Genomic DNA, 226,289 nt, shown 5'->3' with positions numbered 1-226,289 from the left:
CCAGGTGGATACGCTGGGCCTGCAGACCATCCACTTCAGCACCGACCGGCTGGTGCTGGCCACGCCGCGCGGCCACCGCTTTGCGCGGCGCAAGCGCATTGCGTTTGCCGAGACGCTGGACGAGGACGCCATCGGCATGCAGCAGGGCAGCACGCTGCAGACATTTCTGGCAGGTGTGACCGAGCGCCTGGGCAAGCCCATGAAGCTGCGCATACAGCTGTCCAGCTTCGACGCCATGTGCCGCATGATCGGCGCCGGCGTGGGCATAGGCATCGTTCCCGAGAGCGCCGCGCGGCGCAACCGCGAAAGCATGGGGCTGGCGCTCATCGATCTGACCGACGCATGGAGCGTGCGCGAGCGCCGCATCCTCGTGCGCGACCAGGGCCGGCTGCCGCGCCATGCGCAGGCCCTGATCGAGGTACTGCAGGCCTACTACGCCGCGCCTGCCGTCTCCTGAGCCCGCGGCGCACCCTGCTCCATCAGGCTGGACAGCGAAAGGACCTGCCCGCCGCCCGCATCGAAGTTGCCCGGCTCCAGCCAGCGCTGGTAGGCCGCGCGCAGCGCCGGCCATTCGCTGTCGATGATGGAGAACCAGGCCGTGTCGCGGCTGCGTCCCTTGTAGACCACGGCCTGGCGAAACACCCCCTCGAACTGGAAGCCCAGGCGCGCCGCTGCGGCACGCGACGGTGCGTTCAGGCTGTCGCACTTCCACTCGTAGCGGCGGTAGCCCAGCTCGTCGAAGGCGCGCTGCATCAGCAGGAACTGCGCCTCGGTGGCCGCACGCGTGCGCTTGAGCCGGCGCGAGTAGCAGACAAAACCCACTTCCATCACGCCGCTGGCCGTGTCCACGCGCATCAGCGCCAGCGAGCCGATGGCACGGCCCGTGGCCAGGTCGATGACGGCGTGGTGCAGCGGGTCATCGCTGGCCTGGGCGGCCTCGGCAAAGCGCAGATAGGCCTCGGCATCCGCGAAGGGGCCTACCGACATGTAGGTCCAGTCGCTGGCGTCCGGCGCCTGGCTGAAGGCATCGAACAGATCGGCTGCATGGCGCGCGGCGGACAGCGGCTCCAGCCGGCAGTAGCGGCCTTGCATGGGCGTGCGCGGCGGGCGCTGGCGTGGGGTCCAGTTGGAAAGGTCGTGGCCTACGGGTTGGGAGTGGGCATTGAGTGCGGGGGGCATGGGAGATTCCTGGTCAGGTCATTTGGCAGGGCCACGATAGCGTTGGCGTGGCATCATTGAAAGCGCCATATCCTCCTTATTTCATGGTGCCACGCCACCCATTGCATGCAAGCCTCCGACCTGCTGACCAGTCCCTTGCAATCCGGCCCTGGAGCGCCGCCCCGCCAGCGCCAGCTGATCCAGCGCCTGAAGCAGGCCATCCTGGCGGGCCGGCTGCCGGCCGGCGACCGCCTGCCGGCCTCGCGCGCCCTGTCGGAGGATCTGGGAGTCTCGCGCAACACCGTGCTCATCGCCTACGAGCAACTGGCGGCCGAAGGCTATGTGGTCGCCAACCGGCAGGGCACGCGCGTGGCGGCTGTATCCACCCATTCCACGGCAGCCGCCGAGGCGGCAGCCGCGCCCCCTTGCGCACCACGCACGGCACGGCGCCTGGACCGCATCGCGCCCACGCGCCATGCCATCGACCGCAGCCTGCCCCTGACGCCGGGCACGCCCGCCCTGGACAGATTCCCCCTGCCCGCCTGGCGCCGTTCGCAGGACCGCGCATTGCGCCTTCCCGCCAACGCCACGCTGGACTATGGCGATCCTGCGGGCGAGCCCGCACTGCGCCAGGCCATTGCGCAGCACCTGCGCATCTCGCGCGGCGTGCGCTGCGATGCCTCGCGCATCATCGTCACCGAAGGCGCCCAGGGTGCGCTGGACCTGTGCGTGCAACTGCTCACCAACCCGGGCGACCATGCCTGGCTGGAGGAGCCCGGCTACCGGGGCGCCAAGTCGGCCTTTGCGGGGGGAGACCTGTGCGTCAGCACACTGCGCGTGGATGCGGATGGCGCAGCCATCGCGCCCGGCCTGTGGGACAGCCATCCTCCACGGCTGATCCAGATCACGCCGTCGCACCAATATCCCACGGGCGCCGTGCTGTCGGTGGCTCGCCGGCTGGACTTGCTGGAGCGCGCGCGCCGCGCGGGGGCCTGGATCATCGAGGACGACTACGACAGCGAATTCCGCCACCAGGGCACGCCCATCGCCGCCATGCAGGGCCAGGTGCCGGATGCACCCGTGCTCTATGTGGGCACCTTCAGCAAGACCATGTTCCCGGCACTGCGCCTGGGCTTTGTGGTGCTGCCGCAGGCCCTGGCCACCAGCGCGGCATCCGCCGTGCAGGAGATGCTGCGCGGCGGCCACCGCCTGGAGCAGCTGGCCATGGCGGACTTCATGGAAAGCGGCCAGTTCTCGCGCCACCTGGGCCGCATGCGGCGCCTGTACCGCGAGCGCCAGGCGGCCCTGCGCGAGGCGGTTGCCACGCAACTGGGCGTGGAGCATGAGGTGCTGGGCGGCCACGGCGGCCTGCACCTGACGGTGCGGCTGCCGCCGGACCTGTCCGACCGTGCCATCGTGGAGCAGGCGCGCCGCGCCGGCATGAACCCGGGCGCCCTCTCGTCCTTCGCCCTGGCACCGCTGCCCCAGGACAACGGCCTGGTGATCGGCTATGGCAACACCGATGCCGCGCGCTTCGGCGCGCTGGTCAGGCGGCTGGGCAAGCTGGCGGCAGCTGCGTTACCGCGCTAGCCGCGCCGCGGCTCCAGCGGCTATGCCTCCTCCGAACGCGTGCTCACCCCTGCCTGCGCAAAGCTGGCCATCTCGCCCAGCATGGCGCAGGCCGACACCAGCAGCGGCCAGGCCAGGGCCGCGCCCGAGCCTTCGCCCAGGCGCAGCTGCCAGTCCAGCAGCGGCTCGGCACCCAGGTGGGCCAGCATGCGCACATGGCCGGGCTCGCCCGAGCGGTGCGAGAAAACGCAGCGCTCCAGCACGGCCGGCTGCAGGCGGCTGGCCACCAGCACGGCGGCCGTGGTGATGAAGCCATCGACCACGATGACGCGCCGCTCGGCGGCGGCCTGCAGCACGGCGCCCACCATGGTGGCGACCTCGAAGCCGCCCATGGCCGCCAGCGCGTCCAGCGGTTGCGTGGCCTGGGCGTGCAGCTGCAGCACCTCCTGCAGCACCCCGATCTTGCGGGCCAGCCCGGCCGCATCCAGGCCGGTGCCCGCACCCGTGACCTCGGCCAGCGGTTCGCCGCACAGCCGCGCCAGCAGCAAGGATGCGCTGGAGGTATTGCCAATGCCCATCTCGCCCAGCAGCAGCGCATTGCCCGGCAGCTGGCGCACCAGGGCCGCGCCGTTGCGCAGGGCCATGGCACATTCGGTGGCCGTCATGGCCGGGCCCTGGCTGCAGTCGCGCGTGCCGTAGCCCAGCTTGCGGCGCCACAGGCGCGGCTGGCCGGGCTGGGGAAGCTTGTCGTCGGGGTCCTGCTCGCGCGCGGGAAAGTCGCGTGCCACGCCGCAGTCCACCACGTTCAGCGCCAGCCCATGCTGGCGCGCCAGCACGCTGACGGCGGCGCCGCCGGCCATGAAGTTCTCGACCATCTGCCAGGTCACATCCACCGGATAGGCCGACACGCCGCGCGCAGCCAGCCCATGGTCGGCCGCAAACACCAGCATCTGCGGCTGCTGCAGCACCGGCCTGTCCTGACCCAGGATGCAGGCAATGCGCAGCGCCAGCTGCTCCAGCCGCCCCAGTGCGCCCAGCGGCTTGGTCTTGTGGTCTATGGCGTGCTGCACGCGCTGGGTGAAGGCGGCATCGGCCAGCGAGGCGATGGCGGGAATAGCGGCTATAGCGGTAGTGGTGGCAATAGCGGAAATGGCGCCATCGTGCGAGTGTTCTGTGGGTGCAGCGGAATGCGAGGTGGGCGTTGACATGGCGAAGCGGCCTTGGCCCGGGGCGGGCGTGGCGGGCGGATTGCAAAGGCGCAAGTATGGCGCGCCGCGCAACTCCGGCAGAACCATCGGTCTCTTTCCTGCCGCCATGGACGGTCTGGGCGTCGATTGCCGCAGCAGGCCGTACAGGCCGCACCGTTCTGAGACAATCGCTGCCACACGTGTCTCCCCAGCCCCCCACCCCCTCCATGACGGTTTCCTTCTCGGCCATCCAGCCCGGTCTCAAGCTTGCGGACCAGGTTGCCCGGCAGCTGGAGGCGCGCATCCGCGCCGGCAATCTGCAGCCGGGGCAGAAGCTGCCGACCGAGGCCGAGCTTGTGCAGCAGCTTGAGGTCAGCCGCACCGTGGTGCGCGAGGCGGTGTCCCAGCTCAAGTCGCGCAACCTGGTGGAATCGCGCCAGGGCAGCGGCGTGTTCGTGAAGGCGGCAGGCATAGAGCCACTGGACTTCGAAGGCCTGCCGGCGGCTGGCAGGAATGCGCTGATCCAGATCACCGAGGTGCGCCGCGCGCTGGAAGCCGAGGTGGCCGAACTCGCGGCACGCCGGCGCAGCGAAGAGGATATGCAGCGCATCCACGATGCGGAGAGCGCCCTGGCCGAGGCCGTGCGGCTGGGCCGTGATGGCGTGGAGGAGGACATGGCGTTTCACCGCGCCATTGCCCAGGCTTCGGGCAACCCGTTCCTGATCAGCACGCTGGACTACCTGTCGCAGTTCCTGCGCGGCGCCATGCGCATCACGCGCGCCAACGAGGCGCGGCGCGAGGACTTCGGCAAGGCCGTGGAACGCGAGCACCACAGCATCGTGCTGGCCATCGAGGCCGGCGACCCCAAGGCCGCGCGCAAGGCCGCCGCCACGCACATGGGCAACGCCATAGACCGCATCCACCGCGCCGACGCCAGCTTCTGGGAGCAGGACGGCGAACGCCTGGCCCGCGACATCCTGGCCGCCAAGCCCTGAACCTCCGAAACCACCCCTTGGCGCATGGCCAAGGGTTTTCACCTTGTTTGGGTTTTTGCACAAAATTTGTATGATGACCTGATGACAGTATCAGTCACATCTCTTTTTGCAGCCGGCACACCTGGCCTTTGCCTGGGCGTTCACCCATGAGCGACGAATCCCGCATCCGCGAGCAGATCTGCGCGACCGGCGCCAGCCTCTACCAGCGCGGCTACACCGTCGGCGCGGCCGGCAACATCAGTGCGCGCCTGCATGACGGCTGGCTGATCACCCCCACCGACGCCTGCCTGGGCCGGCTCGACCCGGCCGAGCTGTCCAAGGTCGATGCCGGCGGGCAGTGGGTCAGCGGAGCCAAGCCCTCCAAGACCCTGGTCCTGCATCGAGGCATCTACGCCAATGACGGCGAGGCGCGCGCCGTCATCCACACGCATTCCACGCATCTGGTGGCGCTGACGCTGTCCGGCGTCTGGCGCGAGGACGAGGTGCTGCCGCCCATCACCCCCTATCAGGTCATGAAGGTGGGCCGCATCCCGCTGATCCGCTACCGCCGCCCCGGCGACCCGCAGGCCGCCGCCGAGGTGGCCGCGCTGGCCGGCCAGGTGCGCGGCGCCTTGTTCGAGCGCCTGGGCCCCGTGGTCTGGGAACGCTCGGTGGAGCAGGCCAGCCATGTGCTGGAAGAGCTGGAGGAAACCGCAAGGCTCTGGCTCATGACCCATCCCCGGCCGCAGCCCCTGGACGCGGCCGCCATCGACGAGCTGCGCACCACCTTCGGGGCGCGCTACTGATTTGCACCGCGGCGCCCACGGCCGCATTCCACCACCCAGCCCATCCACAGCCGCGCAGCCGCCAGGCGGCGCATCAAGCGGCGAATCAAGCGGCGAACCCAAGGGAGACTTGAAATGACGACAACGGATATCGCATCCGGCCAGGCCGGGGCCCACCCTGCCCAGGCCGACTCTCCGGAGACGGCGCGCGCCTACGCCAAGGTGTTCTGGCGCCTCGTGCCGTTCCTGATGCTGTGCTATGTGATCGCCTACCTCGATCGCGTGAACGTGGGCTTTGCCAAGCTGCAGATGTCCCAGGACCTGGGCTTCAGCGAGACCGTGTTCGGCCTGGGCGCAGGCGTGTTCTTCATCGGCTACTTCCTCTTCGAGGTGCCCAGCAACCTGCTCATGCACCGGCTGGGCGCGCGCGTCTGGATCGCCCGCATCATGATCACCTGGGGCATTCTGTCGGCCATGTTCATGTATGTGGAAACGCCCACGGGCTTCTACATCCTGCGCTTTCTGCTGGGCCTGGCCGAGGCGGGCTTCTACCCCGGCGTGATCCTGTACCTGACCTACTGGTACCCGGCCCACCGGCGCGCCAAGATCGTGGCGCTGTTCATGTCGGCCATCCCCGTGGCCGGCATCTTCGGCAACCCGCTGTCGGGCTGGATCATGCAGGCCTTCCACGGCGACCATGGCCTGCACGGCTGGCAGTGGATGTTCCTGATCGAGGCCATCCCCGCCCTGGTGATCGGCGTGGTGACCATCTTCTATCTGGACAACGGCATCTCCAGCGCCAAGTGGCTGACCGCCTCCGAAAAGCAGCTGCTGGCGCGCGAGATCGAGCTGGACCAGCAGCACTCAGGCGCCCAGAAGCACTCGCTCAAGGCCGTGTTCGCCGACCGCCGCGTCTGGTGGATGTGCCTGATCTACTTCGCCTTCGTCGCCGGCCAGTACGGCCTGACCTTCTGGATGCCCACGCTGATCAAGTCCACGGGCGTCACGGGCGCGCTGAACATCGGCCTGCTCAGTGCCATTCCCTTCCTGTGCGCCATCGTCGTCATGAACCTCATGGGGCACAGCGCCGACAAGCGCCGCGAGCGCCGCTGGCACCTGATCGTGCCCGCGCTGATGGGCGCCGTGGGCTTTGCGATGACGGCCTTCTTCGCCGACAACACGGTTCTTTCCCTGATCTTCCTGTCGCTGGCCGCAGCCGGCGTGCTGACCTGCGCGCCGCTGTTCTGGTCGCTGCCCACGGCATTTCTGTCGGGCACGGCGGCGGCGGCGGGCATTGCCATCGTCAACTCGGTCGGCAACCTCGCGGGCTTCGCCAGCCCTTACATGATCGGCTACCTCAAGGACCTGACCCAGTCCACGCAGGCCGGCATGTTCGTGCTGGCGGGAGTGCTCGTGGTAGGCGCCATCGCGGTCTGGCTCACCCCCGCAAAGATGGTCAACCGCTGACCGGCCCTTCTTCCCATCCTTCAAGCTCCAAGCCCCAAGACACATGAAAGTACTGATCACCGGCGGCGCCGGATTCCTGGGCCAGCGCCTGGCCCGCAAGCTGCTCGAACAAGGCTCGCTGACGCTGGCCGGCACCCGCTGGCCCATCCACCAGATCGACCTGCTCGACGTGGTGGCCACCCACGCCATTGACGACACGCGCGTGCGCTCCCTGGTGGGCGACATTGCCGACCCGCAGGTGCTGCGCGGCGCCATAGACCAGGACACGGCCGTGATCTTCCATCTAGCCGCCGTGGTCAGCGGCCAGGCCGAGGCCGACTTCGACCTGGGCATGCGCATCAACCTCGATGCCTCGCGCGCCCTGCTGGAGACCTGCCGCGCCGTGGGCCACATGCCGCGCGTGGTCTTCACCAGCTCGGTGGCCGTCTACGGGGGCGACCTGCCCGACACCGTGCTGGACGGCACAGCCCTGAACCCGCAGTCCTCCTACGGCACGCAAAAAGCCATTGCCGAGTTGCTGCTGGCCGACTACACGCGGCGCGGCTTTGTCGACGGCCGCGTGCTGCGCCTGCCCACGATCAGCGTGCGCCCGGGCCGGCCCAATGCGGCCGCCTCGTCGTTTGCCAGCGGCATCATCCGCGAGCCCGTCAACGGCGAAGCGGCCAACTGCCCCGTGGGTGCCACCACGCGCCTGTGGCTGCTGTCCCCGCGCCGCGCCGTCGAGGCCCTGGTCGCAGGCTGCGAACTCGATGCCAGCGCCGTCGCCGACCGCCGCCCCATCAACCTGCCCGGCGTGTCCGTCAGCGCAGGCGACATGGTGCGCGCGCTGCGCGAAGTGGCTGGCGACGAGGTGGCCAACCGCGTGAGCTGGCAGCCCGACGACAAGGTCGAGCGCATCGTCGGCAGCTGGCCCGGCCGCTGGGATACCGCGCGCGCCAACCAGCTGGGCCTGCGCGGCGACGAGGACTTTGCGGCCATCGTGCGCGCCTACATCGCCGATGACCTGACACCGGCCAAGCCATGAGCAACGACACCTCCACACCACAGCCCGCAGCACGCTGCGTCGGCGTGATCGGCCTGGGCGCCATGGGCGCCGGCATGGCGCAAAGCCTGCGCCGCGCCGGCCACCACGTGCATGTCCACGACATCCGCCCCGAGGCCGCAGCCGCCTTCGCCGCCGAAGGTGGCACGGCCTGCGCCACGCTGGCCGACATGGCCGCCGCTTGCCGCATCGTCGTCAGCGTGGTGGTCAACGCCCAGCAGACCGAGGCCGTGCTGTTCGGCGAAGGCGGCATCGCCCCTGCGCTGCAGCCCGGCTCCGTCTTCGTCATGTGCTCCACCGTGGACCCCAACTGGTCCGTGGCGCTGGAGGCCAGGCTGCAGGCGCAGGGCGTGCACTACATCGACGCGCCCATCTCCGGCGGCGCGGCCAAGGCAGCGTCCGGGCAGATGACCATGATGACGGCAGGCCACCCCGAGGCCTATGCCGCCTGCGAAGGCGTGCTCGATGCCATGGCCGCCAAGGTCTACCGCCTGGGCCACAGCGCGGGCGCGGGCAGCAAGGTGAAGATCATCAACCAGCTGCTGGCCGGCGTGCACATTGCCGCAGCGGCCGAGGCCATGGCCCTGGGCCTGCGCGAAGGCGTCGATGCCGCCGCGCTCTACGAGGTCATCACCCACAGCGCCGGCAACAGCTGGATGTTCGAGAACCGCATGGCCCATGTGCTGGCCGGCGACTACACCCCGCTGTCGGCCGTGGACATCTTCGTCAAGGACCTGGGGCTGGTGCTGGACACCGCGCGCCACAGCAAATTCCCGCTGCCCCTGGCCTCCACGGCCCACCAGATGTTCATGCAGGCATCCACCGCCGGCCATGGCCGCGAGGACGACAGCGCCGTCATCAAGATATTCCCGGGCATCACCCTGCCCCAGGCTCCATCGGAATCCCCATGACCCTTCTTCTGGGCTGCATAGCCGACGACTTCACGGGCGCCACCGATCTGGCGAACAACCTGGTGCGCGCAGGCATGCGCGTGGTGCAAAGCATTGGCGTGCCTGCCGGCCCGGTGGACGAGGGCGTGGACGCCGTCGTGGTCGCGCTCAAATCGCGCACCATCGCGCCGGCCGATGCCATTGCGCAATCGCTGCAGGCCCTCGAATGGCTGCAGGCTCAGGGCGCCAATGGCCGCGCGCCGCAGATCTACTTCAAGTACTGCTCCACCTTCGACAGCACGCCGCAGGGCAACATCGGCCCCGTGACCGATGCACTGATGGACGCGCTGGGCTGTGGCTTCACCATCGCCACGCCGGCCTTCCCCGACAACCAGCGCACCGTCTTCAAGGGCCACCTGTTCGTGGGCGATGTGCTGCTCAGCGACAGCGGCATGCGCAACCATCCGCTCACGCCCATGACCGATGCCAACCTGGTGCGCGTTCTGCAGGCGCAGACACGGCGCAAGGTGGGGCTGATCGACCATGTGGCCGTCGCGCAGGGCGAGGTCGCCATCCGCGCGCGCATCGCCGCACTCCAGGCTGAGGGCGTGGGCATGGCCGTGGTCGATGCCGTCTCCAACGACGACCTGCTGCGCCTGGGCCCGGCGCTGGCCGGCATGCCGCTTGTCACGGCGGGCTCGGGCGTGGCCATCGGCCTGCCCGCGAACTTCGGCATCCAGCCCACGGCCCAGGCCGCTGCCCTGCCAACCGCCACCGGCCTGCAGGCGGTCGTCTCGGGCAGTTGCTCGGTGGCCACCAATGCACAGGTGGCGCACTTCATCGCTTCGGGGCGCCCTGCCCTGGCGCTGGAGCCCCTGCGCATCGCCGCCGGCGAGGACGAAGCCGGCAAGGCCCTGGCCTGGGCCCGCCAGCACATCGCCAGCGGCCCGGTGCTGATCTACTCCACCGCCGAATCCGCGGCCGTCAAGGCCGTGCAGGGCCGCCTGGGCGTGGAGCAGGCCGGCGCACTGGTCGAACAGACCATCGCCGCCATCGCCCGGGGACTGGTCGAGATGGGCGTGCGCCAGCTCGTCGTGGCCGGCGGAGAAACCTCGGGCGCCTGCGTGCAGGCGCTGGGCATCGAGCAGATGCGCATAGGGCCGCAGATCGACCCTGGCGTGCCCTGGTGCCATGCCGCCTCGCCCCTGGCGCCGCAGGGCCTGCACCTCACGCTCAAGTCCGGCAACTTCGGCACCACGGACTTCTTCACCAAGGCCTTCGGCGCGCTGGCAAGCGCCTGATGCCACACTCAGCCTCCGTTTTCAGGAAAGCCTTCATGCCCCGTTTCGCCGCCAACCTGTCCATGCTCTACAACGACCTGGACTTTCTTGACCGCTTCGAGGCCGCCGCGCGCGACGGCTTCCAGGCCGTCGAATACCTGTTTCCCTACGACTTCGCGCCCGAGCAACTGGCCCGCCGCCTGCAGGACCACGGCCTGCAGCAGGTGCTGTTCAACGCCCCGCCCGGCGACTGGAACGCGGGCGAGCGCGGCCTGGCCTGCATCCCCGGGCGCGAGGCGGAATTCGCCCAGGGCATGGAACGCGCCGTGGCCTACGCCCAGGCCCTGGGCTGCCCGCGCATCCACGTCATGGCCGGGCTCAAGCCCGCAGGCGCCAGCGATGACATCCTGCGCGCAACCTACATCGCCAACGTGCGCCATGCCGCACGGCTGGCCGCGCCCCACGGCATCGCCATCCTGCTGGAGCCCATCAACGGCCGCGACATGCCCGGCTTCTTCCTTAGCCGCCAGGACCAGGCCCATGCGCTGCTGGCCGACATTGCCGAGCCCAACGTCCAGGTCCAGATGGACCTCTACCACTGCCAGATCGTCGAAGGCGACCTCGCCATGAAGATCCGCCAGTACCTGCCCACGGGCCGCGTGGGACATGTGCAGATCGCAGGCGTGCCCGAACGCCACGAACCCGACGTGGGCGAGGTCAACTACCCCTACCTGTTCCGCCTGCTGGACCAGCTGGGCTACGACGGCTGGATAGGCTGCGAATACCGCCCCGCGCGCGGCGCGGCGGCGCACGCTACCAGCGAGGGGCTGGGGTGGATGAAGGAGTGGCTGTAGCTGTAGCGTCTGCTGCGGCAGCGCGTCATCCGCCGGGCACGGGAGGATGGGGCGGATAGCTGTCCTGCGTATCCGCCGCCTGCGTTCAGGAATATTCCAGATCGCTATGCTTGCCGACCACCAGCCGGCCGGCCGACAGCGACATCATCAGCAGTGCAATCGCCTCATGCATGATCAGCGTGTGCGTGTTGCCGGTCTCCACCATCTTGCTGCGCAGCGATTCGCGCACCTGCAGGGAGCCGGTCACGTCGATGATGATGTCCACCGCCGCGTCCACCAGTTCCATGAACCGGGTGGTGACCGGCACGCCGCGCGCGCGTGCCAGCGCGATGCCGGGCTGGTTCAAATCCAGGTCGGCCACCCCAAGCAACTGCACGAAGGGCGCGTCCAGCAATTGCTGCAGCAAGGGAGTGCCGGTCTGCCCCGCACCAATGACCACGATCCGGAAGGCTTGCATGGGATGAATCCTTTTTCCATATGGGAAGTACGGCGCCATCATAGAAATGCCTTGCCGGTGCGCGCCGGTCCGGGGCGGGTGAAATGGGTTTGTATGACCCAGGTCAATCCGGTGGACAGAGGCGTGGTGGCGGGCCAGGTCTCTGCGGTCGAGGTTCGATACCGGCTGCCTGCAGCAGGGACCACACCACAGGCTGCTGACGCGGGAGCCTGCATTCGCCCACAAAAAAACCCGCCGGCTTCGTGGCCCGGCGGGTTTTCTCAGGTGAACAACAGCCAGCGCTGTTATTGCCTTACAGGAACCTGCTCCGTGTACTCGCGCAGCACGCCGCCGCCTTCGACGGAGCCGCTGACCTGGCCGTCCTTGACGCGCTCCACGCAGGAGCGGCGGTCGCCTTCGTTCTTGAAGACATCGCAGCGGGCCACGGCATTGCGCTGGAAGTGGTCGCCCGACTGGACGCCGCCTCGGCGCGATTGCTCCTGGACGGCTGCAGCCTCGTGCTGTGCCGGGTCGCGGCGGTCATAGCCGCGCTTGGCGGGCCCCTTGGGCTCGGCATGCTTCTTGTGGTGGTGGTGGGGCTTGGCCTTTTCCGCAGCGGGCGGCGGGGGCGGCATGCCATCGGGGCCAGGGGCGGGCTGGGCAGTGGCCAGTCCGGCCATGCCAAGCACGGCGGCGCCAATACACAGCTGCAGGGGACGAATCCATGGGTTTTTCATAGCTTCACTCCATTCCTCGTGAAAAAAGTCAAGGCCCAAGCATGCGTGTTTTCCAGCTCCCCATTTATCGGTACAGCACGGCTGCGCATGCAGGCCATGGCCTACAGCTTGCCGTGCCCCCTGCAAGCGGCCCCTGACCTGGGTCAAGCCTGGTGCGCAAACCAGCGCTGCACACCGTCGGCCATGCGTGCGAAGACGCTGTCCAGCGTGGGCACCTCGGCGCCCCACAGGGCGCGCAGCACCTCGGCGTTCTCGAACAGGCCGTGCCAGTAGCAGCCCGCGATGCGGCCATCGGGGCTGTGCCACAGCAGGCCGGGCACGGGCTCGGCCACGGCACTGCCAGCGGCCACCATGTCGGGGCGCACGCTGGTCTGGCCGTGGTGGATTTCATAGACCTGCGCCTGCACGCCAGACAGCGGCGCCAGCGCACCCGGCAGCGGCGGCAGTTGCACGCTGGCGGGCAGCACGGTCTTGTCGGGCGCGAACAGAGTCGTCAGCGGCAGAAGCCCCAGGCCGGCGGCGTCGCCGTCCACGCCATGCAGGTCGATCAGCGCCTCGCCCAGCATCTGCAGGCCGCCGCAGATGCCCAGCACCTGCCGGCCTGCCGCAGCATGTGCAGCAACGGCGGCATCCAGGCCCTGGGTCCGCATCCAGGCCAGATCGGCAGCCGTGGCCTTGGAGCCGGGCAGGATGATCCAGTCCGCGCCTGCCAGCTGGGCCGGCGTGCGCGCCCAGACCACGCGCAGGCCCGGCACCTGCAGCAGGGGCTGGAATTCGTCGAGGTTGCTGATGCGCGGGTAGGCAATGATGGCGATGGTGGTGTGCACGGCGCGCCCCGCCCCTCCTCCAGAGCCACGGTCGTCAAAGACGCCATCCTCCTCCGGCAGGCCATGCTGGAACTGCATGGGGATGGTGGCCACGGTGGGCACGCCGGTGCGCTCCTGCAGCATCTGCGGGGCGGGCGCCAGCAGGCTGGCATCTCCCCGGAACTTGTTGAGCACGAAGCCGCGGATCAGCGCCTGTTCTTCCGGCGGCAGCAGGGCCCAGGTGCCGTAGAGGTGGGCAAAGGCGCCGCCCCGGTCTATGTCGGACACCAGCAGGCAATGCGCGCCGCAGTGGCGCGCCACCCGCATGTTGACGACGTCGCTGGCATGCAGGTTGATCTCGACCGGAGAGCCTGCGCCTTCGATGACGACCACATCGTTGTCGGCACGCAGGCTGTCCAGCGCCTCGGCGATCTGCGGCCAGACGCGGGCGCTGCGGCCGCGCCAGGGCAAGGCCGAGAGTTCCTCGCTGACCCGGCCCAGCAGCACGACCTGGCTGCGCATGTCGGCCTCGGGCTTGAGCAGCAGCGGGTTCATGCGCACATCGGGCGCGCAGCCTGCGGCCAGGGCCTGCAGGTACTGTGCCGTGCCGATCTCGCCCCAGGCACCGCCCGGCGCGGAGACCACCCGCGCGTTGTTGCTCATGTTCTGCGCCTTGAAGGGCGCCACCTTGTAGCCCTGGGCACGGTACCAGGCGCACAGCGCGGTGGCCACCCAGCTCTTGCCGGCGCCGCTGCTGGTGCCCAGCACCATCACGCACAGCGCGGGGCGCTGGCCGGTGGTGGGCAGGGGCAGATTCACGGCGGCGGGTTCATTCGATTGCATGGTGTTTCTCCATTGGCTGGCAGGCGGCCAGCAAGGCGTTCTGGGATGCGGGCGCCAGCACGCCCATGCGCACGCAGCCGGGCAGGCCGAAGCTGTCGCAGTCGCGCAGCTTGATGCCCTGCGCGCGCAGCTGGGCCAGACGCGTCTGCATGGCGTCGCCCTGCTGGGCTTGCGGCCAGCGCGCCACAAAGTAGTTGGCCTGCGAGCCGGGCAGTACCTGCCAGCCCAGGCGCTGCACCAGATCGAGCTGCTGTGCCTTCCAATCGCGCAGCAGTTGCAGGCTTTGCGCCAGCCATTGCCGGGTGGCCGGTGCGGTCCAGGTCGTGAGCATGGCCTCGCCATGGGCGCCCACGGGCCAGGATGGTGACAGGGTACGCAAGGCCTCGATCTCGTCGTGCGGCACGGCTTCGGGCGCAATGGCGTAGGCCGCGCGCACGCCGGTCATGCCCAGGGCCTTGTTGGGGGTCCACATCTGCCAGGCATCGCGCACCTGGGAGGGCACGGCGGGTTCCATGCCCGGCTCCAGTCTGAGGGGCGCATAGGCGCAGTCGATCACGCGCCAGGTGCCGGGCGGTGCGGACTCGCTCCACAGGGGCCAGACGTCTTCGGGCTGGCCCAGCGGGCTCGATGGCGCGCAGGCCCAGTGCAGGCCGGGGCCGGCCTCGGTGATGCCGTCGCGCGCGGCCTGGTGCAGGCGCCACACCTGCGCCGCGTGGGCGTAGTCGCCGTAATGGTGGGCCGGCAGGCTGGCGACGGCCGCGCCTTCGCGCGCTGCATGCATGGTGATGCGGTGGATGAAGTCGCTGGCGCTGGCCGCGATGACGATGCGCCCGGCCGTAACGCCATGAAAGTCCGCCAGGCGCGCACGCAACGCCGTGTAGTGCGGGTCCGGGTACTGGGCCGCGTGGGCCTGGGCCAGCATGTCCAGCGCCTGCGGGCAGGGTCCGCAGGCATTGCGGTTGGTGGAGAAATCGTGCGCGGGCACGCCCAGCGCGTCCGTGCCGCCGTGGGTGACTGGGATCGGTTTCATGGTGTCTTTCCTGCCATCGCCCATCCAAGGACCAGGGCGGCGGCCAGCCCTGCAGCCACCAGCATGGCGACCACGCGGCCCGCATGCGCCACGGCCTGCTGCAGCTCGGCCGCCTGCGGCACGCGGCCTGCGGGGTTGAGCACGTAGACGCCGGGCTTGCCCAGGCGCACGCCCAGCAGCCTTGCCATGGCGCCCATGGGCCAACCGCCGTTGGGCGACGGGGTGATGCGCGCGTCCTGGCGCAGTGCACCCCAGCCCGGCCGCCGGCCAGCGGCCAGGCCGGACAAGGCCAGCAGCAAGGCGGTCAGGCGCGCCGGTATCCAGTTGAGCAGGTCATCCGCACGCGCCGTCCATTTGCCGGCCCATTGCCAGTGGCGCCGGTCATCGCCCTGCCCGCGCCAGCCCGGGTAGCCCCACATGGCATCGGCCGTGTTGGCAAAGCGGTAGAGGGCCGCGCCCGGTAGGCCGGCCACGGCAAACCAGAACAGCGGCGCCAGCACGGAGTCGCTGAGGTTCTCGGCCAGGGTTTCGATGGCGCTTTCGCGCACCTGGCCTGCATCCAGCTGCGCCGTGTCGCGACTGACCAGCCAGGTCAGCCGCTCACGGCCTGCGGGCAGGGATTGCTGCAGTGCGGCTTCCACGGCCAGCACCTCGTCGCGCAGCATGCGCCAGGACAAAAGCGGCTTGAGCAGCACGCCCAGCACCAGGGCGGCCAGCCACCAGGGCATGGGCGGCAGCAGCCACTGGATGAACGCGTAGACGGCGAAGAACAGTAGCGCCAGCAGGCACCAGGCGACGGCGCCCAGCGCAAAGCGTGGCCAGTCGCGCACATGTTCTTCGCAGGGGGCAATTCTTCGCCCAACCGCAGCCAGCAGCCGGCCCATGGCGACCACGGGGTGCATCCACACGGGCGGCTCGCCCCAGAGCCGGTCGATCAGCAGGGCCACGGGAACGGCCAGCGCGGCGGCCAGGGCGTGGCGCGCCCAGGGTTCGGCTTGGACCTGGGCCTGCGGCTGCGACAGCGCCTGCCAGCACCACCACAGCGGGCTGAGCGCGGCGCCCAGCAGTTGCCAGGAAGGGCTGTCGCTCATGCCTGCGGTGGTGGGGCGGCGGCGCGCTGGCCCCAGAAGTCGTCGTAGAGCATGTCCTGCAGCGGTGCGCGGCTGGCCCACTTTTGCTGCTGCAGCATGGGCTCGGCATAGTAGGCCGACACGGGGCCCAGGCACAGCACGGCCAGCGGCCGGCTGCCCACGGGCATTTGCAGCAGCGCGGCCAGCACCTCGGGATCGAACAGCGAGACCCAGCCCAGCCCCAGCCCCTCGGCACGCGCGGCCAGCCACAGGTTCTGGATGGCACAGGCGGCCGAAGCCACGTCCATCTCGGGCAGAGTGCGCCGGCCGAAGACATGGGCCTCGCGCCCTGGCGGCATGGCCACGACCAGCACCTCGGCCGCATCCAGCACGCCCTGGACCTTGAGCTGCATGAAGTCTTCCTCGCGCTCGCCCAGCGCACGCGCGGTCTGCAGGCGTTCCTGCTCGATCACGGCGTGGATCTCCTGGCGCAATTGCGCATCGCGCACGCGGATGAAGCGCCAGGGCTGCATGAAGCCGACGCTGGGCGCATGGTGGGCGGCGCGCAGCAGGCGCAGCAGCACCTCGGGCGCGACTTCGCCGCCGCAGAAGTGGCGCATGTCGCGCCGCTCATGGATGGCGCGGTAGACGGCTGCCCGCTCGGCCTCGGCAAAGGGTTGGGCGGGAATGGTCTCTGGCGCCCGGGATTGCGTTTCGCTGCTCATGCCGCCATTGTCCGCCGCAGGCCGGGCCTGCGGGCGTCATCAGTCCTCAATACCACGCTGGGCGGGAATGCCGGCCTGGAAGGCGTGCTTGACCAGTTCCATGCGCGTGACGGTATCGGCCACGGCAATGATTTCCTCGGGGCAGCGGCGGCCCGTGAGCATGACGTGCACATGGCGCGGGCGGTCGGCCAGGGCCTGCAGCACAGGCTCCAGCGGCAGCCAGCCATAGATCAGCGGATAGGTGATTTCGTCGAGCACGACCAGGAAGTGATCACCCGAGAGGATGGCGGTGCGCGCACGCTCCCAGCCCTCGCGCGCGATCTGGGCCGACCGCTCATGGTCCTGGCTCTTCCAGCTGAAGCCGTCGCCCAGTCCCTCGATGGGCATGCCCAGCTGCTCGAACATGCGGTGCTCGCCAAAGCGCGCCGTGGGCACCTTCATGAACTGGAAGATCTTGACGGACTTGCCCCGGCCATGCGCGCGCAGGGCCAGGCCGAAGGCCGCCGTGCTCTTGCCCTTGCCGTCGCCGGTGTTCACCAGCACCAGGCCACGGCGTTCGCCTTCGGGCTTTTCATAGGGCTTTTCCGTCGGGGCCTGTTCGATCTGCATGGGTCTGTCATCCTCAAAAGTTGCACGCGCTGCGGCGGGCATGCGCCGCAGCGGAGCGCCACTTTAACCGAGGCGGGCGCCCAGCCGGCGCTGCAGGGCACGCACGGCGCTGTCCACCGTGGTGAGCACGGGCAGGCCCGTGGCGGCCTCGCAGGCGGCGCGGGCACGCGCCATGCTGAACTGGGCCAGCGCAATGCGCGTGCAGCCACGCGCAGCCAGGGCCCTGGCCTGCTCGACCACCAGGCGGTCATGCGTGGCGGTGTCACCGCGGTTGAGCGCGTCCATGGCGCCATCGGCCAGGGCGGGCACGAGTTCGATGCCGGCCGGAAACTCCGGCGGCATGGACTGCAGCGTGGGCGCGAAGCTGGAGATCAAACCCAAGGCACCCTGCTGGCCCTGCACGGCCTCTTCGATCATGGCCTCGTTGGGCTTGAGCACGGGCAGCGGCGCATGGCGCGCGGCCACGGCCTCGATGCACGGGCCAAAGGCCGAGCAGGTGAACAAGATCCCCTGCGCGTCCGTGTCCACGGCGTACTGCGCAAGGCGCTGGAAACGCTCGTGCATGGCGGCGTCCAGCCCGCGCCCGTTGCGCGCAAGGTCGGCCGAGAGGCTGTCGTCCAGCAGGTTCATGCGAACCGCCTCGGGCCAGTCGCGCGCAAAGGCTTCGTTGATGGGAGCGACGGAGTGGCTGAGGGCGTGGATGAGGGCGATGCGGGTCATGGATGCGTGCAATAAGTTCAGATGCCCTTGGACGAGGGATGGGCGAAGGCCTCGCGCGTCTCTGCGTTGAGTGGGTAGTTGATGTTGATGTTCCTGGGCGGGATGGGCGACATGAACCAGCGGTTGTAGAGCTTTTCCATCTCGCCGGACTGCATCATGCCCGTCACCACGCGATCCACGATGGACTTGAAGCCGGCATCGTCCTTGCGCAGCATCAGCGCCTGGTTCTCGGTGCGCAGGCTTTCGCCGGTGATCAGGTAGCCCTGCGGGTTCTTGGCATTGGCGATCTGGCCGGCGAGCAGGATGTCGTCCAGCACGAAGGCCTGGGCACGGCCGCTCTCCACCAGCATGAAGGAGTCCGAATGGTCCTTGCCCGAAAGGTTGGTGATGTCGAGGTTGCGGCCCCGGTCCGCCTCGCGCAGCAGGCGAAAGGACGTGGTGCCCGCCGTCGTCGCCACGGTCTTGCCCTGCAGGTCGGCGACGGAGCGCAGCCCCGAGTCCGCGCGCACCAGCATGCGCACGTTGTAGCGGAAGATATCCGGCGAGAAGGCCACCTGCTTTTGCCGCTCCACCAGGTTGGTGGTGGAGCCGCACTCCAGGTCCACCGTGCCGTTGGCCACCAGCGGGATGCGGTTGGCCGAGGTCACGGCCTGATAGCGCACCTGCAGTGCGGGCAGCTTGAGCTGGGCCTTGACCTCGTCCACGATGCGCCGGCAGATGTCCATGCTGTAGCCCACGGGCTTGAGATCGCCATCCAGGTAGGAAAAGCCGAACGAGGACTCGCGGTAGCCCAGCGTGATGGCCCCGGCCTGCTGGATCTTGGCGAGCGTGCCGCTGTCCTGGGCATGGCTGGCGGCCAGCGGCAGCAGCGCGGCGATCAGGGCGCTGGTCACGGCCAGGGCCGTGCGCTTCAGGGTCGGGCGGGATGGGGTCATGGGGACACTCCTGTGGCGGGGTTGGGGAAAGCGTGGGAAAGCGAGGAAGTGCGCGCGAGCGCAGGAACGGATCAGAGAACCTGGGCGAGTGCGGCCTCGATGGACTCGGCCAGGCGCGTGGCAATGGTCTGCAGCTGTTCCCGCGTGGCGATGAAGGGAGGCGCCACCAGCACGTGGTCGCCCGCACGGCCATCGGCCGTGCCGCCGCCGGGGTAGCACAGCAGTCCGCGCTGCATGGCTTCGGTCTTGATGCGGGCGTTGAGCTTCAGGCCCGCATCGAAGGGCGCCTTGCTGGCGCGGTCGGCCACCAGCTCCACGCCCCAGAAGAAGCCGCGCCCGCGAATGTCGCCAACGTGCTCGCCCGCGCGGCGGTGGCTGCCCAGGGCCTGCACCAGCATCTGCCCGAAGGCTTCGCCATCGGTACGCACCTTGTCCAGCAGGCCGTCGCGCCGTATCACGCGCTGCACGGCCAGCGCCGCCGCGCAGGACACCGGGTGGCCCAGGTAGGTATGGCCGTGCTGGAAGAAGCCGCTGCCGCGCGACATGGCATCCACGATGCGCCCCTGCGCCAGCACCGCGCCCACGGGCTGGTAGCCGCCGCCCAGGCCCTTGGCCACGGTGATCAGGTCGGGCACCACGCCTTCCTGCTCGCAGGCATGCAGGGTGCCCGTGCGGCCCATGCCGCACATCACCTCGTCCAGGATGAGCAGCACGCCGTGGCGGTCGCACACCTCGCGCACGGCCTTGAAGTAGCCGGGCACGGGCGTGAGCACGCCAGCCGTGGCGCCGCCCACGGTCTCGGCCACGAAGGCGATCACGCTGCGCGGGCCGTGGACGCCGATGGCCGCATCCAGTTCGTCGGCCAGGCGCTGGCCGTATTGCTCTGGGGTTTCATCGTCGCGCTGGTCGCGGTAGGCATTGCAGGGCGAGACATGGGTGGCCGGCACCAGGATGGGCGCGAACGGCGCGCGCCGCCAGGCATTGCCGCCCACGGCCAGCGCACCCAGCGTGTTGCCGTGGTAGCTCTGGCGGCGCGCGATGAAGTGCGTGCGCTCGGGCTGGCCGATCTCCACGAAGTACTGGCGCGCCATCTTGAGCGCGGCCTCCACGGCCTCGGAGCCGCCGCTGACCAAGTAGGCGTGGCTGGTGCCTTCGGGCGCGCCGCGCACCAGTTCCTGCCCCAGTTCCTCGGCCACCGCAGTGGTGAAGAAGCTGGTGTGGGCATAGGCCAGCCGGTCGATCTGGTCATGCATGGCGGCGATCACGTCGGGATGACCGTGGCCCAGCGAGGACACGGCCGCGCCGCCCGAGGCATCGATATAGCTGCGCCCCTGCGCGTCGCGTATCTCCAGGCCGCTGGCGGCGACGGCAACGGAGGGCGTGTGGTGCAGGTGACGATGGAACACATGGCTCATGGCAGTTCTTTCAAGGAACAAATGTTTCATCACATTATTTGACGGAACATTTGTTCCGTCAACAGAGATTTCAACCACAGCCGTTCCAAGCCGGCCCGCGCCTGGGCTACAGTCGGCGCAGCCAACACCGCCCTTTTCCTCTCCTTCCTCCTGAAAACCCATGTCCGTTCAAGACGACATCCGCCAGCGATTTGCCGAGCTGAGCCCTGCCCTGCAACAGGTGGCCCGCTTCGTGCTGGAGCATCCCAACGATGTGGTCACGGCCTCCATGCGCAGCGTGGGCACGCGCGCCGGCAGCCCGCCCGCCACGCTGGTGCGGTTTGCGCAGTGGCTGGGTTTTGACGGCTGGCCGCAGCTCAAGCAGGCCTTCGCGCAGGACATGGGTCTGGGCAGCGACGAGGCCTACGGCCAGCGCGCCAAGGCCCTGGTGGGCCGCGCTGGCGACCATGACCTGGTGGGCGAGACCTTCGAGGTGCACCGCCGCAATCTGGAGGCCACCGAGCGGCGCCTGGGCGATGCGTTGCAGCAGGCCTGCGCACTGCTGGAAAAGGCCCGCAGCGTGCATGTGGCGGGCTTTCGCGCCAGCTACCCCGTGGCCTTTTCCTTCGTCTATGTGTACCGGCTGCTGCGCGCCAGCGTGCACCTGCTGGACGGCCAGGGCGGCACGCTGGAGATGCAATGCCGCGCCATGGAGCGCGGCGACGCCCTGCTGGTAGTCGCCTTTGCGCCCTACTCGCGCGAGGCGCTGGCCGTGGCCCAGGCCGCGAGGGACGCGGGCTGCCGCATCGTGGCGCTGGCCGACAGCCCCGCCTCGCCCCTGGCGCTGCTGGCCGACGCCACGCTGCTGTTTTCGCTGCACAGCCCGTCGTTCTTCCCCTCCATCACCTCGGCCGTGGCGCTGTCCGAGGCCCTGGTGGAACTGCTGGCCAGCCGCGCCGGCAAAGGCGTGGTGCAGCGCATCGACCAGGCCGAGGAGCAATTGTTTGCCAGCGGTGCGTATCTGGAGGCACCTCGGTCGAGGAAAGCCGGTCGCGACTAGCCCAAGGCCGAAGCCGCCATTTGCGCCACAGCCATCGCAGCGCCAGGATCGTCACCGTCTTCCATGCTCCAGACGACAGACAGCCCCGACCAGGCCAGCACCCATTGCAGCAGGCGCCTTTGCTCTATGCCCGAGACTTCGGCAATGGTGGCCATGCGGCGCGCAAAGCGCCCCGGCGCCAGTGCGCTGGCGCGGTCGGGATTGCTCAGGATGTTGGCGTAGTCGAAGCCGCGCTCGCCGTACAGGCCCTTGGGGTCGATGGCCAGCCAGCCCAGGGGGCCGAAGTCCAGCACATTGCCGTGGTGAAGGTCACCATGCAGCACGGTCACGTCGCGCGGTGCGGCCAGCAGCTCGCGCGCCGTGGTGGCGCACAGGCCGAGCAGGCTGGCGGTTCCATGGCCTTGTGCAAGCAATGCATGGAACCACTGCGTCAGCGGCACCAGGGGTGGCAACGCCTTGGCGCGCGGCAGGTGCAGGCGCTTGGCAGCGGTGCACAGGATGCGCGAGGCCTCCTCATCGCGCTCGCCACGGGCCATCTCCACCAGCGATTCGGGTCCTGTGGCGCGCAGCATCAGCAGGGCCGGCCCCTCATGGGCCAGCACGGGCGCGGCACCATCGCCATTCCACCAGGCCATCAGCTGGGCGCCGGCCACTTCCTCGGGCTCCTGGGCGATCTTGAGCATGGCGGGCGTGCCGCCCTGGCGCACGGGCAACAACACGCCGCGCGGCGTGGACAGGGGCTGACCATCGATGGTCAAAGCCCAGCGGCTCAGATACGGCGCATGTAGAGACATTTTTTTCTGGCGGGCGATCAGGCAGACGCAGCTTGCCCCCGCAGCCGTGGCAGGGCCAGCCACTGCCCGTCGATGGCGCGGATGCGCAGCCGGTGCTCGAACACGGCCTCCAGCGCCGCATGCGTGGCCAGGTCGGCGCAGGCGCCCTGATGCATCACCTGCCCCTTGTCGAGAATGACCAGGTCCTGGGCCTGCAAGGCCATCGATATCTCATGCAGCACGCTGACCACGGTGCGGCCCTGGGCGACCAGGGCCTGCACGCATTCGAGCCAGTCGGCCTGATGCGGCGGGTCGAGGTTGGCCAGGGGTTCGTCCATCAGCAGCACGCGGGCTTGCACGGCCAGGGCGCGCGCCAGCAGCACGCGCTGGCGCTCCCCGCCCGAGAGACTGCCCACGCTGCGCATGCGCCAGTCCCAGCCCTGGGTCTGGCGCAGGGCCTGCTCCACGGCGGCATGGTCTGCCTGGCTGGGCGCAGCCAGCCAGCCCTGGTGCGGCAGGCGGCCCAGCATGACCACGTCCTGGACCCGCATGTCGCCGGCCACGGGCTGGTTCTGGCCCAGCCAGGCGAGCGAGCAGGCCCGTTCGCGCGCACTCCATTGCCGCAGCGGGCGGCCCAGGAGCTCCACCTCGCCTTGCACGCCAGCGCCGGACTCCATGCCTGCCAGGGCGCGCAGCAGCGTGGATTTCCCGGCGCCATTGGGGCCGACGATGGCGGTCCAGCGGCCGGCGGGCAGGGCCAGGTTCAGGCCGCTGAGGACCTGTCGATCGCCCAGGCGAACCTTCAGGGCGCGCGCTTGCAGGGCGGGGGCCAGTGCCGTCATGCGCCCTCCCCGCCGCGCAGGGCGTGGCGGCGGTGCATGAGCCACAGCAGGTAGCTGCCGCCCAGCAGGGCCGTGAGTGCGCCCACGGGCAGCTCCTGCGGGGCGATGAGCCAGCGCGCCAGCAGGTCGGCTGCCAGCAGCAGCACGGCACCCATGCCCGCGCTGAGCACCAGCAGCCAGCGGTGCATGGACCGCACCATGGAGCGCACCAGATGCGGCGCGGCCAGGCCGACGAAGGCGATCAGCCCGGTCTGCGCCACGGCCGTGCCCGTGGCCAGGGCCAGCAGCAAGATGAGCACCATGCGCAGCGGCGCCAGCGGCAGGCCCAGGCTGTGGGCCGTGGCCTCGCCCAGGGACAGGCCGTCGAGCACGCGGCCCAGGCACCAGGCGCCCAGGGTGGTGGCCAGCAGCACGGCCAGCATCAGCGCGCAGGCGCCCCAGCCGATGAAGGAGGTGCTGCCCAGCATGAAGGCCTGCATGGCCTGCATGATGTCCGGGTTCATCAGCAGCACCAGCGATGCGGCCGCGCCCAGAACCACCCCCACCACCACACCGGCCAGCAGCAGGCGCATGGTGTTGTGCACGCCCTGGGCCAGCACCAGGGTCAGCAGCACGGCCAGGGCCGCGCCCGCAAAGGCCGCGCCCGTGACACCCAGACGTGCCAGGCCCGCCAGTGCGAAGGGCGAGGCGCCCAGCGCCGCCATGCTCAATGCAACGCCCAGCGAGGCGCCCGAGGCACTGCCCAGCAGATAGGGATCGGCCAGCGGGTTGCGGAACACGCCCTGGGCGATGGCCCCGGCCAGCCCCAGCAGGCCGCCGGCCAGCCATGCGCCCGCCGTGCGGGGCAGCCGGATCTCGGTGACGATCTGCCAGGACAGCGGATCGCTGCGCGCCGCCCACATGCTCTCCCAGCCCGTGCTGCCCACGCCCGCGCCCAGCAGCATGAGCAGGGCACTCACGACCAGCAGGGCCAGTGCCATCCAGGGCGCAGCCAGGCCGCTGTGGTGCCTGCGGGCCTGCCTCACCGTGCGGCCCCGTTCAGGCAGCGCGCCATCAGCGCAGCGCCCTCGGCCATGCGCGGGCCGGCGCGCACCAGCACGTCCAGCTCGGCTGGCACAAAGCGACAGACGCGCCCGGCCTGCATGGCACGCAGGCGGCCCCAGCCCGGATAGGGCTCGCCCGATGTGCCCAGGCTGCGGTCGCCGCCCAGGATGAAGTCCGGGTCGGCGCGCACCACGAATTCAGGGTTGATGCGCGGGAACGGCCCCAGCTGCGCACCCACGATGTTGCGCATGCCCAGGCGCGCCAGGGTCTCGCCGATGAACGAAGACTCGCCTGCGGCAAAGGGGCCGCGGTTGACCTCGAAGTACACGGTCTGCCCGCGCAGCGCGGGGGCCATGCTGCGCTCCACGTCCTGCATGCGCGCCTCGATGGCGGACCAGACACGGTCGGCGCCCTGCGCGGGCGGCAGGTCCAGCAACTGGCCCACGGTGCGCAGCACGGCCTGCGCATCGGCATGGGTGCGCGGCTCCAGCGCCACCACCTTGAGGCCCAATGCCTGCAGCCGCGCCACCGAGCGCGAGGCCATGGACACCAGCACCAGATCGGGCTTGAGCGCGACGATGGCCTCGATATTGGGATCCATGCCGCCGCCCACCACGGGCAGGGTCTTCACATGGGCCGGCCAGTTCGAATAGCGGTCCACGCCAACCAGGCGCTGGCAGCCGCCCAGCTCGCACACGGTCTCGGTCAGCGAGGGCAGCAGGCTGACGATGCGCTGCGGCGGCTGTGGCAGCTCCACCGGAACGCCCCGCCCGTCCGTGACCCGGATGGCAGCCTGCGCCGCAGACAGCGCCAGTGCCAACGCCAGGCCCCACAGGGCGAGACGCCATGGCCTCACGGCTGCGGGCCCTTGAGCGCCAGCGGCAGGCCGGCGCACATCAGCGTGACGGTTTCACAGCTTTGCGCCGCACGCTGGTTGAGCACACCCAGCGCATCCACAAAGGCCCTCACCTGCGATCCCAGCGGGATCACGCCCAGGCCGATCTCGTTGCCGACCAGGATCACCGGGCCGGGCGCAGCTTGCAAGGCGGCCAGAAAGGCCGTGCATTGGCCCTCCCATCCGCGCGCCAGTTCCTCGGAAGGCTGGGCCGGCATCATCCAGTTGGTCAGCCACAGCGTCAGGCAGTCCACCACCAGCAGGCGCTGCGGCGTGCTGTGCCGCGTAAGCATGGCGGCCAGGTCCAGCGGCTCCTCAAGCGTGGCCATGCCGGGCACGCGCTCGGCGCGGTCGCGCCGGTGGCGGGCGATGCGCTCGCGCATTTCATCGTCCCAGGGCTGGCCGGTGGCGATCAGCGCGGCCTCGCGGTCCAGGGCGCCATCGAGCCAGGCGCGGGCCAGCAATTCGGCACGGCGCGACTTGCCGCTTTTCTGGCCGCCCAGAATGAGTTGGCTGCGCGCAAGCGAATAGGTGGATATCTGGTCGGTCATGACGCCTGGCCTGCGGGAATGTCAGCGCCCAGCAGCGCCGCCACGGCGCGCGGCTGCGAGGCAAACCAGGCATGGAAATAGCTGGCGTGCACGCTGCCCTGGCGGTACAGCGCCTCGCCCCGGTCGGGCTGGGGAGCCTGGCCAGGGCGGCTGCTGCGCCCGGCCTCGGCCATGGACGTGTCCAGCCGGCTGTAGTGGAAGGTGTGGCCGCGCAACAGGCCCCAGGGCGTAGGCAGTTGCTGCATGCCCAGGCCGGCCAGGCGCGGCTGCATGCGTGCATGGCCGGGCAACAGGCCCCAGAGGTCCGTGGTCCGGCCCGCAGTGTCGGTCAGTCGTTCGCACAGCGCGAGCATACCGCCGCACTCGGCCCAGACCGGCCGGCCGGCAGCCACGTGGGCGGCAATGTCACCGCGCAGCGCGGCATGGGCGGCCAGCGCGTCCAGGTGCAGTTCGGGATAGCCGCCGGGCAGCCACAGCGCATCGCACTGCGGCAGGCGCTCTGCGGCCAGGGGCGAGAAGAAGGCAATCCGCGCACCCATGGAACGCAGGCAGTCGAGGTTGGCCTGGTAGATGAAGCTGAAGGCCGCATCACGCGCCACCGCCACGGTGCGGCCCGCCAGCCAGGGCTGCACGGCTTCGGCAGGTTCCGGGCACGGTTCAAAGTCCACGGACCAGTCCTGCCAGCTGGCGCCCTGCCCCGCTTCGGCCTGCCAGGGCAACTGGCCCAGCGGCGTGGCCAGCAGCGCATCGGCGGCCACGTCCAGGCGCTGCAGGGCATCGTCCAGCTCATGCGCGGCAACCAGGCCCAGGTGCCGCTCGGGCAGCAGCGAGGTGGCGCCTGCGCCCTGCACCCGCGCCAGCGCGCCCAGCCACAACGAAGGCTCGCGCAGGCCGGCACGCAGCAGGTCGGCATGGTGGGCGCTGCCCACGCGGTTGGCCAGCAGGCCGGCCCAACGCAGGCCCGGCCGGTAGTGCTGCAGGCCATGGGCCAGTGCGCCAAAGGTGCCGGCCATGCCCGAGGCGTCGATCACGGCCAGCACCGCCAGGCCCAGCCGCTCGGCCACATCGGCAGCGCAGGGCGTGCCGTCGAACAGGCCCATGACGCCTTCCACCAGGATGAGGTCGGCCTCGCAGGCGGCGGCGTGCAGGCGCGCACGCATGTCGGCCTCGCCCGTCATCCACAGATCGACGCTGTGCACGGGCGCGCCGCTGGCCAGCTCGTGCCAGTGCGGGTCCAGGAAGTCAGGGCCGCACTTGAACACGCGCACACGGCGCCCCTGGCGCGCATGCAGCCGCGCCAGCGCAGCCGTCAGCGTGGTCTTGCCCTGGCCCGAGGCCGTGGAAGTGATCAGCAGCGCCGGGCAGCGTGCCCCGCCCCGGCCAAGGTCAATATTCATGTGTATTTGTTTGCTCCGTGCGACGCTGCCTTGAACCGGCCGCTCCGCCAACGCGGCGCATTGTAGTGCGCACCCCCGCCGTATCCGCACCCCACCCGCACCGCGCCCGCAACCAATGCTTACGCATTACACCCCGCCGAAGCAGACGCGTCCTACACATGGCGCTACGATTTTGTGAGACAGTCTGCCGCCTGCGCTCGAATACCTGAGCACGGCGCTGACGTCAAGCCTTCTAAGCCCCCCTGCTATCAGGTTTCCTCGGATACTTCCACGGAATGCGCTCACTTCGTTCGCACGTCCTACAATCTCAGCGTCTATGACCTCCCAGACTTCCCTCGACCACATTGCAGAGCGCGTGGAGCGCCTGCTGGTTCGCCACGAGGAACTGCAACGCACGAATGCGCTACTCGCCGAACAGGTGGCGGCCCTGACCCAGGAGCGTGATTCACTGCGCTCGCGGCTCAACGCCGCCCGGGCCCGCGTCGATGCCCTGATCGAGCGCCTGCCCTCCAACCAGGGGGCTTGACCCCCTTCGCAACCGCCGACGCCCGAACGCCCATGAAGCAGATCGAAGTGCAAATCCTGCAGCAAAGCTATGTGCTGACCTGCCCCGATGGCCAGGAAGAGCGTCTGCTCGAGGCCGTGCGCCGTGTGGACACGGCCATGACCCGGATCCGCGACAGCGGCAAGGTCCGCTCGCGCGAGCGCGTGGCCGTGCTGTCCGCGCTGAACATGGCCTTCGACGTGCTGGACCGCGAAGCGCAGGAAAGCGCCATGGCCACGGCCCAGGCCGAAATGCAGTCCCTGCATGACGAGGTCACTTCGCAGCATGCCGCCCAGTCCCTGCCGCCCGAGCCCAGCCCCGAGGAACTGGCCGAGCGCCAGCGCCAGCAGGCCCTTGCCGAGCAACTGGTGCTGCGCCTGGACCAGGCCCTGGAAAGCGATGCTCGGCTGCTCTGAGCCGCTGCACTCCCCGTCTACCAACGGCCTCTTCGGAGGCCGTTTTTCATGGCATCGGCCATGTCAATGGAAAGCCCATGCCGTTCAAAGAACTTGATTGCGGGCCTGCTCAATCGCCGTAGAATGGAGGCGTCTGCAAACCCGCCGGGCTTTATAGTTCCTTGGACCAATGCTCTATGAGCCCGGGCTTGGTACATTGCCATTCGAGCGTGATCGTCTCGCGTTAGATGAACCCAACGTCTGGCTGCCCTTGCCCCCCTGAACCCCGGTTCAGGATGACGGCCCGGTGGTCTTTGCAGACACCTGATTCCAACCCGGCGCACCTCCACGGTGCGCCGGGTTTTTTGTTGCCCGCCCCTCCCCGCCCATCCACTACCGACCTTCTGCCGCATGCCTGACCTGCTGTTTCTCGAACTGGCCCTGCTGGGCCTGTGCTCCGGTTTCCTGGCCGGCCTGCTGGGAGTGGGCGGCGGCATGGTGCTCGTGCCGTTTCTGACCTACTTTCTCGACAAGCGCGGGGTCGGCCCGGATCTGTCCGTGAAGATGGCGATCGCCACGGCCATGGCCACCATCGTGTTCACCTCGATCTCCAGCCTGCGCGCCCACCACGGTCGTGGCGCCGTGCGCTGGGACATCGTGCGCAGCCTGGCGCCGGGCATCATCACGGGCGGCCTGCTCGCCAGCCTGGGCGTTTTCGCGCTGCTGCGCGGCAAGTACCTGGCGCTGTTCTTTGGCGTATTCATCGGCTACATGGCGCTGCGCATGCTGCGCAGCAACAGCCAGCCCACGGCCACGCGCGCCCTGCCGGGGCCGCTGGGGCTGTACGGCGCGGGCACGGGCCTGGGCTTCATCTCGGGGCTGGTGGGTGCGGGCGGGGCCTTCATCAGCGTGCCCTTCATGATGCGCTGCTCGGTGCCCATGCACATGGCCGTGGGCACCAGCGCGGCACTGGGGTTTCCGATTGCCGTGGTGAATGCGGCGGGCCTGATCTTCACCGGCGCGGGCGACGCGGGGCGCCCCGAATACTCGCTGGGCTACCTGTGGCTGCCGGCCCTGCTGGCCCTGGCCTGCTGCAGCGTGCTGACGGCACCGCTGGGGGCACGGGCCGCGCACCGGCTGCCCGTGGGCCAGCTCAAGCGCATCTTTGCCACGCTGCTGTTCGGCCTGGCGGCCTACATGCTCTGGAAGGGCTTGAGCGCAGGCAGCTGAGCGCTCGCGGCCTGGGCCATTCTCTGCCGGTAGGCGATGGCGCCAATGCCGGCGCGCTGCGCCTGCAGGCATTCGCCGAACTGCTCGCGCGGCAGGCCAGGCGCGCACAGGAAGCCCTGGAAGTAGTGGCCCTGCATGCGGTGGATGGCCGTCAGCTGCTCGTGCGTTTCCACGCCCTCGGCCACGATCTCCACGCCCAGCGCCAGACCCAGGCTGATGATGGCGCCGACGATGGCCTGGTCGCCCTCGTCGCTGGGCAGGCCGCGCACGAAGCTCTGGTCGATCTTGATCTTGGAGATGGGCAGCTTCTTCAGGTAGGCCAGGTTGGAGTAGCCAGTGCCGAAGTCGTCAATCACCATGCCCACGCCCAGGTCGGCGATCTGGCATACGCGCAGCGCCATGTCCTGGGCGTCCTGCAGCAAGATGCTTTCCGTCAGCTCCAGCTCCAGCAGCTGGGGTGTCAGGCCGTAGCTGCGCAGCAGCTCGGTCACCCGCTCGACAAAGCCTGACTGGCGGAACTCCAGCGCCGACACGTTGACCGAGACCTTGATGGGCATGCCCTGCTGCTGCCAGCGTGCAGCCTCCTGCACGGCCTGCTCCATGACCCAGGCGCCCAGCGTGACGATGTAGCCCGACTCCTCGGCCAGCGGGATGAAGACACCCGGCGAGACCACGCCGAATTCGGGATCGGTCCAACGCAGCAGCGCCTCGGCGGCGACGATGCGGTCGCTGTCTATGTGCACCTGGGGCTGGAAGTAGACCGCCATGCGGCCATGCTCCAGCGCCTGGCGCATGGCATGCTCCAGCTTCATGCGCGACAGCAGGCCGGCGCTCATCTGCGGCTGGTAGAAGCTGAAATGGCCCCGGCCCCGTTCCTTGACGCGGTACATGGCGGTGTCTGCCTGGCGGATCAGCTCATCCAGCGTGAGGCCATCGGCTGGATACTGGGCCACGCCGATGCTGCACTGCACGGAGAAACCCAGGCCGTCGAGCAGGAAGGGGCGCTCCATCTCCTGCAGGATGCGCTTGGCCACCGACGCGGCCAGCTCGGCGTTGCAGCCCTGCAGATAGAGCACGAACTCGTCGCCACCCAGGCGGCACAGGATGTCCACGGGCCGCATGCAGTCGCTCAGGCGCTGCGCGACCAGCTTGAGCACGCGGTCGCCGAACTGGTGGCCCAGCGAGTCGTTGATGATCTTGAAGCGGTCCAGGTCGATGAACAGGATGCTGAACACCGTGCCGCCTGCGCGCGCGGCCTCGATGGCTGCATCCACGCGCTCCGTGAGGTTCAGGCGGTTGGGCAGGCCGGTGAGCGCGTCGCTGTAGGCCAGCTGTTCAATGCGCTGCTGGGCCACGCGCTGCTGCGTGAGGTCGCGCATGAAGCCGATGCTCTGCACCACGTCGCCCTGCGCGTTGCGCAGCGGCACCCATGACAGGCGCACGGCGCAGCGCGCGCCGCCGGCCTGGCGCAACCACAGGTCGCCCTCCCAGAAGCCGCCCTGGTGCCACTGGATGCGGGCCAGGTCGCCCAGGGTGTCGGCCTGGCCTTCGGAGGCCTCGAACAGCGACTCCACCGTGCGCCCCTGCACGGGCATGCCGCCCAGCAGGCGCTCGCAGGCCGGGTTGGTGCGGGCCACATCCATGTAGCCGTCGGCAATGAAGATGCCGTCCAGGCTGGATTCGAAGACGCGCGCGGCCAGCTCCAGGCCCGCCTGGGTCTGGGCCTCGGCCGTGATGTCGCGAAAGGAAAAGATCCGCCCCATGGGCAGGCCCCGGCGCAGCTGGGGCACGGCGCGGCGCTCCAGGATGCGCCCGTCGCGCAGGTCCAGCACGTCGGCCGCCTCCATCAGGGGCTGGGCCGACAGCAGCTTCAACTGGCGCGCATAGGATTCGGCATCGCGCACCTGGCTGGCCAGGTGGTCGAGGATGGCCACGTCGTTGCGGCGCACCAGCAGCGCCTCGGGAATGCCCCAGAGCGTGGCAAAGCGGTGATTGAAGGCGCGGATGCGGCCATCGGGATCGCAGACCAGGATGGCGTCGGCCGCGGACTCCAGCGTGGCGCGCAGCTCACCCAACAGGCTCTCGAACTCGGCCTCGTGCAAGGCCTGCTCGCGCCGGTCCAGCATGCTGACCAGCAGCACCTCGCCGTCGAGCGCGCGCACGCGCATCTCCACGGGCGCCAGCTGGCCATCGGCGCGGCGCACCTCGGCAATGAACTGGGCTCCGGCCTGCCAGTTGAAGGGATCGCTCCAGAAAGCCTGCTGCTGCGGCGTGGCGGCCAGCACCTGCACGGGCAGGCCCGGGGCCGCATCGGCCTCATAGCCGGTGACGGATTCGCTGGCGGCGTTGGCGCGCAGCACCTTCAGGGTGCGCGCATCGATCAGCCACAGGGCCTCCTGCAGTGCATCGAGCAGGCGGGGCCAGGCGCGGTTCAGCGCTTGCTTGTTCAAGACGCCACCTTCGGTGGATCCAACTCCACCGCCCGTTCAAAGTAATAGCAGACACGCCGGCGCGGCGACAGGTAGTCCAGCGCATCGCGCGGCAGTTGCGCGGGCGCCACTCCCCGGCGTATGCCCAGCTCGGGAAACAGCTCCAGCGCCAGCACGGGCGCCTGCGCGGCTGGCACGCCGGCATCGTGCACCATCACCGAGGGCTTGAGCGGGCGTGATGCATTCACGGACATGACCATGGCATGGCGCCCGTCGGTCAGCTCCACCACCGAGCCCGGGGGAACACACCCATCATGCGGATGAAGCCATTGAGCACGGGCGCGGCGAACTTGTCGCGCAGCCGGCTGAACAGCATGGACAGGGCCTCGTGCGGCGTATGCGGCGTCTGTGCATCGCCGGGATTGCACAGGCGGTCGTAGCTGTTGACCAGGGCCAGGATCTGGCCCGTGAGCTCCATGTCTTCGGCCACCAGGCTCAGCGGGAACCCCGTGCCGTCGGCCCATTCATGGTGCTGGGCGATGGCCGTGGTGACCTGGGCCGACAGGCCCATGCGCATGGCAATGGCCACGGATTCGCCCACATGGCGCTCGTAGCGCTCGCGCAGGGCGTCGGGCACGGAAGGCTCCAGGGCCAGGCCGTGCATGCCTTCGACACCGGCCACGGGCTTGCCCGCGTCATGCAGCAGCGCCGCCAGGCCCAGGTCGCGCAGCAGCGATTCCTGCAGGCCCAGGGCCCGGCCCAGCAGCAGGCTGAGCACGGTCACGTTGACGGCATGCACGCTCTGGCTACTGCCCACGCCATCGGACAGCAGGTGAATGGCCACGTCCTGCGGGCCCGCCAGTTCGGCCAGGCAGCCATCGACCAGGGCCTCGGTGGGCATGCGCGCCTGCTCGGGCGCGCTGGCGATGGTGGTCTCTATGGCCACATAGCCGCGCTCCACCTTCTGAAAGCGCGCATTGCAGTCCTCCAGCCGGCCGCGCCAGTCGGGCACGGACAGCAGCAGCGGTGCTGGCGCAGGTTCGGTGGGTGCAGGCTCGGGGGCCGCCACGACGGGCGGCAGCTCCTGCGGCGGCGGGGTGCGCACCTCGGCGGGCCAGGTGTCGCTTTTGTGCGGGACACAGCGCACCACCTCCAGGCCCAGGGATTTCAGGGTCTGGATCTGTGCGCTGGAGGTGATCTTGAAGCTGCTGACCGGAAAGGGATGGTTCAGCCACCCAACATCGAGCTGGACAAACATGCCCGGACGGAGGTCTCGGATATCGATGAGGACGGAATGGTTCACGCGCGGCAACGGCCCCGAGGCTGAAGGAATCGGCAATATGTAAGCCGATGATTCGGGCATTATCTCCAGTTCTGAGGGCCTCGCAGCCAATCCGCGACCCCAGGTGCCAAGTCTGGCCTCAGCTGTTGCTCAACGGCACCAGAGGCTGGGCTTGTAGATCAGGTCCATCCACAGCGCCCAGACGGCCACGCCCACCAGCATCAGGCCGGCCAGGCGCGTGCCCCATTCGGCGCGCAGGCCGTTCAGGCGCTGCCGGCCCAGCCGCCACAGCCAGGGTCCGGCCACCAGCCACAGGCCGCTGCCCACGCCAAAGGCCGCCATGGCCAGCGCGCCCTGCAACGGGCCGCCGCTGAGCGCGGCGACCAGCACGGCCGAATACAGCAGTCCGCAAGGCATGAGCGCCCAGGCATAGCCTGCCGCCAGCGTGCCGCCCGGCGCCGACACCCAGGGCTGCACGCGCCGCCAGGCGGCGCGGCCGGCAGACTCCAGCCAGGCGGGCTGGCGGGCCTGCACCATCATGGCCAGGCCCCAGGCCATCACGGCGACATGGGTCAGCGTCCAGAACGGCTGCAGCGCCGTGGTCTGGCTGGTGAGCCAGGACAGGCTCTCCATGGCCAGGGCAGACGCAGCGCCCAGGCTGGCATAGCCGGCCAGACGGCCGCCGTGGAACAGCGCCGTGCGCAGCCACAGCCGGCTTTGCAATCCATGCACGGCCACCACCTGCGAGCCGCCGCCCTGCCCCGCCCCGCCCGTGACCACGCCGCAGGGCGCAGCGCACATGGCAAGGCAATGGGGCCCGCCGACGAGCCCCATGATCAAAGCGGTCCAGAGCAGCGACAACAGCATGGGGCCTAGATGATCCTCGAAAACCGCGCCCGGTTCTTGTCCGCCTGCAGATATCGGTCAAACAGCATGGCCACGCCGCGCACGAAGTACCAGCCCATGGGCGTGACCTGGAAGCCCTCGTCGCTGATCTGCACCAGGCCCTTGGCCTGCAGGTCCTCCAGGGCCGCCATCTCGGGCGCGAAGTACTCGCGAAAGCCCAGCAGCCAGGCCTGCTCCATGGGCTCGAACAGCACGGCGCCCTGGCACATGATGGCCATGATGACGGCGCGGCGCACCAGGTCGTCGCGCGACAGCGCCAGGCCACGCACCACGGGCAGGTGGCTGGCGTCGATGGCGTCGTAGTACTCCTCCAGCGTCTTGGCGTTCTGGCTGTAGCTGGCACCCACCTTGCCGATGGCCGACACGCCCAGCGCAATCAGGTCGCAGTCGGGCTGGGTGCTGTAGCCCTGGAAGTTGCGGTGCAGCCGGCCCTGGCGCTTGGCCACGGCCAGCGAGTCCTCGGGCAGGGCGAAGTGGTCCATGCCCACGTAAACATAACCACCGTCCATGAACGCGGCGATGGAACGCGACAGCATGGCCAGCTTGTCGGCCCCCTGGGGCAGATCCTCGGCCGCAATGCGCCGCTGCGGCTTGAAGCGCTCGGGCAGGTGGGCATAGGCATAGAGCGCGATGCGGTCGGGCCGCAGCGCGTTGACCTGGGCCAGCGTGCGCTCGAAGGATTCGGGCGTCTGCTTGGGCAGGCCGTAGATCAGGTCCACGTTGATGGAGGCAAAGCCCAGCTGCCGCGCGGCCGCCACCAGCTCGAACACCTGCTCGGCCGGCTGCACGCGATGAACCGCGATCTGCACCTGTTCGTCAAAGTCCTGCACACCGAAGCTCAGGCGGTTGAAGCCCAGCTCCTTGAGCACGGCCAGGCGCTCGACGCTGACGGTGCGCGGATCGACCTCGATGGAGTACTCGCCACCCGGCTCCAGCTTGAAATGCTCGCGCAACAGGCCCATCAGCGTGCGCAACTCGTCGTCGGAGAAGAAGGTGGGCGTGCCGCCGCCCAGGTGCAGCTGGCTGACGGTCTGGCCCTTGCCGCAATGGGCAGTATGCAAGGCCATCTCGCGCGCCAGGTAGTCCAGGTAGACGGCGGCGCGATCGTGGTGGCGCGTCACGATCTTGTTGCAGGCGCAGTAGTAGCAAAGCGACTCGCAAAAGGGCACGTGCACATACAGCGACAAAGGCATGGCACGCGCTGCGGTACTCGATTTGCGTTGTTGCAGCGCCAGGATATAGTCCTCTGCACCAAAGGCCTCGACAAAGCGGTCGGCGGTAGGGAACGAGGTGTATCGGGGCCCCGGTACGTCAAAGCGACGCAGCAGCTCTGGGGTGACAGCGGTCATGGGTTTTTTCCTCTAATACCTCGACTGTGCCGCAGCACATCGGTCATGTCCTTGACTCATATCAAGAGTTGTTTGAGGGACTGCTGCGACAATTTGATCCAACTCATCGCAATCCACGAGGTCACCGCCGGCACGCTGTGTGCCGCTGATGTTTATCACTCCATGAACCTTCAGACCATCAAAGCCTCCTGCTCCAACTGCAACCTGCGCGAACTGTGCATGCCCATGGGCCTGGATGCCGAGCAGATGCAGCGCATCGACGACATCGTGGCCACGCGCCGCAAGGTCAAGCGCGGAGGCCTGCTGTTTCGCAACGGCGAGACATTCACCTCGCTGTACGCCATCCGCACCGGCTTCTTCAAGACCTGCGTGGCCACCGAGGACGGACGCGACCAGGTCACAGGCTTTCAGATGGCCGGCGAGATCATCGGCCTGGACGGCATCGTCAACGACCACCACACCTGCGATGCCGTCGCGCTGGAAGACGCCGAAGTCTGCGTCATGCCCTTCGACAAGCTGGAAGACCTGTCGCGCGAGGTCACGGCCCTGCAAAACCATGTGCACAAGGTCATGAGCCGCGAGATCGTGCGCGAGCACGGCGTGATGCTGCTGCTGGGCAGCATGCGCGCCGAAGAGCGCCTGGCCGCCTTCGTGCTCAACCTGGTGCAGCGCCTGCATGCGCGGGGCTTTTCCAAGTCCGAACTGGTGCTGCGCATGACGCGCGAGGAAATCGGCAGCTACCTGGGCCTGAAGCTGGAGACGGTGAGCCGCACCTTCTCCAAGTTCGCGGACGACAACATCATCGAGGTGCGCCAGCGCCATCTGCGCATCCTGGACACGGAGGCGCTCAAGCGCATCGTCAACAGCCAGCAGTGCCAGTGAGGCTGCAAGGGCGGCAAGCATTCATCCGCCAATGAACAAGGCCCGCGACAGCGGGCCTTGTTCATTGCGGCGGGCTCTCGCTCAGTCCCGCCCCAGCCCCTGCATGGCCAGGTCCGGGTCGGGCTCGGAGACCACGCCGTCATTGAGATCGCGGGCCGAGCGGCCCAGCATGGTGGTCATCAGGCTGGAGAGCATGGTCACGCCCCAGAAGGCAAAGAAGGCCAGCGTGTAGATGCCCTGGCGCGACCAGCCCAGGTCGCCGAGCCAATGCAGCTCCAGCGGGTCCACAAAGGCAAAAACCAGCATCTCCATCACGGCGGCTGCCAGAAAGGCAGGCCAGGCAATCCACATCCAGCGTTGGGCCAACATCAGCGATCTCCTTGTGCTGTCGAGGGGTCGCCTTCATTGTGCGCCGCGCCAACGCATGGCGCCAAGCCCCGCAGCGCCCTGCACGCCTGTAGGAAACCCTCACCCGTCGCGAATGCCGGAGATGCGATCCGCCATGCAAAAAGGCCGCGACTGCGGCCTCTTGCAGGGGTGCACGGCGATCAGCGGTCGGTGGGGTGATCGTGCGCGGGCGTGGCCGCATGGTTGCGGCCGGTGACGGCGGGCGCCATGCTCTTGGGCACTTCGCGCACGCCATCGGCACGCTCGTTGATCTTGATGCCGTTGCGGTAGTAGTCGGGGTCGATCACGGGATCGGCGCCATTGATGGCGATGATGGCCGTGATCACGGCAGCGACCACCACGGCCGCCGGGCCGGCCACCACCAGCCAGACATGGCCGAACTTCCACCAGGGCTTGCCGGCGTCGGGGTGCGAGGGAGCCTGCGCGGGCGCGGACACTGCGGGACTGGAAGACATGGGAAACCTCTTTCTTTCAGGCGGCAGGCGCGGACCGTGCCGCGCCTGCCAGGAACATCACCGGGGCACCAGGAAGACGGCCTTTTCGGACGCGCGTCCCGCGCCTGAATGCACGGCATCGATATCGAAGAATACGGTGTGCGAGCCCGGCTCGGCCGAACCGTAGGGAATCTGCAGGCGCGCCGCAATGCCGCGCGTCTCGGCCGGGCCGACCTCGACTTCCTGCTCGGACGCCAGCTCCAGCCCATCGAGGCCATGGGCGCTGATGCGGTAGCGCTGGGCCTGCTCGGTGGCATTCATGATCTGCAGGCGGTAGACATTCTCCAGCTTGCCGCCCGCCACGATGCGCGACAGCGAGGCGCGGTCGCGGATCACGTCCACCTTGACCGACTGGCGCAGCGCCAGGCTCACGATCATGGCCACGCTCAAGCCGATCAGCACGGCCGAGTAGATCAGCACGCGCGGACGGAAGATGCGGCGCAGCACCTGGGCACGCCGCCACAGGCCGGCCATGGCGTTCTGCGTGGTCAGGCGGATCAGGCCGCGCGGGTACTCCATCTTGTCCATGATGGAATTGCAGGCGTCTATGCACAGGCCGCAGCCAATGCATTCGTATTGCAGACCGTTGCGGATGTCGATGCCCACGGGGCAGACCTGCACGCACATCTTGCAGTCGATGCAGTCGCCCAGGCCCTGGGCCTTGTAGTCCACCTTCTTGGTGCGCGGCGCACGCGGCTCGCCCCGGCCCGTGTCGTAGCTGACGATCATGGTGTCCCGGTCGAACATGGCGCTCTGAAAGCGCGCATAGGGGCACATGTACTTGCAGACCTGCTCGCGCATGTAGCCCGCGTTGCCATAGGTGGCAAAGCCGTAGAACAGCACCCAGAACATCTGCCAGCTGCCCTGCAGCGCCAGCAGCTCGCCGCCCAGCTCGCGGATGGGCACGAAGTAGCCCACGAAGGTGAAGCCGGTCCACAGCGCAATGGCGATCCACAGCAACTGCTTGAGCGACTTCTTCCAGGCCTTCTCGAAGGTCCAGCCGTTCTTGTCCAGCCGCATGCGCGCGCTGCGGTCGCCTTCGACCTTGCGCTCCACCCACATGAAGATCTCGGTGTAGACCGTCTGCGGGCACGAGAAGCCGCACCACAGGCGCCCGGCCACGGCCGTGAACAGGAACAATGCCAGCGCCGAGATGATCAGCAGGCCCGCCAGGTAGATGAAGTCCTGCGGGTACAGCACCAGCCCGAAGAGATAGAAGCGCCGCGTTCCGAGGTCGAACAGCACCATCTGGCGCTGGCCCCACTCCAGCCAGGGCAGGCCGTAGAAAACCAGTTGCGTGAGAAACACCAGGGCCCATCGCCAGCGTGCGAAGACACCGCTGATGGAGCGCGGGTAGACCTTCTTTTCCGACTCGAACATCGACACCAGCTCGCCCGGATCAGGCGTGGCCGGCGTGATCGGAATGACTTTGCGGGGAGGCTTCCCGGTGTCATCCCCGCTCTCGGGCTTCATGGTGGGTTCCTTTGTTTTTTTGAAATATCTGAAAACTCAAAACGCAAAAAGGCGGCGCCGCAGCGCCGCCCCTGTGCTTACTGACGGACTGCGCCGTCTTTGTGCGACATGCCCCAGACATAGGAAGCAAGCACCGCGATCTGCGCCTCGGTCAGCTTGTCCTTCTGGGCAGGCATCTCGTTGTGCTTGCCGTTGTTGATCATGGCCGTGATGGCGGCCTCGCCCCAGCCGTGCAGCCAGATGTCATCGGTCAGGTTGGGCGCGCCCAGGGCCTGGTTGCCCTTGCCGTCCATGCCGTGGCAGGCTGCGCAGGCCGTGAACTTGGACTTGCCCAGCGAGGCCTTGAGCGAGTCGTGCGGGCTGCCCGACAGGCTCAGCACATAGTGCGAGAGATTGCGCACATCGTCGGGCGTGCCGACGGCAGCGGCCATGGGCGGCATGATGCCGATGCGGCCGCCCGTGATGGTTTCCCTGATCTTCTCGGGCGTGCCGCCATGCAGCCAGTCGCCATCGGTCAGGTTGGGGAAGCTCTTGCCGCCGCGTGCGTCCGAGCCGTGGCACTGTGCGCAGTTGTTCATGAACAGGCGCTCGCCGATGGCCATGGCCTGGGGGTCCTTGGCCATGTCTTCGGTGCTCATGCTCGTGAACTTGGCGTACAGCGGCTCCAGGTCCGCGCGGGCCTTGGCCATCTCGTTTTCATAGGCGCCCAGCTGCGTCCAGCCCAGCTTGCCCGCGAACGAGCCCAGGCCCGGATAGGCCGCCAGGTAGGCGAAGCCGAACACCGAGGTGATGATGAACAGCCACATCCACCACTTGGGCATGGGGTTGTTCAGCTCGCGCAGGTCCTCGTCCCAGACGTGGCCCGTGGTGTTGTCGGCCGAGGGGACCACCTTCTTGCGTGCGGTGAGATACAGCAGCAGCAGGCAGCCGATGATGCCGCCCAGCGTGATCGCCGTGACATAGATCGACCAGAAGTTGTTTACGAAATCGCTCATGGGAAGTTCTCGTTCTGGTGGAGGGACTCAGTCTTGCTCGAACGGCAGCTGGGCGGCCTCGTCGAAACGGGCCTGGTTGCGGCGGGCGAACGCCCACCACCAGATGCCGATGAAGCAGGCCAGCGAGGCCAGCGTGGCCACGATGCGCATGGTGGTGATGTCCATGTCGCTCTCCTTTACTTGACCGAACGGCCCAGGACCTGCAGGTAGGCGATGACGGCGTCCATTTCCGTCTTGCCCTTGACCTGCTCGGCAGCGCCGCTGATTTCCTCGTCGCTGTAGGGCACGCCCACCTTGCGCAGCGCGCTCATGTGCTGGGCGACCACGGTGTCATCCACCTTGTTCTTTTCCAGCCAGGTGTAGGCAGGCATGTTGGACTCGGGTACCACGTCGCGCGGGTTGTTCAGGTGGATGCGATGCCATTCGTCGCTGTACTTGCCGCCCACGCGGTGCAGGTCGGGACCCGTGCGCTTGGAACCCCACTGGAAGGGGTGGTCATAGACGAACTCGCCAGCCACCGAGTAGTGGCCGTAGCGCATGGTCTCGGCGCGGAAGGGGCGGATCATCTGCGAGTGGCAGTTGTAGCAGCCCTCGCGCAGATAGACGTCGCGGCCCATCAGCTGCAGCGGCGTGTAGGGCTTGAGGCCCGCCACCGCTTCCGTGGTCGACTTCTGGAAGAACAGCGGAACGATTTCCACCATGCCGCCGACGGCGACCACCAGCAGGGTCAGCACGATCAGCAGGAAATTGTTGGTTTCCACCTTCTCGTGGGAAAAGCTCTTGGGAGCGCTATTGTTGTGATCGGACATAAGTAATGCTCCTAGACGCTCAGGCGTGGGCCACGACGGCAGGCACGGCCACCTTCACCGAACGGCCCGAGATCGCGGTCTTCCAGGTGTTCCACAGCATGACCAGCATGCCGCCCAGGTACAGCAGGCCACCGGCCACGCGGATCACGTAGAACGGATAGCTGGCCTTGACGCTTTCGACGAAGGTGTAGGTCAGCGTGCCATCGGGATTGACGGCGCGCCACATCAGGCCCTGCATCACACCGGCGATCCACATCGCGGCGATGTACAGCACGATGCCGATGGTGGCCATCCAGAAGTGCAGTTCGATGGCGCCCACCGAGTGCATCTTGGTCTTGCCGAACAGGCGCGGGATCAGGTAGTACAGCGAGCCCATGGTGATCAGGCCCACCCAGCCCAGGGCGCCCGAGTGAACGTGGCCCACGGTCCAGTCCGTGTAGTGCGACAGCGCGTTGACGGTCTTGATGGACATCATCGGACCTTCGAACGTGGACATGCCGTAGAACGACAGCGACACGATCAGGAAGCGCAGGATGGGGTCGTCGCGCAGCTTGTGCCATGCGCCCGACAGCGTCATCACGCCGTTGATCATGCCGCCCCAGCTGGGAGCCAGCAGGATCAGCGAGAACACCATGCCCACGGACTGCGTCCAGTCGGGCAGCGCGGTGTAGTGCAGGTGGTGAGGACCCGCCCACATGTAGGTGAAGATCAGCGCCCAGAAGTGGACGATGGACAGGCGGTAGCTGTAGACCGGACGGCCAGCCTGCTTGGGGATGAAGTAATACATCATGCCCAGGAAGCCTGCGGTCAGGAAGAAGCCCACGGCGTTATGGCCGTACCACCACTGCACCATCGCGTCCTGCACGCCGGCGTAGGCCGAGTAGCTCTTCATCCAGCCGGCCGGAATGGCTGCGCTGTTGACGATGTGCAGCAGTGCCACGGCGATGATGAAGGCGCCGAAGAACCAGTTGGCCACGTAGATGTGACGGACCTTGCGGATGCCGATGGTTCCGAAGAACACGATGGCATACGAGACCCAGGTCACGGCGATCAGCAGGTCGATCGGCCACTCCAGCTCGGCGTACTCCTTGCCCTGGGTGTAGCCCAGCGGCAGGCTGATGGCGGCGGCGAGAATGACGATCTGCCAGCCCCAGAATGTCAGGCTGGCCAGCTTGGGCATGAACAGCCGCGTCTGGCAGGTGCGCTGCACCACGTAGTAGCTGGTTGCGAACAGCGCCGATCCGCCAAAGGCAAAGATCACGGCGTTCGTGTGCAGCGGACGCAGGCGCCCGTAGCTCAGCCATGGAATGCCGAAGTTGAGTTCCGGCCAGGCCAGCTGCGAGGCGATCAACACCCCGACAGCCATGCCTACCACCCCCCAGACGACGGCCATGATAGAGAACTGCCTTACGACGGAATCGTCGTAATAGACAGCGTTTTTATTTGAACTATCCATCGTGCACCCCTTAGATTGCTATCAAAGTGTTACGTTCTTCGCTCCCGGGCGTGTTGACCCACGTCAATCGTCCCGAAGAATGCGCTCACCCTCTTGCTCCACACTCTCGAACTGCCCGCGATATACGGCCCACCACAGGGCCGCAAGGATGGCCAGCACCAGCACCACCGACAGCGGGATCAGCAAATACAAAATATCCATGGTCAGTTCCCCGTGGCGCTGACGCGCCACGCCTTGCCCCCAAAACGGGCGCGATCCAGCTCAGTGACACCGAGCAAGAGCCGCCTCGCGGCGAAGGTGTCGTTCCCCTCCCGCGAAGCGAGAGAGGGGGAAGCGGCGCAGCCGCTCAGGGGGTGTATTTCCATCAGAACCTCCCCACCGTTGCGGTGGAGCCCGTCTTTATCGCGACGGACGCTGCGGGCGCAGCAGGCGTGCCCGTGTGTTTCGTTGCAGCCAGTGGCAGGCTGCGCGCAAGGCGCGCGGCATTCATCACCACCAGCAGCGAACTCAGTGCCATTCCCAGGCCGGCCACCCAGGCAGGCATGAAGCCCGCCAGGGCCAGCGGAATCGACACCGCGTTGTAAGCGGCTGCCCAGGCCATGTTCTGGCGCACCACCTGCAGCGTGCGGCGCGACAACAAGCATGCCTGGAGTACCAGTTCCAGGCTGTCACCCAGAACAACGAAATCTGCGCGCGATTGTGCCAGGGGCACTGCTCTACCAAAAGCAAAAGAGACATGCGCTCCAGCTAAAACTGGGCCGTCGTTGAGGCCGTCGCCCACCATGGCCACGTGGTGGCCGCCAGCCTGCGCCTGCTGCAGGCGCTCCAGCTTGTCCTGCGGGCTGCAGCCGCCTTCGGCCTGGGTGATGCCCACGCGCGCCGCCATGGCGCGGGCCGCGTCCTCGCGGTCGCCGGACAGCAGCATCACCTGCACGCCATGCCGGTGCAGCGCCTGCACCACGGCGGCGGCCTCGGGCCGCACGTCCTCGCTGAGGACGAAGCGGGCCAGCGTGTGCCAGCCCTGCGAGGTCTCCTCGGCCAGCAGCACACCCTGCACGGGCTGCTCCCCGGCCAGGCCTGCATGCAGGGCCGAGCCCAGCCGCAGATGGCGGCGCGCGCCGGCGCGCTGCACCCAGGCGTCCAGGCCCAGGCCGGCCATTTCCTGCATGGTGTCCAGCTTCCAGTCGGTGGCGGCATCGGCGCCGGCCTGCGCAATGGCGCGCGAGGCCGGGTGGATGGACTGGCGCGCCAGCAGCGCCGCCAGTGCCAGCACTTCGTCGGCGTCTTCGCCCGCAGCAGGCTCGAAGGACGACAGGGCCAGGCCATCGCGCGTGAGCGTGCCGGTCTTGTCGAACACCAGGGTGTCCACGGCGGCCAGCGCCTCCAGGCCCTGCAGGTTGCGCACCAGCACGCCGCTGCGTGCCAGCGTGCCGGCGGCAGTGAGCATGGCCACGGGCGTGGCCAGCGACAGCGCGCAGGGGCAGGTGACGATGAGCACGGCCACCGCCACCATCATGGCCTTGCCGGGATCGGTGGGCCACCACCAGATGGCGGCGCCCAGCGCAGCCAGCAGCACCACGACGAGAAAGGGCCGCGCCACCTTGTCGGCCAGCTGGGCCAGGCGCGGCTTTTGCAGCGAGGCGCTTTCCATCAGGCCCACGATCTGGGCGAAGCGCGTATCGGCGCCCACGCCATCCACGCGCACATCGACCACGGCATCCAGGTTGTAGCTGCCGGCCGTGACGGTATCGCCCTCGGCACGCAGCACGGGCGTGGACTCGCCGGTGAGCAGGGCCTCGTCGGCATGGGTGCGGCCGCGCACGATGGTGCCGTCGGCCGGGAAGGCCTCGCCACTGAGCACGCGCACCCGGTCGCCCGCCCGCAGGCGGCGCGTGGCCACGCGCTCGAAATGGCCGGCCGCGTTCTCGCGCAGCACGGCATCGGGCAGGCGGTTCATCACGGCTTCCAGCGCGCCGGCCGTGCGGTCGCGCAGGCGCAGCTCCAGCCAGCGGCCGGACAGCAGGAAGAAGACGAACATGGTCAGCGAGTCGTAGAAGACTTCCTCGCCGAAGGGGCCCGAAGGATCGAAGGTGCCCAGCGAACTGATCACGAAGGTGATCAGCATGCCCAGGGCCACGGGCAGGTCCATGCTCACGCGGCGCTGGCGTATGTCGCGCAGCGCGCTGGAGAAGAAGGGGCCGCAGCAAAACAGCACCACGGGCAGCGAGATGACCCAGGAGGCCCAGCGCAGCAGCGTCTCCATCTCCTGCGACAGGTCGCCGGGGCGGGCCACGTAGGCGGGCCACGCATACATCATCACCTGCATCATGCAAAAGCCGGCCACCAGCCAGCGCCACAGCGCACGGCGGCTCTCGGCCTGGCGGCGCTCGCGCGCAAAGGCATCGCGTGCGGGAAGCGCCTGGTAGCCGGCGCGCCGCACGGCCTCCATCCACTCGGAGGGAAGCACCTGCGCATGGCGCCAGGTGACACGGGCGCGGCGCGTGGCAGCACTGACTTCGGCCTTCTCCACTCCGGGCACGGCACGCAGCGCATCCTCGATGGTCAGGGCGCATGCGGCACAGTGCATGCCTTCCAGAACGACGTGCGAATCCCAGGCGGGAAAGTCGGTGGGTTCCTTGGAAGGGTCGGCGGGAGTTGCGGGGCCTGCGGGCCGTCCGAACGAACTCCACTCCTGCGGATCATCCAGCAGCCGGGCGGTGGCCTGCTGCGAGGGCGAGGGGCCTGAATCAAGCGCCGCCACTGCCGCCTCGCTGGATGGGGCTATCGTGGTGTGGGGCATGGTTCTTAGCGTAATCGGGCCGCATGATAAGCGTATTGACATTAATCAACCGTTAACTCATGGTTGGGTCTATGCTGACTTCATCCCATCCATCAGCACACACGAAAGGAGCACGCATGTACAACCGCATCCTGATCGCCACCGACGGTTCCGAGCTTTCCGACAAGGCCGTGGACAGCGGGCTGGGCCTTGCCGCGCTGTGCGGCGCCAGCGTCGTCGTCGTCCAGGTGGTGCAACACTATCCGCGCAGCTACTTCGAGGGCGGCGAGACCGTGGACCTCAAGCAGATCGAGCGCATCGAAGGCCAGTGGACTTCCAACGCACAGACCGTGCTGGATGCCATCCATGCCAAGGGACAGGCTCTGAAGGTCAACGTGACCACCGAGATCGTCAAGTCCGACCTGGTCGCCGAAAGCGTGATCGACGTGGCCAAGCGCCGCGACTGCGATCTCATCGTCATGGCCTCGCACGGACGCAAGGGCCTGCAGCGCCTGCTGCTGGGCAGCGAGACGCAGCATGTGCTCACGCACACCCATATCCCCGTGCTCGTCCTGCGTTGAAGGGTAGCGGCAGCCTCGGCGGCCGCCACACAAAAAAAGGCATCGGCGGCGCCGATGCCTTTTGCTTTTTCAATCAGGTCAGGGCGCAATCCGCACCCTGGCGCCAACTCAGGCGAACAGTTGCTTGTGTTCGTCGCGCAGCAGGTTCTTCTGCACCTTGCCCATGGTGTTGCGCGGCAGCTCCTGCACCACGAAGCAGCGCTTGGGAATCTTGAAATTGGCCAGCTGGCCCTTGAGCGCATCGACCACCGCCTGGGGCTCCAGGGCGGCCCCGGGGCGCGGCACGACCACGGCCACGCCCACTTCGCCGAAGTCCGGGTGCGGCACGCCGACCAGGGCGCTTTCGGCCACGCCGGGCAGCTCGTTGATGAAGCCTTCGATCTCGGCCGGATAGACGTTGTAGCCGCCCGAGATGATCAGGTCCTTGCTGCGGCCCACGATGCTCACATAGCCCCGCTCGTCGAGCTTGCCCACGTCGCCCGTGCGGAACCAGCCATCGGCCGTGAACTCCTCGGCCGTCTTCTCGGGCATGCGCCAGTAGCCCTTGAACACATTGGGGCCACGCACCTGGATGTTGCCGATCTCGCCCACGGGCACCTTCTCGCCTGCGTCGTCCACGATGCGCACGCCCACGCCGGGCAGCGCAAAGCCCACGGTGCCGGCGCGGCGCTCGGACTGGCCGCCGTTGTGCGCGTCGGCGCGGTAGGGATTGGAGGTCAGCATGATGGTCTCGCTCATGCCGTAGCGCTCCAGGATGACGTGGCCGGTGCGCTCCTGCCAGTCGCGGTGCGTCTCCACCAGCATGGGGGCCGAGCCCGAGATGAACAGCCGCATGTGGGCCGCCGCCTCGCGCGTGAGCCGCGCGTCCGCCAGCATGCGCACGTAGAGCGTGGGCACGCCCATGAAGACGGTGGCGTCGCGCATGCGCGAGATCACCGTGCCGGGTTCGAACTTCGACAGCCAGATCATGGGGCTGCCATTGATCAGCGCGCCGTGGATGGCCACGAACAGGCCGTGCACATGGAAGATGGGCAGCGCGTGGATGAGCACGTCGCCGTCCTGCCAGCCCCAGTAGTCCTTGAGCGTCTCGGCGTTGGACAGCATGTTGCCGTGCGTGAGCATCGCCCCCTTGCTGCGGCCCGTGGTGCCGCTGGTGTAGAGGATGGCGGCCAGGTCGTCCTCGCCGCGCTCCACCACCTCATGCTCGTCGCCATGGTGGGCCGCGCGTTCCAGCAGCGTGCCGCTGCGGTCGTCGCCCAGGGTGTAGACATGGGCCACGCCCGAGGTGAAGGCGATCTTGGAGACCCAGCCGAAATTGCCCGGCGCGCAGACCACGACGGCGGGCTCGGCATTGCCCACGAAGTACTCGATCTCGGCGCTCTGGTAGGCCGTGTTCAGCGGCAGGAAGACATGGCCGCTGCGCAGCGTGGCCAGATAGAGCATCAGCGCCTCGACCGACTTTTCCACCTGCACGGCGATGCGGCTGGCGGGCGGCAGTTGCAGCGACTGCAGCAGGTTGGCCATGCGCGCGCTGCCACGGTCCAGGTCGGCCCAGCTGTAGAACAGGCTGGCGCCGTCCGCGCCTATGGCCTCTACGGCCCACTTCTGCAGATCCTGGGGAAAGGCGGCGCGCAAGGCAGCGAACAGATTGCGGTTGGTCATGGCTGTGAAGAAGAAGGAAGAGTCCGCGGGAAGCAGGGAAATCTCAGGCACGTTCATGGTTGGGCGAAGGCTGCGCCACGGACAGCTCGCGCAGGATGCGCTCGCGGTCCGCGTCCAGCGCGGGCGGCTGCCTGCGCACCAGGGGCTGATCGCACGCGGCCAGCAAGGGGTTGCCCGCCACGCGCAGCATCTGGCCACCGGGGGCCTGCACCTGGGCCAGCATGCCGCGCTCGCGCACCTGGGGGTGCTCGACGACATCGGCCACGCTGTTGTACTCCCCCGCCGGGATGCCATTATCAGTGAGCAGGCGCAGCCAATGCGCCCTGGGACTGTCCCGCAGGCGCGCCTCCAGCGCGGCCTTGAGTTCGGCTTGGTGCTCGCAGCGCAGGGCATTGCCGGCAAAGCGCGCGTCCTCGGCCAGTTCGGGCAATTGCAGCAGGCTGCACAGCTTGCGGAACAGCGCATCGCTGCCCACGGCGATGACGAACCAGCCGTCCTGCGCCGCGAACACATCGAAGGGTGCCATGGACGGATGCCGCGTACCCATGGGCCCCGGCACGCTGCCCAGCGCGCCGAGCCGCGCCACGGGGTTCTCCAGCAGGGCCACCTGGCAGTCGAGCATGGAGACATCGACACGTTCGCCCTGCCCCGTGCGGGCGCGGCGCATGAGTGCGGCCTGCGTGCCGATGACGGCGTACAGCCCTGCGCCCAGGTCGCCGATGGACACGCCCACGCGGCAGGGCCCGGCGCCCGGGTGGCCGGTCACGCTCATCATTCCGCTCATGGCCTGCACCACCATGTCGTAGGCAGGAAAGCCGCTGTAGGGGCCTGTCTGGCCAAAGCCAGAGACCGACGTCATCACCAGCCGGGGATGGCGCGCATGCAGGGTCTCCCAGCCATAGCCGAGCTTGTCCATGGTGCCGGGGCGGAAGTTCTCGACCAGCACATCGGCGCCTTGCAGCAGGCGCTCGAAGACCTCGCGGTCCTGCGGCTGCTTGAGGTCCAGCGCAATGGATTCCTTGTTGCGGTTCACCGACAGGAAATAGGCCGAGCCCCCGTCCACAAACGGCCCGATGCCGCGCGCATCGTCGCCCGTGCCGGGCTGCTCCACCTTGATCACGCGCGCGCCCAGGTCGGCCAGCATCTGCGTGCACATGGGGCCGGCCAGCACGCGCGTGAGGTCGATGACGGTAAGGCCTTCCAGCGGCAGGCCCGTGGCTTGTTCATTCATGGTTTGCTCATTCATATTCACTGCAATCCGGCGCCGGAACGCTGGGTCAGGGCCTTGGACTCCTGCCCTTCCTTGAGGGCCCAGGCGCGGAATTCTTCTAGGGATGCCGAGGGCGCGGCCAGATTGCCCTGCTTGGCCAGCCTGGCCTTCACATCGGGGTCTTCCAGCGCCTTGGTGCTGGCATCGAACAGCTTCTTCGCCACGTCCTCGGGCAGACCCGCCGGGGCGAACAGGCCGAACCAGAACGTGTAGTCAAAACCCGGCACGCCGGACTCCTTCATGCCCGGCAGCTCGGGAAACAGCGGGGAGCGCTCGGCCGTGCTCACCGCCAGCATGCGCAGCTTGCCCGCCTGGGCCAGCGGCAGCACCGAGGGCGGCGTGCCGAAGGTCAGGTCCACATCGCCGGCGGCCACGGCCTGTATCGATGGCGCACCGCCCTTGAACGGCACATGCAGCATGCGCAGCCCACCGCTGGCGCCCGCGAACGACAGCGTGGCCAGGTGCGTGATCACGCCTGCGCCCGAGGAGGAATAGCTGAGCTTGTCGGGCTGGCTGCGCGCCAGCGCCACCAGATCGCCCACGCCTTGGCCTGGAAAATCTTTGCGCACGGCCAGCAGCATGGGCGCCGAACTCCAGCGCGTGATGCCCGTGAAGTTGCGCGCGCCGTCATAGCGCGCGCTCTTGTAGAGCAGCTGGTCCGAGCCATAGATATTGGCGCTGCCCAGCAGCAGCGTGTAGCCGTCGGGCGCTGCACGCGCCACATGCTCGGAGGCCAGCGTGGTGCCGGCGCCCGGGCGGTTGTCCACCAGCAGGGGCTGGCCCAGGATCTTGCCGACCTTGTCGGCCACAATGCGCGCTACCGCGTCGGCGCCGCCACCGGGAGGAAATCCCACGACCAGCGTGACGGGCCGGGCGGGATAGGACTGGGCCATCGCGCCACCGGCCAATCCGGCCAGCAGCAACGACAGTGCAAAACGCTTGAACATGGCTTGTCTCCTGTTTATTGATACCCCCTGAGTCGCTGCGCGCCTTCCCCCAAAGGGGGACGACACCCTCGGTGCGGGAGCAGCCCTTCCTCGGTGTCCCCGAGTTAGGCCGCGCCGGTTCCGTGGGCTGTGGGCGGTAGGCAGCACCACGGGCAATCTGCGTGTATGCGGGAGGATGCGGTTCAGCGCCCCTTGAACTCCGGACTGCGTTTCTCGCGCCAGGCCCGGCCGCCTTCCTGCAGGTCTTCGGAGGCGATGCTGCGCTGCACCTCGCGCGTGATCTCGGCCACGTCATGGCGGCCACGCGCGATCAGGTTCAGGTGCTTTTTCATGCCGAACAGGGGGATGGGAGCCATGGCGGCCAGCGTGCCGGTGAGCTGCTCCACGGCCGCGGCGAAGGCGGCGGGATCGGCCAGATGGGTGAGGAATCCGCAGGCCTTCATCTCCGGGGCCTGGATGCGCTCGCAGGTCAGGAACAGCCGCTTGGCCGTGTCCAGGCCCAGGCGCGAGACATAGCGCTCCAGCCCGCCCGCGTAGAAATGCAGGCCCAGGCGCGCGGCCGGCATGAACATCTCGGCCGCCGTGCTGCCCACGCGAAAATCGCAGGCCAGGGCCATGTCCGTGGCACCGCCGTAGACGCCGCCGTGGATGGCGGCCACGGTCACGGCGCGGCATTGTTCGATGGCGTCCACCATCTCGCCGAAGCTGCTGCCCTCGGTCTGGCTGCCCTGGATCTCTGATATATCATAACCACTGCAAAAGTACTTGCCTTCGCTGCGCAGCACCACCACGCGCACATCGTCGCGGTGGTTGATATGCTCCATGTGCGCGACCAGCGCGCCCAGGTCTTCCGGGGCCAGCTTGTTGGCCGCTTCGGGGCGCTGCAGCGTGATGGTGGCCAGGTGATCCTGGATGTCGAGTCTGGGTGTCATATGTATCAGTCAGTCAATCAGATATATTTGAATTAGAAAATGCTTCCAGCCAAGCAGCCATTGGAGAAAACCCCGGCCACGTCCAGCCTGCAGGAGCGTATACGGCAATCGCTGGAAGACGAGCTGCGCTCGGGCGCCATGCGGCCCGGCGACGCCATCGACGAGCCGGCCCTGTGCGAACGCTTCGGTGCCTCGCGCACCCCCGTGCGCGAGGCGCTGCTGCTGCTGGTGGCCAAGGGGCTGGTGGAGATCGTTCCGCGCTCGGGCATCTATGTGCGGCGGCTGGATGCGCGCGAGCTGGTGGCCATGATGGAAGGCCTGGCCGAGCTGGAAGGTGTGCTGGCCCGGCTGGCTGCCACGCGCATCCATGCGCAGCTGCGCGAGCGGCTGCAGGCGGCGCTGGCGCACACCGCCGCCTGCGCCCAGGCGCAGGATGCCGAAGGCTATGTGCAGGCCAACATGCAGCTGCACGAACTGATATACGAGGCCAGCGGCAACGACTTCATCGTGGAGCAGACGCGGCTGCTGCGGCTGCGAATCACGCCCTACCGGGGCCGCATGTTCGAGAAGCCCGGCCGGCTTGCGCGCTCGCAGCAGGAACACGCCACCGTGGTGGCCGCCATCTGCGCAGGCCAGGCGGAGGTAGCCGCCGAGGCCATGCGCCAGCACATCTGCGCAGGCGGCAGCGCCTTCACCGACATGGTGCTGGGCGCGCCCGCGCAGGCGGGCTACGAGCGCCCGCGCAAGTCAAGGTAGCCCGAAGAGGGCTCAGGGCCGCACTTCGAAGGCCAGGAACTGCGTGACCTGGTTGTCCGCGAAGTTGTTGTCGGCCACCAGCACCAGGGTGCGGTTGCCGTTGGCCAGGCGCGGACCCCAGGAGATGCCTTCGATGTTGTCCAGCTTGATGCCTTGGTAGGTCACGGGCATTTCCAGCAGCAGCTCGCGCTTCATGGGCTTGTAGCTGGCGCCCACCAGGCTCTTGAAGCTGCGCACGTCGGTGGTGTCCGGCTCGATGGTGGCGCGCGTCAGGCGGATGGTGTTGCCCACGCCATCGGCAAAGGCGCGCTCGATGGCGATGAACTCGTTGTTGGAGACCGCCAGCAGTTCGGGCAGGCCGTTGTCCGGCGGAAAGCTGCCGCTGGCGGCCTTGTCCAGGGGTATCTTCGGCAATGCGTAGGCATACTGCGCGCCCGACTTGCCCGTGGCCGGATCGAGCTTGAGGACGCGGATGACGCTGCCCGCTGCCAGCGTGGTGAGGGGCCGTCTTCCACCAGCGCATCCTCGTTGGCCGTGAACACGCTGCCGTCGGGCGTGACGGCCAGGGCCTCGAACAGCTTGTTGTTGCGCCCTCCGCTGGTGGTGTTGTCCACATAGTTGAAGGCTGCAGGCGTCTCGAAGTCGCGCACGAAGCTGCCGTCGACCTTGATCTCGCGCACAAAGGGCTGGAACAGGCTGGCGGGGTCGGTGCTGAAGTTGCCCTCGCTGGACACGTAGAGGTTGCCGTTGGGCGCCACGCGGATGCCTTCGGGGTCCACGGTGCGGCGTGTGCTGGGCAGCGGCTGGCCGTCGCGGCCCTTGAGCGTGACCATCTTGCGGATGGTCACGGCCTGGATGGCCTTGTCATCGAACTGAATGCCCAGGTTGTAGAAGCGCGGCGTGCCACGCTCGCCGCCGCGCTCATCGGAGATGGCCCAGTAGCTGCCATCGGGCGCGCGGTCAAGGCCGGAGATGCCGCCGAACTCCACGCCGTCGAACAGTGTCTTGGTCCTGATGCTGTAGTCGCCGATCAGCCGCAGCGAGCCGATGGTCTCGGGGCCGTCGTCGCTGCCGCCGCAGCCTGCCAGGCCCGTGGCCGTGCCGAAAGCCAGGACCAGCGCGAGCAGCACGGATGCGGGCGAGCGGACCTTGTCTGCCTTGTTCATATTCCCTCCCAGGATGGATCTCAGAAGGGATGGACCGTAGCGAAGGCCCGTGACAGGGTGGTGACATGCACGCGCATGCCGCCGCCCTGCCCCAGCCCTGACCGGCCCCTCGTCCGCTACTCCAGCTTGGCGCCCGAGGCCTTGACCACCTGCGCCCAGCGCGCGATCTCGCCATGCACCATGGCCGCGAACTGCTGCTGGTTCATGCCGCCGTAGTCGGCGCCGTTGCGCGCCCAGATGGACTTGATCTCTTCTGCCGAGCCTATGCGCTGCACCTGGTCGATGACCTGGGCCTGCACGGCCTGCGGCGTGCCCTTGGGCGCCCACAGGCCGTACCAGGTCGTGACCGTGTAGTCGGGCAGGCCGGACTCGGCCGCGCAGGGCACGTCCGGGAAGGCGGGGTTGCGCTTGTCGCCAGAGACCATCAGCGCGCGGATGCGTCCGCTCTTGATGTGCTGGGCCGACGAGCCCAGGCCGTCGAACATCATGTCCACATTGCCGGCGATCAGGTCCTGCAGCGCCGGGCCTGCGCCCCGATAGGGAATGTGGGTGATGAAGGTATTGGTCTGCAGCTTGAACAGCTCGCCGGCCAGGTGGTGCGAGGTGCCCGCGCCCGCCGAGGCGTAGTTGAGCTTGCCCGGCCGCTTGCGCAGGTCGGACAGCAGCTCCTGCACGGTCTTGTGCGGCACGTTGCGCGGGTTGACCACCAGCACCTGGGGCACGCTGGCCAGCAGAGCCAGCGCGATGAAGTCGCGCTCCAGGTCATAGTCCAGGCGCGGGTACATGGAAGGCGCAATCACATGGTGGGTGCCGCCCATGAAGAAGTTGTAGCCGTCCGGCGCCAGCTTGGCCGCGTAGCTGGCGCCCAGGGTGCCGCCTGCGCCGCCGCGGTTGTCGATCACCAGGGTCTTGCCCGCGCTCTTGGCGAACTGGGCCGAGAACGGCCGGGCAAAGGCATCGGTGCCCCCGCCGGCCGGAAACGGCACGACCAGGTTCACGGGTTTGGACGGCCAGTCCGCCGCCGCGCGGGCTGCCATGGGCAGGGCCAGCGCGGCCATCGAGGCCCCGGCTGCGCGCAACACCGCGCGCCGCCCCGTGGGGTGGGAAGCTTGCATGACTTGTCTCCTTGTCGCCTCTTTGAGGCTGTCTTCGTTGTCAGGCGCAGCAGTCCCTGTGCAAGAAAAGGGGCACGGCCTGCGCCGCGCCCCTTTTCATTTGCACAGGGCTTCGATGTCCGAGGACACCGGTATGCGGCCCTGCGCCAGCAGGCCGCGATGCTTGTCCAGGCGCTTGAGGTCGTAGAGGTAGTTGACCATCAGCCCCAGCGACTGCTTGAGTCCCTTGGCCGACAGGTCGGCCGCCCAGTTGAGCCGCTCCACGCGCGCGCCATTGCCCAGGTGAAAACGCGCCACCGGGTCCAGCGGCCGGCCCTTGGCCGTCTCGCGCCCCAGATAGTGGGCAGCGCAGAACAGCAGTGCGCGGCGCACGGGTGCGTCGGGCTTGAGATCCTGCGGCGCATCCAGCGCCGCCAGCAGGTGCTCGGCGCCCATGCCGCCGGCCTTGAGCTCGAAGGCCTTGCGCTGGCGCTCGTCCATCTTCTCCAGGATGGCATCGCCGTGCTTGGCGATCCAGGCACGCAGGCCCGGAATGGGAGACAGCGTGGCGAAATGGCGCAGCCGGGGGAACTCGCCCGTCAGCGTCTCCACCACATGCTTGATCAGCGAGTCGCCAAAGCTCACGCCGCGCAGGCCGGTCTGGGTGTTGCTGATGGAGTAGAAGATGGCCGTGGTGGCACGGCCCAGGTCGGAGGCCGCGGCGGTCTCGTCCAGCAGCGGGGCGATGCTGTCGGACATCCGGTCCACCAGCGCCACCTCCACGAAGATCAGGGGCACGGTGGGCATGCGCGGGTGGAAGAACCCGTAGCAGCGCCGGTCGCTGTCCAGGCGGTTCTTGAGGTCGGCCCAGCTGCGGATGTCGTGCACGGCCTCGTACTGGATGAGCTTTTCGATCAGCGAGGCCGGCGAGTCCCAGCTCAGGCGGCGCAGCTCCAGCAGGGCCACGTCGAACCAGTTGGCAAACAGATGCTCCAGCTCGGCGTCCAGCGCGGAAAAGCGCTGCTGCTCCGCCTTGGGCAGGGCCAGGAGTTCGGCGCGCAGGTCCACCAGAAAGCCCATGCCGCCCTGGGGCTGGGCAAAGCGCTGCAGCAGCCGCGTGCGCGGCGACATCAGCGCGCGGCGCAGGTCCATCTCGGCCTGGCCGCGCTCGGCATCGCTGGCCGCCGTGTCATAGCGCTTGCGCGCGGCCATCAGGGCTTCGGTATCGGGGCCGAACTGCTCGACGATCAGCGCCCAGAAATCCTTGTGCGCGGGCAGCTCGGCCTGGGCGTACCAGTCCATGAGCAGTTGCGCATGGCGGCCGCCCTCGACATCGCTCAGGCCGGCGTCGGCGGCAGCCTGCAGGTCTTCCATGAGCTTGCGCAGCTCGCGCGGGGACAGCACTTCCTGGCCGCGCCGCAGGGTGGCCTGCAGGCGCTGGGCCGTGCCGCGCGGCGCGGGTCCCTTGGCTGCCTCGCCCTCGGACTTTGTTGCAGGCGCAGCCGCATCGGTGCTGCGAAAGCGGGACACATTGCGGGCAATCCAGTCAGTAGCCAGACCCATTCAGAAGTTCCTCCATGTCAAGCGGTCACGGGACTGTCATGCCGCCAATCGGCCAATGACAATCTTTTGCTGCTCACATTATGAGAGTCTGCACGGCAGACCGTGTACGCCGATGTCGCGTTCTTGTCTTCGGGCTATCCCCATGCATGCTCCTGCCCCATCTCCCGTCAACCTTGCACAAAAAAGCGGGCACCAGGCCCGCTTCGTATCCGTGCGTACCGCCGGCCTCAGGCCGGCTTGCCCGCCTGGGCTGGATAGGCCGGGCGCCCCGCGGCCCAGAACCACATGGCAATGCCGCCGATCACCATGGGCACGCACAGCCACTGGCCCATGCTCATGCCCAGCGACAGCAGGCCCAGGAAGTCATCGGGCTCGCGGAAGTACTCGGCAATGAAGCGGAAGGCGCCGTAGCCGACGAGGAAGACCGCCGCCACCTGGCCCGGCTTGTGCTCCTTGCGCGCATACAGCCACAGCAGCACGAACAGCAGCAGGCCTTCCAGCAGGAACTGGTAGACCTGCGAGGGGTGGCGCGGCAGCAAGGAGCCGCTTTGCGGGAAGACCATGGCCCAGGGCAGCTCGGGGCTGGCGAAGCGGCCCCACAGTTCCCCGTTGATGAAGTTGCCGACGCGGCCGGCCGCCAGGCCCGTGGGCACGCAGGGCGCGACGAAGTCGGCCACCTCCAGCCAGGAGCGGGCCCGCGAGCGCGCGAACCAGACCATGGAGGCGATCACGCCGACCAGGCCGCCATGAAAGCTCATGCCGCCCTGCCAGACATAGAAGATCTCCAGCGGGTGGCTCAGGTAGTAGCCGGGCTTGTAGAACAGGCAGTAGCCCAGCCGGCCGCCGACGACCACGCCGAGCACGCCCAGGAAAAGAATGTCTTCCACGTCCTTGCGCGTCCAGGCGCGGTCGCCCTGCATGCGCACGAAGGGCGGGTGGCGCAGCCTGCGCGTTCCCAGCCAGAGGAAGAGGCCGAAAGCGGCCAGATAGGTCAGGCCGTACCAGTGCACGGCGAGGGGCCCGATCTGCAGGGCCACGGGATCGATCTGCGGGTACATCAGCATGGTCGGCATTGTGCCGCAGCGCCGCATGGCCGGCGCCGGCCAGGGGTTGGAAAGCTGGCGGCGCGGCGGTTCAGCCCGGCTGGCTTTCCTGGATGGCCATGAGCTTGTCCAGGGCCGCGAACAGATGGCGCTGCTCGGTGGAGGTCAGCAGCTGCTCCAGCTCGTCTTCGAGTTGCACCACCACACCCTCGGCCCGCGCCTGCAGCGCGCTGCCTTCGGCCGTCATGTGCAGCTGCTGCAGCCGGCGGTCGCGCGGATCGGGCTGGCGCCCGATAAGCCCGCGCTGCACCAGGCGCTCGACCACCGGCACCAGGTTGGAGGGCGAGATGTCCAGCGCCTCGCCCAGCTGGCGCAGGTAGATGCCGGGATTGGAGTGGATCAGCACCAGAATGGAGAACTCGCTGGGCTTGAGATCCAGTTCGGCCACGCGCCGCGCGAACAGCTTGTGGATGTGGATTTCCGCGCGCGTGAGGCGGTAGCCCAGGAAACGCTGCAGGCGCGACTGATCGACGGCGGGTTCGGAGGAGCTGTCCATGGACACGGATCTGGAAGAGGAAGAAGGCACACCGAGGCAAAGCCGCCCCGGCGCCTGCGGATCTTCAGGGCCGGTGCGGCGTTCCATCATAAAAGCCCCGACAGCCCGCTCAGGCCAAGGCAGCCGGCAGCGGCGTGCGGGCGGCGGACTCGGTGCGGCGCAGCCAGTGCTCCGCATCCAGCAGCCCATGCGCGAAGAACCAGGCCGCGCTGTCCGCCTTGGAGCGGCGCAGCGCCGGATCGGCCAGCGGCTGGCTGACACGCGCCGCGCGCGCCCAGGCAAAGGCCATGCACAGCGTGCCGACCAGGCGCAGATAGTCCTCGGCGCAGCGCGCCAGCAACGGGGCGTCGCCTGCGGCGCGGGCGCACAGCGCGCCCGTCAGCGCTTCGGTGCGATCGCTCCAGCTGCGCAGCGCGCCGGCCAGGCCGGGCTCCATGCCCGCCGCCTCGCAGGCAGCGGCCTCCTCGCGCAGTGCCGCCAGCAGCGGTGCCAGCGCGGCCCCTCCGCTGGCGGCCACCTTGCGCTGCAGCAGGTCCAGCGCCTGGATCTGGTTCGTGCCCTCGTAGATCATGGCGATGCGCGCATCGCGCAGCGTCTGCTCTATGCGGTACTCGTGCACATAGCCATAGCCGCCGAAGACCTGCAGCGCCTCGCTGGCCAGCGCAAAGCCCCGCTCGGTGAAGAAGGACTTGACCACGGGCGTGAGCAGCGAGGCCAGCGCATGGGCCTGGGCGCGCTCCTCGGCATCCGGCGCCTGTTCGGCCAGGTCCAGCTGGTGGGCCACCCAGCCTGCAATGGCGCGCATGCCTTCGGTCCAGACGCGCAGGTCGGCCAGCATGCGCTGCACGGCCGGCTGCAGGGCAATGGGGTCGGCGGGGCCCTGCGCATCGGCGGGCCGGGGCTGGGCGCGCATCTGGCGGCGCTCGGCCGCATAGGCGCGCGCCAGTTGCCAGGCCATCTCGGCATGGCCCAGGCCCTGCAGGCCCACGTGCAGGCGGGCGGAATTCATCATCACGAACATGGCGGCCAGACCCTGGTGGGGCTGGCCCACCAGCCATGCCTGGGCACCTTCGAAGCGCATGGCGCAGGTCGCGCTGCCCTTGATGCCCATCTTCTTTTCGATGCCGTCGCAGTGGATGGCATTGGGCAGGAATCCGCCGCCGTCCTGGGGAATGCCGCGCGGCGCCAGGAACAGCGACAGCCCGCGCGTGCCTGCGGGCGCATCGGGCAGGCGCGCCAGCACCAGGTGCACGATGTTCTCGCTCATGTCCTGGTCGCCGCCCGAGATGAAGATCTTGCTGCCGTCCAGGCGGTAGCTGCCATCGCCCCGGGGCCGGGCCTGGCTGCGCAGCAGGCCCAGGTCGGAGCCGGCCTGGGGCTCGGTCAGGCACATGGTGGCCAGCCAGCGCCCGCTGACGATGTGCGGCAGATAGGTGGCGCGCAGGTGCGCGTCGCCATGGGCGTGCAGGCAGGCATAGGCGCCGTGCAGGATGCCCGGGTACATGGTCCAGCCATGGTTGGCCGAGGCCAGCATTTCGTGCAGCGCGGCATCCAGCAGCTGGGGCAGGCCCTGGCCGCCGGTCTCGGGCGCGCAGGCCAGGGCCGGCCAGCCGGCTTCCACGAAAGCCGCATAGGCCTCGGGAAAGCCGTCGGGCGTGCGCACCCTGCCCTCTTCCAGTCGGCAGCCCTGCAGGTCGGCCGGGCCGTTGAGCGGCGCCAGCACGTCGGCGCAAAAGCGCCCGGCCGCCTCGACCACCATGTCGGCCGTCTCCTGGTCCAGGGCTTCATGGGCCGGCATGCGGCGCCAGTCGGCCTCTGCACCCAGCCAGTGCTGCTGAACGAAGCGGATGTCCTGCAGCGGCGGCTGGTAATGCGAGCAATGCGATGCCTGCGCGCTCATGCCCGGCCCTCCATGGCCGCGACCAGGCGGCGGTAGGGGCCGATGGCGCTGGCCAGGCACAGCACGGACAGCAGCGCGGCCAGGGCGGACACCAGGCCCAGCGACAGGCCCACGAGCTTTTCGTCATGGAAGACGAAGTCCGTGAAAAAGGCCACGAGGAAGGGACCAAGCCCCAGGCCGATCAGGTTGATCAGCAGCAGGTAGATGGAAGTCACCTGGCCGCGCAACTGGTTGGGCGTGACCGCCTGCAGGATGGGCGGCGCCAGCGCCACCGGCATGCCCAGGAAGAAGGTGGTGACCGCCACGGCCACCAGGGCCACGGTGGGCGAAGGCGCAAAGGCCAGCACCAGGCCGCTGGCGATGAGCACGCCGGTGGCCACCAGCGAGATGACGATCGAGCCCACCTGCTTGCCGCGCGCCGTGAGGTAGTCGGCCAGGAAGCCGCTGAGCAGCATGCCGCCAATGCCGAAGGTCAGGATGATGACGCCGTAGGCGGGACCGATCTCGCCGGGCGTCCAGCCCCACTGGCGGATGAAGGTGGCCGGCAGCCAGGCCGTGACGCCAAAGGTGATCATGGCCGTGATGCCAGGCGCCAGCAGCAGCGGCAGGAAGGCGCGCTTGTTGCGGAACACATGGGACAGATCGGGCGCGGGGCCTGCCGCAGCGGCGGCCCTGGCGGAGGCGCCTGCCGCCTGCAGGCCGCGGCGCACCGGCTCGCGCACGGTGTACATCAGCGCCACCAGCGGAATGCCGGGCAGGGCCACGAAGATGAAGGCCGCCTGCCAGGGCTTGAAGCTGCCCAGCAGCGGGAACACCACCTCGCCGGCCTGGCTGGTGGCCTGGATGACCAGGCCGCCCACGATGAAGGCCGTGGCCGAGCCGATGTACACGCCCGAGGTGTAGATGCTCATGGCGCGCGCGCGGCGCTCGGGCGGGAAGTAGTCGGCCAGCATGGAATAGGCAGCCGGCGACAGCGCCGCCTCGCCCACGCCCACGAACATGCGCGCCACGAACAGCGAGACAAAGCCCGTGACATAGCCACCGGCCGCCGTGGCCACCACCCAGATCGCCATGCCGATGACGATGAGGTTGCGGCGGTTCCAGCGGTCGGCCAGGCGCCCCAGGAAGATGCCGACGAAGGTGTAGAAGATGGCGAAGGCAAAGCCGTGGACGATGCTGAACACCCAGTCCGACAGCTGCAGATCCTTCTTGATGGGCTGCACCAGCAGGCCCAGGATCTGCCGGTCCACAAAGGACAGGGTGTAGGCCAGCAGCAGGATGATGGTGACGTAGTAGGCATAGCCGAGTCCGTTCGACTCGGCCGGCGCGGGCGTGGACACGCGGCCCGGCGGGTAAGGCAGGCTCATGGAGACCTCCTGTGGAGGAAGGGGAAGCGGAAAAAAGAAAGCGGGAAAGCGAAAAAGGGATGCGCATGAAAAGGGCCGGCGCGCCGCGCCAGCCCTTGCGCGGGCATCAACCCGCGCTGTGCTCGACCAGCATCAGCGCATCGAGCGCGACCACGCCCTGCCCTTCGGGCAGCACGATGACCGGGTTCAGGTCGATCTCGCGGATGGCCGGCGTGCCGCGCAGCACCTGGCCCAGGCGCACGATGAGCTCGGCCAGCGCCTGGCGGTCCAGCGCCGGGGCGCCACGGTAGCCGTGCAGCAGCGGCGCGCCCTGCAGGCGGTCCAGCTCGCGCAGCACCTCGCCGGTGGACAGGTCGGCGTCCAGCAGGCGCGCATCGCGCATGATCTCGGCCGTCACGCCGCCCAGGCCGGCCAGGATCACCGGGCCCCACTGCGGATCGTTGCGCGCGCCGATGATCATCTCCAGGCCGCGTTGGCCCATGGCCTCGATCAGCACGCCGTCCAGCGCAATGGCGCTGTCATAGGCCGCCACGTTGGCATGCAGCCGGCCCCAGGTCTCGCCCATGGCCTGCGCGTCGGCAATGTTCAGGATCACGCCGCCCGCATCGCTCTTGTGGCTGAGGTCGGCGGACTGGGCCTTGAGCGCCACGGGCCAGCCGATCTCCGACGCAATCGCCACGGCCTGCTCGGCCGAGGTGGCCAGCCGGCCGCGCGCAAAGGGTATGCCGGCCTGTGCCAGCACGGCCTTGGATTCGTACTCGGGCACCACCGTGCGGCCTGCGGGCAGGGTCAGCGCGACGGGCTGGGCATCGGTTCGCTCGAAACTGCGCTGGCTGAAAGCGGTCAGGCGCTGCACGGCGCGCAGGGCACGCTCGGTGCTGGGAAAGTACGGCACGCCCAGCGCACGCATCTCGGCGATGAACTCGGCAGGCACGGCTGCGCCCTCGTCCAGGCCCGCGACGATGACGGGCTTGGCCGGCCGCAGCTCGCGCACGGCGCGCAGCACGGGCGGCATCTTGATGCCGCAGGTCACAGGGTCGCCCTGGATCAGGCCGACCAGGACGGTGGAAAAGCGCGCATCGCCAAACAGCGCATCCAGCGTGCGGAAATACAGGTCCGGCTCCACCAGGCCCTGGGCCGTGAGGTCCAGCGGGTTGCTCACGCCCACGAACTCGGGCAGTGCCGCACGCAGCGCGGGCGAGTCGTCGTCGCCGATGGCGGGCAGGGCCAGGCCCAGTTCCTCGGCCCAGTCCAGCGTCAGCGCCTTGAAGGCGCCGGACTCGCCCAGCACGGCAACTCCCGCTGCAGCGGCTGCACCGGCCCCACCAGCCGATGGCAGCACCGGGCAGCGGATGGCGATCTCGGCGATGTCGCCCAGCTCCTCCAGTGTCTCGGCAAACACGGCGCCTGCGCGTTCCAGCTTGGTGCGCATCAGCGCATAGTCGCCGGCCATGGCGCCGGTGTGCGTGGCGGCCGAAGCGCGCGCCGCGCTGCTCTTGCCCGGATGCAGCAGCACCACGGACTTGCCCAGGCTGCGCGCACGGGCCACGGCGGCCAGGATGCGCGCGGGCTGGCGGAACTGCTCGACGATCATGGCGACCACGCGCGTGGAAGGCTGCTCCAGCAGGAAGTCCACATAGTCCTCGGCATGGCTGGCGGCCTCGTTGCCCGTGGAGATGGCGTGCGACAGCGGCAGCGCGCGGCTGGCCAGCGTGGTGCACAGCACGGTCATCATGGCGCCGCTTTGCGAGACCACGCCTATCGCGGGCCGCGCGGCATCGACATGCTGCGCGTCGATATTCACCTCGACAAAGGTCAGCGGCACGCGCTGCAGGTAGTTGATGCAGCCCAGGCAGTTGGGGCCTTCCACCACCATGCCCGCCTCGGCGGCAATGCGTGCGATCTCGCGCTGCTCGGCCATGCCGCGCTCGCCCGCCTCGGCAAAGCCTGCCGAGAAGATCACCGCCGCGCCCACGCGGCGCGCCGCCAGTGCGCGCACCGTGTCCAGCACAAAGGGCTGGGGGATGGCCAGCACGGCCACATCCACGCCTTCGGGCAGCTGATCGACCGAGGCCAGGCAGGCCCGCCCGGCGATCTCGCTGCGCTTGGGATTGATCAGGTGGATGTCGCCGGCAAAGCCGTTGCGCTCCAGATTGCCCAGCACCGATGCGCCCAGCGCACCCGGCGTGGCCGAGGCGCCGACGATGGCGATGGAACGCGGCCTCAGCAGCCTGCCGATGTCGGGCCGCAGGGCGGCCGCCATCTCTGTCGTTGTCATTCTTGTCTCCAATGGGTTGGCGGCAGGCGCCCTAGCAGCGAGGGCGCGGCCACTCAGGATGTGCGGGTCTTCAGGACTTTTGCTTCGAGAGGTCGTAGGTTCCGAGACCTGGCTTGTAGGTCTTGTCGTCGAGGAACTGGCGCATGCCTTCCTTGCGGCCTTCGTTGTCGTAGCTGTTGGCGGCTTCCTGGGCGCGCACCAGGTAGTCCTCGGCGTTGTCGTAGCTCATGTCGCGCACGCGGCGGATGGCGTCCTTGGTGGCCTTCAGGGCGCTGGGGTTCTTCTGCAGCAGGGCCTCGGCCACTTCGGTGACGCGGGCCTGCAGGCGATCGGCCGGCAGCGACTCGTTGACCAGGCCCCACTCGGCGGCCGTGCGGCCGTCGATGTTCTCGCCCAGCATGGCGTGGTACATGGCACGGCGGAAGGACAGCAGCTCCACCGCCACCTTGGAGGCGCCGCCACCGGGCAGGATGCCCCAGTTGATTTCGGACAGGCCGAACTTGGCGTCATCCGAGGCAAAGGCCAGGTCGCAGGCGAACAGCGGGCCGTAGCCGCCGCCGAAGCACCAGCCGTTGACCATGGCAATGGTCGGCTTCTGGAACCAGCGCAGGCGGCGCCACCAGCCATAGCTCTCGCGCTGGGCCTTGCGGGTGCCGGCCAGGCCGGTGGCCTCGGTCTCGCGGAAGTATTCCTTCAGGTCCATGCCGGCCGTCCAGGCCGTGCCTTCGCCTGCAAGCACGACCACGCCCACGTCGTCACGGAACTCCAGGTCGTCGAGCACACACATCATCTGGCGGTTGAGCTGGGGGCTCATGGCGTTGCGCTTTTCGGGGCGGTTGAATTTCACCCAGGCCACGCGGCCTGTGACGGTGCAGGACACGGTCTGTTCTTCGGTACGTTCGGTGCTCATTGCGCTTCCTTGTGCAAAGGGGAAATGGGGTTTTGGACACCGATGCTTCGGCTCCATAATCGTTATGATAAATAACTATTATTGAAGCCCGCAATACAGCGTTTACCCTAGCCCCAGCCCCTCGCCAGCCTGCCGCGATGCGAATGCTTCTGCGTCGCGCATGCATGCAATGCGCCGTCCACGGGGAATTGCAGCGCGCGCTTTGGCCCAAGGGCCGGTTCACGCGATACTTGCGGCGTTCACACAGTCAGGAGAAGAAGAACATGCAAGGCCAACCAGAAGTCATCGAATGCCTCATAGAGTTGCTGCGCGGCGAGCTTGCCGCGCGCGACCAGTACTTCATCCACTCGCGCCAGTACGAAGACCAGGGCCTGCTGCGCCTGTTCGAGCGCATCGGCCATGAGATGGAAGAGGAAACCCAGCACGCCGACGCCATCCTGCGCCGCATCCTGTTCCTGGGCGGCCGCCCCGACATGCGCCCGCACGAGTTCACGCCCGGCGAGACCGTCGAAGAGATGCTGCGCAAGGACCTGGCCACCGAATACCGCGTGCGTGACAGCCTGCGCTCGGCCATGGCCCTGTGCGAGCGCCACAGCGACTTCAACAGCCGCGACCTGCTGCTGGCCCAGCTGCGCGATACCGAGGAAGACCACGCCTACTGGCTGGAGAAGCAACTGGGCCTGATCGAAAAAATAGGTCTGCCCAACTACCTGCAAAGCAAGATGGGCGAGCCGGCCTGAATGAAGCTCCCCCTGAGGCGCTTCGCGCCTTCCCCCTCTCTCGCTTCGCGGGAGGGGGACGACAGCCTCGCGGCGGGGCGGCCCTTGCTCGCTGTCCCTTGTTTTGGCCGCGCCAGTTTTTCAGGCACTTCCCATAAATGAGAGTGGGCTGTTTGCTCCACGATGAAAACCCGAACCGGCAGCCACGATGAAACGGCAAGCCGGTCGCCCCGCGATGAAACAAGAGCCCTCAAGGGCCTGAGAGAAGAGAAAAGAAAAAGGGATGGAAAGCCGCAAGGCCTTCCATCCCTTTTCATTTTCATCGGGTGCGCACCGCCTGGCGGCGGTGCTGCGCGGTATCAGTCGTCCAGCAGGGACAGGTCGCGCACGGCGCCCTTGTCGGCCGACATCACCAGCTTGGCATAGGCCTTGAGCGCGGCCGAGACCTTGCGCGGGCGCGGCTCGGCGGGCTTCCAGCCCTTGGCATCCTGCTCGGCACGGCGGCGGGCCAGCTCCTCGTCGGAGACCAGCACGTTGATGCTGCGGTTGGGAATGTCGATGCGGATGCGGTCGCCGTTGCGCACCAGGCCGATGGCGCCGCCAGCGGCAGCTTCCGGCGAGCAGTGGCCAATGGACAGGCCCGAGGTGCCGCCCGAGAAGCGTCCGTCGGTCAGCAGTGCGCACTCCTTGCCCAGGCCCTTGGACTTGATGTAGCTGGTCGGGTAGAGCATTTCCTGCATGCCGGGGCCGCCCTTGGGACCTTCATAGCGCACGACGACGATGTCGCCGGCCTTGACCTTGTCGTCCAGGATGTTCTGCACGGCCTCGTCCTGCGACTCGGTCACGTGGGCCGTGCCTTCGAACACGTGAATGCTTTCGTCCACGCCGGCCGACTTGACCACGCAGCCGTCCAGGGCGATGTTGCCCGTCAGCACGGCCAGGCCGCCCTCCTTGGAGAAGGCGTGCTCGTAGGAGCGGATGCAGCCTTCTGCACGGTCCAGGTCCAGGCTGGGCCAGCGCGTGTTCTGGCTGAAGGCCACCTGGGTGGGAATGCCGGCCGGGCCTGCCAGGTAGAAGTGCCTGACGGCCTCGTCCTGGGTGGTGGTGATGTCCCACTGCGCCAGGCCTTCGCCCAGGGTCTTGGCGTGCACGGTGGGCACGTCGGTGTGCAGCTTGCCGGCGCGGGCCAGCTCGCCGAGGATGGAGAAGATGCCGCCGGCACGGTGCACATCCTCGATGTGGTATTTCTGCGTGTTGGGCGCCACCTTGCACAGCTGGGGCACGGAGCGCGAGAGGCGGTCGATGTCGGCCATGGTGAAGTCGATCTCGGCTTCACGGGCAATGGCCAGCAGGTGCAGGATGGTGTTGGTGGAGCCGCCCATGGCGATGTCCAGCGTCATCGCGTTCTCGAAGGCCTTGAAGCCCACGGAGCGCGGCAGCACGGAGGCGTCTTCCTGCTCGTAGTACTCGCGGGCCAGCTCGACGATGCGGCGGCCGGCGCGCTTGAACAGTTCCTCGCGGTCGGCATGCGTGGCCAGCACCGTGCCGTTGCCGGGCAGGGACAGGCCCAGCGCCTCGGTCAGGCAGTTCATGGAGTTGGCGGTGAACATGCCCGAGCAGGAACCGCAGGTCGGGCAGGCCGAGCGCTCGACCTGGGCGACCTGCTCGTCGGTGTAGTTGGAGTCGGCCGCGATCACCATGGCATCGACCAGGTCCAGCTTCTTGAACTCCAGCTTGTGCGTGTTGGGATTGGCCAGCTTGGTCTTGCCCGCTTCCATGGGGCCGCCGGAGACGAAGATCACCGGAATGTTCAGCCGCATGGCGGCCATCAGCATGCCGGGGGTGATCTTGTCGCAGTTGGAGATGCACACCAGCGCGTCGGCGCAGTGGGCGTTGACCATGTACTCCACCGAGTCCGCGATGATGTCGCGGCTGGGCAGCGAATACAGCATGCCGTCGTGGCCCATGGCGATGCCGTCGTCCACGGCGATGGTGTTGAATTCCTTGGCCACGCCGCCTGCGGCCTCGATCTCGCGTGCCACCAGCTGGCCCAGGTCCTTGAGGTGGACGTGGCCCGGAACGAACTGCGTGAAGGAGTTGGCGATGGCGATGATGGGCTTGTCGAAGTCGCCATCCTTCATGCCGGTGGCACGCCACAGGGCGCGCGCACCGGCCATGTTGCGGCCGCCGGTGGAAGTCTTGGAACGGTATGCGGGCATGGGGAATCCAGTTGTCTGTCGTCTCGGTCCATCCCTGGTCCTGTGGGGAAGGCCAGGGTCTGGGCGAAGATTATGGCGCAGCGCCCGCCGCACCGCTGGGCCACAGGAATGCCCCGGCCGGCATGGGCCGCCCCTTTGCAGACCCCAGGCATCGCCTGCGGCGAAGCCTGCGCCGCCGTTCAAGGCCCCTCAGCGGCGCGAACGCGAGCGCGTGCCCGTGCCCATGGCTTCCTTGTTCTTTTCGATGCGCTTCAAGCGCCGCTGCTCGATCTTGTCGGCCGCGCGCCGCTTGGTGTAGCCAGAGGTGTCGGCCCAGGCCCACCAGGCTGCCGTCACGCCATAGGCGCCCAGGATGACGTACCAGGACCAGGAGGCCACAGGCTCGATATCGGCCAACTTCAGCAGGGTGAGCAGGACCGCGATTCCCAACAGATACATAACTTCTCCTTCACCAGACGGTGCTTCACACGAGGTAACGCATCAGGCATGCGCGCCCACTACAATGTTTCGCATAATTATTCCCGACAACCCCCAGGAACTCATGATGAAGCAGACATTGATCGCATTGGCCTTGACCGTCGTCACCGTGGCTCCCGCCATGGCCGACCAGGCTCTTGCCGCCTCCAAGAACTGCATGGCCTGCCACGCCGTGGACAAGAAGCTGGTGGGCCCGTCCTACAAGGATGTGGCCTCCAAGTACGCAGGCCAGAAGGACGCGGTGGACAAGCTGGCTGCCAAGATCATGAAGGGCGGCAGCGGCGTCTGGGGCCCGGTTCCCATGCCCGCCAACCCCCAGGTCAACGATGCCGACGCCAAGAAGCTGGCCGCCTGGGTGCTGTCGCTGAAGTAAGTTCCGCCGGCCTCCTGCCTCGGGGCCCGCAACGAAAAAACCGCGCAACGCAAGTCGCGCGGTTTTTTTCATGGTCCGCCCGTGAATCCGGGCGCGGGCCGCCTACCTGTAGTCCGGAGCGCCTGCGCCGGGCTGCTGGTACAGGCGAACCTGCTGCTCCAGCTGCCCCACATAGGCGGCCGTGCTGTTGTCCGACTCCTGGGCACGCTGCACCAGGTGCGCCTCCAGCCCGTCCAGCCGCGCCATCAGCACTTCCTTGTCACGCGCATGCAGGTCCTCCAGCACGGTGCGCAGCTCGGTGAAGCGCGAGGCCTCGGCCTTGTCGGCCAGGTCACGCTGGGCCTGCATTTCCTTGGCGTGGCGGCGCGCCTCCATCAGTACCGAGCCCTGCAGCCACAGCACATAGGCGACGAAGAACACGCCCAGCAGGCAGGTCAGCGCCAGCATCAGCACGCCCAGCGGCGCCTGGACTTCGGTCACGCCCAGCGACACGACGGAAGGCGCGGCCAGCGTGTTCCAGTTGAATGCCGCCAGCAGCGCAATCAGGGCCACGGTGATCAGCAGCGACAGGGTTCTCAGATTCATGGTGCAACGCCTCCCTCGGCAGTGGTGAAAACAACAGCTTCGGTTGTACTGCAACCATCATGCCTGAGCTGTCGGCCCACACAAAATAGGACTGCAAGACAGGGCGCCGCGCGCAGTCCAGCCAAGAAAAAACCGGAGCCTGTGCTCCGGTTCTTCATGGCGGTCGTGTCGGACCTCAGTTCGTCTCGGCCAACTGGTCGAGGATGGCCGGGTTCTCCAGCGTGCTCGTGTCCTGGGTGATGGCCTCGCCCTTGGCAATCGAGCGCAGCAGGCGGCGCATGATCTTGCCGCTGCGCGTCTTGGGCAGGTTGTCGCCAAAGCGGATGTCCTTGGGCTTGGCGATGGGGCCGATTTCCTTGGCCACCCAGTCGCGCAGTTCCTTGGCGATCTGCTTGGCTTCCTCGCCCGTGGGACGCGAGCGCTTGAGCACCACGAAGGCGCAGATGGCCTCGCCCGTCAGGTCATCGGGGCGGCCCACCACGGCGGCTTCGGCCACCAGGTCGGTCTTGGACACCAGGGCCGACTCGATCTCCATCGTGCCCATGCGGTGGCCCGAGACATTGAGCACATCGTCGATGCGGCCCGTGATGCGGAAGTAGCCACGGTCCTCGCTGCGCACGGCGCCGTCGCCGGCCAGGTAGGTCTGCCCGCCCAGCTCGGCCGGGAAGTAGCTCTTTTTGAAGCGCTCGGGGTCGCCCCAGATGGTGCGGATCATGCTGGGCCAGGGCTTGGTGACCACCAGCAGGCCGCCTGCGCCGTTGGGCAGTTCATGGCCGGTCTCGTCGACGATGGCGGCCATGATGCCCGGCAGCGGCAGCGTGCACGAACCCGGCACCAGCGGCGTGGCACCCGGCATGGGGGCGATCACGTGGCCGCCGTTCTCGGTCTGCCAGAAGGTATCCACGATGGGGCAGCGCTCGCCGCCCACATTGCGGTGGTACCACATCCAGGCCTCGGGATTGATGGGCTCGCCCACGCTGCCCAGCAGGCGCAGGCTGGACAGGTCCGAGTTCTTCGGATGCACGGCGGCATCGCCGTCGGCGGCCTTGATCAGCGAGCGGATGGCCGTGGGCGCCGTGTAGAAGATGGTGCAGCCGTGGCGCTCGATCATCTGCCAGAAGCGGCCCGCGTTGGGGAAGGTGGGCACGCCCTCGAACACGATCTGCGTGGCGCCAGCGGCCAGCGGGCCGTAGGCCACGTAGGTGTGGCCCGTGATCCAGCCGATGTCGGCCGTGCACCAGAACACGTCGCTGGGCTTGAGGTCGAAGGTCCACTCCATGGTCTGCTTGGCCCACAGCACATAGCCGCCCGTGCAGTGCTGCACGCCCTTGGGCTTGCCCGTGGAGCCGCTGGTGTAGAGGATGAACAGCGGGTGCTCGGAATCCACGGCCACGGGCGCGCACTCGGTGCTCTGGCCAGCTAGGATCTCGCCGAAGGTCTTGTCGCGGCCTGCCGTCATGGCACAGGCCGTGGCCGTGCGCTCGTAGACGAAGACATGGCGCACGGCCTCGCAGCCGCCCAGCGCCAGCGCATCGTCCACGATGGCCTTGAGCGGCAGCTCCTTGCCGCCGCGCATCTGGTAGTTGGCGGTGATCACGGCCACGGCGCCCACGTCCACGATGCGCTCCTGCACCGCCTTGGCCGAGAAGCCGCCGAACACCACGCTGTGCGTGGCGCCGATGCGCGCGCAGGCCTGCATGGCGATCACGCCCTCGATGGTCATGGGCATGTAGATCAGGACACGGTCGCCCTTTTGCACGCCCTGCGCCTTGAGCGCGTTGGCGAACTGCGAGACGCGCTCCAGCAGTTCGCGGTAGCTGACCTTGGTGACCTCGCCGCCATCGGCCTCGAAGATGATGGCCGTCTTGTGCTCGACGTCCGTGCCCATGTGCTTGTCCAGGCAATTGGCGCTGGCGTTGAGTTCGCCGTCGGCGAACCAGCGGAAGAACGGGGGATTGCTGTCGTCCAGCACCTGGGTGAAGGGCTTGGACCAGACCACGTTCTCGCGCGCCAGGCGGGCCCAGAAGCCCTGGTAATCGTTCTCTGCCTCGGCGCACAGCGCCTTGTACTGCTCCATGCCGGAGATGCGGGCCTTGGCGGCGAAGTCTGCCGGCGGCGGGAAGACCCGGTTCTCCACCAGTACCGATTCAATGGGGGATGCTGTTGCGGTGCTCATGCTTGCTTGTCTCCTGGGCTGGCCAAATAAAAATTGTGGTGTGACTGTCGGGGGCCGGTCTTACATGCCACTGACTGAAACCCCCTTGGGCGCGTCTACCTGGGGATTCCCCGCAGTTCCCGGCTGTCACTGGCAATGGCCTGTTTCGCCGCTAAAATCGCGCGCCCGTTTTCCACGGCCATTGTCCCCTCCCATCCACGCCCCCACGCAAGACAAGCGCGACCGACCACCATGGCCCGCCAGCAAAACTCCAATCGAGCCCCCGGCTCCCCCCTGCGTCCCCTGCCCTCCCTGATCTTCGCCAGCCGCTGGCTGCAGCTGCCGCTGTACCTGGGCCTGATCGCCGCCCAGGGCGTCTACGTCTGGCACTTCCTGCTCGAGTTGTGGCACCTGATCGAGGCCGCCTTCGGCAACCAGGAAGCGCTGCAGGCCCTGATCACCAGCATCGGCTACAAGCACGATGCACCCATCGGCGCGCTCAACGAGACCATCATCATGCTGGTGGTCCTGGCGCTGATCGACGTGGTGATGATCTCCAACCTGCTGATCATGGTCATCGTGGGCGGCTACGAGACCTTCGTCAGCCGCCTGGGCCTGGACAGCCACCCCGACCAGCCCGAGTGGCTGGGCCACGTGAACGCCTCCATCCTCAAGGTCAAGCTGGCCCTGTCCATCATCGGCATCAGCTCCATCCACCTGCTCAAGACCTTCATCAACGCGGGCAGCTACGACGTCAAGGTGCTGATGTGGCAGACCATCATCCACGTCACCTTCCTGGCCAGCGCCCTGGCCATCGCCTATACCGACAAGCTGATCAACAGCACGGCCAGCAACCACTGAGCCCGTCGGCATCCCGCACCGAAGCCCCGCAGCGCCAGCCGCTACGGGGCTTTTTTCATGGGCGGGCGCAGGCAACGGGTCGGTCACCTGCCAGCGCCCGGCCGGCCAGCGCGCCGGGCACGCTTTTTGCCGCAGATCGGGCCTGAAGCTTTCCTCAAGCTGACGCTTGACCGATTTTATTCATCGATGACAGCACACACCTTGTGAATCATGGCCTCAATGCTCTCATTAAGAGAGCAAATAATGGCCGGATTGCATCCCCCAAGAGCTTGAAACAGCCCAAAACAGGTCTTCTTCGGCTCATGCGTTTTGACGCAGTAAAACCTGTTTTATATAATTTCGGCTTCTTTACAACCTGCCAAGCAGGTCATCGGCACCGTCTTCACGGCCTGCCGATACACCCCGGCGGATCGTTGTGCTCCCGGCACAGCCCCGTCAACCGGGCCGAAACTCGGTCCTGATGTTGTGGGGCATCGCGCTGGCTGATCTTCAGCCACGATGCCCGACTGAGACACCGCGCGCCTCGCCGCCGGCTGCTCTCAACTTCTGGCTCTTGCGCACCGCTTCGCGTGCCATCCGAGCCGCCTCGGGTGCTTTCGCACCTGTTTGAATCCCAGCAACGGGGGACGGCAGTCCCCTGCAGCGAACGGCATCAGGGCTTCATTTTTGGCTTGCGCGCCAGCGTCTTCGCCCGTCGAGGACGCTGGACTGTGTTCCATCTCACCCAAAAGGAGAACGCCACAGTGGCCAAGCAGATCATCATCGATCATGTGTTCAAGGTGTTCGGGGACGACCCCAAGACCGCACTCGACCTCGTCCAACAGGGCCTGAGCAAACAGGAGATCCTGGAGCGCACGGGCCAGTCCATCGGCGTGTTCGACGCCAATTTCACCATCGAGGCCGGCGAGATCTTCGTCGTCATGGGCTTGTCGGGCTCGGGCAAGTCCACCCTGGTGCGCATGCTCAACCGCCTCATCGAGCCCACGGCCGGGCGCATCGTGGTCGATGGCCAGGACATCAATGCCCTGAGCGAGCGCGACCTGCGCGCGCTGCGCCGCAAGGACATCTCCATGGTGTTCCAGTCCTTTGCGCTGATGCCGCACATGACGGTGCTGGACAACACGGCCTTCGGCCTGGAGCTGGCCGGCGCCGACAAGGCCGAGCGCCAGACACAGGCCCAGGCCGCGCTGGAGCAGGTGGGCCTGGGCGCCTGGGGCGCCAGCTACCCCGACGAGCTGTCGGGCGGCATGCAGCAGCGCGTGGGCCTGGCCCGGGCGCTGGCGTCCGATCCGTCCATCCTGCTGATGGACGAGGCCTTCTCGGCCCTGGACCCCATCATCCGCACGGAGATGCAGTCCGAGCTGCTGCGCCTGCAGCAGATCCAGCGCCGCACCATCGTCTTCATCTCGCATGACCTGGACGAGGCCATGCGCATCGGCGACCGCATCGCCATCATGAAGGACGGCCAGGTGATCCAGGTCGGCACGCCCGACGAGATCCTGCGCAGCCCTGCCGACGACTATGTGCGCAGCTTCGTGCGTGGCGTGGACGCGGCCTCGGTCTTCAAGGCCGGCGACATCGCGCGCCAGGCGCTGACCGTGGTGTCCGAGCACAGCGACCGCGGCTGCCGCGCGGCACAGCGCCTGCTGGAAGACTCCGACCGCGACTACGCCTATGTGGTCAACGCGCGCCGCCGCTTCCTGGGCGTGGTGTCCTCGCAGTCGCTGCGCGACGCACTGCATGGCCGCCCGGGCATGCTGGGCCTGAGCCACGCCTTCCTGCCCAACGTCGAGCCGCTGTCCGCAGGCACGCCGGTGGCCGAGCTGTTCGGCCCCGTGGCCGCCGCGCCCTGCGCGCTGCCGGTGACCAGCGACGACGGCCAGTTCATGGGCGTGGTCAGCCGCACCACCATGCTGCGCTTCCTGGACCGCGACACGCCGCCCGTGCCACCGCCGCAGGAGATCGTGCCGCCGGTCACGCTCAACCCGCATTTCCCGGCCTCCAACGCCCCCACCGTCGCGCCGACCGTGGAGCCGATCGAACAACGACAAGGAGATGCCGCATGAGCGATGCAACCAACAGCCTGAACCCGAACACCGCCGCTGCCGCCACCGATCCCTGGGCCGATGCGAGCACAGCCCCTGCTTCCACCGATTCCGCAGCCTCTGCTTCCACCGATTCCGCGGCCTCTGCAAGCGCCGATCCTTGGGCCACCGCCGCCACGCCGGCACCCGATGCCTCGGCCGATCCCTGGGGCGCCGCCAGCGGCGGTGATGCCGCAGGCGGTGACTGGCTGGGCGCCTCGGCCGGCTCGGGCGTTCCCGACGACGCCCATGCCAGCCTCTGGCACCAATTGACCACCGACGGCCTGCCCGTGCAGGGCTGGATCAACAGCGGCCTGGAATGGGTGGTCCACCATTTCCGCCCCTTCTTCCAGGCCGTGCGCACGCCCATCGACGGCACGCTGTCGGGCATCACCGATGCCATGCTGGCCCTGCCCTGGCCGCTGCTGATCCTGATCCTGACCCTGGTGGCCTGGCAGTTCGCGGGCCGCGCCATGGCCATTGGCGCCGCCGTCTCGCTGGTGGTGGTCGCCATGCTGGGCATCTGGCCCGAGGCCATGGTGACGCTGTCCCTGGTGCTGACCTCGCTGGTGTTCTGCATGGTCATCGGCCTGCCTGCGGGGATTTTGCTGGCCTCCAGCGACCGTGCGCAGCGCTGGACACGCCCGCTGCTCGACGCCATGCAGACCACGCCGGCCTTCGTCTACCTGGTGCCCGTGGTGATGCTGTTCGGCATCGGCAACGTGCCCGGCGTGATCGTGACCATCATCTTCGCGCTGCCGCCGCTGATCCGCCTGACCAACCTGGGCATCCGCCAGGTGCGCCCCGACCTGATCGAGGCCAGCCGCGCCTATGGCGCATCGCCCTGGCAGTTGCTGTGGAAGGTGCAGCTGCCGCTGGCCATGCCGTCCATCATGGCGGGCGTGAACCAGGCGCTGATGCTGTCGCTGTCCATGGTGGTGATCGCCTCCATGATCGCCGTGGGCGGCCTGGGCCAGATGGTGCTGCGCGGCATCGGCCGCCTGGACATGGGCCTGGCCACCGTGGGCGGACTGGGCATCGTGCTGCTGGCCATCGTGCTGGACCGCATCACCCAGGCCATGGGGCAGACGACCCGTGGCGGCGCGCGCTGGTGGCACAGCGGCCCCGCCGGCTGCATTGCCCGCCTGCTGGGCGCCGGCAGCAAGCCGGTCCATCGCGGCAGCACCAGCTGAATGCCTTCACTGCGGCGCGGATGGGCCCACTGCCGCGCCGCCTTCCCGAAAAGCGGCCAGCCACGCTGGCCGCCCACTCCCCTTTCATCACACAACGGAGGAACCCGAGGATGAACCAAGCCCTGAACCACAATCGACTGCCAACTGCCGCTGCCATCCACTGGCTGCGCACCGCCACGATGGCTGCCGGCATCGCACTGGCCTGCGCAGGCGCATCGGCCGCCAGCGACCAGCCCGGCAAGGGCGTGAAGGTGTCGCCGCTCAAGAGCTCCATCGCCGAAGAAAGCTTCCAGACCCTGATCGTCATGAAGGCCCTGGAGAGGCTGGGCTACGACGTGCAGCCCTTCCAGGAAGTCGAGTACCCCACGGCCCACGTGGCGATTGCCAATGGCGATGCCACTTTCCTGGCCACGCACTGGAACCCGCTGCACGCCGACTACTACAAGAACGCGGGCGGCGACGCCAAGCTGTTCCGCAAGGGCGTTTACTCGGACAACGCCGCCCAGGGCTATCTGATCGACAAGAAGACGGCCGACGAATACAAGATCACCAATATCGGCCAGTTGAAGGACCCCAAGATCGCCAAGCTGTTCGACTCGGACGGCGACGGCAAGGCCGACCTCACCGGCTGCACGCCGGGCTGGGGCTGCGAGGCCGTGATCGAGCACCACCTGACGGCCTACAAGCTGCGTGACACCGTGACCCACAAGCAGGGCACGTACTCGGCGCTGATCGCCGACACCATCTCGCGCTACAAGGCCGGCAAGCCCATCCTCTACTACACCTGGACGCCCTACTGGGTGAGCAACGTGCTCAAGCCCGGCAAGGACGTGGTGTGGCTGGAGGTGCCCTTCTCCTCGCTGCCCGGCGAGCAGGCCAAGTTCGATACCAAGCTGCCCAACGGCAAGAACTACGGCTTCGTGGTGAACAAGCAGCAGATCGTGGCCAACAAGGCCTTCACCGACAAGCATCCCGACGCCGGCAAGCTGTTCGAGCTGATGCAGCTGCCCGTGGGCGACATCAGTGCGCAGAATCACATGATGAGCCAGGGCCAGAACAAGCCCTCGGACATCAACCGCCATGTGGACGGCTGGATCAAGGCCCACCAGAAGACCTTCGACGGCTGGCTGGAACAGGCCCGCGCCGCAGCCCGCTGAACGCTGCGGGGGGAGCCGCTCCAGGCGTTCCCCCGGCTTCCTGCTTCAAAGGCCCGCTTCGGCGGGCCTTTTGAACATGCGCAGGGCGATGGCCGTGACCACCACGCCCGCCACCAGCGCCACCGCATACATGGCCACGTGGGTCACGGCGTTGGGTATGGGCGCGACGAAGATGCCGCCATGCGGCACCTTCAGCTCCACACCCGCCAGCATGGACACGGCGCCGGCCACGGCCGAGCCCAGCACCAGGGCCGGAATCGTGCGCAGCGGATCGCGCGCCGCGTAGGGAATGGCCCCTTCGGTGACAAAGGCCAGGCCCAGCACGCCGGCCGAGGCGGCGCTGCCGCGCTCCTCGCGCGTGAAGCGGTCGGCGAACAGGCGCGTGGCCAGGGCCAGCCCCAGCGGCGGCGTCATGCCGGCGATCATGGCTGCGGCCATGGGCGTGTAGACCTGGCTCGCGATCATTCCCGTGGAAAACGCATAGGCGGCCTTGTTCACCGGCCCGCCCATGTCAAAGGCCATCATCGCGCCCAGCAACAGGCCCAGCAGCAAGGCACTGGCACCCTGCATGCCGCGCAGCCAGGCGCTCAGCCACTGCAGCAGCTCGGCCACGGGCGCACCGACCAGATAGAACATCAGCAGCCCCGTGAACAGGCTGCCCAGCACGGGCAGAATGAGCATGGGCAGCAGGCCCTTGAGCGCCTGCGGCAGCCGGATGTGCGCCGCCATGAAGGCCACGCCGTAGCCTGCAATGAAGCCGGCCGCAATGCCGCCGATGAATCCCGCCCCCATGCTGGACGCGATCATCCCGCCGATCATGCCCGGCGCAATGCCGGGCCGGTCGGCAATGGAATAGGCGATATAGCCGGCCAGCGCCGGCACCATCAGCGCAAAGCCGCCCTTGGCGCCGATCTGGAACAGCGTCCAGCCCAGGGTGCCCTGGTGGGCATCGTCATGGACATAGATGCCGCCCAGCGCAAAGGCCATGGCGATCAGAATGCCGCCCGCCGTGACGAAGGGCAGCATGAAGGACACGCCGGTCATCAGGTGGCGATAGGCACCGCCCTGGGTCCGGGCCGGCGTGGGCGCGGCGCCGCCTGCAGCAGCGCCTACGGCGGCACCATGCACGGTGGCTTCGGCCAGCGCCCGGGTGATCAGCCCCGAGCCGTCGCGTATGGCCGGCTTGGTGCCGCTGCGCAGCAGCGGCTTGCCCGCGAAGCGCGAAAGATCGACCTCGCGGTCGGCGGCGATGATGACCAGGTCGGCCTCGGCAATCTCCTGCGGCGTCAGCGCATCGAGCGCGCCCACCGAGCCTTGCGTCTCCACGCGCATGGCGTGGCCCAGCGCCGCCGCGCCGCGCTGCAGGCCCTCGGCCGCCATGAAGGTATGGGCGATGCCCGTGGGGCAGGAGGTGACGGCCACAATGCGCTTGCCCGTGCGCTGTGCTGCGGGACTGGCGGCAGCGCAGCGTGCCAGCACGCCGGCCGGATCATCAAGCGCCTCGCGCAGGCTGCAGCGCTCGACGGCGGCCTGCACGAAGCGGGAGGCATCGGCGTCGGTATCTGCATCGTCATCGGTGCCGGCATCCCCCACGATCAGCAATTGCCCGGCCTGCGCGGCGGCATCGGCTGCATGCAGCCCGATCACACCGCCGCTGGCACGCACTTCCACGGCCAAGGAACGCTGTCCGGCCGCATGGCGCAGGGCTTCGGCAGCCAGCAGCGCTTCGGCGTCGTGCCCGGCCGCTGCGATCACCACAAAAAGAGGGTTCATGAAAGCTCCTGAAGAATGGGGGATCACGGCCACTGGCATGGCTCCAGCAGCACGCTGGCAGCCAGTGCCTGGACGCGGTTGGCATCAACTTCGTGCGCGGGCGCGGCCTGCAGCCAAGCCAGCGCGCTGGCCGTGGACAGGCGTGCGGTGTCCGCCAGATCCAGTCCGCGCAGCCGCGCGGCCACCATGCCCGCGACCATGGCATCGCCCGCACCCACGGAGCTGCCGCGCGCGCGCTGCGGCGGCCGCGCAATCACCGCGCCTTGCGCGCTGGCAAACAGCGCGCCCTCCTCGCCCATGGACACCACGGCCAGCCCCAGCCCCCTGTCCAGCAGGCTGCGCGCGGCGGCCAGCAGCGCGTCGCGGCCATCCAGGCGCTGGCCTGTGGCGGCCTGCAACTCCTCCCGGTTGGGCTTGATGGCCCAGGGCATGGCCGCATGAGGGGCCGTCGCCAGGGCGGCGGCCAGGGGGGCCTCGCTGGTGTCCAGCAGCACATAGGCACCGGCGGCCACGGCCTCGGCCTGGAGCCGGGCCCAGCTGTCCGCAGGCAGGCCGGCAGGCAGGCTGCCCGACAGCACCACGGCCAGGCCGGGCCGCAGATACCGGGCCAGCGTGGACATGACGGCGTCCAGATGCGCTTCGGCCAACACCAGGCCCGGCAGGTTGATGTCCGTGGTCTGGCGTCCGCCGTCGGCCACCAGCTTGATGTTGGTGCGCGTCTGGCCCGGCACGCGCAGGCAGGCGTCGGCAATGTCGCGCTGGGCGAACAAGGCCTCGAACATGCCGGCGTTGTCGCTGCCCAGCACGCCCAGCGCGGCCGTGGAAACGCCCAGGCCCGCCAAGGCGGCGGCAACATTGATGCCCTTGCCGCCCGGCGCCTGCACGCTGCCCAATGCGCGCTGCACCTGGCCGGGCAGCAGCGCATCCAGGGTCACGAGCTGGTCTATGGCCGGGTTCAGGGTCACGGTGATGGCTTGCGGGGCGTTCATGCCGTCACCTCCTTGGCCAGTGCCCGCACCTGCGCGGCATCCTCGCAGCCGAGCGCCCTGTCTGCGAGCGCCTGCAACTGCCGCAGGCTGGCCGCGCGCAGGCCGGCCTTGACACCGGCAATGTCGTTGGGCGTCATGGACAGCTCGGTCACCCCCAGCCCGGCCAGCAGCAGCGCACCGAACGGGTCGCCGGCCAGTCCGCCACAGACGCCCACGGGACGCGCGCGGGTGGCAGCACCCTGCACGGTGGCGCGCACCATCCGCAGCACGGCCGGATGCAGGCTGTCCGCCTCGGCCGCCAGTTGCGGGTTCTGGCGGTCCATGGCCAGCACGTATTGGGTCAGGTCATTGGTGCCTATGGAGAAGAAATCGGCATGGCGGGCCAGTGCGTCGGCCTGCACGGCGGCGGCGGGCACCTCGATCATGATGCCCAGCGGCAGGACCGGGGCGTCCAGTTCGGCACGCAGCCGTTCGCAGGCCGCGCGCAGCGCCAGCAGTTCCTGCACGCTGGTGACCATGGGAAACATCACGGACAGCCTTGCGCCATCGCGGGCCGCCCGGTACAGGGCGCGCATCTGGGGCTCCAGCAGGTCGGGGCGGCGCAGCAGCAGCCGCGCGCCGCGCACGCCCAGGAAGGGGTTGTCCTCGCGCGGCAGCTCCAGGTGGGCGACCTGCTTGTCGCCGCCGATGTCCAGCGCGCGGACGATCAGCGGCCGGCCCTCCAGCGCCTGCGCCATGGCGCGGTAGGTTTCGTACTGCTCGTCCTCGCCGGGCGTGCTGCCGCGCTCCAGGAACAGGAATTCCGTGCGCATCAGGCCCACGCCCTCGGCGCCCTGGGACAGGGCCAGCGGCACCTGCTCGGGCAGGTTGACATTGGCGCAGACTTCGATGCGCACGCCATCGGTGGTGATGGCAGGCAGGCTGCGCTGCGCGGACACGCGTTCCTGCAACGCCCGCTGCTCGGCCATGTGGGCACGCGCCGAAGCCAGGTCCTGCTCCGAGGGATCAAGGTAGATGCGGCCACTGGCGCCATCGACGATGGCCAGGGCCCCATCGGCCATGCCCAACACGCCGCCGCCTGCCGCCACGGCGGCCGGCAGCCCCAGCGTGCGCGCGAGTATGGCCGTGTGCGAGGTGGGGCTGCCCTGCGCCGTGACCAGCGCGCACACGCGCGCCGTGTCCAGCCGGGCGGTTTCCGAGGGCGAAAGATCGGCCGCGACCAGGATGCAGCCGCTGTCGGGCAGGCCCTCCGGTCCCGCCGCTGCCAGCGAGGGCTGCAGTTGCACCAGCACGCGCCGGCCCACGTCGCGCAGATCGGCGGCACGCGCGGCCAGCGCAGGGTTGTCCAGCGCCTGGAGACGGGCAGCCCCCTCCTCCACAGCGCGGTCCCAGGCCCAGGCCACGCCGTGGCCCTGGACCATGAACTGGCAGGCGCGCGTGAGGAGACCGGTGTCGCCCAGCCACTCGGCCTGCGCGCTGAAGATGGCCGCATCGCCTTCGCCCAGGCGGCGGCGGGTGTCGTCATGCAGGGCGCGCAGCTGGCCCTGTGTCTCGGCCAGCGCCGCATGCAGCCGCGCACCGCCCACGCTGAGCGGCTCGGGCAGGTCGGGGATCTCGGCGGCCTCCACACGCCACTGGTGGATGCGGGCCACGGCCAGCCCCGGGCTGGCGCCAAGGCCCACAAAGTCAGGCCGCGCCAGCGGCGGCAGCCAGCCCGTGGTGGGCGATTCGGCCGCCTTGCGCGCAGCGGCGTCGGCATCGGCACGTTCCTGGACCACCAGGGCCTGGGCCACGGCGCACAGGCGCTGGACCGCGGCACTGGCGTCGGGGCCCTCTGCCGAGACGGTGACCTTGTCGCCTTCGCGCAGTCCCAGCTGCAGCAGGCTGGCCATCTGCCGCGCATCGGCCACCTCGCCGCCATGGCGCACCTGGATGCGCGAGGCAAAGCCGCGCGCCGCCTCCGCCCAGCGCGTGGCAGGCCGCGCGTGCAGGCCGTTGGGATAGGCAATGGTCCATTCGCGCGCCTCGGCCAGATCCACTGCCGCCGGGCGGGCGGCAGGCGGCGCCGGGTCCGCCTGCCCCTGGAGCACATCGATGACCTGCTGCGCATCGCCCGTGGTGAACAGCGCCTGCAGCCGCGGTGTCTGCAGCAGGCCGGCCAGGCGGCGCAGCAAGGTGATGTGGGCATCGGAGCGTGCCGCCACCGCCACCACCAGATGCACGTTCTGGCCGGCATTCCAATCCAGGCCCTCGCGCACCTGGAGCACGGCCACCGCGTCGCGCAGCACCAGGGCCCGGTCTTCGGCGCGGCCGTGGGGAATGGCCACGCCGTGGCCCAGAAAGGTTTCGGCCTGGGCCTCGCGCGCCTGCATGCCGGTGGCATAGCCAGGGGCCACGCAGCCTCGGTCCTGGAGCAGCCGGGCCGCCTGGGCAATGGCGTCGGCCTTGTCGCGCACCCTGGCGTCCAGGCGCACGGCGATCTGCAGGCCCGCAGGAGCGGTGGGTGCAACCGCCGGGAGGGATGAATGGGCATTGATCATGGCGCGGATTGTGGGAACGTTCCCAACCATCAGTCAATCTGCACTGCAACATAACCCGGCCATAATCCGGCCATAACTCGGCATTTCTTTGGAGTTATCCTCTGCGGCACACCACAACCAACGGGAACGATTGCATTGAGCATCAGCATCAACGATGTGGCCCGTGCGGCCGGGGTTTCCAAATCGACGGTATCGCGCGCGCTGGCGGGCGGCTCGGTAAGCGAGGAGGTCCGGGCGCGGGTCGCCGCCGCCGTGCAGGCCACGGGCTACCGGCCCAATCTGATGGCGCGCCGGCTGCGCGCGCGCGACGCAGGGCCCATGGGCGTGCTGGTGGCCGACATACGCAACCCGTTTTTCACGGCCCTGATCCGCGCGGTCGAGGCCGAGGCCTATCGCCAGGGCCGGCGCGTGCTGTTGTGCAACACCGACGAAGACCCGCAGCGCGAAGCCATGTACCTGCAGCTCATGCAGGAAGAGCGCATCGCGGGGCTGATCTTTGCGCCCACCCAGGCCAGCCTGCACAAGCTCGAGCGTATGCAGCTGGAGTTCCCCGTCGTCCTGGTGGACCGGGCGGGCGCCCCGGCCTTCCATGACAGCGTGGTGCTGGACAACGCCCAGGCCTGCGCCACCCTGGTCAGGCATCTGGTGGACCAGGGCCGCCGCCGCATTGCAGGCGTCTTTGGCAGCACCAGCAGCACGGCGCGCGAGCGCTGCGACGGCTATCTGGCCGCCATGCGCGATGCGGGCCTGGCGCCCGACTTGCGCCAGTTGCCTCCGACCAGCGATGCCGCCGAGGCCGAGGTCGCGCAATGGCTGCGCCAGCCGCAGCGGCCCGATGCCTTCGTGGCCAGCAACAGCCTGCTGCTGGAAGGCTGCCTGCGCGCGATACGCGCCGCAGGCCTGCGCATCCCCGGCGATGTGGCGCTTGCCGGTTTCGACAACGAGCGCTGGACAGAACTGGTGGCCCCCGCCATCACCGTGATCGAGCAGCCGGTGGAGGCCATGGGCCGCGCCGCATTCGGCCTGCTCATGGAGCGGCTGCACGCGCCCGACCTGCCGCTGCGCAAGGTGATCATGCAGGGGCGCTGCATCGTGCGCGAGTCCACCCAGGCGGCGGGCTGAGGGGCTGCGCCGGGGCGGGGATCACGCAGGGATCTGCAACTGGCGCACGGCGTCGTCCACGCTCCAGCCCGCATAGCTGGCGCGCGGCAAGGCCGGATTGCCCACGCGCGCCAGCAGGTCGCGCACGGGGTCCTTGACGCGGGCCAGGGCCAGCGGCACGCCCAGTTGCCGCAACTGGGCCGCGAAGTCGCACAGCGCCTCGACACTGGTGGCATCCAGATCGGCCGAATCTTCCAGGCTCAGCACCACGCCGCGGGGCGAAGGCAGGGATTGCAGCCGCTCCCGGATGGCCGCAAACACCGGGTCGGCATTGCCGAAGAATAGCGGCGCCTCGGGCCGCGCGATCAGCAGGCCGGCCGGCACCACCGCGTCGGGATGGCGTGCGGCATCGACAAAGTCATGCGTGTCCCCCAGCCTGCCAAGCCAGCTCACATGCGAGCGCGACAGCGTTTGCAGCAGCATGAGCAGGCTGGCCGCAATGGCCAGCAGCAACCCGTCGAGCACGCCCAGCGCCAGCACGGCAAAGAAGGCCAGCACCACGATCAAGCGATCCCGCCGCCAGGCGAAGTAAGGGCGCAGCGCGGCAGGATTCAGTGTGTGGCCCACAGCGTGGATGACGATGGCGGCCAGCAGCGGCTGCGGCGTGCGCTCTATCCAGGGCAGCAGCAGCCAGACGGCCAGGCCCACCACGGCGCAGGCCACCAGGCCTGCAGCGCGGCTTTGCGCGCCCGCCACCTCGTTGGCCGATGTGGCCGAGTAGCCCGCGCCCACGGGCATGCCATGGAACACGCTCGACAGCAGGTTGGCCGCGCCCAGCGCCATCAGGTCGCGGTTGGCATCGACGCGGTCGCCGTGGCGCAGCGCAAAAGTACGGATGGAGCCATAGGACTCGGCATAGAGGATGAGCGCCATCGCAAAGGCCAGCTCGCCCAGGCGCAGCCATTCGGCACGCGACAGCGAGGGAATGCCGGGGTTGGAGAAATCCAGCCGTATCGGCCCCACGGCCGCAATGCCCCAGCGCGCGCACCAGCCGCCCGCATCCAGCGCAATGCCGGCCGCAATCACCAGCAAGGCCGCAGGCAGGCCACGCCAGCGGGCCAGCGCACGCATCAGCAGCAACGCCGCAACGGCCATGGCCAGACCCGCTCCATTCCAGTGCCGCCAGCCGGCCAGCAGCTCCCAGACAAAGCGCGGCAGATCGCCATGCACAGGCTGGAAGGCGACGGCATGCGGGATCTGCTTGACCACGATGGTCAGCGCCAGCCCCAGCGCAAAACCGCGCAGCACGGGCTTGGCGATGAAGTTGGACACGGCGCCCAGCCGCGCCAGCCCCGCCACCACGAAGAACAGGCCCGTCAGCAGCACGATGCCCACGCCCAGCAGCATGCGCTGCTGCGGCGAGGTGCCGGCCATGGACGCCGTGGCCGCCAGCAGCACGGCGGCAGAGGAGGATGTGGCCGAGACGATGGCGAAGCGGCTGGTCCCCAGCAGGCCATAGGCCAGCAGCCCGGCGAACAGCGCAATCACCCCGGCCTGCGGCGGCAGGCCGGCGATGCCGGAATAGGCCACGGCCTCGGGCAGCAGCAGGCCGGCGATGGACAGGCCGGCGCCCCAATCGGCCAAGGCAGGCAGGCCAGGCGCACGCATCAGGATTGCGGAGCAACGACGCCGGACCAGCCCGGCAGGTAGCGCGCCTCGGCGCCGTGCGCCAGGCCCAGGGCCTCGTGCAGGGCCTGATCGGGCAAGGCGACATCGCTCTTGCCGCTGCGCAGGTCCTTGGGTGCAAAGCGCGTGCGGAAAAAATCGGCCCAGAGGAATTCGACGAAAGGCGCCGTGTCCTTGGCATAGCCACCGGCCTTGCGCACGGCGCCGGCCAGGCTGCGGTAGGGGTCGTCGCGCAGGCGGACCAACTGCTCGGGCATCTTGGCCCAGTCGCATCGGCGGCCGCGCTCGTCATACGGATGGGCCCATTGGTGGAACTCCATCAGGCGCCAGAACATCAACGGATCGGCCTCGCTGAAATCGGCCAGCTGCATGACCCAGACCTGCTCCACGGACTCCTGAGTCAGCGCCAGCCCCAGGTGGTGGTGGTCAACGATGTAGTGCAGGCCACGCGGCCCCAGCACGGCCGGAAACCAGTGCGAGGCCAGAAGGCCTTCGCGCTCCTTGCGCTTGAGGCGGCTCCACTGGGCGCGCTTGGTCTGCACTTCGGCGGCGCCTATGGTCATCTGCGTGGGACGCAGTGCGTCCAGCGGAACCCGGGTCAGATGCTGCTGTGCTCTCATCGTCCAACCTCCGTTGCATCAAAGGTGCGGACCCGGCGGGCTGCCCGGTCCGGCATCCAGAATACGCCTTCGGAGTTACAAATGGTCGCAACAACGGACTTGCACCCATAATCGCTCACAATTTTGTCCCGTTGACCTCATGAACCAGCCCCAACATCCCATAGTCCATGGCACGGAAGACGTGCTGATCAGCCTCTGCAACTCCGTCTCGCGCGTGCTCCAGGTGGCCACGCAGTGCCAGATCCAGTATTCGGGCATGGTGCAACGCATCACCAAGACCAGCCTCAAGCCCGACATCGGCTGCTTTGTCCTGGTGGACGGCGGCTTCTCGGGCCTGGTGATCATCAACTTCTCGGCCGCCGCCGCCATGGAGCTGTACCGCAGCTACATGCTGAGCATGGGCATGGGCGAGGACGACCTGGCCACCTCCTATACCTCGGACGATGTCAGCAACGTCATGGGCGAGCTGATGAACCAGGTGGTGGGCGACTTCACCAGCAAGGTCCAGCGCGAGCTTCAGACCTACATCACCCAGAGCCAGCCCAAGATGATCCGCCTGAACAAGCAGGTCAACCTCAGCGTGGACGCCAACCTCGACTCCCCCGAGGCGCGCCGCGTGACCTTCTACACGGGCAACAACAACATCTTCTATCTCGAACTGGCCATGGACCGCACCGAGTTCATCAAGGTCGTGGACTTCGAGCCCCAGGAGCGCCCCGATCCCGATGCGCTCATGGCCCAGACCGCCGCCAGCGCCCCGGCCGCAGCGCCCGCGCCGGCCGCCAGCACCGACACCGACGAACTGCTCAAGTCGCTGGGCATGTAACTGCCGGCACACGCCCCGGCTTACAACCCAGGCACACAACCCCGGCACCGCGGGCAAGACCCTGATGCATGCGGATGTATCAGGGCGGCCCCGCAAACGATATCGTTGATATGCAGATAATTGGGATGCCAACTATTTGAATATCACCCGATGTCGTCCCCTTCCGCCCCCTTCCCGCCCACGCAGGCCGACCCCGCCGCCGTGCAAAGGCATTTCATGTTCACGCTGGGGCAGGTGAACAAACAGTGGCGCCGCACGCTGGACCGGCTGCTGGCACCCATGGGACTGACCCAGGCACTGTGGATGCCGCTGATGCACCTGGCGCGCTCGCCCGAGGCCATGCGCCAGAAGGATCTGGCCCACTCCCTGGCGCTGGACAGCTCCTCGGTCGTGCGCCTGGTGGACGGCCTGGCCGCCCAGGGCTGGATAGAGCGCGTGGACGACAGCGACCGCCGCGTCAGGAAAATCCAGCTCACGCCAGCCGGCCATGCCCAGGTCGAAGCCGTGCAGGGCCTGCTGCAGCAGGCGCGCGCCCAGGTGCTGGGCGCCGTGCCGCCCGAGGAACTGGGCGCGGCCTATGCCACGCTGCAGCGCCTGCTGGAGGCCATGGCCGCCGAGCCCACCTCCGACACGGACCTGCCCGACGAGCAGGCGGCCTGAGATGGCGGCCGAGCACTCTTCGCTGCCACCCGCCCAGGACCATGCAGCGGCCAGCCGCAAGGCGCCGCTGTGGCTGCTGGTGATCGTGACCATCGTCGGCACGCTGGCCATGCACATGTTCCTGCCCGCCCTGCCCGATGCGGCACGCCAGTTCCAGGCCGGTGCCAGCCAGATGCAGCTGACCATCACGGTCTACATCCTGGGCCTGGGCGTGGGCCAGCTGATCTATGGCCCGCTGTCGGACAGCCTGGGGCGCCGCCCCATGCTACTGGCAGGGCTCATCCTCTATGCGCTGGCCAGCCTGGCGGCCTTTCTCGCCCCGTCCGCCCCCTGGCTGATCGGCGCGCGGCTGCTCCAGGCGCTGGGCGGCTGCGCGGGCCTGGCCCTGGGCCGCGCGATTGCGCGCGATTCAAGCACGCCCGAGAACGCCGTGGGCAGCCTGGCGCTGCTCAACCTGATGATGATGATCGGCCCCGGCATCGCGCCGGCCATCGGCTCGGCCATCGACGACGCCCTGGGCTGGCGCGCCATCTTCGGCACGCTGGCCGTGGTCGGCGGCGTGACGGCCTTCGCCATCTGGAAGCTGCTGCCCGAAACCGGCCAGCCCACGGGCCGCCTGCACCTGGGCACCATCCGCGACGACTACCGCAGCCTGCTGCGCTCGCCGGCCTTCGTGGGCTTTGCCGTGGGCGGCGGCTGCGCCACCACGTCCATCTATGCCTTCCTGGCGGCGGCGCCCTTCGTCTTCATCGAGCAGTTGCATTCCACCAAGCATGAGGTGGCCATCTACCTGGGCCTGCTCATGGGCGGCATGGCCGTGGGCAATGCGCTGGCCCGCCAGCTGATACGCCACTGGCCCCTGGAGCGGCTGATGCTCAACGGCAATCTGCTGAGCCTGGCCAGCGCGGCCATGCTGCTGTTGCTGGCCCTGTTCAACCAGCTCACGCCGGCCATCGTGGTGGGGCTCATGGTGCTGTTCGCGCTGGGCTCGGGCCTGACCAGCCCTGCGGCGCTGGCCAGCGCGCTGAGCGTGCATCCGCGCCTCACGGGCTCGGCCGCCGGTGTCTACGGCAGCACCCAGATGGCCGTGGGCGGGCTGTGCACGCTGGGCGCCAGCCTGGGCAGCAACCCGGCCCTGTCGGCGGCGCTGGCCCTGGTGGTGGCCTGCGTGCTGGGGCAACTGGGCTTTCGCAGCGCGCTGCGCCACGCGCAGCGGGCGCCCGGCTGAGGGCTGCCCCGGCGAGGGCCGCCCCGGCTGAGGGCCACAGTCCCCCAGGCGACGCTCCGCCCGCATGCGGGCCCGAGGCGCACAGGCCCTCGATTACATTGGCGCAGCCGTGGCCAGCCGCCACGGCCCACAGGAGACAAAAAACCATGCGCCAACTTTCCTTTTCCATCGTCCTGCGCCAGGCCGCCACCGGCACGCTGGCAGCCGCCGCGCTGCTGGCCGGCACAGCCGCCCAGGCCGGCTCCATCGAGGCCGCCGAGTTCAAGAGCGCCACGCTGCAGCGCAGCTGGACCTACAACGTCTACCTGCCCACGGGCTATGACGCCCAGTCCAGGCTGCGCTACCCCGTCATGTACCTGCTGCACGGCAACGACGGACAGCGCAACGACTGGCCCGTCAAGGGCAACCTGCTGCGCACGGTGGACCAGCTGATCCAGAACGGGGAGATCCCGCCCGCCATCATCGTCATGCCCGACGCGGGAACAACCTGGTACGTGGACCTCAAGGAGCCCATGGAGACGGCCTTCTTCCAGGACCTCGTCCCCCATGTCGAGAAGAAGTACCGCACCCTCACCAGCCGCGATGGCCGCGTGATCGGCGGCCTGTCCATGGGCGGCTATGGCGCGCTGCGCTACGTGCTCAAGTACCCCGAGAAATTCCAGGCCGCCGCCCTGCTGAGCCCCGCCATCTACAACCCCGAGCCACCCGCCGATTCCTCGGCACGCTCGGTCAAGGTCTTTGCCGAACCCAATACCGGCGGCCAGTACAGCACCACGGTCTGGAAGAGCTACAACTACCCTGTGCTGTGGGACAGCTTTCTCGCCCGCAAGATCAGCGTGCCCATGTACATCAACTCGGGCGACGACGATGAATTCATGATCGAGTCCGACGCCGCCCAGCTCTACGCCCAGCTGCGCAGGAACAAGCAGCCTGCCGAGCTGCGCATCGTCAACGGCAAGCATGAATGGCCGGTCTGGGAAAGCACCATCGGCGACGCGCTCAAGTACGTTTTCCGCACCGTGCGCCGCCCGCAGGCGGACAACTGAGCCAGGCCATGAAGCAAAAAAAGGGGAGCCGATCGGCTCCCCTTTTTGATTGCGTCAGCAGGTCTTACAGATTGCCGACCATCTTGGCAGGGATCACCCAGGCGTCGAACTGTTCGCCGGTCAGGTGGCCGGAAGCCACGGCGGCTTCACGCAGGCTGGAGCCTTCCTTGTGCGCCTTCTTGGCGATGTAGGCCGCCTTGTCGTAGCCGATGTGCGGGTTCAGCGCCGTCACCAGCATCAGCGAGCGCTGCACCAGCTCGGTGATGCGCTCGCGGTTGGGCTCGATGCCCACGGCGCAGTGGTCGTTGAAGCTCCTCATGCCATCGGCCAGCAGGCGCACGCTCTGCAGGAAGTTGTGCGAGACCATGGGGCGGAACACGTTCAGCTCGAAGTTGCCCGAGGCGCCGCCGAAGTTGATGGCCACGTCGTTGCCGAAGACCTGGGCCGCCAGCATGGTCACGGCTTCGCTCTGCGTGGGATTGACCTTGCCGGGCATGATGGACGAGCCGGGCTCGTTCTCGGGGATGGAGATCTCGCCCAGGCCGCTGCGCGGGCCCGAGGCCAGCCAGCGCACGTCGTTGGCGATCTTCATCATGCTGGCGGCCAGCGTCTTGAGCGCGCCGTGGGCGTGGACCAGGCCGTCGCACGAGGCCAGGGCCTCGAACTTGCTGGGCGCCGTCACGAACGGGTAGCCGGTGAGCTGGGACAGCTCGGCCGCCACGCCCTCGGCATAGCCCTTGGGCGCATTCAGGCCCGTGCCCACGGCCGTGCCGCCCAGCGCCAGCTCGTACAGGTGCGGCAGCGCGGCGCGCACATGCTTTTCGCCATGGGCCAGCTGGGCCACCCAGCCCGAGATTTCCTGGCCCAGCGTCAGCGGCGTGGCGTCCTGCAGGTGGGTGCGGCCGATCTTGACGATGTCGGCATAGGCCTCGCTCTTGGCCTGCAGCGTGTTGCGCAGCACGGCAATGGCGGGCAGCAGCTTTTGCTCGATGGCCGTGACGGCAGCCACGTGCATGGCGGTCGGGAACACGTCGTTGCTCGACTGGCTCTTGTTCACGTCGTCATTGGGGTGGACCAGGCGCGACTCGCCGCGCTCGCCACCGAGGATTTCGCTAGCGCGGTTGGCCAGCACCTCGTTGACGTTCATGTTGGTCTGCGTGCCCGAGCCGGTCTGCCAGACCACCAGCGGGAACTCGTCCGGGTGCTTGCCGGCGATCACCTCGTCGGCGGCGGCCAGGATGGCCTGGGTCTTCTTCTCGTCCAGCAGGCCCAGCTTGTGGTTGACGGTGGCCGAGGCCTTCTTGACCTGGGCCAGCGCGTGGATGATCTCGCGCGGCTGCTGCTCTCCGCTGATGTCGAAGTTCTGCAGCGAACGCTGCGTCTGCGCACCCCAGAGCTTGTCTGCGGGGACGGCTATGGGTCCGAAAGTGTCTTTTTCCTGGCGGGTCGCGGTCATTGGTATGGACTCCTTGGTGAAAACAACGCGGCGCAGTTGGCTGGAGGCAGGTCGGCGGGCCGCGCAGGACGTGGCTCGGGGATATCTGGCTGGCAGGGCCGCAATGGCAAAAACCCGCTCATGGTAACTCCGTAAATGGGAACCTCTCGCATCCGTCCCCCACTGAGGTGTCGCCGAGGCGTGCTTGTCCAGGCAAACCCCTCGACTCTTGTACAAGACTGCGCCCATTGCGTGCACTTTTCCCCCTGCAGCGCCGATAATCGCCCCCGGGATTCCCCTCCCCTGTTCCCCCGATCAAAAAGATACCCCACCGATGACCACCACGATCCGCCAGCAGGACCTGATCGATTCGATCGCAGGCGCCCTGCAGTACATCAGCTACTACCACCCCGCCGACTACATCGCCCACCTGGCCCGCGCCTACGAACGCGAGCAGAGCCCGGCGGCCAAGGACGCGATGGCCCAGATCCTGACCAACTCCAAGATGTCGGCCACCGGCCACCGCCCGATCTGCCAGGACACCGGCATCGTCAACGTGTTCCTGAAGGTGGGCATGGACGTGCGCTGGGAAGGCTTCACGGGCGGCCTGGAAGACGCCATCAACGAAGGCGTACGCCGCGGCTACAACCACCCCGAGAACACGCTGCGTGCCTCGGTCGTGGCCGATCCGCTGTTCGCGCGCAAGAACACCAAGGACAACACGCCTGCCGTCATCAACGTGCAGATCGTGCCCGGCGACAAGCTGGACGTGACCGTGGCCGCCAAGGGCGGCGGCTCGGAGAACAAGTCCAAGATGATCATGATGAACCCCAGCGACAACCTGGTGGACTGGGTGCTCAAAACCGTTCCGACCATGGGCGCGGGCTGGTGCCCGCCGGGCATGCTGGGCATCGGCATCGGCGGCACCGCCGAGAAGGCCGTGCTGCTGGCCAAGGAAAGCCTGATGGAAGACCTGGACATGTACGAGTTGCAGGCCAAGGCTGCGCGCGGCGAGAAGCTCGATCAGGTCGAGGAACTGCGCCTGGAGCTGTACGAGAAGGTCAACGCCCTGGGCATCGGCGCGCAAGGCCTGGGCGGCCTGGCCACCGTGCTGGACATCAAGATCAAGATGTATCCCACGCACGCGGCCTCCAAGCCCGTGGCCATGATCCCCAACTGCGCGGCCACGCGCCACGCGCACTTCGTGATGGACGGCTCCGGCGCGGTCTACATGGACGCGCCCTCGCTGGACCTGTGGCCCAAGATCGACTGGGAGCCTGACTACAACAAGTCGCGCCGCGTGGACCTCAACGCCCTGACCAAGGAAGAAGTGGCCAGCTGGAAGCCCGGCGACACCCTGCTGCTCAACGGCAAGATGCTCACGGGCCGCGATGCCGCCCACAAGCGCATCCAGGACATGCTGGCCAAGGGCGAGAAGCTGCCCGTGGACTTCACCAACCGCGTGATCTACTACGTCGGCCCGGTGGACCCGGTCAAGGACGAAGCCGTGGGCCCCGCAGGCCCCACCACGGCCACCCGCATGGACAAGTTCACCGACATGATGCTGGAGCAGACCGGCCTGATCGCCATGATCGGCAAGGCCGAACGCGGCCCGGTGGCCATCGAGTCCATCAAGAACCACAAGTCGGCCTACCTGATGGCCGTGGGCGGTGCCGCCTACCTGGTGTCCAAGGCCATCAAGAACGCCAAGGTCGTGGGCTTCGAGGACCTGGGCATGGAAGCCATCTACGAATTCGACGTGGTGGACATGCCCGTGACCGTGGCCGTGGATGCCGGCGGCACCAGCGCCCACATCACGGGCCCTGCCGAATGGCAAAAGCGCATTGCATCCGGCGAATTCAAGACCATTGAGATCGCCTCGGCCTGAAGCCGGCGCCAAGCGCAAAGGGACCGCCTTCGGGCGGTCTTTTCATTGGTGCGGGCATTTGTGACAGACTGCCCGCTGCCTGCAACACAGCCCATTCAACATGACCATCGCGCTCGTCCTCATCGCCCTGCTGGCCGTGACCAGCCTGGCTTGGCGCCTGTCCTCCCGCCGCCATGTCCTGCCCTGCCCGTCCTGGCTGCGCTGGATGGTCGAGCTTGACAACCCCTTCGCGGCCAGCAACAAGGCCGCCTTCATCGTCGGGCAACTGCAGATCCAGCCGGGTATGAAGGTGCTGGACGCGGGCTGCGGCCCGGGCCGCGTCACCCTGCCATTGGCGCGTGCCGTCGGCGCGCAGGGACAGGTGCTGGCCGTGGACCTGCAGCCGGCCATGCTTGAACAGGTGGCGGCCAAGGCGCGCGCCCAGGGGCTGGAGAATGTGCGCACCCAGGCGGTTGCGCTGGGCCAGGGGCAGCTCGCAGCCGAGCAGCACGACCGCGCCGTGATGGCCGCCGTGCTGGGAGAGATTCCGAACCGCCAGGCCGCGCTGGCCGATATCTTCCAGAGCCTGCGCCCCGGCGGCCTGCTGGCCGTGGCCGAACTGGTCTTCGACCCGCATTTCCAGCGCCGCACCAGCGTGGAAAAACTGGCAGGCGAGGCAGGCTTCATCCCCCACTCCTTCCAAGGCCATGCAGCCGCGTATCTGCTGGTGCTGCAGCGCCCTCTCCAACCATGACCACCACACACTCCCCTGTAGCGACCCTGCGGACACCGCGCCTGATACTGCGCCAGTGGCAGGCCGGCGACCGGCAGCCCTTTGCCGCACTGAATGCCGACCCACAGGTCATGGAGCACTTTCCGGCACTGCTCAGCCGTGAACAAAGCGATGCCATGGCAGACAGGATCCAGGCACTGATCGAGGAACGCGGCTGGGGCTTCTGGGCGGCAGAGCACCTTGCCAGCGGCGAGTTCATGGGCTTCATCGGGCTGCATGCTCCCGCCGCGTCTTTGCCGTTCTCGCCCTGCGTGGAAATCGGCTGGCGGCTCGCCCGGCCTTTCTGGGGCCAGGGCCTGGCCAGCGAAGGCGCACGGGCGGCGCTGGAGCACGGCTTCGGCGCGTTGCATCTGGAGTCCATCGTCTCGTTCACCGCGCTGTCCAACCTGCGTTCACAGGCTGTGATGCAGCGCCTGGGCATGGAGCGCGACGCCCATGACTTCGACCATCCGGAGGTGCCGGCAGGCCATGCGCTGCGCAGGCATTGCCTGTATCGCCTGACACATGCCCAATGGCTGCAGCAGCAAGCCATGGCCGCAGCGTGAACGCGCCCGAGCGGGCATACTGGGCGCCGCCTCCAAAAGCCTTTATCCGGATCTCCAAATGACCTCCCCGGCCTCTCCCATCGGCGTCTTCGACAGCGGCATCGGCGGCCTCAGCGTGCTGCAGGCGCTGCGCCATGAACTGCCGCATGAGCGCTTCGTCTACCTTGCCGACAGCGGCAATGCTCCCTATGGCGATGCGCGTGGCGATGCCTTCGTTCAGCAGCGCACGCGCACCATTGCGCGCCATCTGCGCGAGCAGCACCAGATCAAGGTACTGGTGATCGCCTGCAACACAGCCACGGCAGCGGCCGTGGACATGCTGCGCGCCGAAATGCCCGAATTGCCCCTGATCGGCGTGGAGCCCGCCATCAAGCCCGCTTCGCTGTCGAGCCAGACCGGCCACGTGGGCGTGATGGCCACACGCGGCACGGTGAGCAGCGCACGCTTTGCACGCCTGGTGGCCGACCATGGCCAGCGCGTGCAATTCCATGTCCAGCCCTGCGACGGACTGGCCAAGGCCATCGAGGAAAGCACGGAGCAACCCGTTCCCGCCGACCCCATGGCCACCGAGGTCGCGCAACTGTGCGCCAAGTATGTGAATGCCCTGGGCAGCTTCGGACAGAAGACGGGCGAGATGGATTCCCTGGTGCTGGGCTGCACCCACTACATATTCGCCCGCGAGCAGTTGCGCACGCTGCTGGGGCCGGACATTCAGTTCATCGACACAGGTGCCCCGGTAGCCCGCCAGACGCGGCGCGTGCTGGATCGCCTGGGCACCCTGGCCAGCGAATCAGGACCCTTGCCCGCGGCAGAGGGCCAGGTCCAGTTGATGACCACGGGATCGCTGCAGGCCCTGCAGTCTGCCGCATCGCGCTGGCTGGAGCTGCCCGCGCAATGCTGCTCGTCCGTTCAGGTCGGCGAATCCAGCGCCGTCCCCACGGCCGCTTGAATCACGGCTGCGCCTGCCACAGGCGCCGGCCCGAGTGGTCCATCCAGCTCAGGTACAGCCGCAGCTCGAACTCCAGCTGGTGGTAGTCGGGCTCCATGTGGGTGCACAGCTGGTAGAAGGCCTTGTCGTGGTCGGGCTCGCGCAGATGGGCCAGCTCATGGACGACGATCATGCGCAAGAAAGCCTCGGGCGCCTGCTTGAACAGTGCGCCGATGCGGATCTCATGCCGGGCATTGAGGCGGCTTCCCTGCACCACGGTGCGGCGCGTGTGCAGGCCCAGGGCGTTGTGGACCACATGGATGCGGCCGTCGTAGGCCACCTTGTTCAGCGTGCCGGCATTGCGCATGTGCCGGCCCTTGAGGGCATCCACGTAGTCATAGAGGCTCTTGTCCGTGCGCACGGCATGCGCCTCGGGATGCTTGCGCAGCAGCCAGGCCTCGGCCTTGTCATCGGCCAGCCAGCCACGCACCTGTGACTGCAGCGCGGCCGGGTAGGCGGACAGGTAGGGAAGCGGCAGCGCACCACCGGCCACCTCGCGCCGCTGCTCGCGCTGGCGGCGCACGGTCTCGGTGACTGCTCCGGAATACTTGGGCGTGCTGGCCTGTGCCGCCATGGCTGTACGCTGCGCGGGGCAGCGCCTTGCGCTCAATGCAGGTGGCGTGGGCGGCGGTTGCCGCCGTGGCCCGAACCCGATCCACCCATGCCGCGCGGCGGCTTGCCGATCTCCAGCGAGCTGACCAGGGCGTCGAAGCGCTGGGAGAACAGCTTGTCGATCTCCTGCACCACGCCACCCAGCTCGGAGCCGTCGAAATGGCGCTCCATCAGGTTGACCACGTCCTGCACCAGCAGATCGCGCTGCACCTGCATGATGGCCGCGGGCGTCGGACCAACGAAGAGCATGACGAAGTCGTCGCGCGACTCGGCCTCTTCGGACTCCTCTTCCTCGTCGAACTCGGTGTCGTAGAAGGTCACCTCGATGGCCGCGCCCTGCTCGGCCAGCTCGTTGATGCCCATGCACATGTCGTCCAGCGACTGCCGGAAATCCTCGTCACCACGCACGGTCCAGCACACCTGGAGCAGGCGCTCCTTGGTATCGAACTGGATGCCTGGCTCTTCCTCATAGACGCTGCCAGCGCCATCGGCCAGGGAACGGGCCCCCGCATACTTCCACAGCGGACCCAGCGCTTCCTGCAACTGCTCGTAGGTCGTGTCGGGGCGCAGCAGCACTTGGCCGTGCACGTGGATTTCAAATGGAGCGTTGTAATTCGACATGTTCTCGTCTGGGATGAGTTTGGCCACACCTGTCACGCCGCACCATGTGCCACGATCAACGTCAACGGAACGCATGCAGGCATCGCCATCACTGTCTGCCCGAGCCGCGCCATCCAGGCAAGCAGCCCGGGGCCTGATGAATGGATTCTCGCACGTTATGCCAACGGGCAAGGTCTTGGCAACGCATGGACACCGTGCAGCGCAGCAAGCGGGCAGGACCGTCGATGCACGTTGCGGCCCGACGCCTGAATTTGCGGAACAGCAGGCGCCTTGGCTGCTTCAATCCGCTACCGTATAGATAGCAACAATGCCTAGTACGTATTGGGTTGTGGTGCCCCGAGCCGGGATCGAACCGGCACGCCCCTGTTCGGAAGCGGCGGATTTTAAGTCCGCAGTGTCTACCAATTTCACCATCGGGGCCCTGCACCGCAGCGTCACAGGTCAGAGCGAACTGCTCACACCTGCAACTGCAGCACCAACGAAAAAGGGAAGCGTTACCGCTTCCCTTTTTTCTGAATTGGAGCGGGAAAACGGGTTCGAACCGTCGACCTCAACCTTGGCAAGGTTGCGCTCTACCAACTGAGCTATTCCCGCGTATCTGTAAAGCCATGCGCTTCACAGAGCAGACTTGAATTCTAGCGCAGATTTTTGGTGCGACGGAAGAAGCCCGCAAAAAATCTGCACCAAGGCAGATCGCAGCCTGCCTTGCACCTTGCGGCGGCAGGCTGTTTCACCGTCGAAGCCTACTTGCCGTCGATGCGATCCTGCATGCGCTTGGCCCGCTGTTCGGACGGCGGATGGGAGCTCAGGATGGAGCTGCCGCCGCTGCCAGCGCTGAGCTTGGCCAGCTTCTGGAACGATGTGACCAGCCCCTGGCGGCTCATCTTCTTTTCCGTGAGCAGATCGAAGGAGTAGTCATCGGCCGCCGACTCCTGCGACTGCGAGAACTGGGCATTGATGAACTTCTCACCCAGATCACCCGCCTGCGAACGCGACAGTGAGGCCAGCGCCGAATTGCCGCTATTGGCCGCAATAGAGCGTGCAGCCGAAGCCGCATAGGCCGTCTGCATGCGCTTCTTGCTGTGACCCAGTGCCACGTGCCCGATTTCATGGCCAATCACGCCACGCAGCTCGTCATCGTTCATCAGATCCATCAGGCCGCTGTAGACACGGATGCAGCCATTGGCCATGGCCCAGGCATTCACGTCCTGCGTCATATAGACCTTGTAGACAGCCTTCTTCCCATTGACAGCCTGCGGCATGCCGGCAATCACCTTGTTCAGCCGCAGCGTGTACTTACTCTTTGCATCTGCCACCTTGTTCTGGGCATCCATGGCTGCGCAGGAATCATTGGACAGCGTGACCACGTCGTCATCCGTGAGCGTCATGGCCTTCATGGCCGTGGAGCCCGAATCCAGCAACCCGCCCACATCGGCAGACTCCATGGTTTTACAGCCCGCCAGCACCACGCCCCCGGCAACAATCGCCGTCAATAACTTGATCTTCATAATCCCTCCCGATAAATGAAGCGCGCATCATATCCACGACCTGCCAATTCAATCTACCGGCAATGACAACCCATTTGCAATTTCTTGCAATTTCTTGCAATTTCTCAATGGATAAGCAATGCCAAATTTCAATGACGGCTGTCCATTCAAAACAAATGGAAACAATTAAATTCGCCATATCAGCAATGGATGACCAAAACAGGCATGCAGCCATGCTGTCGATCCACAGAGCGTGAAGCACTGCCACGGCACTGAATCGGAAGAGAAGAAGATGCGCCAGCCAAGTCGAGGCCGCTGCGGAGACATGGCACCAAGGACGAACAACGATCCGTGATGCAGAAAAAGAAAAAGGCCCCGAGGGCCTTTTGAACACTGTGTCTGCAATGAATTTTTGGAGGCGCGAACCAGAGTCGAACTGGTCTAACCGGATTTGCATCCAAGCCATCCATATAAAATCAACAACTTAGAAGCGAACCTCCCGAACCCGCGCGCATCGCCTACAACTTACCAGCCACAGCGTCCAACTTGAAGCAGATATGGTGAGCGATTTGTAGCTCCTTGTTCTTACCCAGGCCTGGATAGTGGCGATTTGCCACATGCTCCGCAAACTTATCAAGAGCGAAGTTGCTACCAAATTGTAACGGTCGCTTTTTTGCCGCTGCATCCAACTTCTTTGCGGCCTGCAGGAATTTTTCCCCAGGGCTCCCAACAAGTATGTCCTTGTCGGTCGACACAAAGTGCTCCATCCAAGCATCCTTGTCCTCGTTCATATATGCAGCATGGATGGCTACAGCGGCCACCTTCCCCCTCCTACAGCGAGCCCCTTTCCTAGCGAACAGTAGTCGCCAAATCCTGCAATTCCTTGCTTAAGGAACGTTCTATGCTGCCGAGAGAAGAATTCAGGCCCTCCGTAATCCGCATTACGTGTTAGCTTCTTAAACCTATCATCTATATGAACTAACTTAGCTGTTGGCAGGAGGCCGTAGCGATGATGAGCTTTATCTTCATCCAAGATGATATGGAAACGAACTTGCTCCAACTTGGCGAGCTCCTTGAATTCAACATCAAGTAGTCCGGCACTGGCGTACGCTAAAGCGACGTCGCGTTTCGCACATTTCTTTAGGAAATCCTTGATGTTTGCGAAGCTCACCCCCTGTTCATAGCGCAGCACGGGAAGGATGGATTTATTAGCCAAAACCACAGGCCACACTGTATCTGCCCATGGCTTGGAATTTGCCGAACCTGCAAGCTCATATTTATTCGGGTTTACCACGACCCCGAGTTGCTTACCCTTTTTTCCATAGGCCTCAAGCAGCTTGACAATACCATTAGTCTTGCCAACAACTGGCTCGATAACAGGCAAGAAACTGTCTAAGGAACGATGGTCCTTGAGCATCGATGAGACCGCGAGCAGCTCCGACTGGCGCCCATACAAATATGGAAAATACATCGACCTCACTCCAGAGTTTGCAGATGATACGCATTGTGCACGAACTTGCAACAAATGGAAACCATCACTAATGAGAAGCGATAATCAGTATTGAGGCACCCGCCTAAAAGACGGTTTGAAGACAATCCAACAAACGTACGCGCTGGGGCAGCGTGAGGGGTGCCGCATAACCCAAAGCGCGCAGACTAGTAGGAAGCGCACGCAAGTAAGAGACGACCCCAGATCCAGTAGTACGCGCTCGCATCGCAGCGATCAGCACCCTATGAGCCTGCTCACTCGTAAAGCCGCTGAAGAGACTACGATAGTGAGCGTCCAGTATTCCATTGGGAAGTTCAGGCTGCGGTCCACAGATGGACTGCACAGCGCTCATGTACTCAGACCGTCGCAGCATCCTGAAAACAACAGCTGGCTCTATGCGGGAGACATCGCTTACCGCCGGTCGCAGTACTGTAAGGGAGTTATCGCGATTCAGCACCAGGACGCCCACACGCGGATCAAGCACCTGCTTGTAGCGTTCACCGTTGTGAGGGTCGGTGACGACATTTACCTTATCAAAGGCACGCAGATATGCCGGCGTTTGAGTGGTCAACCGAGCAGGACTATCGAATTCTGTCTTGATCTCATAAGCCGTCGATGTTCTATTGAAAACCACTGCGTCCACTATAGAGTCATGGACACCTTGCTCGATTGCAAGGCTGGAGGTTTTCGGACTATGACGCCCATAAACCAATCGATTTGCTATGACCGCTTTGTAATAGTACTCACACCGATACCATCGACCAATTTCCTTGAAGCCCGCATCAAAAAGATCACCAACAGTTTCGCCAGTGGTGCGAGGAACAACTCCAAGCTTTGCGAAACTCTCAACTACAGAAGAGACTGACCCAGAACGTGCCATGCTCTCCAAGACAGGCCTAGAGAACATCCGTGCAATAAGTCGAGAGCGTTGAAGCGGCGTCATGACACAAGGCATCTTTCTTTAAGGTCTAGCAAGCGACACCGAGCGGGCGCGAAGTCTAGCACGCCGGGCAGCAGCACCAATCGGGGATGGGTGTCGAGGAGCTCTCTCAATAGCTAGTAGTCGTTTGGTCTAGGGCGCTAGCAATTTGCGGTCGACGTCCATCTGTGTGCGCATCAGCACTACCTCGTCGTCTCGCTTTGCAAGATCCGCTCGGAGTCCTGCAACCACTGCTGCCCCGCTTGTAACGTGCTGAGCGAGGGCGCCCAAGATCGCGGCTGGCAGCGGCGTTGGCCTGGGCTTGCGCCCGGGCTGTGGCTGCGCTGCGTTCGGCGGCGAGGCGCAACCGCTCAACACGGTCGAGATCAGCGCGCACAACAGCGTCGCGCGCAGGGCGGACCTGAGTGAATGCATCGGATGCCTCCTGGGTTTTCGTTGCGTGGGTAGATTCGGCGGTGGCGAGCTTTCGCTCCAGGGTCAGGCCCGCGACGGCCTGGCCGGCCACCTGCTGGGCCTGGACCGCGATCAGGCGCTGGTGAGCGAGCTGCTCGCCGTACAGGCGCCAGGTCTGCAGGGCCAGCAGCGCGGCCAGCACCAGGGCGCCGGCCTGCCAGGCCTTGGACTTGATGGCTTCAAGCATGGCTATACCCCCAGCCACGGCAGGTACTTCATGCGCCTGGACTGCAGTGGCACCGTGTTGCGCACGTGCTCCCGGTTGATGTCGTAGGCGCTTTGACCGTAGCCCTGCCACTTCTCGCGGCTCTTGACGCTGTGCAGCTCGACGTGGCCGAACCACTGGTCGGCGTCGCAACCTCGCTGCAGCGCGCACAGCTGGCGGTCCTGCTGGAGGTGGCTCCAGCCGCCGTTGTAGGCTGCGTCGCAGAAGGCCACGCGAACCAGTGCATCGAGGTCCGGCGACAGCGCCTGCAGGCGAGCATCGCAGCCGCGCAGCTTGATGATGGCCGCCCGCACGCTCAGCTCTGGCCGCTCATAGACGGATTGCCAGTCCAGATCCTCAAGCGCGGACGGCGCCATGCGCCGCACTTCGTCGAGACTGTCGAAGCGTAGGGCGCGAGCGCGTGACCACCCCTGAGCGGGAACAACCCATCAGGGCAACAACAACCAAGGGCAACCTGGTGGCGACGGAGCTGCAGCCGTCCGTGCGCCCGGGCGCCATGGACGCCTTCAAGCTGCCCAGCCTGATCAGCGGCAAGCGTGTGTATCCCCGGGGGCACTCATGAGCCGGCCCGCCTGCAGGGCCTGCTCGCACTGGCAGCCCGACACCAGCGACGCCCGCATGGTGCGCCTGGGCTTCGCGCACTGCGGCAAGCGGTACGCACCAGGCCACACGTTCGCGGCCACAACGCAGCGCGATCAATTCGACCCCATGCCCACCGAGCTGCTCGATGCGCGCCGCAAGGTCGCCGCTCAGCGCGTGCAGCAACTCAACGAAAAGGAGGCCAGCCGTGGCTCCCAAAAGTAAAGACCCGCTGATCCAGCGCGAAGTGGTGATCAGCGCCGAGGCCACAGGCAAGGGCGGCAAGCCGCATGCCCAGGCCGGCCAGCGCGGCAAGGTGATCGGCAAGACGCCCGGCGGGCGCCAGTACCAGATCGCCGTGGGCGACAGCCTGGTCAACCTGCCCATGGACGCCTTCGAGGTCTTGCAGGCCGAGCGCGAGGGCAGCGCTGACGCCGGCGCGATCGTGCACCCCACGCTGCCCATCGCCCAGATCGCGCCCAGCCGCACGAACCGCAGGGTGATCGAGGACGACGCACTCCACGACATGGCCGCCACCATGAAGCTGTACGGCGTGCTGCAGCCCCTGCTGCTGCGCCGCCTGCCGGCAGAGCGCCTGCAGGACACCTTCGAGGACGAAGCCACGCGCCGCGCCACGCACGAAATCATTGCGGGCGAGCGCCGGTACCGCGCCGCCCAGATTGCGGGCCTGCGCACCGTGCCGTACATCGAGCGCGAAGCTGACAACATGCATGCGCTGCTGATGCAGCTCATCGAGAACCTGCACCGCAGCGACCTCACGCCCCTGCAGGAGGCCCTGGGCGTGCAGCGCCTGACCCTGGACCACGGCTTTTCGATCGACGGCGCCGCTGAAGCCCTGCAAAAGAGCCGCACCCATGTCTTCGAGTCGCTGCGCCTGCTCACGCTGTGCCCAGAGGCCACAGCCGCCCTGGCCGCGCGCACGCTGACGCGCAGCGTGGCCCTGCTGGTGGCACAGCGCCCTACCGAGGCCATCCAGACCGAATACACCAAGCGCGTGCTCACGGGCGGCCCTGACGGCGGCCCCATGAGCTATCGCAGCGCACTGGACCTGGCCCGACGCAGCTACATGCTCAAGCTGGACCAAGCCCCCTTTGCACTGGACGATGCCACGCTGTGCCCGTCCGCCGGCGCGTGCTCGGTCTGCCCCAAACACACCGGCGCGTCGCCCGAGCTGTGGGACAAGAGCGATGCAGACGTCTGTACCGACACCGCCTGCTTCGCAGAAAAGAAGGACGCCCACTTCGAGCGCATGAAGGCCCAGGCCCAACAGCGTGGCCAGCAGATCATCACCGGCCGCCAGGCCCGCGACATCATGCCCAGCGAGAACGGGGCGCCCCGTGGCTACCTGCTGCTGGACAAGCCGAGCCAGGGCAGCAGCGCACCCGTGCGCCAGGTGCTGGGCCAGGACGTGCCAGCAGCCAGCGTGGTGCTGATCGAGGCGCCCAGCGGCAACCTGGTGGAGGCCGTGGCCACGCACACCGCCAGCGCAGCCGTGAAGGTCAAAGGCGAGCGCCAGGCTGCGGCCAAGGCCCAGACCAAGAAGCCGACCGAGCCCACGCGGGAAGCGCTGCAGCGCGAGTACGAAATGCGCTGGCGCGAGCGCGCGGCCGAGGCAACGATCGACGGGCTCCTGCATCTTCCCCCTGCAGATCTCGATCACATCCCCAGCCGCGCGGCCCTGCTGATCCTCAAGCTGCTGTCCGAGAGCGTATCCCGCCAGCTCCTCTACCGCATGTTCCAGATCGACGGCAACGACAGCCGCGCAGACCTGGACCTACAGAGCGCACTGGAGGATCTGGCCGAGCAGGATCTGCCCGCGCAAATCCAGTACATGCTGATGATGGCCTGCGCCCACGACCTGCACCACACAGTCAATCCACTCTTCGAGGAGATGGCAGATCTGTCCGGTGCGGATCTGGACACGATCCAGAGCGAGGTGCAAGACGAGATGAAAGCCGAGGCCGCCGCACGCGCAGGCAAGGCAGCCCCCACAGACAAGGCCACGCCCAAGCTCAGGAAGGGCAAGGCCACGGCCGCAGAGGCCAGCCGCGCGATCGCCGACGCGATGGCCGCTGCCGAGGTCACCACGCCCAACTCCATCGAACCGCTGCAGCAGGTCCGCATCCGCGTCGACCTGCGCGGACCCGGCAAGAAGCTCCTGCCGACCAAAGGCCGCTTGGCCGTCGCCATCCAGCCCATGGGCGACCGCGCCTGGATCGTCGAGCTGCCCATTGACCCCGAGGTCGACCTGCTCGACGAGGATGCGCTGGACGCGGCCGAGCGCTGGAACCTGAGCGCCGACTACACCGAGCTGGAAATCATCAATACCGAAGCCCAGGAGACCATGCCATGATCCCCGCCCTTACCATCCGCCAGCCATGGGCTTGGCTCATAGTCCACGGGCACAAGGACATCGAGAACCGGGAGTGCTCAACGCCGTTTCGCAGCCAACTACTGGTTCATTCAGGCCTGACGATGACCCGTGCCTACTACGACGAGATCACCAAGGAGCTGGGCAACGCCAGCATGCTCCCTGCCGGCGGATTGCTCTCCTATGACGATCTGCCGCGCGGTGGCCTGGTGGGCTGGACTAGCATCGTTGATGGCGTGGCGCACAGCGCCTCAAAATTGAAGCAGGTGGGTAGCTTCGGCTTCGTGCTGCTCGACCGCAGGCCGATGCCCTTCGTGCCATGGAGGTGTCGCCTGCAGTTTTTCAACCTACCTGAACTTGCAGCGGAGGCTCACAGCCATGACACGCGCTGATACAGAAATTCTGACGGTTGAAGACTTGGCGCAATTATTTTCCTGCGACAAGGAAACAGCCGCCGCGCGTCTAACTAGTGGAGACCTCCCGGGCGTCAAAGTAGGCCGGGGGTGGATCATCCCGCGTCAGGCTCTATTCGAACGCCTGAACGAGAAGGCACGGGAAGAGGCTGCTGCAAGGCGTGCGCAACAAGCGATGACACAAGATAAATCTCCACCACGTGAGGAGATTTCTAAAAAATCAATATCTGATGTCATCCCCAAACATTCATCGCCGCTATTAACAAGCCCAAGCGTTAGAGGCCGAAGACGGAGAATTCCGCCGAATCTACCCTCTTTGCCAAGCTAGACCCAACCGGACGTCTTAATCGCAATACACCGGTTCTAAAAAAATTTCCAACCCTGCAAGATGGAGACGCACGCGCAAGCCCGAATTGATCAGGCTTGCGGATTAATTAATGCAATCTTAATTTTCAAAGCTAGCTGACACGCTCACGCTTTCTACCTGCCAATACCCATAAAATTTCATTAATCCAAGTTAGAAAATGCTCCGCCCAATAAGCTGATCTAACATATTGATGAAAATCGCTCTTTAATCTCTCCGACCTCATAAATACCTGCAAAATATTATTACCCATAGGCTTTACATTAATATTTTTTATTTCTTCATCAGTAGTATCGAATTTATTGCATATCCATTTTCTGGTATGTGGTGAGCGAGCATAGGCATCCAATACCCCCGGGAGAAAGCCATCCTTAAGATCCATATACAGCCACAGGCAATCTCCTGAATCCACCTCCCCCTGTCTATCCAACAAATGCTCTATATAGTCAAGAGAATCCTGATTCTCTGTTATTTGCCTGACAATATTCGTGGACAAAAAATTCTCAACTTCGCGAGCAGGTGTGCCAATTACCAAACCGACGGGATTTGATAATCTCTTCGCACTCATTACTGAGTTGTACGTTGCAGAGGCGGAGCCACCTAAGGCCTTCACATCTGTATCACAAATGCAAGAGACGGGCCTTTTTTGCTCAGCAATTCTCGTTATCTCATCAGCCGAGCCGTTACCACCACCGTGAACTGGAACATATGACAGGTCACCAAACCTCAAGAGCTTGGCGTTTAAATCAAACAACATTTTATAAAATTCACCATCATTCCTTGCATTCTCAAGGACTAGTGAAGTTTGTGAAAGAAAACCCTCAGGAAGAGCATGATCAATACCTATTCTCCAAGTCCCTTTATCATCATAATCAATTAAACCAACATCATGCCTCACCAATATTTTATATTTAGCCTTTTCAACCTGCCCTCCTAATTGCGAAAACTCCTGCCCTAAACCAAGAATATGCTCTTTATGCTTTTTTGAAAGATCCAAATTCAAAGCCGCCCACTTTGCAAGCGATCTTGAAATCACCACACGGTGATACCCCAACAAACTAGATCTAGCAGCCTCTGAAAATAAATCTGACAATTTTCTAATATCGACATCAGCAATGTCATCTTGGGAAAAATCAAATTTAATAATCATTTTAATAGCTGAAAAAACCAAATGGCCAGTTTTCAAGAACACCTTCAGCGTCGTAGTTTGAAGTCTCAATTCGAGTAGAATTTAGATTTCCGTCTTCGCTAGAAAATATTACTATCTGCACGTCCTCCGCTCGCAGTTTCCCCTCTTCAATAAGTTCACCCAAGCGATTAATCAGAGTTTCACTATGTGTCTCTACAACGAACACTGGAGAGCCCCGAGTATCATCTTGAGTATTAGGTAGCGCATTCAGAAGCGCATCGGCCAGTTGAGCTTGATGCGCAGGATGCAGATGCAGCTCTGGCTGCTCCATAGTTATTGGATAAAGAGAGTTTCGCCTCTCCCGAGCGCCAGTTTTAGAAGACCACCATATTTGCGCCAAAACTGGCAGCAACTGTGAAACTCCATATCCTGTATCTGCAGCATTAACATCCAAGCCATCACGCTTGAGCTGAATACTTATATGTCCTTCAGTTCTCTGAACTCCCACACCAAACCCAAACAAGCCACTTACCCATTCTGAAAATTGCCTAAGTTGAACGGGTGGCAATGATCCAAGAAACATTGGTAGATTGTGTCCATCTGGTGCTATTTCAGATATTTCAAGCTCCTGGAAACGATAGTAACGTTCGCTGCGCGCTCTAGCTGGGCCAAGATATGTCGTCTGGGAAAAAATCTCTCTAAAAAAGCCCCCTGCGTCAGATATAGCCTGCAAAACATAGTTCATGGCACACGCCACATTTATTTCCTTGTAGAGCTTTTTATAGTCATCCCTCAAAAGACTATCGTATAGCTTTCTAAAAGACACAGCAGGAGCAGTGGAAGCCAAAATTGTCAAGGCTTCAGGAGACAAATTTGGATACTGCAAAATACGGCGAGCCTCTGCCTCGATTTTCGGTGGAAGAATACGTCCATCAACGAAATTGGCAACAAGGCCTGCAATATAGGAAGCAAATGCAGCGGCTGGATTTACTATTCGACGCAGCTGTCGGCTATCTGCCTTAACTGTCGTCACTAGAGTACCAGCAGAAAAAATATCACTAGACGTAAAAATTACAGAATGGTTCGGAAGTAGGACTGACAGCTCTGCATCGTTTACAACGAAAGAATCTGCATTCCGACCATCTTTGGCGAAAGATGCAACAAAGCTTATTCCGTAAGAAGGGTCTGTCAATCTGACAGTCCGCCTTACAGTTCTCCCCATCTGCTCCCCAGCGAAATAGAAAGATTGATACTAGAATATTCCTGACTTTTTCTCCCAGAATTTACCTTAATTAAGTCATCGTAATAGAGAGGGTAATTCTGGTATCTATTACTAACAGAAAATTTTTCAGCCGAGAAATTAAAAGTAATTTCTTTTGAATTACTAGCGTGATTCACTGCAGAGGAAAAATCACCGAAATCCACATAGTCGCCATACCACAATATGGGGGCACTAGATTTTGCCTCCAAAGATTGCCGTAAAAGAGCAAATGACCTTAGAAAGGTACTTTTCCCTGCACTATTTCTTCCAACAAGGATAGTAATGGGGCGCAACTCTATTTTTGGCGCTGTCGTAAGTGATCTAAGATTCTCTATAGAGTAGGAAATTTTCAAAATTACTCTCCCGCCATTCCAGGCAAATCAACTTCACTCACAGCAAATTTATTGCAAAACATCTTATGTTACAAAATTGTACATCAGGACAATTTCTTCGTCCTGACAAACGTAGCAAGCGTACAGGAAAACCCTACGCATAGAGATTGATAGAGTCAATCGGCCAAGCGCTGCAACACTGAACAAATCAGCTGTGTTAGATGACTGCCTAAGTCTAGGCAAACATCTTCCTGAAGCAGCTCATGACGTAAGAAAGCGCTGCTTTCGCCCGTACACCCTCACTTACAGGCTACCGCAACGGCCACTTTGGCGAATATTTCCAGCATCTGCCATGAGAGCCGGTTGTGACCATTGAAATCACGCGCCGCGTCTCCAAGTCCCTCGGTTGACGAGTCAGGACAGCGATCCAAAAATGCCTAGCGCCACATCCGCGCCGCCAGATCCTCAGCACGGAAGCTGGCATACCGTTGGGCCATCTTGCTGCCAGGCGCCCATCCCATGATGCGGTGTATCTCTGCCTCCCGAAACATCCAATCACCCATCTTGCTGCGCATCTCAAACCACAGGCAAGTCGCCTCATGTCGCAGGTCGTGCTCAGTCAGTCCTTGGCACTCCGCATAGCCGAAAAGGCTGGAAAACCGATTGGATAGCCGTGACGAGACCTTGGCCAACTCCTGTGCACACTCATCGCCATTCCACCAGGGGAACACCAACTGCTGCTCACCCTGATCCGGCAGGGCCTGCAGGTAGGCCTCCAGCACACCGAACAGCTCGGGCCGGATGGGCACCTCGCGGTACTTGACCTTGCCGTGCCATTGCTTGCTGGCCTTGGCCCGGATCACCCGAGTCGCCAGACCGAACTGCCAACGCCGGAGGGTGTAGGCCTCGCGCAGCCGCAGCCCCGTGTACAGGATCACCAGGAACATGATGCGCAGGGCTGGCGCGTCATCCAGCTTGATCGTGCGCTCACGGTCCGGCCGCCGCTCACCAGCCAGCACCCGCTCGATGCGCTCCAGCTCGCCAGGCAGCAGCCGCCGCTCACGCTGGACATCTTCCTTGGCAACCTTGGGCTTGACCTGGTCGCCGGCCGCAGCGTTGAGCGCCTCAATGTCCGCCCGGTCCTTCGAGGTGTATGTGGCAGCGCCCTTAGGCAGCAGCCGTAACGGGTTGCCTACCATGGCATCCGGATGCTGCCGCAGCCACCAGTCCAAGCATCGAGACAGCGAGCCCACACGCTTGCGAATCGTGCCGGGCGAGAAATTACGCTCCAGCTTGAGGCTGCGCACCCAGGCTTCGGCCCATTTATAGGTGAGGTCAGAAATCAGAACCTTACCCACCTCGCCTACCAGTAGGTCAAGGACCGGAATGTCGGTGGCCGCCGGCTGGCCGGTATTGATCCAAGCGATTAGGACAAATCGTAGCCGTTCGGTGGGCTTTGGCGCGGAGGCGTTCTGCTGTACGAGGCCTGCAGGCACCACGCCAGCGGCCAGCAACTGGTCGACCTGCTGGCCGTACCGCTCGGCCTCTGCCTGGTCGTCGAACGTCATGTAGACGGGCTTGGGCAGCAGCTTGCTGCGGATGGTCAGCTCGTACCGCCCTCGGGGCGTCTTGCGCACACTCGACACACTCACCTCCCATTGATGCTCGGGCGGAGTGTACTCACCTCATCGACAAACTCAGAAGATTAGGCGTGGTTCGACCGCAGTTTCGGAGCGGTTTGAGGTCGATTGAGACCAAACTGAGGCGGATCAGAAATGAAAAAAGGCCCCAAGGGGCCTTATAAGTATTTGATTTTCTTTAGAATTTTTGGAGGCGCGAACCAGAGTCGAACTGGTCTAACCGGATTTGCAATCCGGGGCATAACCGCTTTGCTATCGCGCCAAGATCACTATCAAACATGCAGCATTGCTGCAGTTTCTAAAACTGGAGCGGGAAAACGGGTTCGAACCGTCGACCTCAACCTTGGCAAGGTTGCGCTCTACCAACTGAGCTATTCCCGCAAAAAATTCAAGCAACCAACCGTCACCTGAATCGGATATGCACTAGGCACATCCAAAACTGGAGCGGGAAAACGGGTTCGAACCGTCGACCTCAACCTTGGCAAGGTTGCGCTCTACCAACTGAGCTATTCCCGCTTGAATCATCCATTCTGACAGCCAACCGCCACCAGAACCGAACACACCCGAAAGCATATTCAAAATCTGGAGCGGGAAAACGGGTTCGAACCGTCGACCTCAACCTTGGCAAGGTTGCGCTCTACCAACTGAGCTATTCCCGCATTTCTACCGAAGCCTGACATTCTACAACGTCGTTTGCTGCGATGGGATGAATTGTAGCGTAGTTCTTGGAGGGTTCAGGAAAAACGCTACATTTTTTCATCTTCAGTGCTTGACGGCTGGCTCCACAGGCTTGGATTCCGCTGGCGGCGGCGCTGCGGCCTCCTCCTCGGACAAGGGCTCGGGCACACGCTCCAGCGCCACCTTGAGGACCTGGTCGATCCACTTGACGGGGATGATTTCCAGGCCGCTCTTGACGTTGTCAGGGATCTCCTGGAGGTCCTTGACGTTCTCTTCGGGGATCAGCACCGTCTTGATGCCGCCACGCAAGGCCGCCAGCAGCTTTTCCTTGAGGCCGCCGATGGCGGTGACCTCACCGCGCAGCGTGATCTCGCCAGTCATGGCGACATCGGCACGCACCGGGATACCGGTCAGCGCAGAGACGAAAGCCGTCGTCATGGCCGCACCCGCGCTGGGGCCGTCCTTGGGCGTGGCGCCATCGGGCACGTGCACGTGGATGTCCTTCTTCTCGAAGGCCTCGTCCTTGATGCCGAGCATGCGCGAGCGGCTGCGCACCACGGTGCGGGCGGCTTCCACGGATTCCTTCATCACGTCGCCCAGCGAGCCGGTGCGCGAGATCACGCCCTTGCCGGGCATGATGGCGGCCTCGATGGTCAGCAGGTCGCCGCCGACCTCGGTCCATGCCAGGCCCACGACCTGGCCGACCTGGTTGTTGTGCTCGGCACGGCCGTAGCTGTACTTGCGCACACCCAGGTAGTCGGTGAGGTTGTCGGCATTGACGACGACGGTGGGCTCCAGCTTCTTGAGCTGCAGTCCCTTGACCACCTTGCGGCAGATCTTGGAGAGTTCGCGTTCCAGCGAGCGCACGCCGGCTTCACGCGTGTAGTAGCGCACGATGTCGCGGATGGCGGACTCGTCGACCTGCATTTCGCCGTCCTTCACACCGTTGTTGGTGAGTTGCTTGGGCAGCAGGTAGCGGATGGCGATGTTGACCTTTTCGTCCTCGGTGTAACCCGACAGGCGGATCACTTCCATGCGGTCCAGCAGCGCGGGCGGGATGTTCATGGAGTTGGAGGTCGCCACGAACATCACGTCGCTGAGGTCGAAGTCCACTTCGACGTAGTGATCGCCGAAGGTGTGGTTCTGCTCGGGGTCCAGTACTTCCAGCAGGGCACTCGACGGGTCGCCACGGAAGTCCATTCCGAGCTTGTCGATTTCGTCCAGCAGGAACAGCGGGTTGCGCGTGCCGACCTTGTCCAGGCTTTGCAGCACCTTGCCCGGCATGGCGCCGATGTAGGTGCGGCGGTGGCCGCGGATTTCCGCCTCGTCACGCATGCCGCCCAGCGCCATGCGCACGTACTTGCGGCCCGTGGCCTTGGCGATGGACTGGCCCAGCGAGGTCTTGCCCACGCCCGGAGGTCCGACCAGGCACAGGATGGGCGCCTTGACCTTGTCCACGCGCTGCTGCACAGCAAGATATTCAAGGATGCGGTCCTTGACCTTTTCAAGGCCGAAGTGGTCGGCATTGAGCACGTCCTCGGCATTGGCCAGGTCGTGCTTGATCTTGGTCTTCTTGCTCCAGGGCAGGCCCGTGAGCACGTCGATGTAGTTGCGCACCACGGTGGCTTCGGCCGACATGGGCGACATGAGCTTGAGCTTCTTGAGCTCGGCCTCGGCTTTCTTGCGCGCCTCGGCGGGCATGCGGGCCAGCTTGATCTTCTTTTCGATCTCTTCGATGTCGGCGCCGTCCTCGCCCTCGCCCAGTTCCTTCTGGATGGCCTTGACCTGCTCGTTCAGATAGAAGTCGCGCTGGTTCTTCTCCATCTGGCGCTTGACGCGGCCACGGATGCGCTTGTCGACGTTGAGGATGTCGACTTCGCGGTCCAGTTGCTCGAAGAGGTTCTCCAGGCGCTCCTTGATGTCCACCAGGTCGAGCACGGCCTGCTTGTTCTCAAGCTTGAGCGGCAGGTGCGCGGCAATGGTGTCGGCCAGGCGGCCGGCATCGTCGATGCTGGCGATGGAGGTGAGGATCTCGGGCGGGATCTTCTTGTTGAGCTTGACGTACTGGTCGAACTGCTGCGTCACGGCGCGGCGCAGGGCCTCGATCTCGCTGGGCTTGTGCGTTTCGGCCTCGGGCGCCACGGGCACGACGGAGCCCACGAAGTGGGTCTCTTCATCCATGACCTGCTTGACCAGCGCGCGCTGCTGGCCTTCGACCAGCACCTTTACCGTGCCGTCGGGCAGCTTGAGCATCTGCAGGATGGTGGACACGCAGCCGACATCGAACATGTCAGCGGCCGTGGGCTCGTCCTTGGAGGCGGTCTTCTGGGCCACCAGCATGATGCGGCGGTCGCCCTCCATGGCCAGCTCCAGCGCCTTGATGCTCTTGGCGCGCCCCACGAACAGCGGGATCACCATGTGGGGGAACACGACCACGTCACGCAGCGGCAGCAGCGCCAGGTCTAGGGGGGTGGAAGGCAAAGGGGTATGTCCTGACATGGGAATCCTCGGTTTGTCAGCGGAAGATGGTCCGCACACCGGTGTATTTCAACCCTGCGGCCCGAAAGGATTTCGGGACGCAGGGACTTGCGCTGCCGGACCTTTGCAGGCGGCGGCGCATCAGGCCTTCTTGGCCGCTTCGCGGTAAACCAGCAGCGGCGCCTTTCCGTCTTCGATGGTGGACTCGTCCACCACTACCTTTTCGACATTGTCGGCATTGGGCAGCTCGTACATGGTGCCGATCAGAGATTGCTCCAGGATGGAGCGCAGGCCACGGGCACCCGTCTTGCGCGCCAGCGCCTTGCGGGCGATGGCCTTGAGCGCGGCAGGCCGGATCTCCAGCTCCACGCCCTCCATGGCCAGCAGCTTGCTGTACTGCTTGACCAGGGCGTTCTTGGGCTCGGTCAGGATCTGCACCAGGGCGTCTTCGCCCAGTTCGGCCAGGGCCGTGACCACGGGCATGCGGCCGACCAGCTCGGGGATGATGCCGAACTTGATCAGGTCTTCAGGCTCGATCTCCTGGAACACTTCCGAGATGGAACGCTGCTTCTTGCTCTTGACCGTGGCGCCAAAGCCGATGCCAGACGCCTCGGTGCGGTTCTCGATGACCTTCTCCAGGCCCGCGAACGCGCCGCCGCAGATGAACAGGATGTTGGTCGTGTCGATCTGCAGGAAGTCCTGGTTCGGATGCTTGCGGCCGCCTTGCGGGGGAACGCTGGCCATGGTGCCTTCGATGAGCTTGAGCAGTGCCTGCTGCACGCCCTCGCCAGACACGTCGCGCGTGATGCTGGGGTTGTCGGACTTGCGCGAGATCTTGTCGATCTCGTCGATGTAGACGATGCCGCGCTGTGCACGCTCGACGTCGTACTCGCAGCTTTGCAGCAGCTTCTGGATGATGTTCTCGACGTCCTCGCCCACGTAGCCGGCCTCGGTCAGCGTGGTGGCATCGGCCATGACGAAGGGAACGTTGAGCATGCGCGCCAGCGTCTGCGCCAGCAGCGTCTTGCCGGAGCCCGTGGGACCGATGAGCAGGATGTTGCTCTTGGCCAGCTCAATCTCGTCCTTGCCGGCCTTGTCCTTGTGACGCAGGCGCTTGTAGTGGTTGTAGACGGCAACGGCCAGCGTGCGCTTGGGCAGGTCCTGGCCGATCACGTAGTTGTCCAGGTTGGCCTTGATTTCGGCGGGCGTGGGCAGGTCGCCTCGGCCGTCCTTGGCCTCGGTGCTGGGCTGCTCGTCGCGGATGATCTCGTTGCAGAGATCGATGCACTCGTCGCAGATAAAGACTGACGGACCCGCGATCAGCTTCTTGACCTCATGCTGGCTCTTGCCGCAGAAGGTGCAATAAAGGTTTTTTTCGCTGGAGGAGCCTTTTTTCTCGGCCATGGGGTCGGTGCCTTGTTACAGAAATATGGAAAAGGATGATAACCAAATGGAAAGCGGCGTTTTCCGTAGGGGGAAAACGCCGCCCATTCTCATGCAGCCTCCGGACTTCAGGAGCGCTTGTTGATCACCTGATCGACCAGGCCGTAGTCCTTGGCTTCCTCGGCGGACAGGAAGTAGTCGCGCTCGGTGTCGTGCTGGATCTTTTCCAGCGGCTGGCCCGTGCGCTCGGCCAGGATCTTGTTCAGGCGCTCGCGGGTCTTGAGGATCTCGCGTGCGTGGATTTCGATCTCGGTGGCCTGGCCCTGCATGCCGCCCAGCGGCTGGTGGATCATGACCTGGGAATTGGGCAGCGCAAAGCGCTTGCCCTTGGTGCCAGCGGCCAGCAGGAAGGCGCCCATGCTGGCTGCGATGCCGGTGCACAGCGTGGACACATCGGGCTTGATGAAGTTCATCGTGTCGAAGATGGCCAGGCCGGCGCTCACGGAGCCGCCGGGGCTGTTGATGTAGAACGAAATGTCCTTGTCGGGGTTTTCGCTTTCAAGGAACAGCAGCTGGGCCACGACGAGGTTGGCCGTCTGGTCATTGACAGGGCCCACCAGGAAGATCACCCGGTCCTTGAGCAGGCGCGAGTAGATGTCGTACGACCGCTCTCCGCGGCCGGACTGTTCGATGACCATTGGGATCATGCCCAAACCCTGAGTTTCCAATGCGCTCATGTTTTCTCCAGTACTAGGGGGCTACTTTAGCCGTATCCGGAAAGAAAATGGGGCTTGTGCGCCAAAGCACAAGCCCCGCAGATGCCAACCCGCCCGCCGATCTCACGAAGCGGCAGGCAGGCGGTGCTCAAACCCTCAGGCCTGGCCCATCAGTTCGTCGAAGGACACGGCCTTGTCGGAGACCTTGGCCTTGCCCAGCACGAACTCGGTCACGTTGTTTTCGATGACAACGGCTTCGACTTCAGCCAGGCGTTGGCGGTCGCCGAAGTACCAGCGTGCCACGTCTTCGGGCTTTTCGTAGCTGGCGGCCAGCTCTTCCACGTGGGCCTTGATCTGGTCGGGCGTGGCGTGCAGCTCGTTGGCGCGCACCAGCTCGGCCACCACCAGGCCCAGGCGCACGCGGCGCTCGGCTTGGGGCAGGAACACGTCTTCAGGGATCTCGGCCTTCTCGGCGTCCTTGATGCCGCGCTGCTGCAGCTCGGCGCGGGCGCCTTCCAGCAGACGTGCGACTTCAGCCTGCACCGAAGCCTTGGGCAGTTCCAGCTCGGCCTTGGACACCAGGGCGTCCATCACGGCCTGCTTGTTGCGGCCCTGGACGCGGAACTTGACTTCACGCTCCAGGTTCTTCTTGATGTCGGCGCGCAGGCCTTCGACCGTGCCTTCAGCAACGCCCAGTGCCTTGGCAAAAGCCTCGTCCACTTCGGGCAGGTTGGCGGCTTCGATCTTCTTGACCGTCACCAGGAAATCGGCGGTCTTGCCGGCCACGTCCTTGCCGTGGTAGTCAGCGGGGAATGCCAGCGGGAAGGTCTTGGACTCGCCAGCCTTCATGCCGCGCACTGCGTCTTCGAATTCCTTGAGCATCTGGCCTTCGCCGACCAGGAACTGGAAGTCTTCAGCCTTGCCGCCGGAGAAGGTCTCGCCGTCGATCTTGCCTTCGAAGTCCACGGTCACGCGGTCGCCGTCCACGGCCACATCGGCCTGGGCGCGCTGCGCGAAGGTGCGGCGCTGCTTGCGCAGGATGTCCACGGTCTTGTCGATGGCGGCGTCGTCCACTTCGGCGGTCAGCTTCTCGACTTCAGCCGAGGTCAGGTCGCCGATCTTGACTTCAGGCATCACTTCGAAGATGGCTTCGAACTGGGCCTCGCCCTCGGGAGCGCCTTCCTTTTCGGAGATGCGGGGCTGGCCAGCCACGCGCAGCTTGGCTTCGTTGACGGCCTGTGCAAAAGCCTCGCCAACCTTGTCGTTGAGCACTTCGTACTGCACCGAGTAGCCATAACGCTGGGCCACCACGCTCATCGGCACCTTGCCGGGACGGAAGCCGTCCATCTTCACGGTGCGCGCCACCTGCTTCAGACGGTTTTCCACTTCGCTCTGGATGGAGTTCAGGGGCAGGCTCAGCGTGATCTTGCGCTCGAGCTTTTCAAGGGTTTCAACAGTAACGGCCATGTTTGTTCCTATGAGGGATTGGACCGTGCCGGCTGCTGTACAGCCCGCACCGTATTGCGCAAAAGTCACGGTGCGACGCGAGCCAAGCCAGTCGGCCGCGCGGCACCTCAGATTTCAAGGGCTTACATCACATGCACCTGGCCGCTGGGGACCGCACATGGTTCGCTCAACCCGTGATGTAAGCGAAGCCGGACATTATAAACGAGGCGGTTTTGCCTTCCAGACGCGCGCTCTTGCAGGGGAATCCCGCAATCCGCCTGGCCAATGCGCCTCCTCTACAGGAAGCGGGCTTGAGCAGTGTTCGCCGCAGTTGAGCGACGTTGGTGCGTGGTGCGCGGGGGCGGGTCGTCAACCATTCAAAAACAATCACTTGCCTTCACTGCGCGGGATCCGTGCGGGCCAGCAAAAGGCTTTCGAGGCCGCCCGGCACACGCCAACCCAGCATGCGCGCAGCCCGACCAAAGTCCCTGCCAGTCATCGCCAATCAGCAGATGAAAAAGGGTCACATCAAATTGAAACATCTGGTCATTCGACCTATACTGTATGTGCATACAGTAGAAAGAAGACGCGATGCAGCACCAGATTGAGACGGTCAGGGACGATGTGGAAAGCGCCAGCGAGCAAGTGGCCGCCATCTGCGAGCTGCTGGCTGCAGCCCGGGGCACGGCCGTGCACGCCTCGGCCATTACCGCATTGCTGCTGCCCGTGTCACGCAAGCTCAGCGCGGCGGCGGGTGACCTGTCCGACCATCTGCATCGCAGCCAGGTAGTTGGCAGCAAGCGCTGCTAGACCCTCTCACCCGCACCATGACAAGACCCCGCCCTGCGGGGTCTTGTCATTTCTGCATTCGGCATGGCCGCTGGCGTGCCCGCAGCGCGCACAGGCTGCAGCGATTGCCGGGCCTGCTCCCGTCGGCAAACATGGCATTCATACCCGGCCAGCGCGCCGGACCCGGCATACCGCCTGCCCGGTGCCACCGCGATCCGGTGGCCTGAGGCGTTCCCGGCATCCGCAGCCACACGCATGGCGGGTGCACCAGGAACAGGTCCGCGCGGGCCGGCCCACGAGGAGCTTCAGTGAGTCTTGCCATTCCCTTTCCCGCGCCGGATCAGGCGATACCGCCACCGGCCCGTGCCGCCGCTCCCGCCGACCCGGCACACAGGGAGCGCGCCTGATGCTGGCCATTGCCCGTGAATACGAAACGCTGGACGAGCTGTGCATGCGCCAGCTGGGCGCCACGCGCGGCGTGGTGGAAGCCACGCTGGAGCGCAACCCGGGTCTGTCGGCCCACGGTCCCCATCTGCCCGCCGGCCTGGCCGTCGAGCTGACTGAACCCGCCCATGCGCCCAGCCTGCCCCTGATCAGTTTCTGGGATTGACATGGACCGAGAAACCATCGTCAAGACCGCCGCCCTGGAAGGCGCCAAGGCCGCGCCTCCCGTCACCGTCGTGGCCGCGAACGTGGCCAATGGCTGGACCATGACCCATACCGCCACCGCGCTGACCATCGTCTACGTGCTGCTGCAGGCCGTGTATCTGCTGTGGCGCTGGCGCAATGAACGCGAGGACCGGCGCGCGCGCCAGGCCGAGGACGCCGCGCGCAGGAAGGCGTCTTCGACCGCCACAGACACCGGAGCGGCCCCATGAGCACGGCCCGCATGCCAGCGGCAGGACTGGGCATTGGCGCGGCCATTCTCGCGGCATGGATTGCCGCAGAAGGCTTCAGCGCAGATCCGATCATCCCGGTTCGCGGCGATGTGCCCACCATCGGCCACGGCGCCACGCGCTACGAGGACGGCACACGCGTGACCCTGGCCGACCCGCCCATCACCCGCGAACGGGCGCGCGAACTGGCCATCAACCTGCTGGAGCAGCAGTACGGCGCCTGCGTGCGTGATTCGCTGGGCGACACGCGGGTGCATGCGGCCGAGTTCGCCCAGGCGGTGGACTTCGCAGGCCAGTACGGCTGCGGGGCCTGGCGCGGCTCCTCGATGCTGTCCAGGACACGGGCTGGCGACTACGCCGGCGCCTGCCAGTCCTATCTGTCCTGGCGATTCATGACCAGCACTCAGCCTTTGCAGGGCTTCAGCGCCTATCGATGGGATGGCGCAGGCCGGCCCACGCGCTGGCGCTTTGACTGCTCGGAACCCGGCAACAAGGTGTGCCGCGGCGTGTGGACACGCCAGCAGGCGCGCCACGCGGCCTGCATGGAGGCCCAGCCTTGATGGACCGCCTGCAAACCCATGCCTGGCAGCTGCTGGCCCTGCTGCTGGCGGCGCTGCTGGTATGGCAATCGCTGGCGCGGCTAGGTGCCGAGCGCGATGCGGCGCAGGCACGTACGGATCTGGCGACCGACCGCCAGGCCGCTGCCACCGCCGCGCTGCACGCATCCGAACGCTATCGACAACGGGAAGGAGCCTACCGTGAACGCCTCGACTTTCTTGCACGCGACACGGACCTGGCCCTGGCGCGCGCTGCGGCGGATGCCGATGCTGCCCGCGCTGCTGCTGGCCGGCTGCGCGGCGACCTCGCCGACTACATCACCTCCCACCGTGCCGCCGCCCAGGCTCGCGCCGCTGCCGGACAGTGCACGCCAGACACCGCAGCCCTCGATCTGCTCGCCGAGCTGCAGCGCCGCGCTGACGAGCGAGCGGGAGCGCTGGCGCGCATTGCTGACGACGCCCGCCACCGAGGCAGCGCCTGCGAGCGCGCCTACGACGCCGTGCTCGCGCTGACGAGTGAAGCGCGCATTCCCCATATTCCCCGGAATCCATCGGGCCCTGCAGGCGACAGGCATTTGCCGGGCCTTTCAACCAAACCATCTACCCCCTGAAGGAAAACTCTCATGACCATCGAAACCCGAATCGTTGCACTTGCGCAAGCCATCGGCGCCGACGTAAAGGCTTTGCGCTGCGCGCAGGGCAATCTGTGCCTGCTGCCCACAGCGGCAAAGAACAATCTTGTGGCAGCCATTGCCGAACTGCATGGCATGGTTACAACGGGCGGCGTCGTCATTGACGACAGCGTCGGTAACGGCGACACCACAGTCACCTGGTCTGCAGACAAGATCTTCGACAGCATCGAGACAGCCATGCAGGCCTTGAAGAGCGAACTGGTCGATGGTGCCGGAGCCGCCTTGAACACCCTCAAGGAGCTATCCGATGCACTGGGTACCGACCCCAACCTGGCTGCGACGCTGCTGGCCAGCCTTGCGAACCGCGTGCGTTTCGACGAAGCACAGGCACTGACCAATGCGCAAAAACTGACCGCCCGGAACAACATCGGTGCGGCAGCCGCAACCGATCTGGTCGCGCTGGCCGCAGCAATAGGCAATACAGACCACAACTACGCTGCCGCATACGGCGCGGCCAAATGCGGATGCCAATGTGGCAGCAACGGCAACGGCAACGGCAACGGCAACGGCAACGGCACGACGCTGCCACGCCAAAACCTGCTCTACAACGCAAGCTTCCAACTGAATCAGCGCGTCGTGGCCCCTGGCAGCTTCGCAGCTGGCGCATACACACTGGATCGCTGGAAGGCCGGTGCCAGCGGCTGCACACTGGCTTTCGCCTCGGACGCAGCACCCAAATCCGTGGAGATCACCGCAGGCAGCCTGCTGCAGATTCTCCCGACAGAGGACCTGGTCTCCGGCAAGGTCTATACGCTGTCCTGGACAGGCTCGGCACAAGCGCGTATCGGCGAGGGGCTCTACAGCGCTTCGCCCATCACCGTCACCCATACCGGCAACAGCCTGCAGCTTGAATTCACGGGCGGAGTGGTGGCCGAGCCCATGCTCAACCAAGGCTCGCTGGCAGGCCTGTACGAGCCAGAACCGCTGCCCCTGAATTTGCACCGCTGCGCACGCTTCTTCTTCGCCTACAGCGGATCGGGCGGCATCAACCCATGGGCCGGCCTGTTCTTCCTGCGAGCCCACAGCGCCACGGCAGCAACCTGGCTCGCACCAGCGCCAACGCTCATGCGGGCCAATCCGACCGTGACCGCCACGGGCTCTCTCGCGTTCTCGTTCTCCGGGGTTGCGACGCTGTTCACGCCGGCAAACATCACCTTTACGGCCTTCAGCCGTGGGCCCAGCTATATCGAGGGCGATGTGTTCGGCTCGGGATTTCCCGCCAACACCATGGGCTTCATGCGCGGCAACGGCAACGTCAACACCGCCAACCCACGCATCCTTTTCGCGGCCGAGCTGTGAGCCTCTATCAACTGCTGCCCAAGGGGGCATACCGGCGGATATCAGACCAGGCCGCCATTCCTGTGGATCCGGCAAACCGCGATTACCAGGAAGTGCAGGCCTGGCTTGCAGCAGGCGGCCTTCCACTACCGCTGGAAAAGCCTACAGCCCATGCCATGGCTGCTGCTTTGCGGCAAGCCCTGGCCACCGAGTACGCACAGCGCGTGCAGCTCATCGCTGCACCGTACGACGCGTTTGAGCGTGAGAGCTGGCATGTGCAGATCCTGGAGGCCATGGAGCTCCAGGCAACGCCAGATGCTTCCGCGCCCTGGATCACTGCTGCAGCCGCCGCACGCGGAGTGGAACGCCTGGAACTGGCACAACGCATTCGCGCCAAGGACCAGGCCTACCGCCAGGCACACGGCCTGCTGACAGGGAACCGCCAACGCATCGAAACCGCCATCGATACGGCGGGGACGGATCTGACCAGGCTATCCGGGATCGATGTGACTGCGGGCTGGCCAGCCGCTTCCTGTTCCGCTCCCCACTGACGGTACCAGCCACGGCGGCAAAGCGAATGGCCTCCCCGGCCAGCAGCCGCGCCGCCGTAGTCGAGCGCCCGGCTCGCCCACGGGCATCGCGGCAAAACGCTCCGATGCCGCCTACCCCAACCTTGATGGAGAGCTCTTGCCATGCTCAAGCCCGCTAGCCTGCGCGACGCGCTCGTCGCTGCCCTGCCCCAGCTGCAACAGTCGCCGGGGAACATCCGTTTCACCATCCAGAGGGGCCGTGTGGTCAACACGGGCACGCCGTCCCTTTCCTGGGAATACCGCTACACGCTGAGCCTGGTGATTGCGGACTTCACCGGCAGCATCGATGCCGTGACCGTGCCGCTGCTGGTCTGGGCGCGGCGCCACCAGCCCGACCTGTTCGACCATGCCGAAAGGCGCGAGCAGGCGATCCGCTTCGACATTGCGCCTCCTTCCACGGACCCTGCAGCCGCCTCGCAGCCGCAGCAGCTCGCCATCGAGATCGACCTGGTGGAGGCCGTGCTGGCGCGCCCGCGCGAGGGCAGCCCCGGCGCCTTCGACCTGATCTACAAGCCCGAGCCGCCAGGCCAGCTCGACATTGCGCAGCGCCAGTTGTGGGAGCTGTTCCTGTTCGGCGAGAAGGTGGCCGAGTGGAACTACGACCCGCGCTGAGGCGTGGCCGGGCTGCATGCCGGGCCGCATGCCGGGCTGCATGTGGCGGCGTGCGCCACGCCCGGCACACGGCGACACGCAAGGGCCCGGCCGGCACCATGAACGCCATGGATTCGCCCGTCGCACAAACCGAGAGCCCGTACGAGATCATCCGCCGCCTGGAAGGGCTGATCCGCACGGGCACCATCGCCGCAGTCCGCCATGCGCGCCCTGCGCGCTGCCGCGTCAAGACCGGCAACCTGACCACCAACTGGATTCCCTGGCTGGCACTGCGCGCCGCGGGCGAGAACGCCAGCGTCTGGTGGCCGCCTGCCGTGGGCGAGCAGTGCGTGTTGCTGTCGCCCGGCGGCGACCTGCTGGGCGCCGTGGCGCTGACCGGCATCTACAGCAGTGCCGCAGCCCAGCCCAGCGACCGCGAAGGGGTGTGCCACACGCAGTGGAGCCCCACCGATTTCATGGAGCACGACAGCACCACGGGCCGTCTCAACATCAATGTGGCCCACGGCATCACGCTGCGCGTCGGCAACTCGGTGATCAGCATCGACGAGCAAGGCATCAGCCTGCAGGCCGGTGGCGGTTCGGCCACCGTCAATGCGCAAGGCCTGGCCGGCGCGCCCGATGTGACCACCGGCCCCATCAGCCTGCTGCGCCATCGCCATAGTGGCGTCAGGGCGGGCGACGCCATCACGCAGGGGCCGCTATGAACCGCCACACAGGCCGCCGCATCGAGGGCATGGAGCATCTGCGCCAGAGCGTGGCCGACATCCTGTCCACGCCCATCGGCTCGCGCGTGATGCGCCGCGACTATGGATCGCTGGTCCCGGCGCTGCTGGACCAGCCCGACAACAACGCCACCCAGGCACGCCTGCGCGCCGCCGTGGCCAGCGCGCTGATGCGCTGGGAGCCGCGCATCCGCCTGACGCGCATCGTGATCGAGCGCGATCCGGCCGCACCCGGGCGCGCCGACCTGACGCTGATCGGCACCTTCAACAACACGCGCCGCCCGGCCCCGCTGAGCCTGCAGATGCCCATCGCCCGCACCCTTTCATGAAGCAAGACATGACCCCTGCACTGGACGCCCTGCCGCCGCCCGGCGTCGTCGAGACGCTGGATTTCGAGCGCATCCTCGACGCCCACCGCGCCGATCTGCTGGCGCGCCACCCCGAGGCCGCCGAGGTCCTGGCGCTGGAGAGCGAGCCGCTCAACAAGCTGCTGGAGGCGCACGCCTACCGCGAGCTGCTGTATCGGGCGCGCGTCAACGATGCCGCGCGTGCGCATTTGATTGCGTTCGCCCAGGGCTCGGACCTGGACCACAAGGGCGCCTTCTACGATGTAGCCCGACTGCCCGGGGAAAGCGACGAACGCTACCGCCAGCGCATCCTGCTGCGCGTGCGCGCGCTGGCCGGCAGCGGAACGGCAGAGCACTACGAGCACCTGGCCATGACGGCCAGCGCCAATGTGCACAGCGCCATCGCCACGCAACCCCAGCCCGGCCGCGTGAGCGTGCAGCTGTGGCTGGTCGAGCCCGCACAGGCCGAAGAGACCCTGGCCATCGTGCTGTCGGCCCTCAATGCGCCAGGCGCACGGCCGCTGGGCGTACCCGTGTCGGTATCGCTGGCGCGCCCGCACCCCATCGACATCACGGCGCACCTGCTGCGCGAGCCCGGTGCGCCCGTGGACATCGTGGCGCGCCTGCAGGCCGGCCTGGCCGCCCAGATCGCGGCCTACGCGCTGCTGGGCCGCGATGTGCCGCGCTCGTGGATCACCACGCGCCTGCATGTGGACGGCATTGCCCGCGTCACCTACCCCGACGCCCAGGCCCCGGCCGAGCTCACGCCGCTGGCCGCCGACGAATACCCGGTGCTGGGCCGCGTCCAGCTGGTGGACGAGGGCCTGCAGGCATGAGCACCCCCGCCATCGTCCCGACGGCGCCCCGCCGCCACGTGCTGCCGCCCAACGCCACGGCGCTGGAGAAGGCCGTGGACCAGGTCGTCCCGAATTGGGACGGCCTGGCCGGCGCCTTTCCCGCGCCGGCCCAGGGCGAGCCTGCGGCCTTTCTGCCCTGGCTGGCGGCCGAATGGGGCATTGCCCAGTTCGACCGCTACTTTGACGACGTGCCCGCCCTCATCGCCAACGGCCTGCCCTGGCTGCGCGAGCGCGGCACGGCCGCGTCCATGCAGCGCGCGCTGGGCTGGCTGGGATATGACGGCGCGCAGCTCGACGAGGATGGTGCCTGGCTGCACCTGGACCTGGGCCGCATCATCGGCGACGCAGAGCTGGCCAGCGTGGCCCATGTGGTGCGCGCCAGCCTGCCGGCGCACGTGCGCTTTTACCGCGTCTTCCACGGCCACGACCTGCGCCCGCTGCGGCTGGACCACGGCCCGGGCCTGGACGCCGGCATGCTGGACAACGACAGCGGCACCTGGATCGATGTGTCGCCGTATGGCGAACCCGTCAAGCTCAGCCAGGGCCTGCCCCGTCGCACCGGCAACGAGGCACCGCCTTCGGACGGCGTGCTCACGGCCCAATTGTTCCGCGTCACCACCATCGCCACCTATGCCGACCGCATGCTGCTCGATGCCTGGACGCTGGACAGCGAGATCCTGATCGACGCCAGCCTGGGCATCACCGAAGTCAACGCCACCACCACGGGCGAGCCCGCCTACTACGCGCCGCTGCGGCCCATTCCCGCCCAGGCCATGGTCACCCACAGCGCCTGGACGGCGCCCGCTCCGCTGGCCCTGGCCAGCCTGCATCCCTGGGCCAGCACCGAGCGCCCGCACGACAACACCCGTACCTGGACCGGACGCTGGGACAGCACGCCCTGGCGCCGATCCTTCGAAACCCGCACCACCACCACCGAAGAACCCGAGGAACCCTGAACATGGCAGTTCTGCAGCAAGCGGGCCGCATCGCCCTCGCCAAGGCCGTCGCCGCCCAGACCATCCACATCGCCTGGGGCCGCGGCCTGCCCGCCTGGGATGCCGCGCCCGAGCCCGAACCCATCACCGCCAACGCCCTGGTTGACGAAATCGGCCGCCGCCTGGTCACCGAGGTGCGCTTTGCGCGGCCGGACGACAACGGCGAGATCGAGCTGCCCAGCGGCGCGCGCTACAGCGTCAGCGACACACCCACCACCTTCGTCTACCTGCGCGCGGCCTTCGGCTTCGACGACGCCAAGGGCGAGGACGTGCGCGAGATGGGCGTGTTCTTCGGCACCCAGGTCGCCACGGACGTGCCGCCCGGCCAGCGCTGGGTGCTGGCCAGCCAGCTGACCGGCAAGGGCGAGCTGTACACGCTGGAGCGCCGCCCCCGGATCCTGCGCAGCGGCAGCGTGCGCCAGGTCGAAGAAATCATCCTCCCCTTCTGAACGGCACCCCATGAGCCAGACCAAGATCTACGACCGCTTCGACGCCGGCAAGCGCTACGACAGGCTGCAGTTCGCGGCCGACCGCGTGCTGCAATCGGCCGAACTCAACGAGCTGCAGAGCATGCAGCAGCACCGCCTGCGCGGCATCACCGATGTGCTGTTCAAGGAGGGCGACATCGTCCGCGGCTGCCAGTGCATCACCTCCGCCGACACGGGCGCCACCACCATCGAGGCCGGCGCGCTCTATGTGGCCGGTGCCGTGCGCGGCATCACGCCGGGCACGCTCACCGTGGCCACCGTGGGCACGGTCTACGTGGGCGCCTACCTGCAGACCGATACCGTCACCGAGCTGCAGGACCCCGAACTGCTCAACCCCGCCGCCGGCACGCGCGGCTATGGCGAGCCCGGTGCGCTGCGCGAGCGCGTGACCCTGGTCTGGGGCGCGCAGGGCGACGGCACGGCCGGCACCTTCTATCCCGTGTGGACCATCATCGACGGCTCGGTCATGCCCAAGGAGCCGCCGCCCAACATCGACGCCGTCACCCAAGCCCTGGCCCGCTATGACCGCGACAGCGCGGGCGGCACCTACGTCGTGCGCGGCCTGGACGTGATCATGGGCGAGGACCTGGCCACCGGCCAGCAGGTCTACACCGTGCGCGAGGGCGCCGCCCGCGTCAACGGCCATCCGCTGGAACTGGGTGCCAGCCGCCGCCTGGTCTACGAGGCCAAGCCCGACCTGTTCTTCGTGGACAGCGAGCCCCACACCTCGGCCGGCACGGCCGCCCAGCGCATCCGCTTCGACCGCCAGCCCGCTGTCGGCACGCCCCAGGTGCGCGTGCAGGCGCGCAAGACCGTCACGCTCACGCACGGCGGCTTCACGGGCGCGGCCGACCCGCTGCCCGACAACGCCGTGCTGGCCGTGGACAGCGTGGTCCAGGCCGGCACCACCTACGTGCAGGGCACGGACTGGAAGCTGGTCGGCGGCCAGATCGACTGGAGCCCCTCGGGCGCCGAGCCCGTGCCCGGCAGCACCTACCAGGTCACCTACCAATACATGCTCAACGCCACGCCCACAGCCGTGGACTCCACGGGCTTCACCGTGGAAGGCGCGCTCAAGGACACCCTGGTGCTGGTCAGCTACCACTACGCGCTGCGCCGCTACGACCGCTTGGTGCTCAACAGCGAAGGCCAGCTGCAATGGGTGCCTGGCGTGCCCGCCGCCTGGTCGCCCAAGGTCCCGTCCGCCCCCAGCGGCACCCTGGCCCTGGCCTCGGTCTACCAAAGCTGGGACAGCAACCGCCGCGTGGACCAGGACGCCGTGCGCGTCGTGCCCATGCAGACCCTCAAGGCCTACCAGGACCACATCCAGACCATCTACGCCGACCTGGCCGAGCTGCGGCTGTCGGTGGACGTGTCGGGGCGGCACAGCGGGGTCAAGAAGGGGTTGTTTGCGGATCCCATGATCGACAACGGCCTGCGCGATGCAGGGCGCAGCCAGTCCGCCCACATTCTGGGCGGCCAGTTGCAACTGCCCATGAACGCCGCGCTGCACCAGATCGGCACCGACATCACCTCGCCCCAGACCACGCCCTACCAGCCCGTGTCCGTGCTGGGCCAGCTGGGGCGCACCGGCACGATGCTGGTCAACCCATACGGCGCCTTCGACGTTCTGCCAAGCGCCGCCACCCTGACACCCGCCGTGGACTACTGGACCGACGTGCAGACCCAGTGGGCCAACCCCATCCTGGTCTGGCTCACACCCAGCCAGGCGCGTCCCACGGAGACCCAGAAGCTGCTGTCCGAGTCCACTTCGGCACTGGAGCATCTGCGGCAGATCGAGGTGCAGTTCTGGCTGGATTTCCCGCTGGGCGAAACCCTCACCGAGCTGATTTTCGGTGGTATTGCCGTAACGCCCCAGCCGCTGGCAGGCGGCACGCTCGTGGCCACGGCCCAGGGCCTGAAGGGCAAGTTCAAGATCCCGGCGGGCGTGCCCTCGGGCACCAAGAGCGTGCGCTTCACAGGCCGCGCCGGCAGCCACGCCGAAGCCGTCTTCACCGGCCAGGGCCAACTGCTCGAACGCAGCGTGTCCAAGATCACTGTCCAGATCTACGACCCGCTGGCCCAGACGTTCACGCTGAGCTCCACCCGGGAGATCTGCGGCACGCGCCTGTGGTTCTCTACCGTGGGTGACAAGGATGTGCAGGTACAGCTGCGCGAAGTCACCGGCGGTGTGCCATCGCGCAGCATCCTGGCGGAATGCGTGCTCAAGCCCGCACAGATCCAGGCCGACATCGCTGGCGCCAAGCCCACCCAGGCGCAATGGGCACCTGCGTTGCTGGAGTCCGGTGTCGAATACGCCATCGTCGTGCTGACCAACGACAACACCACGGCCCTGGCTGTGGCCGAGCTGGGCGGCTGGGACGCCGCACGTGCCCAGTGGGTCACCAGCCAGCCCTACAGCGTGGGCGTGCTGCTGTCCAGCAGCAACGCCAGCACCTGGACACCGCACCAGACACGCGACCTGGCATTCGAGCTGCTGGCGACCGAACACACGGCCACCACGCGCACCATCGAGCTGGGCAGCATCGCCGTGCAGGACGCCACCGACCTCATGGTCCAGGCCGGCGCCATGCTGCCCGCGGCCGACGCGCAACTGGTCTTCGCCATGCAGTTGGAGGACGGCACCACGCTCGAGGCCGCTGCAGGGCAGCCCGTGCAATTGGCCAGCCGCTACAGCGGCAACGTGGCCGTGCGCGCCAAGCTCTCCGGCAATACCAACCACGCGGCCCACCTGCTGCCGGGCATGCAGCTGGTGGCCGGCAGCCTGCAGGCCACGGGCGACTACATCAGCCCCGCCATCAACGCCGGCACCAACGTCACGCTCAACGTCGTGGCCGAGGCCGTGCTGCCCGCCGGCAGCGCCCTGGCCGTGCAGATGCAGGCCGAAGGCAGCAGCGCCTGGACCAACGTGCCCTACCTGAGCACCAGCCCCCAGACCGCAGGCGTGCTGGAGCTGAGCTACCGCCTCACCGGCATCAGCGCTGAGCGCCTGCGTGTCCGCTTGGTCCTCACGGGCAGCCACGGCGCCCGTCCCCAGGTCACCAACCTGCGAGCCATCGTGATATGACATTGCACGACGACAAGACAGCGCAGGGCTGGCCCCTGCCCCACCCCGACAACCGCCTGGAAGACGACGTGCTGCGCCTGCGCCAGGCCGTGCAGGACGTGGACCAGGCGCTGACCAACGCGCGCCAGCTCATCGACACCAAGGCCAGTTCCCAGGGCGTGCAGGACGCCATGGACGTGGTGGCTCACCGCATAGAGCAACTGGAGACCGCCGTCCAGTCGCTGAGCACCGGCAAGGTGGCCAGCGTCAACGGCGTGGCCGGCGTCAACGTCAAGCTCAACCCCGAGCACATCGCGCTGGGCCCGGCCAATGGCGCCACCAGCGAAAGCTTCGGCTACGACGCCCAGGGCCGCATCAGCAGCATCACGCGCAGCGTCAACGGCTTCAGCGCCACCACCGCCGTCAGCTACGACGGCGCCGGCCGCGTCTCCCAGCAGCAGACCAGCTACCGCGGACGCGTACGCACGGAAACCTATGCCTACGACGCCGCCACGGGGCGGGTGTCGGGGGTGAATGCGACGGAGGTGCAGGGATGAGTTTCGACGCAGTCAACTACGCCGAGTTGCGCCGGCTGGCCGACAGCGTGCAGCAGGCCGCTCAGAAGGTGGACTCCGGCCGCAATGAAGCCGCGGGACACAAGGCCGAAGTACTGGCCGCCATGTCCGGCAAGCTCAAGTTCACAGAGTTCCGGAGCAGCGGCTACTTCTACCCTTCAGCCAAGCTGCTGGCCAACGGCGGCCAAGTATTCATACTGGCCGTTGGCGGCGGGCAAGGTGGAGCCCGTGGGGGATACAACGGCAACAGCGGAGGCGCCGGTGGAGCGGTGCGCTTCGAGATTGGCGGCGTCGGCGGCCCTACCAGCGTAGTCATCGGCGCAGGCGGAAGCGGACAGACTGCAGCCTATCTGAGCCAGGCCGCCAATGGTGGAGACACCTCGTTCGGAAACCTGCTGGCCATGGGCGGGCGTCAGTTCAAAAGTCCCACAGGTGTCGGCGACCCGTCCCCGCGCGGCTCGGCTGCCGGCCGCTCTTTCGGCGTCAGTGGATATGGTGGCCCCGGCGGCGCAGGAGGATTCGGCAGCTCGGGAACAGGCAATGCTACCCAGCCGGGCGCCGATGGTGTGATCGGCGGACTGGCTATGGGCAATAGCTCGACCGGGGACTACGGAAACGTCGTGCCCGGAGATCCCGGCTACAGCGGTGGCGGCGCCGGAGGCACGGGCGTCGCCGGCAGCGCGACACGGGGAGGCCACGCAGCACCCAACTCCGGCGGAGGCGGAGGAGGCGGCGGTTCGTCCGGGATCGGTCAGCATGCCGATGGCGGCAATGGCGGAAGCGGCTTTGTACGCGTCTGGTGGTACGAATGAGGAAGCAGGACATGCATTTCGCACTGATCAAGGCTGACCGCGTGCACAACATCATCGTTGCGGACGAGGAATTCATCGCCGAGTTGCAGACGCGCCAGCCATCACTGTGGGACAGCATCGAGCCAGTGGCAGGCGACTGCGCGATCGGCTCCGTCAGAACAGGCACAGGCTGGCAGATCTCCACCGAAGATCAAGCGCCTGCGCCCACAAACACACCCATAACCGAACCCGACGAATCGGCCGCAGGGCGCGTGTCGGCGGTCAATGCCACGGAGGTACAGGGATGAGTTTCGATCCCATCACGAATGCAGGCGTCAAGGCGCTGCAGGGTCAGGTCAACACGGTGCAGGCGCAGACGACTGCGCTGACGACGAAGCTGGCGCAGATCGAGAGTACGTTGGCTGGCTTGGGGACGACCGCTTCGCGCAAGCCGCTGAGGGTAACGGAGTACACGTCGGGGGCGGGAACGCACGCTGTTCTACCTGAAAGCTCTTACCAAATCATCACACTGATGGGTCCGGGCGGATCGGGTGCTCCAGGTGCCCAAATAAGCTATGGCTACTACAGTGGTGGTAGTGGTGGCGGTGGCTCCGAACTGCAACACCGCGTCCGACTTCCATCCTCAGTCCCATACGAGGTAGGCACCCCCACCAGTGGGCGCACTGTCCTGGCGGGATACATCGCTCGTGGAGGAATTTCGGGCTACCCGCCTTCTGACGGAACGGGCATCAATGCACAGGGTGGTGCGTACTATGCTGCCGGAGTCATCCCCGGACTTGCGGGCGCGGATGCCACTGGAGGCAACTCCACGATGGGGACCGGCGCACGCCTTGTCGGGGGAGTACCTCAAGCTGCCACAGGCTATGGAGCCGGAGGAGCTGGCGGAGTTTTCAACTTCACATCAAGAGTCTTTTTGGCCCCGGTCGCAGCCACAGGCGGTTTTATCCGCATCGAAGAGTACTGAGCACGAGTGATCCAAGGCAGGTACACACCTGCGGTACTGGACACTCCCGACTACAAAGCTCCGGCGCCCATCACGCCCGGAGCTTTTGCGTTTCTGGCCAGCACAAACGAGCGCCAAACCAAGCCTCTGTGCAGCCCCCCGACACAGCCAAGGTCGCTGGCGCCCATGCCTCTGCCGCGAGAACATCAATGCAACCCGGGCACAACGCCAGCGGCCTTGCCGGCTGCAGGCACCAGGCCCTGCCAGGACAACCAGGCCGCCTTGGCTGCATGAACTTCAGCATGAAACAAACCATCACTGTCGATCCCGCCAATACCGCAGCTTGCGCAAAGGTGCATGCATGAGCCTGGATGCCGTCATCAGTGCCGATCTGGTAAAGACGCGGGCAGAGATTGCTGCGCTGAGCAGTGCCGTGGCGATCGCACGCAGCGAGATCGCGGGGCTAAATACTCAGGTAATAAGTCGCAGTGCAATCAAAAGCTTGCAGCGTATCCGCATCCAGCCTTCGGTAAACAACGTCACTCACGTCTATCACAGCGACGTAACGATCTCAGCAATAGATCCGCAGAAGACGATCGTGCTGGTTCGCGAGACCTTAAACGAAGCCGACGTCTCGACCAGAAGAGACTGCGAGATTCTCAACGCCACAACTCTTCGTTGCTCGTCCTACGGCTACTACGTTGGAAGCAGCAATGCGGGCGGAGGTGGATTGATTGACATCCAAGTAGTGGAGTTCAACTAATGCTCCACCACTACGCCCAGCTCACCCCCGCCGGCGTGGCCTTCGCCATCACGGAAACGCACGCCGAGCTCAACGCTCCCGACCTGCTGCCCCTGCCCCGCTACGACACCTCGGTGCTCGGCCGCCGCTGGACCGGCACGCACTGGGAATACGTGGCGCAGGCCTTGCTTGAAGACCAGGCAGCGTCCAACGAACCCGCCCCCCGCCACATCACCCCCCACGCCCTTCGCCGCCGCTTCACCGTGGTCGAGCGCACGGCGCTGGAGTGGGCCGTGGTGGACCGCGCCGAGGCGGGCGAGGCCGACCGGCTCAACGCGGCCACGCTGCGCTCGCTGCTCAAGGACATCGAGCAGGCGCGGCAACTCGATCTTGACGACCCCGAACTGGCCGACAGCCTGCGCCGGTTCGAGGCCTTCGGACTCATCGCCGCGGGGCGTGCCCAGGAAATCCTGGACGGCCCCGTACAAGCCCACGAACAGCCGTGACCACCCCTTTTTGACGACAGCCCCACGGCCCAACCACCCCCCAACCCGGAGAACACCATGGCGACAGCCCCGTTCCATCATGGCATTCGCGTCACGGAAGTGAGCGAAGGCATCAATTCCATCCGCATCGTGTCCACGGCCGTGATCGGCCTCGTGGCCACAGCCAGCGACGCCGATGCGGCCACTTTCCCGCTGAACCGTCCGGTGCTGGTCACCAAGGTCGATGCGGCCATCGGCAAGGCCGGCACCAAGGGCACGCTGGCCCAGGCGCTGAACGCCATCAAGGAGCAGTGCCGCCCGGTGCTGGTCGTCGTGCGCGTGGCCGATGGCGAAGGCGCCACCGAGGCCGAACGCCGCACCGACCAGGACGCCAAGGTCATCGGCACCACCGCCGGCAACCAGTACACGGGCCTGCAGGCGCTGCTGGCGGCCCAGGCCCAGCTCGGCGTCAAGCCGCGCATTCTGGGCGCACCGGGCCTGGACAGCCAGGCCGTGACCGACGCGCTGGCGTCCGTGGCCATCAAGCTGCGCGGCTTTGCGTATGCGGCGGCCATCGGCAACGATGTGGCCGAGGCCCAGGCCTACCGCGAGCACTTCGGCCAGCGCGAGCTGATGCTGCTGTGGCCCGGCTTCAAGGCGCTGGACCTGTCCACCGCCGCCGTGCAGGACGCCTCGCCCGTGGCCTACGCCCTGGGCCTGCGCGCGCGCATCGACCAGGAGCAGGGCTGGCACAAGACGCTGTCCAACGTGCCGCTGTCCGGCGTGCTGGGCATCTCGCGCGATGTGCACTGGGACCTGCAAAGCCCCGATACCGAGGCCGGCATCCTCAACCAGGCCGGCATCACCACGCTGATCCAGAGCCAGGGCCACCGCTTCTGGGGCTCGCGCACCTGCACGGACAGCGAGCTGTTCCGCTTCGAGTCCAGCGTGCGCACCGCGCAGGTGCTGGCCGACACCATGGCCGAGGCGCATTTCTGGGCCGTGGACAAGCCCATGCACCCCAGCCTGGTCAAGGACATCCTGGAAGGCATCAACACCAAGTTCCGCGAACTGAAGGCCCTGGGCTACATCCTGGACGGCAAGGCCTGGTACGACGAAACGGTCAACGAGACCGCCACGCTCAAGGCCGGCAAGCTGGTGCTGGACTACGACTACACGCCCGTGCCTCCGCTGGAGGACCTGGGCTTTCGCCAGCGCATCACCGATCGCTACTTCGCCGACTTCGCCCTGCGCGTGGGCACCGGCCAGTAAACGGCGGCCGCACCCGACACACCCAATACACCGAACACAACGGATACACAGGAGAAAAGCACCATGGGACTGCCCCGCTCTCTCAAGAATTTCGCCACCTTCGTGGATGGCAACTCGTACATCGGCGACATGCCCGAAGTGGGCTTGCCCAAGCTCACCCGCAAGATGGAGAAGTACCGCGCCGGCGGCATGAACGGCGAGGTCAGCCTGGACTTCGGCATGGAGGCCATCGAGGCCGACCTGACCGCTGCCGGCTACATGAAGGAGTTGATCTCCACCTGGGGCACGCTGCGCCACGACGGCGTGCTGCTGCGCTTCGCCGGCGCCCTGCAGGGCGATGACAGCGAAGGCGTGGACTCGCTGGAAGTGGTCATGCGTGGCCGCTTCTCGGAGTTCGACCCCGGCAAGGCCAAGGCCGGCGACAAGACCGAGATCAAGTACAAGCTGGCCGTCAGCTACTACCGCCTGTCCATCAACGGCCAGGTGCTGATCGAGATCGATCCGGTCAACTTCGTCGAAGTCGTCAACGGCATCGACCGCCTGGCCCAGGTCCGCGCCGCGCTGGGCATCTGAGCCTGGCTCAACTGACCGGGCCGGCCGGCCCGGTCCTCTTCTTTTCTTCACCCGAACGCTGACACACCATGGACACCACCAAGCCCCAGGAAGACCTCCAGAACCAGGCTGCCGCCAATGCGGCCGCCCTCGCATCGGGCGATGCGCGCGAGATCACGCTCGACGTGCCGCTCAAGCGCCCCGGCGGCGACCTGGCCCGGGTGCTGGTGCGCCGCCCCAATGCCGGCGCGCTGCGCGGCCTGTCGCTGGTCGAGCTGCTGCACATGAACGTGACCGCGCTGCAGACCCTGCTGCCGCGCGTGACCGAGCCCATGCTGCACAAGGCCGAGGTGCTGCAGCTGGACCCCGCCGACCTTGTAACCCTGGGTACGGAGGTGGCCTCTTTTTTGGTGCCGAAGGCGCAGAGGGAGCAATTCCCGAGCGCGTAGAGGACGCCATGGCCGACCTGGCCATGGTCTTCCACTGGCGGCCGGCGGACATGGAGGACATGTCGCTGGCCGAACTCGGCCAATGGCATGAACGGGCGCGCGAGCGCTACGAAAGCCAGGACTGAGCCAGGACTGAGCACCACCTCCACTCCATCGCCCGCCTCTCTCTTGCACGCCCCTTGCCCATGACCTCCACCCAACGCCAAAACCGCACCGGCCAGGGAGCCCTCCATGGCCGTTGACACCCTGCGCCTGGACGAGGTGCTCAAGCAGGCCGAGCGCGTGCACCAGCCCCTGGCGCTGCTGGGCAGAACCAGCAGCAACACGGCCCGGGAACTCAAGGAAACGGTCGACCAGTTGAAGAAGCTGCAGCAGCAGCAAACCCAGCTGGGCGACTACCGCGCGCTGCGCAGCGGCCTGGCCGACACCACGGCACGGCTGCGCGGCGCGCGCCAGCAGATGGCCCAGCTGCGGCTGGAATCGGGCGCGGGCGAGCAGCCCTCGCGCGCCATGCTGCGCGCGCTGCGTTCGGCACAGGTCGAGGAGGAGCGCCTGGCGCTGCTGCGCGCCACGCAGCGATCGCGCCTGATGGACATGCGCGAAGGCCTGCGCGGCGCGGGCGTGGACACGGGCAACCTGTCCGCGCACGAGCGCAAGCTGCACAACGACATCCGCGCCACCACGGCCCAGATGGAAAAGCAGCGCAAGGTGGTGGCACCGGCCGCCCAGCGGCTGGAGAGAATCGACGCCCTGCGCGAGCAGAGCAAGACCCTGGCCGATCGCGGCCAGGCGCTGCGCGAGACGGGCGGCAAGATGCTGGCACCCGTGCGCGCCGTGAGCCAGGCCTTCATAACCGACGACCAGGCCGCCGCGCAGCTGCGCGCCACCATGGCGGGCAGCAACGGCAAGCCGGGCGCCGATTACCAGCAGGTGCTGGACTTGGCCAAGAGCCTGGGCACCGACATGCCCGGCAGCACGGCCGACTACATCGCGATGATGAACCAGCTGCAGCGCCAGGGCGTGTCCTCGCAGGATGTGCTGGGCGGCGTGGCCCGGCAGGCGGCCAACCTGGGCGCGGTGCTGAACATGCCCGCCAAGGAGGCTGGCGAGTTTGCGGCGCAGCTGCAGCAGGCCACCCGCGCAAGCGCGGGCGACATGGCCGCACTGGCCGACACGGTGCAGCGCACCTCCCACCTGGGACTGGACCCCTCAGGCATGGTCAAGGGCCTGGACGCCATCGGCAAGGCCCTGCCGCAGCTGGGACAGCAGGGCGCAAGGTCGGGACAGATGTTCGCGCCGCTGCTGCTCATGCTCAACGACGCCAGCATCAGCGGCGAGGCCGCCGGCAAGGCCGTGGGCAACCTGGTCAAGAACTCCATGGACCCGGCCAAGCTGGGCCAGGTCAACAAGATGCTCGCGAGCCAGGGCGTGTCGCTGGACTTCAAGGACGCCAGCGGCCAGTTCGGCGGCACCGAGCAGATGATGGCCCAGCTGCAAAAGCTGCAGAGCCTGGGCAGCGACAAGCTGCGCGCCGCTGCGCTGGACAAGCTGGCCGGCGGCGATGCGCAGACGCGCAAGGCCTTGGAGGCGCTGCTCCAGCAGGGCCCGGGCGGCTACCAGCAGATCGCCTCCCAGCTCAAGTCACAGGCGGATCTGGATGGGCGCGTGGCCATCCTGAAGGACTCGGTCTCGGCCCAATACGAGTCCGTCAAGGACAGCTACAACGGCCTGTTGAGCGACATGGGCTCGACCATCGAGTCCGACCTCAAGGCCGTGCTGGGCACGCTGCGCGAGATGACCGAAGGCATGCGTGCCTGGGTCAAGGAGCATCCCCAGATCGTGCAGTGGACGCTGCGCATCGTGGCCGTGCTGGGCCTGCTGGTCGCAGGCGTCGGCGTGGTGAGCAGCGTGCTGTTCGGCCTGCTGGCGCCGCTGCTGCTCACGCGCACCGTGTTCGGCCTGCTGGGCGCGGCCATGGGCGCAGGCAGCGGCACCTTGGGCGTGCTCAGGCGCGGCCTGGCGGCCGTGGTCCTGTCGCTGGGCATGATGGGCGGCGGCGGCAGTGCCATGGGCCTGCTGTCGGGCGGCATGCGCATGGCCAGCAACGCTGCGGGCGTGCTCCGGCGCGGCGTGGGCGCCGTGGTCCTGTCCCTGGGCATGATGGGCGGCGGTGGCGGAGCCATGGGCCTGCTGTCGGGCGGCATGCGCGTGGCCAGCAACGCTGCGGGCGTGCTCAGGCGCGGCCTGGGCGCCGTGGTCCTGTCGCTGGCCATGATGGGCCGCGGCGCTGCCATGGGCAGCATAGGCACCGCCCTGGCCGGCGCGGGCCGCGCTGCAGGCCGCATCTTCGGTGGCGGTGCAGATGCAGCCAAAGGCGTGGCCGGCAAGGGCCGTGCGGGCGCCGTCATGGGCCTGCTGGGCGCCGGACTGGGTGCCGCAGGTGCCGTCGGCGGTGGCCTGGGCGGCAGTCTGGGTGGTGCAGCCGCATCGCTGATGGGCCTGATGCGCATGACACCCATGGGCCGGCTCGCAGGCGGCCTGATGGGCGCGGGCGGCTCGATCATGCAGAACTGGGACGGCCTTTCCACCGCCTTCAAGGTCGGCGACTGGAAGGGCGTCGGCGGCACGCTGCTGGAGGCCGGCAAGGCCGGTCTGGATGGCGCCACGGGCGGGTTGTTCGGCGTGGTCTCTGACCTGGCCGGCAAGGGCATCAGCGGCCTGGCCTCGTCGGTGGGCTCGTGGTTCAAATCCGGCGATGCATCAGCACCCGACCAGGGCCGCGCCGGCGCACTGCGCCAGGGTGTTGCGGCCGCAGCCACGGCGGCCACGCTGGCCACGGGTGCCATGCCGGCCCTGGCCGACACGGGCGCCGTGCGCATCGACAGCCGCCCGCCGCTGGCCAGCGCCGCTGCACCCGCGCCGGCACCGGCCCCGGTGGCCGGCGCCACCATCCACATCACCGTCAACGCTGCGCCCGGCCAGGACGCGCAGGCCATTGCCCGCGCCGTGGCCGCCGAGCTGGACCGCCGCGACATGGCCAAGCGCTCCAGCGTGCTGTCGCAGCTGTCCGACATCGACTGAGGAGCATGAGCATGCTGATCACACTGGGCCAGTTTGCCTTCGGCATCGACACACTGGCATTCGACAAGCTGGTGCGCAGCAGCACCTGGCGCCACCCGAGCAACAGCCGCGTGGGCGCGCGCCCCGCCCGCCAGTCGCTGGGCCCAGGCGATGAAACGCTGGGCCTGACCGGCGTGCTCGCACCCGAGTTCCGGGGCACGGCCAAGTCGCTGGACGACCTGCGCGAAATGGCCGACCAGGGCAAGGCATGGGCCCTGGTGGGCGGCGAAAGCATCCTGGGCGCCTGGGTCATCGAGAGCCTGCAGCAGACCGGCACGCACTACACACCGGGCGGCAAGCCGCGCCGCATCGAGTTCGATCTCAAGCTGGCCCGCGTGGACGACCACCTGGCCGAAGGCAGCGGCGGCGTCGATCCCTGGCCCGATGAAGACTTCTGGGAATGGTGGATCTGATGGCCACGCAGGAATACTTGTACGCCAAGCCCCAGTACGAAATCGTCCTGGACGGGCACGACATCACCAGCCAGGTGGACACGCGGCTGATGAACCTGACGCTGTCCGAATCGCGCGGCGAAGAGGCTGACAAGCTGGACATCACGCTGGACGACAGCGATGGGCGCCTGCCCATGCCGGGCAAGGGATCCAAGATCGCGCTGAAGCTGGGCTGGGCCGGCCACGGCCTGGTCGACAAGGGCACCTACGAGGTGGACGAGGTGGAGCACCAGGGCGCGCCCGACAGGATCGTGGTGCATGCGCGCTCGGCCGAGCTCAAGCGCCAGCTGCGCACGCGCTCCGAGCACAGCTACCACAACAGCACGCTGGGCCAGATCGTGCGCAGCATTGCGCAGCGCAACGGCCTGCAGGTGCGCGTGGACGCGCAGTTCGAGAACCTGCGCGTGGACCACATCGACCAGACCCACGAGAGCGACCTGAACTTCTGCAGCCGCCTGGCGCGCCAGTACGATGCCGTGTGCACGGTCAAGAAGGGCAAGCTGGCCTTCATCGCCATCGACAGCAAGATCACCGCTGCCGGCCAGGCCGTGGAGGCCGCCACGCTCACGCGCGCCGTGGGCGACAGCCACAACTACCACACGGCCGCACGCAACGACTACAGCGGCGTGCGCGCGTACTGGAACGACGCGGATCGTGCCGAGAAACGCAGCGCCACGCAGGGCGCCGAGGACAACGAAAAGCGCCTGAAGGACACCTACGGCAGCGAGGCCGAGGCGCAGGCCGCCGCCAAGGCCGAGATGGGCCGCATCAACCGCGCCAAGGCCACCATGGGCCTGAAGCTGGCGCTGGCGCGGCCCGACCTGATGCCGCAGACGCCGCTGAAGCTGCAGGGGTTCAAGGCGGAGATCGATGACACGCCGTGGCTGGTCGTCAAGATCCAGCACGAGCTGGGCGACGGCGGCTTCACCTCCAAGCTGACGCTGGAGACGCGTGCCAAGTGAGCGAGAGGTAGGCCGGTAGAACGCGTCTTGGAACGGGCCGGCGCAGGCCGTTCAGCGCGCGGCCAGGGTCGCCACGGCCATGATGGCGGCGCGGCCCGAATCGTCGGCCCGGCCGTAGCAATCGAGCAGCTCGCGCTCGTCGGGCGCCAGGGTCTGGACCGATGCGTTCGCATGCTGGCCCGTGACCACATAGAGGACATCCACGCCCAGGCCCGCCATCACGGCCAGGGCGGCCGCATTGGGCGATTGCTCGCCCTTCTCCCAGGTGGCCAGGGTGCCGCGCGAGACGTCGCAGGCGTCGGCCATGGCGAGCTGCGCCACGTCCAGACGCAGACGCTCTTGCCTCAGCCTTTCACCGATGTGATCGAAATTTCTTCTATTCATCAATTGACATGCTCGAAATTTCAAGCAATGATGCAGTCAGCGTGTAACCAAACCATCCAAACCATCCCAAATACTACATGACAGCCATGCACTCCCCCAGAGCCGTGCCCGGTATCCCTGCGGATCCGGTGCTTCATGACAGGCCCGTGCCACTGCGCATGACGGCATCCGAACGCGAACGCCACGCCCGCTATGCCAGCCGTGAAAGCCGCAGCGCCTCCAACTTCGCGCTGAAGCTGTACCGCATGGGCATGCAGCAGTACGAGCAGCAGATGCCGCCGCTGCCCCAGGCCGATCAGGCGCGATAGCCACCCGCGCCGACCTGTTCACCGCCTTGTCTTCGATCCCAACTGCCCCCAGGAGCCTGCCATGCGCATGATGTGCCCCCACTGCAACGAACACGCCTACACCCGCACCAGCCTGCAGCTGACCAGCACCAGCCGCGAGACCATCTTCCAGTGCCGCAACTTCGAGTGCGGCCATGTGTTCTCGGCGGTGACCGAGATCAACCGCACCATCAGCCCCAGCGCCATCCCCAACCCCATGGTGATCCTGCCGATGAGCACGCACATCAAGCGCAAGCTGCTGCAGACCCAGCTGGACGCCATGCCGTCATCGCAATACGAAGGCGCAGCGCACCGCGCAGCCCAGGCGGCCGAATCCGCCCAATCCCCCAAGGCGCGCGCAGCTAGCGCGGCCGGGGCGCCTTCGCCGCTCCTGACGGCGCCCCACCCGGCGCGCGGGCAGCCCGCCTGCACCGCCGCCACCCCACCCCCTTTCCCGCAACCTGCGGAGCCTGCATGAAGGCCCTGCGGGATGCGCTCACCCTGAAACGACCTGGACAGACCATGAAGCTCGGCGACCTGCGCCTTTCCGATCTGATGCGACTGCTGCGGGCAGACGATGCGCCCGCGCCCGAATACCGGCCCGAGGACCCGCCCGCGCTGCCCGAGGCCTACCAGCGCCTGAGCGTCCAGGACTGCCGCATCCGCCTGCGCGAACTGCAGCGCGAGGCCGCGCAGCGCTGCGCCAATGGCCGCTGCGGCAGCGCCGAAAGCCGCGAATGGGCGGGCCTGGCCAGCCACTACCGCATGGCCCTGGTGCTGCTGGCGGGCATAGACGGCGAGATCGAGGAACTGGCCCTGCGCGACTGGCGCGAAATGCCGCCGCCCGAGCGCGACGCCATCCGCCGCCAGATCCGCGCGCTGCGCAGCTGCCTGCTGCCGCTGCGCGCGCTGGCCCTGAGGACCTGAGCCCATGTCCGTCCTGCTCGCCGCCAAATCCACCGGCCGCAGGCTGCGCACCGCCAGCCTGCAGCAATGGGACCAGCACAAGCCGCGCCCCCACATGGTCCAGCGCGCCATGCAAGCGCTGGAAAAAGCCTTGCCCCCGCAGTGGCTGCAGCCCATGAAGCTGCTGGGCCTGGGCGACTGGCAAAAGGGCGCGCAAAACGCCAACGGCCAGCCCGAATGGGCTGCCTGCCACGACGCGCTGGCCGCCATTGACGACTTTGCCAGCCGCCACGGCCGTGCGGCCGAGTGGAACCTGGACGACTACGAGATCTGCCAGATGGCCAGGCGCCTGAGCGACGAAGTCGGTGAGCTCGACGCCGGCGCCCAGGCCCAGAACATGGACCTGGCCGCACGCGTGGACCTGGTGCGGCTGATGCTGCGCATGCTGGGCCTGCAGGAAAGCACGCCACTGGCCGGCGAGCCCGCCATCCGCCGCGCGCTGGACGCCGCCTGGTGGCGCCGCATGCTGCGCCGCCACGTCACGCGCACCGTGGAGGCCGGTGCCGTCAAGCTGGGCATCGTCAACCGCCGCACCGGCGGCTACGCCAGCAACGCCACCGTGCGCCGGCGCACCGCGCAGATCGAGCGCAACGCCCGCGCGCTGGAGCGCAGCCTCTACCGGAACGAGGCCGGCCAAGTCTTCACCCTGGCCGAGCTGGCCGCGCTGTCGCCGGCCAACCCCGTGATCCGTGGCGGCGAGCTGATGACGCGCATCCGCGGCGCAGAGGAATATGCCGACGCGCGCAGCCACGTCGGCCTCTTTCTCACGCTGACGGCGCCCAGCCGCTTTCACGCCGTCACGCTGGGCAGCGGCGGCCGGCCGCGTCCCAATCCCCATTACGACGGCCACAGCACGCCGCGCGATGCCCAGCTGTGGCTGCGCACCATGTGGGCGCGCGTGCGATCGCACCTGGGCCGCCAGCGCATCGCCATGTACGGCATCCGCGTGGCCGAGCCGCACCATGACGCCACGCCGCACTGGCACGCCCTGGTCTGGGCCGAGTGCGAGGAGCACGCCCAGCACATCGAGGCCGCCATCCGCAAATGGTGGCTCAGCGAAGATGGCGACGAGCGCGGCGCCCAGCGCAACCGCGTCAACGTCAAGCGCATGACCGGCGGCGGCGCTGCCGGCTACGTGGCCAAGTACATCGCCAAGAGCGTGGGCCATGCGGCCCTGGCCGACCACCTGGACGTGGTGCAGGGCCGCCTGTGGGATGTGGAGCAGGGCGGCATGCCCGGCCACCGCCGCGTGGACGCCTGGGCCGCCTGCTGGGGCATTCGCCAGTTCCAGGCCGTGGGCATGCCCAGCGTCTGCGTCTGGCGCGAGCTGCGCCGTGTCAGCAAGGACCAGGTCGAACAGATCCGCATCGACGGCGACAAGGCCAGCTGGAAGGCCTGGGGCGCCAGCCACCGCCACGGGCCCGACATCCCCGCCGACTGGCGCCGCTACATGGAAGCCATGGGCGGCCACTGCCTGGCCCGCGACCGCTGGCACCTGCGCATGGCACGCCGCCCCGTGCCCGCCGGAGCCGTCAACCAATACGGCGAGGCCATCGCGCCCGGCTGCGGCCGCGTGGTGGGCCTGGAAACCCGGCGCGGCCAGTGGCTGGTCTCGCGCCGCATCGCCTGGCGCAGCGTGGCGCGCGCCACGCTGGAGTTCCAGGAAGCCCACGGTGCGGAAATCGCCAAGGGCGCCGACGTGGCCCCGCCGGCCCTGCCCGCCCGCGCGCCGCTGGCGCGCGCTTGGACTGGTTTCAATAACTGTACGGCCCGGCTCACGGGCCACACGCTGCGCGCCCTCCTCGGCCGCGGCGGGCTCCAGCGCGAGGACCGGGCCAACCCGTCCGCACCCGATTCGGGTGCCGATTCAGTGCCCCATTCCGTGCTGCACCGCCCCGCATCCGGCGCCACGCCATCCAACCACCCTTTCTTTACCAGCTGATCCACCCCAGGAGGACCCACCATGCACCACAACATCACCGCCCTGCGCAGCTACCGCGCCACCCTCATCCCCCACGGCGTGGACGCCGCGCAGCTGGATCAACTGGCCGACGCCCGCCTGCTGCCCGTGCTGCGCCTGAAGGCGGCCAGCGCCAGCCATGCCCAGGCCTGCGCCCTGCTGGCCAGTGGCCGGCCCGTGCTGCGAGTCGAGCGAGTTGAGCGAGTCGGGCGCATTGAACGTGTGGAGCGCAAGAAGGCAGGCAAGTCCATCACGCCGCGCCACGCCTGAGCAAGCACCCAAGCACCGGACACGACATCGGAGAACACCGCAATGACGCAACAGAACATGGAACTCTTTCACAGCGCCCCGCGCCTGGACACCCAGGGCATCGCCAACTACCTGGGCCTGAGCCGCGAGCACGTCACCGCGCGCCTGACCAAGCGCCCGGACTTTCCCAAGCCCTTCATCAACGCCAGCCGCCGCATCCGCTACTGGCGCATGGCCGACGTCAAGGCCTGGGCCGAGGGGCGCCGGTGAGCCGGCACCAGGCCATCGCCGTGCGCTCAGTGATCGCTGCCCGCAAGAAAACGGCGAGCCTGGTCGCGCGCCCCGTCGAAGATCTGCCGGGCCATAGGCTGCGGCACGCTGGCCGGCAGGCGCGGCTGCAGCCGGTCGATGGCGCCGTCCAGCGCCTCGACCATCTCCACCATGCTCTCCCACAGGCCTGCGATGCGCGTGGTCTCGGCCAAGGCCTTCCAGTGGCGGCGCTGGATCTCGGCCAGGCGGTAGTGGCGGCTGCGCCCCGGCAGGGCCATGGCCATCCTGGCGCGCTGGCGGGCAATCTTGCCGTGGCCATGGCCGATGATGGGCCAGGCCGACAGCACGTCGTACAGCGGCGTCATCTCATAGCCGCCGCCCGGCTGCAGAAACACCGAGAAATTCTTGGCATGCCCGTCCGTGGCCGCCAGCAGCCAGAACGCCAGCTGGGCCATCACGAAGCGGGCGCAATCCTGGGCAGGCTCGCTGCCATGCTGCAGCACCTGCAGGCACTGCAGCATGCCGGGCCCGCCGTGGGTCTCGTACTTGTTGGCGCTGGCAACGCCGCGCACCTGGCAGAAATCTTCCTGGGGCAGGCGCGCAATCCAGCCCTGGGCCGTCCAGGCGCGGTCAAAGCGCTCCACGCACAGCACCTGCTGCCCGCCAAAGCTCTCGATGCTGCTGTCGGCCACGGCAAAGCCCAGCTCGGCCAGCAGGCGGGCGCACAGCCACTCATTGGCCACTGACTCGCTCAGGTCGTAGTGCCAGTGCGGCACCACGCCGATGGCCGGCTTCAGGATATGCGTGGTCGGCGTCGCGCCCAGCGGGCGGCACCACTGGCCGCCATGGCGCAGCACCGCCGTCTTCTCCTGCGCACCGGCAATGGACAGCCGGAACTCCTGCTCCACCTCCAGCGCACCAAACCCGCCACCCAGGCTGGCCAGGTGCTCTGCAATCTGCGCATCGCTCAGCGGCTCGAAGCGCACCTGGTCAAAACCGTCGGGCACGGCACCCTCGGGCAGCAGCTGCACGGCACCCACGCAATCGCGGCCAATGGCCTCCAGCAGCGAAAACGCATCGATCCCGCGCAGCCCGAAGCGCTGGTGAATGCGCCGGCGAATGCCCTCGCCGTCCGGCAGCAGGTTGTCGAAATAGTGGGCCACCACCTCGCCCGCCACCGTCAGGTCGCGGGTGAAGGGCATGGACAGTGACAGCGGCCGCGCATGCGCGCTCTGCGGCCAGGCCGGGTCATAGGCGAACACATGGCGGCCCGTGCGCGTGACCTCCCAGGTGCCCACCCGCTCCCCATTCATCCAGACGCCCAGCGCCGCCATCACCAGGACCCTTTCGGCTTGCGGTCCTGCCAGTGCGGCGGCAGCGCCTGCGGCTTGAAGGCCACGGGGCGGTCGGCGGACTTGCGGGGCGCGTTGTCACCCGCGTACGGTTGTGGAGCGGGCTCGGCAACCTTCAACGCAGCAGGCACAGGCACAGGCACAGGCACAGGCACAGGCACAGGCACAGATGCAGACGCAGAAGAAGCCACCGCATCCGCCCTGGGCCGCATGAGCAGATCGGCATCCAGCAGCTGCAGGATCTCCATCAGCTGGCGCACGCTGATGGCGGCCGGGTCACGCTCTATCGCCGCCACACGCGACTGGGACACGCCCAGCCGCTGTGCCAGTTGAGCCTGGCTCACGCCAGCGGCCTTGCGCAGCGACTTCAGGTGCAGCGCAAGCTGATCGGGCAGTTGCAACAGGTGGTCCATGGTGTTCTCCTGGCCAGGGCATTCAAAATATCATCTCAAGATGATGAATTGAAATTATCACTCTAGAATAATATTGTCAACATATCATATTGGAGTGATATTTCTGGCAGCCATAGTGCCTACAACCGTGCCGCGATGTCCTCGGCCGTCTCCCGGTAATAGGTGTTGAACAGCTCGTTGATATCCACGTGGCCGCTGATGCGGGCCAGCGTCATCACATCCACGCGCTTGCTCAGCCAGGTCAGCGCCGTGGCGCGCAGGTCATGGAAACGCAGGCCCTGCACCATCACGCGGTCGCGCAGCTTGCGGTAGAGCGTGTCGCGGCTGGCGTCGCTGATGGTCCAGTAGGCGTCGCGCCCGGCAGCCTCGGCGGCGGCGTCCAGCACGCGCAGCAGGCGCACGGCACGGCGCGTCAGCGGCACACGGCGCTCGCCCACCTTGGCCTCGGTCTTGTGGTGCGGCAGGTGGTAGACCCGGCGCTTGAGATCCACATTGCTGCGGCCCATGCGCAGGATCTCGCCGCTGCGCATGGCCGTGTGCAGGGCCACCAGCATGGTCCAGGCCGTCTGCTCCATGGCGGTGACAGGCGCCAGGCGTGGCGAGACATTGGCCGAACGCAGCATGCGCCGCACCTCGCTCCACTGCCCCGTGCGCCGGCGCGCATGGGACTTGGCCGGCAGCTTGATCTCGGGCCAGGGGCTCTTGCCCACCCATTTCCACTGCTTGACCGCAAGAGTCCAGATCGGACGGAACTGCTGCGCCTCGCGCAGCACACTGGCGCCGGAGACCTGCTGCAGCCGCGCGTCGCGCCAGCGCGCCAGGTCGTCACCCGTGATCTCGTGGAACACCTTGACGGCCAGCTCGGGAAACTCGCGCAGCCAGGCATCAAAGCGCAAATGGTCGGCCCGCGCCGTGCTGGCCGTCTTTTTGTCGGTGACCTCGCGCCGATAGCGCTCCACCGCCTCGGCCAGCGTGCGCCGCGGAAACTCCCCGCGCGCGCCGGCCAGAATGGCCGCCTCCTCGGCCACGGCCCAGCCCTGCGCCTCGGCCTTGGTCGCCCGCGTGGCGGTGCGTCGAATACCCGCTCGCTCCACCTCGGCCCGCCAGCCGTTCTTAACCTTCCGGAAATACGCCATCCCACCTCCTGCAGCCCGCGCGGGATCACAAGCGGGATCTGCGCGGGATTGCGATGTGATTTTGCGCTGTTTTGTGCCGGTTTCAACCTGTTCCGTTTTGCCCCCAGAACCCAGAAAAAAAGCCCGCCTCCTCTACAGGAAGCGGGCTTGAGCAGTGTTCGCCGCAGTTGAGCGGCGTTGGTGCGTGGTGCGCGGGGGGGGACTCGAACCCCCACACCATTGCTGGCGTCAGGACCTAAACCTGGTGCGTCTACCAATTTCGCCACCCGCGCTGGTTCTTGGGGGAGCCGCCTGCGCGGCGGCTCCTAGGTCAGGGCGCAGATTCTAGCCGCAATTGCGGGGTGCATTGCCATACCCCGGATTTGAGCGGCGGCCTCTGCGTTTTCGCCGCCTCAATGCGTGGGCTCGCGGCGCACGCGGAACACGGCGGCGTACATGGCCGGCAGGGCCAGCAGTGTCAGCACCGTGGCCACGATCAGCCCGCCCATGATGGCCACGGCCATGGGGCCCCAGAACACGCTGCGCGACAGCGGGATCATGGCCAGCACGGCGGCAGCAGCCGTCAGCACGATGGGGCGCAGGCGGCGCACGGCGGCCTCGATGATGGCGTCCCAGGCCGGCACGCCGCGCGCGCGGTCGGTCTCGATCTGGTCGATCAGGATCACCGAGTTGCGCTGGATCATTCCCATCAACGCCACCACGCCCAGCAGCGCCACGAAGCCGAAGGGCCGGCCCAGCAGCAGCAGCGCCGCCGCCACGCCGGGAATGCCCAGCGGCCCGGTGATGAACACCAGCAGTGAACGGCTGACACTGCGCAACTGCAGCATGAGCAGCGTGAAGGTGAGGAACAGCATCACCGGCACGCCGGCAACGATGGCGTCCGAGCCCTTGGAGCTTTCCTCCACGGCGCCAGCCACATCGATGCGGTAGGCCGTGTCGCCTGCGGCATGCCAGCGCGCCTCGATCTCGCGCAGGCCGGGCAGCAGGGCATGGGTCAGCGTTGCGCCCTGCAGGCCCTCGCGCACATCGCCCTGCACGGTGATGGCGAACATGCGCTTTTCTCGCCACATCACGCCGGGCTCCCAGACCATCACGGGTTTGGCGATCTGCGTGAGCGGGATCGACTTGCCCGACGCCGTGGGCAGGTAGGCGTTGGCGATGTCGGTGATGGCATCGCGCTCCGAATACGGCGTGCGCAGCACGATGTCGATGAGCTTGTCACCCTCGCGGAACTGGCCCACGGTCGAGCCGCTGAGCATGACGCGGGCCGCCTGTGCGATGGCCTGGCTGCTCACGCCCAGGGCGCGCGCCTTGTCCTGGTCCACCTCCAGGCGCACGGCCTTGACGGACTCGTTCCAGTTGTCGTTGACGCCGCGCATGTCGGCGTTGGCGATCATGACCTGCTTGACCTCGTCGGCATAGGCACGCAGCTTTTGCGGATCGGTGCCGGAGACGCGGAACTGCACCGGATAGGGCACGGGAGGCCCGTTGGGCAGCAGCTTGACGCGGCCGCGCACCTCGGGGAACTCCTGGGCCAGCAGCGCCGGCAGCGATTTGCGCAGACGCTCGCGCGTGGGTAGGTCCTGGGCAACCAGGATGAACTGCGAGACGTTGTTCTGCGGGAACACCTGGTCCAGCGGCAGGTAGAAACGCGGCACGCCCGAGCCTACCCACTCGCTGACCGTGCGCACGCCGTCCAGCTGCATGAAGCGCTCTTCCACGCGGCGCGTGACGGCTTCGTTGGCGGCCAGCGACGTGCCCTCGGGGAACCAGATGTCCACCAGCACCTCGGGCCGGCTGGAATCCGGGAAGAACTGCTGCTGCACGCGCGACATGCCCACCAGGCCCAGCGCGAAGACCAGCACCGTGATGGCGATGGTCAGCCAGCGGTGCGTCACGCACCAGTTCACGGCGCGCCTAAAGCGGTTGTAGAACGGGCTGTCGAAGACTTCATGCTCGGCCGACGAGGCATTGAGGTTGGTCTCCTCGATGGGCACCTCGCCCGAGGCCACCTCGGGCGGCAGCGTGGCCGCGTGCGGCGGGCGCTTGAGCAGCAGCATGCCCAGGTAGGGAACGAAGTACACCGAGGCGAACCAGCTGAGCACCAGCGCAATCACCGTCACCGCGAAGATGGCGAAGGTGTACTCGCCCGTCATGGACTTGGCCATGCCGATGGGCAGAAAGCCCGCCGCCGTGATCAGCGTGCCGGTCAGCATGGGCTTGGCCGTGATCTCGTAGGCAAAGGTGGCGGCGCGGTACTTCTCGTAGCCCTCCTCCATCTTGCGCACCATCATCTCGACGGCAATGATGGCGTCGTCCACCAGCAGGCCCAGCGCGATGATCAGCGAGCCCAGCGACACCTTGTGCAGGCCGATGTTCCAGTACCACATGGCCAGGAAGGTCGCGGCCAGCACCAGCGGGATCGTGATGGCCACCACCAGTCCCGGGCGCGGGTCGATGTACCAGCGCTTCCACAGCGGCTGGTGGCCCTCGCGCTTGTGCAGGCCCAGGCTGATGAAGCTCACGGCCAGCACAACCACCACGGCCTCGATCAGCACCTGCAGGAACTCGTTGACCGAATCGGCCACGGCCTTGGGCTGGTCCTGCATGTTGGCCAGCTCCACGCCGGCCGGCAGCGTGCGCGCGATGTCGCCCACGGCGCCGCGCAGGGACTTGCCCAGGCGGATGATGTCGCCGCCCTTGGTCATGGACACGCCCAGCGCAATCGTCTCGCGGCCCTGGTGGCGTACCTTCACATTGGCCGGATCGGCATAGCCGCGGCGGATCTCGGCGATATCGCCCAGGCGCAGCTGCGCGCCCGATGCGCCGCGGATCGGCATGGCGCGCAGTTCATCCACCGCCAGGAACTGGCCGGCCACGCGCACCTGCACATCCTCGCGCGGTGTCTGCAGCACGCCTGCGCCCTCGATGGCGTTTTGCTGGCCCAGCTGGCCCAGCACTTGGTTCATGTCCAGGCCCAGCTGCGACAGGCGGCGCTGCGACAGCTCGATGTAGACCTTCTCGTCCTGCACGCCGAACAGCTCGACCTTGGCCACATCGGGCACGCGCAGCAGGCGCTGGCGCACGTCGTCGGCCATGGTCTTGAGCTCGGCGTAGCTGAAGCCGTCGGCCTGCAGGGCGTAGATCACGCCATAGACATCGCCGAACTCGTCATTGAAGAACGGCCCCTGCACGCCCTGCGGCAGGGTGTAGCGCATGTCGCCGATCTTCTTGCGCACCGTGTACCACAGCTGCTGGACATCGCCGGGGCGCGAGTTGTCCTTGAGCTGGAAGATGATCATCGACTCGCCGGGCTTGGAGTAGCTGCTGATCTTGTCGGCGTAGGGCACCTCCTGCAGCGTGCGCTCGATCTTGTCGGTGACCTGCTCGGCCATCTGCTGCGCCGTGGCGCCCGGCCAGTTGGTGCGCACCACCATGGCGCGGAAGGTGAAGGGCGGGTCCTCGTCCTGCCCCAGCTGGAAATACGAGGCAAAGCCCAGCAGGAGCAGCACGACGATGAAATAGCGCGTCAGCGCCACATGGTCCAGGGCCCAGCGCGAAAGATTGAAGTGCGCGCCCTGCGGCGCCTTGTGCTTGGGCCCGCTCATTGGGCCGCTCCGCTGGGCGCAGCGCCTGCGGCGGCAGGTGCCTGTGCAGGCTGTGTCTGTTGCGGCCGCTGCTGAGCCGGCTGCTGCTGTGCCGGCTGCGTGGCCTTGTCATAACGGTCCTGATAGACCGTGACCTTCTGGCCTGGCGTGAGCACATGCACGCCGGCGGCCACCACCTGCATGCCGGGCGTCAGGCCAGCGGCAATCACGGCCTCGTTGCCATCGGCCGTGGCCAGTTGCACGGGCTGCAGCTTCACCGTGCTGCTGGCGGCATCGAACACCCACACGGCCGTGCCCTGGCCACCGCCGCCTTCCTGGCGCAGCGCCGTGGTCGGCAGCTTGATCACGGGCTGGCCCGTGGGGCCCATGCCCTCGGGCAATGCGTGGACCGTGGCACCCAGCGGCGGCACGGCGGCGGCGTCCGAAGTGGGCAGTGCCACCTTCACCTGGTAGGTGCGCGTGACGGGATCGGCGCTGGCCGCCACCTCGCGCACCTGACCCTGCAGCGGCTGCATGCCGGCCGACCAGGGACGCACATTCACCTTCTGGCCCACGCGGATGGCGCCGCGCTTGTCTTCGGGCACCACGAACACCACGTCGCGCGGGCCGTCCTGGGCAATGCGCACCACGGGTGAGCCGGCCGACACCACCTGGCCGGGCTCGGCGTCTATGCCGGTCACCACGCCAGGCACATCGGCCAGCAGTTGGGCATAGGACTCCTGATTGCTCTGCGATGCCAGCTGCGCCTTGGCCTGGTCCAGCGTGGCCTGGGCGGACTTGAGCGTGGCCTCGCGCCGCTCCAGCTCCGCACCACTGATGAAGTTCTGCGCCTTCAGCTGCGAGTAACGCCTCACATCGGCGGCGGCAAGATCGCGCTGCGTGGTCGCGGCCGCCACCTGGGCGCGCGCGGCGTCAGCTCCCAGCCGGTAGTCGCTGGCATCGAGCCGCGCCAGCAACTGGCCGGCCTGCACGTGCTGGCCCAGCTCCACCTCGCGGCGAACGAGCTTGCCGGCCACGCGAAAGCCCAGGCGCGACTCTATGCGCGCGCGCACCTCGCCCGCGTACTCCAGTTGCGTGTCCAGCGCGCCCACGCCTACGGTGAGCAGCTTGACGGCGCGCACCGGCTCGGGCGGCGGCTCGGCCTTGGAGCAGGCGCCCAGCGCCAGCGCGGCGGCCAGGCACAGAGGGGCAAGAAGAAGATGGCGCGGCAAAGCGCGCGCGGCAGGGTTCGATGGCAAGTCGGGCATGTGGATCCGGGAGGGCTGGTGCGAAAAGCGGCTGCGGGCTGCAAGATCCGGGCAACATGCCGCGGCAGCTGGCTGGCGCCGTTTACTGACTGACGGGTTAGTAATTTAGGAGAAGCCCTTGAGCCCGTCAAGTGAAATGCATGGCCTTGCGCGCAGCATCGACAATCGGCCACCGTGAAGTCCACCGCTCCCACCCTGCCCGCCTCCCCCGCCCCGGTCACGCACTACGAGAACTTTCCCGTGGCGTCCTGGCTGTGCCCGCCCCGCTTGCGCCCGCCGATTGCCGCGCTCTACCACTTCGCACGCACTGCAGACGATCTGGCCGACGAGGGCGACGCCACGCCGTCCGAGCGCCTGGCCGCGCTGGCCGCCTACCGTGCCGACCTGATGGCGCTGGGCACCGAAGGCGAGGCCCCCATGCTCGCCCGCACGGCCTGGCCTCTTGTCTTTGCAGGGCTGGCGCCGCAAGTACGCGCCCACCAGCTGCCGCTGGCGCTGATGGACGACCTGCTCAGCGCCTTTGCACAGGACGTGCGCAAGACCGATTCCGGCACCACCTACGCCGACCGCGCCGAGCTGCTTGACTACTGCCGCCGCTCGGCCAACCCCGTGGGCCGGCTGCTGCTGCATCTGTACGGAGTGGATGATGCCGAATCGCTGGCCCGCAGCGACGCCATCTGCACCGCCCTGCAATTGATCAATTTCTGGCAGGACTTCAGCGTGGACCTGCCGCGCGGGCGCCACTACCTGACCGATGCCGACTGCGCCGCCCATGGCGTGCGGCGTGAAGACCTGCGCGCCGAGCCCGCTGCACTGACCCCTGCCGTGCGCGCACTGCTGGCCGACCAATCGGCATGGGCGCGCGCCCTGATGCTGTCCGGCGCACCGCTGGTGCACCGCCTGCCGGGCCGCATCGGCTGGGAGCTGCGTCTGGTCGTGCAGGGCGGGCTGCGCATCCTGGACAAGGTCGATGCACTGCAGGGCGCCAGCCTTTACCGCCGCCCCACCGTCGGCAAGGCCGATGCGCCGCTGCTGCTGTGGCACGCCCTGCGCATGTGATGGTGGGCCGGCCGTTGCGACACCCAGGCTTTGGCTCCCAGCCGTCCATGGGACAATCCGGCCCCATATGAATCCGGATCAGTACGTCCAAGACAAGGCTGCCGCCTCGGGCAGCAGCTTTTATTACGCCTTCCTCTTCCTGCCGCGCGAGCGCCGTGCCGCCATCACCGCCTTTTATGCGTTCTGCCGCGAAGTGGACGACGTGGTGGACGAAGTCTCCGACCCCGGCGTGGCCGCCACCAAGCTCGGCTGGTGGCAAAACGAAGTGCACCAGGCCTTTGCAGGCAAGCCCTCCCATCCCGTGATGCGGGCGCTCATGCCGCACGCCCCGGTCTACGCCATCGAGGAGCGCCACCTGCAGGCGGTCATCGACGGCTGCCGCATGGACCTGGAGCAGACCCGCTACCTGGACTTCCAGGGCCTGACCCGCTACTGCCACCTGGTCGCAGGCGTGGTCGGTGAAGTGGCCGCGCGCATCTTTGGCCAGACACAGGAAGAAACCACCGCCTACGCCCACAAGATGGGTCTGGCCTTCCAGCTGACCAACATCATCCGCGACGTGGGCGAGGACGCCATGCGCGGACGCATCTACCTGCCCATCAGCGAGCTGCAGCAGTTCGACGTCAAGGCGCATGAGATCACCAAGCGCGAGTACTCCGACCGCTTCACCGCGCTGATGCGCTTTCAGGCCGAGCGCGCCCACCGCCTCTACGACGAGGCCCTGGCCCTGCTGCCCGCCGCCGACCGCCGCACGCAAAAGCCCGGCCTGATGATGGCCAGCATCTACCGCACCCTGCTGCGCGAGATCGAGGCCGACGACTTCCGCGTGCTGCACCAGCGCATCAGCCTGCCGCCTCTGCGCAAGCTGTGGCTGGCCTGGAAGATGCAGGCGCTGGGGCGCATGGCGCGGTGAGCAGAGACAGCGCCAAGCACACGCCTCGCGCCGCTCAGCCGCGCGCCGCCATCCTCGGCGGAGGCTGGGCCGGCTTCGCGGCCGCCCTCACGCTGGCGCGCAGCGGCTGGCGTATCACCCTGCACGAGGCCGCACGCGAGCCCGGCGGCCGTGCGCGCGGCATGGACCTTGACACGCCACAGGGCCCGCTGCGCGTGGACAACGGCCAGCACATCCTCATCGGCGCCTACACCGAAAGCCTGCGCCTCATGCGCGAGGTGGGCGTGGACCCTGAACAGGCCCTGCACCGCCAGCCCATGGCCCTCCCCTATGCCGATGGCAGCGGCCTGCGCTTTCCCGACTGGCCTGCTCCGCTGGATGCGCTGGCCGGCATTGCCACCGCACGCGGCTGGAGCCTGGGCGAGCGTGCAGCCCTGCTGGCGCGCGCCGTGCGCTGGCGGCTGGCGGGCTTTCGCTGCGCGCCGCAGGCCACCGTGGCCGACCTGTGCGCCGGCCTGCCGCAGCGCCTGGTCAGCGAGTTCATCGACCCGCTGTGCATCTCGGCGCTCAACACGCCCATTCACCTGGCCAGCGGCACGGTGTTCCTTCGCGTGCTGCGCGATGCGCTGTTCAGCGGCCGTGGCGGCTCGCATTTCCTGGTGCCGCGCCGTGACCTGGGCAGCCTGTTCCCGGCGCCGGCCGCGCAGTGGCTGCAGGAGCGCGGCCACGCCGTGCGCCTGGGCAGCCGCGTGGCCGAACTGCAACCCCAGGGCCCGCACTGGACGCTGGGCGCAGCCCAGGCCGAAGACGCGCCCTTCGACGCCGTGCTGCTGGCCTGCCCCGCGCCCGAAGCAGCGCGCCTGGCACTCACCGCCGCCGAGCACGACAGCCTGCCTGCGCGCGACGGCATTGCCCTGCAGCGCTGGGCGCAACTGGCCCAGGACCTGCAGCACCGCCCCATTGCCACCGTCTATGCGCAGACCGGCGATCCCTCACACACATTGCCCCCGGGCGCGCCCTGGCTGGCGCTGCGCTCCACGTCCGATGCCCCTGCGCAATTTGTCTTCGACCGTGGGCAACTCGGCGGCCCTCAGGGCCTGATGGCCTTCGTCATCAGCGACAGCGCATCGGACCGCGAAACCCTGCAGGCCCAGGTGCTGGCCCAGGCCCGGGCGCAGTTGGGCTGGCATGGACTGGTTGCGCTGCGCACCGTGATCGACAAGCGCGCCACCTTCGCCTGCCTGCCGCAGCTGCAGCGCCCCGGCATGGAGTTGGGCCATGGCCTGTGGGCCTGCGGCGACCATGTGGATGGACCGTATCCGGCCACCATCGAAGGCGCCGTGCGCAGCGGCCTGCAGGCGGCCGAGGCCATCGGCCAGGCCCTGGGAGCCGAGGGAAAAGCCTGATCCCCCGGGTATCTCCGTAGCCTGCAGCCCCTGGTTTGACAGCAGATTGACAGCCGCCCGCGCCACCATCGCTGGCGCCGCATCCGCTGCCCATTCACTACAACGATAGCCAGGAGACCAGACATGCCTTCGCGCGACTTTCTTCACCACGCAGACCTGCCCCCGCTCGGCCGCCGCCAACTGCTGGCCGGCACGGGCGCCATGGCCCTGTCGGGCCTGCTGCCTGCGGCCGCGCTGGCGCAGGACGCCTGGCCCACACGCCCCATCCGCTTTGTCGTGCCCTTTGCGCCGGGCGGCAGCTCGGAAATCGTGGCGCGCTCCACGGCGGCCGAGCTGTCCAAGACCCTGGGCCAGAACGTCTTCGTGGACAACAAGCCCGGCGCGGCCGGCAACATCGCCATGCAGGAAGTGGCGCGCGCCGATGACCAGAGCACCGTCATCCTGGGCCACATCGGCACCCTGGCCGTCAATCCCTACATCTTCGACAAGCTCCCCTACGACGCGAACAAGGACTTCCAGCCTGTCAGCCTGCTGGCCAAGGTGCCCAGCCTGTACGTGGTCCACCCTGACGTGCCGGTCAAGAACCTGCGCGAACTCATCGCCTACGCCAGGAAGAAGCCCGGCCAGCTCAGCTACGGCTCGGCCGGCAATGGCAGCGCCGGGCACCTGGCCTTCGAGTACCTGAAGATGACGGCCGAGATCTTCATGCTGCACGTGCCCTATCGCGGCACGGGGCCGATGATGACGGACCTGATGTCGGGCCGCCTGGACGCTGCCTCCGTGGGCGCCGCCGCCCTGCTGCCCTTCATCAAGGCCGGCAAGGTGCGCTGCATCGCCACGGGATCGACCCAGCGCCTGCCCCAGTTGCCCGACGTGCCCACCGTGGCCGAGCAGGGCTTCCCGGGCTTCGAGATGACGCAGTGGTACGGCATGCTCGCGCCCTCCAGCATGACCCGAGCCCACGTGGACAAGCTGGCTGCCGAATGCGCCAAGGCCGTCAAGGCGCCCGACGCGCTCAAGCGCCTGCAGGGCGATGCGGCCGAGCCCATCGGCAGCACGCCCCAGCAGTTCGCACAGTTCATTGCCACCGAGCAGACGCGCTGGCAAAAGGTGCTCAAGCGCGCCCAGGTCAAGCCGGACTGAGCGCAGGCCCAGACCCCGGCACAGGCCCCGGCATCAGCTGGCCGGGCCTGCCTTCTCGGCCATGGCGCGCAACACGCCCTGGCCGGCCTTTTGCACATGCTCGGCGCTCAGGCGCGCGGCCTGGTCCGCGTCGCCCTGCTCTATCGCCGCCACGATGGCATCCAGCTCGGCCAGCGTCTGCGGCAGGCGCCCGGGCTGGGACATGGAGATGCGCCGCAGCACCGTCACGCGGTTGTTCAGTTGCCGCAGCATCTGGCCGGCCACCAGATTGCCGCAGCCCTCGATCAGGATGTCGTAGAACTGGTTCTTGATCGCCAGCAAAGCCACCTTGTCGCTGGCCACGGCGGGCACGGCCAGCTCGCCCAGCTTGGCGCGCAGCGCGGCGCGCTGGCCTGCCGAGGCATGCAGCGCAAAGCCCCGGCTGGCCAGCCCCTCCAGGCTGGCCCGCACCTCGTAGATATCGCGCACCTCCTGCACCGAGATGTCCGTGACCTCGGGGCCGCGGTGCGGAACGATGGTGATCAGCCCCTCGGCCTGCAGGTGCTGCAGGGACTCGCGCAGGCACGAACGGCTCACATCAAGGCTCTCGCACAGTTCGCGCTCGGACAGCTTCTGGCCCGGCGCAAACACGCCATCGAGGATGGCCGTGCGCAGGGTCTGCGTCGTGCGCAGGCGCAGCGACGTTTCTTCGCGGGGGACACGCAGCATCTGGTTCATGGGACGAATCCTACCCGCCAATCCAGGGGCCGAACGGACTGACGGATTGTCATACACACACCTGGCCCGGCAGGCAATCCCGATTTTCATCAAGTATGATTGTCTGACAATCTGATTAAATCCACTCCACCGAAAGACATCTTCACCGTTTTCCATCAGGAGTTTTCATGACCCGAGCCTATGCACCCAAGAACCCCGCCCTCTTCGACCAGGGCCTGTCCACCCGCCGCGAGGTGCTGGGCGCCGAGTATGTCGATGCGTCCATCCAGAACGCCACGGACTTCAACATCGACATGCAGGAGCTGGTCACCCAGTACTGCTGGGGCGATGTCTGGAACCGCCCGGGCCTGGACCGCAGGACGCGCTCCTTCCTGAACCTGGCCATGATCACGGCGCTGAACCGCCCGCATGAACTCAAGCTGCATGTGCGCGGCGCCATCAACAACGGCCTGACCAAGGAAGAGGTCAAGGAGGTCTTCCTGCAGACCGCCATCTACTGCGGCGTGCCGGCCGCCATCGACTCCTTCCGCGTGGCTTCGGAAGTCTTCAAAGAGATGGACATCTGAGGCACGCAGCATGACCACCATAGGATTCATCGGCCTCGGAATGATGGGCCAGCCCATGGCCCACCTGCTGCACGCCGCAGGGCACGCCCTGGTCATCCGGGACGCCGTGCCCGCCGCCACCGCACGATTCGCGCAGGAGCATGCGGGCGTGGCCGTGGCATCCGGCGCGGCCGACTTTGCCGGCTGCAGCGTGGTCTTCACCATGCTGCCCGACTCCCGCATCGTCGATGCCGTGGTCGGCGAACTGGCACCGCACCTGCCGCCCGGCGCCTGCATCATCGACATGAGCTCGGCCGACCCCAACCGCACGCGCGCGCTGGCCGGCCTGCTGGGCGAGCGCGGCATCGGGCTGCTGGATGCGCCGGTCTCCGGCGGCGTCAAGCGCGCCATTGCGGGCACGCTGTCCATCATGGTCGGGGGCGATGCGGACCTGCTCGCCCAGCACCTGCCGCTGCTGCAGCGCATGGGACAGGCCATCACCCATGTCGGCCCGTGGGCGCGGGCCATGCGCTCAAGGCGCTGAACAACTATGTCTCGGCAGCGGCCCTGATCGCCACGGCCGAGGCCATCCACGCAGGCGCGGCCTTCGGCATTGCGCCGGCCACCATCGTGGACGTGATCAATGCCTCCACCGGCAAGAACAACACCACCGAAAACAAGGCCCACCAGTTCATGCTGAACGGCGCCTTCAACTCGGGCTTCTCGCTGGCGCTGCAGGCCAAGGACGTGGGCATTGCCCTGTCGCTGGGCCAGGCCATGCACACGCCCATGGCACTGGCCGAACAGGTCAGCGCCATGGCGGCCGAGGCCTCCAGGTCCCTGGGACCCGCCGCCGACCACACCGAGCTGTACAGGTACGTGGCCCCGGCCTGAGCCTGCGCCGTCTCGCCGTCGTGAAGGGCCGCATGCGGCCCTTGCCTTCCTGCCTCACGCCACCAAACACGCCACCGACAACCGGCCGCACAGAGCCGGCGGCCCCTGCACGCGCCTCCAGGAGACAAACCCATGCGCCCCCTCATCAGCAATCCTCTCGCCCAGACCCTTCTCGCCGCCGCGCTGGCAGCAGCCAGCCTTGCCGCCCAGGCCTTCCCCAACAAGCCCGTCACCATCGTCGTTCCCTACGCGGCCGGAGGCTCCACCGACGTGCTGGCCCGCGTGCTGGCCGAGGCCATGACGCGCGACCTGGGCCAGCAGGTCATCGTCGAGAACCTGGGCGGCGCCGGTGGCACCATCGGCACCAGCCGCGTCACACGCGCCCAGGCCGACGGCCACACCCTGCTGTTGCACAACATGGGCATTGCCACGGCACCCGCGCTCTACAGCAAGCTGGCTTTCGATGTGAGGCGCGACCTGGAACCCATCGCGCTGGCCGGCGACGTACCCATGATCCTGGTGCGCAGCAAAGGCTTTGCGCCCGCCACGCTGGCGGACTTCATCGCCCACATGAAGGCCAAACCGGGCGAAGTGCGCTTCTCGCATGCCGGCGTAGGCGCCACCTCCCACCTGTGCGCCATGCTGCTGCTGCAGACCACCGGCACCGAGGCCACCCTGGTGCCCTACCGTGGCACGGGCCCGGCCCTGCAGGACCTGGTGGCAGGCAATGTCGATGTCATCTGCGACCAGCCCGTGGCCACCGGCCCGCACATACAGGCGGGCATGCTCAAGGGCTACGCCGTCGCCACGCGCGAACGCCTTCCCTCCCTGCCCGATGTGCCCACCTTCGCGCAGGCCGGCCAGCCCGGCTTCGAGCTTGCCGTATGGCACGGCCTCTACGCCCCGCGAGGCACGCCCCAGGCCGTCATCGAGCGCCTCAACAAATCCCTGCGCACCGCCCTGTCCGAGCCCGCCCTGGTCAAGCGCTTCACGGACATGAGCGTCATCATCCCGCCCGCAGACCGCCTCACCCCCGACGCCCTGCGCAAGCACACGGCTGCCGAAATCAAGCGCTGGGACCCGGTGATCAAGGCTGCGGGGGCCAAGGCGGAATAGAGGCGCAGCAAGGAGCAGGCAGGCCAGGAAGATAGGCGCGCTGAGCAGGGCACAAAAACCCGACGCAGCCCAAAGCCTGGGACACCGAGCAAGGGCCGCCCCGCCGCGAGGGTGTCGTCCCCCTCCCGCGAAGCGAGAGAGGGGGAAGCCGCGCAGCGGCTCAGGGGGTGACGATCATTTTTCCATCCACCACTGGATGACGATCTTGGCGATGTAGCCCACAAAGCCCACGCCCAGGCCCAGGAAGATCACGAAGGTGCCGAACTTTCCTGCCTTGGACTGGCGCGCCAGCTGCAGGATGATGAACACCATGAAGAGGATGAAGGCCCCCACGCCATAGGTGAGGAAGAAATGGGCGATCTGTTCTTCTGTATACCCGAATATCACGACAACACCGTCCTACATCCTCCCCTGCAGGCCCGGCCGGTCCGGGCCCGCCCGGCTCAACGCGCCGGAAAGGCCGACGCATCGACCAGATCGCGGTACGCGTGCCAGCTCGCGTGCCCCAGCAGGGGCATCACGGCCACCAGTCCCAGCAGCCAGCTGCCCAGGCCCAGCAGGGTCAACAACACAATGAGGGCGGCCCACAGTGCCAGAGGCACAGGGTTGGCCAGCACGGCCAACCAACTGGTCAGCACGGCCTGGCGCACCGTCACCCGCCTGTCCAGCATCAGCGGCATGGCCACCACGCTGGACGCAAAAATAGGCGCTGCCAGAAAACTGCCCAGCGCCAGCCATATCGCAAACAACTGCCCGTCGCGGGCCAGCACCACGTGCTGCACGAAATCCGCCGGGGTGGCGATGCGCACGGGTGAGAGCACGGTGATCAGCGAGGCCGACACCAGCACCCAGCCCGTGGCCGCCAGCGACAGCAGCAGCCCGAACTGCACCAGGCACCAGTAGCCGCCCTGCCCATCGGCCTTGGCGACATGGCAGTTTTGCCAGCGCGTCCAGGTGCGCCGCACCAGGGACAGATCGGCAGCCTCGCCGCGCTCCAGCGCACGGCTGATGGCGTAGAGGCTGGTTGCCACGACAGGGCCGACGATCAGGAATCCCGACAGGGCCCCGGCCATCAGCCAAAAGCGATTGTGCCCCAGCGTCAAGATCAAAAACCCGATCAAGGTCAAGACCAGGCCATGTGCCAGGCTCAGCGAGGGCGCCCTGGCCATGTCGCGCGCGCCACGCGCCAGCCAGCTCAGGGGGTGTTTCCAGCCGATGCTGCGCACGGCGGGGAGGACGGGGGGTGGAAGAAAGCGGTGCTGTGGCTGGTGGGCATGGCATGGCGCGGCTTCGCGGGCAGGCAGGGTCAGCTGTCAGCCAGCCCCTGGCACAACTGCGCAAGGCTGGCCACCGTGACGTGGGGCGTGGACCCCTCGTGAGGCCATGCTACGCCCGTGCGGTTGAGCCAGACTGCGTGCATACCCGCATCCATGGCGCCCAGCGCATCGAGCCGCGCGTCGTCGCCAATGTGCAGCACCTCGTCAGGCGCCACGCCTGCCGCCGCCGCTGCCGCGTGGAAAAAGCGCACATCGGGCTTGGCCATGCCGGCCTTGGTGGCGCTCAGCGCGGCATGGAAATGCTCGCCGATGCCCACCACGTGCACGCTGGCGTTGCCGTTGCTCAGCGCCACCACGGGCCAGCGCGCGGCCAGGAACTGCAGGGCGGGCAGCGCGTCCTCGTACAGGTCCACCCGCTGGCGCTCGGCAAAGAAGATATCGAAGGCCGTTTCCGCCAGGCCGCCATCGTCGCCATTGCGCTGCAGCGCCAGGCGGATGGACTCGCGGCGCAGGCCGCTCAGGTCGTGGGCAAGGTCCGGGCGGTCACGCTCGATCTGCACGCGGATGGCGCGCAGGGTGGCCACGTCGCGCAGCGCTGCGGCCGTGGTGGGCGCATGGGCGTGCAGCCAGTCCAGCAGCACCTGTTCGGCGCGCGAGATGGCGGGCCATACGGGCCACAGCGTGTCGTCCAGGTCGATGGAAATGGCGCGGATGCGGCCGCTGCGGCGCAGCTGCTGCAATGCGGCCAATGCAGGGGCAAGAGAGGATTCGGCGAGGGGGGCGATGGTGGCTTGGGACATGGTTCGAGCATAGCGAAGGCCGCCGTCGCCGGCAGCAGCCGGGTCATCCGACTCGCGTGGCAGGCGGCTCCGTCCTGCCACAATCGGCCCCATGCCTTCCCGCTTCGCGCCAGAACCTCCATTCCGCCACGACCAACCCCAGCGCACCGCCGTGCTGCTGTGCAACCTTGGAACGCCCGATGCGCCCACGGCCCCGGCCGTGCGCCGCTACCTGGCGCAGTTCCTGGGCGACGACCGCGTGGTCGAGATCCCCAGGATTGCCTGGCTGCCCATCCTGCACGGCATCATCCTGCGCACGCGGCCGGCCAAGTCGGCGGCCAAGTACGCCACCGTCTGGCATGAGAAGGACGGCTCCCCCCTGCAGCACTGGAGCGCGCGCCAGGCCCTGCTGCTGCGCGGCTGGCTGGGCGAGGCCGGGCACAACGTGCTGGTGCGCCATGCCATGCGCTACGGCAACCCGTCCATCCCCAGCATGCTCGATGCCCTCAAGGCCGAGGGCGCCACGCGCATCCTCATCCTGCCGCTGTACCCGCAGTACTCGGGCACGACCACGGCCAGCGTGTTCGACGCGGTCTACGACTGGGCCCGCACCCAGCGCCATATTCCCGAGCTGCGCTTCGTCAACCGCTACCACGACGACGCCGCCTACATCGACGCGCTGGCCCAGCGCATCGAGGCCCATTGGCGCAGCAACGGCCGTGGCGAGAAACTGGTCATGAGCTTTCACGGCGTGCCCGAGCGCACGCTGCACCTGGGCGACCCCTACCACTGCGAATCGCGCAAGACCGCACGCCTGCTGGCCGAGCGCCTGGGCCTGTCGCCCTCGCAATACCTGGTGACCTTCCAGTCGCGCTTTGGCAAGGCCAAATGGCTGGAGCCCTATACCGAGCCTTCGCTGATCGAGTTGGCACGCAGCGGCACCAAACGGGTGGACGTGGTCTGCCCCGGCTTCACCAGCGACTGCCTGGAAACGCTGGAGGAAATCAGCCAGGAAGCGCGCGAGGCCTTCATGCATGCCGGTGGCGAGCAGTTCGAGTTCATTGCCTGCCTCAACGACAGCGCGCCCTGGATCACGGCGCTGAGCCGCATCGCCCAGCAGCATATGCAGGGCTGGCCCACGCAGAAGGCGCCGCAGGCCGAACTGGACGCCAGCCTGGAACGCGCCAAGGCCGTGGGCGCACAGCGCTGAGGCCGTTCTGCATCTTCTGCGCCGCGCCATATAACCCTGCCTCATGAGCAGAATGCATAAGCGTCTTTGTATATAGATGCTGCAAGCGGGACAATTGCACTCCAGTTGCTTGTTCCGCCGGTCTTCCATGACCGGCCCCAGCCATCATGACCAAGACCTTTTCCCCCGCTCTGCGCCTGGCGGCCCCGCTGCTGGCGCTGGGCCTTGCCTGCACCGCCTTCGGCACGGCCCACGCCGCCGAACCCCTGCTCACCCCTGCCGGCGTGCAGGCAGCCGCCGGCCAGGACGCCGTGCGCATCATCGACATCCGCGATCCCAAGGCCTATGGCGAGCGCCATATCCCAGGCGCGCTCAACGCTCCCTACGGCAAATGGCGCGGCCCCGCCGCCAACCCCGGTGAGCTGCCCGAGCTGCCCAAGCTCACCGAACTCGTGCAGTCCCTGGGGCTGACGCCGGCCACCCACGCCATCGTGGTCTCGTCGGGTGCGGACGCCACCGACTTCGGCGCCGCAGCGCGCGTGTACTGGACACTCAAGCTGCTGGGCCTCAAGGAGCTGTCCGTGCTCAACGGCGGCATGAAGGCCTGGAACGAGCAAAAGCTCCCGCAGGACAACGAGGCCGTCAAAGTGGCCCGCAGCAGCTACCAGCCCCAGCTCGACACCAGCCTGATCGCCACGCGCGAGGACGTGGGCCAGCACGTCAAGCTCAGCAACGCGGCCCTGGTGGACTCGCGCCCCGACGCCTTCTACCAGGGCAAGACGCGCGCCCCCGCCGCCAAGATCTCGGGCACCCTGCCCGGCGCGCAGCAGCTGGACTTCAACCAGTGGTTCGTGCCCGGCACTTCCACCTTTGTCGATACGGCCACGGCCAAGCAGATTGCGGCCAAGGTCAAGCGCGAGCAGGGCCAGGACATGGTGGCCTTCTGCAACACCGGCCACTGGGCAGCCACCGACTGGTTCGGCCTGTCCGAAGTCGCAGGCCTGCCGGGCGTCAAGCTGTATGCGGGCTCCATGGTGGACTGGACGCAGCAGGCCGATGCGCCGCCCATGGCCAACCAGCCCGGCCGCGCCGAATCCCTGGCCTACGACGCCAAGCAGTGGTGGGAAAAAAAGTTCAAATAAACACCCCCTGAGGCGCTTACGCGCCTTCCCCCGTGGCACGGCGCCTCTCTACCCGCTTCGCGGGGGAGGGCGACTGCATGGAGAAAAATGATATGAAACGACTTCCTCTTGCGGCCATCCTGGCCGTTTTCTTTGGCTGGCTGCTGTGGAGCGTCTCGGTGCGCCAGGCCGCGCTGTTCGCCGTGGGCCTGGGCCTGGGCGCGGTGCTGGCCGGCAAGCGCTTCGGCTTCACCACGGGCTGGCGCATGCTGATCGAGGACAAGGACGCCAGCGGCGTCTTCGGCCAGTTGCTGCTGCTGGCGCTGGCCGCCGCGCTGGCCATGCCGCTGCTGGGCCACTATCCCGAACTCACGGCCGCCCTGGGCCCGCCCAGCATCAGCCTGCTGGTGGGCGCCTTCGTCTTCGGCCTGTGCATGCAGATCGCGGACGGCTGCGGCAGCGGCACGCTGTACAAGGCCGGCATGGGCATTCCCATGAATGCGGCCATCCTGCCCGTGTTTGCCATCGGCAGCTTCCTGGGCAGCCTGCACCTGGGCTGGTGGCTGGACCTGGGCAACACCCAGCCCGTGGGCCTGGTCACGGCCTGGGGCTGGGCCCCTGCCCTGCTGGCCACGCTGGCGGCGCTGGCCGTGGTCGCGCTGGGCGTGGCCTGGTATGTGCGTGGCGCCAATGTGGCGCTCAAGCGCCCGGCCAAGCCGCTGTTCGTGCGCAAGTGGGTGGTGGGCGCGGTGCTGCTGGCCGTGCTGGCCACGCTCAACCTCGTCATTGCGGGCCAGCCCTGGGGCGTGGTCTACGGCTTCGGCCTGTGGGCCGCCAAGATCGCCAACGCCACAGGCGCCGTGGACCTGGCCGGCAACTGGTTCTGGAGCCAGCCCGGCAACGCCGCGCGCCTGCACGAGACCGTTCTGCTGGACGTGACCAGCATCACCAACATCGGCATCCTGGGCGGCGCCCTGTGGGTGGCCGCCGCCAAGCCCGTCAATGCCAAGCCGCTCACGGGCACGCAATGGATGGTGGCCCTGGTGGCCGGCCTGGTGCTGGGCTACAGCTCGCGCCTGGCCTTCGGCTGCAACGTGGGCGCCATGCTCTCGGGCATCTCCACGGGCAGCATCCACGGCTGGATCTGGGTGCCGCTGGCCTTTGCCGGCACCATCTTCGGCCTGCGCATCCGTCGCCACTTCAATTTCTGAGAGGACCTGCCATGACACAGCAAAACACCCTGCGCGCGGTCTTCTGGGCCGTGCTCGTCCTCTTCCTGGCCTGGGACCACCTGCACTCGCCGCCCGTGGACCTGCGCTTCGAGGCACCGCTGATCGCGGCCGGCTCGGGCAAGGCCACGCAAGGCGGGCACTGCTCGATGCCGGCGGGCAAATAGGCCAAGGTCAAGGTCAGGGCACGCTGGGCGCCGGCCCCTCGTCCGCGCTGGCCGTCACGGGCAGCGGCGCGGTTTCCACGTCGAAGCCAGCCGCCTGCCAGGCCTTGAGGCCGCCCACCAACGGGCGCACGTTGGCAAAGCCGGCGCGCTGCAGCTGGCGCGCCAGGCGGGCGGCGGATATCTCGTTGGGGCAGTCGCAGTAGATCACCAGCCCGTGAGGATGGTCGTGCTGGGGCAGCAGGTGCGCATGCGACTCGCCGCCATCGCGCGGGCGCAGCTCCCAGGACTGGGCGCCGGGGATATGGCCCTGGCGGTACTGCGGCAGAGCGCGCACATCGATCACCGTGGGCTCCATGCCCTGGGCATGCAGGCCCGCCAGTTCGCGCACCGACATGCGCGGCATGCGCAATGAACGCACCATGCGATGGCGCTGCCACCACTTGCGCACGATGAACAGCCCCAGCGCCACGCCCAGCAGCAACAGGCCCCACTGGCCCAGCGCCGTGAGCACGCCCAGCAGGTCTTCCACCGTGGAGCTGAACAGCGAGCCCAGGTACACGGCCGAGCCCACCCAGATCAGCGCGCCCAGCCCGTCATACAGCACGAAGCTGCGCAGCGGCGTGCCCATCACGCCGGCCAGCGCGCTGGCGATGGAGGCAAACCCCGGCACGAACTTGGCCACCAGCAGCGACCTTGCACCCCAGCGGCCGTAGACGGTCTCGGTCTGGCGGATGCAGGCATCGGGCGACAGCGAGATGCGGCAGATGCGCCCCAGCACACGGTGGCCGTAGGCCTTGCCGGCTTGGTACCAGAACAGGTCGGCAATCAGCGCCGCGCTCACGGCTACGGCCACCAGCCACAGCAGGCGCACCCAGTCAGCGCCTTCCAGCGCGCCGGTCACGACAAGCACCGGGTAGGCCGGAATCGGCGCACCCAGCTGCTCGACGAACACATTGAGAAAGACGATGCCGAAGCCGTACTCGCGGATCAGCTCCACCAGAAAACCCATGTCAGGCCTCTCTTGCCCAGACGGTGCCCGCGCCCGAAAAGAAGGCGAGGCTGCACCCGTCGCAAATGCTAGCGCGGCAGCAACATCCGCGCCCGGCCCGGGTTGATGCTCAGCCGCGCTGCAGATGCTCCAGCACCCATTGCCAGTGCGCGGGCACGTTCAGCGCCGGCGCATGGCCGCAGCCGGGCACCTCCTGCCAGTGCAGCAGGCCGCGCGCGCCGGGGCCGCGCGCGGTCATTTCCCGGGCCACCTCGGGCAGCACCAGGTCCGAGTCCACGCCCCGCAGCAGCAGCACGGGAATCTGCAGGGCGTCGTAGTGCGGCCAGATGCCGTAGTCGTCGTCATGGGCCGTGAACTGCTCGATCATGGCCGGGTCGTAGTGCGGCGTGACGCGCCCATCGGGCAGGCGGCGCACGCTGGTCTCGGTGAGCTTGCGCCACTCGGAGTCGCTGAGCCAGCCGTAGGGCCGGTAGGCCTGGCGAAAGAACGCCTCCAGCTCGCCCACGGTGTCGAAGGCCGGCGGCTCGCCCGCATAGGCCTTGATGCGCGCCAGCGCCGACTCGGCCAGCTGCGGCGCATTGTCATTGAGCACCAGCGTCGCAATGCGTGCGCGCAGCGACGGCTCGAACAGGCCCGAGGCGCAGACCGTGCCGATCGCCCCGCCCATGGACGTGCCCACCCAATGCGCGCGCTCCAGCCCCAGCGCATCGAACAGCCCGCGCGCAATGCGGGCGTAGAAGCCCAGCCGGTATTCCTCGCGCGGCGCGCGGCTCCACTGGCTCAGGCCCCGGCCCAGCGTGTCGGGGCAGATCACGCGCCAGCCCTGGCCTGCCAGGAACTGCGCCAGTGCATCCATATCACGCCCCGTGCGTGCCAGCCCGTGCCAGGCGACGACGGTGCCCGCTGGCGCCACATCGGGCGCGGGCTGCCAGTCCATGTAGTGGATCTCGTAGCCCGCGCATTGCGTGTAGCAGGAAGCGGGTACGGGCGCGGATGAGGAAGATGCTTTGGAAGCCATGGGAGAAATCTCTGCGGTGCAGGAGCGGCCGGCCGCCTTGGCCGCCGGCCGCTCCAGGGCCTGGCTCACTCAGGAATGCGGATCAGCCCGTCGCTGACCTCGATGGTGTTGGCCGTGCTGGGCCGCGCCACGAAGGGCGGCACCTGGGCCGCCGTGATGGCGGGCGCCGCGCCCGGCTGGCCGCCGCGCGGTGTGGTGCGCACCACCTGGCTGGCGGGCAGCGCGGTGCTGCTGCGCAGGTTGGCCCACACGGCATCCATGGCCTGGTTGAAGTACGGATGCAGCGGCACGAAGCGCGTGTCGAAGCCGGAGAACGGCAGGAAGGCATCGAAGTGCTGGGCATTCACCACCTCGATATAGCGCAGCCGCGTGTTGCTGCCGTCCAGCCCCCGGTTGAGCACCGTGTAGGCGCGCGCATTGTGGTTGACCGGCACCAGCGCATCGCTGCGGCCCGCCACGATGATGGTGGGCTTGCCGCGCAGCTTGGCGGTGTGCAGCACCTCGTTGATGCCGGCGCGCACGGCGTCGCTCTGGGCACGCGTGGGCACGCTGCTTTCGGAGAGATTGAAGCCGGTCACCGGATCGAAGCCCGTCACCAGCGCGTGCTGGCACAGCGCGTTGTCCAGGCCCAGGTCGGCCACGCGCGTGGAGGGCGACACGGCAAACTGCCAGGCCTTGGCCCCGCCCACCGAGTCGTTGTAGACCACCGTGGCGGGCGTGCCGTTGGCCGTGCCATTGGCCGTGGCAAAGCTCTGGGCCAGCGCAGCCCCCGTGGCGGGCACCACGTCGCCCGTGGCATTGGCGGCCGCAAAGCTGGTGCGGCACAGGTTGGCATCCACGCCAAACCGGCCATAGGCCATGGTGTACATGGCTGACAGGATGGGGCCGTTGCCCAGCGCGTAGTGGGCGTTGTGCATGCGGTCGTGGTCACGCGTCCAGCCGTACAGGCGCAGCTTGCTCAGTGCATTGGCGGCGCGGTCGGCCGTGGTGGCGCCGATGACCAGGCCCTTGGCGGCCAGGCTGGTGCAGCGTGCCTCGGCCCGCGCCGTCATGGCGGTGAGGCCTATGTAGTTGAAGATGGATGTTTCGGTCAGCGCCGCATCGGGCGCCAGCGCCGCGCAGGGCTGGTAGATGTTGCCGTAGGTGGTGTACTCGGCCAGCGTGCGGCCCGGGTTGGGCATGGTCGCATTGCCCACGGCAATGGTGTAGCCCTGGCGCGTGGGCATCTCGGTCACGGGTTCGGAGGCCACCACGCCGTCGATCAGGCCGTCCGCATCCAGCTCGGCCGCACGCAGCACGGCCGCGCCGCCGTTGGAGGCCGAGCCCGCCAGCACCAGCGTGTTGTCCTTGCCGAAGGGCACGGGGTCCTGCGTGGTGCCATAGCGGGCATTGAGCACGTACAGCGCATAGCGGGCCGCGGCCAGCGTGTCGTTGCCCCAGTCCTTTTCAGGGTTCTGCTGGGAATGCGCGTGCTTGATGGCAATGCGGTTGGGAAACGCCGCGTTGTAGGCGGCGCGCGCCGCATCGGTCAGCCGTGCGGCAAAGAAGGACAGGCTGCCGGCATCCGTACGCGTGGCGCGCGTGCCGTCCAACTTGTTGACGGTGTCGTCGCTCAGGTTGTGCAGGCCCACGCCCTTGCCCGCATCGGTCAGCGCCACGGCGCAGCCCTTCTTCAGGCCCCACTCGCCCGCCGTGCCGATGGCGCCATACACGCCGCGCGAGCCAGAGGACGGGCCCAGCACGATGCAAGGCCGGTTGCGGTCAAAACTGTCCGGCACCTGCACGGCCACCATGGTCTGCTTGCGGCCCGTGCCGTCGTCCAGCACGGCCAGGTACTCGCGCCCGGGGATCAGCCCTTCGCCCGTGGTCACCTGCCCGTCTGCCGTGATGTTGGGGCCGTACAGCGTGCCGTAGCCGCCGCCTGCCGTGGGGTCCAGGATGCCCCGGTAGTTGGAGTACAGCGCATTGCGCCGCAGCTCCGCCGCCGTGGGATTGGCAGGGTCCGCGTACAGGGGCGCGGCTGCGGCGCCCAGGCCCGTCTTGCCCAGGCCGCCCGTCAGCAAGTCCTGCGTGGCCGCCGTGGCGCCCGTGCCGGTGGCCGTGGCCGGATACACCGTGGCGCCCAGCTCGGTAAAGCCCTTGGGCAGATCGTTGCTGGGTTCATGCTCGCCGCTGCCGCAGGCCGCCAGCGCGGCCGCCGCCAGCGCCGTGAAGGCCCAGCGCCAGGGGGTTGCAGGAATCGACGACACCATCTCTTCACGCTTCAACATGCCCATCTCCTTGTGGTAGTTCTCTGATGCACGAATGCGCCAGGGGCCCTGGTCAGGCCCCGGCGCGGGAAGAACGCAGACGCCCCACGACGCCCGTGGGGAAATAGTAGACCGACAACACAAACAGCACGCCCAGCCACAGCAGCCAGCGGTCGGGAGACAGCAGCGCGGCCAGCCAGGGCAGGCTGTGCGCGGCCTCGCTGGCCACGCGCAGCAGGTCCTGCAGATAGCTCTGGGCGATGAGGAACAGCACCGAGCCGATCGCCGCACCATAGATGGTGCCCATGCCGCCGATCACCACGATCAGCAGGCAGTCCATCATGATCTCGAACGACAGCGAGGTATCTGGCCCGTTATAACGCAGCCACAGCGCCAGCATGGCACCGGCCATACAGGCGAACAGGGCCGACAGCACGCTGGAGAGGGTGCGGTACACCACCACGCGGTAGCCGATGGCCTCGGCACGGAACTCGTTCTCGCGGATGGCCTGCAGCACGCGGCCAAACGGGGAATTGACGATGCGCAGCAGCGCCAGCACCAGCACCACGGCCAGCACGAACAGCAGGTAGTAGGTGATGATGCGCCCGTCGATCAGCACGCCCAGCACCTCGTTCTCGAACGGCTCGAAGCTGGGCGACAGCCACTCGGGCAGCTTGAAGCTCAGCCCGTCTTCCCCGCCCGTCCATTCCGACAGCTGCGAGGCCAGCGTCTGGAACGCCGCCGCCACGGCCAGCGTGATCATGGCAAAGAAGATGGCCCGCACCCGCAGCGAGAACAGGCCGATGGCCAGCGACAGCAGCAGCGACACCAGCAGCGCCGCGGCCAGGCCCAGCGCCAGCGCACCCCAGCCCGCGCCCATGCGCGACGATGCAATCGCCACGCCATAGGCGCCAATGCCGAAGAACATGGTGTGCGCAAAGCTCACGATGCCGGTGTAACCCAGCATCAGATCGAAGCTGGCCACCAGCACAACGAAGATCAGCACCTTGGCCGCCACGTTCAGCGCCTTCACGCCAGGGAACACGAAGGGCGCCGCCGCCAGCCCCAGGAAAATCAACAGCAGCAGCACCGCCAGCACGCGGCTGCGCGGCAGGTCGCCGGAAAGCAATCGGTTGAGCATGTCGATCACTCCTTCAGCGGTTGGCCACCGGGTACACGCCCTGCGGGCGCCACAGCAGGATGGCCACCATCAACGCAATGTTGGAAAACAGCGCCACCTTGGGCACCAGGAACCCCGTGTAGTTGGCCATCAGCCCCACCAGCAGCGCGCCGATCAGCGCCCCGCCCGTGCTGCCCAGCCCGCCGATGATGATCACGATGAAGATCAGCACATTCACCTGCGCCCCCATCTGCGGCACCACGCTCTGCTGGTACATGCCCCACATCACCCCGCCCAGCCCGGCCAGGGCCGAGCCCGCCACGAACACGCCCACGAACAGGCGGCGCACGCGGTAGCCCAGGGCCTCCACCATCTCGCGGTCCTGCACGCCCGCGCGGATCAGCAGGCCGATCTTGGTGCGCGACAGCGTCCAGGCCAGCAGGGCAAACACCGCCAGCCCCACCAGCACGGCCACCACGCGGTACTTCTCCACGGCGGCATCGCCCAGCAGCCAGGCGCCCTTCATGCCCTGGGGCAGCGGCAGCGGAATCTGCTGCGGGCCCCAGATGAGCTTGATCAGTTCCTCGCCGATGATCATGCCGCCCATGGTGATCAGGATCTGCTTGAGATGCTGGCCGTACACGGGCCGCACGATGAAGCGCTCGAACGCCAGCCCGATGGCGCCCGCCACCAGCATGGCCACCACCATCGCCGGCAGCACGGCCAGCAGGTTGCGCCACAGCTGCTCGGACCCCGTCCAGTCGCCCATGGCACCCAGCACGCTGGTGGCCACGAAGGCACCCAGCGCGATGAACACGCCGTGGCCGAAGTTCAGCACGTCCATCAGCCCGAACACCAGCGTCAGCCCCGAGGCGATGATGAACACGATCATCCCCATGGCCAGCCCTGCCACCGTCAGCGTCAGCCAGGTCGAGGCCGAGCCCACCAGCGGCAGCGCCACCAGGGCCAGCACCGGCACCAGCAGCAGCGGCTTGAAATCCACATCCAGCCTGTTCAGCTTGTTCATAGCGAAAGCCCCAGCAGCGACTGCTGCAACGCCGCGTCTGCCGAGAACTCGGCCATGCCGCCCGCATGCACCACGCGGCCGTTGTCCATCACCGCCACGCGGTCGCCCAGGCGGCGCGCAAAGCCCAGGTTCTGCTCCACCAGCACAATCGTCGTGCCGCCCGCCTTGAGCTGGGCGAAGGCCGCGATCATGTTCTCGATGATGGCCGGTGCCAGGCCCTTGCTGGGCTCGTCCACGATCAGCAGATCACGCGGCTCCACGATGGCGCGCGCCACCGCCACCATCTGCTTTTGCCCGCCCGACAGCTTGCCGGCCGGGTGGTTCCAGAACTTCTCCACGGCCGGGAACATGCCGAAGATCCACTGCAGCCGCTGCGCGTCCATGCGGTCGGCGCGCGAGGCGCCGCGCGCGGCCAGCAGCAGGTTTTCCTGCACCGTCAGGTCCGCGAAGATGCCCATGTTCTCGGGCACATAGGCAATGTTCAGCCGCGCGATCGCCGGCGTGGGCAGGGCCGTGATGTCGGCCCCGCCAAATGCGATGCGCCCCTGGCTGGCTCGCCACAGGCCCATGATGGTGCGCAGCGTGGTCGTCTTGCCCGCGCCGTTGCGCCCCAGCAGCATGGTCAGCTGCCCGCGCGGCACGGCCAGGTCCACGCCATGCAGGATGTGATAGGCCCCGATATGTGTGTGCACGCCCGACAGCTCAAGCAGGTTGGAGTGGGAACTGTGGTCGAGCGTCATGCGGCCTCCTTCACGGCGCCCTGCTCCGGCATCACACCCAGGTAGGCCTGCTGCACCACAGGCGAGGCAATGACCTCGGCCGGCGGCCCATCGGCCACCAGCGTGCCATTGGTCAGCACGATGATGCGGTCGGCCAGCTCACGCACCACATCCATCTTGTGCTCCACCAGCAGGATGATCTTGCTGCGGTCCTGCTTGAGCTTGCGTATCAGGTCCAGGATCACCGGCGCCTCGTCATGGCTCATGCCCGCCGTGGGCTCGTCGAACATATAGACCTGGGGTTCCAGCGCCATCAGCAAGGCCACCTCCAGCTTGCGCTGGTCGCCATGCGGCAGCGCGGCCACGGCCTCGTCGCGCCGGGCGGACAGGGCCACCTGGTCGAGGATGTGCAGCGCCCGCTGCGTGAGCGCGCGGTGGTCGCTCCAGATGCTCCACAGGTTCAGGCCGCGCCGGTGCGGCCCCTCGTCACGCGCCTGCACGGCCAGGCGCACGTTCTCCAGCACGCTCAGGTGCGGGAACAGATTGGTGAGCTGGAACGCCCGCCCCAGCCCGGCGCGCGTGCGCGCCGAAGGGGCCAGCCCCGTCAGCTCGCGCCCGCCCAGCAGCACGCGCCCGGCCGTGGCCTTGAGCTGCCCCGAGATCAGGTTGAAATACGTGGTCTTGCCCGCCCCGTTGGGACCCACGATGGCCGTCAGCGTGCCCGGCTCGAAAGAGCAGCTCACGCCGTTGACGGCCACATGGCCCCCGAAGCGGATGGTCAGATCCTCTGTGCGCAACATTGCTCAGCGGCCGTTGCGGATGGGGACCTGCATCTCCTCGGGCTTAATCTCGCGCACCAGCTCGGGCACGCCCCAGGCCAGCGCCGGGTCCACGCGGATCTTGAAGTGGTACATGCTCTGCAGGGCCTGGTGGTCTTCCTTGCGGAAGGTCATCTGGCCCTTGGGCGTGTCGAAGCTCATGCCCTCCATGGCCTTGATCAGCGCGTTGGTCTTGGTGTCTCCACCTGTCTTCTTGAGCGCCGTCACGATGGCCATGGCCGCGGAGAAACCGCCGGCCGTGAAGAAATCCGGCGGCGTCTTGTACTGCTTGTAGTGCATGGACACCAGCGCCTCGTTCACCGGGTTCTTGGGAATGCCGTAGTAGTAGTACGTGGCGCCCTCCATGCCCGGCAGATTCTTGTAGGCCGCCATGGCGGGCAGGATGTTGCCGCCCGTGGCGATCTCGATCCCGTAGCGCTTGAGATCCATGTCCGCGATCTTGAACGGATTGCCCGCCCCGGCCCACACGATCCAGATGATCTTCCTGCCCGGCTGGTCCTTGAGCTTGTCGATCAGCCGCTGCGCCCCTGCCGTGAAATCCGTGGTGGCTGCGGGCAGGTACTCCTCATGCGCCAGCTTGCCCTTCTTGATGGCGTCCTTGAAGGCCTTCACCCCGTCGCGGCCGAAGGCGTTGTCCTGGGCCAGCGTGGCAATCGTCACGCCCGCCTTGTCGATGGCCACGGCATTGCTGATGGCGTCCTGGCTGGAATTGCGGCCCGTGCGGAAGATGTACTTGTTCCACTTGTCGCCCGTGATCGAATCGGCCACGGCCGGCTCCACCAGCAAAATCTTCTTGTACTCCTCGGCCACGGGCAGCATGGCCAGCGCCACGCCGGACGACGTGGGCCCCACGGCCAGATCGGCCTTGTCATCGGAATACGCCGTGGCCAGCAGGCTCTTGCCCAGGTCGGGCTTGCCCTGGTCGTCCTTCTCGATCACCACCAGCTTTTTGCCATTCACCGCCATGCTGCCGCCCGTGGCGTACTCCAGCCCCATCAGCAGCCCCGCCTGGGTCTGCTTGCCATAGGCCTCCAGCGCGCCGGTCTTGCTGTAGACGTGGGCAATGCGGATCTCGCCCTGCTGGGCCATGGCGGCAGGAGCCGCAGCGGCCATGGTGGCCATGGCGGAGAGTGCGAGGGCGGAATGCAGGAAGGGGCGGCGTTGCATGGTTTGTCTCCTTGGGTTGGCGGCTGGGCTGGCGCCCGCTGCTTTTGTGGGGAGGGACCATGCATGCTTTGTGCCAGGCAGGGCCAGGCAGGCCAAGCAGGCGCGATGGCAGGCGCGGGCAGAGCACGGGCAGCGAGTGCCCAACCATTAAACAGATTCAGTGTCTTGACTTCAGACAGTTGCCTGAATCCGATACAGGGCAAACCATGAACCCATGGCACCCCTTGCACCCCTGACATCTTCCCCCGCGCTTGGCCACGCAGGGCATCAGGCCTTGGCGAGCCGCTCCTTTGCCAGCTTCGTGCCTTCTGCCAGCGCTTTCAGCTTGCGCCACGCCACGTCCCGGCCCATGGGCGCCAGGCCGCAATTCGTGCAGGGGAACAGCCGCTCCTTCGGCACGAACTCCAGCGCCCGGCCGATGGTGTCCGCCACTTCCTCGGGTGTCTCCACCACGTCGCTGGCCACATCGATCACGCCGACCATCACGTCCTTGCCGGCCAGCAGCCTCATCAGGTCGGGCGGCACGTGGGAGTGGATGCATTCCAGGCTCACCTGGTCGATGCGGCTCCTGGCCAGCGCGGGAAACACCGTCTCGTACTGGCGCCATTCCTCGCCCAGCGTGCTCTTCCAGTCCGTATTGGCCTTGATCCCGTAGCCGTAGCAGATATGCACGGCCGTCGTGCAGGTCAGGCCCTGCGCTGCGCGCTCCAGCGCCTGCACGCCCCAGTCGGCGGCATCCTTCATGTAGACATTGAAGGCGGGCTCGTCGAACTGGATGATGTCCACGCCGTCGGCCTGCAGCGCCAGGGCCTCCTGGTTGAGCAGCTCGGCAAAGGCAAAGGCCATCTTGACCTTGTCGCCATAGAAGCGGTCCGCCACGGTATCGACGATGGTCATCGGGCCGGGCAGCGTGAACTTCAGCTTCTTCCTGGTGTGCGCACGCGCCAGTTGCGCCTCGAAGGCATGCACGCGGCCCTTCAGGCGCAGGGCGGCAACCACCTGCGGCACCATCGCGTCGTAGCGGTTGTCGCGGATGCCCATCTTCACCTTGTTGTCGAAGTCGATGCCCTCCACCTGCTCCAGAAAGCCATGCACGAAATGCTGGCGCGACTGCTCGCCGTCGCACACGATGTCCAGGCCTGCATCTTCCTGGGCCTTGATCCACAGCAGGGTTGCATCGGCCTTGGCCTGGCGAAGCGCATCGCCCTCGGCCCGCCACTGGGGCCAGAGCTTGTTGGTTTCGGCCAGCCAGGCTGGCTTGGGCAGGCTGCCGGCGATAGAGGTTTCAAACATCGGAGAATTCCTTCAAGGCAAAGAGGGGGGGTGCCAGCGTACTTCAGGAGCGTTGTCCCAAAGCCGCTGTGCAATCAATGAAAAATGGTCTGTCTGTCTGTCTGTCTGTCTGTCTGTCTGGCCGGTCAGAGCGCGCAATCGGCAGCCCATTGCTCAAGAACATTCCTGTACGGCTTGATGAAATGCTCCTGCGCAAACCTGCCCTGCTTGACGGCCAGCTGGCTGCGCTCTTCGCGGTCATAGACAATCTGCGTCAACGAGTAATCATGGTTCTTCAGGCTCGGCTGATAGATTTTTCCTGCCGCGCAATTGGCGTTGTAGATCTCGGGGCGGTAAATCTTCTGGAAGGTTTCCATGGTGCTGATGGTGCCGATCAACTCAAGATTCGTGTAGTCGGCCAGCAGGTCGCCCTGAAAATAGAAAGCCAGGGGTGCAACGCTATTGGGCGGCATGAAAAATCGAACCTGCATTCCCATCTTCCCGAAATACCGGTCCGTCGATGACAGCTCATTTTGCTGATACTCGGCACCCAGTACGGGATGCTGGTTTCCGGTGCGCTGATAGGTCTTGCTGGTAGAGGCGCTGATGCAGATGACGGGGGGCTTGTTGAAGTGCTCCCTGTACGTGCTCGAACGGGCGAATTGCTTGAACAGCTTGCCATGCAGGTCGCCAAAATCGTCCGGCGTGCTGAACTCCTGGCGGTTGATGTTGTACTCCGGCAGCAGAACACTGAAGTCATAGTCACGCACGTAGGATGAGAAATTGTTCCCTGCAATGCCGGCTATGCGCTTGTTCGATTTTCTGTCGAGAATGCTGGTCTTCAATATCTCGATCAGCGGAAATACGCCACTTCCCATCTCGGCACTCATGCCCATGTCCACGGAGATGATGTCCAGCTCGACTGAGTAGCGGTCTCCCGTCGGATTGTCCCAATGCGCCAGGTCATTGAAGCGGTTGTCAATCATCCTCAGCGTATGGCGCAGGTTCTGCTGCCGGCTTGCTCCCCGGGCCAGATTGGCAAAGTTGGTCGTAATGCGCGTGCTGTCCGATGGGTGATAGTTCTCATCGAAACGGATGCTCTTGAGGCTGAAGTGCAGTTCTGCGTTCATGGTGATCCATTGACCTGATTTAGAAATAAAAAAGTGGGTTGACTCAGGCCGCAGCCATTTCCTCGGCCAGGCAGGGCCTGGCGCGGTGCATCAGCTCGACCAGCGGCAATGCCCGTTGCACCGCCAGTGCGGCCCGCTGTATCAGGGCCTCGTCGTGCAGGCGGTAGTCCACGAAATCCTTGTCGGTCGCGTAGACACCCAGCGGCAGGGTGCGCGCCTGGAAGAAGCTGAACAGCGGCCGCAGCTGGTGGTCGATCACCAGGGCATGGCGCTCACTGCCACCGGTGGCCGCCAGCAGCACGGGCTTGTCGATCAAGGCATCCTGGTGGACGAAGTCGAAGAAGTGCTTGAACAACCCGGTATAGGCGCCACGAAAGACCGGTGTGGCCACCACCAGCACATCCGCCTGCTCCACCGCCGCAAGCTCACGCTCCACCCTCTCGGGCAACTGCGAGCGCCACACCGCGCCGGCAAGCTGCGGCGCAAGCTGGCCCAGTTCCACCAGGCGTTGTTCGCACGGAACTTCGTCGGCGATCAGATCAGACAGATGCTCTGCCAGGGCGGCAGATTTGGAGGGGCGTTGCAGTCCACCGGAAACGGCGACCAGACGGAGTGGACGTGACATGGCTGCGCTCACGCGAGATGGCCAAGTTCAGCGCGGGAGCCGGCTCTGGCCTCCATGCGATCCGAGGATGTGGTGATGTCCATGACTGCCTCCCAAAATGCAAACGAACAATGGGAGCGAATGGTATGGATGCGGATCGATGAAGTAAAATGGTTTTAATTCACAGATGCATGAGCCACACTCATGCTCGGGCTTGATCCCGCCCCTCTTACCCATCGGCCTTGTCATCGGAATACGCCGTGGCCAGCAGGCTCTTGCCCAGGTCGGGCTTGCTCTGGTCGTCCTTCTCGATCACCACCAGCTTCCCATGCTGCCGCCCGTGGCGTACTCCAGCCCATCAGCAACCCGGCCTGGGTCTGCTTGCCATAGGCCTCCAGCGCACCCGTCTTGCTGGGCCAGTACTGAATGCTTGCTCAGAGCCTCTTCTTATCTGCCAACCGCGGCCTGCTCCCTGACCCACTCCCTACTTTTTCCACTCACGCACCATTCTGGTTTTTTGACCCAATCAGTGAAATACATATTGGGGTGATCTTCCAAAATATTGCAACGCACATAACCCATTTTTGGCATAGCGTAGTATTGCAGCGGAGTAAGCACAAAAATACAAACAGCAATCAAGGAGGCTCCAAATATATTGCTCATGCAAAAAATGCGGTCAATAATTTTCGCCACCGAAGCACCGCATGGAATGGCTTTAAGCACTGAACCAATAGCCACAACGATTGAAATGATGATGATGTAAATTGACAGAGGTGCTCCGGGAGTTATTCTTACCATCGCCGATCTCTCCGAAATTTCCTCTATTGCAGAAATCAAGCCAACATCCAAAACCCACAACCCCATCAACAAGAGACCGATGCAAAACGGTATTACCCAAATGATCATCCCACGAATTCTTTTTAAATCATGCATTTTTTATCATTCATTTGATTTTATGAGAAACCATGTTCAAGTTTAAGTCAGGCGCTCCGAGCGGCTTGCATTCATCGGATTTCAACAAATACAGCCCGACATCAGTTCCCCCAGGAATACTTTTCAGGGAATCAATAACTCTTTCCTTTATTTTGAATTTCCTGTCCATCATATTCAAGGCAATTCCAGAAACAAATACAACCACAGCCATGGTAAACAAAGGAGCAACTGCGACAGCCGTTACTATCGGCACCATGAATCCAGCTATAAGTCCTATCGAGGTCGCCAGCCCTGCCTTTACCGCTTCCACCCCAATCCCGCCTACCAGATCATGCATGGTCTTCTCGTCATTGAAGATGAAGTCCAGCGTCTCGACGGCAGTGGAAACAACGATGCTCAGGATGAAGCCGCCCTTGGCCACGTTCTGCAGGCCACGCATTCCCAGGCCCATCTGGATCATGCGTGGGTGCGTGGCCAAAAAGCGTGTGCCCTGCAGCAACTGATGCCGAAAGCCTGCTCGACCTTTGATGATGATGTAGGAGCCCTTGGCCGTTGTCTTGATGTAGGTACCTGCCCCGGCAATACCCAGTGCGATCAGTGTCTTGGCGATCAGATAGCTGTCGGTTGCAGCCAATGCCGCAGGAAGGGTTACGGGCTTTTCGGCACCGGGGCTGACTGTCTGGCGCCAGTACCGCCCCAGTGCACTTTGCGCCAGGATGCCATGCAACCGCTCGGCCAGCCGCGGGTCGCGGCGGGCCTTGTCCTGCAGGATGCCTACGTACTCCTGGGGCGTGAGCACCAGTACATCTGCCTGTCGGCTGTTCATGGCATTGGCCATTTGCCGGTTGAAGGCCTTGGTGTGGTCGATATAAGGACGGGAGCTGTCTGTGAATTCGCTCATGGCAGTGTTGTCATTGGTGCAATCTCGAAAAAAAGCGCTGCCTGGCTTGCCTTCGGTGGCTATTTCCAATGACGGGCTGTTGCTGAAAAGAAAGTCCCTGGCCTGCGTGCGAAAACGCGGCGCACCGGGCTTGCGCAATTGCCATGGGAGTGGCAACTGTGCGCGGTAGACCGGCGTACGCCTCGCCTGTGGATTTTTCAGGTTATGCGGGCGTTTGCAGGGGCCGTACGCGATGCCGTTGCGCCCACAGTCAAATCTCATGCGCCAAAGTGCAAAAAATTGCCACGGCCAGCACCATAGGCGCAGCAAATCCCGGCATACAGGCGCTTGCCGCCCTTGATTCAGCCAAATGAAGCGAGGAACGAGCCGGCATTGCAGGCCCGATATGCCGTATATGCCGCATATGCCGCATATGCAAAGCGTGCTGCAGCTCAGCCTTGAAGGATGTGTGCCTGCACCAGGCACTCCCGCAACGCCTGCGCCACAGGCCCCAGCACGCGGTCACGCCTTTGCAGCAGGCCCAGCGTGCGCCACACATCGGGCGCGGTCAGGGGCACCCCGCAGACCTGGGCGTGGTCCTGGCGCAGGGCCAGCTGGGGCACGGCGGCCAGCCCCAGGCCGGCTTCCACCAGGGCCAGGGCGCCTGTGACGTGGTTGCACTCGTGCCAGGCCACGGGCTGCTCGGGCAGGCCGGCCATCACCTGGTCCAGCAGCAGCCGGTTGCCGCTCTTGTGGGAAACGGACACCAGGCGCTTGCCCGCCAGCTCGGCCCATTCCACCTGGCTGCGCCCGGCCCAGGCGTGGCTGCGCGGCATGGCCAGCACATAGCGCTCGCGCGTGAGCGCCTCAAAGCGCAGCGACGGCTCCTGGCTGCCCGTGAAGCTCAGGCCAAAGTCCGCATCCCCGCGCAGCACGGCCTCCACCACCTGCTGCGCGCTCTCGTCGATGACGTGCACCTGCACATCGGGCTGCTCCACGGCAAAGGTCTTCAGCACGGGCGGCAGCAGATTGGTGGCCACCGAAGGCACGCAGGCGACCGTCACCCTGCCACGGCGCAGCTTCAGCTGGTCATCCACGCGCTGCACGGCCTCGTCCAGGCCGGCCAGGGCCCTGCGCGCCTCCTGCAGGAACTCATGGCCCACCTCGGTCAGTTCCACACGCCGCGTGGTGCGCTCCAGCAGCCGCGCGCCCAGCACGGACTCCAGCCGCTCCACCCGCCGGCTCAAGGCAGGCGGCGACAGGAAAAGCGCTTCTGCGGCCAGCCGAAAGCTGGCCTTCTCGGCCGTGGTCACGAAGGCGATCAATTCCCCCATGTCGAATTTGATGCGCTGCACGCAACAGTCCTTCCAAAAGTTGCAATTCACAGAATAACACCCGCTGCATAGGATGGCGCCCTTGATAACGCTGCCCCCTGCAGGCAGGCAAGACCAACAAACGGAGACGACATGCACCAACGCAGACTGATCGCAGGCGGCGCCCTGGCCGCCCTTCTTTCCCTGGCCGTGGGCACCGCCCAGGCCCAGGACTTCCCCCCCAAGAAACCCGTGGTCATGGTGGTCGGCTTCGCCGCAGGCGGCTCGGCCGACATTGCCGCGCGCATCATCGCCAAGAAGCTGGGCGAGAACATCGGCCAGAGCGTGGTCGTGGAAAACAAGCCCGGCGCGGGCGGCAACCTGGCCCACACGCAGGTGGCCAATGGCCCGTCCGACGGCTCGGTGCTGCTTTTCGGCTCCATCGGCCCGCTGGCCATCGCACCGCACTTCATGAAGATCGGCTACGACCCGCTCAAGGACCTGGCCCCCATCACCATGGGCGTGAACTTTCCCAACGTACTCGTCGTGCCTGCCGCCACGGGCATCAAGACCCTGGGCGAATACGTGGCCAAGGCCAAGCGCGAACCCGGCAAGCTGGACTTCGCCTCCACCGGCCCCGGCTCCGCATCGCACCTGGCCGGTGAACTGCTCAACGATGTCGCCAAGATCGACACCCTGCACGTGCCCTACAAGGGCGGCGCGCCCGCCCTGCAGGACGTGCTGGGCAACCGCGTGACCTCCTTCTACGCAGCCCCGCCCACGGCCCTGCCCCACATCGAATCGGGCAAGCTGATCCCGCTGGCCACCACGGGCCTCACGCGCCCGGCCTACCTGCCCAACGTGCCCACCGTGGCCGAGAGCTTCCCCGGCTTCAACGCCACCAACTGGTACGCCTTCGTGGCATCCGCCAAGACGCCCAAGCCCTTGCTGGACCGCTGGAACACCGAGCTGGTCAAGGTGCTGAACACCCCCGAAGTGCGCGACAACCTGCTCAAGCACGGCCAGACCGCCGCCCCGGGCACCCGCGAGGAACTGGGCCAGTTCATCGCCGCCGAGCACGCCAAGTGGGGCCGCATCATCCGCGAGCGAAAAATCACCGCCGATTGATCCCCCTTGGCTGTCTCAGCAGCCTCGGCAGCCATCCCCCAACCATAAAAAACCAGGAGACAAACCATGACCGCCATCCGTTCCACCCCCCAGCAGTCCTATCTGCAGTCCTCCGTGCCATCCCCCCTGCGCCGCCGCACCCTGGGCGCGCTGCTGGGCGGCGCCCTCAGCCTGGGCCTGGCCCTGGGCGCTGCCACGCCCTCCACCGCCGCCGCAGATGAAATCCGCGTGGTCACCTCGGGCGGCTTCTCTGCCGCCTATGACCAGCTGATACCCCTGTACGAGCAGGCCACGGGCCACAAGGTCGTCACCTCGCGCGGCGCCTCCATGGGCAATGCGCAGGACTCCATTCCCAGCCGCCTGGCACGCGGCGAGCAGTTCGATATCGTCATCCTCGCGGATGGAGCCTTGGACAATCTGGCCGCCCAAGGCAAGGTGGAAGCGGGCAGCCGTGTGGACCTGGCGCGCTCCATGATCGGCATGAGCGTGCGCAAGGGCACGCCCAAGCCCGACATCAGCACCGTGGACGCGCTCAAGCAAACTCTGCTGGATGCCAAGACCATTGCCTACTCGGCCAGCGCCAGCGGCACCTATCTGGCCAACGAACTGTTCCCGCGCCTGGGCGTGGCCGAGCAGATGAAGGGCAAGGCCACCCGCATCCTCAGCGAGCGCGTGGGCGCCGTGGTTCTGCGTGGCGATGCGGACATCGGCTTCCAGCAGGTCAGCGAACTGCTGCCGTTCAAGGAGCTGGAATTCGTCGGCCCCCTGCCCGATGAAGTGCAGCAGCGCGTCTTCTTCTCCGCAGGCGTGGCCACCGGCGCCAAGAGCCCTGAGACGGCGCGCCACCTGATCCGCTTCCTGGCAGCCCCCGCCGCCGCGCCCATCGTGCGCAGCACGGGCATGGAGCCGGCGGCCAAGCCCTGACGGCAGGCCCCTGAGCCCTCAAGGCCCTCTAGGCACTCAAGGCCCTCAGGGCCCTCAGGGCCCTCGACACACAGGGGGCCTTCACCCCTCCCCGGTTCGACCTCCGTTCAGCGGCATTGCAACGGCACTGCTGCGGCATGCCGCTGCCCAGCCCTATCACCCTCGCCACACCCATGAACACCAAAACCCTGGTGCTGATCACCCTTGCCGCCGCACCGCTGTCGGCCCTTGCGCAATCCAGCATCACGCTCTACGGCATTGCCGATACCGGCGTGCGCTACACCAGCGGCCTTACCGCCGCCAACGCGGCCAGCAACACCTCGGGCGCCGCGCTGTCCAGCGGCGTCAACACCACCAGCCGCTTCGGGTTTCGCGGCCGCGAAGACCTGGGCGGCGGCATGTACGCCCTGTTCAACCTGGAAACCGGCCTGAACCTGGACACCGGCACCACCGCCAACTCCAGCAAATTCTTCGACCGCGCAGCCATCGTGGGCCTGGGCGGCAGCTGGGGCCAGGTCACGGCCGGCCGCCAGACCAACCTGCTGGCAGATGCCATCAGCCCCGTGGACCCCGTAGGCATGCGCTTCGCCGCCTTCAACCCCAACATCGCCACAGCGGCCCTGAGCAGCCACGGCCTGGGCGTGGAATACGGCAGCGCGGGCGCCACCACGGGCTCGTACCGGCTGGACAACTCGGTCAAGTACACCGGCCGCTTCGGCGGCCTCACCGCCCGCGCCATGTACAGCTTTGGCGAGACGGCGCAAGGCGGCTCCGCCCGCTCATCGGCCGGCGCAGGCCTGGCCTATGGCACGCAGACATGGACCGTCTCCGGCGCCTACCAGCGCTTCAAGACCGCAGACCAATGGGAGCTGAAAGCCGCCACCCTGGGCGCAACCTACAAATGGGACAACTTGCGCCTTGCACTGAACACCGCGCGCAGCGACGGCCAGACCAACGCCACCACCAGCCGCACCGTGCAGCGCGTGCACTCGCTGGGCGCCACCTGGTCCGCCCGCAGCACGCTCGACCTGACCGCCGCCCTGTACCGCGTGGAACGCGAACGCAGCGGCCGCGCCGCAGACGGTTACACCCGCGCCCTGCTGTTTGCGGAATACAAGCTCTCGCGCCGCAGCAAGCTGTATGCGGAACTGGACCGCACGCATTGGAGTGGAGGGTTTCAGGGCGGGCAGAACAAGGATGTGGCTACGGGGGTGACTGCGGGGTTGATGCATAGTTTCTGAGGGGCGCTGCGAGCACCTGCCCCATTGCCAACTCAGCCGCTCAGCTTTTTGAACGGCGTGTCGGAAGTGATCCAGCCCTTGCCTTGGGGGCAGATCACTTCCTTGTAACGCAGCTCTTTTTCAAAGCTCCACTGCTGGCCGAGTGCGCAAACGTCCCCTGCGTTGAGGACAAATGCCACCGTCTGTGGATCGCCTTTTTTCAGCAGAACATCGACGCTTTGCGTCGCTTCCCATTGCCCACTCGGCGACTGGCTGCATCCCAGAGTTGCCAGCAAAGCCATGATCGCGCCCCTTCGAAGTACGTTTTTCATCAACTGCCCTTCTTGTAGTTGTCGCGCGAAGACTTTCGAGCGACGGCTTCAGGCTGATCTGCGATATTGGGCTTTGGCAAGCCTGTGACCTCTCCCGCCGCTACCAGACCTTGCCCAGCTTTCTGACCGGACTTCGGCTGTACGCCGAAACCGGAAACTTGCTGGATCGCAGTGCGCCAGACAACTGAACGGCAGCTCTCGTAAGCTGAGAACTGGTGCTTACGACCCAAAGCGGAAATTGGGATATCAGGGAGGGCGCTTGGTGACCCACGCCAGGTGCAGTTGAGACATGCAGCACTGGTTGGTGCATCTGAAAATTGGCACTGCTTTTTTGAGGTTATTTCATCCGCGTGGGCAGAAATGTGCCCACCCTACCTCGCTTGCCGTTCACAAAGTCGTCATGCAGGGGCTGACCTCGGGTGTATGAGACAGCGAGAATCCCCAGCGATTCAACTTTCTCCAAGGTCTGTTTGACTAAGGATGTTCAGTCCCACAGTGAGATGGTGCGGATGAAGTCCACCATCCTTGTTTACCTCGCAGTCGTCGTTGCGCTTCAGTCGCTCATGATCATTAAGCTTAATCTCATCATTAGCGACTACTTATTCTGCTCTGCCATGCTGGAAGCCCACTATCCAGCCACGGGACTATTCCCAGCATGAGCTACCAAAACGCTCGCCGCATGACGGGCGCAGTTGCGGCCTGTCAAATAGTGTCTGGCCGCCTAGGCCAATTTCGAGGAATCAGAGCATCCTCTGACTTCTTGTTCCATCGCATGCGAGTGGCATTGACATACCGGGGGTCATCACCGAAGAACGCGTGCTCGATCAGCAACACCTGCAGACCCTTTTGAGCAGCTGTCTCATCAAAAAGGAAGTCGAGGTGCCGGCGCATGGCTGAGACCTCTTCGTTCTCCTCGATGGTCGACTCGTCTTCCCCACGTTGCGGGTAATAGGGCCGACTGATCTGGTCAAACGCAAGAAAGGCAGGTACTGGCGAGTTGATCTCTCCCAGGTACTTCTGCAGCGCGAAAGACAGGGCAATGTGAATAGCCAGATAGTTTTCGTCCGACCCGGCGTCATGCAGCCGCAACACAGCCCTGGAGCCTTGCTCGATGATCGCGACATCTGGTGGTCTGGAGGAAAACTGAAGGTCGGCCCCAATACAGGGAGCCACAGTAGGCAGCTGGCCGAACGCTTCTGACAGGTATTCGGACACTTTGCGCTCGGCAAACCTCAGCAGTTTTTCCTTGGCTTCGGTGTCGATTTGCCCTTCCAAACTCTGGATCTGGTCTCGCAGGACACCCAAGTCTGCCCCAGGCTGCGGCGTGGTTGGATTCATCTCCAGAAACTGTGAAACCTTGCCCTGCAGGTTCGCATGGTACTGGGCCAAGGTGTTCAACTGCTTAGCCTCCTCACTCTGGCGAATCCAGGTCTTGATGCGCTCATCAACCTCATTCACTTGGCGGTTCAGGCGATCAATTTCCATATCCAACGAGTCTTGGTGCTCGATCAGTCGAGGGCGCACGTTCTCAACCGCCACACTCTCCGACCGAATGACGGCCATGGAGTGGCGGATAGCCTTGGAGATTGCAGCACCACGTTCGGTCGGACTGTCACACACCGGGCACGTGTCTGCCGCTGGCTTGAGATGCTCCGCAATTTTCAGCTTTTCATATTGGCGTCGCACCGTCCCCTCGAACCTCACCATGTCCTGAAGGGCCGAGCTGGTCGCACGTGATTGCCTTTTCGTTTGCTCAAGGGTACTCAGTAAGCCACGACGAGTGTCGTACAACTTGCCAAGTTCACTCTCATTCGGGTTCGAACCGATTCTGCTGGCAGAGCGCTGAACGCGTTTGAGCACGCCCTCCAATTCTTTCTCGGAAGACTCCTGGGAAGGGGTGTCGCACAAGCCACTTCGGCTTGCATCATGCAGCAAACGCAAAGCGTGCTTTTTGTAGTCGCTACCGGCTGCCTGGCGAGACCGTTGCTGCCGCTCCTCTCGCTCAAGCTGCTTGCGAAGTTCACGCAGGCGCCGCTCCTTGAGCACCGAATCTTCGCTCACAACGCGGAGGAAGTAGGGCATCGTTTCGACAATGGCCGGGGCTTCATCAGCCTGATCCAGCCCATGCAGAAGAGCAGTTTCGTTATAAATGACATCCTTGGGCACGAACATGTAAGCCGTCGCGTGACGTACCGTGGGGCGCCATTTACGGGCAGTTTTATCATCGGAAGCATCGGGCACACCAGCAATCCCAAAGGCGCGCTCAATGAAGCCTTTTGCTGCCTCAAGTGTCGTTAAGCCTTGAAGCTGCTCGACGTGGCTTGGAATTGGCAGATCTCGTCCGTTGCTCACGTACATTTTGGTGCTGGTGGCCTGCCCCACAGGCGGGACTATCCGCGCAGTAATCATCTGCGCATCTCCGAGCACCCATTTCACACCCACCGCGAGACTATGTCGTTTCACATGCGCCGCCAGCTCGCATTTGCTGGAGCCAAGGCAGTAATCAATGGCTTTGATCAGGGTGGATTTACCCGTGCCGGATGCACCGGTGAATATATTCACCTCACCCAATTTCAGCGGAAGGTCGCGCAGCCGACCACCCTCACCGATGAAAAAAATGTTTGAAATATTCCAGCGGCTCATAGCTTCAGCCCCATCATGTCGAATACTGTCCGTGTAGTACCCGCCGAGGCAAACCAGTAACCCAAGCGGTGAATTTTCTTGAAGATTTGTTGAGTGTCCTCACTCAATTGCGCGGTGAGATGTCGAGGCATCGAGGACGCCCCGTGAACTACACGGCCTTCAGGGTTGAGCGCTAACAACTGGCTGAAGCAGGCGAATTGGATTGCTTCGGTCACAATTTCCAGTGAGCCGTTAATCCTGTCCGCGAGCCGGATCTGAATGACCGGGCTACGGTGCAGCCACTCCAATAAGCCAGTACTTCGATTGGTGCGATCAAAGGTTGAAGCCAGGTCACCCGAGAGTGCTACCGGCAGAGCCGCGTAGCACAACGTGATGTCAGGAGCGCTGGTTCCAAACGACAGATACCCTGTCACGAAATGTGTCAGCAATGCGGCGCAATATGCCGGGTTGGTTTCGGCATAGATATCGTGTGTGATGGCCATTCCCTATTCCTTGAGAAGCGTCAGGTACTGGGCATGCCACCCCACCGTCAAATCGATAGCCAGTAGCTGGTAGGTTCCTCGCACGTAGTAGTGACCGCTCCAGCTTGATGAGATCGGCTCGACCTCTTTCGGCGCAAAATCATGAGTCCAACGCAAGACATCAAGCCCCATGGATGCGATCTCATTGGGGCTGCGCATTTCGCAATTTTCGACCATCCGGGTGTGAATATCCGACCAGGACTCCTTGAGCTTGTCGTCGTACTTGGCGATCTTCGAGCGTAGTTGAGGCTTTTCACGAATCCATTTTGATCGCTGGTGTGCAGCCCGCCATTGCTCACGAACGGCTTTGCTGATGTCCGAGGGCTGGCCGCCAACCAAAGCGATCTGACGGTACAGCATGCTGTCCGCCTGATAGTCGTCTGGATGGCTCACCATATCGAAGTCAGCAGTCAGCTTGTCCTCGTCCAACTGGGGAATGATCGACGATAGGGTGTGCTCTACTTCACTTCGGTGAACAACCCGGTCGCGTTTACCACACAGCGTGTAGACCACTTGCAAATCCCACCATGCAAGCAGGCTCTCAGCGGCACGTAGACGGTGCTCTTTGGGCATCAAATGCAAGTGTCGGGATAATTCAGCAGGAATCTCTCCGACGGTGACTTCATCAGGCTTTATGAAGATTCGTTTGAGCAGACTGGATCTGATGGTCGGGTCAAGCGCGAGAAAGGCCTCACAGCCTTTGGCGCGAGCAGCATGGCGGAGACTGACTTTTTTTACTCGGTCGTCCGCACGCTCTGCGACAACCCTCTGCGCCTCCTCAAGCATTGCGTTGAGCAAGGGCTCTCGATCCGTTTCCTCGTCACACAGTGCCATCAACGGAGAGCTGTCGGGTACGGGGCCCACTGCGACGAGGTGGAACCTCGTATCAGCGAGCGATACCAAAGGAATGGCGTCTATCCATACCTTGATGGTCTTCCATAGCGCCACACATGCGAGAGTAACTGGAGGCGGGTTTTCCTGTATGGAGTGCTTGAGTTGATACAGCAAGGACTGTCCATTGGACTCGATTTCAACGTCATCAAGCCGCTCAATGGCCACAGCAGCATCATCTGTTCTCAGCCGTACCAACATCAGTAGCGCATATTGGCTCTGATAGTAAAACCCTAGTGCAGCCGCCGATGCATCATGAACAGTGTTCGAATCTGCTACATCCATTCTAGACCACAAGCCTCCCTGGTACTGTGTGCGATCCAATAAAAAATCACAGAATGATACAAGAGTGCCATCCATCAAGCCTGCTTCAGGTGGCTAAGGACTACCTCAAACTACGCTAAAGGCCAAATTAGCAACCATTGAACCGCCCCCTCGCCTTTGTAGGCGCTCCCAAATCTCAAAATAAACCCTTGATGAATGTCCGCTTCTGGCCGATTGTGCCCCAAGGGCGAGCGTCTGCTCATGGCCGACAACGGCCGACAACGGCCGACCAAGAGTACATCCCGAACGTCGGTAACCGCTGCACAGCAGGAGTTGACGGAGGCGATTCGACCGACCGCAATGGGTCGATTGCTGGCTAACGCGAACGACCGCTGGTGGGGAGTTCAGCGCTATCCCACTGTTCCGCCCAGCCCGCCATCAGACGACAGACCGCTCACGCTGCAAAGTCGACACCTGTCGGCAACAGATGAGCGTCACAAAATGAGTAGATATCGGACCAGACGCTGGACGACTGGCCAAGCCGGTCGACCAGTCCTGAGGAAATGCTCCGCGTCGCATTACGTTCCAAGCCGGTATTCACGGAACTGCGCATATTGGCAGATCCTAGGCTCAAGGTCGCGGAAACTTCCGCCGCAACTCCAGCAAGGTTCCGATCACGGAAAGCCCGTAGTTGTCACTGCGCATGACGGGGTGATCCTGGTTGAGCGGTATCAGTTCGAAAACCTCCTCGCCGCCGTCATCGTGGCCGAGCAGCCGGTACTTGCGAAACAGGGTTTCATTCTTTCCGGTCTTGGCGGCTACATAGTCGCCGGGCTGCGGCGTGACGGCAGGGTCGATCAGCACACGGTCACCTTCGCGGAACTCGGGGAACATGGAGTCGCCATCGAGTTGAAGGAAGAAAGCACCCTGTGAAGGGCTGTCGTCTCCGAACTCCACGAGGCGAATCCTCCGGCGGCGAGACGGTCCCGTGAAGCTCAGAGGATAGGCGCGCCCCACGGCCGAGACCGTGGCATCTGCGGAAACATCAACGTCCAAAAGCAGGTCTACGTTCAGGATTCTTCCGACCACGGAAAGCCACATCTTGTCCATGCGGCCCGTCTTGAACCAGCCATTGACGCCTTGGGGAGTGCATTTGACGCCCAACTCCTTCTCGCACAGCTCGGCAAGGCGTTTCTTGGTTTTCTTGCCATCCACAGGCTGCCACCGGGCGAACGCGGCCTCCAGTCTGACCCGCATCAGCTTCGCTGTTTTCTCAAGCATTGCTGGATTCTGCTTTTAACAATTGATACAAACCAATACTTGATTTAATAAAGCATTGCTGTATTAATTTAAGAAATCTACCAATTCATCAGCCATCGCGATTGGCCGCAATTTTGGAATCCATGCACATCACCCACCACTTCACTCCCGGCCTGCACTTCGCCGCGCGCTGGAAGTACGCCGCCCGCGCGCCATCGGACCGGGCCTGTTGGTTGCGGCTGCCGCTGGGGCAGCCGGATGCGGGCAGAGCCGATCCGCATGGCGCCTGGTGGTGCGTGAGGCGCTGCGCTGCCGTGCTGCGGCGGGAGATGTGGCAGTCGGTGGATCTGCCGCCAGGCATGCCCTTGCGGCCGGGGCCGGAAGATGTGGCGCTGGCTCTGCACGCGCTGATGCAGCGTTGGCAGGTGCAGCTCAGCGCAGGGGCCGGGCACAGTCCGCTGCAGTCCTGCACCCGGGCGCTGTTGGCGGGCGGCGGGGCCGTGCTGCAACTGCAGTCAGAGGCGCTGAACCGGTGCCCGCAGAGCACGTTCTGGGCCTGGGTGATTGGTGTGGAGATGCATCAGAGAATGCTGCCCGCGCCGGTGAAGCCATGGCCGTCATGCCGTGCACCCCGCCCCGTCGCGCTACTCGCCATTCCCTTTGGCTGGAGCATGCCCTGGGCCTGCGGCTATGCGGCGCGGGTGCAGGTGAACCGCGACGGGCATTGCGATGTGGATGGCATTGACGGGCAGTGGCGCGAGTGCCGCTGCCTGGCTGCAATCACGTTGTCGCCCGCGCAACGCGGCAATGCAGGGCCATTGACGGGGCACGCACCGTGTTGAAGTCCACCAAGACAAGGTCCCACATGGATGAGACCACGCACCTCACCCACCGTTTCACCCGAGGGCTTCGCTTTGACGGACTGTGGACCTACTCGGCGCTCACGCCCTCAGGCCGAGCCTATTGGGCACGGCTGCCGGCAACCCGGGCCGGCGGCATGGCTGCAGCAGATCCACAGCGGGCCTGGTGGTGCGTGCGCCAGTGCGTTGCAGTGCTCAATCGCAGGCCCTGGCGTTCCGCGCATCTGCCCTCGGGCCTGCCTGCGCAGCCGGAATGTGGCGATGTGGCGCTGGCCCTGGGCGCAATGCTTGCGGGCTGGAACGTGAAGGTGCTGGATGACCCCTCGACACAGGCGCCGCTGCTGCGCAGCACCGATGCGCTGCTTGCCGGTGGCTGCTCTTTGCTGCAACTGCAGGCCGAGGTTTCGAGCGATGGCGTGCAAGCCGTTTTCTGGGACTGGGTGATCGGCGTGGAAATGCACGAGAGGTTCCAGCGTGCCAAGCGCATTTCAGCCTTTGACATGCCCGGGCGCCCTGGCGCGCTGCTGATCTGGCCCTTCGGCTCGCCCCTGGCATGGAATCACGCCTTGAGGGTGACGGTGGATGGCGAGGGGCTGTGTGATGTGGATGGCCTGGATGCGCGCGCAAGCCGATACCGCTGCACGGCGGCCATCACGCTGGAGCCACTGAGCAACGACATTGCCGTCAACGGCAGCTTCTCCTGACCGGCTTTTTCTGACCGGCTTTCCTGACCCAAAGAAATGCAGAACTCCAATCTCACGCCAGAGCAGTACGAGCGGGAAATTCCGCTGGAGCCAAGTAGTCCCGGTCAACGCCTCATCAGCGGCCTGCTCTTTGATGGTCACTGGCAATACAAAAGGCGTGCGGAAGCCGGCAAGACCAGCTGGACACAGCTGCCGATGGCCTCCGACCTTGCTGGCCCGGCCGACCCTTATGGCACCTGGTGGTGCGTTCGCCGGTGCGCCGTGGTTCTGGAGCAGCACCACTGGTTGTTCCTGCGGCTGCCCGTTCACCTGCCCCCGCTTCCCGGCGTGGAGGAGCTGGCGCAGATCCTTGATGTGCTGCTGCCCGATTGGGACGTGCAGGCACCTGCTGAATGCGCCCGGACGCCCTTGCTGTGCGCCCAGGCAGTCGAGCAGGGAGGCAGTGCCTTGCTGATGCTGGAGTCACCGGAGTGCGAAGGGCCCAAGCCGGGCATTTTCTGGGCCTGGGTGGTGGGGTACGAGCCGGAGCTGCCGTTGTCGTGCACCGACGATTGCGTTGCGTCCGACACATTGCCGTCACCGGGTGCGCAGGCCATGGCGCCTCCCAAGACTTTGCTTGCCCTGCCCTTTGGCTCGACCCTGCCCTGGTCCAGCGGGTACGCCACCCGGATCCAGGTGCAAGCCGACGGGACCTGCCTCCTGCATGATGCGGGCGGCCCGTGGCACCCATGCCAGTGGCTTGGCACGGTCACGCTTGCAGCCAGGCCCGCACCGGCCTGACGGTGGTGGATCTGCAGCCGCAATGCACATGCCCAGGTCTCCAATTCGTACCTTCATGCCCGGCCTGCGCTTCGATACGCAATGGCGCTACGAGGTGGGTACACAGACGCGCAAGACGCGCTGGGCCACACTGCCCACGGTTCCCGATGCCCAGTGCCTGCCCGATCCGCTGGGCGCCTGGTGGTGTGCAAGGCGATGCGCTGCCGTGCTGCGGCAACGGGCATGGCTGCAGGTGCAATTGCCGCTGCAGTTGACGCCACAGCCCGGCCCGCAAGAGCTGGCGCAGGTTCTAGCTTTGCTGCTGCCCGGCTGGAAAGCGCAGCTTGAGAATTTCCCCGCCCTCGCTCCGCTGCGTTGTGCCCAAGCCATGCAGCGGGGCGGCAGCGCCATGCTGCTGCTGGAAATGCCAGGTCACAGGTTTCGCCACCCGGCGCTCTTCTGGACCTGGGTGATCGGCATGGAGCGATCACCGCTGCGCCTGCGCTCTGCAAACAATCTCACGCGCCTCGAACCCTATCCACCAGCGCAGCCGCTACCCGAAACCTTGCTGGCCATGCCCGCCCGCCGCTCAAGGCCCGCCGCCAACCGCCACGTCACCCGCATCCAGATGGACGCCACCGGGCGCTGCATCTCGGATGACGCCGCCTGGCCATCGGATGGATGCAGGTGGCTGGCGTGCATCACGCTGGAGCAGTTGGGCGGGGGTTGGGCCTGAGTTGGGCCTGAGTTGGGCCGTGGTGGGAATGCGCGCACGGCCCGTGCCCTCAGTCCCCGCGCACGCCTGTCTCTCAGATGCGCGGCGTGTACTTGAGCGTGAACATGACGTTGCGCGGGTCGCCGAAGTCGTTGTTGCCGTTTTGCTCGGCAAAGCCGGGGATCCAGTAGCGCTTGTCGAAGACGTTGTTGAGGTTCATGACTAGAGCTGACTGGATGTGGAGACGGCGGCGCAGCGGGATGTGTTGTGGGCGGTAGTCCGTATCTACTGGCAACGATGACCTAATTTGTCATTTGCTCAAGAGTTAATCTTGGGCAATCTTGGCACTCCCTTGGAATATTTTCAAATATCACATCATTCCCCACCATGATGCTATTCATTGGCGGTTCAAGATACCAATATATTGAGCCATTCAGCCAAAGATCCACCACAGCGCTTTCAGAAATAAGTCTACCTGTTTTTACTTCATAAAGACGCACAGTCATGGGCATTTTCATCTGGTGATAAATCAGTTTCTGGGCTAATGGCACGTAATAGTACTCAACCCTGTAAACGCCTCGCGGGCTGATGCTCTCACCTTGTTTCTTTGGTATCATGAACAGCAAAATCAATACCGTAATCAACGCCATCCCCAGGATGATAAATATCCATTTTTTACTATATTTAATTTTCACAAAATTATCTCATAAGGATGATTTATTTTTACCCCAGAGCCATTCCCATGACATGACGCCACGCTATTTCGCAGGCGATGCCCTTGGATTCATCAGCATTGCACCTTTTCAAACCCTGCAGATCAGCAATGGTGGAATTCTTCGTTTGCTCAAGACGATCCACCACGGGGGCAGCACCTACCGCAAGTTCCTGTCCTTGTACCCCGAAGTACGCTGCGAGCCGCTGGACTCGCTGTATTTTCTTCGCACCAGCCTCAATGCCTTTGACAGATCGCTGCTACACGATCTGCTTTTTTGCTATGGCTGGCGAGAGTCCAACTGGGGTGCACTCCTGGCGGCGCTGGCCCCAGCCCCTGAATACCGCGCCATGCTGGAGGACCGCCGCCCCAGCCTTCCATACGCAAGCCGGATCGTCGACTTGGCACTGGCAGCATGCGGCCAACCAGTGCCTGAACAATTGGTGGAGCACCAACATCTCCTGATCTCGATCAGGTCCATGCTAGACGAGCTACCTGCTGCAAGAATTCCCTTGCGCCCATCCCTCAATGCCGCCATGGAAAGCCAATACATCCGCGAGGTCGAGCACATCAGAAACATCTACCGGATGCACGGCACGGATGCCGCAAAAAAGCAGATGACGCAAGGAGCCATTGGCTACTATGGAATGAGCCATAAATTGTGGGTAGCAAACGGGGCCCGTGCCTATCAGCCAAAGTAGTACTCCCATCACCATGCCGCAAGAAGCATCTATTGCAACTTCCCTAGGACTCTCACCACCGCAATTGCGCCGTGGGACCTACAGGCCCCGGTTGCCCAGAAGCACACCAAGAAAGCTCTGAACGCCGAATATTCATCGGGCAGCAAGCGGTATGGGCATGCCAGCAAAGCATCGCTCCGATACCTGGCCACAGTACGGCCTGCAGGCGGCGGGTGACTCAGCCCTGCAGCTCCAGCACCGCCATGCGGTCATACAGCGTGGCCCGCGAGATGCCCAGCTGGCGCGCCGTGGCCAGTTTGTTGCCGCTGTTGGCGGCCAGGGTGGCGGTGATGGCCTTGCGCTCCAGCTCGGCCACCTGCTGGGCCAGGGGGCGCAGCAGGTCGGTGTCGGCGGGGCTGTTGTGGGCAGGGGACGGGGCGGGTGCAGTCTCGGGGCCCGGTGCGGGGGCGGCGGGTTCCACGCCCGATGAGCGCAGCACTTCGCGCAGTTGCTCTGCGTTGATGGCGGTGTCTTCGCTGCGCATGGCGGCCTGCTCCAGCACGTTGCGCAGCTCGCGGATGTTGCCGCGCCAGGTCTGGCCGGCCAGCAGGGCCAGGGCGTCGGGCAGGAGTTCTGGCGGGGGCATGTCGTTGCGCAGGGCCAGTTCTTCGGAGAGGACTTCGACCAAGGCCGGGATGTCGCGCCTGCGTTCGCGCAGCGGCGGCACGCGGATGGGCAGCACATGCAGGCGGTAGAAGAGGTCTTCCCTGAAGCGGCCATCGCGCACCATCTGCGGCAGGTCGCGCGAGGTGGCTGCCACCACGCGCACGTCAAAGCGCACGAGCTGGTTGGAGCCCAGCGGTTCGATCTCGCCCTCCTGCAGCGCGCGCAGCAGCTTGGCCTGCAGGTTCAGGGGCATGTCGCCGATTTCGTCGAGGAACAGCGTGCCGCCGTCGGCCAGCCTGAATTTGCCGTCGCGCGGCTTGCGGTCGGCGCCGGTGTAGGCGCCGGGGGCAACGCCGAAGAATTCGGCCTCCAGCAAGGCATCCGGCACGGCGGCGATGTTGACGGTGACGAAGGGGCCGCCGGTGCGGGCCGATGCCGCGTGGATGGCATGGGCCAGCAGTTCCTTGCCGGTGCCGGTTTCGCCCAGCAGCAGCACGGGGCTGAGCGACTGGGCCGCGCGGCGCGCCTGGCGCTTGACCTCCACGGCCGCCGGGCTGCTGCCGACAAAGCTGGCAAAGCTGTACTTGGCGCGGCGCTCGCCCTGCACGGCCACGCGCAGGCTGCGGTTGCGCTGGGCGGCCAGCTCGCGCCGGGCCTCGTCCAGGTCGCGCTGCAGAACGGCGAACTTGCTGATGAGGGGCTGCAGCGTGGTCTCCGGCTGGTCGAAGAGCACGATGCCGATGGCACCGATGACCGCGCCCGCATCGTCCTTGAGCGGGATGCGGCTGACCACGAAGGTGCCGGCGCGGTTGGTGAGCAGGTCGATGAGTACGGGCTCGCCGGTTTCCAGCACGCGGCGCATGCGGGTGTTGGGGATGACGTCCTCGACCATGTGGCCCAGGAAGTCGTCCACCGAGGCCACGCCCAGATCGGGCAGAAAGCGCTGGTAGCCCTCGTTGACCCAGACGATGCGCCCTGCCCTGTCGGCCAGGAACATGCCCTGGCTCATGGTGGAGAACAGCTGGAACATGGAGCGCGCTGCCAGCGCGAGGATGCCGTCGGCATCGAGCGGCAGGGGCTGGACCAGGGTGGGTGTGGGCGGCATGGATGGCATCCTAGCGGAGTCGCCTTGGGTCCCCTTGAGATCCCTTGAGATCCCTTTTTGCAGCCTGCGGGTCTGCCGCGCTCAGCCCTGCGCGATGGCGACCTGGGCGCAGATGGCGCGGCACATCTGCGCCGCCTGCGCGTTGGCGATGAAGTAGTAGATGCTGACGCCTTCGCGACGCCGGCCCAGCACGCCGGCCTGGTACAGCGTGTTCAGGTGCTGGGACATGTTGGGTTGCGTGGTGGTGATGTCGGCGAGCAGTTCGGTCACGTTCTTCTCGCCATGGCACAACACGCTGATGATCTTCAGGCGCACGGGCGCCGCCATGGCACGGAACAGCTCCGCAGCGCTCTCGAACACGCTGTCGTCGCTCAGGTCCATGCTGTCATTGCGGCTGTCCATAGGCGTCTGTCATCCTGGTAATGGAGGGTGGGCGGTTGGCGGGCCGGCATGCTCGCCGCCCCATCGGGCTAGTTTATAGCCCGCAGGGCGGCAGCGCAGGCTCGGCCCGGCTCGGGCTCGGCTTGATCTACGGCAAGGCGCCGTGTCATCGCTCAGAAATCAACCGTGGCCGACAGCATGAAAGTGCGCGGTGCGCCCAGACCCAGGCTGGTCCACAGCGGCGTGGCCCAGTAGGCCTTGTTGGCCACGTTGGTGATGCTGCCGCGCAGCGTGAGCGGGTGGCCGGCCGCCGTGGTCACATAGCGCGCGCCAACGTCGAACACGGTGCGGCCCGGCACGGACAGCGAGTTGTCGGCATTGATGTACTGCCTGGATGCCGTGGTGGCATTGGCCGTCAGCGTCAGGCCCTGCAGGGCAGGCACGTCCCACTCCACGCCCAGCTTGCCCTGCAGCCTGGGCACGCCCGCCGCCAGCTTGCCCTGGTTCACGCCGCCTGCCGTGCGGGTGAGCTTGGGCTGTACGTAGGCAATGCCGCCCATCAGGCGCACGCCCGTGGCCACGTTGCCGAAGAAGCCCCATTCCACGCCCCGGTTGCGTTGCTCGCCGCCAAAGGAGAAGACGTTGGAGACAGGATCGGTGTAGCCGTTGGGGCGCTGGATCTCGTAGAGGCTGAAGGTGTGGGCGAAGTCGCCCAGGTCCAGCTTCAGGCCCAGCTCCTTTTGCCTGGATTTATAGGGAGCGAACACTTCGCCCGCGTTGGCCGCCGTCATGGGTGCGGTGGCGCCCTGGCTCAGGCCTTCGATGTAGTTGGCGTAGACCGAGACACGCTCGCTGGCCTTCACCAGCAGCGCGGCGGCCGGCGTGGTGGCGCCCTGGTCATAGCGCGAGGTGCGCGCGCCCGTGGCCACGTTGAAGGTGTCGCTGAGCACCTGCTGGCGGCGCAGGCCCAGGGTGAGCTGCACGCGGTCCTGCGCAAAAGACAGGGTGTCGGCCACGCCGATGCTGGTCAGCCGCAGTTCGGTGCGCGAGATCGGTGGCGCGTTGAAGCTGGTGGCCGGGCCCCAGATGGGGTTGTAGATGTTGGTGATCCAGTCCTGGGCCAGCACGTTGCGGCGGCCGAACTGCTTGTCGGTATGCGTGTAGTAGGTGGCGTTGAGCGCCCACTGGTGGCCCACGCCGGCCGTCTGGAACTTGCCCTTGAGGCCGGCCTCGGCCGACTTCTTGTCCATCTCGAATCCCAGGTCGGCCAGGTTGGTGCGGTAGTCGCCGGCCGTGTTGAAGACCTGGATCAGGTAGGCGCCCGTGGAGCGGTACCGGGTCTTGCTGGTGCCCACGGCGGCATAGGCCGTGACGCTGTCGCCCAGGTCAAGCTCGCCGCGCACCATGGCGCCCTTGTCCTTGGTGTCGTAGAAGGCCCAGCTGGGGTTGAGCAGGGTGTCGGCCTTGGGCGGCCTGGGCACGGGCAGGCCTGCGGCCAGGTTGATGCCGCGGTTCAGGCCGTCGGTGCGGTCATCGCTGCTGTACAGGTCGGCCGACAGGCGCGCGCGCTCGCCGCGCCAGTCCAGGCCCAGCGAGGCCAGCCGGGTTTCCTTTTCCTGTTGGTTCACGGCGCCGTCGCCGTCGCGCAGCACGCCGTTGAAGCGGATGCCGAACTGCTTGCGCTCGCCAAAGCGGCGGCCCAGGTCGATGTGGGCGCCCAGTTGCGCATCGGACATGAAGGAGGTGGTCAGCCGCGTGAGCGGCTCGTCGCCCGCGCGCTTGGGCACGAGGTTGACCGTGCCGCCCACCGAGCCGCCGGGCGGCATGCCGTTGAGCAGGGCCGAGGGGCCTTTGAGCACGTCCACGCGCTCGAACATTTCTGGCGATGCGCGGTAGAACGGTGCCACGCCGAACAACCCGCCAAAGGTGACATCGCCAATGCTGGAGCTGAAGCCGCGAATGGAATAGTTCTCGCTGATGATGCCGGTCATGCCCGTGCTGAACACGGTGGGGTCGGCGGCGGAGATCACGTCGGTGATGTCGCGGGCCTGGCGGTCGGCGATGAATTTCTCGGTGTAGCTGATGGTGTTGAAGGGCGTCTCCATGAAGTCCTTGTCGCCCAGCAGGCCCATGCGGCCGCCCGTGGATACCTGGCCGCCGGCATAGGCTTCGGGCGCCTGCTGAGCCTGTGCGCGCACGGTGACGGCGGGCAGGAGCACGCCGCCCTCCACGGGCGCTGCGGCGTTGCGGTCACGGCCCAGGGTATAGCTGCCGTTGGCCTCGCGCAGCGCGCGCAGGCCCTGGCCGCGCAGCAGCTCGGCAAAGCCTTCGGCCACGCTGTAGCTGCCCGACAGGCCTGCACTGCTGCGGCCTTGCAGCAGGCTGGAATCCACCGTCAGCTCCACGCCGGCCGATGCGGCAAAGGCGTTGAGCGCCTGGCCCAGCGGACCGGCGGGGATGCTGAAGGCGCGTCGGGCCTCGCCGGGTGCCGCCCCGGAGGCTGCTCCAGATGCGGCCCCCTGGGCAGCCGCCTGCGCCAGCGCGGACGGCATGGCCACGGCCAGGCCGCCGAGTGCCAGGCCCGCCATGCAGAGCATTTGCACGGCGATGGCCGTGTGCCTGGAGGCAAAGGCCGGGTGCGGCAAGGCGCGCGATGCGCCGTTCTGCGCGGGGCGGGATGGATGGCGTAGTGCCATGCGGGACTCCTTTCGATTCGGGTAGGCGTTGGGTGTTTCACCTTGTCTTCCGAACGAGAAAGCCAAACCCTCAATCGAGAATGCGATCAATTTGCAACCGCAGCGGCCACCGGGCCCGCGCCCGCTGCCGGCGCATCGCCGTAGCCCTTGAGCACGTCATCGACCATGAGCTTCACCGAGGTCACGCTGGCCGCCGTGACGTACCAGGCCTCTGAATCGACGAAGACCACGCGGTTGTTCTTCCAGGCGCTGGTCTGGCGCAGCAGCGGGTTGTCCATGCCTGCGGCGTCCATGCCGGGGCGGCGCTGCATGACGGCCGTGCGGTCGATCACGTAGAGGATGTCCGGGTTGGCCTGCTGTATGAATTCGCTGGAGATGGGCTGGCCGTGCAGGTCGGCCTCGGCCGCCGTGCTGGCGGGCTTGACGCCCAGCGCGTTGAAGACAAAGCCGTAGCGCGACTGCGGCCCGAACGAGCTGAAGGCGCCGTTGTTGTGCATGACGATGAGGGCCGTCTCCGCACGGCCCTCGGTGGCGCGCCGGGCCTGGGCGACCTTGTCGTCCATCTCGGCGGCCTTGGCGCGCGCCAGGTCCTCCTTGCCGAAGATGCGGCCCAGGGTGAGCAGGTGATCGCGCACGGTGTCCAGGTGCCGGGTGCCGCTGTTCCTGAAGTCCACGTCGAAATGCACCGTGGGCGCAAAGCCCGAAAGCTCCTGGTAGGCGCTGGCCTGGATGGGCGAGATCAGCACCAGGTCAGGCTTGAGCGCGTGCACGCGCTCCAGGTTGGGCTGGACGATGGAGCCCAGATCCTGCACGTTGGCATCGTCCTTGTACCGGGCCAGGAAGTGGGGCACGAAGTCCTTGGGCATGCCGGCAATGGGCACGCCGAGCTGGTCGAGGAAGTCGGCCTCGTTCATGTCCAGCGCGGCCACGCGCTGCGGCGGGCGCTCCACCACCGTGGTGCCCAGCTGGTGCTGCACCGTGACGGGCTTGAACTCGCCGGCCGCCGCCTGCGGCGCTGTGGCCTGTGCCGACGGGTTGGCGGGCCGGTCGCAGGCCGACAGGGCCAGGGCCGCGGCCAGGGCCAACATGGAAGAGTGATGGGGAATGCGGAACAGACGGGTCACGGGCTTTCTCTCCTGAAAAATGGGATGCATTGCATTGGGTGTTTTTGGGAGGCCGGGGGCCAGCTCAGGCCCGGCCGCGCCCGCGCACCATGAGCGCGAGGAAGTAGCTGCCGCACACGAGGTTGACGAGGATGCCCACCGAGGTGCGGTAGTTGAAGACATGCTCCACCGCCAGTTGCGCCGCGATGAAGATGGACACGGCCACGGCGCAGCCCAGCGGCAGCGTGACGCGGTGGCGCGCCGTGCCCGCCAGCGCGTAGCTGATGTGGGCCACGAAGATGCCCATGAAGGCCGTGGGCCCCAGCAGGCTGGTGGACACCGCCACCAGCGCGGCAATCAGCGCCAGCTGCAGGCGCAGCTGGCGCTGGTAGTGCACGCCCAGCGAGATGGCCTGCTCGCGCCCCAGGGCCAGCACGTCCAGCACGGGCAGGCTGCGCCGCACGATCACGCAGGCCACGGCCACGATCAGCGCCGACCACAGCAGCTGCGCTGGCCGCGCGCGGTTGAACGAGGTGTAGCTGTAGCCCTGCAGCACAGAGAATTCGCCCGGGCTGATGCGCAGCTGCACGAACTGCGTGAAGGTGCCTATCACCATGCCCAGCACCAGGCCCAGCAGCAGCAGGAAGTACACGTTGTCCCGGCCCCCACCCAGCAGCCAGCGGTGCAGGGCCCAGGAGTAGCCCAGCATGCAGGCCACCGACAGCCAGAAGTTGCCGCCGGGGCCCAGCACCACCAGGCTTTGCACGCCCATGGCCAGCACCAGCAGCGCCTGCAGCAGCAGGTAGACCGCCTCGTAACCCATGATGGCGGGGGTGAGGATGCGGTTGCCCGCAAGCGTCTGGAAGACGATGGACGACAGCGCAATGCAGATGGCGCCGATGACGATGGCCGACAGCCGCGTCAGCCGCCGTGGAATGACATAGCCGAAGTCCAGGCCCGAGCCCAGCAGCACGAAGCAGGCCGCCAGCGCGACGGCAACCACGGCAACCACGGCAGCCGCAATCCACGCGGTGGTGTGAGGCAAGGCCTTGCGCATCACGGCCTCCTGCGCAGGATGAGCACGAGGAAGAGCACGCCGCCCACGCTACCCGCCGTCAGGCCGATCGGCACCTCGAAGGGGTGCATGATCAGCCGGCCCAAGATGTCGCAGGCCAGCAGCAGCGAGGCGCCGCTGAGCGCGACGATGGGCAGTGTGCGGCCCAGGTTTTCGCCGCAGCGCATGGCCACCAGGTTGGGAATGACCAAGCCCACGAAGGGAATGGCGCCCACGGTGATGACCGTGGCCGAGACGGTGACCGCCACCAGCACCAGGCCCAGCGTGGCCAGCGCCGGATAGCTCAGGCCCAGGCTGGTGGCCATGCCCTCGCCCATGCCCAGCACGGTGAAGCGGTGCGCAAACGCATAGGTGAGCGCCACGATGGGCACGATGAGATAGATGATTTCGTAGTGGCCCTGCACGATGCGCGAGAAGTCGCCCAGCAGCCAGCCCTGCATGCTTTGCAGCAGGTTGTGGCGAAAGGCATGGAACTCGGCGATGGCGCTGAGCACGCTGCCGTACATCAGGCCCACCACGGGCACCAGCACCAGGTTGCGCAGGCGCATGCGGCGGATGATGGCCACGTACAGCAGGCTGGCGCCCAGGCAGAACACCAGCGCGAACACCATGCGCCAGGCCACGCCCCACGCGCCCGAGGTGAAGGCCGAGGCGGGCGCCACCGTCAGCGACACCAGAATGCCCAGCTTGGCCGCATCCAGGCCGCCGCAGGTAGCAGGCTCCACAAAGCGGTTCTGCACGATCTGCTGCAGCACCACGCCGCACACCGACAGCCCCACCCCCGTGAGCACCAGCGCTGCCAGGCGCGGCAGGCGGCTGGCCGTGAGGGTGAGCCAGGCATCGCCCGACAGCGACATCAGCTGCCCCCAGTCCACCTGCCGCGCGCCGATAAGCACGGACGCGCAGCACAGCGCGGCAAACGGCAGCAGCCACGGCGCCAGGCGCGGGGCCTGCGTCCCTGTCTTTGGCTTCGCAAGCTCGCTCAACGGAGGTCCTCGCCCGTGCCTGTGGCCGTTCCCGTGCGCGTTCCCGCAATGCGCCAGCCCTTGGCGGCGCCAGAAAGCGCGCGTACAGGCCCTGCGCCTGCGCCAGCTGCTGCGGCGTGCCCTGCTCGCTGACGAGGCCCTGGTCCAGCACGATGATCTGGTCGGCCATGGCCACGGTGGACAGTTGGTGGGCAATCACGATCAGCGTGCGCCGGCCGCGCAGCCGCGCCAGCGCCTGGGCGATGGCGGCCTGGTTCTCGGCATCCAGCGCGGCCGTGGCCTCGTCGATCAGCAAAATGGGCGCATCCTTGATGAGCGCACGCGCAATGGCGATGCGCTGGCGCTCGCCGCCCGACAGGCGCGCCCCGCCCTCGCCCACGGGCGTGTCCAGGCCCTGCGGCAGGCGTTCGATGATCTCGGCCACGCCGGCCTGGCGCGCGGCCTCCATCACCTCGGCATCGCTGGCCTGCGGGCGGCCCATGCGGATGTTGTCGGCAATGGAGCCCTGGAAAAGGTAGCTGTCCTGGAAGATCTGGCTGATCTGCCCGGCCAGCCGCTCGCCCGCAATCTGGCGCACATCCATGCCGCCCACCAGCACGCTGCCCTGCTGCACATCGAAAAAGCGCGCGATCAGCCGCAGCACGGACGATTTGCCAGAGCCAGAGGCGCCCACCAGCGCCGTCATCGAGCCCGGCTCCACGCGCAGGCTCAGGCCGCGCAGCACCTCGGGCTGGCCCGGCGCGTAGCGGAACACCACATCGCGCAGCTCCACCGAGGCATCGCGCGGCGCTTGGGGTATGGCGGGCTCGGGCAGCGGCTGGACCGCGAGAATGTCGCGCACGGCATCGAGCTGCACGCGCGCGGCGCGCAGCGAGTCGGCGTAGCCGGCCACCTCCAGCAGCGGATCGACATGGCGGCAGGCCAGCAGCAGGGCCACGATCACGGGGATGGCGGCTTCCATTCCCATGCCCTGTGCTGCAACGCCGACCAGGCGCTCGTCCAGCCACAGCGCGCCGGCCACCAGCAGGGCCGCAAACACGGCCTGCACGGCCCAGCCATTGAGCACGCCCGACAGCGCCGCCAGGCGGATGGATTGCGCGCCCGATGCGCGCTGCCGGCCCAGGGCCTGCTCGAGCCAGCGCGTGCCACCGCCTTCGCCATTGAAGGCGCGCAGCACCGACTGCGCCTGCGCAAACTCCACCATGCGCTGGCTGGCGCCGGCCATGCTGCGCTGCAGGCGCTCGTCGGCACGGCGGCCCAGGTGCGCGGTGACCAGCAGCACGCCTGCCAGCAGCGGCAGCGCCAGCAGTGCAATCAGGCCCATGCGCCGGTCCATGGCAAACAGCGCGGCCACTACGGCAACGGGCGCCACGGCGCCGCTGAACACGGGCGTGAACACATGGGCCGGCAGCTGGGCCACTTCCATCATTCCCTGCGAAACGACGTGGTTGAGCCGGGCCGTGTTCTCGGGGGTGAACCATCCCACGGGCAGGCGGGCCACATGGTCACCAAGCCGGTGGCGCGCCACGCGCAGCACGGCCGCGCCCAGGCCCAGGCCGGCTTTTTCCACCTGGCGCTGCCAGGCCCAGCACAGCACCACGCCCGCCAGCAGCACGGCCAGCCAGGCCGCGGCGCCGCGCACATCGCCTGCCAGCAGGCGCGACAGCACGGGCACCAGGGCCGTGACAACCAGGCCGCTGAGCAGGCCATGCAGCACGGCCATCCAGGCATAGCGGCGGAAAAGCCGGGCATCGTCGCCCAGCAGTTGCATCAGGGTCTTCAGCATGGCGGCAGCTCCGGGGCCAGGGCGGGGGTGAAAGGCTGGGCTTGCGTGGGCGGTGGTGCATACCCGCCCAGCGCCCACAGCCGTGCGTAGCGTCCGCCCAGCGCCAGCAGCTCGGCATGGCGGCCGCGCTCGCGGATGGCTCCGCCCTCCACCACCAGGATCTGGTCCGCATGCATGACGGTGTCCAGCCGGTGGGCGATGACCAGCAGGGTGCGTCCGGCGGCCAGGCGCGACAGGGCTTCCTGGATGGCGGCCTCGCTCTCGGCATCGGCAGCGGCCGTGGGCTCGTCCAGCACCAGCACGGGCGCGTCCAGCAGTACGGCGCGCGCAATGCTCAGGCGCTGCTGCTCGCCGCCGGACAGCTGGGCGTCTTCGCCGATCACCGAGTCATAGCCGCGCGGCAGCGCCAGGATGCGCTCATGGATGTGGGCGGCGCGCGCCGCCTCCTCCACCTCCTGCGCGCTGGCCGAGGGCCGGCCCAGCGCAATGTTCTCGCGCACGCTGGCGTGCACCAGGCGCACGTCCTGCAACACAAAGGCCAGGTGGCGGTACAGCTGCCGGGTCTCGATCTGCCGCAGGTCCACCCCGCCCAGCGTGATGCGCCCTTCGTTCGGGTCGAAGAAACGCAGCAACAGCCGGGCGAGCGTGGACTTGCCCGCGCCCGAGGCACCGACCACGGCGGTCACCGTGCCGGGCTTGAGCGTGAAATCCATGCCCTTGAGCACGTCATGCCCCGCCTCGTAGGCATGGCCAACGCCTTCGAAGCGGACTTCGCAGCCTTGGGGCAGCCTGCATTGATCGGCGGCCGGTTGCTCCAGCACGGGCGTGCGCAGCAGCGCCTGCACGCGCTGGGCGGCGCCCGTGGCGTGGTTGAGCGCATGCAGGTTGAAGCTGAGCAGCTGCAGCGGCGCGCTGATGCCCGGCGCCACCAGGGCAAAGGGCAGCACGTCCACGGGCGCCATCCAGCCCAGGGCCGTGAACAGCGTGCCGAAGACCAGCACCACGCCCAGCACGGCCACGGGCGCGATCAGCGCATTGGCATTGGCGCGCGCCGACACCAGCGGACGCGCAAAGCCGAGGAAGGCGTCGGTAAAGCCATCGACGGCCTCGCGGTAGCTGCCATGGGCGCGCCCGCTGGCGCCAAAGGCCTTGACCACGGGAATGCCGTGCACGAACTCCACCACGGCGTTGTTGATGCGCGCCAGCCCCGCGCCAAAGGCCGGCATGTGGGCGCCGCTGGCCTGCATGGCATGGCGCATCACCAGAAAGAAGATGCCGAACGGCAGGGCCGAGACCAGGGCCATGCGCCAGTCCATGGCCACCAGGTAGACCGCAGAAGCGGCCACCGTGCCCGCGCCGCGCCCCACGGTGGTGTAGAAGTGCGCGGTCAGCTCGTGCAGGGTGGCCACGTCGTCCTGCATGGCCTGCTTGACCTGGCCCGAGGCCCGCTCGGAAAACCAGCCCAGCGGCACGCGCGCCAGCCGCTGCATGGCCGACAGGCGCAGCCCGTGGGTGAGTCGGTTGTCGGCCAGATGGGCGACCAGCTCGCCCGCCGACACCAGGGCCATGCCCGCGAACAGGCAGACAAGGCACGGCGCGATGACGCGCCAGGCATCGGCCGCCACCATGCCGCCATCGGCCAGCGCCAGCCGCGCGATGTGGGCAATGCCGGCCAGCGGCGCCAGCGCCAGCACGGCGCCCGCAAACGACAGCAGCGCGGCAAGAACAAGCTGCGCGCGGATGGGCTGCAGCGTCTGCGCAATGGGGCCGGGGCCGGCCTGGGGGTCATCGGCATCGGTGGAGTGCATGGGATTTCCTGGAGGGCATGGCGGGACAGAAAACAAGGGCTCTTGCCTGTCTTCCGAACGAGAACGCCAAACCCTCAATCCGCAGGAGCAGGAAGTTGAATCAGCCGGTAACGGGCTCCAAGAGACAGGGAAGGCGCCGTGATGAAAGGCGCCTCAGCCCGCCGCCTGCACCGTGACCCAATAGCGCGTGCGCGAGACCACCTGCACGGGCAGGCCCAGCGCCAGGTTGTGCAGGGCGCGGTCGGTATCGCGCAGCGAGAACACGCCCGTGACGCGCAGGCCGGCCACCTGCGGGTCGCAGCGCAGCAGGCCCGTGCGGTAGCGCGCCAGCTCGGCCACCAGCTCGCCCAGCGGCATGTTGTCGGCCACCAGCACGCCGCGCGCCCAGGCGGCGGCGCTTTCCTGCGCGGCCACCGGGGGCTGGGCCAGATCGCCGGAGAAGACGGCGCCCTGCCCTGCCTCCACGCGCACCACCTGGCCCGGCGCCCGGGCGGGACGCACTTCCACCGCGCCCTCGAACACGGCCACGCGCGAATGCTCATCTTCCTGGCGCAGCGTGAAGCGCGTGCCCAGGGCCTGCACCGTGCCGTGGCGCGAGCGCACGCGCAGCGGGCGCGGTGTGCTTTGCGGATCAGGCGCAGTGGTCACGAGGATTTCGCCAGCGCGCAGCAGGATCAGGCGTTCGGCCCCGTCAAAGCGCAGGTCGATGGCCGAGGCCGAGGCCAGCACCACCTGCGTGCCATCCGGCAGCGTGATCTCGCGGACCTCGCCACGCGCCGTGCCATGGCTGGCAGCGGCGATTTGCCAGGCATCGGTGCCGCGCACCACATGGGCAATGCCACCGGCCATGGCCATGAAGCCCAGCAACTGCATGGCGCGGCGGCGGCCACGGCGTGACGCCGGCGACGCAGCGGAGGTGTCCGCCAGCGTATGCCGCGCAATGCCGCCGGGCACGCTGCGCAGCTTGTCGTCAAAGGCCTGCAGTCGGCTCCAGGCCAGCTCGTGCCGCGGATGCTCGGCACGCCAGCGGGCGCAGGCGGCGCGGTCTTCGTCGCTGGCGTCATCGGCCCACAGCCGGGCCATCCATTCGGCGGCGCGCTGGACAATGGCCGGCTCCAGCAGCTCGCTGGAGGCGTCGGGCGATGCCGGTGATGAGGACATGCGGGCGGGCCGTTCAGCACACCGGGCCGTGCAGCGCCTGGTAGCAGGCCAGCAGGCCGGCGGCGATGTATTTCTCCACCGAAGACACGGACACGCCCAGCTCGGCCGCGATGTCGCGGTAGGCCATGCCGTCCAGCTTGCACAGCAGCAAGGCCTTGCGCGCCTTGGGTGGCAGGCCGTTCAGCGCGGCGTCGATCTCCACCAGCGCCTCCAGCGCCAGGGCACGTGTTTCTTCGGAGGGCGCCATCTGCTCGGGCAGCAGGGCCAGCGCTTCAAGATAGGCCGCCTCCACGCGGCGGCGCCGGTACAGGTCGATCACCAGGCCGTTGGCGATCTGGGTGAGATGGCGGCGGTGCTCGTCGGCCGGCGGAACACGGCCGGTGCGCAGCAGTTGCAGGTAAACGTCGTGCGCCAGATCGGCCGCATCAAAGGCATTGCCCAGCTTGCGGCGCAGCAGGCCGCGTAGCCAGCCGTGGTGATCGGTGTAGAGAATTTCGACTTGTTGCTGAAGCGCAAACTCGGCGGCGGCCACGATACCCCTCCCTGTATCCCAGGGCGCAGGCAGGCCAGGGACGAATGACAAATGAGAACCATTTGCATTTTATAGGGAGACAGCCCCGCCGCCGCCAACGCCACCATCAACGCCACCGCGTGCAGGCGCGGCTAGCGCGGCAGCAGGCCCGGCAGTATGGCGTTCAGATCCACCGCATCGGCCATGGCGCGATTGCCTTCGTCGCCAGGATGCAGGTGGTCGCCCGAGTCGAAGCGCGCCGCGATGCGGGAGGGATGGGCGCCATCGCGCAGCACGGCATCGAAGTCGATCACCGCATCGAAGGCGCCGCCCAGGCGTATCCAGGCGTTCACCTGCCGGCGCAGGTCGTCCTTTTCGGCCTGGTAGTAGTCGTCCAGCGGCGTGCCTGGCAAGGCGCCCTCGAAGGGCGGCAAGGTGGCGCCGATCACGCGCAGGCCGTGGCTGCGCGCCCTGGCAACCAGCTGGCGATAGCCCTCTGCCATGTCCTGCAGCGTGGGACGCGGCGCTTGCCGCGCAAAGGCCGTGCCGGGCCAGGAAATATCGTTGATGCCCAGCAGCACGATGAGGCTGCGCACACCGGGCTGGGCCAACACATCACGCTCCAGCCGCGCCAGCGCATGCTCGCCCATGCCATCCGACAGCAGGCGCGCGCCCGAAATGCCGGCATTGACCACCGCCGCGCCGTGCGGCGCAAGGCGCGCGGCCAGGAAATCCGGCCAGCGGCTGTCCCGGTCCAGGCTGGCCGTGGCGCCGTCGGTGATGGAGTCGCCCATCACCGCTACCACGGGCGCCGCCGGTGACGCGGGGTCGGCCTCGACCTGAATACCCGCCAACAGCGGGCGGGCCGTGCTGCTGATTGCGCCAGGGTCCGAAGTCCGCAGCGCCGCAGCAGCGGACTGGTCGCCCGCCACGATCCAGCCGGTCTGGCGCCCATCCCAGTGAAAACTCTGCACAGGCATGGCGCCGGGCAGGTACAGGCTCACGGCCACCTGCGACAGCGAGGACAGCGGCAAGGCCACCGGGTCGCTGACCAGGGATGCGCCTGCGGCAATGGTGGCTTGCGCGCTGCCGCCAAAAGTCACGGCCTGCAGGCTGCCAGCGTCAATGGCGCCCTCCGGCACCGGCTTTGCCACGGTCGCCCTGCCCACGGTCACAGGCTGGCCGCCATAGGCGTTGGACAGCACGATGCGCAGGCGCGGCCCGCCCAGGCTGATGCGCGCCACCTGGCGCACGGTCTGGTCCTGCAGAACGGCGGGCAGGTTGGTGGGAAAGAGGAAGTCCGCCCCCCAGACTGGCTGCGGGCTGGCCTGCCACGTGGCAGCCCAGTTGGAGGCTTCAGCCGAACCCGCCGGCACCGTCGAATCCGCCATGGCAGGCGTGGAAATCACAAGCGCCAGAAGGGCCGCGCCCGAGGCCGTGGAAAGCGATGGAAAAAGTTGCCGCATGCAAGGAACCCGATGTCTGTCGATGGCGGGATCATGGATTCAAGGGCTGTGCGGGACTAGCCGGTCTGCTGGAACACCATCTGTGAATTTAATTCACGATGAGGCCTGTGCTGTGCTTTGGCAGCGAGGATTGGGTTCGTATTCAAGCGCTTTTTTATAGGAGCGATGCAAGGCTGAGGCGGTCTTCTGACGGCAAAAAATCACATCCTACAGATTCACCCGCGTCAATTACCTGATGTCCAGATATTGCATTTCAGGCTTGAAATCGCCATGCTCACAATATTTCTTCACTATTTCCGAAGTGTATTCAGTCGAATTCAAATTAGTAGCCGTTGTCGCCTTCGTCACATAATAAATTTCTTCACTAGAGCTTACTTTTCCCACCAGATATAGATTTTCACCAAATCCATTCGAAATGTCCTGAAAAGCGCACCACCCTGATTTTATTTTCTCAACGCCCTTTTGAAGCAGCGCCACTCCATTTTTTGATGCTTTCATATTCATCTTTTTCTGAAAATCAATAGATTGAATTTTTTCCAGCTGAAAGAACATATAAAAATGATTAGTTTCCACATCAGCATATATTCTGATATTAAAGGCAGTCTTTGGTAAAAAAGCGGGAAGCCAAGAGATATATCTTTGTCCATCTTCATCCAATAGATCATAGGAAGAGAAGAAGCTCTCCTTTTCATTCTCGATTGAAGAAATAAGAAAAATAAATCCCAGAAGTGCAACCACAACGAATGATCCGAAAGATACTTTTATTATCTTCTTCATGGGCTTATGTATTCAATACTCATAAAACAAGCGCTTATTTCGCAATACCCAAGAATGAAACTCCAAAAATTCCAGTGGAGCCTCTATTACTTGCAGCCTAACTAATCTACATCCGCCACCAAAATTACCGTGACTATTGGACAATTTGACATGCATAACAGTAGCGCCCCGGCCAAAAAGAGCCATTTATTTTTGCAACAACAGCTAGTCCAACATCAGCAAAGAAAGATCTGTGCACACCCACTCCAGATTGGATGCAGTACTAAAATACTCGCTTAACTGTGTGAGTGCATTAGTTAAAAAAGACTATGGCACTTGGCACAAGTCTTCACTTCAAGGAAAGTTAAATCGCGGTAATATCTTCATCTACCCAAACAACCATATTCACCCATCGAATTATTCTTCACCATTTCTTCTCCAGAAGAAATTATTTCATTATTTTTTATAAAGAAATAAGTAAAAATACCATCGTCCATTGATTCTTTGTACGCCACATCATCCTTTAAATCACTTGAATATTTTCTCAGCTCTTCAAGAACAACTAATTTTGGCGTATATGGCGGAAATACACAAACAAAGTCGTAATCTTTATTTATATAATAATCAAAACCATCTTTTCTGAAGAAAAAATATCCATTTAGCAAGATTAAAATAATAATTACCAATTTAATCTTCATGGAGTTTTCCAGTCTTTTCTTGTATTAAGCGCACCAGAGTTCTTTCTATGATCCATACACCGCCATCATCAATACTATCTTGGAAATTATTTTTCACGATCTTTGTCAGGTGTTATTTTTTTCTCTCTCGCTCTGCTGCTTATTATTACTTCTACAAAAAATCAACACAAGAATAATTATCGGACTAATGAGCAAATAAATCGTCACCAGCATTTTTATACTTCTTGGAACCTCACAATAAACAGAGGAAAATATGCTTATTATCCAAATTGATGCATATATTGCTTTCCTTGTTGAATGCAAATATATAGATCCAACAATGCAAACCAAAAATACGAAAAATATTGCCCAAAAATAATACAACACCACATCGGTTGCAAAAGCGAAAGCCGGCATGGGTAATGCAAGAAAGAAAATCAGTCCAATCGCATCCGCAAGTAATTTTGAACGCATTGATTTCATTGCCTTTGAAATCTTTCTAAGCTTGTTCTGTAATTTTTCCTAGGTCACTATTCTCGCCCGGTTGTACTATTTCCTGGCTTACGTGATGTGCTTTATGAAGCAATCCTTATTCACCACTCCATAGCTGAAACCTCTGCGAGACGTCCCCTGTGGGTTGTATTCCTGCAGCACATTGCCACAGGGGTCCTACTGTGCGACCCAGGCCACTAACCCTCGCTGGTCGGTCAGGGCCATGGGCGTGCCCAGATGGTCGCAGTGGTAGTGATGGATGGCTACGGAGCCCTGTTACGCTCGCTCCTGCTTTTGCAGTTACTTGCGCATCTCCTGCAGCATTTTCATGGTGTGCTCGTCGTGCATACCCAACATGACCAAGCGATCTGCGCGCGTTTTGGCCCATCTTGTTATAACCCATGGGGCTGAACAATCTACGCATATCGAGACTCACTGTGACTGGTGATTTTTGTTTTCAACAATCTCTTTACTTATTAGAAAATCACCGTATGGCCATACGGTTATGGTGGTCGTTCTAATAAAATTGTTATTTCCGTCAGATCTTGAGTGTTTTGATAACTTGAAATAATGAGTTTCTTCCCCCAATGTATTTGAAACACTTATTGATGCAGGGAAAGCAGTTGGTTTAATATTCGATTCTTTTATCCTAATTACGACATTTTGACGAATTAGGCAGCGATGGCTTTGCCATCCCAATATATCTTTGACACTCAAATCATAGTCTGGATTTCCAAGCTTATTAAAAATATAAGACAAATTAAATCCCTCTATATCCGATAAATCAATTTTCATCGGTGCCATCAAGAAAATTAGCAAAGATATTATTTGAAAACCAAGCGCTGCCGCTATTATGTAAACTGCTGCTTTCATCATTTTTTTCAATCTTTTCATCTTCTATATATTTGATTTTCTTTAGGCGATACCCCATTCCATGACCAACCAGTTGAATGTGATCCGTCTTCTGAGCCTGCGCCAATGGTTGTACGACTCCCCGTCACGAATGGCACATGCCCAGTAGCGTCCCCATATAGGCATGCTACTGCAACAATATTACCAGGCTTTGTAGAAGTAACAAATTCAAATACGGGAATTGTTTTTTTGTGGATTTTCCCAATCTCCAGCAGTTGCTGGTCCTCTTGGGATAATTCCGAATCTGTAGCGCGATGGAGATTCGACATCTGCATTTTCTAGCACTTCATGAACAAAGAGATTACATTTATTTTCGACCCAAAGCCAGAAATCGAGGCGTATGAATATATTTCTTGATTTTTTATTTTTCCCCGCTGCTTTCAAAATTCTCTCTGCACACAAGCCCAAAGGATCAATGGAAATCATGGGATTTATCGCATATATACTTTTGTTTACCCCTCCGCCCAACCCGGTCGGATCCTGATTGATATAACTCTCCACCACAGGATCGTAATATCGATGCTGGTTGTAATACAGCCCCATCTCCCTGTCATGGGGCTGCCCCGGCAGTCGGATCGCCTAGTGGATGCCTTGAGGGTTGTATTCGTGCAGCACATTGCCCCATGGGCCCAGCTTCGCGGCCCATGCCACCTGGCCGGTCCGGTCCGTCGGCTGCTGAGCTGAATGGTCTTCAATCGTTGGTCTTTACTGTGCTCATGTCGCCAGCAGTCATGCAGGTACTGATTTCTGTGGGAAATTCAAAATACGCTCTAGATAGCCGGATTCGGCACCTGTACTTTTTACCTCATCCACCTTGCCATAATGGCCTTAATTTCTCCTAACGCGTAAGTACTTTGAGCTTATCGCATTAGTCATAATTTTTACCATCAAATTTATTGTGCTCGTCTGGTGCTTTTCCATCAAGACGAAAAATTCATAACATGCATTAATCGCATGAAACATCTTTGCCATTTACTCTTATAGCTCCCTCTGTGGCCGGCAGAATGCCTTCATCAGCCTGAGCCGAATATCTCCAGAATATTATTATTGGATTTTTCTTCAAAAGAGAGCAATCATTGTTTATTAATTTATTTATGTTTATTTCTCCGGATAATTCACCCCGGCAGGTATTGTTTTTAAATCTGAATTGCTCCCAATTGGGAGAAATAAGCCAATTGGCTTAAGATCTTCTGAATCAGAGTAGGCGCTAAGATTTATCCCACGAATAAGGAGGGACGATGGAAGGGAGTCTTTTCTTAATTTAATATCCTTTGATGAGTTGTTTGCAATATTTGTTTTTATTGAGTTTTTTTCTACTTTTAAGGTCAAAGAATATTCAATGATATTTAGATATTCCTTGGATTCTCCATGAGATTCATGGGGAAGGAATATCAATATTATCATCTTGACCAAATACGTTGTAAGTCTATATTTAATTCGGATAGGTGCCATGATGGACTTTCAGGAGTTCTTTTTCGTAGTTCGTATCTCTGCTTCGAATCCGTATGCGGTGCATCCAACGGGAGGATCCTTTAAAGAATTTTCCAGAATGGTTATTTCCAGTTCATGCGCTTTTCTTTCTGAGGCAAGGCGGATTTTTTATTAATTTTTACAATTTGAGATATTACTTTATTTCCTTTGCATACATCGTTATTTGATTTTAATATGTCTTCTTTGTGAGAATTTTCGTGCGCAACGGTAGTGCCGAGAGCATTCGGACACTTTCCTGCATTATTTGAGTTTATTTTCACTTCCTCATCATCACAATACACTGTGTTGAAATTGAGTGGATTATCTGGATCTGGAGAATATCTGGGATAAGTGATGCCTGATCTGACCCAATCGAGGCCCAATGGATCATAGCGTCTTATAGGGTTATTGGCCCCGTAGCTAAAGACGTTGCCCCCCCCATCAACCCAATCGGATCCTGATTGACATAACTCCCCAGCACCGGATCGTAATACCGATGCCGGTTGTAATGCAGCCCCGTTTCCCTGTCATGGTGTTGCCCCGGCAGCCGGATCGCCTGCTGCAGGCCTTGCGGGTTGTACTCCTGCAGCACATTGCCCCAGGGGTGCAGCTTCGCGGCCCAGGTCACCTGGCCGGTCTGGTCTGTCAGGGCCATTGGCGTGCCCATATGGGCACATGGATGGCAGGGAATGACGATGCGCCGTTGCCATTCTTTTCCTGCCCTTGAAGTTAAGCTGCATTTAACCGAACTTGCTTTGTGCTGTGCGCCGTGGCGCTTTTTTTATCACCAATTTTAGACGGAGCTTTCCATAGTATATTTTTTATATACTATTTCTTGAAACGGATGATGATGCAAACACTTGCTATAACAAAAATACAAGTTGATATTATTATGGAAAATTTATTATCAACAAAAGGTATTTTGAAATTAATAATGCTCTTGAAAAAAAATAGAAGAAAAACATATGCCATTGCATATACTTTATTCTTCGTACATTTGATTTTTTTACGCAATATATTGAGAATATAAAAACCAGCGTATCTACTGAAATTAAATAGATGGCAGATATATCGCCTAATGCCCAGCAGGTTGCGGGCCACATAAATGCTGTGCATGCTATGAAACTGTAATTCCTCATTTTATTTACAGGGGCAGGTGAATCCATTTATGTCGCCGGATTTAAATGCTTCCCACGCTTTCTTTGTAGCCTCAAATAGAGGGCTATCCTTACTGGGGACAATCGATTCCTTGCCTATATGAACAAGAATTTCCGCAGCACTCTCTTGTCCAGTCCACAGTTGAAAACCCGAGTGAGATGGGGACGTCGCATCTTGTATAGTGTGCAATGCCGCGCCGAAATGGAATAGTGCTGAGTCCATATCGCCAGATTTTTTGGCGTTCAGCGCTTTCTGCGCTTCATTTTTTATAAATTTATTTGTGGCGGCACATGCCTCTGCTTTGGTCTGACCGGGGCGTCGCATCGCGTGCATATGACTAAACTCCGGCGTTTGGTGCTCAGCGCTATCGGCCCACACATGACCTCTTGCGACGGCCGACAATTGTGATTGACTTATCTCTTTGCCAAAAACCAAATAACCGGCTCTTTGATGCACGTATGCGCCTTTCTGGGAAGCCCATAACCCTAATGGGTCAATTTTTTGCAATGGAATCAATGGATAGATACTTTTATTCATGCCGCCGCTTAACCCAATCGGATCCTGATTGATATAACTCCCCACCACCGGATCGTAATACCGATGCCGGTTGTAATACAGCCCCGTTTCCCTGTCATGGTGCTGCCCTGGCAGCCGGATCGCCTGGTGGATGCCTTGCGGGTTGTACTCCTGCAGCACATTGCCCCAGGGGTCCAGCTTGGCGGCCCAGGCCACCTGGCCGGTCTGGTCCGTCAGGGCCATGGGTGTGCCCAGATGGTCGCAGTGGTAGTGGTGGATGGCGATGCGGGCGTGCTGTTCTTTTTCCTGTGCCTGCAGCTTGGCCTGCATGCCGCTGAGCAGGCGGGCGGTGCCCTCGGCCTGTTCACCCAGGATCGCCTGGGCGCTGGCGGGCAGGCCGTGGTCCAGGGTGTGGCGCAGGTGCCGGGCAGCGTCTTGCTGCATGTCGCGCGGCATGGCGCTGAGCATGGTTTGCATCATGGCCAGGGCCGGCGTGTGGCTGGGGTCGTCCTGGTCGGGCAGGCCTGCGGTGATGGCTTGTACCAGCAGGTGAGGCTCGTCCTGGGGGTCACCGCTGGCCGTGGTGCTCAGGCGCACCAGGGGCGTGAAGCTGCCCGGTTCGTAGATGGTGTGTTCTATGTGGCGGGTGTCGTCGCCGCCCTGCAGGCGTTCGGTGTGGATGAGGCGGTCGCCGTCCCAGCCGTAGTAGTGGGTGCGTGTGGATTCTGTGGAGTCCGCGCTTTCGACCTGCTGCTTCAGGCGCCTGCCCAGGGCGTCGTAGGTGTAGCGGCTGTGGTGGCGCAGTTGCTCTGCGTTGCCCTGGATCTGGCTGCTGCGCACCGCTATGAGCTGGTGGGCTCCGTCGTAGTGCAGTTGCTGCTGGCTGTGGTCCGCCTGCATTTGCGCGATGCGGTTGCCGCTGGGGTCGTAGCGCCAGACGCGGTCTTCGGTGAAGCCTATGCGGTTGTCTTCCCAGCGCTGCACGGGGCCTTGCCGCTGGCCTGCGAGGTGGCCCAGGCCCATGAGGTTGAAGTCGGTGTGCCGCCAGTGCGCGTGGACCTGGGCGGCCCAGTTGTCTTGTGAGTCTGTCTGACCCGTTGCACCGGGTGCTGGCAGGCGGTTACCGGCAGGGTCGATCTGCCAGCGGGTGGTGGTCTGGGGGTCCTGGCTGTCGGTGGCCGCTCTGAGGCGCCCGGCGCTGTCGTAGCCGTAGCGCAGCAGTTGCGCGGCCTGGCCCGGGGCGCCGGCCTGTTCGATGGCGACGAGCTGGCCCAGGCTGTCGTAGTGGTAGCGGCGGCCGAGGATCTGGCCGATGAGGGGCTGGACCAGGTGGTCCCTGCCTTCCTTGCTTTGCAGGCCCGTGGTGCCCAGGGCCGTGAGGCGGCCCAGGCTGTCCCATTGGCGTTGCACCTGCAGGGGTTGTCTGCGTCTGCTGCAGAGGTGGGTGAGTGCAGGCTGCGGCGGACTTCGCGGTGCAGGTTGTCGCGTTCGAAGTCGATGAGGCTGGCTCCGTTGAGCTGCAGTCCGTGCACATGGCCTGAGCCGTAGGTGAGCCAGGCGATCTCTCCCAGGCCTTGCAGCTGGCTGTGCTGGCGTGCGCCCAGGGGGTCCAGGGTGTGGGCGATGCGGTGTTCGTATTCGATCTGCTCTGTGCCCCCGTTGCCGCCCCCGTCCTTGCCGGGGCGGTACAGCTGCTGCACTTCTGCCGTGATGCGACCCAGGGCGTCGCGCTCCAGTGCTATGCGGCTTTGCAGTTGGATGGTGTTCTCTGCGGTGTTCTCGCCAGTGTGCTGCCAGACGCTGGCCGCCGTAAGGCGCCCGGCCGCATCCCATTCGTAGCGGTGGGTTTGTGCGGGCGAATGGGCCGTGGCGGGCAGTTGGCGTTCGACCAATCTGCCGCCTTCATCCCAGCGGTAGTAGCTGCTGCTTTGCTGTGCGGCGTTGCCGTCCGTGGCTTCCATGAGCTGGCCTGCCGCATCCCAGCGGTAGCGCTGCAGCCGTTGGTCAAACCCTTCTTCCTGCACGAGCCGGTCCAGCGCGTCCCAGGCAAAGCGGCTTTGCGCTCCGTTCTCATTGACGAGGCGCAGGAGGCGGCCGGCGTTGTCGTATTCGAAGGCCAGGGTGAGGCCGCCATGTGTTCGCTGGACCAGCCTGCCCCAGAGGTCGTAGCGCAGGTGGATGCTGGGGTCGGCGGCCTGGGTTTCGCTGGAGGTGCCCGCAGGCTGGGCCGGATCGATGCGCGTGAGGTGGCCTGCGCTGTCGTAGTGGTAGCGCTCGATCTGGCCGTTGGGCAGTTCGCTGGCCACGATGCGGCCCTGGCCATCGCGCTGGTGGCGTTGGCGCTGGCCCAGGGCGTTGTCCACTTCGATGAGCGCTCCCCAGCGGTCGTAGTGGTAGTGCGTGCTGTGGCCCGAGCAGTCGGTGTAGCTGAGCAGTTGGCCCGCGTCGCTCCAGGCCAGCTGTTTGCTGCCGCCCTGGGCGTCTTCGATGCGCCGGGGGCTGTCGCAGGTGAGCGGCGCTTCCTGGGGGTCGGGGTAGTGGTAGCGCTCGGTGCTGCCGTCGGCCTGGGTGATCTGGGTGAGGCGTCCCCAGGCGTCGTATTCGTAGCCGGTGGTGGCCCCTGCGGTGTCAGTGCTTTGCAGCAGGCGGCCGGTGGCTTCGTCGTGTTCCTGCTGGGTGCTGCGCCCGTCGGGCAGTTGCACGCCGATGAGCCGGCCCTGGCCATCACGCCTGAGGTGGACGCTGCGCCCCAGCGGGTCGGTGCGCGAGGCCAGGCGGCCGAAGCTGTCGTAGGCCTGCAGCCAGCGGCTGCCGTCGGCCTTGTGGTGGGCGATGAGGCGCGACAGGCCCGCTGCGCCTTCGAAGTAGTAGGTCTCGATGCGATCCAGGCTGTCGCTGACGCGGGTGGCGGCACGCGGCTGGCCGTCCGGGCCCGGGGGCTGGGCCAGGTAGTCGAAGCGGTAGCTGAGGCCTTCCTGGTTGCTGTGCTCGATGACGCGGGCACCGGGCTGGGCGCTCTCGTAGCGGTAGCGGTGCCAGGGTCCGCTGGCATGGCGGTGGGCGCTGATGCGGTGGTGGTCCCATTCGAATTCGCGCACGAGCTGGCCTGCGCGGTCGTGGACGGTGATGAGGTCGCCTGCGCTGCTGTAGCCGTAGCGCACGAGGGCGATGGGCGCGGACAGGGGGTGCAACGGGTCCTGTGTGAGGTCCACGCCTGTGACCCGCCAGCCGTCGTCGGCGCCCCACAAACCCAGCGCATCCCTGCCGCCATGGATGCGCTGGTGCAGCAGGCGGTAGCGCCGGCCTGTGCCGTCGCTCAGCGAGACCAGGCGGCCTGCGGGCACAGCCTCTTTGCTGGCACTGTGGCCGGCCTCGGGTGTGGTGCCGTCGCTGTAGTGGTAGAGCTGGCGGCGCCCGAAGCGGTCGATCTGGGCCATGAGGCGCCAAGGGCTCTGTGCGCAATCCCGGACAGGTTCACCGGGCGCAGGACCAAAGCCCCAGAGCGTGTCGCCATCACCGCTGACCGCAAGGATGGCTTGCGGGTTGCGCACCAGTGCCTGTTCCACATGCGACCACCGAGGATTGGCGGCCCAGGGCGCTGTGCCGCCGTCCGGCTCCGTGCTGCCGCCGCGCAGCAGCCAGATGTCTTCGCTGGCACTGTGCAGCTGGCCGCCCGGCACCAGAGGCTGGTCGAAGGTGATGACGCGGCCGCTGGCGTCCAGCAGCAAGGTGGCCTCTTCCTGCAGGCGGATGCTGAGCTCCTGCAGCAGGTGCCAGCCATGGCCCAGCAGGCCGCAGGCCGCGCCGTGCTCGGGGTTGACGTAGCTGCTGTATTGGCGCTGCCAGGCCACAGGCAGCGCAGCCGAGGGCAGGGCGAAGTCCAGGTCTTGTGCGCCCAGCAGGACCTTGGCACCCAGCTGGGGGTTGACGGGGGAACTGACGGTGATGCCACCTGGGCAGACGGAGCAGGCCAGGCCCCCCTGACTACCGATGAGCACGGTGAGCGAGCCGGTGACGATCTTGCCCTTGACGACGCTGTCGGTGATACGGGCTGCGGGTTGGCCACTCATGCAGACTTCTCCTGAGTGGACTTGAGGGCGCAGTCGCACTGTATCGCTGTATCCAGGGCGGCAATTGCTTCACATTGCCTCATTCCGGGTAGATGGAAACAGTGGCGGATTCTCTGATGGCCAGGCATTTCATGAGAATGCAGTGGCTCGCCCCATGGCGTGCGAATGGCAAATGGTCGTGTCATTGTGTCAACCGTCCTACGGACGGCTCCCTCTCTCGATGAGCGGGAATCATAGACAGGCCACTGGCAATGGCGCAATTGATTTATGCGTCAGACTCTTCCTATAAATGTAAGCAAATTGATTATCTTGGATACATCAGCAATTGAATGCCGCCCCACCAATGGAAGGACATATCGATAAATTTCTCATGCCATTGGTGCAATGGGCACGAGGCGCCTGCTGACCCGCATCAAGGCGCGCCAATAAAAAAAGCCCCTGCCTCGGAAGGCAGGGGCTGTCAGGGGCCCGGGGCGCCATGCGTGACACCGCCGGGCCGGCTAGCAACGGGTTGGCGTCAGCCGGCAGCCGCCTCCGGCGAGGGCTTGGGCTGCAGGCGCTTGAGCACGCGCGGCACGATGAGCACGCAGGCCACGATGATGATCAGCGTCAGCGACATGGGGCGCTGCAGGAAGATCCACCAGCTGCCTTCGCCGATGGACACGGCATTGCGCATCTGTGCCTCGGCCAGGGGGCCCAGGATCATGCCGACCACGACGGGCGCGGTGGGGAAGTCGAAGCGGCGCATGATTACGCCCAGCACGCCGATGCCGTACAGCAGGAACAGGTCGAAGGCGCTCTGGCGCATGCCGTAGGCACCCACGGTGGCGAAGATCAGGATGCCTGCGTACAGCTGGGGACGCGGGATCTTGAGCAGCTTGACCCACAGGCCCACCATGGGCAGGTTGAGCACCAGCAGCATCAGGTTGCCGATATACAGCGAGGCGATCAGCGCCCAGACCAGGGCGGCGGACGAGCTGAACAGCTGCGGGCCGGGGTTGATGCCGTAGTTCTGGAAGGCGCCCAGCAGCACGGCCGTGGTGTTGCTGGTGGGAATGCCCAGGGTCAGCAGCGGGATCAGCGCGGCGGTCACGGTGGCGTTGTTGGCGGCCTCGGGGCCGGCCACGCCTTCGATGGCGCCCTTGGTGCCGAACTCGGCACGGTTCTCACCCTTGGCCAGCTTCTTTTCGGTGGCGTAGCTCAGGAAGGTGGGGATCTCGGTGCCGCCGGCAGGGATGCAGCCGAAGGGTGTGCCGATGACGGTGCCGCGCAGCCAGGCGGGCCACGAACGCTTCCAGTCGCGGCCGGTCATGTGCACGCGGCCCATCCTGTTTTGCGTATCGACGACCTTGCCTTCGTACATGGCGGCGTACAGCACCTCGGCCACGGCGAACAGGCCCACGGCCACGAGCACGATGTCCACGCCGTCCAGCAGTTCCATCTTGCCCATGGTGTAGCGCGCAGCGCCCGAGATCTGGTCCATGCCGATGCAGCCCAGCGCCAGCCCCAGGAACAGGGCCGTCATGCCGCGCAGCGCGCTTTGGCCGAGCACGGCACTGACGGTGGTGAAGGCCAGCACCATCAGCATGAAGTACTCGGGCGGGCCCAGCTTGACGGCAAAGTCGGCCACCGACGGCGCGAACAGCGTGACGACCACGGTGGCCACGGTGCCGGCGACGAAGGAGCCGATGGCGGAGGTGGCCAGTGCGGCGCCCGCGCGGCCGCTCTTGGCCATCTTGTTGCCCTCCATGGCCGTGACCATGCTCGCGGTCTCCCCGGGCGTGTTCAGCAGGATGGAGGTGGTGGAGCCGCCATACATGGCGCCGTAGTAGATGCCCGCGAAGAAGATCATCGAGGCGGTGACCTCGACCTTGGCGGTAATGGGCAGCAGCATGGCCACGGCCACGGCCGGGCCGATGCCGGGCAGCACGCCCACGGCCGTGCCCAGGGCGCAGCCGACCAGAGCCCACAGCAGGTTGGCGGGTGTGATGGCGGTGGCGAAGCCCGCCATCAGTGCGTCAAAGATTTCCATTACAGCCACCCCGTCTCAGTCAGGCCCGGCAGGTTGATTGCCAGGAATTGCGTGAAGGCCCAGAACACGGGCGCCGAGATGAGCAGCCCGGTGACCACGTCCTTGACCCAGGTGATGGGTGCGCCCGCCTGGGCCTGGCCGCCAGCACGGCGCAGGCCCTGCACGGCCAGCACGTAGCAGACGGTGCAGCTGACGATGAAGCCCACGGTGCCGATCAGTGCGGCGTTGACCATCAGGCCGGCCGACACCCAGACGAAGGCACCGATGTCGGCGCGTGGATGGCCGCCAGGTGCGGAGGCTTCGCGGTAGCCGCCCGTGCGCGCTTCCCAGACCAGCCAGGCGCCGCAGACCGCGAGCACCACGGCGCACAGCCAGGGCAGGAAATTGGGGCCGACGCCGCCGTAGCCGGAGTCGGATGGAATCTGCAGCGCGCCGAAGGCCAGGCCTGCAGCGACGAGCAGCACGCCAGAGCCGACGATGGTCTGCGCGCGAACCGAGGGAAAGCCGCTGGGCTCATCGGCCTGGGCGGCATCCGTGGCAAGTGGATTGGGTTGTGAGGACTCGGACATGGTCAGTTCCTGGCCGCAGCGGAACCGGCGACCGGGCCGGCCACCGCTGCAGACGTGGGGAAAAAATTAAGCCGCCGGGGCCTGCGGGCCGCTGGCGCGGCGCGCGGGCATCTTCCGCTTCTTGAAGCAGGCGCTGCGACTGGCGCCTGCCGTGGCCCGCAGGAGTGCAGGCCTGTGGCCGCACCGGCCCCGCAAGAGGCCGGTGCTGCCGTTCGATCACACCATGCCGGACTTGACCATGGTGGCGCGCAGGCTCGCGAACTCCTGGTCCACGAACTCGCCGAAGGCATCGCCGGCCAGCCACGCGGGCGTCCAGTCGTTCTTCTGCAGAGCCTCGGCCCAGGCCTTGCTCTTGGTGGCCTTCTCCAGCATGGCGACCAGCGCGTCGCGCTGGGGCTTGGTGATGCCGGGCGCGCCGTACACGCCGCGCCAGTTGCCGATCTCGACGTTGATGCCCTGCTCCTTGAGCGTGGGCACGTCCACGCCCTTCAGGCGCTGGCCCGAGGTCACGCCGATGGGCTTCATCTTGCCGGTGCTGATGTACTCGGCGAACTCGCTGAAGCCGCTGCCGCCCACGGTGACGTTGCCGCCCAGGATGGCGGAGATGGCCTCGCCGCCTCCACGGAAGGCCACGTAGTTGATCTTGGAGGGATCGACGCCGACTTCACGCGCGATCATGGCCGCCGCAATGTGCTCGGTGGAGCCGCGCGAGCCGCCGCCCCACTTGACGGAGCCCGGGTCCTTCTTGAGCTGGGCGATCACCTCGGCCATGTTCTTGAAGGGCGAGTTGGCGGGCAGCACGAACACGTTGTATTCGCTGGTCAGGCGCGCCAGCGGCGTGGCCTGCGTCAGGTTCACGGGCGGCTTGCCCGTGATGATGCCGCCCAGCATGACGGCGCCCATGACCATCATGGCGTTGGGATCGCCCTTGCTGCCGTTGACGAACTGCGCAAGACCGATGGCGCCAGCGGCGCCGCCCTTGTTGTCATAGGTGACGGAAGCAGCCTGACCAGCGTCCTGCAAAGCCTTGCCCAGGGCACGGCCCGTGGTGTCCCAGCCGCCGCCGGGGTTGGCCGGCAGCATCATCTTGACGGCGACCGCAGCCTGGGCAGACAGCGGCAGGCTGCCTGCGGCGGCCAGTGCGGCCAGCGACTTCAGAAAAGTATCACGACGCATGGTTTGACTCCTTGTGTTGTAAGGCTGTCGATGATCGGTTCGCTACCTGTCAAATGGCTGTCCAAACCCCTAGGGGAATCCCTAGATCGCTCTTGGCGCGATGGCCTGCATCGCGCCCGGTGCTAACGTGCGGGCCATGCAATTGCTGCTCGTAGAAGATGACAACGCCATGCGCACCACGCTGCAGCGCACGCTGATCCGGCGCGGCATCCAGGTGGAGACGGCGGCCGACGGCCCCTCGGCCCTGGCGCAGTGGCTGGTGCGCGAGCCCGACGCCGTGGTGCTGGATTTGAGCCTGCCCGGCCTGGACGGCCTGCAGGTGCTGGAGCGTGCGCGCGGCCAGGGCCTGCGCACGCCCGTGCTCATCCTGACTGCGCGCGGCACCGTGGGCGACCGCGTGCTGGGCCTGAACGCCGGCGCGGACGACTACCTGGCCAAGCCCTTCGACCTCGACGAGCTGGAGGCCCGGCTGCGCGCCCTGCTGCGCCGCAGCAGCGACAGCTTCGCGCCCAAGCCACCGCCCGAGACCATTGCCATGGGCGCGCTGCGCTACGACAAGACCAGCGGCGCCATCCACCGCGATGGAGAGATCATGGAGCTGACGCCCCGCGAGCTCGCCCTGATGCACGCCCTGCTCGCGCGCCCCGGCCATGCCGTGGCCAAGGAACGGCTGTTCGCGCTGGTGTTTCCCGGCGAGTCCGACGTGCAGTACGAGGCAGTGGAAGTGGTCGCCTACCGGCTGCGCAAGAAGCTGTCGGGCACGGGCGTGCAACTGGTTACGCTGCGCGGCCTGGGCTATCTGCTCAAGGCCGAGTCGGCCTGACGCATTGCCGCATTCCTGCACCGCAAGCCCATGCGCGACCCCGGTCTTCCCCTTCCCGCCCCCGCCCGCGCGCGCCAGCCCTGGTCGCTGCGCCGCCAGCTGCTGACGGGCATTCTCGTCCCCGTCATTCTGTTCATTGGCTTCAATACCTGGAGCCTGTACCACCAGACGCTGGCTGCGCTGAACACGGCCTATGACCGCACGCTGCTGGCATCGGCCAAGAGCATCAGCGAGCAGCTGGATGTGACGGGCTATGACGAGTCCGCCCAGTTGCATGCCATCGTTCCCTACTCGGCGCTGGAGATCTTCGAGGCCGACAACCAGAGCCGCATGTTCTACCGCGTCTCCACGCTGGACGGGGAAATGGTGTCGGGCTTTGGCGAGCTGCCCATGTGGCACGGCGTCATCCCCCAGCGCCCGCCCTACGCGGCCCTGGTCGATTTCTATGACGCCCAGTTCCGCGGCCGGCCCGTGCGCATGGCCGTGCTGCTGCAGCCCGTGGCCAGCGCCAAGGGGCGCGGCATGGCCGTGATCCAGGTGGCCGAGACGCTGGAGCTGCGCGAGACCCTGGCCCTGCAGATCCTGCGCACCACGCTGGCACGCCAGGCACTGCTGGTGGCTGCCGTGGCGCTGATCGTGATCTTTGTGGTGCAGCGGGCAACGCAGCCCGTGCGCCAGCTCAGCAGCGACCTGCGCTCGCGCCCGCGCGGCGACCTGAGCCCGCTGTCGGCCCCCGCTGCGCCGCGTGAATTGCAGCCCCTGCTGGAGGCCATCAACCAGCTCATGCTGCGGCTGCGACAGCTGCTGTCGGACCAGAAGCGCTTTGTGCGCGATGCATCGCACCAATTGCGCACACCACTGGCCGTGCTCAAGGCCCAGCTGCAGTCGGCCCAGCGCGGCGATGTGCCGGCCGAGCAGGCCTTCGAGGAAATCGGCGCCACCGTGGACCGCGCCACGCGGCTGGCCAACCAGATGCTGGCGCTGGCCAAGGTCGAGCAGTTGCGCCAGGAAGACAGCGCCGAGCCGGCGTCGCCCGCCCCCAGCCTGCTGGACGAAGTGGTGCGCGACGTGGCCATCGAACTGTCGCCGCTGATTGCCGAGCAGGACATCGACTTCTCCATAGACACCGAGCCCTGCCCCGTGCCGGCCCATGAATGGATGCTGCGCGAACTCACGCGCAACCTGCTGCACAACGCCATACGCCACATGCCTGCGGCCGGCAGCCTGCACATCAGCGTGCACCAGGCCGGCAGCCAGGCCGTGCTCAGCCTGCGCGACAGCGGGCCGGGCATAGACAGCGATCTGGCCCAGCGGCTGTTCCAGCCGTTCTCGGCCGGCAATGCGCGCAGCGGCTCGGGCCTGGGGCTGGCCATCTGCCACGAGATCGTGCAGACGCTGGGCGGCGCCATCGAACTGCGCAACATCTACCGGCAAGGCCTGGTCTGCGGATTGCATGCGCACGTGGCGATTCCGCTGCAACCGGCCACTGGCAAGCACCCCGCGCCGCGCGCACAATAACGCCATGACCGATATCGAATCCATGCGTCTGGACAAATGGCTGTGGTGCGCGCGTTTCTACAAGACGCGCAGCCTGGCGGTAGAAGAGATCGGCAAGGGCCGCATCACCGTCAACGGAGCCCTGGTCAAGCCCGCGCGCGAGGTGCGCTGCGGCGACACCGTGGTGCTGCGCCAGGGCCAGATTCCGCGCACCGTGGTCATTCGTGGCCTGTCCGGCATGCGCGGCCCCGCGCCCGTGGCCCAGGCCCTGTACGAAGAAACCGCCGCAAGCCTGGCCGAGCGGGAGCGCCTGGCCGAGCAGCGCCGGCTGGCGCCCGAGCCCGCCAGCAGCATTGCCGACCAGCACGACGGCCGCCCCACCAAGCGTGACCGCCGCCAGATCGACCAGGTGCGCGAGCGCGGCAACTGGGACAGCCGCTGGAGCGCATCCATCGACGACCTGGACCGGCGCTGAATCCCGCGGCCCTGCCCGCCTCACGCCTCTTCCAGCAAAAAGGCCATGCGCAACCGCTGCGCATGGCCTTTTCTCATGGGTTTGCGGGCGCAGACCCCTGCGGCGTTCAGACCACCTGGTCCTCGGCCGGTGCGTCGTCCCCCTGCGCACGCGGCAGGATGAGGTTCATGACCATGGCGGCCATGGCCCCACGGTCACGGCCGAGCCCAGCAGGTACTGCAGCATGTCCGGCAGGGTCTGGACCCAGTCCTTGGGGGCCAGCGTGGCGAAGAAGGAGCAGATGATGGGCACGCCCACCACCAGCATGGCGCGCTCATCCAGGCGCACATGGCGCAGGATGCGGATGCCCGCCATGGCAATGGTCACGCAGACCACGGCGAACATGCCGCCGATCACGGGCGAGGGAATGGCCGCAATCAGCGCCGAGAACTTGCCCAGAAAGCCCAGGCAGGCCAGCACCAGGCCGGCCGCAATGAAAACCATGCGGCTGGCCACGCCGGTGATCGAGATCACGCCGGCGTTGGTGGAGTAGCCGGTGACCGGCGTGGCGCCGATGAGTGCGGCCACGCTACAGCTCAGGCCCTCTCCCACGGCGCCACGGTCGAGCTGGCGGCTGGTGATGGGCTGGTTGATCACGGCCGAGACCGCAAACCAGGTGCCCGTGGTTTCCGCCATGACCACCAGATAGATCACGACAAAGGTCAGCACGGCAGGCAGGCTGAACTGCAGCGGGTAGTCGATGCCGGCCAGCTTGGGCAGCGTAAGCCAGGGCGCATCCGCAACCGGCTGCCAGGCGAACAGGCCCATGGCCCAGGCCACGGCCGTGCCGCCTGCCAGCGCGATGATCACCGACGACAGGCGCATCCAGCGGCCCAGCCGGTTGTCAAAGCGCAGGCCCAGCATCATGGCCGCGATCAGCAGCGCCGCCGACACCGAAGCCAGGGCAATGGACTGGTTAACCGTCATGCCGCCATGCACCGAGAACACGTTGGCGCTGAGCGCAATCGGCAGCAGCGACAGCCCCACCACGAGGATGATGGTGCCGCCGACGATGGGCGGCACCAGCCAGCGGATCACGCGGTGGAACCAGCCCAGCGCCCCCAGCGCAATGACGATCAGCGCTCCCGGAATCAGCGCGCCATAGACCGCTCCCATGCCGCCGAAGCCACCGCCCGCGCCAAAGGCCACGGCCAGGATGGCACCCAGGGGAATGTAGGAAGGCCCTTGCGCGACAGGCATGCGCATGCACCAGGCGGTCTGGATCAGCGTGCCCACGCCTGCGGCAAGAAAGGTGGACTGGATCATGGACGCCGCATCGGCTTGCGACAGCGCCAGGGCCGAGGCAATGATGAAGGGCACGACATACACGTCCATGGCCATCACATGCTGCAGGCCCAGCAACAGGGCCTGTGACAGCGAGACGCGGTCGTCGGGGCGGGCGATCAGGCGCCCTTCGTAGGAGGAGGTCGGTTCGGTCATGGGACGGAAAAATGCGGAAAACGGCCGCAGCGCAAAGACTGCGGCGCTCAGACAGCAGTGACAGCGCCGACAGCGCCGGCGGCCTGGCGCCGGTGCACGCACTCGCCCTGCACCCAGGTGCTGGCCACATTGGCGCGCGTGGCGTGGTGGATGATCTTTTGCAGAATGTCGGCCGGGCCATCCGCGCCGGGCCAGATCTGGACATTGGAGTCAGGCCCCTGGCAGTCGATGGCCAGGGCGTCCATGGCGTGGCCGGGCTCGATCCGGCCAATGGGCAGGTCCAGCGCGTCGCCCCCCGCCGCCGTGGCCAGCCACAGCGCAAAGACGTGGTCGATGCGGGCCTGCACGCCCTGCCCCGCCCTGCCGCGCTGCGAAGCGCCCAGGGCCGGGTCCACCCCCTCATGCAAGGCCAGCGAGGCCGTCATGGCGTGGCGGCAGGCATCGAACATGCTGGGGCTGTAGCCGCCCGAGATGTCCGTGGCCAACCCCATGCCCAGGCCCTGCTCACGGCCGCTGCGAGCCGGGAAAACGCTGTTGGCGAAATAGAAGTTGGACAGAGGGCAGTGCGCTACCGAGGCGCCCGTGCGCGCCATCAGCGCCACGTCATCGGCCGTGAGGAAGTTGGCATGGGCCACGACCGTGCGGCGCGTGAGCAGGCCGAAATCATGCAGCGCATGCGCATCGGTGCGGCCCTGGCGTTCCAGCACATGGGCATGCGCCCAGTCGCTCTCGGAGCAATGGGTTTGCACATGGGCGCCGGTGCGTCCAGCCAGGTCGCCCAGGCCGCGCAGCAGCTCGTCGGTGCATGAAGGAATGAAGCGCGGCGTGATCACCGGCAGCACGCGCTGCTGCGCGTTGTCCGGATGCTGGCGCAGCCAGTCGATGAAGCGCGCCGTCTCGGCAATGCCTTCGGCGGCGCTGGCGTCCTTGTAGTACGGGGGGCATTGCGACGGCTCGTCCATCGCCACCTTGCCCACCAGGGCGCGCTGGCCCAGGGCCAGGCAGCGTTCGGCCAGCACCTGGTTGCCCACAGCGTGGATGGTGCCGAAGTACATGGCCGTCGTCGTGCCATTGGCCAGCAGCGTGCGCACCACGCTGTCGTAGACCGAAGTGGCAAAGCCGGCATCGCCGTAGCGCGCTTCCAGGGGAAAGGTGTACTCCTGCAGCCAGGTTTCCAGCGGCACATCCAGGGCCTTGCCGCTTTGCGGCCATTGCGGTGCATGCACATGCAGGTCCACCATGCCGGGCAAAAGGTACTGGCCTTCCGGCAGGCGCTGCAGCGTGCCTGCGGCCGCATGCGCGGCCTCCAGAGCGGCGCGGCGGGGATCACCGTGCTCCAGCACCGCATCGATCATGCCGCGGCCATCCACCACGATCAACACGTCCTGCTGGATGCGCAGCGCATCCGGCACGGGCGCATCGAAAGCAGTACACAACAGGGCCCAGCCCCGGCCAGGGTCAGCGCAATTCATCATGGAAACGCGGGTCCCTGCCTCACTTGGCCTTGAGCTTGGCCAGGTCCTCGGCCGTCAGCCATCGCCACTGGCCCGGCTGCAGGTCCTCGGTGAGCTCCAGCTCGCCGATCTTCCAGCGATGCAGGCCCTCGACGCGGTTGCCAGCGGCCGCGATCATGCGCTTGACCTGGTGGTACTTGCCTTCGGTCAGCGTGAGGTCCAGCACATGCTCGCTCACCTGCTCGCAGGCAGCGGCCTTGACGGGCTTGGGGTCATCGTCGAGCACCACGCCGTCGAGCAGGCGCTGCACCTGGCCGGCATCGACCGGATGCTTGGTGGTCACGCGATAGATCTTGGGCACATGCTTCTTGGGCGAGCTCATGCGGTGGATGAACTGACCGTCATCGCTGAGCAGCAGCAGGCCCGTCGTGTCCTGGTCCAGCCGCCCCACGGCCTGCACGCCCTGCACGGCACCCTTGTTCGGGCGCAGCCGCAGCGGCAAGGGCAAAAGCGAGTAAATGCTCGGATAGGTCGACGGTTTTTGCGAGCACTCCGTGCCCGCAGGCTTGTGCAGCAGCACATAGCCCAGCGCGTGATAGGCCCACTCCACGCCCTGCACGCGATAGCGCAGGCCTTCAGGATCGATGTCCTGCGTGGAGTCGAGGCAACGCACCCAGTCATTGGCCTCGGTGTCCCACAGTTCCACCCAGCCCTGCTGGACCAGTCCGGAACACACGCGGCGGATGCCGAACCCTTGGGAATACAGAATGTCTTGCAGTTGCATGTTCATCTTTCAAGCCGTCTGCGCCCACCATGGCGCACGCACATCGCGCAGGCGACGATACAAGTACTTCTGCGCAAACAAGCAAAAAACCCCGTAGCTTTGGGCTACGGGGTTTCTTGGGCTGTAAGAGCCTGACGATGACCTACTTTCACACGGGAACCCGCACTATCATCGGCGCAAAGTCGTTTCACTGTCCTGTTCGGGATGGGAAGGAGTGGTACCAACTTGCTATGGTCATCAGGCATAACTTGTTGTCATGCTGCTCATGGAGCAACACAACGAATTCATAGAGTCTGTAATCAGCTTTGTATTTTGACTGCGCCTTACTTGGCATAACCACCTTGATGATCACTTCATCAAAGTTATAGGGTCAAGCCTCACGAGCAATTAGTATCAGTTAGCTTAACGCATTACTGCGCTTCCACACCTGACCTATCAACGTCCTGGTCTTGAACGACTCTTCAGGGGGCTCAAGGCCCCGGCAGATCTCATCTTGAAACGAGTTTCCCGCTTAGATGCTTTCAGCGGTTATCTCTTCCACACTTAGCTACTCGGCAATGCCACTGGCGTGACAACCGATACACCAGAGGTGTGTCCACTCCGGTCCTCTCGTACTAGGAGCAGGCTTCCTCAAATCTGCAGCGCCCACGGAAGATAGGGACCAAACTGTCTCACGACGTTTTAAACCCAGCTCACGTACCTCTTTAAATGGCGAACAGCCATACCCTTGGGACCGACTACAGCCCCAGGATGAGATGAGCCGACATCGAGGTGCCAAACACCGCCGTCGATATGAACTCTTGGGCGGTATCAGCCTGTTATCCCCAGAGTACCTTTTATCCGTTGAGCGATGGCCCTTCCATACAGAACCACCGGATCACTATGTCCTGCTTTCGCATCTGCTCGACTTGTCAGTCTCGCAGTTAAGCACGCTTATGCCATTGCACTATCGTCACGATGTCCGACCGTAACTAGCGTACCTTCGAACTCCTCCGTTACGCTTTGGGAGGAGACCGCCCCAGTCAAACTGCCTACCATGCACTGTCCCCGATCCCGATAAGGGACCTGGGTTAGAACCTCAAACGCACCAGGGTGGTATTTCAACGTCGGCTCCATGAGAACTAGCGTCCTCACTTCAAAGCCTCCCACCTATCCTACACAGATCCGTTCAAAATCCAATACAAAGCTACAGTAAAGGTTCATGGGGTCTTTCCGTCTTTCCGCGGGGAGATTGCATCATCACAAACATTTCAACTTCGCTGAGTCTCTGGAGGAGACAGTGTGGCCATCGTTACGCCATTCGTGCAGGTCGGAACTTACCCGACAAGGAATTTCGCTACCTTAGGACCGTTATAGTTACGGCCGCCGTTTACTGGGACTTCAATCAAGAGCTTGCACCCCATCATTTAATCTTCCAGCACCGGGCAGGCGTCACACCCTATACGTCCACTTTCGTGTTTGCAGAGTGCTGTGTTTTTATTAAACAGTCGCAGCCACCGATTTTTTGCAACCGCTTTGGGCTCCC

The 226,289-nt window shown here is 66.0% G+C and carries 210 protein-coding genes, 7 tRNA genes, 2 rRNA genes and 8 pseudogenes (2 of these 227 only partly in view); 90 read left to right on the top strand and 137 right to left on the bottom strand.

The window, feature by feature from the left end; genetic code table 11:
• Positions 1–457, top strand: the 3' portion of a protein-coding gene (locus CLV01_RS13120) for a LysR family transcriptional regulator (RefSeq protein WP_026062687.1). The gene continues 449 nt to the left of window position 1, outside the view; the window shows 457 of its 906 coding nt (coding positions 450–906); the start codon falls outside the window, past its left edge; its stop codon occupies positions 455–457.
• Here CLV01_RS13120 and CLV01_RS13115 read toward each other — a convergent pair.
• Positions 433–1,179, bottom strand: coding sequence for a GNAT family N-acetyltransferase (locus CLV01_RS13115; RefSeq protein WP_099734122.1), 747 nt, complete (start codon positions 1,177–1,179; stop codon positions 433–435). The two genes, CLV01_RS13120 and CLV01_RS13115, sit on opposite strands and share 25 nt — an antisense overlap.
• A gap of 105 nt (positions 1,180–1,284) precedes the next feature.
• On the opposite strand from CLV01_RS13115, the gene pdxR reads away from it, so the two are divergent.
• Entirely contained in the window at positions 1,285–2,748 is a 1,464-nt protein-coding gene (gene pdxR, locus CLV01_RS13110) for a MocR-like pyridoxine biosynthesis transcription factor PdxR (protein WP_099734123.1), read from the top strand.
• 20 nt (positions 2,749–2,768) lie between these two features.
• On the opposite strand, the gene cobT is transcribed toward pdxR, so the two are convergent.
• Complete coding sequence (gene cobT, locus CLV01_RS13105) at positions 2,769–4,022, bottom strand: nicotinate-nucleotide--dimethylbenzimidazole phosphoribosyltransferase (protein ID WP_099734124.1); 1,254 nt, start codon at positions 4,020–4,022, stop codon at positions 2,769–2,771.
• A 119-nt stretch (positions 4,023–4,141) separates the two neighbouring features.
• On the opposite strand from cobT, the gene CLV01_RS13100 reads away from it, so the two are divergent.
• From CLV01_RS13100 to otnI, 7 genes are all read left to right on the top strand, one after another.
• Complete coding sequence (locus CLV01_RS13100; protein ID WP_013803197.1) at positions 4,142–4,909, top strand: FadR/GntR family transcriptional regulator; 768 nt, start codon at positions 4,142–4,144, stop codon at positions 4,907–4,909.
• A gap of 146 nt (positions 4,910–5,055) precedes the next feature.
• A complete protein-coding gene (gene otnC / locus CLV01_RS13095) occupies positions 5,056–5,694 on the top strand; it encodes a 3-oxo-tetronate 4-phosphate decarboxylase (protein ID WP_099734125.1) in 639 nt (212 codons plus the stop codon).
• Positions 5,695–5,808: 114 nt separating this feature from the next.
• On the top strand, positions 5,809–7,140 hold the full coding sequence (locus CLV01_RS13090) for an MFS transporter (protein ID WP_043819407.1): 1,332 nt from the start codon (positions 5,809–5,811) through the stop codon (positions 7,138–7,140).
• A 43-nt stretch (positions 7,141–7,183) separates the two neighbouring features.
• On the top strand, positions 7,184–8,164 hold the full coding sequence (gene denD, locus CLV01_RS13085; RefSeq protein ID WP_099734126.1) for a D-erythronate dehydrogenase: 981 nt from the start codon (positions 7,184–7,186) through the stop codon (positions 8,162–8,164).
• The gene (ltnD, locus tag CLV01_RS13080) at positions 8,161–9,093 is read left to right on the top strand and encodes an L-threonate dehydrogenase (protein ID WP_099734127.1); all 933 of its coding nucleotides are present in this window, start codon (positions 8,161–8,163) and stop codon (positions 9,091–9,093) included. Before denD ends, ltnD begins: the two co-directional genes overlap by 4 nt.
• The gene (otnK, locus tag CLV01_RS13075) at positions 9,090–10,373 is read left to right on the top strand and encodes a 3-oxo-tetronate kinase (protein WP_099734128.1); all 1,284 of its coding nucleotides are present in this window, start codon (positions 9,090–9,092) and stop codon (positions 10,371–10,373) included. Before ltnD ends, otnK begins: the two co-directional genes overlap by 4 nt.
• Before the next feature lie 35 nt (positions 10,374–10,408).
• Positions 10,409–11,206: a 2-oxo-tetronate isomerase gene (otnI, locus tag CLV01_RS13070; protein WP_097202820.1), complete on the top strand. Its 798-nt coding sequence runs from the start codon at positions 10,409–10,411 to the stop codon at positions 11,204–11,206.
• An 85-nt stretch (positions 11,207–11,291) separates the two neighbouring features.
• Here the strand turns inward: otnI and CLV01_RS13065 are convergent, their stop codons facing one another.
• The 10 genes from CLV01_RS13065 to CLV01_RS13020 all read right to left on the bottom strand — a co-directional run bounded on the left by CLV01_RS13065 (position 11,292) and on the right by CLV01_RS13020 (position 20,532).
• Positions 11,292–11,663, bottom strand: coding sequence for an oxidoreductase (locus CLV01_RS13065; RefSeq protein WP_012204656.1), 372 nt, complete (start codon positions 11,661–11,663; stop codon positions 11,292–11,294).
• 284 nt (positions 11,664–11,947) lie between these two features.
• Positions 11,948–12,379 (bottom strand): hypothetical protein, encoded by a 432-nt coding sequence (locus CLV01_RS13060; protein WP_013803206.1) that lies wholly within the window; start codon positions 12,377–12,379, stop codon positions 11,948–11,950.
• Between the two features lie 143 nt (positions 12,380–12,522).
• Positions 12,523–14,028, bottom strand: a complete 1,506-nt coding sequence (locus tag CLV01_RS13055) for a cobyric acid synthase (protein WP_099734129.1) — start codon at positions 14,026–14,028, stop codon at positions 12,523–12,525.
• Positions 14,015–15,058, bottom strand: a complete 1,044-nt coding sequence (locus tag CLV01_RS13050) for an aminotransferase class I/II-fold pyridoxal phosphate-dependent enzyme (RefSeq protein WP_099734130.1) — start codon at positions 15,056–15,058, stop codon at positions 14,015–14,017. Before CLV01_RS13050 ends, CLV01_RS13055 begins: the two co-directional genes overlap by 14 nt.
• Positions 15,055–16,149 carry an adenosylcobinamide-phosphate synthase CbiB gene (cbiB, locus tag CLV01_RS13045; protein ID WP_099734131.1) on the bottom strand — a complete coding sequence of 365 codons (1,095 nt, stop codon included), beginning with the start codon at positions 16,147–16,149 and terminating at the stop codon, positions 15,055–15,057. Before cbiB ends, CLV01_RS13050 begins: the two co-directional genes overlap by 4 nt.
• Positions 16,146–16,853, bottom strand: coding sequence for a 5,6-dimethylbenzimidazole synthase (bluB, locus tag CLV01_RS13040; RefSeq protein ID WP_071954963.1), 708 nt, complete (start codon positions 16,851–16,853; stop codon positions 16,146–16,148). Before bluB ends, cbiB begins: the two co-directional genes overlap by 4 nt.
• Before the next feature lie 39 nt (positions 16,854–16,892).
• Positions 16,893–17,462: a cob(I)yrinic acid a,c-diamide adenosyltransferase gene (gene cobO / locus CLV01_RS13035; protein WP_013803210.1), complete on the bottom strand. Its 570-nt coding sequence runs from the start codon at positions 17,460–17,462 to the stop codon at positions 16,893–16,895.
• Between the two features lie 63 nt (positions 17,463–17,525).
• The gene (locus tag CLV01_RS13030) at positions 17,526–18,182 is read right to left on the bottom strand and encodes an aspartate/glutamate racemase family protein (protein ID WP_099734132.1); all 657 of its coding nucleotides are present in this window, start codon (positions 18,180–18,182) and stop codon (positions 17,526–17,528) included.
• Positions 18,183–18,199: 17 nt separating this feature from the next.
• Positions 18,200–19,117 (bottom strand): amino acid ABC transporter substrate-binding protein, encoded by a 918-nt coding sequence (locus CLV01_RS13025; protein ID WP_099734133.1) that lies wholly within the window; start codon positions 19,115–19,117, stop codon positions 18,200–18,202.
• A 71-nt stretch (positions 19,118–19,188) separates the two neighbouring features.
• Positions 19,189–20,532 carry an aspartate aminotransferase family protein gene (locus tag CLV01_RS13020; protein ID WP_099734134.1) on the bottom strand — a complete coding sequence of 448 codons (1,344 nt, stop codon included), beginning with the start codon at positions 20,530–20,532 and terminating at the stop codon, positions 19,189–19,191.
• 160 nt (positions 20,533–20,692) lie between these two features.
• Here CLV01_RS13020 and CLV01_RS13015 point away from each other — a divergent pair, with 160 nt between their 5' ends.
• Entirely contained in the window at positions 20,693–21,571 is an 879-nt protein-coding gene (locus tag CLV01_RS13015; protein ID WP_099734135.1) for a MurR/RpiR family transcriptional regulator, read from the top strand.
• On the opposite strand, the gene CLV01_RS13010 is transcribed toward CLV01_RS13015, so the two are convergent.
• From CLV01_RS13010 to CLV01_RS12985, 6 genes are read right to left on the bottom strand one after another with little or no spacing between them, the layout of a single operon-like run.
• Entirely contained in the window at positions 21,568–22,365 is a 798-nt protein-coding gene (locus tag CLV01_RS13010; protein WP_099734136.1) for an aminoglycoside phosphotransferase family protein, read from the bottom strand. The two genes, CLV01_RS13015 and CLV01_RS13010, sit on opposite strands and share 4 nt — an antisense overlap.
• A gap of 17 nt (positions 22,366–22,382) precedes the next feature.
• Complete coding sequence (locus CLV01_RS13005; RefSeq protein ID WP_099734137.1) at positions 22,383–23,186, bottom strand: ABC transporter ATP-binding protein; 804 nt, start codon at positions 23,184–23,186, stop codon at positions 22,383–22,385.
• Positions 23,183–24,166 (bottom strand): FecCD family ABC transporter permease, encoded by a 984-nt coding sequence (locus CLV01_RS13000; protein WP_099735162.1) that lies wholly within the window; start codon positions 24,164–24,166, stop codon positions 23,183–23,185. The genes CLV01_RS13005 and CLV01_RS13000 overlap by 4 nt, the downstream gene beginning before the upstream one ends.
• A 41-nt stretch (positions 24,167–24,207) precedes the next feature.
• Complete coding sequence (locus tag CLV01_RS12995) at positions 24,208–25,086, bottom strand: ABC transporter substrate-binding protein (protein WP_099734138.1); 879 nt, start codon at positions 25,084–25,086, stop codon at positions 24,208–24,210.
• Positions 25,083–25,676 carry a bifunctional adenosylcobinamide kinase/adenosylcobinamide-phosphate guanylyltransferase gene (locus CLV01_RS12990; protein WP_099734139.1) on the bottom strand — a complete coding sequence of 198 codons (594 nt, stop codon included), beginning with the start codon at positions 25,674–25,676 and terminating at the stop codon, positions 25,083–25,085. Before CLV01_RS12990 ends, CLV01_RS12995 begins: the two co-directional genes overlap by 4 nt.
• Entirely contained in the window at positions 25,673–27,073 is a 1,401-nt protein-coding gene (locus CLV01_RS12985; protein ID WP_099734140.1) for a cobyrinate a,c-diamide synthase, read from the bottom strand. Before CLV01_RS12985 ends, CLV01_RS12990 begins: the two co-directional genes overlap by 4 nt.
• Before the next feature lie 316 nt (positions 27,074–27,389).
• On the opposite strand from CLV01_RS12985, the gene CLV01_RS12980 reads away from it, so the two are divergent.
• The 3 genes from CLV01_RS12980 to CLV01_RS12970 all read left to right on the top strand — a co-directional run bounded on the left by CLV01_RS12980 (position 27,390) and on the right by CLV01_RS12970 (position 29,242).
• Positions 27,390–27,599 (top strand): hypothetical protein, encoded by a 210-nt coding sequence (locus CLV01_RS12980; protein WP_012204637.1) that lies wholly within the window; start codon positions 27,390–27,392, stop codon positions 27,597–27,599.
• Between the two features lie 32 nt (positions 27,600–27,631).
• The gene (locus CLV01_RS12975) at positions 27,632–28,033 is read left to right on the top strand and encodes a cell division protein ZapA (protein ID WP_012204636.1); all 402 of its coding nucleotides are present in this window, start codon (positions 27,632–27,634) and stop codon (positions 28,031–28,033) included.
• Between the two features lie 390 nt (positions 28,034–28,423).
• Positions 28,424–29,242, top strand: a complete 819-nt coding sequence (locus CLV01_RS12970; protein ID WP_012204635.1) for a sulfite exporter TauE/SafE family protein — start codon at positions 28,424–28,426, stop codon at positions 29,240–29,242.
• Here CLV01_RS12970 and CLV01_RS12965 read toward each other — a convergent pair.
• The 4 genes and pseudogenes from CLV01_RS12965 to hemN form a co-directional block, all read right to left on the bottom strand.
• A complete protein-coding gene (locus CLV01_RS12965) occupies positions 29,206–31,692 on the bottom strand; it encodes a bifunctional diguanylate cyclase/phosphodiesterase (RefSeq protein ID WP_013803222.1) in 2,487 nt (828 codons plus the stop codon). The two genes, CLV01_RS12970 and CLV01_RS12965, sit on opposite strands and share 37 nt — an antisense overlap.
• Positions 31,689–32,929, bottom strand: a pseudogene (locus tag CLV01_RS12960) (HD-GYP domain-containing protein). The gene CLV01_RS12965 and the pseudogene CLV01_RS12960 overlap by 4 nt, the downstream one beginning before the upstream one ends.
• Positions 32,930–33,103: 174 nt before the next feature.
• The gene (locus CLV01_RS12955) at positions 33,104–33,820 is read right to left on the bottom strand and encodes a sulfite exporter TauE/SafE family protein (protein ID WP_012204632.1); all 717 of its coding nucleotides are present in this window, start codon (positions 33,818–33,820) and stop codon (positions 33,104–33,106) included.
• 5 nt (positions 33,821–33,825) lie between these two features.
• On the bottom strand, positions 33,826–35,208 hold the full coding sequence (gene hemN / locus CLV01_RS12950; protein WP_034391810.1) for an oxygen-independent coproporphyrinogen III oxidase: 1,383 nt from the start codon (positions 35,206–35,208) through the stop codon (positions 33,826–33,828).
• A 162-nt stretch (positions 35,209–35,370) separates the two neighbouring features.
• Between hemN and fnr the strand changes: the two genes are divergently transcribed.
• Complete coding sequence (gene fnr / locus CLV01_RS12945; RefSeq protein WP_034391808.1) at positions 35,371–36,090, top strand: fumarate/nitrate reduction transcriptional regulator Fnr; 720 nt, start codon at positions 35,371–35,373, stop codon at positions 36,088–36,090.
• An 81-nt stretch (positions 36,091–36,171) separates the two neighbouring features.
• On the opposite strand, the gene CLV01_RS12940 is transcribed toward fnr, so the two are convergent.
• The 9 genes from CLV01_RS12940 to CLV01_RS12895 form a co-directional block, all read right to left on the bottom strand.
• The gene (locus CLV01_RS12940; protein WP_013803226.1) at positions 36,172–36,459 is read right to left on the bottom strand and encodes a hypothetical protein; all 288 of its coding nucleotides are present in this window, start codon (positions 36,457–36,459) and stop codon (positions 36,172–36,174) included.
• Positions 36,460–36,638: 179 nt separating this feature from the next.
• On the bottom strand, positions 36,639–36,953 hold the full coding sequence (locus tag CLV01_RS12935) for a FixH family protein (RefSeq protein ID WP_099734142.1): 315 nt from the start codon (positions 36,951–36,953) through the stop codon (positions 36,639–36,641).
• Positions 36,954–37,010: 57 nt separating this feature from the next.
• A complete protein-coding gene (ccoG, locus tag CLV01_RS12930) occupies positions 37,011–38,465 on the bottom strand; it encodes a cytochrome c oxidase accessory protein CcoG (protein WP_013803227.1) in 1,455 nt (484 codons plus the stop codon).
• 77 nt (positions 38,466–38,542) lie between these two features.
• Positions 38,543–39,460, bottom strand: a complete 918-nt coding sequence (gene ccoP / locus CLV01_RS12925; protein WP_012204626.1) for a cytochrome-c oxidase, cbb3-type subunit III — start codon at positions 39,458–39,460, stop codon at positions 38,543–38,545.
• Positions 39,461–39,487: 27 nt separating this feature from the next.
• Positions 39,488–39,625, bottom strand: a complete 138-nt coding sequence (locus CLV01_RS12920; protein WP_012204625.1) for a cbb3-type cytochrome oxidase subunit 3 — start codon at positions 39,623–39,625, stop codon at positions 39,488–39,490.
• A gap of 11 nt (positions 39,626–39,636) precedes the next feature.
• Complete coding sequence (gene ccoO, locus CLV01_RS12915; protein WP_012204624.1) at positions 39,637–40,269, bottom strand: cytochrome-c oxidase, cbb3-type subunit II; 633 nt, start codon at positions 40,267–40,269, stop codon at positions 39,637–39,639.
• 19 nt (positions 40,270–40,288) lie between these two features.
• Positions 40,289–41,725: a cytochrome-c oxidase, cbb3-type subunit I gene (gene ccoN / locus CLV01_RS12910; RefSeq protein ID WP_063326627.1), complete on the bottom strand. Its 1,437-nt coding sequence runs from the start codon at positions 41,723–41,725 to the stop codon at positions 40,289–40,291.
• Between the two features lie 63 nt (positions 41,726–41,788).
• The gene (ccoS, locus tag CLV01_RS12905; protein WP_013803228.1) at positions 41,789–41,926 is read right to left on the bottom strand and encodes a cbb3-type cytochrome oxidase assembly protein CcoS; all 138 of its coding nucleotides are present in this window, start codon (positions 41,924–41,926) and stop codon (positions 41,789–41,791) included.
• A gap of 163 nt (positions 41,927–42,089) precedes the next feature.
• A complete protein-coding gene (locus tag CLV01_RS12895; protein ID WP_099734143.1) occupies positions 42,090–44,525 on the bottom strand; it encodes a heavy metal translocating P-type ATPase in 2,436 nt (811 codons plus the stop codon).
• A 116-nt stretch (positions 44,526–44,641) separates the two neighbouring features.
• Between CLV01_RS12895 and CLV01_RS12890 the strand changes: the two genes are divergently transcribed.
• The gene (locus CLV01_RS12890) at positions 44,642–45,085 is read left to right on the top strand and encodes a universal stress protein (RefSeq protein WP_012204620.1); all 444 of its coding nucleotides are present in this window, start codon (positions 44,642–44,644) and stop codon (positions 45,083–45,085) included.
• A 108-nt stretch (positions 45,086–45,193) separates the two neighbouring features.
• On the opposite strand, the gene CLV01_RS12885 is transcribed toward CLV01_RS12890, so the two are convergent.
• The 4 genes from CLV01_RS12885 to CLV01_RS12870 form a co-directional block, all read right to left on the bottom strand.
• Positions 45,194–46,747 (bottom strand): malonate--CoA ligase, encoded by a 1,554-nt coding sequence (locus CLV01_RS12885; protein ID WP_099735163.1) that lies wholly within the window; start codon positions 46,745–46,747, stop codon positions 45,194–45,196.
• 43 nt (positions 46,748–46,790) lie between these two features.
• On the bottom strand, positions 46,791–47,978 hold the full coding sequence (locus CLV01_RS12880) for a CaiB/BaiF CoA transferase family protein (protein ID WP_099735164.1): 1,188 nt from the start codon (positions 47,976–47,978) through the stop codon (positions 46,791–46,793).
• A 17-nt stretch (positions 47,979–47,995) separates the two neighbouring features.
• The gene (locus tag CLV01_RS12875) at positions 47,996–48,964 is read right to left on the bottom strand and encodes a Bug family tripartite tricarboxylate transporter substrate binding protein (RefSeq protein WP_047217627.1); all 969 of its coding nucleotides are present in this window, start codon (positions 48,962–48,964) and stop codon (positions 47,996–47,998) included.
• Between the two features lie 182 nt (positions 48,965–49,146).
• Entirely contained in the window at positions 49,147–49,896 is a 750-nt protein-coding gene (locus tag CLV01_RS12870; RefSeq protein ID WP_012204616.1) for an enoyl-CoA hydratase/isomerase family protein, read from the bottom strand.
• Between the two features lie 39 nt (positions 49,897–49,935).
• On the opposite strand from CLV01_RS12870, the gene CLV01_RS12865 reads away from it, so the two are divergent.
• On the top strand, positions 49,936–50,652 hold the full coding sequence (locus tag CLV01_RS12865) for a GntR family transcriptional regulator (RefSeq protein ID WP_013803234.1): 717 nt from the start codon (positions 49,936–49,938) through the stop codon (positions 50,650–50,652).
• A gap of 12 nt (positions 50,653–50,664) precedes the next feature.
• Here the strand turns inward: CLV01_RS12865 and CLV01_RS12860 are convergent.
• From CLV01_RS12860 to CLV01_RS12820, 9 genes and pseudogenes are all read right to left on the bottom strand, one after another.
• Positions 50,665–51,818: pseudogene (locus tag CLV01_RS12860) on the bottom strand (esterase-like activity of phytase family protein).
• Positions 51,819–51,934: 116 nt separating this feature from the next.
• Positions 51,935–52,933 (bottom strand): Bug family tripartite tricarboxylate transporter substrate binding protein, encoded by a 999-nt coding sequence (locus CLV01_RS12855; protein ID WP_012204613.1) that lies wholly within the window; start codon positions 52,931–52,933, stop codon positions 51,935–51,937.
• A gap of 96 nt (positions 52,934–53,029) precedes the next feature.
• Positions 53,030–54,475 carry a malonyl-CoA decarboxylase gene (locus tag CLV01_RS12850; protein WP_096915806.1) on the bottom strand — a complete coding sequence of 482 codons (1,446 nt, stop codon included), beginning with the start codon at positions 54,473–54,475 and terminating at the stop codon, positions 53,030–53,032.
• A 227-nt stretch (positions 54,476–54,702) separates the two neighbouring features.
• The gene (gene lgt / locus CLV01_RS12845; RefSeq protein ID WP_257221283.1) at positions 54,703–55,548 is read right to left on the bottom strand and encodes a prolipoprotein diacylglyceryl transferase; all 846 of its coding nucleotides are present in this window, start codon (positions 55,546–55,548) and stop codon (positions 54,703–54,705) included.
• 61 nt (positions 55,549–55,609) lie between these two features.
• Entirely contained in the window at positions 55,610–56,074 is a 465-nt protein-coding gene (locus tag CLV01_RS12840; RefSeq protein WP_034391791.1) for a MarR family winged helix-turn-helix transcriptional regulator, read from the bottom strand.
• A 109-nt stretch (positions 56,075–56,183) separates the two neighbouring features.
• Complete coding sequence (locus tag CLV01_RS12835; RefSeq protein WP_099734145.1) at positions 56,184–57,974, bottom strand: acyl-CoA dehydrogenase; 1,791 nt, start codon at positions 57,972–57,974, stop codon at positions 56,184–56,186.
• Positions 57,971–59,341, bottom strand: coding sequence for a spinster family MFS transporter (locus CLV01_RS12830; protein ID WP_063326633.1), 1,371 nt, complete (start codon positions 59,339–59,341; stop codon positions 57,971–57,973). The genes CLV01_RS12835 and CLV01_RS12830 overlap by 4 nt, the downstream gene beginning before the upstream one ends.
• Before the next feature lie 106 nt (positions 59,342–59,447).
• The gene (locus CLV01_RS12825) at positions 59,448–61,619 is read right to left on the bottom strand and encodes an acetate--CoA ligase family protein (protein ID WP_099734146.1); all 2,172 of its coding nucleotides are present in this window, start codon (positions 61,617–61,619) and stop codon (positions 59,448–59,450) included.
• Between the two features lie 70 nt (positions 61,620–61,689).
• The gene (locus tag CLV01_RS12820; RefSeq protein ID WP_099734147.1) at positions 61,690–62,529 is read right to left on the bottom strand and encodes a p-hydroxycinnamoyl CoA hydratase/lyase; all 840 of its coding nucleotides are present in this window, start codon (positions 62,527–62,529) and stop codon (positions 61,690–61,692) included.
• A gap of 263 nt (positions 62,530–62,792) precedes the next feature.
• Between CLV01_RS12820 and bfr the strand changes: the two genes are divergently transcribed.
• On the top strand, positions 62,793–63,269 hold the full coding sequence (gene bfr, locus CLV01_RS12815) for a bacterioferritin (RefSeq protein WP_013803242.1): 477 nt from the start codon (positions 62,793–62,795) through the stop codon (positions 63,267–63,269).
• A 338-nt stretch (positions 63,270–63,607) separates the two neighbouring features.
• Here the strand turns inward: bfr and ilvD are convergent, their stop codons facing one another.
• Together ilvD and CLV01_RS12805 are read right to left on the bottom strand one after the other, a co-directional pair.
• Complete coding sequence (gene ilvD, locus CLV01_RS12810; protein ID WP_099734148.1) at positions 63,608–65,467, bottom strand: dihydroxy-acid dehydratase; 1,860 nt, start codon at positions 65,465–65,467, stop codon at positions 63,608–63,610.
• 189 nt (positions 65,468–65,656) lie between these two features.
• A complete protein-coding gene (locus CLV01_RS12805; RefSeq protein ID WP_013803244.1) occupies positions 65,657–65,905 on the bottom strand; it encodes a TIGR04438 family Trp-rich protein in 249 nt (82 codons plus the stop codon).
• 106 nt (positions 65,906–66,011) lie between these two features.
• Here CLV01_RS12805 and CLV01_RS12800 point away from each other — a divergent pair, with 106 nt between their 5' ends.
• Entirely contained in the window at positions 66,012–66,317 is a 306-nt protein-coding gene (locus tag CLV01_RS12800) for a c-type cytochrome (RefSeq protein ID WP_034398318.1), read from the top strand.
• A gap of 102 nt (positions 66,318–66,419) precedes the next feature.
• Here the strand turns inward: CLV01_RS12800 and CLV01_RS12795 are convergent, their stop codons facing one another.
• Entirely contained in the window at positions 66,420–66,902 is a 483-nt protein-coding gene (locus CLV01_RS12795; RefSeq protein ID WP_013803246.1) for a hypothetical protein, read from the bottom strand.
• Between the two features lie 175 nt (positions 66,903–67,077).
• Positions 67,078–69,078, bottom strand: a complete 2,001-nt coding sequence (gene acs / locus CLV01_RS12790) for an acetate--CoA ligase (protein ID WP_013803247.1) — start codon at positions 69,076–69,078, stop codon at positions 67,078–67,080.
• A gap of 231 nt (positions 69,079–69,309) precedes the next feature.
• On the opposite strand from acs, the gene CLV01_RS12785 reads away from it, so the two are divergent.
• The 4 genes from CLV01_RS12785 (at position 69,310) to proX (ending at position 74,352) form a co-directional block, all read left to right on the top strand.
• A complete protein-coding gene (locus CLV01_RS12785; RefSeq protein ID WP_012204594.1) occupies positions 69,310–69,918 on the top strand; it encodes a TIGR00645 family protein in 609 nt (202 codons plus the stop codon).
• Positions 69,919–70,661: 743 nt separating this feature from the next.
• The gene (gene proV / locus CLV01_RS12780; protein WP_141834109.1) at positions 70,662–71,984 is read left to right on the top strand and encodes a glycine betaine/L-proline ABC transporter ATP-binding protein ProV; all 1,323 of its coding nucleotides are present in this window, start codon (positions 70,662–70,664) and stop codon (positions 71,982–71,984) included.
• Positions 71,981–73,195: a glycine betaine/L-proline ABC transporter permease ProW gene (gene proW, locus CLV01_RS12775; protein WP_099734149.1), complete on the top strand. Its 1,215-nt coding sequence runs from the start codon at positions 71,981–71,983 to the stop codon at positions 73,193–73,195. The genes proV and proW overlap by 4 nt, the downstream gene beginning before the upstream one ends.
• Before the next feature lie 110 nt (positions 73,196–73,305).
• On the top strand, positions 73,306–74,352 hold the full coding sequence (gene proX, locus CLV01_RS12770) for a glycine betaine/L-proline ABC transporter substrate-binding protein ProX (RefSeq protein ID WP_099734150.1): 1,047 nt from the start codon (positions 73,306–73,308) through the stop codon (positions 74,350–74,352).
• Positions 74,353–74,397: 45 nt separating this feature from the next.
• Here proX and CLV01_RS12765 read toward each other — a convergent pair whose 3' ends face one another.
• Genes CLV01_RS12765 through ptsP form a run of 3 tightly spaced genes read right to left on the bottom strand, consistent with a single transcriptional unit; the run spans position 74,398 to position 79,654 of the window.
• Positions 74,398–76,125, bottom strand: a complete 1,728-nt coding sequence (locus CLV01_RS12765; protein WP_099734151.1) for a PTS fructose transporter subunit IIC — start codon at positions 76,123–76,125, stop codon at positions 74,398–74,400.
• Positions 76,126–76,148: 23 nt separating this feature from the next.
• Positions 76,149–77,114 carry a 1-phosphofructokinase family hexose kinase gene (locus CLV01_RS12760; RefSeq protein WP_099734152.1) on the bottom strand — a complete coding sequence of 322 codons (966 nt, stop codon included), beginning with the start codon at positions 77,112–77,114 and terminating at the stop codon, positions 76,149–76,151.
• On the bottom strand, positions 77,111–79,654 hold the full coding sequence (gene ptsP / locus CLV01_RS12755; RefSeq protein WP_099734153.1) for a phosphoenolpyruvate--protein phosphotransferase: 2,544 nt from the start codon (positions 79,652–79,654) through the stop codon (positions 77,111–77,113). The genes CLV01_RS12760 and ptsP overlap by 4 nt, the downstream gene beginning before the upstream one ends.
• Before the next feature lie 135 nt (positions 79,655–79,789).
• Here ptsP and CLV01_RS12750 point away from each other — a divergent pair, with 135 nt between their 5' ends.
• Positions 79,790–80,776 (top strand): LacI family DNA-binding transcriptional regulator, encoded by a 987-nt coding sequence (locus CLV01_RS12750; RefSeq protein ID WP_099734154.1) that lies wholly within the window; start codon positions 79,790–79,792, stop codon positions 80,774–80,776.
• A gap of 21 nt (positions 80,777–80,797) precedes the next feature.
• Here CLV01_RS12750 and CLV01_RS12745 read toward each other — a convergent pair whose 3' ends face one another.
• The gene (locus CLV01_RS12745) at positions 80,798–82,423 is read right to left on the bottom strand and encodes a SulP family inorganic anion transporter (protein WP_099734155.1); all 1,626 of its coding nucleotides are present in this window, start codon (positions 82,421–82,423) and stop codon (positions 80,798–80,800) included.
• A complete protein-coding gene (locus CLV01_RS12740; protein ID WP_099734156.1) occupies positions 82,423–83,061 on the bottom strand; it encodes a ParB-like protein in 639 nt (212 codons plus the stop codon). The genes CLV01_RS12745 and CLV01_RS12740 overlap by 1 nt, the downstream gene beginning before the upstream one ends.
• A gap of 139 nt (positions 83,062–83,200) precedes the next feature.
• On the opposite strand from CLV01_RS12740, the gene CLV01_RS12735 reads away from it, so the two are divergent.
• The 4 genes from CLV01_RS12735 (at position 83,201) to CLV01_RS12720 (ending at position 86,821) form a co-directional block, all read left to right on the top strand.
• Positions 83,201–83,887 (top strand): DUF3334 family protein, encoded by a 687-nt coding sequence (locus CLV01_RS12735; protein WP_012204543.1) that lies wholly within the window; start codon positions 83,201–83,203, stop codon positions 83,885–83,887.
• 150 nt (positions 83,888–84,037) lie between these two features.
• A complete protein-coding gene (locus tag CLV01_RS12730) occupies positions 84,038–84,547 on the top strand; it encodes a MarR family winged helix-turn-helix transcriptional regulator (RefSeq protein ID WP_099734157.1) in 510 nt (169 codons plus the stop codon).
• Between the two features lies 1 nt (position 84,548).
• Positions 84,549–85,775: a multidrug effflux MFS transporter gene (locus tag CLV01_RS12725; protein WP_065347986.1), complete on the top strand. Its 1,227-nt coding sequence runs from the start codon at positions 84,549–84,551 to the stop codon at positions 85,773–85,775.
• A 146-nt stretch (positions 85,776–85,921) separates the two neighbouring features.
• Positions 85,922–86,821: an alpha/beta hydrolase gene (locus CLV01_RS12720; RefSeq protein ID WP_012204540.1), complete on the top strand. Its 900-nt coding sequence runs from the start codon at positions 85,922–85,924 to the stop codon at positions 86,819–86,821.
• 64 nt (positions 86,822–86,885) lie between these two features.
• Here the strand turns inward: CLV01_RS12720 and fumC are convergent, their stop codons facing one another.
• Positions 86,886–88,277 (bottom strand): class II fumarate hydratase, encoded by a 1,392-nt coding sequence (gene fumC / locus CLV01_RS12715; RefSeq protein ID WP_099734158.1) that lies wholly within the window; start codon positions 88,275–88,277, stop codon positions 86,886–86,888.
• A 313-nt stretch (positions 88,278–88,590) separates the two neighbouring features.
• Here fumC and CLV01_RS12710 point away from each other — a divergent pair, with 313 nt between their 5' ends.
• The 4 genes from CLV01_RS12710 (at position 88,591) to murI (ending at position 92,410) form a co-directional block, all read left to right on the top strand.
• Positions 88,591–90,144, top strand: a complete 1,554-nt coding sequence (locus CLV01_RS12710; protein WP_034391754.1) for a fumarate hydratase — start codon at positions 88,591–88,593, stop codon at positions 90,142–90,144.
• Positions 90,145–90,244: 100 nt separating this feature from the next.
• Positions 90,245–90,877 (top strand): class I SAM-dependent methyltransferase, encoded by a 633-nt coding sequence (locus tag CLV01_RS12705; RefSeq protein ID WP_099734159.1) that lies wholly within the window; start codon positions 90,245–90,247, stop codon positions 90,875–90,877.
• Positions 90,874–91,461, top strand: a complete 588-nt coding sequence (locus CLV01_RS12700; protein WP_012204536.1) for a GNAT family N-acetyltransferase — start codon at positions 90,874–90,876, stop codon at positions 91,459–91,461. Before CLV01_RS12705 ends, CLV01_RS12700 begins: the two co-directional genes overlap by 4 nt.
• A gap of 58 nt (positions 91,462–91,519) precedes the next feature.
• On the top strand, positions 91,520–92,410 hold the full coding sequence (murI, locus tag CLV01_RS12695) for a glutamate racemase (protein WP_099734160.1): 891 nt from the start codon (positions 91,520–91,522) through the stop codon (positions 92,408–92,410).
• A 1-nt stretch (position 92,411) separates the two neighbouring features.
• On the opposite strand, the gene CLV01_RS12690 is transcribed toward murI, so the two are convergent.
• The 10 genes and pseudogenes from CLV01_RS12690 to CLV01_RS12655 all read right to left on the bottom strand — a co-directional run bounded on the left by CLV01_RS12690 (position 92,412) and on the right by CLV01_RS12655 (position 98,633).
• A complete protein-coding gene (locus CLV01_RS12690; protein WP_012204534.1) occupies positions 92,412–93,023 on the bottom strand; it encodes a M48 metallopeptidase family protein in 612 nt (203 codons plus the stop codon).
• A gap of 32 nt (positions 93,024–93,055) precedes the next feature.
• A complete protein-coding gene (locus CLV01_RS12685) occupies positions 93,056–93,682 on the bottom strand; it encodes a DUF6806 family protein (RefSeq protein WP_013803265.1) in 627 nt (208 codons plus the stop codon).
• Between the two features lie 329 nt (positions 93,683–94,011).
• Positions 94,012–94,102: transfer RNA gene (locus CLV01_RS12680), tRNA-Leu, on the bottom strand.
• Between the two features lie 98 nt (positions 94,103–94,200).
• Positions 94,201–94,276, bottom strand: a tRNA-Gly gene (locus CLV01_RS12675).
• Between the two features lie 149 nt (positions 94,277–94,425).
• Positions 94,426–95,190 carry a M48 family metalloprotease gene (locus CLV01_RS12670; protein ID WP_034391743.1) on the bottom strand — a complete coding sequence of 255 codons (765 nt, stop codon included), beginning with the start codon at positions 95,188–95,190 and terminating at the stop codon, positions 94,426–94,428.
• Positions 95,132–95,626, bottom strand: a complete 495-nt coding sequence (locus tag CLV01_RS28710; RefSeq protein ID WP_143290070.1) for a hypothetical protein — start codon at positions 95,624–95,626, stop codon at positions 95,132–95,134. Before CLV01_RS28710 ends, CLV01_RS12670 begins: the two co-directional genes overlap by 59 nt.
• Positions 95,627–95,687: 61 nt before the next feature.
• Positions 95,688–96,586: pseudogene (locus tag CLV01_RS28705) on the bottom strand (sce7725 family protein).
• A gap of 157 nt (positions 96,587–96,743) precedes the next feature.
• Positions 96,744–97,601: a sce7726 family protein gene (locus CLV01_RS28700; protein ID WP_180289121.1), complete on the bottom strand. Its 858-nt coding sequence runs from the start codon at positions 97,599–97,601 to the stop codon at positions 96,744–96,746.
• A gap of 106 nt (positions 97,602–97,707) precedes the next feature.
• Positions 97,708–98,238 carry a hypothetical protein gene (locus CLV01_RS12660; RefSeq protein WP_257221281.1) on the bottom strand — a complete coding sequence of 177 codons (531 nt, stop codon included), beginning with the start codon at positions 98,236–98,238 and terminating at the stop codon, positions 97,708–97,710.
• A gap of 2 nt (positions 98,239–98,240) precedes the next feature.
• Positions 98,241–98,633: a hypothetical protein gene (locus CLV01_RS12655; RefSeq protein WP_099734162.1), complete on the bottom strand. Its 393-nt coding sequence runs from the start codon at positions 98,631–98,633 to the stop codon at positions 98,241–98,243.
• A 202-nt stretch (positions 98,634–98,835) separates the two neighbouring features.
• Here CLV01_RS12655 and CLV01_RS12650 point away from each other — a divergent pair, with 202 nt between their 5' ends.
• The 4 genes from CLV01_RS12650 to CLV01_RS12635 are packed head-to-tail and all read left to right on the top strand — an operon-like array spanning position 98,836 to position 101,989.
• Positions 98,836–99,081, top strand: a complete 246-nt coding sequence (locus tag CLV01_RS12650; protein WP_099734163.1) for a hypothetical protein — start codon at positions 98,836–98,838, stop codon at positions 99,079–99,081.
• On the top strand, positions 99,065–101,230 hold the full coding sequence (locus CLV01_RS12645; protein WP_180288385.1) for a ParB/RepB/Spo0J family partition protein: 2,166 nt from the start codon (positions 99,065–99,067) through the stop codon (positions 101,228–101,230). The genes CLV01_RS12650 and CLV01_RS12645 overlap by 17 nt, the downstream gene beginning before the upstream one ends.
• Positions 101,227–101,640: an ASCH domain-containing protein gene (locus tag CLV01_RS12640; protein ID WP_099734165.1), complete on the top strand. Its 414-nt coding sequence runs from the start codon at positions 101,227–101,229 to the stop codon at positions 101,638–101,640. The genes CLV01_RS12645 and CLV01_RS12640 overlap by 4 nt, the downstream gene beginning before the upstream one ends.
• Positions 101,627–101,989, top strand: coding sequence for a helix-turn-helix domain-containing protein (locus tag CLV01_RS12635; protein ID WP_099734166.1), 363 nt, complete (start codon positions 101,627–101,629; stop codon positions 101,987–101,989). Before CLV01_RS12640 ends, CLV01_RS12635 begins: the two co-directional genes overlap by 14 nt.
• Positions 101,990–102,119: 130 nt before the next feature.
• On the opposite strand, the gene CLV01_RS28695 is transcribed toward CLV01_RS12635, so the two are convergent.
• The 12 genes from CLV01_RS28695 to tig form a co-directional block, all read right to left on the bottom strand.
• Positions 102,120–103,217 (bottom strand): hypothetical protein, encoded by a 1,098-nt coding sequence (locus CLV01_RS28695; RefSeq protein WP_180288384.1) that lies wholly within the window; start codon positions 103,215–103,217, stop codon positions 102,120–102,122.
• The gene (locus CLV01_RS12630; protein ID WP_180288383.1) at positions 103,177–104,346 is read right to left on the bottom strand and encodes an AAA family ATPase; all 1,170 of its coding nucleotides are present in this window, start codon (positions 104,344–104,346) and stop codon (positions 103,177–103,179) included. The genes CLV01_RS28695 and CLV01_RS12630 overlap by 41 nt, the downstream gene beginning before the upstream one ends.
• A 14-nt stretch (positions 104,347–104,360) precedes the next feature.
• Positions 104,361–104,768 (bottom strand): AAA family ATPase, encoded by a 408-nt coding sequence (locus tag CLV01_RS12625; RefSeq protein ID WP_218968181.1) that lies wholly within the window; start codon positions 104,766–104,768, stop codon positions 104,361–104,363.
• 416 nt (positions 104,769–105,184) lie between these two features.
• Complete coding sequence (locus tag CLV01_RS12620; RefSeq protein ID WP_143290074.1) at positions 105,185–106,315, bottom strand: tyrosine-type recombinase/integrase; 1,131 nt, start codon at positions 106,313–106,315, stop codon at positions 105,185–105,187.
• 260 nt (positions 106,316–106,575) lie between these two features.
• Positions 106,576–106,649, bottom strand: a tRNA-Cys gene (locus CLV01_RS12615).
• Between the two features lie 43 nt (positions 106,650–106,692).
• A tRNA-Gly gene (locus CLV01_RS12610) sits at positions 106,693–106,768 on the bottom strand.
• A 59-nt stretch (positions 106,769–106,827) separates the two neighbouring features.
• Positions 106,828–106,903 (bottom strand) — tRNA-Gly (locus CLV01_RS12605).
• Between the two features lie 67 nt (positions 106,904–106,970).
• Positions 106,971–107,046, bottom strand: a tRNA-Gly gene (locus CLV01_RS12600).
• Positions 107,047–107,149: 103 nt separating this feature from the next.
• The gene (lon, locus tag CLV01_RS12595; protein WP_012204531.1) at positions 107,150–109,564 is read right to left on the bottom strand and encodes an endopeptidase La; all 2,415 of its coding nucleotides are present in this window, start codon (positions 109,562–109,564) and stop codon (positions 107,150–107,152) included.
• Positions 109,565–109,684: 120 nt separating this feature from the next.
• A complete protein-coding gene (clpX, locus tag CLV01_RS12590) occupies positions 109,685–110,947 on the bottom strand; it encodes an ATP-dependent Clp protease ATP-binding subunit ClpX (RefSeq protein WP_012204530.1) in 1,263 nt (420 codons plus the stop codon).
• Between the two features lie 107 nt (positions 110,948–111,054).
• The gene (clpP, locus tag CLV01_RS12585) at positions 111,055–111,663 is read right to left on the bottom strand and encodes an ATP-dependent Clp endopeptidase proteolytic subunit ClpP (RefSeq protein WP_012204529.1); all 609 of its coding nucleotides are present in this window, start codon (positions 111,661–111,663) and stop codon (positions 111,055–111,057) included.
• Positions 111,664–111,798: 135 nt separating this feature from the next.
• On the bottom strand, positions 111,799–113,109 hold the full coding sequence (tig, locus tag CLV01_RS12580; RefSeq protein WP_012204528.1) for a trigger factor: 1,311 nt from the start codon (positions 113,107–113,109) through the stop codon (positions 111,799–111,801).
• A gap of 570 nt (positions 113,110–113,679) precedes the next feature.
• On the opposite strand from tig, the gene CLV01_RS12575 reads away from it, so the two are divergent.
• The 27 genes from CLV01_RS12575 to CLV01_RS12445 all read left to right on the top strand — a co-directional run bounded on the left by CLV01_RS12575 (position 113,680) and on the right by CLV01_RS12445 (position 135,342).
• Positions 113,680–113,898, top strand: coding sequence for a hypothetical protein (locus CLV01_RS12575; protein WP_012204526.1), 219 nt, complete (start codon positions 113,680–113,682; stop codon positions 113,896–113,898).
• Positions 113,899–114,283: 385 nt separating this feature from the next.
• Entirely contained in the window at positions 114,284–114,487 is a 204-nt protein-coding gene (locus CLV01_RS12570; RefSeq protein WP_099734169.1) for a tail protein X, read from the top strand.
• 1 nt (position 114,488) lies between these two features.
• Positions 114,489–114,755 carry a hypothetical protein gene (locus CLV01_RS12565; RefSeq protein ID WP_016445084.1) on the top strand — a complete coding sequence of 89 codons (267 nt, stop codon included), beginning with the start codon at positions 114,489–114,491 and terminating at the stop codon, positions 114,753–114,755.
• On the top strand, positions 114,752–115,333 hold the full coding sequence (locus CLV01_RS12560) for a glycoside hydrolase family protein (RefSeq protein ID WP_099734170.1): 582 nt from the start codon (positions 114,752–114,754) through the stop codon (positions 115,331–115,333). The genes CLV01_RS12565 and CLV01_RS12560 overlap by 4 nt, the downstream gene beginning before the upstream one ends.
• Positions 115,333–115,941 carry a DUF2514 domain-containing protein gene (locus CLV01_RS12555; RefSeq protein WP_257221279.1) on the top strand — a complete coding sequence of 203 codons (609 nt, stop codon included), beginning with the start codon at positions 115,333–115,335 and terminating at the stop codon, positions 115,939–115,941. Before CLV01_RS12560 ends, CLV01_RS12555 begins: the two co-directional genes overlap by 1 nt.
• A gap of 12 nt (positions 115,942–115,953) precedes the next feature.
• Positions 115,954–117,321: a hypothetical protein gene (locus CLV01_RS29085; protein ID WP_180288382.1), complete on the top strand. Its 1,368-nt coding sequence runs from the start codon at positions 115,954–115,956 to the stop codon at positions 117,319–117,321.
• On the top strand, positions 117,318–117,851 hold the full coding sequence (locus CLV01_RS29535) for a hypothetical protein (protein ID WP_099734171.1): 534 nt from the start codon (positions 117,318–117,320) through the stop codon (positions 117,849–117,851). Before CLV01_RS29085 ends, CLV01_RS29535 begins: the two co-directional genes overlap by 4 nt.
• Positions 117,852–117,992: 141 nt before the next feature.
• Positions 117,993–118,502 (top strand): phage tail protein, encoded by a 510-nt coding sequence (locus CLV01_RS12540; RefSeq protein WP_046239913.1) that lies wholly within the window; start codon positions 117,993–117,995, stop codon positions 118,500–118,502.
• 98 nt (positions 118,503–118,600) lie between these two features.
• Entirely contained in the window at positions 118,601–119,206 is a 606-nt protein-coding gene (locus CLV01_RS12535; RefSeq protein ID WP_099735165.1) for a phage baseplate assembly protein V, read from the top strand.
• Positions 119,203–119,553, top strand: a complete 351-nt coding sequence (locus CLV01_RS12530; protein ID WP_016445079.1) for a GPW/gp25 family protein — start codon at positions 119,203–119,205, stop codon at positions 119,551–119,553. The genes CLV01_RS12535 and CLV01_RS12530 overlap by 4 nt, the downstream gene beginning before the upstream one ends.
• An 8-nt stretch (positions 119,554–119,561) precedes the next feature.
• Positions 119,562–120,407: a baseplate assembly protein gene (locus CLV01_RS12525; RefSeq protein WP_224986493.1), complete on the top strand. Its 846-nt coding sequence runs from the start codon at positions 119,562–119,564 to the stop codon at positions 120,405–120,407.
• Positions 120,404–121,384 carry a phage tail protein gene (locus CLV01_RS12520; protein WP_099734173.1) on the top strand — a complete coding sequence of 327 codons (981 nt, stop codon included), beginning with the start codon at positions 120,404–120,406 and terminating at the stop codon, positions 121,382–121,384. The genes CLV01_RS12525 and CLV01_RS12520 overlap by 4 nt, the downstream gene beginning before the upstream one ends.
• Before the next feature lie 2 nt (positions 121,385–121,386).
• Positions 121,387–121,872, top strand: coding sequence for a hypothetical protein (locus tag CLV01_RS12515; protein ID WP_012204516.1), 486 nt, complete (start codon positions 121,387–121,389; stop codon positions 121,870–121,872).
• Positions 121,873–121,882: 10 nt separating this feature from the next.
• Positions 121,883–124,999, top strand: a complete 3,117-nt coding sequence (locus CLV01_RS12510) for a DUF4815 domain-containing protein (RefSeq protein WP_099734174.1) — start codon at positions 121,883–121,885, stop codon at positions 124,997–124,999.
• On the top strand, positions 124,996–125,535 hold the full coding sequence (locus CLV01_RS12505) for a hypothetical protein (protein ID WP_043824242.1): 540 nt from the start codon (positions 124,996–124,998) through the stop codon (positions 125,533–125,535). Before CLV01_RS12510 ends, CLV01_RS12505 begins: the two co-directional genes overlap by 4 nt.
• Positions 125,532–126,365 (top strand): glycine-rich domain-containing protein, encoded by an 834-nt coding sequence (locus CLV01_RS12500; protein ID WP_012204513.1) that lies wholly within the window; start codon positions 125,532–125,534, stop codon positions 126,363–126,365. Before CLV01_RS12505 ends, CLV01_RS12500 begins: the two co-directional genes overlap by 4 nt.
• A gap of 11 nt (positions 126,366–126,376) precedes the next feature.
• Positions 126,377–126,652, top strand: coding sequence for a hypothetical protein (locus CLV01_RS12495; protein WP_257221278.1), 276 nt, complete (start codon positions 126,377–126,379; stop codon positions 126,650–126,652).
• Entirely contained in the window at positions 126,649–127,329 is a 681-nt protein-coding gene (locus CLV01_RS12490; RefSeq protein ID WP_180288381.1) for a hypothetical protein, read from the top strand. The genes CLV01_RS12495 and CLV01_RS12490 overlap by 4 nt, the downstream gene beginning before the upstream one ends.
• A 340-nt stretch (positions 127,330–127,669) precedes the next feature.
• The gene (locus CLV01_RS12485; protein WP_099734176.1) at positions 127,670–128,071 is read left to right on the top strand and encodes a hypothetical protein; all 402 of its coding nucleotides are present in this window, start codon (positions 127,670–127,672) and stop codon (positions 128,069–128,071) included.
• Positions 128,071–128,556, top strand: a complete 486-nt coding sequence (locus CLV01_RS12480) for a hypothetical protein (RefSeq protein ID WP_099734177.1) — start codon at positions 128,071–128,073, stop codon at positions 128,554–128,556. The genes CLV01_RS12485 and CLV01_RS12480 overlap by 1 nt, the downstream gene beginning before the upstream one ends.
• Before the next feature lie 57 nt (positions 128,557–128,613).
• Complete coding sequence (locus CLV01_RS12475) at positions 128,614–129,807, top strand: phage tail sheath subtilisin-like domain-containing protein (RefSeq protein ID WP_016450710.1); 1,194 nt, start codon at positions 128,614–128,616, stop codon at positions 129,805–129,807.
• A gap of 63 nt (positions 129,808–129,870) precedes the next feature.
• The gene (locus CLV01_RS12470) at positions 129,871–130,380 is read left to right on the top strand and encodes a phage major tail tube protein (RefSeq protein WP_012204508.1); all 510 of its coding nucleotides are present in this window, start codon (positions 129,871–129,873) and stop codon (positions 130,378–130,380) included.
• 68 nt (positions 130,381–130,448) lie between these two features.
• Positions 130,449–130,808: a phage tail assembly protein gene (locus CLV01_RS12465; RefSeq protein ID WP_012204507.1), complete on the top strand. Its 360-nt coding sequence runs from the start codon at positions 130,449–130,451 to the stop codon at positions 130,806–130,808.
• Between the two features lie 8 nt (positions 130,809–130,816).
• On the top strand, positions 130,817–130,933 hold the full coding sequence (locus CLV01_RS12460; protein ID WP_012204506.1) for a GpE family phage tail protein: 117 nt from the start codon (positions 130,817–130,819) through the stop codon (positions 130,931–130,933).
• 106 nt (positions 130,934–131,039) lie between these two features.
• A complete protein-coding gene (locus tag CLV01_RS12455) occupies positions 131,040–133,889 on the top strand; it encodes a phage tail tape measure protein (RefSeq protein ID WP_099734178.1) in 2,850 nt (949 codons plus the stop codon).
• An 11-nt stretch (positions 133,890–133,900) separates the two neighbouring features.
• Positions 133,901–134,341, top strand: coding sequence for a phage tail protein (locus CLV01_RS12450; RefSeq protein ID WP_016450707.1), 441 nt, complete (start codon positions 133,901–133,903; stop codon positions 134,339–134,341).
• Positions 134,341–135,342: a contractile injection system protein, VgrG/Pvc8 family gene (locus CLV01_RS12445; RefSeq protein WP_257221277.1), complete on the top strand. Its 1,002-nt coding sequence runs from the start codon at positions 134,341–134,343 to the stop codon at positions 135,340–135,342. Before CLV01_RS12450 ends, CLV01_RS12445 begins: the two co-directional genes overlap by 1 nt.
• Positions 135,343–135,393: 51 nt before the next feature.
• Here CLV01_RS12445 and CLV01_RS12440 read toward each other — a convergent pair whose 3' ends face one another.
• Complete coding sequence (locus CLV01_RS12440; protein ID WP_012204502.1) at positions 135,394–135,726, bottom strand: helix-turn-helix domain-containing protein; 333 nt, start codon at positions 135,724–135,726, stop codon at positions 135,394–135,396.
• Positions 135,727–135,812: 86 nt separating this feature from the next.
• On the opposite strand from CLV01_RS12440, the gene CLV01_RS12435 reads away from it, so the two are divergent.
• From CLV01_RS12435 to CLV01_RS12410, 6 genes are all read left to right on the top strand, one after another.
• Positions 135,813–136,034: a hypothetical protein gene (locus CLV01_RS12435; RefSeq protein WP_224986487.1), complete on the top strand. Its 222-nt coding sequence runs from the start codon at positions 135,813–135,815 to the stop codon at positions 136,032–136,034.
• Positions 136,035–136,095: 61 nt separating this feature from the next.
• A complete protein-coding gene (locus tag CLV01_RS29900; RefSeq protein WP_257221276.1) occupies positions 136,096–136,530 on the top strand; it encodes an ogr/Delta-like zinc finger family protein in 435 nt (144 codons plus the stop codon).
• 44 nt (positions 136,531–136,574) lie between these two features.
• Positions 136,575–136,979 (top strand): hypothetical protein, encoded by a 405-nt coding sequence (locus CLV01_RS12425; RefSeq protein WP_232244042.1) that lies wholly within the window; start codon positions 136,575–136,577, stop codon positions 136,977–136,979.
• Between the two features lie 4 nt (positions 136,980–136,983).
• Positions 136,984–138,960: a replication endonuclease gene (locus tag CLV01_RS12420; protein ID WP_099734181.1), complete on the top strand. Its 1,977-nt coding sequence runs from the start codon at positions 136,984–136,986 to the stop codon at positions 138,958–138,960.
• Positions 138,961–138,981: 21 nt separating this feature from the next.
• A complete protein-coding gene (locus tag CLV01_RS12415; RefSeq protein ID WP_099734182.1) occupies positions 138,982–139,248 on the top strand; it encodes a hypothetical protein in 267 nt (88 codons plus the stop codon).
• Between the two features lie 42 nt (positions 139,249–139,290).
• A complete protein-coding gene (locus CLV01_RS12410; RefSeq protein WP_012204496.1) occupies positions 139,291–139,497 on the top strand; it encodes a helix-turn-helix transcriptional regulator in 207 nt (68 codons plus the stop codon).
• Between the two features lie 26 nt (positions 139,498–139,523).
• Here CLV01_RS12410 and CLV01_RS12405 read toward each other — a convergent pair whose 3' ends face one another.
• The 6 genes from CLV01_RS12405 to CLV01_RS12380 all read right to left on the bottom strand — a co-directional run bounded on the left by CLV01_RS12405 (position 139,524) and on the right by CLV01_RS12380 (position 147,253).
• A complete protein-coding gene (locus CLV01_RS12405) occupies positions 139,524–140,831 on the bottom strand; it encodes a type II toxin-antitoxin system HipA family toxin (protein WP_099734183.1) in 1,308 nt (435 codons plus the stop codon).
• Positions 140,831–141,262 (bottom strand): helix-turn-helix domain-containing protein, encoded by a 432-nt coding sequence (locus tag CLV01_RS12400; protein ID WP_099734184.1) that lies wholly within the window; start codon positions 141,260–141,262, stop codon positions 140,831–140,833. The genes CLV01_RS12405 and CLV01_RS12400 overlap by 1 nt, the downstream gene beginning before the upstream one ends.
• A gap of 119 nt (positions 141,263–141,381) precedes the next feature.
• Positions 141,382–142,398: a tyrosine-type recombinase/integrase gene (locus tag CLV01_RS12395; RefSeq protein ID WP_099734185.1), complete on the bottom strand. Its 1,017-nt coding sequence runs from the start codon at positions 142,396–142,398 to the stop codon at positions 141,382–141,384.
• A 185-nt stretch (positions 142,399–142,583) separates the two neighbouring features.
• Positions 142,584–142,670: transfer RNA gene (locus tag CLV01_RS12390), tRNA-Leu, on the bottom strand.
• A gap of 120 nt (positions 142,671–142,790) precedes the next feature.
• Positions 142,791–146,006, bottom strand: coding sequence for an efflux RND transporter permease subunit (locus tag CLV01_RS12385; protein ID WP_043825239.1), 3,216 nt, complete (start codon positions 146,004–146,006; stop codon positions 142,791–142,793).
• Positions 146,003–147,253 (bottom strand): efflux RND transporter periplasmic adaptor subunit, encoded by a 1,251-nt coding sequence (locus CLV01_RS12380; protein ID WP_099734186.1) that lies wholly within the window; start codon positions 147,251–147,253, stop codon positions 146,003–146,005. Before CLV01_RS12380 ends, CLV01_RS12385 begins: the two co-directional genes overlap by 4 nt.
• 174 nt (positions 147,254–147,427) lie before the next feature.
• Between CLV01_RS12380 and hpnC the strand changes: the two genes are divergently transcribed.
• From hpnC to CLV01_RS12360, 4 genes are all read left to right on the top strand, one after another.
• Complete coding sequence (hpnC, locus tag CLV01_RS12375; RefSeq protein WP_099734187.1) at positions 147,428–148,312, top strand: squalene synthase HpnC; 885 nt, start codon at positions 147,428–147,430, stop codon at positions 148,310–148,312.
• 67 nt (positions 148,313–148,379) lie between these two features.
• A complete protein-coding gene (gene hpnD, locus CLV01_RS12370) occupies positions 148,380–149,225 on the top strand; it encodes a presqualene diphosphate synthase HpnD (RefSeq protein WP_013803312.1) in 846 nt (281 codons plus the stop codon).
• Positions 149,222–150,610: a hydroxysqualene dehydroxylase HpnE gene (hpnE, locus tag CLV01_RS12365; protein ID WP_099735166.1), complete on the top strand. Its 1,389-nt coding sequence runs from the start codon at positions 149,222–149,224 to the stop codon at positions 150,608–150,610. Before hpnD ends, hpnE begins: the two co-directional genes overlap by 4 nt.
• Positions 150,611–150,733: 123 nt before the next feature.
• A complete protein-coding gene (locus tag CLV01_RS12360; protein WP_097202878.1) occupies positions 150,734–151,753 on the top strand; it encodes a Bug family tripartite tricarboxylate transporter substrate binding protein in 1,020 nt (339 codons plus the stop codon).
• Between the two features lie 33 nt (positions 151,754–151,786).
• Here CLV01_RS12360 and CLV01_RS12355 read toward each other — a convergent pair whose 3' ends face one another.
• Positions 151,787–152,470, bottom strand: a complete 684-nt coding sequence (locus CLV01_RS12355) for a GntR family transcriptional regulator (protein WP_034391668.1) — start codon at positions 152,468–152,470, stop codon at positions 151,787–151,789.
• Positions 152,471–152,637: 167 nt separating this feature from the next.
• Between CLV01_RS12355 and CLV01_RS12350 the strand changes: the two genes are divergently transcribed.
• The 3 genes and pseudogenes from CLV01_RS12350 to CLV01_RS12340 all read left to right on the top strand — a co-directional run bounded on the left by CLV01_RS12350 (position 152,638) and on the right by CLV01_RS12340 (position 155,025).
• Positions 152,638–153,036, top strand: a complete 399-nt coding sequence (locus CLV01_RS12350) for a carboxymuconolactone decarboxylase family protein (RefSeq protein WP_012204485.1) — start codon at positions 152,638–152,640, stop codon at positions 153,034–153,036.
• Between the two features lie 10 nt (positions 153,037–153,046).
• Positions 153,047–153,909, top strand: a pseudogene (locus CLV01_RS12345) (NAD(P)-dependent oxidoreductase).
• Between the two features lie 132 nt (positions 153,910–154,041).
• A complete protein-coding gene (locus CLV01_RS12340) occupies positions 154,042–155,025 on the top strand; it encodes a tripartite tricarboxylate transporter substrate binding protein BugD (RefSeq protein ID WP_099734188.1) in 984 nt (327 codons plus the stop codon).
• A gap of 174 nt (positions 155,026–155,199) precedes the next feature.
• Here the strand turns inward: CLV01_RS12340 and CLV01_RS12330 are convergent, their stop codons facing one another.
• From CLV01_RS12330 to CLV01_RS12320, 3 genes are read right to left on the bottom strand one after another with little or no spacing between them, the layout of a single operon-like run.
• A complete protein-coding gene (locus CLV01_RS12330; RefSeq protein WP_012204482.1) occupies positions 155,200–155,412 on the bottom strand; it encodes a DUF2788 domain-containing protein in 213 nt (70 codons plus the stop codon).
• Positions 155,413–155,468: 56 nt separating this feature from the next.
• Complete coding sequence (locus CLV01_RS12325; protein ID WP_373681084.1) at positions 155,469–156,329, bottom strand: DUF2189 domain-containing protein; 861 nt, start codon at positions 156,327–156,329, stop codon at positions 155,469–155,471.
• 2 nt (positions 156,330–156,331) lie between these two features.
• The gene (locus CLV01_RS12320; protein WP_099734190.1) at positions 156,332–157,102 is read right to left on the bottom strand and encodes an HAD family hydrolase; all 771 of its coding nucleotides are present in this window, start codon (positions 157,100–157,102) and stop codon (positions 156,332–156,334) included.
• Positions 157,103–157,193: 91 nt separating this feature from the next.
• Between CLV01_RS12320 and hemH the strand changes: the two genes are divergently transcribed.
• The 4 genes from hemH to CLV01_RS29075 all read left to right on the top strand — a co-directional run bounded on the left by hemH (position 157,194) and on the right by CLV01_RS29075 (position 160,787).
• Positions 157,194–158,291 (top strand): ferrochelatase, encoded by a 1,098-nt coding sequence (gene hemH / locus CLV01_RS12315; RefSeq protein ID WP_099734191.1) that lies wholly within the window; start codon positions 157,194–157,196, stop codon positions 158,289–158,291.
• Positions 158,292–158,437: 146 nt separating this feature from the next.
• Positions 158,438–159,412: a sulfurtransferase gene (locus CLV01_RS12310; RefSeq protein WP_099734192.1), complete on the top strand. Its 975-nt coding sequence runs from the start codon at positions 158,438–158,440 to the stop codon at positions 159,410–159,412.
• A 92-nt stretch (positions 159,413–159,504) separates the two neighbouring features.
• Positions 159,505–160,602, top strand: a complete 1,098-nt coding sequence (locus CLV01_RS12305; RefSeq protein WP_047218325.1) for a YeeE/YedE thiosulfate transporter family protein — start codon at positions 159,505–159,507, stop codon at positions 160,600–160,602.
• 11 nt (positions 160,603–160,613) lie between these two features.
• Positions 160,614–160,787: a hypothetical protein gene (locus CLV01_RS29075; protein ID WP_012204476.1), complete on the top strand. Its 174-nt coding sequence runs from the start codon at positions 160,614–160,616 to the stop codon at positions 160,785–160,787.
• 13 nt (positions 160,788–160,800) lie between these two features.
• Here CLV01_RS29075 and CLV01_RS12300 read toward each other — a convergent pair whose 3' ends face one another.
• The 15 genes and pseudogenes from CLV01_RS12300 to CLV01_RS12230 all read right to left on the bottom strand — a co-directional run bounded on the left by CLV01_RS12300 (position 160,801) and on the right by CLV01_RS12230 (position 176,109).
• Positions 160,801–161,796 (bottom strand): rhodanese-like domain-containing protein, encoded by a 996-nt coding sequence (locus tag CLV01_RS12300; RefSeq protein ID WP_012204475.1) that lies wholly within the window; start codon positions 161,794–161,796, stop codon positions 160,801–160,803.
• 109 nt (positions 161,797–161,905) lie between these two features.
• The gene (locus CLV01_RS12295) at positions 161,906–162,814 is read right to left on the bottom strand and encodes an alpha/beta fold hydrolase (RefSeq protein ID WP_099735167.1); all 909 of its coding nucleotides are present in this window, start codon (positions 162,812–162,814) and stop codon (positions 161,906–161,908) included.
• A 65-nt stretch (positions 162,815–162,879) separates the two neighbouring features.
• Positions 162,880–165,084, bottom strand: coding sequence for a 3-hydroxybutyrate oligomer hydrolase family protein (locus CLV01_RS12290; RefSeq protein WP_099735168.1), 2,205 nt, complete (start codon positions 165,082–165,084; stop codon positions 162,880–162,882).
• 52 nt (positions 165,085–165,136) lie between these two features.
• Entirely contained in the window at positions 165,137–166,204 is a 1,068-nt protein-coding gene (locus CLV01_RS12285; RefSeq protein ID WP_099735169.1) for a branched-chain amino acid ABC transporter permease, read from the bottom strand.
• A gap of 13 nt (positions 166,205–166,217) precedes the next feature.
• Positions 166,218–167,210, bottom strand: coding sequence for a branched-chain amino acid ABC transporter permease (locus CLV01_RS12280; RefSeq protein ID WP_034391650.1), 993 nt, complete (start codon positions 167,208–167,210; stop codon positions 166,218–166,220).
• Complete coding sequence (locus CLV01_RS12275; protein WP_043823826.1) at positions 167,207–167,950, bottom strand: branched-chain amino acid ABC transporter ATP-binding protein; 744 nt, start codon at positions 167,948–167,950, stop codon at positions 167,207–167,209. The genes CLV01_RS12280 and CLV01_RS12275 overlap by 4 nt, the downstream gene beginning before the upstream one ends.
• On the bottom strand, positions 167,947–168,729 hold the full coding sequence (locus CLV01_RS12270) for an ABC transporter ATP-binding protein (RefSeq protein WP_099734193.1): 783 nt from the start codon (positions 168,727–168,729) through the stop codon (positions 167,947–167,949). The genes CLV01_RS12275 and CLV01_RS12270 overlap by 4 nt, the downstream gene beginning before the upstream one ends.
• Before the next feature lie 3 nt (positions 168,730–168,732).
• On the bottom strand, positions 168,733–169,935 hold the full coding sequence (locus CLV01_RS12265; protein ID WP_099734194.1) for a substrate-binding domain-containing protein: 1,203 nt from the start codon (positions 169,933–169,935) through the stop codon (positions 168,733–168,735).
• Between the two features lie 267 nt (positions 169,936–170,202).
• A complete protein-coding gene (locus CLV01_RS12260; RefSeq protein ID WP_013803331.1) occupies positions 170,203–171,228 on the bottom strand; it encodes a methionine synthase in 1,026 nt (341 codons plus the stop codon).
• Positions 171,229–171,353: 125 nt separating this feature from the next.
• Positions 171,354–172,337: a DUF1852 domain-containing protein gene (locus CLV01_RS12255; RefSeq protein ID WP_099734195.1), complete on the bottom strand. Its 984-nt coding sequence runs from the start codon at positions 172,335–172,337 to the stop codon at positions 171,354–171,356.
• Between the two features lie 43 nt (positions 172,338–172,380).
• Positions 172,381–172,962: an FMN reductase gene (gene msuE / locus CLV01_RS12250; protein WP_013803333.1), complete on the bottom strand. Its 582-nt coding sequence runs from the start codon at positions 172,960–172,962 to the stop codon at positions 172,381–172,383.
• 214 nt (positions 172,963–173,176) lie between these two features.
• Positions 173,177–173,354 (bottom strand): annotated as a pseudogene (locus tag CLV01_RS12245) (ABC transporter permease); the annotation flags it as partial.
• Between the two features lie 34 nt (positions 173,355–173,388).
• A complete protein-coding gene (locus CLV01_RS29525) occupies positions 173,389–173,874 on the bottom strand; it encodes a hypothetical protein (protein ID WP_257221273.1) in 486 nt (161 codons plus the stop codon).
• A gap of 10 nt (positions 173,875–173,884) precedes the next feature.
• Positions 173,885–175,036, bottom strand: coding sequence for a hypothetical protein (locus CLV01_RS12235; RefSeq protein ID WP_143290075.1), 1,152 nt, complete (start codon positions 175,034–175,036; stop codon positions 173,885–173,887).
• A 170-nt stretch (positions 175,037–175,206) separates the two neighbouring features.
• Positions 175,207–176,109, bottom strand: a complete 903-nt coding sequence (locus CLV01_RS12230) for a LysR family transcriptional regulator (protein ID WP_063326697.1) — start codon at positions 176,107–176,109, stop codon at positions 175,207–175,209.
• 111 nt (positions 176,110–176,220) lie between these two features.
• Between CLV01_RS12230 and CLV01_RS12225 the strand changes: the two genes are divergently transcribed.
• From CLV01_RS12225 to CLV01_RS12215, 3 genes are all read left to right on the top strand, one after another.
• Entirely contained in the window at positions 176,221–177,195 is a 975-nt protein-coding gene (locus tag CLV01_RS12225; protein WP_034391632.1) for a Bug family tripartite tricarboxylate transporter substrate binding protein, read from the top strand.
• Between the two features lie 66 nt (positions 177,196–177,261).
• Positions 177,262–178,119 carry a substrate-binding domain-containing protein gene (locus tag CLV01_RS12220; RefSeq protein WP_099734197.1) on the top strand — a complete coding sequence of 286 codons (858 nt, stop codon included), beginning with the start codon at positions 177,262–177,264 and terminating at the stop codon, positions 178,117–178,119.
• A 137-nt stretch (positions 178,120–178,256) separates the two neighbouring features.
• Positions 178,257–179,360, top strand: a complete 1,104-nt coding sequence (locus CLV01_RS12215) for a porin (RefSeq protein WP_099734198.1) — start codon at positions 178,257–178,259, stop codon at positions 179,358–179,360.
• Between the two features lie 32 nt (positions 179,361–179,392).
• Here CLV01_RS12215 and CLV01_RS28690 read toward each other — a convergent pair whose 3' ends face one another.
• From CLV01_RS28690 to CLV01_RS12190, 5 genes are all read right to left on the bottom strand, one after another.
• Positions 179,393–179,671 (bottom strand): hypothetical protein, encoded by a 279-nt coding sequence (locus CLV01_RS28690; protein ID WP_099734199.1) that lies wholly within the window; start codon positions 179,669–179,671, stop codon positions 179,393–179,395.
• 702 nt (positions 179,672–180,373) lie between these two features.
• On the bottom strand, positions 180,374–182,314 hold the full coding sequence (locus CLV01_RS12205) for a DUF3732 domain-containing protein (RefSeq protein ID WP_099734201.1): 1,941 nt from the start codon (positions 182,312–182,314) through the stop codon (positions 180,374–180,376).
• Positions 182,311–182,796 (bottom strand): three component ABC system middle component, encoded by a 486-nt coding sequence (locus CLV01_RS12200; RefSeq protein ID WP_099734202.1) that lies wholly within the window; start codon positions 182,794–182,796, stop codon positions 182,311–182,313. Before CLV01_RS12200 ends, CLV01_RS12205 begins: the two co-directional genes overlap by 4 nt.
• Before the next feature lie 3 nt (positions 182,797–182,799).
• On the bottom strand, positions 182,800–184,086 hold the full coding sequence (locus tag CLV01_RS12195; protein WP_218968180.1) for an ABC-three component system protein: 1,287 nt from the start codon (positions 184,084–184,086) through the stop codon (positions 182,800–182,802).
• A gap of 534 nt (positions 184,087–184,620) precedes the next feature.
• The gene (locus CLV01_RS12190; protein ID WP_257221272.1) at positions 184,621–185,271 is read right to left on the bottom strand and encodes a S24 family peptidase; all 651 of its coding nucleotides are present in this window, start codon (positions 185,269–185,271) and stop codon (positions 184,621–184,623) included.
• A gap of 122 nt (positions 185,272–185,393) precedes the next feature.
• On the opposite strand from CLV01_RS12190, the gene CLV01_RS12185 reads away from it, so the two are divergent.
• The 4 genes from CLV01_RS12185 to CLV01_RS12170 are packed head-to-tail and all read left to right on the top strand — an operon-like array spanning position 185,394 to position 188,309.
• Entirely contained in the window at positions 185,394–186,092 is a 699-nt protein-coding gene (locus CLV01_RS12185; RefSeq protein WP_099734204.1) for a hypothetical protein, read from the top strand.
• Positions 186,093–186,115: 23 nt separating this feature from the next.
• Positions 186,116–186,814 (top strand): hypothetical protein, encoded by a 699-nt coding sequence (locus CLV01_RS12180; RefSeq protein WP_099734205.1) that lies wholly within the window; start codon positions 186,116–186,118, stop codon positions 186,812–186,814.
• Positions 186,815–186,850: 36 nt separating this feature from the next.
• Positions 186,851–187,594 carry a hypothetical protein gene (locus CLV01_RS12175; protein ID WP_099734206.1) on the top strand — a complete coding sequence of 248 codons (744 nt, stop codon included), beginning with the start codon at positions 186,851–186,853 and terminating at the stop codon, positions 187,592–187,594.
• A 28-nt stretch (positions 187,595–187,622) separates the two neighbouring features.
• Entirely contained in the window at positions 187,623–188,309 is a 687-nt protein-coding gene (locus CLV01_RS12170) for a hypothetical protein (protein ID WP_257221271.1), read from the top strand.
• A gap of 73 nt (positions 188,310–188,382) precedes the next feature.
• Here the strand turns inward: CLV01_RS12170 and CLV01_RS12165 are convergent, their stop codons facing one another.
• Entirely contained in the window at positions 188,383–188,508 is a 126-nt protein-coding gene (locus tag CLV01_RS12165; RefSeq protein ID WP_016449625.1) for a hypothetical protein, read from the bottom strand.
• 82 nt (positions 188,509–188,590) lie between these two features.
• On the bottom strand, positions 188,591–188,794 hold the full coding sequence (locus CLV01_RS12160; protein ID WP_257221270.1) for a hypothetical protein: 204 nt from the start codon (positions 188,792–188,794) through the stop codon (positions 188,591–188,593).
• A gap of 109 nt (positions 188,795–188,903) precedes the next feature.
• Between CLV01_RS12160 and CLV01_RS12155 the strand changes: the two genes are divergently transcribed.
• On the top strand, positions 188,904–189,701 hold the full coding sequence (locus CLV01_RS12155) for a hypothetical protein (protein ID WP_143290076.1): 798 nt from the start codon (positions 188,904–188,906) through the stop codon (positions 189,699–189,701).
• 217 nt (positions 189,702–189,918) lie between these two features.
• Here CLV01_RS12155 and CLV01_RS12150 read toward each other — a convergent pair whose 3' ends face one another.
• The 23 genes and pseudogenes from CLV01_RS12150 to CLV01_RS12065 form a co-directional block, all read right to left on the bottom strand.
• On the bottom strand, positions 189,919–191,451 hold the full coding sequence (locus CLV01_RS12150) for a sigma-54 interaction domain-containing protein (RefSeq protein WP_071954838.1): 1,533 nt from the start codon (positions 191,449–191,451) through the stop codon (positions 189,919–189,921).
• An 81-nt stretch (positions 191,452–191,532) separates the two neighbouring features.
• On the bottom strand, positions 191,533–191,853 hold the full coding sequence (locus CLV01_RS12145; protein ID WP_013803351.1) for an ArsR/SmtB family transcription factor: 321 nt from the start codon (positions 191,851–191,853) through the stop codon (positions 191,533–191,535).
• Between the two features lie 152 nt (positions 191,854–192,005).
• On the bottom strand, positions 192,006–194,528 hold the full coding sequence (locus CLV01_RS12140; RefSeq protein WP_099734209.1) for a TonB-dependent receptor: 2,523 nt from the start codon (positions 194,526–194,528) through the stop codon (positions 192,006–192,008).
• A gap of 86 nt (positions 194,529–194,614) precedes the next feature.
• Positions 194,615–195,652, bottom strand: a complete 1,038-nt coding sequence (locus CLV01_RS12135; protein ID WP_099735172.1) for a siderophore ABC transporter substrate-binding protein — start codon at positions 195,650–195,652, stop codon at positions 194,615–194,617.
• Between the two features lie 64 nt (positions 195,653–195,716).
• Complete coding sequence (locus CLV01_RS12130) at positions 195,717–196,688, bottom strand: iron chelate uptake ABC transporter family permease subunit (protein WP_099734210.1); 972 nt, start codon at positions 196,686–196,688, stop codon at positions 195,717–195,719.
• The gene (locus CLV01_RS12125; protein ID WP_099734211.1) at positions 196,688–197,692 is read right to left on the bottom strand and encodes an ABC transporter permease; all 1,005 of its coding nucleotides are present in this window, start codon (positions 197,690–197,692) and stop codon (positions 196,688–196,690) included. Before CLV01_RS12125 ends, CLV01_RS12130 begins: the two co-directional genes overlap by 1 nt.
• Positions 197,689–199,478, bottom strand: a pseudogene (locus CLV01_RS12120) (ABC transporter ATP-binding protein). The gene CLV01_RS12125 and the pseudogene CLV01_RS12120 overlap by 4 nt, the downstream one beginning before the upstream one ends.
• A complete protein-coding gene (locus tag CLV01_RS12115) occupies positions 199,472–201,286 on the bottom strand; it encodes an ABC transporter ATP-binding protein (protein ID WP_099734212.1) in 1,815 nt (604 codons plus the stop codon). Before CLV01_RS12115 ends, CLV01_RS12120 begins: the two are co-directional and overlap by 7 nt.
• A gap of 153 nt (positions 201,287–201,439) precedes the next feature.
• Positions 201,440–202,447 carry a FecR domain-containing protein gene (locus CLV01_RS12110; RefSeq protein ID WP_099734213.1) on the bottom strand — a complete coding sequence of 336 codons (1,008 nt, stop codon included), beginning with the start codon at positions 202,445–202,447 and terminating at the stop codon, positions 201,440–201,442.
• A gap of 13 nt (positions 202,448–202,460) precedes the next feature.
• Positions 202,461–202,979 (bottom strand): sigma-70 family RNA polymerase sigma factor, encoded by a 519-nt coding sequence (locus CLV01_RS12105; RefSeq protein ID WP_013803359.1) that lies wholly within the window; start codon positions 202,977–202,979, stop codon positions 202,461–202,463.
• Between the two features lie 131 nt (positions 202,980–203,110).
• Positions 203,111–204,424, bottom strand: coding sequence for an SGNH/GDSL hydrolase family protein (locus tag CLV01_RS12100; protein WP_099734214.1), 1,314 nt, complete (start codon positions 204,422–204,424; stop codon positions 203,111–203,113).
• A gap of 228 nt (positions 204,425–204,652) precedes the next feature.
• Positions 204,653–205,201 (bottom strand): hypothetical protein, encoded by a 549-nt coding sequence (locus tag CLV01_RS28685; RefSeq protein WP_143290077.1) that lies wholly within the window; start codon positions 205,199–205,201, stop codon positions 204,653–204,655.
• 362 nt (positions 205,202–205,563) lie between these two features.
• On the bottom strand, positions 205,564–205,878 hold the full coding sequence (locus CLV01_RS28680; protein WP_139093465.1) for a hypothetical protein: 315 nt from the start codon (positions 205,876–205,878) through the stop codon (positions 205,564–205,566).
• A 105-nt stretch (positions 205,879–205,983) separates the two neighbouring features.
• On the bottom strand, positions 205,984–206,340 hold the full coding sequence (locus CLV01_RS28675; protein WP_143290078.1) for a hypothetical protein: 357 nt from the start codon (positions 206,338–206,340) through the stop codon (positions 205,984–205,986).
• Positions 206,341–206,526: 186 nt separating this feature from the next.
• Positions 206,527–206,610, bottom strand: coding sequence for an RHS domain-containing protein (locus CLV01_RS29895; RefSeq protein ID WP_071957083.1), 84 nt, complete (start codon positions 206,608–206,610; stop codon positions 206,527–206,529).
• Positions 206,611–206,781: 171 nt separating this feature from the next.
• A complete protein-coding gene (locus CLV01_RS28665) occupies positions 206,782–207,243 on the bottom strand; it encodes a hypothetical protein (RefSeq protein ID WP_143290079.1) in 462 nt (153 codons plus the stop codon).
• Positions 207,244–207,429: 186 nt separating this feature from the next.
• A complete protein-coding gene (locus CLV01_RS29520) occupies positions 207,430–207,804 on the bottom strand; it encodes an RHS repeat-associated core domain-containing protein (RefSeq protein WP_257221269.1) in 375 nt (124 codons plus the stop codon).
• Positions 207,805–207,840: 36 nt separating this feature from the next.
• Positions 207,841–207,912, bottom strand: a complete 72-nt coding sequence (locus tag CLV01_RS29515) for a hypothetical protein (protein ID WP_232245331.1) — start codon at positions 207,910–207,912, stop codon at positions 207,841–207,843.
• Positions 207,913–209,090: 1,178 nt separating this feature from the next.
• Positions 209,091–209,446: pseudogene (locus CLV01_RS12085) on the bottom strand (RHS repeat-associated core domain-containing protein); the annotation flags it as partial.
• A 923-nt stretch (positions 209,447–210,369) separates the two neighbouring features.
• Positions 210,370–214,475: pseudogene (locus tag CLV01_RS12080) on the bottom strand (RHS repeat-associated core domain-containing protein); the annotation flags it as partial.
• Between the two features lie 517 nt (positions 214,476–214,992).
• Complete coding sequence (locus CLV01_RS12075) at positions 214,993–216,507, bottom strand: tripartite tricarboxylate transporter permease (RefSeq protein ID WP_012204439.1); 1,515 nt, start codon at positions 216,505–216,507, stop codon at positions 214,993–214,995.
• Positions 216,507–217,076 carry a tripartite tricarboxylate transporter TctB family protein gene (locus CLV01_RS12070; protein ID WP_043819577.1) on the bottom strand — a complete coding sequence of 190 codons (570 nt, stop codon included), beginning with the start codon at positions 217,074–217,076 and terminating at the stop codon, positions 216,507–216,509. Before CLV01_RS12070 ends, CLV01_RS12075 begins: the two co-directional genes overlap by 1 nt.
• A 216-nt stretch (positions 217,077–217,292) precedes the next feature.
• Entirely contained in the window at positions 217,293–218,252 is a 960-nt protein-coding gene (locus CLV01_RS12065; protein ID WP_013803365.1) for a Bug family tripartite tricarboxylate transporter substrate binding protein, read from the bottom strand.
• Between the two features lie 100 nt (positions 218,253–218,352).
• On the opposite strand from CLV01_RS12065, the gene CLV01_RS12060 reads away from it, so the two are divergent.
• The 3 genes from CLV01_RS12060 to CLV01_RS12050 are packed head-to-tail and all read left to right on the top strand — an operon-like array spanning position 218,353 to position 221,047.
• Positions 218,353–219,075, top strand: coding sequence for a response regulator transcription factor (locus tag CLV01_RS12060; RefSeq protein ID WP_012204436.1), 723 nt, complete (start codon positions 218,353–218,355; stop codon positions 219,073–219,075).
• Positions 219,076–219,105: 30 nt separating this feature from the next.
• Positions 219,106–220,593, top strand: coding sequence for a sensor histidine kinase (locus tag CLV01_RS12055; protein ID WP_013803366.1), 1,488 nt, complete (start codon positions 219,106–219,108; stop codon positions 220,591–220,593).
• Between the two features lie 4 nt (positions 220,594–220,597).
• On the top strand, positions 220,598–221,047 hold the full coding sequence (locus CLV01_RS12050; RefSeq protein WP_013803367.1) for an RNA-binding S4 domain-containing protein: 450 nt from the start codon (positions 220,598–220,600) through the stop codon (positions 221,045–221,047).
• A 165-nt stretch (positions 221,048–221,212) separates the two neighbouring features.
• Here the strand turns inward: CLV01_RS12050 and CLV01_RS12045 are convergent, their stop codons facing one another.
• The 5 genes from CLV01_RS12045 to CLV01_RS12025 all read right to left on the bottom strand — a co-directional run.
• Positions 221,213–222,526: a uracil-xanthine permease family protein gene (locus CLV01_RS12045; protein WP_257221267.1), complete on the bottom strand. Its 1,314-nt coding sequence runs from the start codon at positions 222,524–222,526 to the stop codon at positions 221,213–221,215.
• A 47-nt stretch (positions 222,527–222,573) separates the two neighbouring features.
• The gene (gene guaD / locus CLV01_RS12040; protein ID WP_099734217.1) at positions 222,574–224,001 is read right to left on the bottom strand and encodes a guanine deaminase; all 1,428 of its coding nucleotides are present in this window, start codon (positions 223,999–224,001) and stop codon (positions 222,574–222,576) included.
• A gap of 19 nt (positions 224,002–224,020) precedes the next feature.
• Positions 224,021–224,764 (bottom strand): 16S rRNA pseudouridine(516) synthase, encoded by a 744-nt coding sequence (locus CLV01_RS12035; protein ID WP_099735173.1) that lies wholly within the window; start codon positions 224,762–224,764, stop codon positions 224,021–224,023.
• Between the two features lie 129 nt (positions 224,765–224,893).
• Positions 224,894–225,006, bottom strand: a 5S ribosomal RNA gene (gene rrf / locus CLV01_RS12030).
• Positions 225,007–225,130: 124 nt separating this feature from the next.
• Positions 225,131–226,289: ribosomal RNA gene (locus CLV01_RS12025) — 23S ribosomal RNA — on the bottom strand; it runs 1,716 nt beyond the window's last position.

Origin of the sequence: Delftia sp. 60 (assembly GCF_002754395.1) — a bacterium.
GTDB lineage: Bacteria > Pseudomonadota > Gammaproteobacteria > Burkholderiales > Burkholderiaceae_C > Comamonas > Comamonas acidovorans.
The sequence above is the reverse complement of the archived record's forward strand: the minus strand, read 5'-3'. Positions and strand labels throughout refer to the sequence as shown.

Bases quoted from the DNA above. Each gene is read 5' to 3' on its own strand.
- CLV01_RS13115 (WP_099734122.1), bottom strand. From the start codon at position 1,179: ATGCCCCCCGCACTCAATGCCCACTCCCAACCCGTAGGCCACGACCTT.
- pdxR (WP_099734123.1), top strand. From the start codon at position 1,285: ATGCAAGCCTCCGACCTGCTGACCAGTCCCTTGCAATCCGGCCCTGGA.
- cobT (WP_099734124.1), bottom strand. From the start codon at position 4,022: ATGGTTCTGCCGGAGTTGCGCGGCGCGCCATACTTGCGCCTTTGCAAT.
- CLV01_RS13100 (WP_013803197.1), top strand. From the start codon at position 4,142: ATGACGGTTTCCTTCTCGGCCATCCAGCCCGGTCTCAAGCTTGCGGAC.
- otnC (WP_099734125.1), top strand. From the start codon at position 5,056: ATGAGCGACGAATCCCGCATCCGCGAGCAGATCTGCGCGACCGGCGCC.
- CLV01_RS13090 (WP_043819407.1), top strand. From the start codon at position 5,809: ATGACGACAACGGATATCGCATCCGGCCAGGCCGGGGCCCACCCTGCC.
- denD (WP_099734126.1), top strand. From the start codon at position 7,184: ATGAAAGTACTGATCACCGGCGGCGCCGGATTCCTGGGCCAGCGCCTG.
- ltnD (WP_099734127.1), top strand. From the start codon at position 8,161: ATGAGCAACGACACCTCCACACCACAGCCCGCAGCACGCTGCGTCGGC.
- otnK (WP_099734128.1), top strand. From the start codon at position 9,090: ATGACCCTTCTTCTGGGCTGCATAGCCGACGACTTCACGGGCGCCACC.
- otnI (WP_097202820.1), top strand. From the start codon at position 10,409: ATGCCCCGTTTCGCCGCCAACCTGTCCATGCTCTACAACGACCTGGAC.
- CLV01_RS13065 (WP_012204656.1), bottom strand. From the start codon at position 11,663: ATGCAAGCCTTCCGGATCGTGGTCATTGGTGCGGGGCAGACCGGCACT.
- CLV01_RS13060 (WP_013803206.1), bottom strand. From the start codon at position 12,379: ATGAAAAACCCATGGATTCGTCCCCTGCAGCTGTGTATTGGCGCCGCC.
- CLV01_RS13055 (WP_099734129.1), bottom strand. From the start codon at position 14,028: ATGCAATCGAATGAACCCGCCGCCGTGAATCTGCCCCTGCCCACCACC.
- CLV01_RS13050 (WP_099734130.1), bottom strand. From the start codon at position 15,058: ATGAAACCGATCCCAGTCACCCACGGCGGCACGGACGCGCTGGGCGTG.
- cbiB (WP_099734131.1), bottom strand. From the start codon at position 16,149: ATGAGCGACAGCCCTTCCTGGCAACTGCTGGGCGCCGCGCTCAGCCCG.
- bluB (WP_071954963.1), bottom strand. From the start codon at position 16,853: ATGAGCAGCGAAACGCAATCCCGGGCGCCAGAGACCATTCCCGCCCAA.
- cobO (WP_013803210.1), bottom strand. From the start codon at position 17,462: ATGCAGATCGAACAGGCCCCGACGGAAAAGCCCTATGAAAAGCCCGAA.
- CLV01_RS13030 (WP_099734132.1), bottom strand. From the start codon at position 18,182: ATGACCCGCATCGCCCTCATCCACGCCCTCAGCCACTCCGTCGCTCCC.
- CLV01_RS13025 (WP_099734133.1), bottom strand. From the start codon at position 19,117: ATGACCCCATCCCGCCCGACCCTGAAGCGCACGGCCCTGGCCGTGACC.
- CLV01_RS13020 (WP_099734134.1), bottom strand. From the start codon at position 20,532: ATGAGCCATGTGTTCCATCGTCACCTGCACCACACGCCCTCCGTTGCC.
- CLV01_RS13015 (WP_099734135.1), top strand. From the start codon at position 20,693: ATGTCCGTTCAAGACGACATCCGCCAGCGATTTGCCGAGCTGAGCCCT.
- CLV01_RS13010 (WP_099734136.1), bottom strand. From the start codon at position 22,365: ATGTCTCTACATGCGCCGTATCTGAGCCGCTGGGCTTTGACCATCGAT.
- CLV01_RS13005 (WP_099734137.1), bottom strand. From the start codon at position 23,186: ATGACGGCACTGGCCCCCGCCCTGCAAGCGCGCGCCCTGAAGGTTCGC.
- CLV01_RS13000 (WP_099735162.1), bottom strand. From the start codon at position 24,166: ATGGCACTGGCCCTGCTGGTCGTGAGTGCCCTGCTCATGCTGCTGGGC.
- CLV01_RS12990 (WP_099734139.1), bottom strand. From the start codon at position 25,676: ATGACCGACCAGATATCCACCTATTCGCTTGCGCGCAGCCAACTCATT.
- CLV01_RS12985 (WP_099734140.1), bottom strand. From the start codon at position 27,073: ATGAATATTGACCTTGGCCGGGGCGGGGCACGCTGCCCGGCGCTGCTG.
- CLV01_RS12980 (WP_012204637.1), top strand. From the start codon at position 27,390: ATGACCTCCCAGACTTCCCTCGACCACATTGCAGAGCGCGTGGAGCGC.
- CLV01_RS12975 (WP_012204636.1), top strand. From the start codon at position 27,632: ATGAAGCAGATCGAAGTGCAAATCCTGCAGCAAAGCTATGTGCTGACC.
- CLV01_RS12970 (WP_012204635.1), top strand. From the start codon at position 28,424: ATGCCTGACCTGCTGTTTCTCGAACTGGCCCTGCTGGGCCTGTGCTCC.
- CLV01_RS12955 (WP_012204632.1), bottom strand. From the start codon at position 33,820: ATGCTGTTGTCGCTGCTCTGGACCGCTTTGATCATGGGGCTCGTCGGC.
- hemN (WP_034391810.1), bottom strand. From the start codon at position 35,208: ATGACCGCTGTCACCCCAGAGCTGCTGCGTCGCTTTGACGTACCGGGG.
- fnr (WP_034391808.1), top strand. From the start codon at position 35,371: ATGAACCTTCAGACCATCAAAGCCTCCTGCTCCAACTGCAACCTGCGC.
- CLV01_RS12940 (WP_013803226.1), bottom strand. From the start codon at position 36,459: ATGTTGGCCCAACGCTGGATGTGGATTGCCTGGCCTGCCTTTCTGGCA.
- CLV01_RS12935 (WP_099734142.1), bottom strand. From the start codon at position 36,953: ATGTCTTCCAGTCCCGCAGTGTCCGCGCCCGCGCAGGCTCCCTCGCAC.
- ccoG (WP_013803227.1), bottom strand. From the start codon at position 38,465: ATGAAGCCCGAGAGCGGGGATGACACCGGGAAGCCTCCCCGCAAAGTC.
- ccoP (WP_012204626.1), bottom strand. From the start codon at position 39,460: ATGAGCGATTTCGTAAACAACTTCTGGTCGATCTATGTCACGGCGATC.
- CLV01_RS12920 (WP_012204625.1), bottom strand. From the start codon at position 39,625: ATGGACATCACCACCATGCGCATCGTGGCCACGCTGGCCTCGCTGGCC.
- ccoO (WP_012204624.1), bottom strand. From the start codon at position 40,269: ATGTCCGATCACAACAATAGCGCTCCCAAGAGCTTTTCCCACGAGAAG.
- ccoN (WP_063326627.1), bottom strand. From the start codon at position 41,725: ATGGATAGTTCAAATAAAAACGCTGTCTATTACGACGATTCCGTCGTA.
- ccoS (WP_013803228.1), bottom strand. From the start codon at position 41,926: ATGGATATTTTGTATTTGCTGATCCCGCTGTCGGTGGTGCTGGTGCTG.
- CLV01_RS12895 (WP_099734143.1), bottom strand. From the start codon at position 44,525: ATGCCCCACACCACGATAGCCCCATCCAGCGAGGCGGCAGTGGCGGCG.
- CLV01_RS12890 (WP_012204620.1), top strand. From the start codon at position 44,642: ATGTACAACCGCATCCTGATCGCCACCGACGGTTCCGAGCTTTCCGAC.
- CLV01_RS12885 (WP_099735163.1), bottom strand. From the start codon at position 46,747: ATGACCAACCGCAATCTGTTCGCTGCCTTGCGCGCCGCCTTTCCCCAG.
- CLV01_RS12880 (WP_099735164.1), bottom strand. From the start codon at position 47,978: ATGAATGAACAAGCCACGGGCCTGCCGCTGGAAGGCCTTACCGTCATC.
- CLV01_RS12875 (WP_047217627.1), bottom strand. From the start codon at position 48,964: ATGTTCAAGCGTTTTGCACTGTCGTTGCTGCTGGCCGGATTGGCCGGT.
- CLV01_RS12870 (WP_012204616.1), bottom strand. From the start codon at position 49,896: ATGACACCCAGACTCGACATCCAGGATCACCTGGCCACCATCACGCTG.
- CLV01_RS12865 (WP_013803234.1), top strand. From the start codon at position 49,936: ATGCTTCCAGCCAAGCAGCCATTGGAGAAAACCCCGGCCACGTCCAGC.
- CLV01_RS12855 (WP_012204613.1), bottom strand. From the start codon at position 52,933: ATGCAAGCTTCCCACCCCACGGGGCGGCGCGCGGTGTTGCGCGCAGCC.
- CLV01_RS12850 (WP_096915806.1), bottom strand. From the start codon at position 54,475: ATGGGTCTGGCTACTGACTGGATTGCCCGCAATGTGTCCCGCTTTCGC.
- lgt (WP_257221283.1), bottom strand. From the start codon at position 55,548: ATGCCGACCATGCTGATGTACCCGCAGATCGATCCCGTGGCCCTGCAG.
- CLV01_RS12840 (WP_034391791.1), bottom strand. From the start codon at position 56,074: ATGGACAGCTCCTCCGAACCCGCCGTCGATCAGTCGCGCCTGCAGCGT.
- CLV01_RS12835 (WP_099734145.1), bottom strand. From the start codon at position 57,974: ATGAGCGCGCAGGCATCGCATTGCTCGCATTACCAGCCGCCGCTGCAG.
- CLV01_RS12830 (WP_063326633.1), bottom strand. From the start codon at position 59,341: ATGAGCCTGCCTTACCCGCCGGGCCGCGTGTCCACGCCCGCGCCGGCC.
- CLV01_RS12825 (WP_099734146.1), bottom strand. From the start codon at position 61,619: ATGACAACGACAGAGATGGCGGCCGCCCTGCGGCCCGACATCGGCAGG.
- CLV01_RS12820 (WP_099734147.1), bottom strand. From the start codon at position 62,529: ATGAGCACCGAACGTACCGAAGAACAGACCGTGTCCTGCACCGTCACA.
- bfr (WP_013803242.1), top strand. From the start codon at position 62,793: ATGCAAGGCCAACCAGAAGTCATCGAATGCCTCATAGAGTTGCTGCGC.
- ilvD (WP_099734148.1), bottom strand. From the start codon at position 65,467: ATGCCCGCATACCGTTCCAAGACTTCCACCGGCGGCCGCAACATGGCC.
- CLV01_RS12805 (WP_013803244.1), bottom strand. From the start codon at position 65,905: ATGTATCTGTTGGGAATCGCGGTCCTGCTCACCCTGCTGAAGTTGGCC.
- CLV01_RS12800 (WP_034398318.1), top strand. From the start codon at position 66,012: ATGAAGCAGACATTGATCGCATTGGCCTTGACCGTCGTCACCGTGGCT.
- CLV01_RS12795 (WP_013803246.1), bottom strand. From the start codon at position 66,902: ATGAATCTGAGAACCCTGTCGCTGCTGATCACCGTGGCCCTGATTGCG.
- acs (WP_013803247.1), bottom strand. From the start codon at position 69,078: ATGAGCACCGCAACAGCATCCCCCATTGAATCGGTACTGGTGGAGAAC.
- CLV01_RS12785 (WP_012204594.1), top strand. From the start codon at position 69,310: ATGGCCCGCCAGCAAAACTCCAATCGAGCCCCCGGCTCCCCCCTGCGT.
- proW (WP_099734149.1), top strand. From the start codon at position 71,981: ATGAGCGATGCAACCAACAGCCTGAACCCGAACACCGCCGCTGCCGCC.
- proX (WP_099734150.1), top strand. From the start codon at position 73,306: ATGAACCAAGCCCTGAACCACAATCGACTGCCAACTGCCGCTGCCATC.
- CLV01_RS12765 (WP_099734151.1), bottom strand. From the start codon at position 76,125: ATGAACCCTCTTTTTGTGGTGATCGCAGCGGCCGGGCACGACGCCGAA.
- CLV01_RS12760 (WP_099734152.1), bottom strand. From the start codon at position 77,114: ATGAACGCCCCGCAAGCCATCACCGTGACCCTGAACCCGGCCATAGAC.
- ptsP (WP_099734153.1), bottom strand. From the start codon at position 79,654: ATGATCAATGCCCATTCATCCCTCCCGGCGGTTGCACCCACCGCTCCT.
- CLV01_RS12745 (WP_099734155.1), bottom strand. From the start codon at position 82,423: ATGCGTGCGCCTGGCCTGCCTGCCTTGGCCGATTGGGGCGCCGGCCTG.
- CLV01_RS12740 (WP_099734156.1), bottom strand. From the start codon at position 83,061: ATGAGAGCACAGCAGCATCTGACCCGGGTTCCGCTGGACGCACTGCGT.
- CLV01_RS12735 (WP_012204543.1), top strand. From the start codon at position 83,201: ATGAACCAGCCCCAACATCCCATAGTCCATGGCACGGAAGACGTGCTG.
- CLV01_RS12730 (WP_099734157.1), top strand. From the start codon at position 84,038: ATGTCGTCCCCTTCCGCCCCCTTCCCGCCCACGCAGGCCGACCCCGCC.
- CLV01_RS12725 (WP_065347986.1), top strand. From the start codon at position 84,549: ATGGCGGCCGAGCACTCTTCGCTGCCACCCGCCCAGGACCATGCAGCG.
- CLV01_RS12720 (WP_012204540.1), top strand. From the start codon at position 85,922: ATGCGCCAACTTTCCTTTTCCATCGTCCTGCGCCAGGCCGCCACCGGC.
- fumC (WP_099734158.1), bottom strand. From the start codon at position 88,277: ATGACCGCGACCCGCCAGGAAAAAGACACTTTCGGACCCATAGCCGTC.
- CLV01_RS12710 (WP_034391754.1), top strand. From the start codon at position 88,591: ATGACCACCACGATCCGCCAGCAGGACCTGATCGATTCGATCGCAGGC.
- CLV01_RS12705 (WP_099734159.1), top strand. From the start codon at position 90,245: ATGACCATCGCGCTCGTCCTCATCGCCCTGCTGGCCGTGACCAGCCTG.
- CLV01_RS12700 (WP_012204536.1), top strand. From the start codon at position 90,874: ATGACCACCACACACTCCCCTGTAGCGACCCTGCGGACACCGCGCCTG.
- murI (WP_099734160.1), top strand. From the start codon at position 91,520: ATGACCTCCCCGGCCTCTCCCATCGGCGTCTTCGACAGCGGCATCGGC.
- CLV01_RS12690 (WP_012204534.1), bottom strand. From the start codon at position 93,023: ATGGCGGCACAGGCCAGCACGCCCAAGTATTCCGGAGCAGTCACCGAG.
- CLV01_RS12685 (WP_013803265.1), bottom strand. From the start codon at position 93,682: ATGTCGAATTACAACGCTCCATTTGAAATCCACGTGCACGGCCAAGTG.
- CLV01_RS12670 (WP_034391743.1), bottom strand. From the start codon at position 95,190: ATGAAGATCAAGTTATTGACGGCGATTGTTGCCGGGGGCGTGGTGCTG.
- CLV01_RS28710 (WP_143290070.1), bottom strand. From the start codon at position 95,626: ATGCAAATCCGGTTAGACCAGTTCGACTCTGGTTCGCGCCTCCAAAAA.
- CLV01_RS28700 (WP_180289121.1), bottom strand. From the start codon at position 97,601: ATGACGCCGCTTCAACGCTCTCGACTTATTGCACGGATGTTCTCTAGG.
- CLV01_RS12660 (WP_257221281.1), bottom strand. From the start codon at position 98,238: ATGCTTGAAGCCATCAAGTCCAAGGCCTGGCAGGCCGGCGCCCTGGTG.
- CLV01_RS12655 (WP_099734162.1), bottom strand. From the start codon at position 98,633: ATGGCGCCGTCCGCGCTTGAGGATCTGGACTGGCAATCCGTCTATGAG.
- CLV01_RS12650 (WP_099734163.1), top strand. From the start codon at position 98,836: ATGAGCCGGCCCGCCTGCAGGGCCTGCTCGCACTGGCAGCCCGACACC.
- CLV01_RS12640 (WP_099734165.1), top strand. From the start codon at position 101,227: ATGATCCCCGCCCTTACCATCCGCCAGCCATGGGCTTGGCTCATAGTC.
- CLV01_RS12635 (WP_099734166.1), top strand. From the start codon at position 101,627: ATGACACGCGCTGATACAGAAATTCTGACGGTTGAAGACTTGGCGCAA.
- CLV01_RS12620 (WP_143290074.1), bottom strand. From the start codon at position 106,315: ATGACGTTCGACGACCAGGCAGAGGCCGAGCGGTACGGCCAGCAGGTC.
- lon (WP_012204531.1), bottom strand. From the start codon at position 109,564: ATGTCAGGACATACCCCTTTGCCTTCCACCCCCCTAGACCTGGCGCTG.
- clpX (WP_012204530.1), bottom strand. From the start codon at position 110,947: ATGGCCGAGAAAAAAGGCTCCTCCAGCGAAAAAAACCTTTATTGCACC.
- clpP (WP_012204529.1), bottom strand. From the start codon at position 111,663: ATGAGCGCATTGGAAACTCAGGGTTTGGGCATGATCCCAATGGTCATC.
- tig (WP_012204528.1), bottom strand. From the start codon at position 113,109: ATGGCCGTTACTGTTGAAACCCTTGAAAAGCTCGAGCGCAAGATCACG.
- CLV01_RS12575 (WP_012204526.1), top strand. From the start codon at position 113,680: ATGCAGCACCAGATTGAGACGGTCAGGGACGATGTGGAAAGCGCCAGC.
- CLV01_RS12570 (WP_099734169.1), top strand. From the start codon at position 114,284: ATGCTGGCCATTGCCCGTGAATACGAAACGCTGGACGAGCTGTGCATG.
- CLV01_RS12565 (WP_016445084.1), top strand. From the start codon at position 114,489: ATGGACCGAGAAACCATCGTCAAGACCGCCGCCCTGGAAGGCGCCAAG.
- CLV01_RS12560 (WP_099734170.1), top strand. From the start codon at position 114,752: ATGAGCACGGCCCGCATGCCAGCGGCAGGACTGGGCATTGGCGCGGCC.
- CLV01_RS12555 (WP_257221279.1), top strand. From the start codon at position 115,333: ATGGACCGCCTGCAAACCCATGCCTGGCAGCTGCTGGCCCTGCTGCTG.
- CLV01_RS29085 (WP_180288382.1), top strand. From the start codon at position 115,954: ATGACCATCGAAACCCGAATCGTTGCACTTGCGCAAGCCATCGGCGCC.
- CLV01_RS12540 (WP_046239913.1), top strand. From the start codon at position 117,993: ATGCTCAAGCCCGCTAGCCTGCGCGACGCGCTCGTCGCTGCCCTGCCC.
- CLV01_RS12535 (WP_099735165.1), top strand. From the start codon at position 118,601: ATGAACGCCATGGATTCGCCCGTCGCACAAACCGAGAGCCCGTACGAG.
- CLV01_RS12530 (WP_016445079.1), top strand. From the start codon at position 119,203: ATGAACCGCCACACAGGCCGCCGCATCGAGGGCATGGAGCATCTGCGC.
- CLV01_RS12525 (WP_224986493.1), top strand. From the start codon at position 119,562: ATGACCCCTGCACTGGACGCCCTGCCGCCGCCCGGCGTCGTCGAGACG.
- CLV01_RS12520 (WP_099734173.1), top strand. From the start codon at position 120,404: ATGAGCACCCCCGCCATCGTCCCGACGGCGCCCCGCCGCCACGTGCTG.
- CLV01_RS12515 (WP_012204516.1), top strand. From the start codon at position 121,387: ATGGCAGTTCTGCAGCAAGCGGGCCGCATCGCCCTCGCCAAGGCCGTC.
- CLV01_RS12510 (WP_099734174.1), top strand. From the start codon at position 121,883: ATGAGCCAGACCAAGATCTACGACCGCTTCGACGCCGGCAAGCGCTAC.
- CLV01_RS12505 (WP_043824242.1), top strand. From the start codon at position 124,996: ATGACATTGCACGACGACAAGACAGCGCAGGGCTGGCCCCTGCCCCAC.
- CLV01_RS12500 (WP_012204513.1), top strand. From the start codon at position 125,532: ATGAGTTTCGACGCAGTCAACTACGCCGAGTTGCGCCGGCTGGCCGAC.
- CLV01_RS12495 (WP_257221278.1), top strand. From the start codon at position 126,377: ATGCATTTCGCACTGATCAAGGCTGACCGCGTGCACAACATCATCGTT.
- CLV01_RS12490 (WP_180288381.1), top strand. From the start codon at position 126,649: ATGAGTTTCGATCCCATCACGAATGCAGGCGTCAAGGCGCTGCAGGGT.
- CLV01_RS12485 (WP_099734176.1), top strand. From the start codon at position 127,670: ATGAGCCTGGATGCCGTCATCAGTGCCGATCTGGTAAAGACGCGGGCA.
- CLV01_RS12480 (WP_099734177.1), top strand. From the start codon at position 128,071: ATGCTCCACCACTACGCCCAGCTCACCCCCGCCGGCGTGGCCTTCGCC.
- CLV01_RS12475 (WP_016450710.1), top strand. From the start codon at position 128,614: ATGGCGACAGCCCCGTTCCATCATGGCATTCGCGTCACGGAAGTGAGC.
- CLV01_RS12470 (WP_012204508.1), top strand. From the start codon at position 129,871: ATGGGACTGCCCCGCTCTCTCAAGAATTTCGCCACCTTCGTGGATGGC.
- CLV01_RS12465 (WP_012204507.1), top strand. From the start codon at position 130,449: ATGGACACCACCAAGCCCCAGGAAGACCTCCAGAACCAGGCTGCCGCC.
- CLV01_RS12460 (WP_012204506.1), top strand. From the start codon at position 130,817: ATGGCCGACCTGGCCATGGTCTTCCACTGGCGGCCGGCGGACATGGAG.
- CLV01_RS12455 (WP_099734178.1), top strand. From the start codon at position 131,040: ATGGCCGTTGACACCCTGCGCCTGGACGAGGTGCTCAAGCAGGCCGAG.
- CLV01_RS12450 (WP_016450707.1), top strand. From the start codon at position 133,901: ATGCTGATCACACTGGGCCAGTTTGCCTTCGGCATCGACACACTGGCA.
- CLV01_RS12445 (WP_257221277.1), top strand. From the start codon at position 134,341: ATGGCCACGCAGGAATACTTGTACGCCAAGCCCCAGTACGAAATCGTC.
- CLV01_RS12440 (WP_012204502.1), bottom strand. From the start codon at position 135,726: ATGAATAGAAGAAATTTCGATCACATCGGTGAAAGGCTGAGGCAAGAG.
- CLV01_RS12435 (WP_224986487.1), top strand. From the start codon at position 135,813: ATGCACTCCCCCAGAGCCGTGCCCGGTATCCCTGCGGATCCGGTGCTT.
- CLV01_RS29900 (WP_257221276.1), top strand. From the start codon at position 136,096: ATGCGCATGATGTGCCCCCACTGCAACGAACACGCCTACACCCGCACC.
- CLV01_RS12425 (WP_232244042.1), top strand. From the start codon at position 136,575: ATGAAGCTCGGCGACCTGCGCCTTTCCGATCTGATGCGACTGCTGCGG.
- CLV01_RS12420 (WP_099734181.1), top strand. From the start codon at position 136,984: ATGTCCGTCCTGCTCGCCGCCAAATCCACCGGCCGCAGGCTGCGCACC.
- CLV01_RS12415 (WP_099734182.1), top strand. From the start codon at position 138,982: ATGCACCACAACATCACCGCCCTGCGCAGCTACCGCGCCACCCTCATC.
- CLV01_RS12410 (WP_012204496.1), top strand. From the start codon at position 139,291: ATGACGCAACAGAACATGGAACTCTTTCACAGCGCCCCGCGCCTGGAC.
- CLV01_RS12405 (WP_099734183.1), bottom strand. From the start codon at position 140,831: ATGGCGGCGCTGGGCGTCTGGATGAATGGGGAGCGGGTGGGCACCTGG.
- CLV01_RS12400 (WP_099734184.1), bottom strand. From the start codon at position 141,262: ATGGACCACCTGTTGCAACTGCCCGATCAGCTTGCGCTGCACCTGAAG.
- CLV01_RS12395 (WP_099734185.1), bottom strand. From the start codon at position 142,398: ATGGCGTATTTCCGGAAGGTTAAGAACGGCTGGCGGGCCGAGGTGGAG.
- CLV01_RS12385 (WP_043825239.1), bottom strand. From the start codon at position 146,006: ATGAGCGGGCCCAAGCACAAGGCGCCGCAGGGCGCGCACTTCAATCTT.
- CLV01_RS12380 (WP_099734186.1), bottom strand. From the start codon at position 147,253: ATGCCCGACTTGCCATCGAACCCTGCCGCGCGCGCTTTGCCGCGCCAT.
- hpnD (WP_013803312.1), top strand. From the start codon at position 148,380: ATGAATCCGGATCAGTACGTCCAAGACAAGGCTGCCGCCTCGGGCAGC.
- CLV01_RS12360 (WP_097202878.1), top strand. From the start codon at position 150,734: ATGCCTTCGCGCGACTTTCTTCACCACGCAGACCTGCCCCCGCTCGGC.
- CLV01_RS12355 (WP_034391668.1), bottom strand. From the start codon at position 152,470: ATGAACCAGATGCTGCGTGTCCCCCGCGAAGAAACGTCGCTGCGCCTG.
- CLV01_RS12350 (WP_012204485.1), top strand. From the start codon at position 152,638: ATGACCCGAGCCTATGCACCCAAGAACCCCGCCCTCTTCGACCAGGGC.
- CLV01_RS12340 (WP_099734188.1), top strand. From the start codon at position 154,042: ATGCGCCCCCTCATCAGCAATCCTCTCGCCCAGACCCTTCTCGCCGCC.
- CLV01_RS12320 (WP_099734190.1), bottom strand. From the start codon at position 157,102: ATGTCCCAAGCCACCATCGCCCCCCTCGCCGAATCCTCTCTTGCCCCT.
- hemH (WP_099734191.1), top strand. From the start codon at position 157,194: ATGCCTTCCCGCTTCGCGCCAGAACCTCCATTCCGCCACGACCAACCC.
- CLV01_RS12310 (WP_099734192.1), top strand. From the start codon at position 158,438: ATGACCAAGACCTTTTCCCCCGCTCTGCGCCTGGCGGCCCCGCTGCTG.
- CLV01_RS12305 (WP_047218325.1), top strand. From the start codon at position 159,505: ATGAAACGACTTCCTCTTGCGGCCATCCTGGCCGTTTTCTTTGGCTGG.
- CLV01_RS29075 (WP_012204476.1), top strand. From the start codon at position 160,614: ATGACACAGCAAAACACCCTGCGCGCGGTCTTCTGGGCCGTGCTCGTC.
- CLV01_RS12300 (WP_012204475.1), bottom strand. From the start codon at position 161,796: ATGGGTTTTCTGGTGGAGCTGATCCGCGAGTACGGCTTCGGCATCGTC.
- CLV01_RS12295 (WP_099735167.1), bottom strand. From the start codon at position 162,814: ATGGCTTCCAAAGCATCTTCCTCATCCGCGCCCGTACCCGCTTCCTGC.
- CLV01_RS12290 (WP_099735168.1), bottom strand. From the start codon at position 165,084: ATGTTGAAGCGTGAAGAGATGGTGTCGTCGATTCCTGCAACCCCCTGG.
- CLV01_RS12285 (WP_099735169.1), bottom strand. From the start codon at position 166,204: ATGCTCAACCGATTGCTTTCCGGCGACCTGCCGCGCAGCCGCGTGCTG.
- CLV01_RS12280 (WP_034391650.1), bottom strand. From the start codon at position 167,210: ATGAACAAGCTGAACAGGCTGGATGTGGATTTCAAGCCGCTGCTGCTG.
- CLV01_RS12275 (WP_043823826.1), bottom strand. From the start codon at position 167,950: ATGACGCTCGACCACAGTTCCCACTCCAACCTGCTTGAGCTGTCGGGC.
- CLV01_RS12270 (WP_099734193.1), bottom strand. From the start codon at position 168,729: ATGTTGCGCACAGAGGATCTGACCATCCGCTTCGGGGGCCATGTGGCC.
- CLV01_RS12265 (WP_099734194.1), bottom strand. From the start codon at position 169,935: ATGCAACGCCGCCCCTTCCTGCATTCCGCCCTCGCACTCTCCGCCATG.
- CLV01_RS12260 (WP_013803331.1), bottom strand. From the start codon at position 171,228: ATGTTTGAAACCTCTATCGCCGGCAGCCTGCCCAAGCCAGCCTGGCTG.
- CLV01_RS12255 (WP_099734195.1), bottom strand. From the start codon at position 172,337: ATGAACGCAGAACTGCACTTCAGCCTCAAGAGCATCCGTTTCGATGAG.
- msuE (WP_013803333.1), bottom strand. From the start codon at position 172,962: ATGTCACGTCCACTCCGTCTGGTCGCCGTTTCCGGTGGACTGCAACGC.
- CLV01_RS29525 (WP_257221273.1), bottom strand. From the start codon at position 173,874: ATGCATGATTTAAAAAGAATTCGTGGGATGATCATTTGGGTAATACCG.
- CLV01_RS12235 (WP_143290075.1), bottom strand. From the start codon at position 175,036: ATGAGATTTGACTGTGGGCGCAACGGCATCGCGTACGGCCCCTGCAAA.
- CLV01_RS12225 (WP_034391632.1), top strand. From the start codon at position 176,221: ATGCACCAACGCAGACTGATCGCAGGCGGCGCCCTGGCCGCCCTTCTT.
- CLV01_RS12220 (WP_099734197.1), top strand. From the start codon at position 177,262: ATGACCGCCATCCGTTCCACCCCCCAGCAGTCCTATCTGCAGTCCTCC.
- CLV01_RS12215 (WP_099734198.1), top strand. From the start codon at position 178,257: ATGCCGCTGCCCAGCCCTATCACCCTCGCCACACCCATGAACACCAAA.
- CLV01_RS28690 (WP_099734199.1), bottom strand. From the start codon at position 179,671: ATGAAAAACGTACTTCGAAGGGGCGCGATCATGGCTTTGCTGGCAACT.
- CLV01_RS12205 (WP_099734201.1), bottom strand. From the start codon at position 182,314: ATGAGCCGCTGGAATATTTCAAACATTTTTTTCATCGGTGAGGGTGGT.
- CLV01_RS12200 (WP_099734202.1), bottom strand. From the start codon at position 182,796: ATGGCCATCACACACGATATCTATGCCGAAACCAACCCGGCATATTGC.
- CLV01_RS12195 (WP_218968180.1), bottom strand. From the start codon at position 184,086: ATGGATGGCACTCTTGTATCATTCTGTGATTTTTTATTGGATCGCACA.
- CLV01_RS12190 (WP_257221272.1), bottom strand. From the start codon at position 185,271: ATGCTTGAGAAAACAGCGAAGCTGATGCGGGTCAGACTGGAGGCCGCG.
- CLV01_RS12185 (WP_099734204.1), top strand. From the start codon at position 185,394: ATGCACATCACCCACCACTTCACTCCCGGCCTGCACTTCGCCGCGCGC.
- CLV01_RS12180 (WP_099734205.1), top strand. From the start codon at position 186,116: ATGGATGAGACCACGCACCTCACCCACCGTTTCACCCGAGGGCTTCGC.
- CLV01_RS12175 (WP_099734206.1), top strand. From the start codon at position 186,851: ATGCAGAACTCCAATCTCACGCCAGAGCAGTACGAGCGGGAAATTCCG.
- CLV01_RS12170 (WP_257221271.1), top strand. From the start codon at position 187,623: ATGCCCAGGTCTCCAATTCGTACCTTCATGCCCGGCCTGCGCTTCGAT.
- CLV01_RS12165 (WP_016449625.1), bottom strand. From the start codon at position 188,508: ATGAACCTCAACAACGTCTTCGACAAGCGCTACTGGATCCCCGGCTTT.
- CLV01_RS12160 (WP_257221270.1), bottom strand. From the start codon at position 188,794: ATGACTGTGCGTCTTTATGAAGTAAAAACAGGTAGACTTATTTCTGAA.
- CLV01_RS12155 (WP_143290076.1), top strand. From the start codon at position 188,904: ATGAACAGCAAAATCAATACCGTAATCAACGCCATCCCCAGGATGATA.
- CLV01_RS12150 (WP_071954838.1), bottom strand. From the start codon at position 191,451: ATGCCGCCCACACCCACCCTGGTCCAGCCCCTGCCGCTCGATGCCGAC.
- CLV01_RS12145 (WP_013803351.1), bottom strand. From the start codon at position 191,853: ATGGACAGCCGCAATGACAGCATGGACCTGAGCGACGACAGCGTGTTC.
- CLV01_RS12140 (WP_099734209.1), bottom strand. From the start codon at position 194,528: ATGGCACTACGCCATCCATCCCGCCCCGCGCAGAACGGCGCATCGCGC.
- CLV01_RS12130 (WP_099734210.1), bottom strand. From the start codon at position 196,688: ATGCGCAAGGCCTTGCCTCACACCACCGCGTGGATTGCGGCTGCCGTG.
- CLV01_RS12115 (WP_099734212.1), bottom strand. From the start codon at position 201,286: ATGCACTCCACCGATGCCGATGACCCCCAGGCCGGCCCCGGCCCCATT.
- CLV01_RS12110 (WP_099734213.1), bottom strand. From the start codon at position 202,447: ATGTCCTCATCACCGGCATCGCCCGACGCCTCCAGCGAGCTGCTGGAG.
- CLV01_RS12100 (WP_099734214.1), bottom strand. From the start codon at position 204,424: ATGCGGCAACTTTTTCCATCGCTTTCCACGGCCTCGGGCGCGGCCCTT.
- CLV01_RS28685 (WP_143290077.1), bottom strand. From the start codon at position 205,201: ATGAAGAAGATAATAAAAGTATCTTTCGGATCATTCGTTGTGGTTGCA.
- CLV01_RS28680 (WP_139093465.1), bottom strand. From the start codon at position 205,878: ATGAAGATTAAATTGGTAATTATTATTTTAATCTTGCTAAATGGATAT.
- CLV01_RS28675 (WP_143290078.1), bottom strand. From the start codon at position 206,340: ATGAAATCAATGCGTTCAAAATTACTTGCGGATGCGATTGGACTGATT.
- CLV01_RS28665 (WP_143290079.1), bottom strand. From the start codon at position 207,243: ATGAAAAGATTGAAAAAAATGATGAAAGCAGCAGTTTACATAATAGCG.
- CLV01_RS29520 (WP_257221269.1), bottom strand. From the start codon at position 207,804: ATGGGGCTGTATTACAACCAGCATCGATATTACGATCCTGTGGTGGAG.
- CLV01_RS12075 (WP_012204439.1), bottom strand. From the start codon at position 216,507: ATGGAAATCTTTGACGCACTGATGGCGGGCTTCGCCACCGCCATCACA.
- CLV01_RS12070 (WP_043819577.1), bottom strand. From the start codon at position 217,076: ATGTCCGAGTCCTCACAACCCAATCCACTTGCCACGGATGCCGCCCAG.
- CLV01_RS12065 (WP_013803365.1), bottom strand. From the start codon at position 218,252: ATGCGTCGTGATACTTTTCTGAAGTCGCTGGCCGCACTGGCCGCCGCA.
- CLV01_RS12060 (WP_012204436.1), top strand. From the start codon at position 218,353: ATGGCCTGCATCGCGCCCGGTGCTAACGTGCGGGCCATGCAATTGCTG.
- CLV01_RS12055 (WP_013803366.1), top strand. From the start codon at position 219,106: ATGCGCGACCCCGGTCTTCCCCTTCCCGCCCCCGCCCGCGCGCGCCAG.
- CLV01_RS12050 (WP_013803367.1), top strand. From the start codon at position 220,598: ATGACCGATATCGAATCCATGCGTCTGGACAAATGGCTGTGGTGCGCG.
- CLV01_RS12045 (WP_257221267.1), bottom strand. From the start codon at position 222,526: ATGACCGAACCGACCTCCTCCTACGAAGGGCGCCTGATCGCCCGCCCC.
- guaD (WP_099734217.1), bottom strand. From the start codon at position 224,001: ATGATGAATTGCGCTGACCCTGGCCGGGGCTGGGCCCTGTTGTGTACT.
- CLV01_RS12035 (WP_099735173.1), bottom strand. From the start codon at position 224,764: ATGCAACTGCAAGACATTCTGTATTCCCAAGGGTTCGGCATCCGCCGC.